Consider the following 230,686-nt stretch of genomic DNA (forward strand, 5'->3'; position numbering starts at 1 on the left):
GATGGGATGCCCGCATAAAGAGTACCGGTTAACTTTTTATCAGAGAAGCCATATCCTGCCTTTGCTCCGACAACCAAATACTTATTGGTCGAGCTGTCGATTTGTTTGCTGAATGATGCGCCATAATTTAAATTAAAACCCTGTATCGTATTAAAACCTATTGACGGTAAAATAGCATCCAGGTTGTAATACTCATGATCATAACGGTTAACATGACGGTAGTTTTTATAGGTGAGATCGACAAGGCTAAATTTGTTATTTACCTTATCCAATGAGTCGAGATATTCCTTCGATTCCCGCTTTTTAGCCAGTATAGCCTTTTTGGTATAGTCCGTTTTTTCCTCATCGGTTAGCGGGATCGGCCTTTCATTTTCCCAATAGGCCGAATCTTTTTTGTTGCTTTCTTTGGTAACCCTGAGCACCTCGGAAAAGTCTTTTTTATTCAATTTAGGTTCAAGCTCATAATCTTTATAAACCGAAATAAAATATCCGCCAATTTTAAAGCCCAGCAAGCCGCCGGTAAACTCAAATTTAACTGACGATGGCATCCAAACCTGCTGGCTTACCGGTAAAAACTGCTCACTTACCTTCAGCGTATCAACAAAGTTGATGTTCTGTTTTTTGGTGATAAAAAAATCATAGCCATACATCCGCCAGCTGTCCTCTAAAATGTAGATATACCCCTGGAAACAGGCGTCGTAGCCGCGTTTGGGGATCACCTTTATCTTGTCGACAGTTTCGCCATTTTCTGTAGTAAAGCCTACATATTTATAGTTGTAATAAAACAGGGCGTTGTCGGCAATTGGTGAAATAAGCGGACGTAAGCTTAATCCGCCCCAATTCTGGATATTCTCATAAAAATTCACCTGGATATCTGAGGCCCGGTTATAACTGAATGCCTGGTTGCTACCCGATACTTTTGACGAGATCATCTCTTCATGCACCTTATTCGGCCGCATAAAGCTGTATTTTGATTCTGATTCGGACAGGTAAACGATTCCCCTGCGGTTTGAATCGAGGCCCATTTCGCGGGTTGCCTTCTGTACGTCAATACCCAAAAAGTGTTTCGGCGCCGCAAGTAGTTTTTGCAGGCCTTTTATATAAACTTCACAGCTGTAGGCGTCAACCTCGTTAAGGTGTTTTTTACGGTTTTTTATTGCCTTGCGGATAATTGCATAAGCAGGATCTTCGCCGCCTGCCTTAACCACAACATCGCCAAGCTGGTAGGTCTCTGTTTGTAAAACCACGTTTATCGACTGGTTTTTGTTCAATTCGATTTTTCTGCTTTGCTGCCTGTAGCCAACCGCCTTGTACTGTACATCATAAGTGCCGGGTTTTAGCTGCAACCCGTATTCGCCTTCACTGTTCGCAGAGGTGCCCTTAGTGGTGTTCTTTATGTAGATACTTGCAAAGGGAATTGCTTTGTTTTGTTCATCTGTGATCTTGCCGCTTATGGTAACTGTTTGAGAAAATATATTGAAACTTATTAAAATAAACAGAGTGGAGAGTAGTGTGAATTTCATGTAAAAGGCTTTGATGCTAAGGTCAATCAAATTTAAACAACCTGAACGGGCTATTTTGTTAATTATTGTTAAAGGGAAATTGGCGGGTATTAAAGTGATATAAGAGAGAGAAATACCCTGAAATATTGCAATAAGTGTAAAAAAATAAAGCCTCCGCACACTCGCTGCTTGGAGGCTTTAACCTAAACCTTATCACAATAGGCAGGCAAGGATTGCCCGCCATATGAAGCCACTAATATATAGTTTTTAGTGACACTCAGAAAATTTTTCGTATTAAAATGACGGATATTATTATTTAAATATACTTATGAATGAAAACAGTAACTTAAAGTTAAATTAACAGAACGCGGGAATATTTAGCCGATCATTTCGAACAATTCAGCGTCAGTTATTATAGGAATATTCAGCTTTTGCGCCTTCTCCAATTTGGCGGGACCCATGTTATCTCCTGCTACCAGGTAGTTAAGCTTGGCCGATATGCTGCTCACTATTTTACCCCCGTTTTGTTCGATAATATCCTTTAACTCATCCCTTGAGAATTTTTCAAAAACACCGGATATAATAAAGGTTTGGCCGCTGAGCTTTTCGCTGGCAAGGTTTACTTCCTTCTCTACGGTTACAAATTGCAAACCATAATCCTTTAATTTTTGGATCTCGTCTCTATGATTTTGATCACTAAAATAATCGATGATGCTTAATGCAATGCGTTCGCCTATTTCCTCGGCGGTTATCAATTCTTCAAACGAGGCAGCAGCCAGGTTGTCGATATTTTTAAAATGAGCGGCGAGCTTTCTTGCTACTGTTTCGCCAACATATCTTATCCCCAAACCAAAAAGGACCTTTTCAAAAGGCATCTCTTTTGATTTTTCAATCCCATCCAGCATGTTGTTGATGGATTTCTCACCAAATCTGCCCATCTTTTTCAGTTCATCACTGTAAACCGATAGTCCATAAATATCACTAATATGGCTAATAAATTTATTTTGGTAAAGCGTTTCGATGGTTTCGTCGCCAAGGCCATCAATGTTCATTGCCTTTCGACTTATGAAATGTTGCATTTTTCCTACGATCTGCGGGCGACAACCTTCATCGTTAGGGCAGTAGGAGGCAGCTTCACCTTCCTTGCGGATCAGCAGCGTACCACATTCAGGGCAGTGAGTTATATAATGTATTGGTTTGGTCGACGGATCCCGCTTATCCAAATTTACACTAATGATCTTCGGGATGATCTCCCCTCCTTTCTCAACAAACACCCAGTCGTGTTCATGCAGTTTAAGGCGCTTTTCAATTTCATCGGCATTATGCAGCGTTGCGCGTTTAACCGTGGTCCCAGCAAGCTGTACCGGCTTTAAATTGGCAACAGGTGTAACCGCTCCGGTACGACCAACCTGGTAGGTGACTGCCAATAGCTCAGTTTGTACCTGTTCTGCTTTGTATTTATACGCAATGGCCCAGCGTGGCGATTTGGCGGTAAAGCCTAGTTCCTGCTGTTGGGCGTAGCTGTTTACCTTGATAACTATGCCGTCGATGTCGTAGCTTAAATCAAAGCGTTTTTTGTCCCAATAACTAATGAAGCTAAAAACCTCCTCAATGTTGCCGCACAGCTTGCTGTGTTCGTTGGTATGGAAGCCCCAGCTTTTTACCGCCTGCAGGCTTTCCCAGTGGGTTCTGAATAAAAGTTTTTCTGTATACAGGAAGTACAGGAAGCAATCCAGCGGGCGTTTGGCTACTTCGGCCGAATCCTGCATTTTTATTGTCCCCGATGCAAAATTACGCGGATTGGCATAAGGCACTTCTCCGGCTTCAATTCGTTCATTGTTCAATCGCTCAAACGCCTTCAGGTGCATAAACACTTCGCCACGGATCTCAAACTGATCCGGGTAGTCGCCGCCCTTAAGTCGCTTGGGTATCGTATTAATGGTGCGCACGTTGGTGGTAACATCATCGCCCTGGATGCCGTCTCCCCGCGTAACAGCACGCACTAGCGCCCCGTTTTCATAAGTGAGGCTCATAGACAAGCCATCGAACTTAAGCTCACATACATACTCAAAGTTGTCGCCTATGGCTTTGCGGATACGCTGGTCGAAATCAAGCAGTTCCTGCTCGTTATAAGTATTGCCTAACGACAGCATGGGCCAGCGGTGCCTTACGTTTACAAAATCTTTGGTAAGATCTCCGCCCACCTTTTGTGACGGAGAATCAGGATCTTCAAATTCAGGGAACTGCTTTTCAAGAGCGATCAACTCTTCCAATTTCTTATCGAAATCAAAATCGGCAATGGTAGGCATTGCCAGCACATAGTAGTTATAACTATGCTGCTTTAATTCTGATGAAAGGGATTCAATTCGGTTTTTAGCTTCTGCCGGTGACATATAAGCGAAGATAGAAAATTTATAATTTGAAAATATCTTTTAAACCCTCCGGATTTTGGACGGTCTTACAATCAAACAAATATAAATTTACTATGAAAAATTACGGAAAAATATTAATGCTTGCATCAGGTATCTCATTATTTGCTGTAGCAAGCAGTAACGCACAAATTGTAGTTAGGGCACGTTTAGAACGCCCGAGAACTGTTGTTGTAGTAAGGCCACTCCGTCCATCGCCGCGCCACGTGTGGGTTGCTGAAGAATGGACTCCAAGCGGCGGCACTTATGTTTATAAAGCCGGTTATTGGGCAGAGCGCCCCCACCCACGAGCATATTGGGTTGCCGGAAGATGGCATCACAGCCACAGAGGTTATATCTGGATTTCAGGGCACTGGAGCTAATATCCACAATACTTTAAGTAAAGATGCCCGGTTTTGATAGGCCCGGGCATTTTTATTTGCCTGCCGTTGCTACGTCCGTATTGAACGATATCGGAACGGTCATCCCGCCGGGTAGGGAAGGGCTATCAGGAAATTGCATATCGCCCATCATTACCTGTTTTAATTTTGCTTCTGTTATCCAGCCCGTTGTCTTATCTATCCTTATGTCTGATATCATTGAACCCTTCAGGTTATATTTTACTGCCAGGCCATTTATATTTACAGGTTTGGCGCTGGTATCGGAGGCAAGAGTGCCTTCGCCATGAATAAAATAGGTGCCGGCAACTACGTCGGCAAGCTGGTAGGTAGACGATACGGTCGTTTCGGCCGGGCTCATCAGTTTGTTGGTGACCGTCCAGCTGGCCCCTTTTGCCACAAATGTATTTGGAAAAATTGCAGTACCCATCTCAATACTACCTTTGAAAGCGTTTGGCCCGAACGATTGCATAAATTGTGCTGTGAACTGTGCTTTCTTTATCGAATCGGCGCCGGGTACATTTTGCAGCGCCCCGATGATCATTTTATCCACATTGGTTACGGATCTTATCTTCCCTGTTTTAGTCATTTCTAAATTAAACGGCTTATTCATCATGGCCGCCAGCATAACAGACGGCAGATCTTTTGGATCATTTTTCTTTGAATCAAGGTCGACGGCGTTTTCAGCCAGGTCCATTTTCATATTGAGCGATTGATAGCTCACTTCCATGTTGTAAACAGTGTCCGTTACCCCGGTTACCTTAAACGCCATCTTAAAAGCAAAAGTGAGATTGACGGAATTTTGCTGCCCGCTTACGGTTTGATTGATCGTAGAAGTTGCATCAGAAGTAAGATAGTAAGTGGTGCCCTTAACGAGGTTTAAGGCCGGTTTGAATTTTTGCGGGTAACAGCAACCGACAGCAATTATAAAAAAGAATGTGAATAAAACGTGTCTCATTGTAAAAACTGGTTCAGCAAATATACAATGAAGCGTTTAAAGGAAAGTTTTTTAAAAAGAAAATAGCCGGTCTCTCAACTCCGGCTATCTTCAATTAGCATTATCATTAAATTTTCACTCGATGTTTTATACGTGAGGGAAATGGTATTGGTTTCATGGAAATAAAAAACTCCTGCCGTTTTAAAGCAAGAGTTATATTGTGGTATTTTACCACGGCAAATAAAATATAATCGCCTGTGCTATTAGTTAGTACAGGGTTTTATGTTTTATCATGGAGATGCTTGTCTTTATGATAAAAAATAAGGGAATTGCTTGTATAGCTATACCGATTATTGCATATATGTTCATGATAACGCGGGTTTGAGAGTGAATGGAAAATGTATAATAACCTATAAAACGATTATTGCAAAAATCATACCCATTAGGTTGAAAGTGCCCTGGTGTAATTGGTTGGAATGTTTAATTTTTGGTGGGGAAATCCCCGAAAGGAACGTGTAGAATTTTGTGTAATTTTTTCCACAAAACGGGGAATTTTATACCCTATTTATTGAAGAATAATATCGTGCCGTTTTGTAAGGTTATCAACACTTGTGTGTAAAAACAAGGCTTTTCGCTATTTTCTATCGCAATATACGAATAATTAACTGTTTGTTAAAAAATGCAGTAAATTAATTTTAACGATATGTTATTACTATTTTGCAATAGTTGTTCCATTCTTAGTAGTTGGCAGTCGATAGTGAGCAGTTGGCAGTTGAAATAATATAAATAAACCGGCCCATCACTGCAGTTTGTTTAAAACCATTGTGTAACTGCGTACTGCAAACTGCCTACTGCCCGCTATTGCCGCTGCCTCCCCCGGTCTTCACCGTCATCATTGCTTCTTTAATGTACCTTACGGGTGTGCTGCCATAGCTTAAAAACTTCTCGTTAAATTCCTTTAACTTATACTTATCACCAAGTTTCTTTTTATAAGCCTCACGCAGATCCATTATTTCCCTGTAGCCTGTATAATAACTATCCAGTTGTACGCTGCTTACACTAACGCGTTTCCATTTGCCTTCGGCCTCTGCCTGTTGCTGAAATGCCTCGCGGGTAAGCAGTTTTATGGCGTCCTGCTGTTGCATATTTTGCGTATGCACGGAGTAATCCAAAATGGTATTACAAACCGAACGCAGGTGCCATTTGTACCACATTAGCCGCATTTCAGGTTGTTCGTCTCCCCCAAAACCATTGTCCAGCATCATTTCCTCGCTGTAAACGGCCCATCCCTCAACCATGGCACCATTGCCAAAAACTGATTTGATAAGGCTCGGCGCTTTATTTGAGTATATCAACTGCACATAATGGCCTGGGATAGCTTCATGAATGCACAGGATCTGCAGTGTATAATTGTTATACTCACGCAAATAGCTTTCAGCCTTCTCAGACGACCATCCGGCCAGGCTGCCTACATTGAAATAAGAATTACCATCCTTGTCATATGGCCCGGGCGAACTCATTGATGCTCCGGCAACACCTGCCATATATCCGGGCTCCTTACGTACTACTAACGGTTTTGATGGATCGAGCGTAACCAGGTCCTTTGACTTTACAAAAGCGGTAAGCTTAGGGATCTGCTTTTCAATTGCCGACTGGAAATCGCCCGGTTCGGCATGTTTGGCCGATAGGGTATCAATCAGCTTTGCAATAAGTTCCAATGAATCGGAAGGCATTGCTTTGCTGCCAAAATATTTGGGCCAAAGCTTTTTGCTGATCTTCGCCATTTCGCGGTGCAGATATTTCTTACGCTCAACGGCCGAGTTGAAAATTTGTTGGGCAGTTGATTCCGATTGAATGTTATACTTGAACTTCGATTCGTACAGATCCTTTCCCAGCCTGAAGCTGCGAGGTTTATCGTTTTTTAACGCCTTTAACCAGGCCGCGTAGGCTCTTATAGCGTCTGCAGATACCTTCGCCCTGTCGAGCATTAATTTCTGTTCTGCCGCAGGGATATTTGTTTTTTTTAGTGAATCTGCAAAGTCCTTTTCAAATATACCAACCCCACCGAGGTGCTGTTCGGCGGCCAGGGAAGTTAGTTCAGCAACAGGATTTCTGAGCTGCTTTTCAGCTTCCTTATAATAAGCCGGGATGTTGGTCATCTTTTGATAGAAATTACGCAGGCGCTTACTTAGGGGAGCGTAGTGTTCATTCAGGATATAAGCAAATGTGCTGATAACGTTGTATGAAGACGGGTCCCACTGCCAGGCCTTTTGCTGTTGCAGGCTCCATTCTATCTGTTCCATCTGGTTTTGCATCAGGTGGTAATCCATCCGGTTGCCTTCAGATAGCTGGGTTATTTCAAACCTGCTTAACGAGTCGATCTGCACCTTGGCGAAAGTTACCATCTTATCCCTGATCTTGTCGTCAGGAACAAACAGCAGGCTGTCGTATTTATGATACCCTACAGATGTTGCCCAATCCGGGTTTAATTTCCATAAACCTTCCAGGAAGGAGTTTTCATAAATAGTAAATGCAGCATCGTCCTTGCCTTGCAAGGGCCCCGTAGATGAGCCGTCCTTTTTACACCCTATAAGTAACGAGAAAATAAGACAGGCAAAGAATAATAGTTTTTTTATCACCAGGTTTATCTGTTTAAATTTTGATGGATAAACTTAAAACATTTAGCCGAAATAAATCGAAAGAATATAAACAAGTATATAGAAGTTTTACAATAGAGGCAAAACGGGTAGCGCTTACCGGGAAAGCCGGTAGTTATCTTTAGCCATGAGTTAAAAATAGCGGACTTTCAAAATTTGGCGTAATCTTAAATTTCTTAAACACAGGAAACGTAAATCCGAAAAATAAATTATTGAGCAATAACACCTTTCGCCCCCTTAATAATTAAAATCAAACCATTGGGAATTATTTTAAGCTATTGATTAATAATCAGCGGGTTATTGTCCATTGTCGACATTTTTTTAACTCAAATAAAGAAAAACTATTAAGCCACTTTTACGTAAAAGAGAACTTTGTTTACCAAGTTAATTTTTGTTGCTATATTGTGGCATATTTAATTTAAAGCTAAGTTTATAGGAAATTTCTACAATATCTATTAATGAAGGTCAAAATCGGGTGCTTATTATCGGCGTTCTTAGCTGTTTTGTTTTGTAACGTATATGGACAAACCACGACCTGTTCAATCCATGGAAAAGTAGTAACCGAAACCAAATCACCTGCCGAAGCCGCCACAATAATCCTCTTAAAATCACGTGATTCGTCCATAGTAAGTTCAACTATTGTAGCCAAAAACGGGCTTTTTAGCTTTACCGCTATTCCGCCTGATAGTTATTTGCTGCTTGTTACCGCGGTAGGATATAGTAAGCTATATGTTGGCCCTTATAACGTTGAAGGCGGCCAGAATTTCAAGACGGCTGAAATTGTTTTAAGACAAACGGCCAATCAACTAAGGGAAGTAACGGTGGTAAGTACCCGGCCCGAAATAGAGGTTAGGCCCGGCAAAATCACCCTGAACATTCCTAATAGTTTAACTGCCGATGGTAGTTCGGCCCTGGAGATCCTGAGGCAATCGCCTGGAGTAAGGGTTGATAACAGCAATAATATAAACATAATTGGCCGCCAAAGCGCCTTGATAACTATTGATGGTAAGACATTAAGCCTCTCGGGCGATGATCTGGCGGCTTATCTTCGCAGCATCCAGTCGAATATGATCGATAAGATTGAACTGATTACGGCCGGGTCGTCGAAATACGATGCCTCCGCAGGTGGAATAGTAAATATCGTGCTAAAAAAAGGAAATAATATTGGTGCGAACGGAACCGTTACCGCAACAGGCGGATATGGTAAGTATTATAAAAGCGTGTTGGGCGCAACTTTTAATGACCGGATGGACAAGTTCAATGTTTTTGGTTCGTTCAGCCATGCTGCGGATAAAACCTTTCATAATTTTATAAATGACAGGATCATAAATTTTGACGGACTTACCAGCGACTATCACGTTGACTATAAAGGCGTTCAGAAAAGTAAAAACAATAATTTTCGTGCAGGCGCTGATGTTTTTATCACCCCAAATCAAACCATCGGCTTTTTAATTGACGGCTTCTCGCGAAGCGATGCATATGTCAAGAATAATGGCCTGAAGATTAATAATAACGGTGTGCTGGATTCCATCATCACAGCCGACTCCCATTTACAGCGTAATATCACCAAGGTAAATTATAACCTGAATTACAGCGGCAAACTGGATAAAAAAGGGAGCGTATTATCTGCCGATATAAATTATACCGCGTTCAGCCGCAGTTCTTCAGAATATATTACCAACAAATTTTATAACGCCGACCTTACGCCTTACCGCGATTCGTTATTACAGGAAAACCTGTCGCCATCTACCATTCACGTTTATTTATCCAAAATTGATTTTTCAACCCCGCTGGCAAAAACAGGTAAGTTTGAAGCGGGTATAAAGTATAGCCACGCTACCAGCAATAACGACCAGGTTTTTGGTCCGATGGTAAATGGCGTGTACCAGGTTGATGCTGACTTAAGCAACCATTTTTATTATACCGAGAATATTAACGCTGCATATGTATCCTATGCAAACAAGTTTGATAAGTTCGATCTTTCAGCCGGGCTGCGTGGTGAACAAACAAGCGCAAAGGGCAATGCTGTAACGTTAAACGCGATGATAGATCGCAGTTATTTTAACTTGTTCCCGCAGGCACAATTAGTTTATAAACTGAACGAAAAAAACGAATTCTCCCTGAGCTATAACCGCGGGATAACCAGGCCGCTTTACGAGGACATTAACCCCTTTTTATATTATGTCGACTTGTATGATTACCGGTCGGGTAACCCGAATTTAAAGCCCCAGTTTTCAGATAATATCGAGTTATCACATACTTATAATAAATCCATTACCACTACGCTATACACTTCAATTATAAAAGATGCATACGACTTTGGTTTTTACGAGCAAAATGATTCATCTAAGGTAAATATCAAAACCCAAATCAATTTGGGATGGATTTATAACTATGGCATCAAAGTATCAGTGCCTGTACGGGTAACCAGCTGGTGGAATGCTTATTTCCACGCCGATGTTTCGTACCAGCGCTATGTAGCCTATCCGCAAAATGGAAATTTGAATAAAGGGACTCAGGACATCATATTACAAACGAGCCAAAATTTTATTATCAGCAAAACTGTAAACGCCACGATAGGCGCCGACTACGAATCACCCAATTTTTACGGTATTAATCAGAACAAGGCTCGTTACATGGCAAATGCAGCTTTAGGTACACAGTTGTTCAATAAGCGTGGAACGCTTCGTTTGGTTGTGTCCGACGTCTTTAATACATTGCAGGACAGGGGGTATACAAACTACGAAAATCTGAACCTGACTATAATTGACAAAAAAGAAAGCCAGGTAGCGCGACTTACCTTTACCTATCGCTTTGGAAAAACATCTATTAAGGGAATAACGGCGCATCGCACCGGGAACGAGGAAGAAGTAAAGAGAATCGGCGGCGGTGGCGGCGGAAATTAATCTTTTGTTTATCCCGCGTGTCCGCTCATCATGCTGGCAAAAATAATCAGCAATACCAGTATGCTGATACCCACATATAAATAGTCCTTTTCGAGCGCGAAACCTATGGTAGAAAACACAACTCTTAAAATGGGCGTTGCTATTAACAATATAATGCCCAGTTGAATAATAGCTTGACCCTTAAAGCTAATTGAAGCGTGAATTAAACTGCCAATATTTTGAAGGAAAGGAGGAATACCCTTAAATACTTTATAGTTGGGAATAGAATGACCATGCCTGTATATAAAAAAGATACCGCCAAAAATAACAACGGTCATTGATAGCATCATACCGCCGCGCAGCACCTTGCCTATTAATGATTGAATGTCGGTGTCTTTGAATTTCATTTTTTAGTTCATTGTTGATGGTTCATAGTTCATGGTAGCTTCAATTGGCGTTTAGTTTATAGAATATATTATCATTCAGTTTTTTTTCGGCTATGAACTATTAACCATCAACCAATCAAATCTTCCCCACAATTCCGTTATAGATCATCTGCCCGGCTAAAAAGGATACCACAATAGCAAATACCCACCTCAGCCAGCCTGATGACTTGGTATGAACCAGGATCTTCGATCCGGTAAATGCTCCGAATAATACCCCTATAACTACCGGCATCACCAGCCCCGGACTTATATAACCTCTTTGCAAATAAACCACCGCGCTTGCCGATGCGGTAACACCGATCATAAAATTACTGGTAGTGGTTGACACCTTGAATGGGATGCGCATAATGGTATCCATCGCAATCACCTTTAATGCTCCGGAACCAATACCCAGCAATCCCGAAACTACGCCGGCAAATATCATCATAAAAAAGCCGCCGCCTACGTTGCGTACGCTGTACTGAACGCTCCCGGTGGAAGTTGGATAGCAGCTGTTGAGTTTTAATTTTTTGGCCAGGTAGCTTTTTTCTGTAACGATTTGTTCCGCCTTTTTGCGCAATGATAATAATGCAGAACAAAGCAGGATCACGCCAAATAATATGGCGATATAATGCGTAGGAACGTACACCGCCAATATGGCGCCGCACATGGCCCCGGCAGTTGTGGCTATCTCCAGGAACATGCCCAAACGCATATTGGTGATTCCCTCCTTAACATAGGCTGCTGCCGAACCGGATGAAGTTGCAATTACCGATACCAACGAAGCCCCGATAGCGTAATGAATATCGACGTTAAGAATGAGTGTAAGCAACGGGATAATTACCACGCCGCCGCCCAGCCCGGTTAATGAGCCCAATAACCCTGCAAAATAGGAGCCAATAAGTATAATAAGTGTAAATACAATTACCGTCATGCAGCTAAAAAAGTAGGACGCCGCTAAAGTAATAATAACTTTTTTTACGCACTTACTTTAATGTTTGTCTATAGATTTAGTGTGAAAATGGATGTGTGGATTTTTGATGTGCGAATGTGCGGATGACGCGATTTGAAGATGTGTTGGTTTGATGATTTGAAAAATTGAAGTAACATGCTTCTATATTGATCGATGATGATCGATAAACTAAAGCCGCCAAGCCGCTCTATAGGAGCGCAATATTGTAGAAAAAGCAATCACAACATATTTAGCGCTCCGCAGGTGCGCAACCAACACGGCATTTTGTACATTTGCCCATTAAATATGAGTTATCCGAGTTTACAAGCCTGCATTGCCGATCTTGAAAAAAATGGCCAGCTGATCCGTATAAGGGAAGAGGTTGATCCGTACCTGCAAATGGCGGCAATTCATTTGCGCGTGTTTGAAAACGAGGGGCCTGCCATCCTTTTCGAAAATGTGAAGGGCAGTAAATTCCCGGCAGTATCAAACCTGTTTGGAACGCTGGATCGTTCGAAATTCATTTTTAGGGATACCCTGGATAAGATCAAAACTTTGGTCGATTTAAAATCCGATCCGTTAAAGGCAATAAAAAATCCGTTTAAGTATGCGGGTGTCGGGATGATGGCCTTATCGGCTTTGCCTATGAAAACGGGTAAAAGCGCTCCGATCAATTTCGCCAAATGCAACATCAGCGATATTCCCCAAATAGTTAATTGGCCAAAGGACGGCGGTCCCTTTGTGACGATGCCGCAGGTTTACACCGAAGATGCTGATAAACCGGGCATCATGAATGCCAACCTTGGCATGTACCGCATTCAGTTGGCTGGTAATGATTATATCCTGAACGAAGAGATCGGTTTGCATTACCAGTTACACCGGGGTATAGGCGTGCATCAAACCAAGGCAAATGCCAAGGGGCAGCCGCTAAAGGTGAGCATATTTGTAGGCGGCCCGCCGTCACACCCCGTTGCCGCGGTAATGCCGCTGCCTGAGGGATTATCTGAAATGACCTTTGCCGGAGCTTTGGGTAACCGTAGGTTCCGGTATTTTTATGATGCAGAGGGGTTCTGTATTTCGGTGGATGCTGATTTCGTGATAACCGGCACCGTTATGCCGCACGACAATAAACCAGAAGGTCCGTTCGGAGATCATTTGGGTTATTATAGTTTGAAACATCCTTTTCCATTAGTAAAGGTTCATAATGTTTACCATCGTAAAGATCCTATCTGGTCGTTTACAGTAGTAGGGCGGCCACCGCAGGAAGATACCAGCTTCGGCGCTTTAATCCATGAAATTACCGGCTCTGCTATCCCGAAGGAAATTCCCGGCCTGCACGCGGTAAACGCTGTTGATGCTGCCGGGGTACACCCTTTATTATTTGCCATCGGCAGCGAGCGTTATACGCCTTACAGCAATGTTGACAGGCGACCACAGGAGATCCTAACCATTGCCAATCACATTTTAGGCAAAGGTCAGTTGAGCTTAGCTAAATACCTGTTTATCGCGGCGCAGGAGGATGATCCAACGTTAAACGTGAACGACATCGGCGGCTTTTTAAAGCACATCCTGCAAAGGGTAGACTTAGCCCGCGATTTGCATTTCTACACCAATACTACCATCGATACCCTGGATTACAGTGGCGAGGGATTGAATTCCGGCAGTAAGGTCGCCATAGCCGCAGCCGGCGAAATTAAAAGGGAACTTTGGAACGAATTACCTGCAAGCTTCAGCCTGCCACGCCCGTTCGAAAAATATAAAATGGTTATGCCCGGTGTATTGGCGGTTGAAGTACCAAAAAATATCCGGACAAGCGATTTGCCGTTGATGCTGGAAATCCTGGATGAACATTTACAGGATGCCGAACTTGGCGGTTTGCCATTGATTGTGTTTTGTGATGATGCGGAGTTTACCGCTCAAAGCATCAATAACTTTGTTTGGGTTACCTTTACCCGCAGCAACCCATCGCATGATATTTATGGCATTAACAGCTTTACCGAACATAAGCACTGGGGCTGTAAAGGTCCGTTGATTATTGATGCACGGATAAAACCGCATCATGCGCCGGTGTTAGAGAAGGACCCGGAAGTTGAAAAGCTGGTTGATAAGATGGGAGAGAAGGGTGGAAGTTTGTTTGGAATTATTTAGTGGTAGAGATTAGTTAATTAGAGACCTGAGATTAATTAAAAAAATGAAAAACGTTATAAATACTTTACTTTTAACCTGCTTTGCGGTATTTTTCATCGCCTGCAAAAAACCACAGGAGATACCACATTACACCGTTTCCAAGATTTTTAAAACAGATACCGCAACAACGGTAAATGTGCATATCGCCAACCGTATGACGAGGCAGCAACTGGTTTTAATTGCCGGGAAGGTAAAAAAGGATAGCGCGCAAATTCAAAACCTTAGGATCAGCTTCCTGCTGCCGGGTAATTCAGAAACCAGCGCGGGCGACAATAGCTATTATGCATCTGCTAAATTTATAGACGCCAACAAAGTCGCCTCGTATGATACTTTAAAGGATGACGACGGCAATGTATTGCGCCTTAAAGTATTCGGATTGAGCCAGGGGCAGGCTAAACATCTCTTATCACTTCAACCCAAGGAGATCGCCAATAAAAATGTGATGGGCCGTTTTATCGACGATTATAATCACACGGTTATTATCCCCTTTGATGATCCGCTGGACGAAAAGAAGGAGGTTTATATTATCGAGTTGGATTCTGCAGCTAAAGCGGTATCAAAAACTATCCCGGTAAAGGTAAAAGACGCCGGTATTGAAAAATGGCTAGTAACCCAGCATGGCGACTACATGACGCTGAAGGATAGCGTACTTACCCAATACGGAGCTGATGGATTGGGCTTGCCGTTTAATAGTATTAAATCGGGGATTTGATTTATAGCTCTCTTCACATTCTCATAAAAAAATGCTGCAGCAAAATAATCGTCTTGGCATCCCGAAACTCGCCCTGCTTTAACTTTTCCCTGGCTTCGTCAAAGCCCAGTTCTATCAGTTGAATATCTTCGCCTTCCAAACCACCTGTCTTAGGGTGATCCTTTTCTGAAATATAGTTGGCTATAAACAAATGAACAAATTCGGTTATGCCGCCTGCTGATGTATAAGCGCTTGCAATTTTCTCCAATTCCTTAATTTGGTACCCTGTTTCCTCCTCTGCCTCGCGATGGGCAGTTTGCTCCGGAGTTTCATTTTCATCAATGATCCCTGCACAGGTTTCAACAAGATAACCGCTGTCGCTGCCATTTAAAAAGGCGGGCAGGCGGAATTGTTTGGTCAGCAGAATTTTGCGCTGGCCCTCATCAACAAGCAAAACCCCAACCGCATCAGGGCGGAAATATACCTCCCGTTCATGGTTATGAAACACGCCTTCTTTATCCGGTTTTTCAAAGCTGATGTATTGAAGCGGGTACTTTTTATCGGATAAAGTCTCCTTGTTTAAAATTTGAATAGAAGCCATACATGTATCTTTTTAATAGATACTATTTGGGCGGGATTATGTTTTGAGAAAAATAGGCAAATTATAAAATTTGTCATTGCGAGCGGCAGCGCGGCAACCTCGTAGCTATACAGAGCAAAAGGAAAGATGTAGAACTTGCATGGTGGCCGTGCATAGTTCGCGATTGCTTCGTTCCTTACAGCAATGACAAAGGGGGAAGAGTTTCGGCTAGGGGCCTCCTCTACTTCAACTCATCCAAAACCCTAAAGATCTTCTCCTTAATGGCCTTGCTGCTGCCGTTAAAATTATTAACCATGATGGAAAAACACAGCTCCCGGCCGTGATAGGAATGGTAGCCGGCGTAGGTAAGCACATTTAATATGGTGCCGCTTTTCATTTTTATGTCGTTATAGGTAGGCAGGCTGTTATAAAAATCAGGGAACCAGGTTTCCTTTTTAGCCGATTGCAGGATGGTCGCCATGGTTAAGGTGGTCACCCTATCGCCGGGAGAAAGGCCGCTGCCGTCGACAATATTTAAAGAATGGGGATCGATGCCCCGGGCGCTCCAGAACTCATGCTCTACCTCTACACCATTTGAGGTAGATGGTTTTTTGCCTGCCTTCCAGGCAATGGTTTTTAAGAGTTGTTCGGCATACAGGTTAATACTTTTTTGGTTGAGCCAGTAAACAATCTGGCTTAAACGTGGAGATAGGAGGGTAGTTAAATTTGTTCCGATCTGGGGAGCTATAAGTCCCTTTGCTGCTAAACTGGAAGTCGACTCCGGCTCATTGCTCACTAAGATCCCCAACCGTTTCAACGTATCCATCAAACGGAAAGCCGCATCATAAGCAGGGTCGGGCAGGGCCGCAGAAATATTTTTTTTAGATTGATCTTCGGCATAAGTGCCGCGCAGGTACATGGTTTTCCCGCTGACCGGCAAAAAGGCATAGGCATTATCCCCCGTACCTGCGGGTGCATTTACCAGCTCGCTTTTAAAATTCAGGTAAGGCATGGCAGGCACCTCGTGCGAAATACTGATCGGTGAATCAATTCTGCCCGTTCTTAATTTGATATCGAATTGGTTTTCGCGCCAGCAAAGCCCGGATGTGCCGGCGCCATAATAATTGCCTACATCCATCCAGATCCACCCCTCGGGAATAGACTGCGAACCAAACACGGAGTCATCCCCGATAATACGCCCGTTGATTTTTTTGATACCTGCCTTTTGTAAAGCATCGACCATTAAACCCAGGATATGGCCTTCATGCGTATTCTCATAGCGCCAACTGCCAAGGGTTGGATCACCGGCACCTTTGATGATCAGATCGCCGGTTAGGGTGCCATCAGCCCCGATTGAGCCGTTATAGCCAAACTGGGTTTGGTATTGAAAATCCTTACCCAGCAAATTAAAGGCGGTAATAGTGGTAATTGTTTTTAAGGTAGATGCTGTGGCCAGGCCCATATTCGGGTTGGCCGTAAAAACCTTTTCACCTGTTCTAGCATCCAGCACAGTTAGCGACAACGAAGCATACCGGCACTGGCTATCAGCCTGCAGTCTGCCAAATGCCGATTGCAACTTTTGATCAAGCGGTTGGGCAGCCACCTGCCCGGTTATAAAAAGAAGGCTAAGCAGGCACTTCGTGTGTATCCTCATTCTTTAAATTTCGCTTTGCTATATAATAAATAGGTATGCCTATCAAAACAATAATCAGGCCCGGCCAGGTAAACTGTGGTTTGTAAATTATCAGCAGTACGCAAAACGCAACGCCCATTATCATGTAAATTGCGGGTAAAACCGGATATCCAAAAGCTTTGTAAGGCCGCTCTGCATCCGGGCGTTTTACACGCAGTATGTATATGCCAAAAATAGTAAGCACATAAAATATAACCACGACGAACGAAATCATATCCAGCAAGTCGCCGTATTTTCCACTCATACAAAGTATCGACGCCACTATGGCCTGTATCCATAAACCAAACTCAGGCACGGCTGATTTGTTTAAGGTGCCAGTTTTTTTGAAGAACAGGCCGTCTTTGGCCATGGTATAATAAACGCGCGCTCCTGCCATAATCAAGCCGTTATTACAGCCAAAGGTGGATATCATAATCATGACGGCAATTACATAAGTACCGGCATTGCCGAAAATCACATGCGATGCAGCTACAGCCACACGGTCCTTATCTGCCGTAGCAATATCATGTAGCGACAGTACGCCGGTATACATTACGTTGGCCAACACATAAATAATAGTAACTATAAGCGTACCTAGAAACAGGCTAAGCCCTACGTTGCGTTTTGGGTTGTTCATTTCGCCCGCAATAAAGGTTACGTTGTTCCAGCTGTCACTGCTGAATATTGAACCTACCATTGCTGCTGCTACTGCACCCAATGCCGCTGCCATACCTAAACCACCCGGCACAATACTACCGTCTTTGTTTAAGTTGTGCATATCCCAGGCATTGCTCCAGTTAGCGTGCCATATATCTCCTTTAAAAGCTAATAATCCAAAAATTATCAACCCAAACAAACTTAGCAACTTTGTTATAGTAAACGTATTTTGAATTATTTTCCCGCTTTTCACGCCCTTGGTATTGATGTAGGTAAGAATCAATATCACTACAATAGAAACACATTGCGCCGCGCTGATAGCAAAATGCCAAGAGCCGATCATAGTACTAAACAAAATATTGTCTTCGCTGATAGGGCTTATTTGACCAGGACGCTTGAAAATATACGCGGCAAACTTCGAGAACGCCACCCCCACCGCAGCAATTGTTCCGGTCTGGATCACCGCAAAAAAGCTCCAGCCATATAAAAAGGCTATCAATTTATTGTATGATTCTTTAAGGTATACATATTGCCCGCCTGCTTTGGGGAACATAGCGCTCAACTCGCCGTAACTTACAGCAGCAGTGATTGTCATAAAACCGGTGATTAGCCAAACGGCTATCAGCCAGCCAGCTGAGCCAACGTTACGGGTAATATCGGCACTTACAATAAAGATTCCAGAGCCTATCATAGAGCCTGCTACCAGCATTGTACCGTCTAACAGTCCTAACTCGTGTTTTAGTTTTGGTTGTGTTGATTTGGTTGTCATCAATCGTTTTAGTTTAAAGTTCTAAACTATTCAAAAAACTTTAATATTGACACGCTATTGTAAAGAAATTAATTTGCTATTTTGTGCCACCAATTATATTCAGAACGCTGATATAAAATACTGAATAATTATAAACTTTTTTGATATATGGATCTATTGAACAATTACTTAATTTATTTAATTCCTGTCTTAGGGCTCGTTGGGATTATAGCGATGGCGATAAAGGCCGCATGGGTTACCAAACAGGATGCCGGCGATGGTGATATGGTGACGCTGGCGGGTTATATTGCTGACGGTGCAATGGCCTTTTTACGTGCAGAATGGAAAGTGCTGAGCTACTTTGTGGTAGTGGCTGGTTTATTACTGGCATGGTCGGGTACAACTGTTGTTACCTCAAGCCCGGTTATTGCCATATCATTTGTGTGCGGTGCATTTCTTTCGGCATTTGCAGGTTTTTTGGGCATGCGCATTGCAACTAAGGCAAACGTGCGTACTACACAGGCGGCTCGTACAAGCCTTGCCAAAGCCTTAAAAGTATCTTTTACAGGTGGTACTGTAATGGGTTTAGGCGTTGCCGGACTGGCAATTATAGGTTTAGGATCTTTATTCATCGTATTTTATCAATATTATGTGGTGCATGTAACCGGTAGCAGTGTTAACGGCGAAGCCATGGCAAAAGCGCTTGACGTGTTAGCCGGATTTTCGTTAGGCGCTGAGTCTATAGCACTATTTGCACGTGTAGGCGGAGGGATCTACACAAAGGCTGCCGACGTAGGCGCCGACCTTGTAGGTAAAGTTGAAGCAGGTATCCCTGAAGATGACGTACGTAACCCTGCAACCATTGCCGACAACGTAGGTGATAACGTAGGAGATGTTGCCGGGATGGGTGCCGACTTGTTCGGATCATATGTTGCAACTATGCTTGCCACAATGGTATTGGGTCGTGAAATTGTGTCGCATGATGCCTTTGGAGGTATAGCGCCGATATTGTTACCGATGGTAATTGCAGGTTTAGGTTTGGTGTTTTCAATAGTGGGCGCGGCCTTTGTTAAGATAAAAAATGAAACAGATAGCGTACAAAAAGCGCTTAACCTGGGTAACTGGATGTCGATTGTATTAACTGCTATTGCAACTTATTTTGTTGTACAATGGATGTTGCCGAATGACACCTTCCACATGGTGCGCGATGAGGATGCAGCCGGAGGGATTAAAGCCGGGGCATTGATCTTTACCAAAAACGGTGTTTTTATGTCGATAGTTGTGGGCCTGGTTGTAGGTACTTTAATGTCGATAATTACTGAATATTATACGGCAATGGGTAAACGCCCGGTATTGAGCATCATCCGCCAGTCGTCAACTGGTCATGCAACCAATATTATTGGCGGTTTGGCTGTTGGTATGGAATCGACCGTATTGCCGATTCTGGTTTTAGCTGCAGGAATTTATGGTTCATACCATTTCGCTGGTTTATATGGCGTAGCAATTGCCGCCGCAGGTATGATGGCAACAACAGCTATGCAGCTGGCTATCGATGCATTTGGCCCAATCGCGGATAACGCAGGTGGGATTGCAGAAATGAGCCGCTTACCAGAAGAAGTGCGTCACCGTACAGATAACCTCGACGCAGTAGGTAACACTACAGCAGCAACAGGTAAGGGATTTGCAATCGCATCAGCAGCATTAACTTCGCTGGCGTTGTTTGCAGCGTTTGTAGGGGTTGCAGGTATTGAGCATATTGATATTTACAAAGCCGACGTATTGGCCGGTTTATTTGTAGGCGGCATGATTCCATTCATTTTCTCGGCGTTGTGTATTTCGGCTGTGGGCCGTGCAGCAATGGCGATGGTTGAAGAAGTAAGACGCCAGTTCCGCGAGATTCCCGGCATTATGGAGTACAAGGCAAAACCCGAGTACGAAAAATGCGTCGCTATTTCAACAAAAGCTTCCATCCGCGAGATGGTTGCTCCTGGTTTGATCGCCTTGATCACACCGATCATTATTGGCTTTGCATTCGGTCCTGAAGTTTTAGGCGGATTGCTGGCAGGTGTTACTGTATCGGGCGTACTGATGGGGATTTTCCAGAGCAACGCCGGCGGTGCCTGGGATAATGCCAAAAAATCATTCGAAAAAGGTTGTATGATCAATGGCGAGATGCATTACAAAAAATCAGAACCACACAAGGCATCAGTTACTGGCGATACCGTAGGTGATCCGTTTAAGGACACTTCAGGACCGTCAATGAACATCCTGATTAAGTTGATGTCTATCGTGTCTCTGGTAATTGCTCCGCACCTGAATAATGGCCAGCGCCTCCAGAAGGAACAGCCGCAAAAGGCGATAATAACACACGTTATTAAGGTTGATAAGAAAGCATAATTGAGTTTAGACTTGCGAAGTTTTCAAAACTTCGTAAGTCTAATGATAAAGTAAATGGGGGTGCTGAAAAGGAGGGCACTGAAAAAGTCCAATTAGGACAAACGGGGTATAGAATTTAGTTTTCTACTCCGTTTTTTGTATCTTAAGGTGTCGGGAAGGAGGGCACTGAAAAAGTCCAATTAGGACAAACGGGGTATAGAATTTAGTTTTCTACTCCGTTTTTTGTATCTTAAGGTGTCGGGAGAAAGACATTAAGATGCTTAGTCAACAACAGCAAATCCAGTTCAGTTCATTTTCGGGACTATACGATCTGATCGTTCCCAAAGACAATCTTTTGCGCAAGATCAATGACTTGATAGATTTTACTTTTATCTATGAAGAGCTGGTCGGCAAATATTGCATTACCAACGGCAGGACAGCCGAAAGTCCTGTGCGGATGTTCAAATATCTGCTTTTAAAGACGATCTATACTGTTTCAGATGTTGATGTGGTCGAACGTTCACAGTATGATATGTCCTTCAAATATTTCCTGGAGATGTCGCCAGAGGAAGGAGTTATTGATCCCAGTTCATTAACAAAGTTCAGAAAACTGCGGCTGAAGGACAGCGATCTTTTAAACTTGCTCATCAATAAAACGGTCGCTATTGCCATTGAAAAAGGGATCATCCGGTCAAAGTCCATCATTGTTGATGCCACCCACTCCCTTTCAAGATCAAATCCTTATTCAGCATTAGAAATATTGCGGGAGCGTTCAAAACTGCTCCGTAAAGCGGTATATGCTATAGATGAAGATATGAAAGGGGTTATGCCGGAAAAGAACAGTACAGACGAGTTGGAAAAGGAACTGGCTTATTGCAGTGACTTGGAAAAGTGTATCGAAGCTGATCAAACGCTAAGCCAGATACCTGCGGTAAAAGAAAAGCTGAACCTATTGAAGGAGACGGTAACAGATACCCAGGAACATTATACATTATCCAAAGACAGGGATGCCAAAACCGGTCATAAATCAGCTGATAGCTCATTCTTTGGTTACAAGACTCATTTAGCAATGACCGAAGAACGCATTATTACCGCTGCGGTGGTCACATCTGGTGAAAAAGGCGATGGCCCGGAACTTCCCAAACTTTTGGAGATCAGCCAAAACAATGGGATCAACGTAGAAAAGATTATCGGCGATTCGGCTTATTCAGGAAAAGAAAATCTTGAAATGACAAGCGAACAAGATATCTGGATGGTGGCTAAACTAAACCCATCGATCACTCAGGGGTTCAGAAAAGATGAGGATAAGTTCGGCTACAATAAGGATGCTGGCATGTTCGTCTGTCCGGCGGGACACCTGGCTACCCGAAAATCGCGTGGAGGAAAAAAGAATATCGGCGAGAATCAGGTAGACACCTATTACTTTGATGTTGAAAAGTGTAAGATCTGCCCATTAAGGGTGAATTGCTATAAGCCTGGGGCAAAGTCTAAAACCTATTCCGTCAGCATTAAATCAGACGTGCACTTGCAGCAAATGGCATTCCAGGAAACGGCAGATTATAAAGAAAATATCAAACACAGATATAAGATCGAAGCGAAGAACAGTGAACTAAAAAACGTTCATGGCTATGACCGGGCAATAGCTTACGGTATCGAAAACATGCAGATGCAAGGTGCGTTGGCCATCTTTACGGTAAATCTTAAAAGGATCGTCAAACTGATAAGCTAAGTGCCAAGCTCAACCGGCTGCTTCATCGTCAATTGCACCTCTAATCGGTCCATATCAGCCACAACAAATTATCCCCCTACACCTGAATAAAAAAGCGATCAAGTAAAAGTTGCCTTTCTCTTGATCGCTTTAAATGCTTCAGCTTATTAAGCTACTTTTTCAGTGCCCTCAGAATAAAAAAGCGATCAAGTAAAAGTTGCCTTTCTCTTGATCGCTTTAAATGCTTCAGCTTATTAAGCTACTTTTTCAGTGCCCTCCTGTGATGGCGGGTTTTTTTTTGTTTTTGTCATTCTGAGCGACAGCGAAGAATCTTCTACATGCCAAAAAGTATACGCCAGATAAGTCGTCCGCATACCTTTTAGCAGTGAGTATCGCTTCCTGAAGATCCTTCGCTCCCGCTCAGGATGACAAAGAATCTTAAATTGAATTACTTACTACCATAAACCCCACTCAAAAATTCCGCAACCGTTACAGGCTTTCTGCCCAATATCGCTTCCAGGTCAGTGGTAACGTTAGCAAATTCACCTTCCTTGTTCGCTTTGCTGAAGCCTGCGAACAGGCCAACATATTCTGCCGGGACGCCTGCTTTGGTGAGGGTTTCAACAAACTCCGCTTCCGTAGGCGATACGTAAACTATGGGGTGACCGGTGATGGTTGCGATGTCTGCGGCTACCTCGCTCCATGATACGGCTTCGGGGCCGGTTAGTTCGATGCTTTTGTTGTTGTACTTGCCGGTTTCGTCGAGCAGCACGTTTGCGCCTGCTTCGGCGAAGTCGGTGCGGAGGGCGTAGGCAGTTTTTCCCTCGCCTGCGGGCTGGTAAATCGTATTGGTTTCAAGCAGTTGATGGCCGGCGAAAATTGGGATCATATCGGCATAAATACTGTGCTGTAAAATGGTATAAGTTAAACCCGATTCCTTTAGCTTGCGCTCGGTATTCAGGTGCCCGGCGGCTACAAACGCTATCGGCGATGTGGCGGTTTCGTTTTTGCGCTGGAAACTGGTGTAAACGATATGTTTTACGCCCGCTTCCTTCGCAGCTTTTACCACGTTGTCCTGCTGCTCAATGCGGTTAGCAATATCGTTGCCTGATACCATGTACAGTTTATCGATGCCCTTAAATGCGGCTAAAAGAGAGGCATAGTCGTTATAATCGCCGATCAATACATTAACGCCCTTGGCCTTTAAAGCTGCGGCCTTATCTGCGCTGCGGGCAAGGATGCTGATGCCGGCTGCTCCTGTTTTTTTTAATAATGATTCGGTTACTGCACTACCAAGCGGCCCGGTGGCGCCTGTTATTAAAATGTTGCTCATGTTGTTATTTTTTAATTTTTTTTCTTATCCTTCCAAAATAGTTACTTACTTTTAGAGAGTTAAAAGTAAATAGTTACTGAACACCAAACAAGAAGGCACTTTAAAATCAGTCACTTACCTGCGGGTGACTAATATTGAAAATCAGACAGTTATGATTGAAGAAGATTTAAAAAAATATGATTCATTTGATGATTGTCCGGTGCGGAACGTGCTGGACCGCATCGGCGACAAGTGGTCGATCCTCATTATTTCGCTTTTGGGCGAGTGCGGAACGCTACGTTTTAACGAAATCAACCATAAAATCGGCAACATCTCGCAGAAGATGCTCACCGTGACCCTGAAAACCCTGGAAGCCGACGGACTGCTGTCGCGTAAAATTTACCCGGTGATCCCCCCGAAGGTGGAGTACACGCTCACCCCGCTCGGCGAAAGTTTGCTGCCTGCTATTCATACGCTCACGCTTTGGGCCGTTGAGAATATGCCTGCGGTGCTGGCATCGAGGGAGGAATATAGGTTGGCGGTGGCGAGGTAGGGTTGATTTGGGAATGACGAATTTTGAATAATCAAACAACCAACCGAAAAGTTAAATTAACCCGCGCCTTCATCGGTTTGGCTGATTTAGCGATGCGGTGCTCCCAGTGTTCCTGCAAGCCGGCTTTCATCAGCAGCAGGGAGCCATGCTCCAGCCGGACGGAATAGTGTTCGCTGTGCTTAGCCTTATTACGGATATCAAAACTGCGAACCTGCCCGAAACTTACCGAAGCAATAACCGGGTTCTTACCCAGGACGCTTTCCCTGTCGCTATGCCAGGCTACGGAATCATTGCCATCGCGGTAATAATTGAGCAATACGCTATTGAAACGAATGCTGGCTACGTCTTCTACTTTCTCCTTCAGCATTAATAACTCAGGCGTCCACGGGTTGGGGTTGGATATTTTCCCCGATACTGAATAGTCCGTGCCGATATCTCCATGCCAGGAAGTGAGCCGCGGTGTGAGGTATTCCTTATCCCACATTTTTTGCGTGCTTTGCTTCCACGGTGTTTCGGTTATAAATTTTCTTAATAAATAGTTTGCGGTTTGTTCATCCACAAAATCCGGGTGGTATGCTAATAGTTCCTTTGGCAATCCTTTGCTCTGCCCTGCTTCTGCAAAAAAACTTAACTGTTCCATTATTTAATCACGTTGATATGCATTCATTTTGGGATATTTTTCATCCCGGTACCAGGGCTTTTGGGGCCGGTCGGCGTGAAAGCCATATTGTTCCCGGTAAGCTTTGCGTTCGGCGGTAAAATGCCACCAGCGCTTGCTTTCGTCGCGGTTTTCGATATAATGAACCAGCAAACGATAGGAGTCCTCTACGCAGGGATCAGCCCAGGCGCCGCAATGACGCTCGAAGGCATCAAAAAGTTCCACAGCCGACCGGCCCTTTATCTGCTCCAGCGAATAGTACCCCTGGCCGATCAGTTCTTCGGCAAAGTTGATACCAAGCGAGGGGATACTTTGAAATACACTCAGCGCATTAAGTTCCCTGGCACGTTCAGTTGATGCCTCCAGCAGTGCAGCTATTTCGTCGGGCGCATAATCCTGCAACATTTTCTGGCTCACTTTTTTGGTTTTAAGCAATTGCTTTTCCGGCAGGGTAAGCCGGTAATTAATGGTCTTTTTCATGGCGTATTGGTTATCCAAAAATACATTCAAATATAAATAAAATGCTAAAAATATTAGTATTTTATTTCAAATCATTATTTAAGCAAAAGGCTGTGAAGTTCCATCATAATAAAGATTCATTGATTGTCCTGGGTAGAGGTTGCTTCGTTCCTACCCATGACAAGTTGTATTCCACTTGAGGTGGGGTGTCACCCTGAGGCCCTCGAAGGGCGACGTGCGCAGAGGCCAATCCGCGTGCTAAGCATGGCGCAGAGGCCTTTGCCCACATGCTTCGAGTGCCTCAGCATGACATCCCTTTCTTGTCATTTCACCCTCGTAATCCAGCGGATTTTTAAACTCGTAATGACGCCGATTTTATAGCCACACCATAAAATTATTTAACCCCTGCAACCATTGCAGAAAACCTTACGTCTTGCTGTAAATAAATCTTAACAGCAATGAACACAATTACTACTTCAATAAAAAACATGCTGCTGGTGGCAGTATTTACCATCGTAACAATTGGCGGCGCAGTGGCGCAAAAGGGGACTAAAACTATTGGCAACAAACCGCGGTCGGGTTCATCAAACAGCAGCTTCGACATGGTGAAGGGCAACCAGGTTGCCATTAAAATGAATGCCGGGCACAAGCCCGTACAACTCCTGAAGCTCAGCTTCGACGTGGATAACGACAGCCATGACAGCCTGCAATTCAAAGTGAACATATACGAGTTTAACGACGTTACTCCTGGCCCGAACCTGGTAAAGCAGGACGTTTACGGCGCCATTCCAGGCGGGAAAAACAAAATAACGGTTGACCTGGAGCCTTATAACATCGTCGCCAAAAAGCAGATTCTGGTAGCCATTGAGTGGGTGAAAAGCTATAACGCCAACAATCATTTTGCCATAGGCCTGTTTAACGGTGGCACTTACCGCTTTGAACAAGGGATGTGGAAGAAAACACCGGTTGCCGGGGTTGATTTTAATGTGCTGGTGAGGAAGGCGGGGTAGCAGTGGGGGAAAAGTCCATAGTCAATGGTCGATAGTCAATGGTTGTAGGGGTATGGATTGCGGTATCCGCATATTTAAACACTATATCCCTATCATGCCGAGTTATTTCGGCACCCCACAGGACACGTCTGCGCGCGACAGCTTGCATAGTTGTATGGAGTAGACTTAGCAGATGGGGTGCTGAAACAAGTTCAGCATGACAGATTTTTTATTTTTCCATTCGCTTTTCCTAAAACATATTCCCCTATCATTGCTTTTACAGGTATGCTTAAAAAAACAGGAATAGCGCTGGTACTTTTATTGGCAATGGTTGCGGCAAGCGTTAAGGCGCAGCAAAAAGTATTTTATCGCGCAGGCAATGGCACCATTATTCCGGCTGCCACCCTGGACTCTATCATTGCCGCAAAAGACAAAAAGCTGAAGCCCCTGGGATTTTCCATCAGTCGCACTATAACGGATAAAAGAATTTCGGGCGACTCCCTTATATACAGCTTTACCCTGAATGCCGCCAATGGCAGCGCGGCTGCCAACGCTAAACGTTATTTAGGCTTTATCGGGAAGCCTTTGCCGCCGTTCAGCATAAAGGATTTGACTGGCGCTACCATTAGCACCGATAAGCTTAAGGGCAAGCCGTTTGTGATCAATATGTGGTTTACCACCTGCGCTCCGTGCATTGGCGAAATGCCGCAATTAAATACCATCCGCCATGATCCGGCGAATGCCAATGTGCAATTCATCGCCATGACGTTCGACAGCCGCGAAAAGGTGAGCGGTTTCCTAAGAAAGATACCATTCGATTTCATCCACCTACCCGACCAATTAGCCTATTGCCAGCAGTTTACAGATGATTTCCCAATCAATATTTTTGTAGATAAGAATGGCATTATAAGCACTATACAGGATGGTTTGCCAATGGTATATGATGAAAAGCTGAAGGTGTTTACGGATAAGGTTGATCCGAGCGGGTTTAACGAGGCGTTGGGGAGAATAAGATGAAACAGTGGGCAGTTTTTAGTGGGTAGTTGGCAGTCGTAAAAAAAACACCAACATGCGCCATGTCGAATTTATTTACGACACCTCTTATTGCTTTTGAATAGCTGACGGTTTACTGCTCCACTATGCTTAGTGCGTCCACAGCCCGGCGCTCATGCTTTCCTTCGATAAACTCAGGACAGGCTTATGCCTCAGCATGACACCCTTTTTTGACTCCCCAGCTACTCTCCTCTATTAACCGTCAATTATGAACTCCCTCACCGCTATTGCTACTCCGCCTACCACTTTCTTCCATGAACTATGAACCATCAACCATGAACTCCCTCACTGTTGCTGTTGCTGCTGCATGATCTCCATATAGCGCTGGTAGCTGTTTTTTTGGGCGGATGAAACTGCGGTAACAGCCGGTGATTCATTAAAGTGAACGTCGCTGTTGTTTAGGACATTTTCATCATCTACGGATACTGCTACTTCCAGCTTGTGGTTGGACGAGCCTTTGTATACACCCTTAACCGGGGAACAATCCGAAAAATTACGGCCAACGGCCAGGCGCACGTGGGTTTCGTTGGCTACGCAGTTGTTTGTTGGGTCGATGCCGAGCCAGCCGTAGTCGGGGATATAGGCTTCGGCCCAGGCGTGGGTTGCGCCCTCACCGCGCATATTGTTGCGACTGGTGCAGATATAGCCGCTTACGTAACGGGCCGGGATGTTCACCATACGGAGCATCTCCATCAGGATGTGGGCAAAGTCCTGGCAAACGCCGGCCTTCAGCTTCCAGATCTCATCGAGGCGGGTCTCTACGGTGGTAACACCCTTTATGTAGTTAAAGTTATCGTACACATACTGGCAAAAACGCAGGGCCACGTGGTACGGGGTATCGTCCTTTAGGCGTTCTTCATCAACAATTAGCTTCAATTCATCTATCCCCTCAAAATACTCCTGGCGCAGAAAATCGATATAAGGCACAATAAATTGCAGGTGCTTCAGATCCTCCCATTGCTGCGACGGAAAGATATCGCTTACGGGCAGCGCGCGGTGCCTGGTGGTTACCCAAATTTTTGAATTTATGGTGAGCGCAAAGTGCGGCTCGCTGTAGGTAAAACTGCCCACCTCGTTGCCATAATAGTCGATGTGCGTATCCACCTGCGGATTACCGGTTATGGTAAGTTCCTGCTTGATCACATCCTGGAACTGATCCTTTATCGGGAACAGGATGATCTGGTTGGCGCTGTCGCGCACGGGCCCCTCGTATATGTAGCGGGTTATATGTTGAATTTCAAATTCGGGCATGTTTTTTTGTTGTAATGTTGGAACGTTGTAAAGTTGTAATGTTTAAAAAGCTGTAAAGTTTTAACGTTAATCAATTTACTTTTTTCTGATCTCTAGGCACTGACCTCTTTTCTTAACTAATCTCTGGTCTCCAGCCTCTGATCTCTAACCCTAGCTATTCGCAAAATAATGTTCATTCAATGCATTTCCTATTCCGTACAGTTCGCTTCTTATTTGCGTAAGGTATTGGTGCAGGCCGTCCTGCTCGATGCTTTTTACCGAGCTGTATTTGATGCGACTCTGTAGTCGGCCTATCCGGAATGATAGCTCCCTGAAATCATCGGCATTGCTGTTGTTTTTCAGCCTGTCGAAATAGCGCTGGATATTGTTCACCGAGTAGATCACCGATCGCGGGAAGTCGTTGTTCAGCACCACCTGCTCCAGGATGTTGCTGGCCTCGAAGCCCTCGCGGTAAGTTTTGAGGTACAGTTCATATCCGCCTAACGACAGCAGCAAATGCTTCCAGTAGCTGGTGTCGGTCAGTAGGTCGGGGTTATCGCTTACGGAACCGAACTTGGTATCCAAAATATCCACGCTCTGGATAGCTCTTTCCAAATACTTGCCAATATTCATAAAACTGCGGCCCTCGCCGCGTTCCATGGTGATCTCGGCGGTGCCGTAATAGAGCATTACCTGTTTTATCAGCACGTCCAGCACCCCGATAGGGTCGTCGCGCTGCAGGGCCTTTTCAATCTTGGGGTCCTTCACGGTGTGGTAATACTCGTTGAGGCATTGCCAGAGGTCCTTGGGGATATGCTCCTGCACTCCCCTGGCGTTCTCGCGCGACAGCGTAATGATGTTCAGGATGGAGTTAGGGTTATCCTTGCCCGTAACCATATACTTCAACACCGTGCGACTGTTGTTGTCCAGCTTTTCAGCCTCCTCCTCGTCCTGCCCCGCAAAAATGCGGATCACCGGCGCCCACGTAAACTCCTGGATGGTGTCCTGGCTCGATGCGTAGTTGATCTTCAGCATCCGCAGCATACCGTCGCTGCGCTCAATGTACCTGCTTAACCAATAAAAACTTGCTGCTACCCTGCTTAACATATGAGGCCCCCTAGCCCCCTAAAGGGGGAACGATTAGCCAACTGCTCTTCTATATAAGAGTAGTTAGATTGATTTATTGATGTTTTTTTATTCTTTGTCATTGTTAATACTTTATACCGCATTAAGTTTCTGTTCCCCCCTTAGGGGGCTAGGGGGCCAGCACCCATGTATCCTTGCTTCCCCCGCCCTGTGAGCTGTTCACCACCAGCGAGCCTTCTTTCAGGGCCACGCGGGTTAAGCCGCCGGGCACTATCTCAATCCCATCCGGACCGTACAAGGCGTAAGGCCTCAGGTCGATGCGACGGGGCTGGAGTTCGCCCTGCATGTAGCATGGTGCCGAAGATAAGCTTATTGTGGGCTGCGCGATAAAGTTTCGTGGGTCCTTCATTACTTCAAGTTTGTAATCTTCAATTTCCTGCTCTGTGGCAGCATGACCCATCAGCATCCCGTAGCCACCGCTGCCGTTAGTCTTCTTTATCACCATTTTATTGATGTCCTTAAAAACCAGCTCACGTTCATCACGATTGCCGAGCTGATGAGTAGGTACGTTTTTGAGGATCGGCTCCTCATTTAAATAATAGCGGATCATCTCCGGCACGTAAACGTAAACAGCCTTGTCATCCGCCACTCCGGTGCCAATAGCATTTACTATGGCCACGTTGCCTTTGCGATATGCGCCCATGATGCCGGCAACACCCAACATACTCGACGGGTTAAACACCAGTGGATCCAGATACTCGTCGTCCACGCGGCGGTAAATCACGTCTACCTGTTGCAGGCCGGTGGTAGTTTTCATGTATACCTTATGGTTATTCACCACCAAATCGCGTCCCTCCACCAGCTCAACGCCCATCAGGCGGGCCAGCGTGGTGTGCTCAAAATAGGCCGAGTTATAAATTCCCGGGCTTAACAATACGATAGTTGGATTGGCGATCTGCCTTGGCGACAGCGCCAGCAGGTTTTTGTATAATATCGTCGGGTATTCCGTAACGCTCCGCACGCCGCATTGCGGCAGCAGGTCGGGGAACAATCGCTTTGTGATCTCGCGGTTCTCCAGCATATAACTTACGCCACTTGGGGTACGCAGGTTATCCTCCAAAACATAGAAGGTGCCATCGTAATCACGGATGATATCGATGCCGCTGATGTGGACATAGATATCATAGGGCACCTGCAGCTGGTACATCTCGCGTAAAAAATGCGGGCACGAGTAAATGATATCTATCGGCACAATGCCATCCTTAATGATGAACTGGTTGTGGTAAACGTCCTTCAGGAACAGGTTGAGGGCGGTAAGGCGCTGCTTGATGCCGCGCTCCACAAAGGCCCATTCGTCCGCAGTGATGATGCGGGGGATGATATCAAACGGGAAGATTTTTTCAATGCCCTCGCCGCTGTTGTACACTGTAAAGGTTATACCCTGGCTCATGAACAAGCGCTTGGCCAGCTCCTCCTTCTTATTTAAATCGTCTGCCGACTCGCCCGAAATGTATTCGATCACCTTGCGGTAATGATCGCGCACATTGGCATCAGCGCCGTACATTTCATCCCAAACGCCGCCAATCGGGCTGTATTTATCAAAATAACCTGATTCCTCCATAAATAAAACACCTAAAATAAAATATGATAACCAGTTACTTTTAAAAAACGGTAATTTATGAAGTGTTTTTGTATAAAAACGAATTATTTATCAATTTTTTTAAGATATTTTTAAAATAAATTAGTGTTTACGTAGAAAATGGCAATTTATGTAGAGCTAAAAGCGGAAAGACTAAAGCTGAAAGCCGGGAAATGGATCAAACTAGCGGGATAATTTGAATATCGAACACCGAATATTGAATTTTGAATATTTTCTGTTGATCCTGAAATCATCAACTGGAGGCGCGGAAATTATGTTTTTTATTCCTATATTCCTATATGAACTAAATTAACACCAAACAATTAAGGTTAACAATCGTTTAGCGTAAGGAATTTAATTAAAAATTAAACTATTTATGTGTAAGCTATTTGTTCTTGAAGATAATCCTATCGACCAATATATACTAAAATCCAACCTCGACAAATACGAGGCATTTGAAGAAATAACTTATTATTCTAACGGCAAACCGCTCATCAATTATTTAGATGCCAACAGGGACAATCCCGTACGTCTGCCCGACATGATGTTTGTGGACCTCGAAATGCCCGAGGTAAACGGCTGGCATGTACTGGAAAAGCTTAATGCGTTAAGCAATTCATCCTGTAAAGAGATAATAGTTTATGTAATTTCCACCTCCATCGCCTTGAACGATATCCTGCGGGCCAATGCTTACAGTTTTGTGAAGGAGTTTATCAGCAAGCCCGTTACCAACAAAAATTACCGGGCCATAAGCGCAGAGGCTGATTTGATTTGCGAGGAGAATTAAAAATAAACGTTAAAAACACGGCGCAGAGTTGACTCACCCGACATTACTTCGCTCGTCGACCTCTCTTCTGCAAGCGGTAAAGAGGTAAAAAAAAGAATTTTATATAAGAATTTCTCTTCCCTCTTTGCGCAGCAGAGAGGGTGGTCCAGCGTAGCGTCGACCGGATGAGTCCAGTCTGCGCGCGATTTCCAACGCGGCAAGAAATCGCACAAGCCAACTTTTCCCTATCCCAACAACAGTCACCCCCTGGTCAACTTCCGTTGGTTAACATTAACTTAACATAGTGATAATTCTGCGTTAACCTTAAGCCGCTACCTTTACATTACTTTTCTAACATTGTTTAATCAGTTCAGTTAATTGCACTAATAAAACTAAAACTATGGAAACTAACGTAAAGATCGAAAATCAAAAAAGGGAAATCTCCCAAATGAAGGCCAATTCGGAAGATGAATATTGGGCTAAGAAATACGATGTTTCTACCGAGCAGCTTAGAGAGGACGGCAAGGTTACCAGTATCGCTGAAAAGATCCTGAGGGCCACCACCAAAAACAAGAGCTTCAGCTTCTAAGCTATCCAAAAATATTTTACACTTTAATATCCCGCCGGTTTGTATAAAATAAGCCGGCGGGTTTGCTATGTCCCATACAATTACATGCAGGGTTTATTTCATATCCCCTGGTATTATTTGGAATGATGGATAGAACAGAGCGTGTTAATCCCACACCCCATTATTCGCGGTAAGGATGACAGGTTCGCCGCCGGTAATGAGGATGGTGTGTTCGTGCTGGGCTACAAATCCGCCTTTATTGCCGACCAGTGTCCAGCCATCTGCCTGCGTTTCGGCAATGGTGGATGCGGTAGAGATAAATGTTTCCACAGCTACCACGGAGTTCTTTTTAAATCGCTGCATGTTGAAGCGGTCGCGGTAATTGGCGATCTCATGGGGCTCTTCATGCAGGCTCCGGCCTACGCCATGCCCGGTCAGGTTTTTGATGACCGTATAGCCGCGTTTTTTCGCTTCGGTTTCAATGATCTGGCCAATGTCTGCCACCTTCACCCCGCCTTTGATGCTGCTAATCGCCTTCCGGAGGATCTCCTTCGACGCATTTACCAGGGGTTGATAGCCATGAACATCCTCGCCCAAAACAAAAGAACAACCATTATCGGACCAATAACCATTCAGCTCGGCGGAGACGTCAATATTCACCAGGTCGCCGCTTTGTAATACCACCGCCGCTTTGGGGATACCGTGCGCAACCTGGTGATTGATGCTGATGCACGTGTAACCCGGAAAATTATAGGTTTTTATGGGTGCCGAGTTAGCGCCGTGTTCGTTTAATATGGCGCCGCCGAAATCGTCCAGCTCCTTGGCCGTCATACCCGGCTTTGCATGCTCAATCATTTGCCGCAATACAAGCGCCACAAGTTCGCTCACCGCCTTCATGCCTGTTAGATCTCCGGTTGTTGTGATTGACATTTTTTCTGTATTTATTTGATGCGACTGGTAAACCGCAAAGGTACTAAGATTATAGGCCCGCTGCAAGAATCACGCGTGGCTCTATTAGCCAACCGCAGTCCACACTGATATAAACGCCGGGTAGGTGCTCAATCATTCCCTTCGGAATGATATTTTTTATCGCGATCTATAGCGTAGATCAGTACCAATAACGCTATAAACCCGAAGGGTACGGTAAAAAACAAGAGCCAAAAACAAGTGAATAATGTACTAAGCGTTTCTCCCAGTTGAATACCATAACGAACACAGGTGTCTGTTCCTGCTTCGTTAATATTACAACCCAGGCTATTCCCAATCAAACTTCCTATTGTGCTCAAAATTATTGGCGAAACAGTAAATATCAAAACAGCTAAGTAGTAATACGGAATCCTTTTAAGCCTTGCTTTTGTACCAAACAGAACAGGAGCCGCACGATCCTTATGATAATATATTTTTCTTTTCAAGCTGTGTAAGCGCCTTTTTTTCAGCAAAACAAGATAAACAATTTTTTGTCTCCGCAGGGTCCCCTGAAAGTTTAAGTTAACCCACAATCAGAGCATAGCGGTAATTGGCGTCGAAATCACAAAACGTTCCTATGGAACGTAAAATTTCATTTATTTTTTCTACCGACCAAGCGTTCCGATGGAACGCAAAGCCGTTTTTGTGCCATAGATAAATGCCATTGAGTTCAGAACATGTCCCATAGGAACATCTGGTTGGTAGAAAAACAAATATGCACCATTGCGTTCCATCGGAACGCTTCGTGAAATCTACAAGTGATTGGCTTGTAGGTTTTGTGGTTTAACTTGAATCGTTGAGAGACCCTGCGGGGACGGCAAAACAAAAGCGCCCGGGCATGTTTACCCGGGCGCCTTCAATAGCATTATTTAATATTATTGCCTGGCTATCTTATATAATTTCCCACCGTCGGTTGCAGCGTAAATAGCGCCATCCTTGCCGGTAGCCATGCAGCGCCAGCGTTCGTTTTTATCAGCAAGCAAGCGTTCTTCGCCCACTACTTTGTTGTTTTTGATTACCAGGCGGGTAATGAACTGGCTGCTTAGTCCGCCAAGGAACAGGTTATTTTTCCATTCAGCAATGTTACCTGTGTAAAACATCATGCAGCCCGGTGAAATAACCGGGTCCCAATAATAAACGGGCTGTATAGTTCCCTGTTTTTGCTGGATACCATCATACACCTTTTTGCCGCTGTATTCAATACCGTAAGTAACAAAAGGCCAGCCGTAGTTACCTCCCGGTTTGATCAAATTGACCTCGTCGCCGCCGCGGGGACCAAATTCGCATTCCCAAAGGCCGCCGGTAACAGGGTTGATGGAAAAGCCATCCGGGTTACGGAAACCGTAAGCATATATTTCAGGTTTAGCGTTAGCCTTGCCGATGAACGGGTTACCGGCAACCGGTTTTCCTTCCTTTGTGATGTGGATGATTTTACCTGTGGTTGTGCTGAGGTCCTGCGCTTTTACGCGGATATCGTCCGCCTGGCGGTCGCCTGAGGTGACGAACAGGTTGCCTTGCTTATCAAACAATAAACGTGAGCCGAACTGGCCATCGCCTTTATAACGCGGAAATGCTTCCCAAATCACCTTTACATTTTCCAGTTTTGTTTCATCGGCAGAGAGTTTGCCTTTTGCCACAGCAAGCGTAGCCCCTTCACCCGGCTGAGCGTAGGTCCAGTACACCATGCGGTTAGTGGTAAAATTGGGGTCTATATTTACGTCGAGCAAGCCGCCCTGGCCGCCGTACTGTACGGTTGGGAAGCCGGTAATGGTTTTCGCGACCTTGCCATCGGTAGTCAGGATCTGCATAGCTCCCGGCTTGCTGCTGATCAGCAAACGGCCGTCGGGCAAAACATGCATACCCCAGGGACCATTCAGTCCGGTATTGATAACCGTAACCGTATACGGGGTTTTGGTTTTAACACTGCCGATCCGGGTTTGCCCCGCGAAGGCAGGTTTATAATCGCTGTTGGCCTTTTTTGTTTCAACAGGCGGGCCGGTTTGCGCCTTAACAATTGCGGTTGCCGATAAAAGGGCGGCGCCCAATATTAACGGCTTATAAAGTTTTGAAAACATATGGTGGAGCTTTTATTAATTTCAAACAAATTACAATTTTAGTGGCAATATGTTTAATTGTAGTGTGTTTTTTACAGTGGTTTGTTTTTTTGATTGAACCGGTACGCGCGCAATGCCCGGGGGAATTAACGTAGGATCACCGCCAGTATAAAACACGCTGTGATAATTAATTGCACTTTACAGGTTTTGCTCGCAACCCTTCTTCTACTATCGTCATCCTCCGCATCACTTAGGCTGGCCCGATCAATTGCATAGGCAATTAATATAAGTATGGCACCCTCTGCCAGTGCTATAAGTATTTTCATCCCAACCCTTGCAGGTGCATGCAGCAAACCAGCAGGAATGAGCAGGTCATTATAATATGCGTTCAGAATAATCAACACCCAACATATTATAAGCTGGTAAATGACGATGAAGAGGGTATATAACGGTCTTTTCATTGTTGATGTAAGCGAAGGTAATTATTTATTTTTTTGTCTCCGCAGAGTCTCCTGAAAGGGACCCTGCGGACGCGCGCTAAGTCTGCGGCGGCATTATGCGCCTGTATGAGTTATTGCAAACCATCGCAGGGTCCTCGTTGAGAGACCCTGCGTGGACGGAGAGGAGGAAGATTTTGGATTTACAAAGGTTTACACTTTTGAAAAAATAAATTTTTAATGCATTGATTATAAGCAACTTAAAAAAAACAATGGTTTACACTTTTTGTAACATTTGTATAGTCGATATAGGATTGTTAACAAATTTGTATAGCCATTTTAGGACGTGCTAGAGGGGGTTTACGGGGGTTTACATAGTTTCTATGTAAACCCAAATTTAAATAATTGATAATCAGATATTTAATACTTTTTTAACGGGAAATTATCGATTTATATGTAATCCCACTTTTTGTCTTTTGTCTTCTCCGCTGCAAGCGACGCTTGCTGTATTTTACAGCGTTTTTTTAATTGGCTTTGGCACTACTTCCTCAAAATGCCCATAAAAAATAATACAAGGTATAAATCACTGCAGCGATACTCAAAATACAGTAAACAATGTAGCTGTACCTTCCATAGTACTGCGGATAGTCCGCTTCAATCAATTTCAAATCGCCGGAGCATAGGTAAGCAATGCCAAGATGAATAACAATCGGGGCCAGAATCAGAATAGCTTTAGAAGTTGAATCAAGGCGACCAGTATGTAGCGTTAACAACTTAAAAATAGAAAATTCCAGGCACCAGAGAAGAAATATGGTAGTGGATTCGGTTGTATCGTAAAAGGCATCTTTGTACCTCCCCTTATTTGCCAGTTTAGAGGCGGACGCATTTAAAAACAACGTAATAGTTTTAAATCTGCTTAGCTTTTCCATTTATTATAATTGATGTTGCCTTATCGACTAATAAAATATTGGCATACCCCCATCCCGTTTCAGCAAAACAAGATAAATATTTTTCGGATAGGATAAGCTCTTTGTAACTGACCATGTTGGCTACCTAAACGCGGGGCACTAGGTAGCCCACCTCTTTTGGCAGGCGCAGATACTAGCGCCAAATTAGGCACTACCCCCCCGCTTTGGTCGGCCCGAATATTCGCGCCAGGTTAGGAGCATTACAATTTGAGATAGTCAGTGAGCAATGCGACTTGTTTTTTTCTGGATTTATATTTGGTAATTTTTCCATGTCCAACTGTTTCTATAAATTTTTTAAAAGCAATAGGCTCCATTTGTAAAAGTTCCTCCTTTGTAAACCAGCCCTTAGCCCCGCGGTCTAAAAAATATTTGACATTACTCGATGGAGCTTGTAAACCTGATATCCTTGTTTGAGAAAGATCAAAATTATTGACCACTCTTTTAAACACTTGTAAAGACTTTAGATCCAACCAAATAATGTTATTATCCTCATATGAATCACTAAAAGCAACATAGCGGCTATCAGGGCTAAACCTAATGACTTCATATGATTCATTCAAGGAGTATATTTCCTCCCAATCACTCGTTTGTAATATCACGACCCCTTTTCCAACTGCGTAGTACACGAGATATTTGTCATTCGGACTAAAATGTACTTTGACGGCATAATCATTGCCGACATGTATCGTTTTAAACAACTTATTCAAAGGGATATCCCAAATATAAATGTCATTCAATACAGAGGCGACGGCCAACAGTCGATCGTCGGAAGATATTGCTAAACTATATACAAAATAAGTACCGTGAGAGATATTAGCTTTCACTTGTTCGTACTTTCCGCTTATATCATGCAAATCAAGAGTTTTGGACAAAGATTGACTACCAATATCAATAAAAAACACTTTTCCATCTCGGCCACCCGCAATTAACTGATTTGATAGGTTGAAAAAACAACATGAAAAAAGACCAGAATTAGAAAAAATAATTTCCCGATATTTTTCTGGATTTTCAAGTTCATGTATTTTAAGTTCTCCGCCCCGGCCAAATCCATCCGAAAAAGTTGCCAATAATGTTTCTTGCCTATTGATAACCAATCCGTCCGGTGTGAAATTTTGGAAATTGAAGATTTTGGTTTCCCCATTATTCAAGTTGAGTAAAGATAACCCGTTGCGTATATTAGCGATGAGGGTGTTGCTTTTTTTAACCACAATCAACTTGGTTATAAATATACTCGCGTCTTTGAATTTAAAAAATTCATCTTGCTTACCATCTTGAAAATGAACGATTTTAAAACCCAAATGTGCAACGCTTACTAAATCGTTACTTGCTGTAAAATCAAAACAAGTATGGCCGTTTACATCCCGCCAAACAGGATACGGACCATCTCTTAAAAATTGAGCGTTTTTAAAATTGCACCCATGTAGATCAGAATTTAAAAAACCAGGACTTCTTAAAATGGTGTTCTCAAAGTTGCAGTAGGTCAAATCTGAATCTCTAAAAATCGGATTAAATAACTCCAAGTCGCTAAAGTCCCTTCCATGGAAATCCCGTTCTTTTATAGTTAGCAAAGTCACAAAGTTGCCTAATAGGGTAGTGTAGTTTTTCTTATATGGAAATCCTTCATCAAATAACTCCCATAAAATGCTTATGCTTTCGTTAATGAGGTCTTTTAAGAAATCGAACACCACATTTAACTGTGGTGATTGAAGTTGAAAACGACCGAACGTTTCATTTAACTCATCCAATCTTTTTTTCGTTTTCCTGTGTACCGTAGTTCCTTGCATATTAACATTGAACTCCGGTCTTAGAATACCTAAGTCAGCAGCAAATTTATAGGCCACAAAAAATTCAAGCATAGACTTATGAGCTGGTTTATAATTACCCTCTTCTTCATCAATGACTAGTAAAGATTGTCCACGCATGTCGTAACGCCAATAATCCATGTTCTTGTCTTCAATGGGAATATTGAAATAATGGTAAATTATATCAGGAAACTCTTTAAAATTGATTGTTAATTTTTCATTGGAAAGCATCTCCCAAGCTAATTCCGACATGAAAAATATTTTGTCGGACAGCGATGTAAAAGTTCGTTGCTGTGAAATATCTCGCTCCATTTTTCTTTTGGTAGCATAAAAATATATTTTCGCGAGATTGATATCTACTTGATTGGTCACCTCCTGTAAAGCGTCGATAATTAACTCGATCATTAGAGGCCGAGACAACAATTCTACAATCCGATAATTACGGAAAATAATCTCAATCGTTTCATTACTGGTGAAATGACTTAGTAGACGCCTGATTTGCTCATTGTTGAATTTTAGCAGCTCCACAACCTCAAATTGAGGCGATTCATTAGGTTGCATTTTTGTGGAGTTCTTAAACTCTGCGTTTAACAAATGTCGCCCCTCGCGAATTGTAGCAAAGTGTTCGTTTCGGCAAGTTAAGACAACCTTTGATTGGCCTTTGACCACACTTGCTAACTCCCAGAAATTATCAACCATTTTTTGCTTATCAATCCTGTCTGCCATCTCATCAAAACCGTCAAATAGGAGTAAAAACTTCCCCATTTTATTTAACTGCGTAAATGCTGCAAAAACACCTTTGATTTCTATCTTATGTTTTCGAAAGAAAAAATCCGAAATCAAAACTTCCACCTGCATGGCTTTTGCAAAATCTCTGAGATAAATAAGTATTGGCAATCTGGGTCGCGGAGTACGTTCCAATTTAGCCTGCTGATATTTTTGGATTTGCTTCCAGGTGTAATAAAGTGTAAACCAAGTCTTTCCAGTTCCAAATTCACCCAAAATTGAAACGTGTTCTTTCTGTTGATCGTTAATCCACGTGTTGAGGTAACCTTCTAGCCAGCCTTCTTTTTCCCCATATATGCTTGTAGCCTCAATCTCTTTGGTTTGTTCGTTGTACTCACCTTTTTTCGCACCTAATGGAATAAAACGCTCATCAATTTTCTTTTCAAAAATCTGATCTTCGACCCATTTAAAATAGTTTGAAAAGTCAATTGTTTCCTCAAGCAGTTCGTCAAAATTATAACATACAATATCCTTATCGGCATCTTCCTGAGTTAATTTGAGCGCTGCCGGACTTGGGTGAGAAGTCGAAACAACCCAAGCCTCATCGCAATCATATTCCTTTTTCAGGCTTTCTACTAACTTAACATGAGGAACTTGTATCGGTTTCACAATTCCGTATACAAGCACTTTCGTATCACCTTTCCTTTCACGGATTACAATGTCGAAATAAAGATGGCTGTCTGTCATGACCTGTAATTGTCCTTGCTTATAGTCAATGGCATCAAACCAAGCTCGTAAGTCATCAAAAAAAAGCTCTAGCTTTAGCTTCGGGGGTCGATCCAAGTTATCGATCTTAGTCAGGATCAACGATGTTTTTACACCTATATCGACTAACTGTTTTTTAATGCCAGATAAATGTCCAAAAGTTGTTAATAATTCATTTTCCAGTGTTTTGATCAGTAGATTTTTATTCTCTGTATCTTTAGCAAGCTTTCGAAATAATTTGGCATCCAACAGTCGCTCGTCCGCTTTGAGAAGTGTCGACTTTTCGATAACATGATGTAATAAGTACGATAAAAATACTTTTACATCAACGTTCCTATTGTATTCTACTTTAGCTAAGCTATTCGCAATATCGTTTGTAATTGTATGTAAATCAGGATCAGCGACAACTTGAAAATCCCATCTTATACGTTCTAGGAAAAGTTGAAATTCATTACCATTTATTTGAGATAACAATTCATTGCTTTTCACACGTGCCTGGACTAATAAACCCGAGTCTCGAATGGATTTTTCATAGCGACCTACTAATCTATCTATATAGTCATTCACTGCGTTTCGCACTGGAACCAAGAAATCGTCGACCATATAGTCGCCACTACGTTGTTTTTCTTGCCATAACTTTAAAATTTGGCCAGCCCGTGGCCTAGTCGTGGAATTTGTGCTAAATCGAAATATACAATCTGAATTACTGCCGTACCTAAGGTATAATTTATAAAAATTAATAAGGGACTTTAAAAGTTCATCACTATTCAATGAGAATCCTTCCGAATAGCATTTAACTTGCGTGTAATGGCGATCGCCGGTAACTAAATCAATCAAAAGAATGTCGTCTTCTCGCTCACAATAAATTTCAAAATTCTCATCACCGGATCGCTCGATCCATAACTGAAGTGTCAATAAATATTGTAAATAGAAGCCTTTATTAGTTGAGGGCGCGTCAGTATTGTTTTTAAAAATATGGAATTCCGTGTTTTTCATTGTGGCTAAGGTTGTTTGGATATGATTGCAATCTTTGAAGTAATAGGATGATAATCGATCTATCACCTCATCAAATGTATCGCTAAATTATAAACATTAACAACAATTGCAACCTTCTCTGGCGCTATGTCGGGCAGTGAATAAGCAAAGGCGACTAGACCGCCGCGTTTAGATAGCCGGCACGCTATGTAGTATAATGCCTTCCAAAACTCAAACCAATCTATAAACAAAATCCCCTCGTCCTCTCCCAATTTTTAAAACAATTTCCGCTTCAATTTATTGAATAGCTATGATAACAGTGATCGGCATTTTTGAAAACGCAGAACTGGCAGATGAGGCCAGCTCCTACCTCCTGGCAAATGAATTTGAAGACGAAAACATTGACGTGCATACCAGCGCGGACGATGCTGCCGAACAGGATCGGGTAGGTGATTTTTTCAACCATATTTATGCAGACGGAAAACAGGCTGCCCACTACGCCTCGCTCGGGCGACAAGGTACGGTTGTCACGGTGCATGCCATCTCGGCCAGGGAGGCGCAGGAAGCGGTCGACGTGCTGAATAACTACGGCGCCGTTGATGTTAACGCCACCGAAGAAAACCCCGACGGCGCTAAATCCCGCAGCCAGGTGATAGAACGCATCATTGCGCCCGGGGATAGGTTGAGGTAGTTGGAAAGGGCCTTGATGGCTGTTGATTGGGGTGAATTGGATGCAGACTTATCAGCTGTTGTCGCGCGGAGAAGATCCTACGCTCCAGCTCAGGATGACAAAACATTATATTGAACATGTGGCGGGGTGTCACCCTGAGCCTGTCGAAGGGCGATGTGCGCAGTGGCCTGTCCGCGTGCTAAGCAGGGTGCAGAGGCCTTTGCCCACGTCGTGGTTCGACAGGCTCACCATGACACCGGGGGCGCTTTGGGGCTCCGGTGTGATTGGGGTGACTTCCGATGTAAACTTGTCGACGGGGTTAGGCGCTGAAGATCCTTCGCTGTCGCTCAGGATGACAAAGGGGCGGGATTTGGCTCCGCTTGGGCATCGTCGGGGCCTTTGCGCTCGTCCTTCGAGTGCCTCAGGATGACACCGGGCGCGCTTTGGGGCTCCGGTTTGTTTGGGGTTACTTTTGGTGCGGACTTATCGATGGGGTTAGGCGCTGAAGATCCTTCGCTGTCGCTCTCCGTGAGGAGTCCATCGAGGTTCGGAACAAATCATGCAAGCCGTGGCCCTGTGCGATTCCCGCCTTGGGGCGGGGAAGGGTTGGGTTTCTCGAACTAGAATCCCCCCGATAATCAATCGTAAAAGCATGGCGTAGAAACCCCTCCCTACACCCTCCCAAGGGAGGGAATCGCACAAGGCCACGCTTTTTGATGGGCTCGAGCTTTTTATACTAATATCTCACCAAACCCTCACTTCACCTCAAACACCAACCCATCCCTAAACCCCGAAAAATCAGGCTTCAGTTCCCGCGAGATCAGCTGTAGGGAATCGTGGTTGCGGATCAGCTCGAGGTAATGAAACATGGGCTTGTATTTGGCAGCAAGGTCGGGCGTTACGGCGCTGGCATACAGCGGCTGGTGCAGACCTCCCCCACCGCCGATCACCAGGAAATCCTTACCCTGCACATTAAACCGCTCGAAGTTATGCGAGTGCCCCGAAACGAAAAGCACGCACTTTTTCGAGTTGATAAAGGCCGGCAAAAAGTTCTGCCGCACTTCCATGGATGGCTTCACGATCTTGCTATTGGTATACGGCGAATGGTGACAGCCAACAATAATAAATTTGATGGCAACATCGGTCTCCAGTTTTTTGATGGCAGCGGCATACCAGTTGTCCTGCGCCAGGATCTCGGCGGTGGTCATCTTAGCGAAGTTAGAGTTGAGCAATACCACGGCCACAGAATCTATCACCTCGGTATAGCCTGCGGGATTGTACATAGGGAAGCGGGTGCGGAAGTTTTGGGTTCCGCGGCGGGCATTCAGCATCACCTCGTGGTTACCCAGCGTGGCATAAACGGGAATGGAGTCGAGGGCGCATTGTTTAATGTATTTGTCAATGTGGACCCACTTCTTTGTTTTATAGCCGAGGGAAACTACGTCGCCCAGGATAAACAGCCCGCTCGGCCGAAGGGTATCTACATCCTTAAAGATCATTTCTGTCGCCTTCAGGTTATGGTTTGATTTAAGGAGGAGCTTCTCCACCCACATGGGTTCCTGCGTATCGCTGGTAAAGGCGATAATGGGTGACCGCTGCTGGGCGACCACACTGGTAAGGCTGAATATGAACAGGGTAAAGGGGATGATGCGGCGCATTCTTGATTAACGTTTTATTATGGGATTTTGTATGTAGAGGCGTTCCACCTGTTCAAGTGTAAACCCAAAAGCGGACAAGACCCACCACTTACATTTATTCGCCCATTGAGTAAAAGTGAAACATTCTGATAATCAAGATGTTTCATAGTGTTCCAGGTGTTCCGTGTGTAAAAATGGAACGCTTTGCCCGTATAAATTATTATCTTGCCCAATTCAAACCACACCATTATGCCCGAACTCTGCTGTATAGGCCACATTACATCCGACAAGGTGGTTACCACCAAAGCTACCATGCACATGCCCGGCGGCACGGCTTTTTACTTCTCGTGCGCTGTCAGCAAGTTGGATCTCAGCTACCTGCTCGTAACTGCCCTCGCCCCTGCCGAAATGCATTATGTGGCTGCGCTGCGCGATAAGGGTGTTAAAATTAAAGTACAACCCAGCGCCCACACCGTATATTTCGAGAATATTTATGCCGAGGACCAGGACCACCGCACCCAAAACGTACTCGCCACCGCCGATCCGTTCGATGTAGCACAACTGGACGATGTGGATGCCCAGATCTTTCACCTCGGCCCCCTGCTGGCGGATGATATCAGCACCGAATTAATAAAAACCCTTGCCGCAAAGGGTCGCGTTAGCCTTGATGTCCAGGGCTACCTCCGCAAGCTCGACAACCAAAAAGTGTACCCCACCGATTGGCCTGCCAAACAGGAGGCCTTGCAACACGTCTCCATAGTAAAAGCCGATGTTGCTGAACTCGAGGCCCTAACCGGCTGCCCCACAACCGAAGAGGGTGCCAAACTGCTTGCAGATTGGGGCGTAAAGGAAGTGGTAGTTACCAATGGAAGCGGCGGTTCAGTAATTTACAGTGATGGGATATTTTATACTATCCCTGCCTTTCGCCCAGCCATAATTGCCGATGCCACAGGCTGCGGGGATACCTACATGGCAGGCTACCTGTACCGCCGTATAAAGGGTGATGATATCCAGCAGTCCGGTGAATTTTCGGCGGCTATGGCCAGCCTAAAGATGGAATCCGCAGGGCCATTTTTAGGCAATGAAGAAGATATAAATAACTTTTTGTCAACTCATAAGTGATATGAAACCCAACGGCCTGGAAATATTCAATGCTTACCTGGAGAGGCAGGATGATAAACTCAAACCCGGCCTGGTTGCATTGCGGGAACTGATCCTCTCCATTGTACCCGATGCCGAAGAAAGTTTCAGCTACCAGGTGCATTGCTTTAAGCACATTTACATGTTGGTGGGCATTGGCGTAACAAAGGAATCGTGCAGCTTGTATACAATGAGCCCGCCGCTAATTAAGAAGATGAAGGAGGAACTAAAAGGCTACAAGGCATCCGGTGCTACTATCCACTTTAAGCCAGACGACCATTTACCTGTAAATTTGATCGCTAAAATAGTTTTGAACCGGATACAGGAAAACGAAGCGCTTGCACTGGGCAGAGGCAAGAAAAAATAAGCACATGCTTAACTCGGTATAGTGATTATAAACCTGCTATAAACGCCCGGTTCTGATTTCACTTCGATACGTCCGTTCATTTGCGTTACCGCGTCCTTAACAAGGTAAAGCCCTAAACCTGAGCTATTTTTATTGTTACCCAACATATAGAACTTATCAAAAATACGTTCCTGATCCGCTTGTCTAATCCCTAAGCCGTTATCCTCTACCTCAATTACTGCGTTTGTGTCGAGCAGATACGTCCTTACTTTCACCCATTGCTCCTCTTTTTTAGGGTCGCTGTATTTTATCGAGTTTGAAACCAGGTTATTCAATATTACCTGTAACTTAAGAGCATCACTATCAATTTTATCCAGTTCAATTTCCTTATGAAATGATATCTCCTTCCCTTTACTCCTGTAATGATTCTGCGCTATTACATTATCAATAATTGAAGTTAAATAGCATTCTTTTTTAATAAGCCCGGCGTGCTTACTTTGAATGAACAGCATCATTTCGTTAATAAAATGATCCTGCTTTTCGAGGCTTTCCCTCATCATCAGGATATACAATTTAATTTGCACGATGTCTGATTCCTCATCGATCAGTTCAATCAGGCCGATAAGTGCAACCAGCGGCGAACGGAGGTCATGCGTTATATTAAATACAAACTTGTCCAGTCCTGCATTTATTAGCTGCAGGTCGTCATTCTGTTCAACAATTTTCTTTCGGGAATTAGACAGCTTCCTGATCATAATACCAGCGTAGGCTAACGAGTTGGATAAAATAACCAGGGTTATTAAAACATTACCTATAAAAAGATATAAATTTATTTTGCGGCAAATTACGCCAAGCGTATCTGAAAATGCTTCCTCCTTAATGGTCAGATCCGCTGAAATATTGCTTATCGACACTATAAGAAGCTTCTTTCTTGCCGGTGACAATTTGCCCTCCGCCACTTCAGGATGTGATTGCAAACCAATCTGGTGAAGTTTATTTACAAGCACATCGCCTTCGGTCCAAATCCCTATCACCTTTTTAAACATAGGTAGATGCTGAAAGTTGCTGAAAAGCCAAATCAGGTCATCAATGTCCTGGGGGTGATTTTTTCCCTGTAAAAAGCCTTTTGCTGCCTGCTGATAGTTTTTCTTGTCGGATGACAACGTAATCCTGGCTATGTGATCACCGATTGGTATGCTGATCTCTTTTTCAAAAGCCGCATAATCATCCTCATTCCCCAAATAAATATAATTGATCAAATGAGCAGATGCGTCTTTTTGGCCTTTGGAGTATTGCGATTCGCCATTGATGTAAGCTCGTGCAGCAGATAAGATCCTGATGGTATAAAAGTTCAGGACAATCATTATTGCAGAAGCAACCACAACTATCAACAATAAGGTAAAGGTAGTTTTTTTGAATAACAGCTTAAGACGGGATATCGGCGGTTTAAGTTTGTCTTCCAAGGGAATGAAAATTAACTGTCATTAATTGTTTATAGGCTTAACAAAAGATTAAATGACTTTAACAAGGTATACGCGTAACTTAATGCGGATGTTTCATTTTTAGGTAAGCAATATGAAATTGTTAATTAGTCCTCAGCTATTTGTAATAGCTAGTTAGTCACGCCTCCCGGAGCGTAAAAAAGGTTAAGCGCCTCGCCCGTTCGTGAAAATCACAATCAATAAAAAAGGCCTTGAAATTTCTCTCAAAGCCTTAATAGTTAAACATTGTTTGTCTTTATTCGCCGCTGGCATGTTCATGTGTAGCTTCCTCGCGGAACAGCTTGGCACTGAAATAATCGTTATTCATGCGGCTGATGTTGGTCATCTTTATTTCTTTAGGGCACTCCGCTTCGCAGGCACCGGTATTGGTACAGTTACCAAAGCCTTCTTCGTCCATTTGAGCAACCATGGCTTGTACGCGGCTGTAACGTTCTGTCTGCCCTTGCGGCAACATGCCTAGCTGGGTAACCTTTGCTGACACAAACAGCATTGCCGATGCATTTTTACACGCGGCAACGCATGCGCCACAACCAATACAGGTTGCAGAATTAAATGCTTCATCAGCGATTACCTTCGGGATCGGGATAGCGTTGGCGTCGATAGTAACACCGGTGTTTACCGAAACAAAGCCACCAGCTTGTTGGATCCTGTCGAACGCAGAGCGGTCAACGGCCAAGTCCTTTACAACCGGGAATGCAGCAGCACGCCATGGTTCAATCACAATGATCTCGCCATCATGAAAAGTACGCATGTGCAGCTGGCAGGTAGTGATCGCGTTCTTCGGTCCGTGCGGGTGTCCATTGATATACAGGGAACACATTCCGCAAATCCCTTCGCGACAGTCATGATCAAAGTGAATCGGCTCCTCATTTTTAAGGATCAGGCTTTCATTGACCACGTCAAGCATTTCAAGGAATGACATATCAGGCGAAATTCCTTCAGCTTTATAAGTCACAAATGCGCCTTTAGTTTCGGCATTTTTCTGCCTCCAAACCTTAAGCGTTAAATTCATATTTCCAGTACTCATATCGTTAAGTCTTGAGTCAAAAGTCCAAAGTCAAAAGTCGACTAACGACTCGAGACTTCAGACTCGGGACTTTATTTATAAGATCTTTGTGTTAAATGAACAAATTCAAAATCAAGCGTTTCCTTATTCAATACTTCCGGCTGGTTATCACCTTTGTATTCCCATGCGCCAACGAAAGCGAAGTTATCGTCATCACGCAATGCCTCGCCTTCCGGAGTTTGCGACTCCAAACGGAAGTGACCACCACATGATTCCTTGCGCATCAGGGCATCATCAACCATCAGTTCTCCAAGTTCAAGGAAATCGGCTACACGGCCAGCTTTTTCAAGCGCCGGGTTAACTTCTTCATTCTCCCCTACTACCTTGGCATTCTTCCAGAAATCAGCTCTTAAAGCCTGGATCAACCCTTTTGCTTTGGTTAATCCTTCTTCGGTGCGCGCCATTCCGCAATATTCCCACATAATGTGGCCAAGGTCGCGGTGATATTCGTTTACAGTTTTGGTACCGTTTAGCGCCAGTAACTTATTGATGCGGGCCAATACATCCTGTTTTGTTTGTTCAAATGCCGGGTGTTTGATGTCAACCGGTTTCGGGCCGATAGTAGCCAAATAATCACCTAAGGTATAAGGGATCACAAAATAACCGTCGGCTAAGCCCTGCATTAATGCAGACGCACCTAAACGGTTGGCACCGTGATCGCTAAAATTACATTCGCCTAAAGCATATAACCCCGGTACATTTGTGCTTAGGTTATAATCAACCCAAAGGCCGCCCATAGTATAGTGCACAGCAGGGTAAATTCGCATTGGTTGTTTGTATGGATCCTCGTCGGTGATCTGGTAATACATATCAAACAGGTTGCCATATTTGGCTGATACCGCGTCTTTGCCCAAACGTTTAATCGCGTCGGCAAAGTCAAGGAACACGGCAAAACCCGAAGTCCCTACGCCACGGCCATCATCCACCATTTCCTTTGCGTTACGTGATGCTACGTCGCGCGGAACAAGGTTACCGAATGATGGATATTTCCTTTCCAGGAAGTAATCCCTGTCGTCCTCTTTTACCTGGTCGGCAGTTATTTGTTTTTTTCGTAATTGCTCAGCAACCGCAACAGTTTTCGGCGCCCAAACACGGCCATCGTTACGCAACGATTCCGACATCAGCGTCAATTTACTCTGGTGATCGCCGGTTACCGGGATACAGGTTGGGTGAATCTGTGTATAGCACGGGTTAGCAAAAAATGCCCCGCGTTTGTGTGCGCGCCATGCTGCAGTAACGTTCGATCCGATCGCGTTAGTCGACAGGTAAAATACGTTACCATAACCTCCTGTAGCCAACAATACAGCGTGACCGCTGTGGGTTTCAACAGCGCCGGTAATCAGGTTACGGGTAACAATACCTTTGGCATGTCCGTCAATGGTAACTACGTCCAGCATTTCGGTGCGGGTGTACATTTTAACCTTGCCCAAATGAATCTGGCGATTAAGCGCAGAATAAGCGCCTAAAAGCAATTGCTGTCCTGTTTGTCCCCTGGCATAAAAAGTACGCGATACCTGCGAACCACCGAACGAACGGTTATCCAGCAAGCCGCCGTATTCGCGCGCAAAAGGAACCCCCTGGGCAACACACTGGTCGATGATGTTTACCGACACCTCCGCCAGGCGATATACATTACCTTCGCGGGCACGATAATCTCCACCTTTAATGGTATCGTAAAACAAACGGTAAACGCTGTCACCGTCGTTTTGATAGTTCTTGGCAGCATTTATACCACCCTGCGCAGCAATTGAGTGCGCACGGCGGGGGCTATCCTGGAAACAAAATGCCTTCACATTGTATCCAAGCTCGGCCAATGATGCCGCAGCCGCTCCGCCAGCCAAACCCGTACCTACAACTATTACATCGTATTTACGCTTATTGGCCGGGTTAACCAGCTTTAAGTTAAATTTATGCTTGCTCCATTTTTCGGCTAATGGACCTTGTGGAATTTTAGCATCTAAACCCATTTTCTTTTCTTTATTTTGAGAGTTGATTGAGTTGATCAGGTTGATTGAGTGAGTGGTTTGTAAAACCTAATCAACCCATTCCAACATAATCCAACCTATTCAACTACTTATTTAAACTCTGTATTAAATAAACAACCGGCATTGCCGCGAAACCTATCGGGATAATTACCGCGAACAGCCATGTGCCTATAAAGTAAACAACAGGCGTGTATTTACGGTGTACCCACCCCAGCGTGCGGAACGCGCTTTGAAAGCCGTGCAGCAAGTGAAACGACACCGCGAACATGGCTATCACATAAAAAATAACATAAAGCACATTGCTAAAACTCTGGGCTACGCGTGCGTGCAGGTCTTTCACCCTTACAACTTCTATGTTATTTTCTGTAGTTACCGATTTTTCAAAATTTGGAGACGTTGGCACATAGTCAACCGAAGTTGTTTTATCAGTTGCAAGATCAGTGCGGTATTCCTTATAAGCCACTTTATGGCTGTACTTATAGGCGAACCAAAAATCGCTCATGTGGATCACGATAAACAGCAATAAGATAGAGCCCAGCAAACCCATATTTTTTGACGACCAGGTAGCCGGCGACTTGTTTACCGATGCATAAGATACCGGCCTCGCCTTGCGGTTTTTGATAGTCAGGATCAGTGCATAAACCGCGTGAACCAAAATAGAAAGGTAGAGCAGGTATGCGATAACTTCTATAGGCGGGAAATGTGTAAGAAAGTTGGCGTACATGTTGAAGCCGAAACCATCATCATCTCTAAACAGCAAAAGGTTACCGCCAAGGTGTACAATTAAAAAGGTACACAGAAACAAGCCCGTTAAAGCCATGATCAGCTTTTTGCCCAAGGATGAGTTAAAGGTTTGTTTAAATTCGCTCATTATATCTCAGATTTATTCGGCAAAAGTATTTATTAAATATCAAAAGATATAAATGGATTCAGCTTATTGAGTATGTATTAACTATTTAGAAACAATCTAAAATACGATCTCTGCATTTAATTTTTGCAGATAATATCGCTTAACTTATATTAGAGGCGTGAAGAGAGATGCAAAAGGATAAGAGCCAGAAATCAAGATAAAGCGCAACTAATTTAAAACGGCTTGCTGATTTCTTTTTCTTCTTAATTCTTGACTCTTGCATCTTGACTCTAAAAACTAAAATCTTATTACCCACATATGAAACTCCCCTACATCGTTATTGCAGGCTTATTGTTAGCTGGTTGTAAAAAACAAGTTTATGTTGAATTTACAGGCACAGCAACTGGAATAAAAACCGGCGTATTTACCGTTAAAACACTTGGCGACAGCACTATTTTTGGTGAGAATATAAAAGACGGCAAGTTCAATGTCGACAAAAAGCATCTTGGCAAAGCCGGTTATTATAGTATGAACATAACCGATGCTGATAATAAGGATGAGCATACGCCTTACGAAGTTTACCTTGAAGATGGCAAGTACGCCATTGAAGCTAAAGCGGGTGAGCTTTACAAATATCCAAAGATCACCTCCTCATCAAAGATCCAGGAACAATTATCGGCCTTTTATACGCTGGCTGACAATATGAGCAATGAGACTGTAAAAAACATTGGCAAGATCAATAAGGAGTTAAAAGACAATTACATGAAGTCGACCCCAGAGGCTTATAATAACTTACTAGCCGAATTGCAGGCGAATCAAACTAAAATGCGTGACGTTGACGCTGAAGCATTTAAGCAATTCTTAAAGCAATATCCGCAAAGCGAAATCAGTGCGCACATCATGTCAAAACTTGATTACGAGGGCGACCCGGTTACCTATTATGCCATATTTAAGTCCCTTACTCCCGAAGCACAAAAAAGCGAAGAGGGCCAGGAAATTGGCGATAAGCTGAGCCATATGATCAACCTGGTAGTTGGTAAAAAGGCGCCAGCTATTCAAGGTAACACGGTTGATGGAAAAGCGTTTGATCCCAAAAGCATCAGTAAAAAATTGATTGTGATTGATTTCTGGAAGGCTGGCAACGAATTGAGCCGCCGAAATCACGACCAGGTGAAATCACTGATGGCCCAGGATGCTATCAAACAAAATGTGGCTTTTATAAGCATTTCGCTCGATTCAAAATCCGACTGGTGGACCGGCGCCGTAAAAGATGATAAACTGGACTGGACGCAGGTGTCCGACCTGAAAGGCAACGACTCACCAAATGCTGCCAACTATAACATTACAGAGATCCCAAGCTATTATTTATTGGATGGAAACTGGAACATCGTAGTGGCTAAGATTGGCATTAAGAATATTGAGTTCGAGATATCGCAATATTTGAAGAAGCATTAAGCAATAGCCAACAAGTTTGAATTTAAATTTCAGCATTCCACAGAAATGCTGAAATTTTTAATTTTTAATTTTTACAACGACCCACCTGATTGACAGTTGCAGGTTGCGTAAGTATCATATCCATTCGGACAATAATCTGTAAGAGGCGCATGGACGCAACCGGAACCAACAGGATAATTTGTTACCGTTACTGTGGTGTAGATTTGCGAATCAAGATAACAAGTGATTGTGCAGGTTGGTAAACTGCCTCCGGTCACTTTTTTCATTTCCTGCCGGTCAAGTTTTGTTTGTTTGTTCATAATTTAAGATTTAAGTAATAAATAATTGCCGAATTTTCGCCCCGGCAACATAAGCGACATGTAGTTTAAAAGCACATGCTCTTTACCTCGCGAAAGTATTTTCACATATGTTGACCAGCACACTTAGGTAGCAGGCATACCAATAAAATCAAATTATTATAAAGTGATAAAGTACGTTTAGGGGTAAAGCAATAAACAGCTAAATTTAATTAAAAACTAAACAGACTTCAAAAAACTAAGGGAATAAACGGCCACTTTATTCAATCGTATCAAATAAGTTACAAAAGTCCTGAATCTTAATTTACAGTCAGTACTTTGTCGTTTGCAATTGCGAAAACCCTATCGGTTTTATTGCTTCGGATGGCGACCTTCCCTGTAAATTTACCAAATGAAGGCAACACAGCCTGCCTGTTTCCAAAGGCGAAGCAAGGTAAAGTAATAGCCTGTCGCCCGCGTCCCACCAGGCGTACACCCGGATGAATATGCCCGCAAAACACATAGCCCGATGCATTGTGCAGGTTAGTATCGGTTAGCGGATGGTGCAGCATCAAAAACGGGCCGATCAGCATTTCATCGTGCAGGATGATATTTAACTGGCGGTAATAACTGTCATCTATAATATCATGATTCCCTCTAACCAAAATAATTTCCAGTTTCGGGAACTGGCTGCGCCAAAGGATGAACCAGTCCCAGTCGGCATTCATATCGCTATGAAAAAAATCTCCAAGGAAAATTATCTTTTCGGGTTTGTGCTCAAAGATCAGGTCGGATAAAACGGCAAGCTCGGTTTGCTCCATATCGCGTGGTACGGCAATACCCGCCTTGCGGAAATGGCCCACTTTGCCTAAATGGACATCCGCAGCAATCAACGCTTTTTCCTGCTTCCAGTAAATGGCCTTTTGCGGTAATAATAATAAGTCCTGGTTTAATAAATTGAAAGGAATTCCCCCACCCGTAATCATGGAGCAAAAATAATAAAATCTATTTGATGGCGCTAAGCCCCAAGGCAGGGAGATTTTCCAAAACAAGTTGCATAACACGTTTTTTAGTATAAATTTGATTTACAACCACTTCTATTCAAACCCATGCCCGAAACAGATTTTAAGCCCATAGCACCTGGTAACCGAATCCCGATAATTGATATTCTCCGTGGTTGGGCGCTACTTGGCGTGGTGGTGATGAACTATGCTGATTTTTACCTGGTTGGCATGGGTGATAACCCCAAGTTGGACAGCGCATCCAATGCTTTAATGACAGTGTTAAACTTTGTTTTTGCGTCCAAATCGTGGACGCTGCTCAGTTTTTTATTCGGCTATGGCTTTTCAGTGATCATGCAAAATAGCCGGGTTAAAAATGTAAACGGCAACATGTTTTTCCTGAAACGCATGTTCTGGTTATTCGTGCTGGCTTTTATCGACAGCGCCTTCTTTTTTGGCGATATATTAAAGGACTATGCCTTTTTAGGGCTGGTCTTATTGCTATTCAGCAACTTCACAGCAAAAACTTCATTGTACACAAGTGCTGTCATATTTTTGCTTATTCCGGTAGTGACAAGTTTGGTCACCCGTCTTTATGGCAACCCTGGGATGGGCCTTTTTACGCCATATCTACACTTGTACGCGGGCCATTCCATCCCGGATATATTTTGGTTTGGCTTAATTGGCACATGGAAAGGGCAAATCATCAATTTAAACTGTACCGGAACAGTACATACCGTTATGTTTTGCTGTTTCCTTTTAGGTCAGGCAGCTCAAAAAGCAGCATTTTTCGAGAAGATGGAACAAAACAAACCTGTTATTAAAAAAATCTGGCTGGGCAGTCTTTTCTTATCCTTTATTGCAATCGCGCTAAATATCGCGTTTACCAAACCAGCGTTTATAACCAACTATTTTAATCCCGACTATTGGGAAGTATTGTTCATCATGATATTTACAGCAGCGTCGATATGCCTGCTGTATATGGCAGGAAAGCTAAGATCATTTTTCATTTCGTTACAAGCCATCGGTAAAATGACGCTGACCAATTATATTGTACAGAATCTTATCAGCATCTTTTTGTTCTCAGGCCTTGGTTTTGGGCTTGCATTAACCCACAAATTGCTGCTCCCTTATTATTATATGCTCGGGCTGTTAGTTTATATCCTGCAGGTATATTTTAGTAAATGGTGGCTCGGCAGATTTTATTACGGGCCAATTGAATGGCTATGGCGCCAACTAAGCTATGGCAAAAGGCTGGGGATAAAAATTAAGCGGTAACGCTTAAATTCCACCAACCCGCTATTTCCAAACTTCGCAGTTCTCGAAGGTATCGCTCTAAACTAAATTATTTTCAAAAATATTTGCGTAACTCAGAAGTTACATATACATTTGAGTAACTTAAAAGTTACCTATTATGGCAAAGATTATCAAACACCAATTTTTCTTCCCTCATCCGCAGGAGTCGGTTTGGGAGCACCTCACAAAATCTGAACTGATGGCACAATGGCTGATGAAAAATAATTTTCAGCCAATCGTCGGTCACGACTTTCAATTCACGACGGGCCCGATACCGAGCCTCAATTTCGACGGCATCTTTTACTGCAAGGTATTGGAAGTAGATCCATTTGACCGGCTTTCCTATTCCTGGAGCAGCGGCCCCGGCGATGGCAAGATCACACTCGACTCCGTAGTTACATGGACGCTGGAGCCAAAGGATAAAGGCACCGAAGTATTCCTGGAACATAGCGGGTTTGCAAAAAAAGAGAACCTGGACTTTTACAATGGCCTGCTTCAAGGTTGGTTGGAAAAGTTCGAAAAGATCAACAAACTTTTAAACGCTGCACAAAATGCCCATACCAACGCTTGACGCCTTCCAGGTTATCGGCGATCCGAGCAGGCGCAAGATGCTGATGCTGCTCTCGGCCGATAGCCTGACCATCAATAGCCTGGCAGATAATTTTGATATGAGTCGCCCCGCAGTTTCAAAGCATATTAAGATCTTGCAAACGGCGGGGTTTATTTCTATTGAAGATATTGGCAGGGAACGCTATTGCTCTTTGAAAAAGGACGGCTTCGAAGAGTTGCAAGCCTGGTTGGAATACTTTGACGCATTCTGGGCATCGAAGCTGAAGAAGTTAGAAACGTTGTTAAACAACAAATTACCAAATTAAAAAATAAACAAAATGACTACACCAGATTTTAACACCACGTTTTCGGTGGATGAAACCCCGGACGAGGTATTTAATGCCATCACCAATGTACGCGGGTGGTGGTCCGAAAATATTGAAGGAGGCACAAGTAAACTTAATGATGTATTTACTTATCGTGTAAAAGACATCCATCAATGTACAATGAAGTTAATAGAAGTTGTTCCGGCTAAAAATGTGGTCTGGCTGGTATTGGACAACTATTTTGAATTCACGGAAGATAAGACGGAGTGGACCGGCACAAAAATAGCGTTTGAGACCTCGGAAAAGGATGGTAAAACACAATTGCATTTTACCCACTGGGGCCTGGTTCCGGCTTTTGAATGTTATGAAATTTGTTTCGATGGCTGGAGCAGGTACATCAACGGCAGCTTGCGAAACCTGATCACTACGGGAAAAGGTCAGCCGAATCCTACGGAATATGTTACAGCGTAAAGTAACACCGCTTAAATAAAATAACTATCGCGCATTTTACTCGATACATGGAATGCGCGATAGCTATTTAATCTATTAACGAGATATCTAAAAGGCTTTCCAGCTCACCATTATATTTTGATTCTGCTAAAATGTGTTGAACATCGAATGGCAACTGATTGAATTTTAATGGATCAACCGGGGAGGCAACCAAATGGTAATTTGAAGCCGCGAAACGGCTGAAGTCTGTTCTATCGTAAGCAAATAAACCTTTTTCAGCCATTTCAGTAAACGAGGAAAGGTACCACTCGTCTACATTACTTTTGATTGTTTTTTTGAGATCCGGGTTGATAATTATCTTTTTATTTCCAGGTAACTGATCAAAATACGAAAATAACTTTTCAAGATTTCCTTTAGATTTCGCAACAGAAACGGGCAGTTTGGACCCACCTGAAGCAACGAAGGCTATTTTATTTCCATCGGTAAAAAACCAACTAATATCAATGGTCTGTTGTTCAATATCAGTAAACATGTGGTGAATTTATAAAATTACTTCGGCAAAGCAAATACACTTTAGCGTTTCGTCCTTTAACTATTCATAGTTGAATGATGGGCATTGGAAAGGCAATAAATTTGATATATTTAAACAATGTTCGAATTTTTTAAAAAGATAATAGAATGCTTTGATCGCCAGCATATTCCATATATGCTTTCAGGTAGTATTGCCATGGGCATGTATATAATACCGCGTGCTACAAAGGATATTGATTTTGTAATCCACTTACAACCAGGCGACATTGAAAGCTTTGTTGCCCATTTTGCCGGCGCATATTATGTAAGTAAAGATGCTATTATAGATGCAGTTAACCGACAAAGTATATTTAATATAATAGATCACGCATCTGGATTTAAGGCTGATTTTGTGGTGCTTAAAAATAGCGAGTATCGGCTCGCGGAATTTGACCGTAAACAGATAAAGGATTTTTTCGGCCTTAATATCTACATTGTTTCCCCTGAAGATTTATTAATTTCGAAATTAATTTGGATCCAGGAGTGGCAAACCGCCGTACAGATGGAGGATATAAAAAACCTTGCTGTTGTCCCGGGGTTGCAACTGGATTATGTAAGCAACTGGATAAAGAAACTAAATTTGAACACCTTCAACCTGCTTGAATTATGAACGACACCCCGGAATACGTTAAGCAGAAGCAATTAGAGATCTGGCTGGCAAAATCACCGGAGGAAAGACTGCGATTAACCCTGGTAATGAACGATGAATTGTACGCTTTTTGGAATGAGGGAAGGAAAAATGACGTAAAAATCCCACTAAATCCACCCCCATCCAAATGACTAATGACTCAATGACCAATGATTAATTCACCACCTGCTTCCTATACTGATTCGGGCTAATCCCAACCTCCTTTTTAAACAACCTGGAAAAATAAGGCAGGTTATCAAAGCCTAAGGCATAAGCGGTTTCGGCAATATTATTGTCCGATCCCTTCAGTATGTTTTTTGCTTCGGAAATCAAAAATATATGGATCAGCTCAATAGCAGTTTTACCGGTTTCCTGTTTCAGCAGGTCGCTTAAATAGCGGGTTGATAAATTCAACTGGTCGCCCATCATTTTTACTGTAGGCAGCCCTTTTTCCGCAAGCAAGCGCGAGCCGAAATAAATGTTAAGCGCATCGTTAAATTTGGAAACAATTTTGCCACTCAAATCCATCCGGTTGATAAACTGCCTTTTATAAAAGCGTTGGGAATACTTTAATATCGAGTCGATATGCGCGAGCATTATTCCACGGCTATACTCGTCCTGGTTATTGTTGCATTCTGTTTCAATTTTGTGGTAAAGCTCCCAAATTATCTCCTCTTCCCGCGGCGACAGATGCAGCGCTTCGCTCGACTCATATTCGAAAAAGCTGTATCGTTTAATGTCATCATGCAGTACGTGCCCGTTTAAAAAATCCTCATGAATGAATATCATAAAACCATTCTCTTCAAACTCCAAATGCTTTAATTGCATGGCTTGTCTGGGTTTCACAAACGACATCGATCCCGAATCATGGTCGTACTTGGTCCGCCCATACAAAAACATGCCCGACTTTAATTTCTTAAAACCGATGGCATAAAAATCGCCGGTAAACTCCTCCTCCCCTATCGAGCAGGTGTTCTTACACAAGAATAAGCTTAGCATTGGATTTTCCGGCGGCGGGAAACCATTCGCGCGATGTAATTCGGCCAGGGTTTTAAAGTGCTTCATGTTGAATGTTTTATCAGATCAAAAATACAACCGGGGTTGATATAGATGGTAATCTGGGTGTAATAGTTATAGATGGAATTTGTAAAAATCTCTACAATCGTCATTGCGAGGAACGAAGCAAACTCTGCACAGGACAATCAACGAATCTTTATGCTGATAGTGAACTTACAGCGGCTTGATTAGTTATCACATAACTTTTCATTCCAGTGCATGAACAGTTCAGAGATTGCTTCGAAGCCGGTTGCAGGCAACCAGCCTCGCAATGACGATTTATGAGAATATTCAATTTATTTACTTCCCATGTGCTTTAGCAGCAACATCGCTCCATGCTTCCCATTCAGCCAATTTACCGGCATAAACCTGCTTTACCCAAGGCAAGGCAACTTTACCAAGGAATAAACGAAGCGGCGGATTTTCACTGTCTACCAGTTTTAAAACTGCTTCAGTGGTAGCTTCCGGGATACCGAATGCGTCGTTATCTGACATGCCGGCCTGGAATGCTTCACGCACAGGGTTATAAACGTCCATCGGTGTAGTACTGTTTGCCGAAGCGCCCGCCCAATCTGTTGAAAAGCCGTTTGGCTCAATCAATGACACCTTAATGCCAAAGCCCTTAACCTCAGTTGCCAATGTTTCGGTCAAACCCTCAACCGCAAACTTGCTGGCATTGTATATGCCTAAAACCGGCAGGGTGGTAATGCCCAGCACACTTGAAACCTGTACAATGTGCCCATGTCCCTGTGCCCTCATTACCGGCAATACAGCCTGTGTTGCCCATAATAAACCGAATACATTGGTTTCTATTTGTGCACGGGCTTCCTGCTCGGTAGTTTCCTCGATGGTACCAAATAAACCGTAACCTGCATTATTGATCAATACATCGATAGTACCGAAATGCTGTTTTGCCTTTTCAACTGCTGCAAACACGGCATCGTGATTGTTTACATCCAATTGGAGGGGAAGAATTGATTCACCGTATGCGGCAACCAGGTCGTTTAGGGTATCGGTGTTGCGGGCGGTTGCCACTACTTTGTCACCACGTTTTAAAAATGCTTCAGCCCAGATCTTTCCAAATCCACGGGAAGCGCCTGTTATAAAAATTGTCTTTGCCATTGTTTTAATTGTTAAATTTTATAAGACAAATCTATGGCGGCGCACACGAACGGATTTATACAAAAGTGGGGAATAAAGATACATTTGGGGGAGGCAAAAGTTCGTCACAACTCGTGTACAACAAAAAACCCGGCTCAAAGCCGGGTTTCCACTATTTAATCTTTTATTAATTTACTGCACTTCAAAAGGCAATACCAGCCTTGATCCATCAGGATAAAAACCTGAGAATACTACGGTGCTGGTGTTCATGTTCGAAAGCACTTTGTCGATATCGTCAGTCGAATTGATCGGCTGTTTGTTTACCGAAGTAATAACCGAACCAATTGGGATCTCGGCATTATCAAACACACCACCTTCACGAACCTGGGCTACCATAACACCTGAATGGGTGCGGAATTTAGCTTTCTCAGCAGCACTCAATGTTTTGAAGCTTGCGCCCAGCTTATTGTAAAGCTCCTCCGCCGACTTGGTTACTGCCATTTTAGGTGCAGGCGCATCAGCTTTAAGGGTAATGGTGAAGTTCTTTTCGTCGCCGCCACGTAATGCGCTGATTTTGATCTTATCGCCAGGCGCTAAACGACCAACACGTTCCTGTAAATCTGACGACTCATAAACAGTGTTACCTTCAACCTTGGTGATGATGTCACCTTCCTGTAAGCCGGCTTGTGCTGCACCGCTGTTAGGCAATACACTGCTTACATATAAGCCGTAGGTACGGTTAACTTTAAGCTCCTTCGCTTTATCCTGGTCAAGCTCAGCAAAGCTGATACCTACATAGCCGCGTTTTACAGCGCCATATTTCTCAATATCATCCAATACCTTTTTAGCCAAATTGATTGGGATAGCAAAGCCATAACCCTCGTACGAGCCGGTGTGTGATGCAATAGCAGAGTTGATACCGATCAGTTCGCCATTAGTGTTAACCAATGCACCACCACTGTTACCAGGATTGATAGCTGCATCAGTTTGAATGAATGATTCGATCGCCTTGTTCAATCTCGGCTGCTGGGTTTGATATTGTGTACGGCCAAATGGATTTTGATCTTCACCGTTATCCTCACTGCCGATCAGGTTCAGTCCGCGGCCTTTGGCGCTAACAATACCTGCCGTAACAGTCGAAGTCAACTTGAATGGATTACCTACAGCCAATACCCACTCGCCCACCTTAACAGCATCCGAGTTGCCTAACTTTACAATCGGCAGGTTATGACCGTCAATCTTAATTAAAGCTAAATCCGTGTTGGGATCGGTACCAATTACCTTAGCCTGGAATGTTTGATGATCGTTTGTTACGATATCAATTTTTGCAGCTTTCTCAACCACGTGGTTATTGGTAACAATATAACCATCAGGCGAAATAATTACACCCGAGCCAGACGCCATTTGCGGGCCCGAAGGGCGCATCCGCTGACCAAACATCTCGCCAAACATCTGTTGCATTTTGCTTTGCTTATCGTTGTCCGACTGATCTGAATACGTTGTGCGGATATAGACCACCGCAGGGGTAACGGCAGCGGCAGCTTCAGTAAAGTCAACCGAACCGGCTGACGATAGACCCGTAACTGCAGGAGCTGGAGTTAACCGATTACTTGTTGCGTAGTACACCTTTTGTTTATCCTCGAAGCTCATGTTGTCGGCATACTTGTTTTCAATAACCTTGTACGCACCTAAAGCCATGGCTCCGCCAACAAAGGCAGTCAATAGTGTTAAACCAAACTTTTTCATGTTATCTCTCACTTTTCTTTTTATGTTATTTTTTTGTAAAACAAATTTAATACCATATAGACGTGATAACCTATATTAAGTTATCCGTATTTTTGTTAAAATTTGTTAAATCCAAATCAACAGGGACCGGGTAACCGTGTGGTCTGTTGAGATTTACGGATCACGTTTTACGAATTTAAGCTTAATAATTCATTTAATACGGATTTTAAGATCGTAAATCTGAACCCATAAATCATACATAATTATAATATTGAATATCAAATGCTAATCCATTTTTATAAATACCAGGGGGCTGGAAACGACTTTATTTTGGTTGATAATCGCGATAACAGCGTAGATCACCACCATCCTGAACTGATTGCCCGCCTGTGCGACCGTCGTTTTGGGATCGGCGGCGATGGTATTATGTTCCTGCAAAACCTGGAAGGCTATGATTTCGAGATGGTTTATTATAATGCCGACGGCCAGCCAAGCAGCATGTGCGGCAATGGTGGCCGCTGTATCGTGGCCTTTGCCAAACACCTTGGAATAATTGACACCGAAACAAACTTTTTGGCAGTAGATGGCCCGCATTATGCCAAAATTTCAGCCGGTGGCGATTGGGTGAGCCTGCAAATGATAGATGTTGATACGGTAAACCGCGATAATGATGCCTATGTTTTAAATACCGGCTCACCGCACTACATCACCATGGCCGAAAACCTGGAGGATAAGGACGTTTATACCGAGGGTCGTGCCATCCGAAATAACGATACCTACCGCAAGGAAGGCATCAATATCAACTTTGTTGAACCAACCGCTGATGGCTACTTCGTCCGCACCTTTGAGCGCGGCGTAGAAGATGAAACCTTTGCCTGCGGAACCGGCGTAACAGCAGTTGCCCTTGCTATGGCCAAACACAATAACAAAACCGGCCATATCAATACCCCGATAAAAGTATTGGGCGGCAATCTGAATATCCGCTTTGATTATAACGGTGAGAAGTTTAGCAGCATATTTTTGGAGGGTCCGGCGGTGAAGACGTTTGAGGGGGAAGTGGAGATTTAGTTTATGGACCATAGTCGATGGTCCATAAACGCTTTCACTTATTGCAAATTCTAATTACGTTTGAATTCTGCTCATATAACGCATTATAATATTTATTATCACCATTATGTTATTCCCTGACCTTCTCAATAAAATTGCTAAAAAACTATTGTGGCTTTTTTTGTCAATCACTTTTTTTCATTGTCAATCATACGCACAACAAGTTGTAAAACCGAAATTTAAAAAAATAATAATGGTTGATTACAGCATAAAAAAATCAGGTAACACGCAGAAAGTTGTTATAGAGACTTACAAAGAAATCAATGAGGTTGGGCAATTCCATTATGCTGCCAGCATGTATAATGGAATTAGAGATACTACTTATCTATTATCCGATGAGGTCGTAAACATGTTTAACAAAATATTTAACGGAAGTAGGAAAATTCAATCGTATATGGTAATTAATAAGTTGCCAGAAAACGTGCATTATGCCGGCGGATTTATGTGGTTTAGCTGCACGTATCCTGACAACACAACAGACAGTTTTCTCGTAGTTCCGCCTTTTATGGATCCAAGCTTTGAGCGCCTTATATTCTATGATTATAAATGGCCTTCAAATTTAGCTTACAAAGGAAAAACCATTAGAAAACCTTTAATTGAAAAGGAAATTCTAAAATATCACAATGCCTGCAAATATCTGCCCAAGATCGAGCAATCACCAATTATACAATGATTTAATGAAGCTTTCTGACACCTTTTAGAAATTCAGCTCGTACCAATCATCATTTTAAATTGCGAGGTCGGCCTGCCACGTGTAAGACGCGAGCATCCCGTCTCTACAAAACACAAATCAACAGTACGCTCCATCTTCCTCACAAAACCAATGAACTAATGAGCCATTAAATTAATCCACATCCCCCATTGTTAACAACTATTTAACACAAAACATTTTTACTTACTGCAAATTCTGTTTACGTTTGAATTTTTTGTTGATGTAGCTTCTATTAATTTTTTACTATAGAACTATGTTACGCGTCGACAGCAGCAAACCTTGCCAGATAATTTATGCTATTGCAAAGCATGAATACTTGTCGTACGTTATTGAACCACACATAGTTCAGTTAAACCCCAACGGCGAATTTTCACTAACCCACCAGCGTTTGTTCAGTAACACTGCAAAGGAGTTTATCCATTGTATCGATGAGGTTGATGTGAAGCTGATCAAGATATTGGAGGAAATGGAGCAGGGCAACCTGATCAAAAAGTTCTATAAAAAGCCCATCCGCCCGTTTGAGTTTTTCACAAAGATCTTTAACGAACAGCTTTTCGATACCCTGCGCCCCAAAATAGAAAAACGCATGGCCGAGGCCTTAGCCTTATTAAAGGACAAGCCGCTATACCAAATGAGCAAGGAGGGCTACCCCGCCGAGCGTAAGTTACAGATAGCGCCCGAGGTAGCCACTGTACTGTTCCATTTCAGGCGGAATGAAGAGGAGATCAGGTATTTCCCTACCATAAAATACCAGGGACTGCGCATCGAGTTCATGTTTAAAAATGCAGAGATCATCTGCAACCATCCTGCATGGATGCTGCTGGATGACACACTGTACCATTTTGAAAAGGAGATCGAGGGTAAAAAACTGTTTCCGTTTTTAAACAAGCGCTATATCGCTATCCCAAAATCATCGGAACAATCTTACTTCGAAAAATTCGTAGCGCCGCTTATCGAGAAACACCATGTATATGCCGAAGGCTTCACCATCAATACTGAAAAATACGATGCACGGCCAGTGATAAAACCTATTTATGTGGAGGGGGGCACTTCGCAACTACAGCTTTATTTTAAATATGCGGGCTATGTTTTTCCTTATGGCGATGAGCGGCTCATCTCCGTACGCATGGAGCGCGTAGGCGATGATTATACCTTTCACCGCATTAAAAGGTCGGTTTCCTGGGAGAAAAATAAGTTTAATCATTTAGAGTCGCTTGGGTTAAAAACGGCATCGTCGTTGTTTAAAAACCTGGAGGTAGCCACCAATGATGAGGATGCCGACCAATCCTTTTCCGTATTTGAATGGATCAACCAGCATTATGATGAGCTGATTGAGCAGGGCTTTGAAATTGAGCAGCCTGATTCCGGCAGCCAAAAACGTTATGTATTTGGTACCAGCAAAATCGACCTGGCCGTTAAGGAAAACAACGACTGGTTCGATATTGAAGCCATTGTATATTTCGGGGCCTACAGTATTCCTTTCATCCAGTTAAAAAACCATATCCTCAATCATAAAAAGGAATTTTTATTACCATCTGGCGAGATCGCCATTATTCCCGAAAAATGGTTTTCGCAATATGGCAACCTGCTGCATTTTACCGATGGAGGTGACCATTTAAAGCTTCGCCGCCATCACATCGGCCTGGTAAATGAACTTGCCGAAGGCGAAATGGCCAGTGTAACCATGACGCGCAAGCTGCAAAAGCTTTTGGATTTTGAGGAACTGGAAGACATCGGCCTGCCGGAATATTTCGAAGGTAATTTAAGGCCCTATCAAAAGGCCGGCTACAACTGGTTCCACTTTTTAAAGAACTATCATTTTGGCGGATGTTTGGCGGACGACATGGGTTTGGGTAAAACCATCCAAACGCTGGCACTGCTGCAAAAACATAAGGAAGATACAGAAGCAGCAGGTGGAAAGGCAACCTCGCTGGTTATCATGCCGACCTCGCTCATTTATAACTGGCTGAACGAAGCAAAAAAATTTACCCCCCAGCTAAGGTTAATGGTGCATACAGGTACGTTCCGTTATAAATCGCCGGAGGTGTTTGCCAATTACGATGTAGTAATCACCACCTACGGCATTAGCCGCATAGATATTGACCTGCTTACTGCCTATTTTTTCGACTATGTAATCCTGGATGAAAGCCAGAACATAAAAAACCCATCGTCAAAATCGTTCCAGGCGGTAAGGCAATTAAAGTCGCGATTTAAACTGATCCTGAGCGGCACGCCTGTGGAAAATTCGGTTAATGATCTGTGGACGCAGATGTCGTTCATCAATCCCGGTCTGCTGGGCGCGCAACAGTTTTTTGTGAACGAGTTTGTAACGCCGATAGAAAAGAAAAAAGATGAGGAAAAAGCCCGCAAGCTGCAGGCACTAATAAAACCTTTTGTACTACGCCGAACGAAGGAGCAGGTGGCAACCGAGCTTCCGCCAAAGATCGAAAACTTGTTCTATTGCCAGATGAGCGAGGAACAGGCCGAAGTTTATGAAAAGGTAAAATCGGAATACCGCAATGAGCTGTTAAAGAGTTTGGAGGATGGCACCTTTGCCAAAACCCAGATCCAGGTGTTGCAAGGCTTGATAAAGTTAAGGCAGATCGCTAACCACCCCATCATGATCGACCAGGATTATGAGGGCGATTCGGGCAAGTTTGAGAACGTGGTGCATACCCTTGCCACCGTACTGGAAGGGAATCACAAAGTGCTCATCTTCTCCCAATTTGTAAAGCAACTGAATATTTACCGGGAGTACTTTGATACCGAAAAGATCCCGTATGCCTATTTGGACGGCTCCACGCAAAACCGCGGCGACGTGGTGAAACAGTTCCAGGAGGATGAAAAAACAAGGGTGTTCCTTATCTCGATAAAAGCCGGCGGTGTAGGCCTCAACCTTACCGAAGCTGATTACGTTTTCATTCTCGATCCGTGGTGGAACCCAGCCGTTGAACAGCAGGCCATCGACCGTACGCACCGCATCGGCCAAACCAAAAATGTGTTTATCTATAAGTTCATCACCAAGGATACCGTTGAGGAAAAGATCCTTGCCTTACAGCAGCGCAAGCTCAGCCTTTCACGCGCATTGATTACCACCGAGGAAAGCTTTATCAAATCACTTTCGGTGGATGATATCAGGGAGATTTTGAAGTAGGGGTAAGTCCGAAAGATGCAATTCTTGTTGCTGTCGGTTTTAACCGGCAGGTTGGCTTAAATAGCTTTTAGCTAAAAAACGAACTAAGACATTTCAACGTTCACCATCAAACAAAATTATCCCGATATTGGTTGTTCAAACACCCATCGATAAAAATAAAACAACATAGTATGAAAAAGTTTTTACTCCTAACCGCTATTCTATTTAGCGGAGTGCTTGCATTCAGCCAGACTAAGGCGCCGGTTGTTTGCCATGGTCCTGCAACCGCGACACAGCAGTTTGCCATGCTGGCCGACGACGACAAATTCGTGATGTCGCACAAAAAACCGCTGCCTTTGCATTTTCAAAGCAGCATTGGCAAAGCCATTACCTACAAAACTGCCGACGGAAAAACGGCAGGTGCTTATGAGCTGAAGGCAAAGAACCCGACAAACAACTATATCCTGGTGGTGCATGAATGGTGGGGACTTAACGACTGGGTGAAAAAAGAATCTGAAAAGATCTATAATGACCTTGGCAATGTAACTATCATCGATCTTGACCTGTACGACGGTAAAGTGGCCACAAACCCCCAGGACGCGGGTAAATACATGCAGGGTCTAAGCGAAGACCGTGCAAAGGCTATCATCAACGGCGCAATTGCCTACGTTGGCCCTAAGGCACACATCGCTACCATTGGCTGGTGCTTCGGCGGCGGGTGGAGCTTACAAACCACCATCCTCTCAGGCAAACAGGCGGTAGCCTGTGTTATGTATTACGGCATGCCGGAACAAAACCTGGCCGCATTAAAAGCGCTAAATTGCGATGTATTGGGCAATTTTGCCAATAAAGATAAATGGATAAACCCAAAGGTAGTAGCCAAATTTGAGACCGATATGAAAACCGCGGGCAAAAAGCTAACCGTTAACAAATATGACGCTGACCATGGCTTTGCCAACCCCAGTAATCCCGTATACAGCAGCGATGCCACCAAAGATGCCTACGGAAAAACTATTGCGTTTTTTAAAGCGAGGCTGAAGTAGTTCATGGTTCATAGTTGATGGTTCATAGTAAAAAGCAGAACGGCTAATCTGTTCCAAACTAAAAACCATCAACTGCTAACTTTTCTAAAAGCCATGAACTATGAACCATCAACCATGAACTTTTTCGTACTATTGCAAAAATTAAATCTACCCTTTGACTGGTCGCGCTAAAAAATTATTGTCCTACCTGTTTAAACTTGGCATCTTAGTTCTCGCGGCCTGGTTTATTTATCATTCCTACTTAAAAAACCACGACAACATACATAAGTTCGAAAAGCTTGTGGATCATGTTACTTATAATAAGGTGGTTATCACTATGGTATGTGTTGTTTTGTTAATGATAGTTAACTGGGTGCTGGAATCGTTAAAGTGGTGGCATTTAACACGTAAGCTGGCGCCAATGTCGGTATGGAGAGCAATTGAATCTGTGTTTTGCGGGTTAACCTGGGCCGTGTTTACACCAAACCGAATTGGCGAATATGGCGGCAGGGTAATGTTTTTACCAAATCGCAAGCGAATTCACGGCGTGTTTGCGATGGCGGTAGGCTCGTTCGGGCAAAATGTTATCACCAACGTATTAGGGGCGGGTGCAGCAATTTGGTTCCTGTTTAAGTTTCTTGATCTTAACACCTGGTGGATGATAGGTATTGTTGTTGTTAATGTAGGCTTCATGGCTATAATGCTTACCTTTTACTTCAATATCAAATGGATGGTGTCGCTGCTTAACCGGGTAAAATTCCTGCATAAGTTCCACCGCTTTTTTGATATTATGGGCAAGTATAAAACCGGTGAGCTGTTAAACATCATGTGGTTTTGCCTGGCCCGCTTTTGTACGTTCACCTTTCAATATTACCTTATTATCCATTTGCTTATTCCGGAGATTCCGCTGTACGAAATGTCGTTATTGATGTTCCTTTTCTTCTTTATTCAATCGGCCATACCATCGCTTGATATTTTTGATATCGGCGTAAGGGGCATCACTGCCGATAAACTTTTTAGTTATGTAACAGATCAGCATATCGCCATTATTGTGGCGGTTTCGCTCATTTATATTATAAACCTGATAATTCCTGCTATTTTAGGCTCCGTATTTGTCTTTAAATTAAAATTCTTTGATCGCACTGCTTAGCATACCATCCATTTTACTTACGGTTTTATACCTGGCCGTTTTAGCATATTTAATAAAAGGCTGGGCTGCCGTAAAGCCGCCTTCGGCCAAGCTTTCAGGGTTTACCACAAAAGTAACCGTACTTATTGCGGCACGTAACGAGGAAGAAAAAATCCACCTAACCATTGAGGATATTTTGGCGCAGAACTACCCAAAGCATCTTACAGAAATAATTATTGCCGACGATCATTCAACCGATCGCACCTCGCAGATCATCCTCAGCTACGCTAACCGTGGTGTGAAGCTGTTGCAGATGAATGAGGATAAACCACTCAATTCCTACAAAAAAAAGGCTATTGCCAAAGCCATTGATCTTTCAAGCGGCGACCTTATGGTAGCTACCGATGCCGATTGCCGCATGGGCCCAAACTGGCTTGCAACCGTGGTGGGGTATTACGAACAGTATCACCCGGTAATGATATCATCGCCGGTAACTTATTTCGAGGAGAAATCGTTGTTCGAGCGGATGCAAACCCTGGAATTTAGCTTCCTGATAGGTATTGGCGCTGCATTTATCGGCAACAAGAGAGCATCCACCTGTAACGGTGCAAACTTCGCCTATCGCAAGGATATTTTTTACGAGGTTGGCGGATTCAAAGGAATAGACGACCTGGCATCGGGCGATGATGAATTGCTGCTGCAAAAAGTAGCCGAGCGTTATCCCGGGAAGATCGGCTTTTTAAAACTGTTTGATGCAGTGGTATTCACACATGCCAAACCCAACCTGAAGGAGTTTTTACAACAGCGCCGCAGATGGGCCTCAAAATCTATAAAGTACAAGGACAAGTCGGTAATTGCGTTTTCGGTGGGCATTTGGTTGTTCAATGTATCGTTAATAATAAATGCATTACTGGGAATATACGATGTGTTTTTCCTTAAGGTATTTGCCATCCAATTTTTATTAAAGTATACCTTCGAACTCGTGTTCCTTTATCCTATCGCCGCGTTCTTTAAGCGGCCATCACTTGTATCGTTGCTGATCATCATTATTCCGCTGCATATTATTTATTTCATTTACGTAGGCATTATCGGGAATACAAAAACCTATACATGGAAGGATAGGGTGGTTAAATAAGTTGATTGAGTTGGATTGAGTTGATTAGGTTAGAATGTTGGGTATAACTGCAACCAACTTGTTCACCCAAAATTAGTGTAATCCTAACAATAATTTGCGTAACCATTTTAAAACAAAGTCACTTAGTTACAGTTGTTTTAACTAATGCTTTTGATATAAAATAATAAAGTACCGGTTTTTAAAAGAAAATATCTTTATTTTAGGCTGTCCTTGTAAATTACTGATGCAGAATATTGACGACACCTCGGCCGAAGACGAATTAATACGGTTGTTGCTTAAAAGACAGACAGAGCTAAATGCTTTGCTTGAAGTAACCCAGGCTATTAATAAAGATACTGCCACATCTACATTACTGCAAATGTTGCAAGTGATCCTAAAAAGCTACTTGCAGGTAGGCAAACTGAGGTTTTTAATTGAAAAGGACGGCGGTTACGTGCTGATCTCTAAATACGGGGGCGACGTTGAGTCGGTTAGCGTTATACACAAAGCCTGCGTTAAGCTGAATAAATTTAAATGGCCTACTCCGTTGGCCAACCACCAAGACCCGCTGCTTTGCAAATACGATTACTTTATCCCCATCTACCATAAAAAAAAGGTGCTTGCTTATGCCTTGATAGGCGATTTCAACCCGTCGGGCGAGCTCTTAAATAACGACCTTAACTTTATTCAAACCGTAATAAACGTAATTGTTGTTGCGCTTGAGAATAAGAAACTGTTTCGTGAGCGGATCCTGTCTGAACGTTTCCAGCGCGAAATGGAGCTGGCGGTTGAGGTGCAGAATATGCTCATCCCACTGAAAACATATAAGGATACCAGTGTTGAGGTGAGTGCGCGCTATATTCCCCATCAAAACATCGGCGGCGACTATTTTGACTTTATCCGGCTGAACGAAAATGAATTTTTATGGTGCATCGCGGATGTTTCCGGCAAGGGAATTTCGGCTGCACTGCTGATGGCAAACTTCCAGGCCAGCCTGCACGCCTGGGCCGCAGTGGAAGACGATTTGACAAATATTATCGACAGACTAAACAAGATCGTTATCAACAACACCAAAGGCGAGCGGTTCATTACGCTCTTTTTGGCCAAATACAACCAGCATACCCGCAAACTCAATTATATTAACGCCGGGCATAATGCCACTATACTTGTTTCGAATGATGAACTCATCACTTTGAAGCTTGGCACTACTATGATCGGCGTTTTCGACGAACTCCCCTTTATTAACCAGGGCGAGGTGGACATTGAGCCTGGCACCATGATAGTGAATTACACCGATGGGCTGATGGACCATGAGCACCCCAACAAAAATTGGACTGAAGAAACCCTGCTGGATTTTGTAAAGGCCAAAGGCCACCTGCCGCCAAATGATTTTAATGAGTTGCTGATGAACCATATTAATTTGGTAATTAAGGGTAAGCCTATTGATGATGTGACGTTGCTGACGCTGAGGATTTTTTAGAAGTTATTGGGTCAAAATCGTCATGCTGAACTTGTTTCAGTATCTAATCTAATTAGTCTGCGCCTTTAATATCGGCTACCTGTCCTGTGGGATACTGAAACAAGTTCAGCATGACCTGCCATAAAAACAATTTTCAACATTTATAACAACTACAACTTCTACAACGTTTTCAACTCAAATGCTGTTATCACGATATCAATTTGAATTTCTAGAGGCCGGCTGTGACGAAGCTGGCCGTGGCTGCCTGGCAGGCCCCGTATTCGCTGCCGCTGTAATCTTGCCGGATGATTTTGAACATGAGTTATTAAACGATTCCAAGCAATTATCGGAAGAAGTGCGATACAGGCTCAGAATTGAAATAGAAGAAAAGGCAATCGCCCACGCCGTAGGTATTGTTGATAATATTGAAATCGACGCTATTAATATCCTTAACGCTTCCTTTTTAGCAATGCACCGGGCCATTGAAAAGTTGCATTTAAATCCGCAGTTTTTGATAATAGATGGCAACAGGTTTAATAAATACCGGGACGTGCCGCATAAATGCATAGTTGAGGGCGATGCCAAATATTTCAGTATAGCAGCTGCATCCATCCTCGCCAAAACCTACCGGGATGACTACATGAAACAGATTGCTGAAGAACATCCTGAATACGACTGGCACAAAAACAAAGGCTACCCAACCATCAAACACCGCGAAACAGTTATGAAGATAGGTTATACGCCTTACCACCGCCGCACATTCAGGGTGAGCGATCCGCAGTTGGAGATGTTCTGAGCTAAAAGAACACGACCATCACATGCGAAAGAATTGACAGAGATAATATTTCATTTTATTAAATTTATTTAAAAATTTGAAATAAATATTTACATTTGATCAGTGGTAATCATTATTAAAAGAACGCTTTTGGATTTTGCAGAAAAACATCCAGCATCTGCGTCATCACTAAATACATGGTATAATATTGCAAAAACTGCTGATTGGAATAAACTCGCAGATATTAAAAAGGCATTTAACAATGTAGACTACGTTGGCAATGACAGATATGTGTTTAACATAAAAGGTGATGATTTCCGGCTCGTTGCAATGATGTTTTTTGATAAGCGTACGCTGTATATACGTTTTGTAGGTACTCATAGCGAATACGATAAAATTGATTGTTCAACTATTTGAGATAAGAGATGATTGATAAAATAAGGAATGAAGCCCAGTATAACCAGGTGATGGCTTTGATAGAAAGTTTTATAAAAAAGGCGACAGAGATAGGCGGATTCAATTTTTTAAGTGATCCTGAAAAGGAAGAGTTAAATCACCTTAGCCTATTGGCAGAACAATATGAGGACAATGTTTTGAAAATTATGCCCCTGCCTGTTACTATTAATTCTGTGATTCAACATAAGATCAAAGAACTAAACCTAACCCAGGTAAAGCTTGCAGAAATGCTAGGCCTGGGAACTTCGAAATTATCCCAAATATTAAGTGGTAAACGCGAACCAGATGTTACATTCTTAAAAGCGGTACATAACAAACTTGGTATAAGTGGGGATTTTTTGTTGGAAAACGCTTAATTGCTTTAAATAATCTTTGCAATTATCGTAATTTCTTCCTGAAAAATCCATCTTATCACCATTTTACCGCTTCCCAATAACCCATTTTTTATATTTTTGTTAAAATCCTGATTAACGCTTGAGAATCCTAATTTTAACCCATCGTGTGCCTTTTCCACAAAACGGAGGATACCCTATCGTGGTATGCAATACTATCCGCGGATTAGTAAACCTTGGACATGAAGTTTCATTGGTGGCCCTCAATGCCAAGAAGAATCACCACGAAAATAACGAGGATGATAAGGACCTGCTTTCCAAAATAAATTACCGGGCTTATGACATCGATACCAATGTATCTGTGCTTGAAGTAGCCATAAATTTATTCAGCAAAACCTCGTTCAATATTGATAGGTACTATGACCCCGAATTTGAGAAATTATTGATCCGTGAGCTGCGGCTAAGGGATTATGACGTTATTCAATTCGAAGGGCTGTTGGTTTCCCTGTATTTGGATGCGGTGCGCAAACATTCAAAGGCAAAACTCATTTACCGGTCGCATAACATCGAGAACCAGGTTTGGCAGCGATTATCGGATCAAAAAAATGATCCATTTAAAAAGTCGTACCTGAAGTTGCATGCCAAGCGGATAAAAAACTATGAGCTGCAGCGGCTGAATAGCTTTAACGCGATAGCCGTATTTACAGCCCAGGATAAAGCCACACTGCTTGAATATGGCACAAAGATCCCCATCGAGATCCTGCCGGTGGGCATTAACCTGGATCATTATAAACCTGATTTCAGTAAAACCGAGTTCCCGAGCCTGTTCTTCCTCGGTTCGCTCGACTGGCTGCCAAACCGCGAGGGAATTGAGTGGTTTATCGAAAATTTTAACAAGGAATTAACGGACGGCGACCTGCGTGTAAAATTCTACGTAGCCGGCAATGACATACCTGAACGCTTTGATGACTACGATGTGATGGGCAAGATCTTTATACAGGGCGAGGTTGATGATGCGCTGGAATTTGTAAACAGCAAATCAATAATGATAGTTCCATTAATGTCTGGCGGTGGAATGCGGGTTAAGATAGTAGAGGGTATGGCCATGCAGAAATGCATCATCTCCACCTCGCTTGGCGCCGAGGGAATTGATTACGCAAACGGTACAAATATTATTATCGCCAACAATTTTGATGAGTTTTACGATGCCATAAAGCTTTGTATAGCCGATGAAGAGTACTGCAAGGAAATCGGCCTTAACGCCCGTAAATTAATGGAAGAACAGCACGACGTAAACAAGGTAACCAAAAAACTGGTTGACTTTTATGAATCCGTTATTTAATTACGACTGGTTAAATGCCTTATCCGGTAAGCAAATCTAAAATCGTAAATCGTAATTCGTAAATCATTGTTACTTTTGCCGCATATATAGCTATAAATGAAAAATACCGCTTTAACTGACGTTCATATAAAGGAAGGCGCCAAAATGGTTCCCTTTGCAGGTTATAACATGCCCGTACAATATGCAGGCATCAATGCCGAACACGAAACCGTACGCAACGGCGTAGGGGTGTTTGACGTGAGCCACATGGGCGAATTCGTTATTAAGGGTGACCACGCATTAGAACTAATCCAGCAGGTTACCAGCAATGATGCATCCAAATTATATGATGGTAAAGTACAATACTCCTGCCTGCCAAATTTAGACGGCGGTATAGTTGACGACCTTTTGGTTTACCGCATCGACGAAAAAACCTATATGCTGGTGGTTAACGCCTCAAACATCGATAAGGATTGGGATTGGATCTCAAAATTCAATACCATGGGCGCTGATATGAAAAACATTTCGGACCGCACATCACTCTTAGCAATACAGGGCCCGAAAGCAGCTGCTGCTTTACAAAGCTTAACCGATATCGACCTGGCCTCAATGGAATATTATACCTTTAAAAAAGGGACATTTGCCGGGGTTGACAATGTAGTCGTGTCCGCAACAGGCTATACAGGTGCCGGCGGCTTTGAGATCTATTTCGAAAACGCAAATGCTGAAAAGATCTGGGATGCCATTTTTGAAGCTGGCAAACCATTCAGCATAAAACCAATAGGGCTTGGTGCGCGTGATACCTTACGCCTGGAGATGGGCTTCTGCCTTTACGGTAACGACATTGACGATACCACATCACCATTGGAAGCCGGCCTGGGTTGGGTAACAAAATTCAGCAAGGAATTCAACAACTCGCCGGCATTACAGCAGCAAAAACAAGAAGGTGTAAAACAACGCCTGGTTGGCTTTGAAATGATTGACCGCGGCATTCCCCGCCATGATTATGAAATTGTGGATGCCGATGGTAACAAAATAGGTAAAGTAACATCAGGCACGCAATCGCCATCGCTGCAAAAGGCAATTGGAATGGGCTATGTTAAAACCGAATTCGCGAAGGAAGGCACCGAGATCTTCATCAGTATAAGAGACAACAAAATTAAGGCGAAGATTGTAAAACCGCCGTTTGCCAAGTAGTTCATTGGTTTATTTGTTCATTAGTTCATTGGTACTTGCCAACGGGCTAATGAACGTAACCTCGCTGACTATCTTACTTACCTTATTTTCTCCCCGTTCATTGATTCACCAGTTTTGTACCAATGAACTAATGAACCATTGAACTAATGAACCAACTCAACGTTTGCCTCACACCTGTACTGATCCCGCTTTATGATGTGGAGGATAGTGTTGTGGTTATTATCGACATTTTCAGGGCCACATCATCCATTTGCTATGGTATCGAAAATGGTGCCGTGGCAATAATCCCGGTATCAGGAGTTGAAGAATGTGAAGCTTATCGTTCACATGGACATTTACTGGCCGCCGAGCGTAATGGCGAAGTGGTAACCGGGTTTGATTTTGGAAACTCGCCGTTCTCCTACACAAAGGAAAAAGTTGCAGGTAAAACCGTTGTGCTGACCACCACCAATGGCACACAGGCGCTGCATCTCTCGCGCAAGGCTAAAAAAATCGTTATTGGTTCATTTTTAAACCTCACTACATTATGTAACTGGCTTAAAACCCAGGACGAAAACATCCTGCTGGTATGCGCAGGCTGGAAAAACAACTTCAACCTGGAGGACAGCCTTTTTGCGGGAGCCGTTGTTGAACAGCTCAAGGAAACAGGTTTAAAGCTCGATGACGCCGCCATTGCCGTCAATGATCTTTTCCAGCTTGGTAAAAATGACATCAACGACTATCTCAAAAAAACCTCTCACGGTGAGCGCCTCAAAAAGTTGGGTATTGAGAAGGATATAGAATTTTGCTTACAGGTGGATATAACCACGGCTATCCCAGTACTGGATGGGGAGAAGCTTGTGAAATTAGTTATTCAGTAGCAGGAATTAGTAGCGGTTACCTACCCCCTAGTTATCTACTGTGGTAAGCTATTCTTTGCCTCGCCATCGTTTGCCTTATTCTTTTTGTGCCACGCCTTCACCATGTAAAAAAGTATAATTAACACAATCCACAGCGGCCATAAACCCAGGAAGCCAAAAAACATCACACCAAGGACTTCCCAGCCGCCGGACAATGCAGACATTAATTTATAACCAAAGGTTTTACCGTTATCCTGTACTAGCTCCCTGGCGTAAAAGGTAATATCCAGCGAGCTGTAGTTAACCTGTTTAACCAAATAGTTTAATTGCCCTTGTGCCGACTCTATGTCGCTACGGATTTCGGTGAGCTTGTCTTCAATTTCAAGCACATCACTCATTTTATTTGCCTTTTTCAGCAAATCGAGGTAACGCTCTTCTAACTTCTTTTTATTTGATAGTTGGGCTGACATATCGATATATTCGGTAGTAACATCCTTAATACTGATATCTTTTGAATCCACCCTTTCAGCAATTGATGAGACGCCGCTCAAAAAGCGTTCAAAGCTTTTTGCAGGAACCCGGGCACTGATGTTATATTCCTTGCGGTTATTATCGCTATTATTTTTTTCACTTTCCTCTGCTATATAACCGCCTAATTGAGTCAACGAATTATAGATTGCCGTCCTTGCCTCGCTTATATTACCTGCCTCAAAGCTAATTTCACCCTCTTTAGTTACTTTTTTTGAAGTATCGCGAACACCCGGATCCGGGATAGCCGCCTTTTTGTAACTAACCACCATGTCTGCAGCTGCCGGAGCATTCTTTAATACAACATTCATAGCCTTTGCTTTTTCCTTTCCGGGGTTCCCGTTTCCGCAGGCAGCCAGTAAAAAACATAAAGCGGGGAGCCAAATAAGCCTTTTCATATTTCAGGATTTGAGTTTCTCATTATTCCGGTGCCTGTCTTTGTCCCTTATGCTTTTCTTCTCCATATTCTTTTCAAGGGCTTCAGTCAGGTCTATCCCCGTTTGATTTGCCAGGCAGATCAGCACAAAAAGCACATCCGCCATCTCATCAGCCAGGTTAACTTCCGTATCCGATTTTTTAAACGATTGCTCACCATACTGCCTTGCCATAATGCGGGCAACCTCGCCCACTTCCTCCATCAAAATGGCAGTGTTGGTCAGCTCGTTAAAATAACGGATGCCGGTTGTTTTTATCCAATTATCTACAAGATGCTGCGCTTCCTTAATTTCCATAAAATATTTTCAAAAAAATTAATGATTGTCCTTATCCCTGGTATCCATAATAATGGTAACAGGCCCGTCGTTCAATAAACTTATCTTCATATCGGCCCCAAAAATGCCGGTCTCTATCTTTTTCGACGTTAGCGTTTCAAGGGTTTTGATCATCTGTTCATACATCGGAATCGCCTTTTCAGGCCTGGCGGCCCTTATAAATGATGGCCGGTTTCCTTTTTTAGTTTGAGCGAATAACGTAAATTGAGAGATCAGTAAAATATCGCCATTTATATCCGCCAGCGCTTTATTCATTAAACCATTTTCATCGCCAAAAACACGTAAGACCGAGATTTTCTGTGCCAGCCATTGCAGGTCGTCGTCGGTATCTGCGTCTTCAATCCCCAGTAACACCAAAAATCCTAAGCCAATAGCGCCTGTTATTTCCTCATCTACTTTGCAATTGGCTTCAGTTACTCTTTGTATTACTGCTCTCATGTACGTGGTTGATTAAGTTATATTAAGACAGTGGTTGATTAAGTTAAAGTCAAACATAGTCAACTTAGTGCAATTCTATCAAGCATTTAAACCGCTAATGTGAAAATTAATCAAAACTCCCTTTCAATTTTATTAGTTTCGCAATCTGTTAATAAATAATTTTTTCTTCGATGGCCTCAAAAGGATTTACCACCACCATATTACACTCTGACCGCTTAGGCAAACCTGAACACGGAGCCCTGCACAAACCCGTACATACCTCTGTTACTTACGGCTATGATGATGTGCAGGACCTTGTTGATATTTTCCAAAACAAGAAAAAAGGCTACGCTTACTCCCGCCAGGGCAACCCAACCGTTACCGCGCTGGAGCATAAGGTAACCAATATGGAAAATGGTATGTCGACCATTGCGTTTTCAACCGGGATGGCGGCTATATCTGCAACAATCCTCGCTTTAATTAAGCATGGCGACCACATCTTAGCAAGCTCCTTTTTGTTTGGTAACACCCGCAGCGTGTTCCAGTCGTTTATGGATATGGGGCTCGATATTACTTTTACTGATGCTACCTCGGTTGATAACATAAAGGCGGAGCTAAAGGACAATACTCGCCTGATCTTTGTAGAAACCATTGCAAACCCTGCAACGCAAATAGCCGACCTGGAAAAAATAGGCGACCTGTGCGAAGAAAAAGGCATCATCTACGTAGTGGATAACACCATGACCTCGCCCTATAACTTCAAACCGGCTAATGTAAAGGCAAGTTTGGTAATCAACTCCTTAACCAAATATATTGGCGGCCACGGCAATGCCCTTGGCGGCAGTGTTACCGATACCGGCCTGTTTAACTGGACCAACTTCCCGAACATATTCGAGGGCTTTAAAGCCCAGGTTAAACCTGAAGTTTTAGGCATGACGCAGATCCGCAAAAAAGGCTTGCGTGATGCCGGAGGCACATTATCTCCTGAAGCTGCACATTCCATCTCTGTAGGTTCTGAAACATTGGCCCTGCGCCAGGAACGTGCCTGTGCTAATGCGCTGGCCCTGGCTACCTTTTTTGAAGCACATCCGTTGATCAAAAAAGTTTACTACCCTGGCCTGGAGTCACACCCGCAGCACCAGATGGCAGCCAAACTGTTCTATAAATTCGGCGGACTGATGAGCATCGAATTGGATAACAGCATCGATTGCTTTGCATTCTTAAACAAGCTGAAACTGGTTATTAAGTCAAGCAACCTGGGGGATACCCGCACACTGGCTATCCCTGTGGCGCATACCATATTTAATGAGCTTGGCGCTGAAAAACGCGCTGAAATGGGCATTTCTGACTCAATGATCAGGTTATCTATTGGCATTGAAGATCTCGATGATTTGCTGGAAGATTTTAAAACGGCGTTAGCTTAAAATAGATACAAGACAACAAGAAGCAAGAATCAAGATGAGAAACCATATTAAGGGCCTTTTCTTGATTCTTGCCGCCTCCCTTACTTTTTCCTGACATCAGCGAGATCCACCCAAATATTGCCGTGACTTTTTATCGGTCTGACAGTTTAGTAAAATACGATATTTAGGAAATGTAGTTATTTTCCAAAAAACCATTTTATAGTTTCCCAAAATGATTTGGACGGACCATCCTCTTCGTGATCTTCTTCTTTCCGGCGTTCCTGTCTTTTAGGGACGCTGGCAACAGGTTTGCTATTCGCCTCCGGAAACGGTCTGTCGTTAAAAGATTTAAATCTGTAAAGTGATTCCCGGAATCCATCTTCACCAAAGTTATCCATTTTAACAATCTCACCTTTGTCAATCAGTTCAATAAATACGTATGCCTTAGTGTATAAAATGTGTTCGTTAATTATTGCTGTTATTTCATCCAGGGTCTCAGCGGAATCATCATATACCGAGCCTAAAACCTTTATCGTATTTTCCAACGGCTCCATTAGATACAATGTAAATTTCCCGAATTTTTGAATCAGCAGCTCATTCATTGTCATATCAACCCTGAATAGCGGATTGTCTTTATAGGCAACCGCCAGCCCCACGCCAAAAAACTTTAGCGGCCCGTCATTTATTTGCCCCCAGATGCCCCCTTTTTTGTCAAAATACTCGCGGGTAAAAGGTTCAAAGTGCCAGGTTTGATAGTTATCGCTGATTAATTTGAGTAACCTAACATGAGCTATGTGGTCAGTTTCCTCTTCCAATAGTATTTCACCGTTCTGAAACACCCTCCCTTCTGAAGTACATTGACCACCGAAACAATCTACTTCTACAAAAGCAATTTTTTTATCTGGATTTAGTTTTGATATCTCTGCAGAGATGGGCTGCAGCGCTTCTTCAAAAGCAACCTTATCGATATTCCTAAGGTCTACTTGACCGACGATCCCATTAAAAGGATGTACGACCTGTCTGATTTTTGCTGCCGGAAAAAGATTTCCGATTTCGGTATGCAATTTTGCATATTCATCCTTATCATCAATTTGCGCAATTATACTAAACGTGTTATAGCTCATATCTGCTGTTGTTTATTGCTCTTTCTAATTAAACCAGGTTTTGTATCGATCTTCTACTACGCCCGCGTATCATTCCCATTATAAATACTCAAATAGCTTTCATAACGTGATAATTCAATTTCGCCGTCCTCCAAAGCGGCCAGTACGGCGCAGCCGGGCTCATTAATATGGCGACAGTTGTTAAAACGACAATCGTGCATGCGCTCGCGCATTTCGGGGAAGAAGTGGCTGAGTTCCTGTTTTTCTATGTCGATAACACCCAATTCGCGAATGCCGGGGGTATCGATGATGAATCCGCCCTGTGGGAGTTCAAACATTTCGGCAAAGGTGGTGGTGTGCATCCCCTTGTCGCTCCAGTCGGAAACCTGGTGGGTGCGCAGGTCGAGATCGGGCAGCAAGGCATTGATCAGGCTTGATTTCCCAACGCCTGAATGACCTGAAAACAGCGTTATTTTGCCCTTTAGTAATTCCTGGATCTTATCAATATTGGTGCCCTCCAAGGCCGAAACCTCGTAACAGGGATAGCCTATTTTTTCATAAACTGCCTTGTATTCTGCAAGGATCTCCAGCCCCTCATCGCTAAACAGGTCCACTTTATTATAGATCAGCTTTGCCGGGATGCTGTAGGCTTCAGCTGTCACTAAAAAACGATCAATAAAGCCTAAAGACGTGCGTGGTGACGCTAAAGTTACCACCAACATAGCCTGGTCCAGGTTGGCAGCAATGATCTGCCCCTGTTTGGACAGGTTGATGGATTTGCGGATGATGTAATTTTTGCGTTGCTGCAAGGTGGTGATCACGCCGGTTTCCTGGTCGGGCTCCATATCAAAATCAACCACATCCCCCACGGCTAGCGGGTTGGTAGTCGTAATCCCTTTAGTTCTGAATTTTCCCTTTATCCGGCAATCTATACGTTCACCCTCGGGTGTTTGCACCTGGTACCAGCTTCCGGTTGACTTTGTGATTAATCCCTGCATATTAACAAGCTTCAAAAGTAATAAATTAGACAGCTTATTAGTTTACCATCGTCTTATTTAACGAAGCAATACATGCGCGGATGGTATCATCGGTACATTTCAGGTATTCCCTGATCTTTTTTCTGCCTAAATTTATAGAATTGGCAAAGCCCAAATGTTTCTGCTTGTACAATCCTATCAGATAATCCGGGCTACTTTGATAATAAATTACCCTCCTGTAAAAATCCTTTTTGGGAACAAAAAAGATGTCGGAGATCCTATAAGTATAATAACCGTTTTTACAATTTATCTTGATCGAGAATATTAAATAGAAATCATATTTCACTAATGCGACCGAGGTTGTAGCTATCCTAAATTCGAGTCCTGCCCGGTTTAATATTACACTTGAGGTATCCTTATCTTTTGCCAGCGTATCAGGCCTATAGACCTTAAAATATCCTTTAAACCACTTTTTGGCGGTGGTATCTAAAATGGCTTTATCATGCCCCTTAACAATAATACTATCAGCATAAACTAATTTACCATTAATAACCGGCAGATTGTAAACTATTGAATCTTTGCTTGTTTGGCCAATTCCGACCTTTGCAAGCAGCAAAAACAATAAAACAGCAAGTATCTTTCTAACCATATTTTAGGTAATTATATAAAAAATAAAATAACCCTTGCTTATTAAAAAAATATCTACTTACTTTACAGACATTAAAGAATATGATAATTAACAACACCACATCAACAACAATTACTACCACCGGCGTAAAATCCGGAGGAAGATAATCGTATGGTGTAAAAACATAAAAACCAAATGAGCGCCTTCCTCCGAAAAGAGGAAGGCGTTTTGTTTTAATAGCTAGTATGAAGATTTTAAAATTTGGCGGTACTTCCGTAGGATCAGTTCAAAGCATCCAAACCTTATTAAACATTGTAAAAGCCGAAGTGAACAACGGCGAGAAGCCGGTGATAGTTCTATCAGCCATGAGCGGCGTAACCAATTTGTTGGTTTCTATGGCCGAGGGCGCTGCAAACGGGATAGAGTTTACGGCGCAACTAGCCGAACTGGAAAAACGCCACTTTGATGTAGTAAAGAGCCTGCTTACTGTTCAAAACCAAAACCCGGCTTTTACCCGCCTTAAAATTTTCTTTAACCAACTGGAGGACCTGTTGCAGGGCGTGCTTACCCTTCGTGAGCTTACTCCCAAAACCCGCGACCAGGTGCTCAGCTTCGGGGAACGCTGCTCAACTTTGATGATCAGTAAAATTGCGGCGCAGTTTATTCCGCAGGCCTTGTGTGTGGATGCCGCCGACCTGATCCGTACCGACAGTTCATTTGGGCAGGCAAAGGTGAATACGGAACTTACTGAATTATTAATAAAAGGCTTTCTACAGGAACACAGCGATAAGGTGTTATTTGTAACCGGTTTTATAGCGGCTAACGAAGCCGGGCAGGTTACAACGCTTGGTCGTGGTGGCAGTGATTATACCGCCGCCATATTTGGCTCGGCCCTAAATGCACGGGAGATCCAGATCTGGACCGATGTTAACGGGATGATGACCGCCGATCCGCGCATGGTAAAGAAGGCATTTTCGCTGCCGGAGCTTACTTATACTGAGGCTATGGAGTTATCATACTTCGGGGCTAAGGTGATCTATCCACCAACCATGATCCCGGCATTTTTAAAGAAGATCCCGATAGTAATAAAAAACACCTTCGAGCCGGAATTTGAGGGAACCGTGATCCGTCATGATTGCAAGCCATCAAATTTACCGATAAAGGGCATCTCGTCCATCAATAACATCAGCATCCTTAACCTGGAAGGCAGCGGCATGGTGGGTAAATCAGGTTTTAGCGGCAGGTTGTTTTCATTGCTGGCGCGTGAGCAGATCAATATTATCCTGATCACCCAATCATCATCTGAGCACAGCATCACTTTTGCTGTTCAACCTGACGATACAGAAAAGGCCCGCCAATTAATAGAACAGGAATTTGAGCTGGAGCTCATCGCCAAAAAACTGGAAGATGTGGTGATCGAGAAAAACCTGGCCATTATTGCAATAGTGGGCGAAAACATGAAGCAAACTCCGGGCGTCTCCGGCAAGCTATTCCACGCGCTGGGCCGAAACGGGGTAAATGTAAGGGCCATTGCGCAGGGATCATCTGAATATAACATCTCAGTTATTATCTCCGCTCATGACCTTGCAAAGGCGCTGAATGCAGTACACGATGGATTCTTCACCCAGCTTACCAAAACACTTCATGCCTTTTGCCTGGGCACCGGCAACATTGGCCAAACCTTGTTTAAGCAACTGAATGCACATAGTGCGTATTTGCAGGAACATAATGGCATCCAGGTAAAAATCGCGGGCATCAGCAATACCCGCAAAATGATATTTAACAGTGATGGTATTTCCCTGGACAACTGGCAGGACGAACTCAGGGCCTCGCACGAAACTGCCGACCTGCATGAATTTGTTGCCCGCATGAAAAGCATGAACCTGCCTAACTGCGTATTTATTGATAATACAGCAAGCCCCAAACCGGTTGAGTTTTATGAGCAGGTTTTTAAATCGAATATTTCGGTCATCACCTGCAATAAAATAGGCAACTCGGCATCATATAAACAATACAAAACCTTCCATGACGCTGCCAAACAGCATGGGGTCGACTTTTTTTATGAAACCAACGTGGGCGCTGGTCTGCCCATCATCCGTACCCTAAAGGATTTGATGAACAGCGGCGACAGGATAGCAAAGATCGAGGCCATTTTATCAGGCACTATCTCGTTTATCTTTAATAATTTTAAAGGCGATGCCAACTTCCACGACGTGGTGAAGGAGGCACAGGAAAAAGGCTATACCGAACCTGATCCACGTGACGATTTGAGCGGGAAGGACTTTATGCGCAAGATCCTGATATTGGCCCGCGATGCCGGTTACGTGATGGAGGAAGCTGACGTCAAGATAGAAAATATGCTACCGCAAAGCTGCCTGGATGCGCAGTCAGTAGACGACTTTTACGCTGCCTTGAAGGCCGAAGATTCGTTCTTCAGCAACCTGAAGGCAAAAGCCGAAGCAGATGGAAAAGTATTGCGCTATATCGGCAAGCTTGATAACGGCAAGGCGGAGATCACCTTGCAAATGGTTGACGAAAATCATCCGTTCTTTACCCTGTCAGGAAGCGATAACATCATTTCCTTTACAACCGACAGGTATAAGGAACGCCCACTGGTGGTAAAAGGCCCAGGGGCAGGTGCCGAAGTAACTGCGGCTGGTGTATTTGCTGATTTAATAAATGTGGGAGCATAGGAGCCCAGCCCCCTAACCCCCTAAAGGGGGAATTAAAAACGATAAAATGGAAAATAATATACAAGAAATTAAAACCTCCACTATCAAAGCCTCCCCTTTAGGGGGCGGGGGGGGAATTCACGTCTTCGCTCCGGCAACTGTTGCCAATGTAGTTTGTGGCTTTGACGTGCTCGGGTTCGCCGTTAATGAACCCGGTGACGAGGTAATTATGCGTGTTACCGGCAAGCCCGGCATTACCATCAGCAAAATTACCGGCGATGATGGTCGTTTGCCGCTGGACCCTGCTAAAAATACAGTGAGTGTTAGCGTGCAGCATTATTTAAACAGCATTGGTCGTGCTGATATTGGGCTGAATATTGAGCTGCATAAAAAGATGCCGATAGGCAGCGGACTGGGTTCCAGCTCCGCAAGTACCGTGGCGGGTTTGTTTGCGATTAAAACTTTGCTTGGCGATGATACGGATCCGAGCAACCTCTTGCCCTTTGCCATGAAGGGCGAGGAAATGGCCTGTGGCCATGGTCATGCAGATAACGTTGCTCCTGCCCTGTTTGGTGGCTTTGTGCTGGTTAGAAGTTACGAGCCGCTGGATATAGTAAGGCTCCCTCACCCGGAAGGTTTGTATTGCGCCATCGTGTTCCCGGACGTTGATGTGCCTACCCGCGAAGCAAGGCAGATCATTCGTAAAAATATCCAAATGAAGGACGCGGTAACCCAATGGGGTAACATTGCCGGGCTGGTAAGTGGTTTGTTTATGAACGACATCGACCTGATAGGACGCAGTATGAAGGATATTTTGGTTGAGCCCGTTCGCTCCATGCTTATCCCTGATTTCTACAAGATGCGCGAAATGGCCATGGAGTTAGGTGCGATTAGTTTTGGAATTTCCGGCTCCGGTCCATCCGTTTTCGCTTTCGCACGCGATGAGGATACCGCCAACCGCATCACACAAAGGTTACAGCAGCATTTAACAGGGATCAGTATTGGCAGCAATACTTATGTATCAACTATTAATGATAAAGGGCCGAGAGTTTTAGGGTGAGGTGAAAGCTAAAAGGCGAAAGCTGAAAGGCAAAAGCCAAGCCCACCTGCGTCATTGCGAGGAACGAAGCAACCTCTACGTAGGACGATCACGGACCGCAATGTCGCCGGGAACTTACAGCCGCTGTCAGGTTCACACAATTTTGTTGCTCCCTGATCTGCATAGCTCAGAGATTGCTTCGTTCCTCGCAATGACGGAGCTTTTAAAATAATAAAATCAAAAAATAAATCCGAATTCGAAAGTTCGAAATCCGAAATAAAAAAAATGCAACTATACAGTACCAAAAACCCATCCACCCGCGTGTCCTTTAAAGACGCGGTTTTTAACAGTATGCCGCAGGACAAGGGCCTTTACATGCCCGTAAACATCCCACGACTGGACGATAAATTTTTAAACAACCTGGATGAATATACCCTTCCCGAAATTGCCCTGCACGTAGCGCAGCATTTAATCGGTGATGATATTCCTGCCGACGACCTGAAAGCGATCATTCACGATGCCATCAACTTTTTAGCGCCCGTGGTAAAGCTGGAGGAAAACATATTCGTGCTGGAACTGTGGCATGGCCCGTCGCTGGCGTTTAAGGATTTCGGCGCGCGCTTTATGAGCCGGGTGATGAGCTATTTTTTAGAAGCCGGCGAAAAACAACTGGATGTGTTGGTTGCTACCTCGGGCGATACCGGCGGGGCAGTTGCGCTTGGCTTTTTAGGTGTGCCTAATACCCGTGTTACCATTCTGTACCCAAAGGGAAAGGTAAGCGAGATCCAGGAACTGCAATTAACTACTAACGGTCAAAATATTCGGGCTATTGAAATCGATGGCACATTTGATGATTGCCAGGCGCTGGTTAAACAAGCTTTTACAGATGCTGAACTGAATGAGAAGTTTCGTTTAACATCGGCTAATTCGATCAACATAGCAAGGCTGATCCCGCAAACATTCTATTATTTTAATGCTTATGCACAGCTATTGAAACAAGGCATCAGCAAGGTGATCTTCTCTGTGCCGAGCGGCAATTTCGGTAATATAGGGGCCGGCTTGTTAGCCTGGAAAATGGGCTTGCCGGTGGAACATTTTATAGCGGCAACCAATGCCAATGATACCGTGCCTGAGTATTTAAAATCAGGCGTTTATCAGCCCAAGCCATCTGTGGCGACTCTCAGCAACGCCATGGATGTCGGCGATCCAAGCAACTGGGTACGCATAGCCGAGCTGTTTAAGAACGATATGGACGAGTTGAAAGATTTAGTAACAGGTTACCGTTACGATGATGAGGAAACCCTTGAGTCCATAAAGTTCATCAACGACAACTATAATTATGTGGCTTGCCCGCATACCGCAATAGCCTGGCAGGCGTTAAGAGATTGGCAACAGGACAATTATAAACCCGACACTGCCGGGGTATTCTTGTCAACTGCTCACCCCTGCAAGTTCCCGGATGTTTTCCCGGAAAGCATTGCAGCAAAAATTGATATACCGGAACAGGTGGAGGATTTGGCAAAAAAAGAAAAACAAGCCACCGCTTTAGGCAAAGGTTTTGAGGAATTTAAAAAGTATTTATTGGAGAATGAATAGCGGTGCTTTCCTCCCGTCATGCCGAGTATCATGAAAATAATAACCAGCCCCACCCTGTCAGACCAGCAAAAAGAACGCGTATTGCACATCTGGAATACCGAATACCCGGTAAAGCTGCAAATGCCGGGCATGGCTGACTTTGATAACTTTTTAAACACGCTGATCAACCCAAAACATTATTTAATGATTGATAATGATGACGTTATAATTGGCTGGGGCAATAAATATTATATTGGTGATGTTACCTGCTTTTTCATCATGATATCGGGCGAGATACATGGGAAAGGTTACGGAACGACTTTATTAAACGAACTAAAAAAAGGCGAAAAACAATTGTTTGGATGGGCTATCGACCATAACAATGATATTAAAGCCGATGGCAGGCCCTATCCATCGCCCATAAATTTCTATCTCAAAAACAATTTCACCATCAACACCGAAATGCGACTGGAAGATGAACAACTTTCGGCAGTGAATATTTTGTGGGAGAAGGAATAAATAAGGAAGGCATTTCCTACCTTTATTGTAATGCAATCTAAAATCGCCATTCTTTTTACCTTTTTTATCGTATTTCTTATGGTATCAGGTTGCGAAAACGAAAAATTCGATAAAGACAAATGGGCGAGCTACGAACATTTAAATGGTTCGGACAGAAGTTCAATGGCGGAAGACTTATTGAAAAGCCGCAAGCTCATCGGATTATCAAACAGGCAAATGCTTCAATTATTGGGGCCACCGGAAAACGATACTACCGAAACGTGGTACACACTGAAATTGGAATTTCCTTTTCTGAGCGTAGACCCCGAATCTGGAAAAGACCTTATCATTAAATTCAACAAAGATTCCATTATTACCAATGCCAAAATACACGAGTGGCATCACAATTAAATCCATGATAAATACCATCATCTTCGACCTTGGCGCAGTTTTAATTGACTGGAACCCTACTTACATGTACCGAACCCTCTTCAGTGATGAAGAAGAAATGAAACACTTCCTGACCAACGTTACCACCTCCGACTGGAATGAAGAACAGGATGCGGGCCGCTCGCTACAGGAAGGTACCGAGATCCTGGTAAACCAGTTCCCGGAGCATGAAGCTAACATCCGGGCATTTTATTCCCGTTGGGACGAAATGCTGGGGGAAGCCCTTCATGACACGGTCGAGATCTTTAAGGAGTTAAAGCAAACCGGCAAATACAAAATTTACGCGCTCACCAACTGGTCGGCAGAGACGTTTCCGCTTGCTTTGGAGCGGTTTGAGTTTTTGCACTGGTTTGACGGTATAGTGGTATCAGGCACGGAAAAAATGAGAAAACCAGCCCCTGAGTTTTATCAAATTTTGTTGGATCGTCACGATGTTAAAGCCGAAGATGCTTTGTTCATTGATGATAACTACCGCAATATTCTAGCCGCAGAGAAACTGGGGATCAAATCGATACATTTCACATCAGCGGAAGAATTGAGGAAAAAATTACTATCAATGAACGTTTTATAAAAAATTGTCATTGCGAGCGACAGCGTGGCAACCTCGTCGCCAATGCATTTACGCTCTTCAAATTCTACACTTTTCTATCCGCCCTATATAGCTACGAGTTTGCTTCGTCGCTATGCTCCTCGCAATGACAAAATGATGAGATCAACAACATTATAACGTCTACAACCCTTACAACAACTTTATCATTTCTTCAACCCCAAAATTGAAAAATCACTATCCGCCTTTTCAATAACATTACTAAGTATACCAAGTCCGGTTATTTCCATTTCCACCAAATCACCGGGTTGCAGCCATTGGGTTTGATAGTTCGGATCGTTCAGTAAACCGGTTCCGTTCAACTCCAAAAAGCAGCCTGTTCCTACTGTACCCGAGCCTATTACATCGCCGGGGAGCACATCGCAGCCATAGGCGCAGCGTTCAATGATTTCGGCGAATGTCCAGTCCATGTCGGCCATATTACCTGCGGAAACCTGCTTGCCATTCACCACGCATTTCATCTCCAGTTTATAGGCGTTGCCGGTATGCCCGGTTTGGGGTTCAATTTTATATTGTTCCAGTTCATCGGGAGTTACCAACCATGGGCCAATCACGGTGCAAAAATCCTTACCCTTTGCCGGGCCAAGGTTCAGCTTCATTTCCTCCATTTGCAGCGTGCGCGCGCTCATATCGTTCATGATCATAAAACCTGCTATCAAACTGTCGGCATCCGCTGCTTTAACGTTGCGAGCTTTTTTGTTGAGAACCACCGCAACTTCCAGCTCAAAATCCAATTGAGCAAAATGATCGGGCATACATTCTATCTCGCCGATCCCCTGGATAGCATTGTGATTGGTGAAATAAAACACCGGGTATTGATCAAACTCAGGGATCATGGCCGCTCCCCTATTTCGTCTTCCGGCTTCTACATGCTGCCTAAACGCATAAGCATCCCTACATGAGGTTGGGTGCGGAACCGGCGCCATCATCTCAAAAAACAATTCCTCCTTAGCCTCCATCTTCCCCGACTTAATATCCGCATTTATCCGTTTTGCCCGGTCCATCAGCTCATCCCCACCCCACAAAAACTCGTTCATATTATTGGGGATCAGCTTATCGCACGAATTAAGGTTATAAATATGGCCTTTTATAAAAACGCCTAAATGCTCGTTATCTTCGGTTTTGTAGGATACTAATTTCATAGGGCTATGTGGTTGGTTAATTTCAAAGCTAGTGTTTTTGGTTGTAAATGTTGTAGTTGTTGTAAAGAGTTGAAATAGTTAACGTAAATCATTAATCCGATAAGGCTTACAACATTTACAACCTCTACAACCCTTTGAACTGCATCACTTGCAAATCCCACATATTACATCTAATTTTGAACAACCAAATTATGAGCATACAAAAGCATTTTCTTTTTTCCCTTGGCCTCACTTCCATGAGTGACGCTTCTTCTTTCAGGGATGCCGTGCTCGCTAAGATCGTACTGGCGCAGTACTAAGTTTTGTTGATTTGTTGTAAAAGTTGTAGTTGTTGTAGAGGTTAAAATCGCTACAGTATTAAAACATTTTAAAACTTTTACAGCACTTACACAGTTGCAATAAGGATAATTGTTTCTAAAACTTTTACAACCCTTGCAACAACTATAACCCTTACAACTTCTTCAATAATTACAACGTTTTTAAATTAGTAAAACCAATTAAAAATGCCTGTTTACCACACATTAGGAGCTATTCCGCCAAAGCGGCATACGCAATTCCGTAAGCCCGATGGTACACTTTATGCCGAAGAGCTGGTATCAACCGAAGGCTTTAGCAGCCTGTATTCGCTGGTTTACCATGCTTATCCGCCAACGCTTGTAAAAGAGCTGGGCGAGCCGTATTCGGTTGAGCCAAAGATTGCCCGCGAAAAGCACCTGAAGCATACCAGTTTAATCGGCTTTAAAATTGAGCCGGAAGACGACTATTTGAAAAGCCGCAAGCCCGTTTTAGTTAACAGCGACCTCCATATTTCGCTGGCTGCCCCGCGCAAATCAATGACCGACTATTTTTATAAGAACAGCCAGGCCGACGAGGTGGTTTTTATTCACGAGGGATCAGGAACGCTAAAGACCGGCTACGGCAATATCAAATTCGCTTACGGCGATTACCTGGTTATTCCGCGGGGAACCATCTATCAAATGGAGTTTGACACACCTGATAACCGGTTGTTCATTACAGAGAGCTTTAGCCCTATCAGGATCCCTAAGCGCTATACCAATGCCTATGGGCAAATGACCGAGCAAGCCCCCTATTGCGAACGCGATATAAAACGCCCCACCAATCTGGAAACCCACGATGAAAAGGGCGATTTCAAGATCCTGATCAAAAAACAGGGGCTTATCTATCCGTACATTTACGGGACGCACCCTTTCGATTTCATCGGCTGGGATGGCTTTCATTATCCCTGGGCCTTTTCAATTCATGATTTTGAGCCGATAACTGGTCGCCTGCATCAACCACCACCGGTACACCAAACATTCGAGGGGCATAACTTCGTGATCTGCTCTTTTGTACCGCGCAAGTTCGACTATCACCCCTTATCTATTCCCGCGCCATATAACCACAGTAACGTGGACAGCGATGAGCTGCTTTATTATGTAGATGGCGACTTTATGAGCCGTAAAAGCGTGGTTAAGGGCCAGATAACCCTGCACCCCGGCGGCATCCCCCACGGCCCGCATCCCGGATCTGTAGAGAAATCCATCGGCAAGGAATCAACAGACGAACTGGCGGTAATGATAGACCCGTTCAGGCCGTTAATGCTGACCGAAGACGCCATAAAAATAGAGGACGAAAATTATTATAAAAGCTGGGTGAGTTGAGGTGAAAGGTAAAAGCTGAAAGGCGAAAGCTAAAAGCTTAAAATTCAATCAATCACTAATTCACCAATTCACTAATTGAAAAAATGGAAACACTAACCATAGATAAAAAACAAGCAACTACTGATTTTTTACCCCTTAACGGAACAGATCATGTTGAATTTTATGTAGGTAATGCCAAGCAGGCTGCCTTTTATTATAAAACCGCATTCGGCTTCCAGGACCTTGCTTATGCGGGCCCCGAAACCGGTATCCGCGACCGCGTATCATACGTTTTGCAGCAAGGCAAGATTCGCCTGGTGCTAACAACACCACTGCATTCCAACCACACGATTGCGGAGCATATCAAGAAACACGGCGATGGCGTCAAAATCCTTGCGCTGTCTGTTGACGACGCTTATGACGCCTTTTTGCAGACCACCCGTCGCGGTGCCGAACCTTACCAGGAACCCCAGACCATGACCGACGAATATGGCGAAGTACGTACCAGCGGGATTAAGCTGTACGGGGAAACCGTGCACCTTTTTGTGGAACGCAAAAACTATAACGGGGCCTTTTTACCCGGTTTTGAAAAGCACGTAACTACCTATAATCCTACCACAACAGGATTGTTACACATTGATCATTGTGTGGGTAATGTGGGCTGGCACAAGATGAACGAATGGGTTAATTTTTATGAGGAGATAATGGGCTTCAAAAACATTTTAACCTTTGATGACAAGATGATCTCAACCGAATATTCGGCCTTAATGAGCAAGGTGATGAGCAATGGGAATGGATACGTAAAGTTCCCGATCAACGAGCCGGCTGAGGGTAAAAAGAAATCACAGATTGAAGAATATTTGGAGTTTTATGAGGACGAAGGCGTACAGCATTTAGCCCTTGCTACCGATGATATTGTTAAAACCGTAACCACCCTGCAAAGCCGTGGCATTGAATTTTTAACGGTGCCTACCACTTATTATGATGAACTGATAGACCGCGTTGGCCACATTGATGAGGACCTGGGGCCATTAAAAAAACTTGGCATTTTAGTCGACCGCGACGATGAGGGCTACCTGCTGCAGATCTTCACCAAACCTGTTGAGGACAGGCCAACCTTGTTCTTCGAGATTATCCAGCGCAAGGGTGCAAAATCATTCGGCGCCGGCAATTTCAAGGCGCTTTTTGAAGCGATAGAAAGAGAGCAGGAATTGAGAGGAAATTTGTAAAGATTTCGGAAATCGGATTTTCCATTTCGGATTTATTTTTCGCAGGAACTCTTGAAAAGGTTCCCGCGGAAGCAAAAAAACAAATCACCTTCAGTCTTTACTGACTTTACCGACTTCCGGACTTTTACCTATCTTTAAGCTGGACACTCGTCCGGCTTTTTTTATGACCATCGAAGAAATAATCGTCCTGCTAAAAGCAAAATCGAACCCAAAACACCTGGCGGGTATGAAACGTTTCGGCATCAACGACGTGCATGCATTGGGTATCCCCGTCCCCGAATTGAGGAAGTTAGCGAAGCTTATTAAAAGAGATCACCCGCTCGCCCTTGCCCTGTGGAAAATTAAAATTCACGAGTCCAGGCTGCTTGCGTCGATGATTGCAGACCCCAGCCAATTTACCGAAGAGCAGGCCGATAATTGGGTGCATGACTTTGACTCATGGGACGTTTGCGACCAGGTTTGCGGCAACCTTTTAGACCGTACTCCATTTGCCATGAGCAAGGCGTTTGAATACACAACCAGCGAACATGAATTTGTAAAACGCGCCGGCTTTGTGCTGATGGCTGAATTTGCGGTTCACAATAAAACCGCCACTGACGACGTATTTATTCCATTTTTCGCTGTAATGGAACGCGAAGCCTGGGATGGCCGCAATTTTGTAAGGAAGGCGGTTAACTGGTCATTACGGCAAATTGGCAAAAGAAACTCAAATCTTAAAATCCACGCTATTGAAACCGCGCAGCGGATCCTCGCCCAAAAGACAAAAAGCGCAAGGTGGATAGCCTCAAATGCGCTGATTGAACTGTCAGGCAAAGACACTGTAATTAATAATTAACTTTTAAGGTTTTAGGCAGTTAAAACAATCAGGCTGCGGACAATTTGTATATTATTGCCAACCATTTTAGCATGGTTTCCGTAATAGGTGAGCTTGTCGTTTTATGCTTTTTTATTTTTTGGCATAAATTTTTCTATTATGAACCCTGAGCTATTGGTTTTATACTATGTGTAGGATATTAATATGAGTATTGAAGGGAACAACTTTTATAGTGATGATGCATCCCATCTTGCTCAAATAATTGATCAAATAAATGCTGGGATCTGGGAGTACAACGTTAACACGAAAGAGGTTAAGTGGTCTGCCGGGTTTTATGCTGTCCTGGGTTATAAGCCCGGGGAGATCGAGTGTTCCTACAGTTCATTTCTTGACGACCTGCTTTACCATCACGACAAGCCTGCATTTTTAAAAGCCATCCAATCCCGGACCCCTGATCAAACCAACACCGTAGAGATAAGGTTACTAACCAAAGCCAACGGCTACCAGTGGTTTGAAAGTGTTACCAAAAAATGGGAAGACAACGGCATACCTAAATATACGGGCTCACTAATAAACATCAATAAGGCCAAATTACTTGGTCTGCGTTCGGCACAAAACGATTTCCTGTTTAATGAAACCGGCACAATAGCTAAGATCAGCGGTTTTGACATAGATGTGCCCACCATGAGCCTGTCGCTTTCTAAGGAGGCTTTCGATATTTATGAGCTGAATGATCAGCTTAAGTTAAGCCTGGAGGAAGCAGTAAGCTTTTTTGAACCGCAATACCGCCCCGTTGTAAATGAAGCGATTGAAAACGCTATAAAGTTCTGCAAACCGTACGACCTGGAAGTACTTTTCCGCTCGGCCAAGAATAATGTTTTCTGGGTACGCGCCAAGGGCCTCCCTATTATTGACGATTACGGAAAGTGCGTTAAAATAAGGGGAATTCTGCAGGATATTGACAGCATTAAAAAGAAGGGAATTGCACTTCAAACGTCCATCAGTTCGCTAAATGACCAAAACAAGCGCCTGCAAAACTTTGCCTACATCGTGTCGCACAACCTGCGTTCACATTCAGGCAATTTGCGGTTTATGGTTAACCTGCACGAGGAAAGCGAATCTGCCGACGATCGCGCAGAAGTTTTTGCACACATAAAATCAATCAGCGACAGCTTAAGTCAAACCATCGAGCATTTGAACGAGATCGTAATGATCCATACGGATATCGACAAGGAACGCAAGGCCCTGTCGTTTGAAGAAGTGTTTAAAAATGTAATGTCGGCGCTCCAAAACAATATCGACGCCACCGATGCCAAAATTGAATACGATTTTACACAATGCCCGGTCATTGAATATATCCCCGCTTATTTGGAAAGCATCTTCCAGAACCTGCTTACCAATGCGCTGAAATACCGCCACATGGAAAGGCAACCTCTTATCACCTGCCGCACCATAAAGGACCACAACCACATCTATATGCTGTTTGAAGATAATGGTATCGGGATAGATATGGAACGTTATGGCGATAAGGTATTCGGCATGTATAAAACCTTCCACCAAAACACTGATGCCAAAGGCATCGGCCTGTTCATCACCCGCAACCAGATTGAATCAATGGGTGGTACTATTAAGGTAGATAGTACCGTGAATGTGGGTACGAAGTTTACGATACGTCTTGTATAAGTATAATCTGTAGGGGCGTAATGCTTACGCCCTCGCCAACGTTAAGTCCGCGTTCTTGTCAACAATTCCACAAACATTATACAAACCATAATCAGGGCGTATGCTATACGCCCCTACCGGCATTACTCTATGTAGCTTTCCAGTATCTTAAACCCTGAGGTGGTTTCTAACACAACATTGCTAATCGTTTTCGGCAGCAAAATACAATCTCCCATTATTACAGGGTATTCGCTTCCATCGGCCTTAACGGTAAACTCACCCTCAACGCACACATAGATAACAAACGAATCCAGGTTACTGTAATCCTTTGTGGTGCCGGTTGTAAAATCTAACAGGTTAGTGGTAAAATACGGGCAGCTCACCAGGTGAACGGTTTCGTCCTTTTTAGGTTGATATTGGGTTTTGTATTCAGGATAATGTTTATAGTCGATGGCAGCAAGGGCCTCTTCGGTATGTAGTTCACGCTTGTTGCCTTTGTCATCCACACGATCAAAGTCATAGATGCGGTAAGTGATGTCAGATGTCTGCTGGATCTCGGCTATCAGCAAGCCTTTACCAATGGTATGTACACGGCCGGCCGGTAAAAAGAACACATCACCAGCCTTCACATCTTCCTTATTCAAAACATCGGTTAAATGGCCGCTGTTGAATTTATCAAGATACTCCTGTTGGGTAAGTTCTCTATTAAATCCGGCAATTAAAGTCGAACCCGGATCTGCCTCTATAACGTACCACATTTCGGTTTTGCCGAAGGAGTTATGACGTTTCTTTGCCAGCTCATCATCCGGGTGCACCTGGATGGAGAGATCCTCGTTAGCATCAATAAATTTAATCAGTAGCGGGAAGATGTTTCCAAAATGCGCATATACCTTTTCGCCGACCAGTTCGCCTTTGAATTTTTCAAGCAGTTCAGCTAATGATTCGCCTTCTAATGCTCCGTTAGCAACTACTGAAACATCCGACTTAACACCCGAGATCTCCCAGGTTTCGCCGCAGTTTGGCAGGTCGCCGAAATCTTTATGCAGGTAGGTTTTGATTTTATTACCGCCCCAGATCTTGTCTTTATAGATGGTTTTGAATTTTAACGGATACAATGCTGACATAAGTAAATATTTTGAGCCGCTAAGTTATCAGATAAATATTTAATGGAAAAACATAAAAACCAATTTGATTTAGTTTGAATAATATTTTTTTCAATATAAAATTCGTAATTTTCTCTCACCTTAATCATAATTAAAACCCCGTGGATAATACCCAGGAACCAATTGCAGAAAACACCCCGGTTGAGAATGTTTGTATAAATTGCGGCAACCCGGATTTTGTACCCGGTTATCCAAACAAGCTATGTGCAGACTGCCGCGAAAAGTTTATCAACTTCCCCATCCCTTTATGGGTAAAACTATTCGGTGCAGGCATTGCTATTGTTATGTTGATATCATTTATATGGCTGCCCGGTAATTTAAAAACCGCCATGATTTTATCACGTGCCGAAAGCAATGAAGCACATCATAATTATTTTACAGAGCAACAAGAGCTCGAAAAAGCAAGGAAATTGATACCCGGATCGATAGATGTACAATCGCATTTGGCAATTGCTGCTTTTTATAATGGCGATTTCCAAACTATTGACACTATGTCAAGCAGCTTACAGGGTAAAAAATTCGAGGACACCTCGCTTTACAACAAGGTGGATTATGTAATGCGCCAAACCCGCGAATACTTTCCTTCCGACACTTTTAATACCATTTTCAAGCAATACAAACACGCTATAATTCCGGATACCGCTTACCAACGGTTTATTAAACAATTCCCGACGGATATATATGGCATTTATTCGCTTGCAGCGTCTTACGTTAACCAGGAAAAATACCCGGCTGCAGATAGCCTGCTTTCGCGAACATTAAGCATTGATGTTGATTTTATACCGGCACTCACTTTAAAAACAATGGTAAAGCGTGAGATCAACCAACCAGACTCATCCATTATCTATTGCAACAGATTGCTGGCTATAAACAATCAATCAGTTTTTGCCATGTCGTCAAAGGCGCGTACGCTGCTAAAAACCGGCAAAAATAAGGAGGGACTAAAGCTTGCACAAAGCGGCTTTGATCTTGACAATACCAATCCTTATAACCTGGCTACGCTTGCGATCGCTTTGCACCTCAACAACAATTTCAAGCAGCGGGATGCAATTGTAAAATCAGCTGAAAAAGATTCGGTTAGCAAATCGTATATGCTGTACGCTAAAGATATTATTTCAAATAAAATTAAATTTCAAACTAAACCTTAAACCATGCTAATCCCAGGTTTTTTAATATCGTTGCTAACCTTTCCGGGCGTTATAGTACACGAGCTTGCTCACCAACTTTTCTGCAGGTGGTTTAAGGTGCCCGTTTTTAAGGTAGTTTATTTTCAAACCGGTAACCCGGCTGGCTATGTTTTACACGAGACCGTTTCAAATAAATGGCAGACCATGCTAATCAGCGTGGGGCCTTTTTTTGTAAATACTATAATCGGTGCGTTTATCGCATTCCCAGCGGCACTGCCGGTGTTTACTTTTGATAATGCCACCGTTGCTGATTACCTGTTGGTTTATTTAGGTGTATCCATCGCAATGCATGCCTTCCCTAGCACCGGCGACGGGAAAGCCATTTGGCAGGTTTTAAAGGATTCAGAAACCTCGTTGATTGTAAAAATTATCGGTTACCCGGTTATCGGCCTTATTTACCTTGGGTCATTAGGTAGCTTCTTCTGGCTCGATGTTGCTTATGGCGTTGCAATAGCGGTTGGTTTGCCTAAATTGTTTATCGCGATTTTTGCATAGACAAGCATTCTTTACTTCATTAAAAAGTCCGCATATCTCTACGCGGACTTTTTAATATTTACCAAAGACGCAAGATATTGCGTCTCTACATTAGAATTTTATTTCCCCAATTTCACCTTCAAATTCTCATCAATAGCTGCTAAGAATTCTTCGGTGTAAAGGTAATCTGTACCATGTTCCACTTTTGGTTTTATAGTGATGGCCAGATCCTTGGTCATTTTTCCGCTTTCAACGGTTTCGATACAAACTTCTTCAAGCGCCTTGCAGAAGTTAATCAATTCCTGGTTGTTGTCAAGCAAACCACGGAATTCCAAACCACGGGTCCATGCAAAAATAGATGCAATAGGGTTGGTCGAAGTTGGCTTACCGGCCTGGTGTTCGCGGTAGTGGCGGGTTACGGTACCGTGTGCAGCTTCAGCTTCCATAACGGTGCCATCGGGAGTAACCAAAGTTGAGGTCATTAAACCTAATGAGCCAAAACCCTGTGCAACGGTATCTGATTGAACGTCGCCGTCATAGTTCTTACAGGCCCATACAAAGTTACCATGCCATTTTAATGCAGAAGCAACCATGTCATCAATTAAGCGGTGCTCGTAGGTAAGCTGATTGGCTTCAAACTCAATCTTGAATTCCTGCTCGTAGATTTCCTGGAAAATATCCTTGAACCTGCCATCGTATTTCTTGAGGATAGTGTTTTTGGTGGAAAGATATAAAGGCCATTTTTTCAGTAATGCCTGGTTAAAGCATGCACGTGCAAACCCTTTGATCGATTCGTCAGTGTTATACATTGCCAAAGCCACGCCGTCACCTTTAAAGTTGAAAACCTCAAACGATTGCTCAGGGCTACCATCTTCAGGCGTAAATTTAATGGTTAGCTTGCCTTTTCCCTTGGTTACAAAATCGGTAGCACGGTACTGATCGCCAAAAGCATGACGGCCAATACAGATAGGCGCCGTCCAGTTTGGTACCAAACGCGGAACATTTGCCATAACTATTGGTTCACGGAAAACTGTTCCATCCAAAATATTACGGATAGTACCGTTTGGCGACTTCCACATTTGTTTTAAGTTGAATTCCTTTACACGGTCTTCATCAGGTGTAATAGTGGCGCATTTAATACCAACACCATATTGTTTAATGGCATTTGCAGCATCAATGGTAACCTGGTCGTTAGTTTCATCACGATATTCAATACCAAGGTCATAGTACTTAATATCAAGATCCAGGTACGGAATTATCAGCTTGTCTTTAATAAATTTCCATATAATACGGGTCATTTCATCGCCGTCAAGCTCAACTACAGGATTTTCTACTTTAATTTTCGACATCTTTGATACGATTATTTTTTTAATGGCTCCAAATATATAAAATTGGTTGATTAAGTGCGTGGTTGATTGGGTGACTTGTTTGTTAAGATTGCATAATCTGAACGTCAAAATAACGTTACAGGGATAAAACTTAGTCAACTCAATCCAACCCAATCAACATAAAATAACTTTATTCAACTTTATTGAAGCTAAATGCTATTTTTATAAAATATATAAATCAACTTTTGGTTAAACTTGTTAGGTAACAACCATTGCTGTTTAAATTATGATAAAACTCTTCCAGAAAACATCGCTCATAACTTTAATAGTTTGTTTTTCGGCATTTATAGCCAAGGCCCAGTTGGGCTACAACTATGCGCAATATGACATTGGGGTAGGCGCAGGTATGAATAAGGTTTATGGCGACGCTGAAACTGTTACCAGCACCGCTTCCGTTCACTTCAATTTTACCTATAACGCAACACCGTATACAAATTTTGTTTGGGAGGCACAGCTTGGAAAACTAAGGGGCGGCGATTCAGTGCTTACCAAATCAGGCCGGTATTTCAACAATGATTTTAGTGCCTTTATTTTTCGGGGGCAGCTGCAATTTGGCGAGTTCCTGGATTATTCGAACAGCCAGTTCAATAACGCGCTTAAAAACCTGTATGTATCGGCCGGCATTGGGTTCGTATTCAATAATATAACGCAGATCAGCCGGACTTCCGAAAAAGTTGCTGGATTTTATACGGATGGTGAAAATAAAAGCAAGGAACCCTTTGTTCCGCTGCGTGTTGGCTATGAGTTAAAGCTGTACAACAGGTATTCACAACCAAGCGCAAAAATAGATCTTGCCTACGGTTATAATATAATTTTAGGCGACGGGCTGGATGGTTTTACGGCCGGAACACACAACGATGCCTATTCACAAATTACTTTGGGCGTAAAATTTGCAATCGGGTCAGCAAGTACCTCGTACCGAAAACAAATCACTTATTAGTTCGGTTGTAGTTGGTGGAAGGGTTTGTAAAGATTGTTCTGTTAAATTGCCAAACATCTGCAAATGCTAATATTTTTACAACAACTAAAAACTATAACACCATGAGTAACGAACCATTCGACCCCGTTTTTGACAGTGAAGGCGAAGACCGGGACCGCACCCTAAAGGATGAACTTGGCGAAACCATCGACAAGGAAAACCTTAACTATAACGCAGAAGACGACAGCTTTGAATACGACGTTAAAAGCGACGATCCTGAATACCAGCATGCCGACCCATATAATACTTCGGTAAAAAATGGGGAGGACATGAACTCCACCTATGATGAGGCAAACCCCTACGATGCAGGCGAAGAGTATATTCCCAATGAATCGTTAGAAACCGATGTAGATAAACTGGGCATGCACATTGACGATGGCGAGATAGTTGAGCTTGACGCCGCAGACAAGGCTTTAAGCCATACCCCGGAGGATGACCGTACAGACCTTGATGAGGAAGGTTATCCTAAAAATGACAGGCGAAGATAGACAGATCGATCTTAATAAAATCAAAAAGGTCCGGTTAATAGCCGGACCTTTTCTTTTCAAGATTTTTTTGGTTATTTGGTTGCAGCTGCGAGTACGTCGCTATTCAACCGAACGTACTCTTCGTTCTTACCATCACCGGCTAACTTTACACCCTCTTTAGCGGTTGCAGCTGCCGCGACCTTGTCGCCTTTCTTCAGCTGTACACGTGCTACCCAAAGCTTTGCCACATAAGGTGGCATACCCGGGATTTTTCCCATCTCATTTGCCCAGGCCAGAGCTTTAGCCATATCCTTATTGTTATTCCAGTAATATATAACCGCATCATAGTAAGGCTTTTTATCCGTTTTCATAGCCGAATCGATATTCGCCATTATCTTTGAGTCGATGTCGCAGGTTAAGTGTATGGTAACCGCAGTATTTTGCCACATCAACTGCATTTCACCGCTGGTTGGATAAATATTAGCAAACTGGATAGTAAAGGTTTCTACCGGTTTTGCTGTTTTTTCGGGAGTTACTGTGAAGCGTAAAAAATCTTCGCTTTCCTTATAGGAGTAAGCGCCCCATTGTTTTGCGTTTTTGCTCAAAATTATAGTCCACTGTTTTTCGCCGGGAATACTGAATAAACCATACTCACCTGCCGGTACCTTATGACCTTCAAGCGAAACATCATCGCTGAACTTCAATACCGTTGCCGAATTAGCACCGGTGCGCCAAACCTTGTCGTAAGGCTCGGTTACACCAAAAATTTTGCGGCCCTTTGTATTTGGTCTTGAGTAAGTAAGATTGATCTTTCCTAATCCAAAATCCTGGGTAATGGTTTGTGTCGTGCTAGGCTGCGGTGTTATCTGCGCGTAGCTGCTGACAGTAAAAAAAACGATTGCGATTGTTAAAAGTCTTGATGGGTTCATGTTGGTTAAATTTATAACGGGCTAAAAATAAATAATTAAAATATAAACGTTGTACGCTGGCAACTGAAAAAACAAAACGGTTGGTTTTACATCTGCTTCGCATTGTTCTTTAGCATGATAATCGCTAATTTTATCAAAAATCACCCTAAAGTATGACTAAAAACAGAGACCATTAGTCCAATTTTGAGCCGGATTTAAAACTTATAACAATAAAACAATGAAAAGGACAATTTGGACTTGCGGGTTGACAGGCGGATTTGTAGCCGCTGCATGGGCCGTTGTTAGCGCAGGCGTATTGAACGATAGCTTAAGCTTAAATACGCGGATGGTTCTTGGCTATGCATCTATGATACTAGCCTTTTCGCTCATTTTTGTAGCAATAAAAAACTACCGCGATAATGACAACAGCGGCGTAATTACTTTTGGAAAGGCGCTTCAAATAGGGCTTTTAATAACGCTTATCGCATCAACTGTATATGTGGTGGTCTGGATGATAGATTTTAAATATTTCGTTCCTGATTACGGTGAAAGGTATCAAGCCCAGGTATTAGCCGAATTGAAGGCGACTGGGGCAAGCGCCGGGGAAATAAAAAAGCAGGGAGCTGAATTGGCAGTCACGATGACATAATATAAAACAAGCCCGGCCTTTCGGGTGATGTTCACCTATTTGGAAATTGTGCCGGTTGGGATCATAGTATCTATAATAGCTGCGCTGATACTTAAAAGTAAGGCTAAACCGGCGATGGTAAACGCGTAAATTAAAATCTGATTAAATATGAAAAAAGTAACGGGCCTTGGCGGCGTATTTTTTAAGTGCAATGACCCGAAAGGCATGAATGAGTGGTATGTTAAAAACCTGGGATTGCCAACCAGTCAATACGGAACTACATTTGAGTGGCGGGAAGCCGATGATCCGTCGAAACAAGGATCTACATCCTGGTGTACATTTCCGCAGGACACTAAGTATTTCAATCCGTCTGAAAAACCTTTTATGATCAATTACCGGGTAGAAAACCTGGTTGCACTGCTCGACGAGCTAAAGAAAGACAATGTGACCATTGTTGATGAAATTGCCGAATACGACTACGGTAAGTTTGTTCATGTGCTTGATCCGGAAGGGAACATTATTGAGCTCTGGGAACCGGCGGACGAGTAGAAACAAGATAACATGGCGGCGTAAATCACCGTCCAGATAACAAATATTGCGATGGTTTGAGCCCCATCACAATATTTGCTTTAAGATTTTGCCTTTGTGCCCTGTTAGTTTTTTCGAAATTCGTCACCCGGGACTTACTCCATTGATGCTTTTCATGGTTGTAGATATACGCAAAACGCACACCTCCTCCCTCTCTGTCAATCTTATGCAATCTGCAATTTGGCACATTAAAAATCTGCACATCAATTCATATCTTTGCCATGTAATAACTGACAAACATGCTTAAAGGATTTTTTAACGTTCCGCCACCGCAGAACGAACCGGTATTGAATTACGGTCCGCGCAGTGTGGAACGAGCAGCGCTAAAAGCTGCTTTGGATGAGGCCCGCGCCCATCAGATCGATATCCCGATGTACATCGGCGACAAGGAAGTACGCACCGGCAAAAAGCTGGAGATCCGTCCGCCACATGATCACAAACATTTACTGGCCACATTTTCTGAAGGCGACGCCAGCCATGTAACCGCGGCAATTGATGCTGCCCTGGCAGCAAAAGCCAATTGGGAAGAACTGCCGTGGGAACAACGCGCAGCCATATTTTTAAAAGCTGCCGAGTTGATCGCAGGCCCATACCGCGCAAAAATAAACGCGGCAACCATGCTTGGCCAGTCGAAGAATGCTTATCAGGCTGAGATAGATGCTGCCTGTGAGTTCATCGACTTCCTGCGTTTTAACGTAGAGTACATGACTGAGATCTACAAGCAACAGCCGCCTGTATCGGGCAAAGGTGTTTGGAACCGTGTAGAACAACGCCCGCTGGAAGGCTTTATATTCGCTTTAACTCCATTTAACTTTACCGCAATTGCAGGTAACCTGCCAGCCTCTGCAGCCATGATGGGTAACGTAGTAGTTTGGAAGCCGGCATACCCTCAAATTTTTGCAGCAAACGTATTGATGCAGGTATTTAAGGAAGCTGGTGTGCCTGATGGCGTTATCAATTTAATTTATGTTGACGGCCCGGTTGCAGGCGAGGTGATCTTTAATCACCCTGATTTTGCAGGCATCCACTTTACAGGATCGACCAAAGTGTTCCAGAATATCTGGCAGACTATTGGTACCAATATCCACAAATACAAAACCTATCCGCGCATAGTTGGCGAAACCGGCGGTAAGGACTTTGTGCTTGCTCACCCAAGCGCCGACGCTGATGTGGTAAGCACTGCACTTGTTCGCGGTGCGTTTGAGTACCAGGGACAAAAATGCTCAGCTGCTTCAAGGGCCTATATTCCCGCTTCATTGTGGCCTGCTGTAAAAGCCAACATGCAGCGCGATATTACCTCATTCAAAATTGGCCCGGTTGAGGATTTCCAAAACTTCATTAACGCCGTTATCACCGAAGTATCCTTCGATAAACTGGCAAAATATATTGATGCAGCTAAGAATGATAAAAGCGTTGAGCTGGTTGCAGGTGGTGGTTACGACAAATCAAAAGGCTGGTTTGTTGAGCCGACTGTTTTAAGGGTTGATGATCCTTATTACGTAACCATGTGCGAAGAACTTTTCGGCCCGGTATTGACTATTTACGTATACGAAGACGACAAATTTGACGAGATCCTTGATGTTGTTGACAAGACGTCCATCTACGCGCTAACCGGCTCCATCATTTCACAAGATCGTTATGCTATTGCAAAGGCGACCTATCATTTGCGTAATGCTGCAGGTAACTTCTATATCAACGATAAACCGACAGGTGCAGTAGTTGGTCAGCAGCCATTTGGCGGTGCAAGAGGTTCAGGTACAAATGATAAGGCAGGCTCAATGATCAATTTATTGCGTTGGGTATCCCCCCGTACCATAAAGGAAACTTTCGATCCGCCAAAGGATTACAGGTACCCGTTTTTGGCGAAGGAACTGTAGAAGAGGTTCATAGTTGATGGTTCATGGTTCATAGCAAAAGAAAGCGCTATGAATTGTGAACCATTTTTCGTTACGCTATTTTGCTAAGCACCATCCACCCTCCGGCTATGAACTATGAACCATTAACCATGAACTATTTAAACTTAAACACGTTCTGCATATTGGCGTTGTCATAAGCGCTCACCTTCATATCGGTGATGATGCCGGTTTTAAGGCTATACACCCAGCCATGCACGCCAATCTGCTGCCCGTTTGCCCAGGCATTTTGAACGATGGATGTTTTGCACAGGTTGTAAACGTTTTCAATTACGTTGTATTCCACCAGTTTATCGCAGCGTTCGTTAATATCTGTAATGGTTTCCAATTTGCTGGCATGCAGGCGGTAAACATCCTTTATATGCCTTAGCCAGTTATCAATCAGCCCGTACTGCTGGTTAGTAATTGCGGCCATCACGCCGCCGCAACCATAATGCCCGGTTACTATTACGTGCTTTACCTTTAATACATTCACCGCATAATCCAGCACCGACAGCATATTCATATCCGAATGTACAACCATATTGGCAATGTTACGGTGAACGAAGATCTCGCCCGGAGGCATGTTGGTGATCTGGTTAGCTGGAACCCGGCTATCTGCACAGCCTATCCAAAGCACAGGCGGCGTCTGCCCCGCCGCAAGTTTTTGAAAATATTCAGGATCGGCATCAAGGGTGTTTTTTACAAACTGTTTGTTACCTTCAAGCAGGCTACTGTACAATTCCTGCGTGGTGGCAGGTGCATTATCATCAATAAGTTTAGCGCACATGTTGTTTAAGGGGGATGTTAGTTGTAAAGGCAAAAATATAAAGATATTGATTATATCGCTTTATTTTGCATCAACAGAATGTTAACCATTTGTAATTATACCGCCTATTTTGAAAACACCTTGCTCAACTTATGCAATGCCAGCGGAGACAGATCGTAATAAAGTATCGTTAATAAAATAACCGGCACAAAGTAAAAAATAGCAAAGTCGAAAACATCAAACAGCAAGCCGCCTGCAACAGCGCCGATCAGGTAAAAGCTAAGGATGGTGATCCTGATATAAATCTTGTTTTTAAGCGTACTGCTTGCCTCGCCCCTGGGGTGGAGCAGTTCTGAAACCTCCCCGCCCAGATCGGTAAATAAGCCGGTAAGGTGTGATGTTTTGATTACACCGCCCGATATAATGGACACCAGGCTATTTTGCAAGCCCATTGCGAATATAATAGCGCCGATAACCAACTCGCGCTCCAGCATAGTTTCCTTATAAAAATTATGTCCATAGATAGCAACGAACAGAAGTACTACTATCTCGATGATGATTGGGATGGAATGCGCCTTGTATTTACTGATATGAATATAAGAGCGAACAATAAAGCTGGATATAAAGGCTCCCGCAAAAAACATCAGCAGCCAGATCAGGAATACAATGATCTCCCTAAAATTCTGCTCAACAATATGCTTGGCCAGGTTAGCCACGTGGCCGGTAATATTTGCCGTAAACGCCAGGAACGCCACCATCCCTGCAACATTGGTAATCCCGGATGCCACCGCAGTTGACGATGCCAGCATGAGGTTTTCCTTAAATGTCCTGTCTTCCTTTGATTGTCTTAGCACCTGCTGATATTTGCCTGTTGGCGTATAAGGCGCAAAAATAGTATAAATACAACAGATACAAAAAGGCAGGGTAACATATCAGGAATATGCCCCTGCCTTAAGCTAGATTAAACACATGTTAGTGTGCGGCTGCTACGGCCTCAACACTATCAAGCTCATACACATAGCCCAGGTTATCGGGCCCATCGCTGCTTACTTTCAAATCCTTAACCAAGCCTGTTGCCAGGTCAATTACCCATCCATGCAATTGCAGGTCGGTGCGCTGCTTCCAGGCATTTTGAATGATGCTGGTTTTGCACAGGTTATAAACCTGTTCCATTACATTTAACTCAACCAACCTGTTCAGCTTTGTCGTTTTGTCGGAGATCCGGTCAAGCTCATGGCTGTGTAGGCGGTAAACATCCTTGATGTTCCGCAGCCAGTTATCAATCAGGCCAAACTGTTTGTTACTTAAGGCAGCCGCTACGCCGCCGCAACCATAGTGACCAGCTACGATAACATGCTTTACCTTTAAAACATTTACAGCATAATCAAGCACACTCAGCATGTTCATATCGGAGTGTACACATACGTTGGCAATGTTCCGGTGTACAAATATTTCTCCCGGTTGGGTTCCTGTAACAACATTTGCAGGTACACGGCTGTCTGAGCAGCCTATCCAGAGCACCTCGGGGCTTTGTCCGGCAGCCAGCTTATTAAAGTAGTCAGCATCTTCCTTGAGTTTTCTTTCCACCCAGTCGCTGTTCCCTTTAAGCAGGGAGCTATAATTATCGGTTGCTACCGGCTTCAGTTGCTTGACATCAATTGCCGGTTTTATATAGTTGTTATTGTTGTTTACTTTATTTTCTTTAACTAACATGATCTTAAAATTTAATTGGGGTTATACATTAATTGTTTTAAAGGTGGTACATCATATCGTTCACGCACCTCGTGCAGTTGTACAATGATGCCCTTGGTATAAGCATTATGCTTAAAGTTTTGAATTATCTCCAGTACATCCTGGTCAATATACCTGGAGTTGGAGCCGTCGATAATTACATCTGTGCCTTTCGGCAGACTTGTCAACGTAATTTGAATAGCGGCTTTATTTAAAAAAGAAACCTCTTCTGCAAGCCTTATCCGTATAGTCTTCTTATCACCGTTCTTGTCTATCTGGTAAAAATACGGGTTGCGCATATTGGTACGCAGGATGTAAAATACCCCTACACACATTCCTATGCCTACACCAATAAGCAAATCGGTAAAAACTACAGCTGCAATGGTAACTACGAAAGGTATAAACTGGTCGAGGCCCTTATGCCACATGTGTTTAAACAAGCTTATCCGCGCCAATTTATAGCCGGTGATCAGCAGGATGGCAGCCAAACATGATAATGGGATAAGGTTAATAACTACCGGGATCAACAGTAGTGACACCAGCAGCAGACAGCCATGCACAATAGCGCTAACTTTGGTACGTGCCCCTGCATTAACATTTGCCGATGAGCGGACAATCACAGCCGTCATAGGCAGGCCGCCCAATAAACCGCTGATCAGGTTACCGGCTCCCTGTGCTACCAGCTCGCGATTGGTTGGTGAGATCCGCTTTATGGGGTCTATCTTATCAACTGCTTCCAGGCTCAGCAGGGTCTCCAGGCTGGCAACAACGGCTATGGTAACCGCCGTTATCCAGATCTGTTTATTGCCTATCATGCTAAAATCGGGACTTTTAAACAATGCCATAAACTCGGCTGTGCTGTTTACTAACGGGATATGAACAAACTGCTTTTCGAGCAGGGCGATCCCGCTATTTGCAAACGCAATGCTTAAACCAATTCCCGCCAAAACTACCAGCAGCGGAGCAGGAACAATGGCCAATTTTTTAAATTTCGGCCAGTATATCATCAGCGCCATCGATACCATGGTAATGATAACCGCACCATAATTTACCCTTGATAAAGCCCCCAATATGCCTGAAAAGGTATTGCCTTCATCGGTTTGACTAAAGCGCTCATCGCCCTCAAAATCCGCATCGTAGCCTACGGCATGCGGAAATTGTTTTAAAATGAGGATTATCCCGATGGCCGCCAGCATCCCCTCAATTACTGCTGAGGGAAAGTAATTAGCAATGGTCCCTGCCTTTATTAACCCGAAAACCATTTGTAAAACTCCGGCTATAACCAGGCTCAATAAAAAAGCTTCGAACGAACCCAGGGTGGTAATGGCCGTTAACACAATAACTGTTAAGCCGGCAGCAGGCCCGGCCACGCTAAGCTGCGACCCGCTGAGCGTACCAACAACTATACCGCCAATTATACCTGCCAGCAAACCGGAAAATAAAGGCGCACCCGATGCCAAAGCTATGCCCAAACACAGGGGCAGGGCAACCAGGAAAACTACTATACTTGAAGGAAGATCCTTCTTTAAATTTTTAGATAAAAAATATTTACGAAGGTTGAGACCGCCTGATGCAGACCCACCGTGCTCATTTTGCATAAAAGGAAAAATTTGATGAAACTATAAATGAATTAAAAATCCGCAGGGTTGCGGCAAAGTCATTTATGCGTTCGGAGGCGGGGTGGGTACAATAGGGTGATACACCTGTTTGTAAAGGGAGTTCTCTAAGTTGTGCAGCACACTTGTTTCTGCAACAAAGGTGGTATGCTCAAAAGAATGAAAATAAAATTCGTCGAAGACCTTTTTCTCTTTTGTAAGATCCTTTTCCAGGTCGTCCTTATCTGTTTTCGACTCGTGCTCCAATTGGTTGATCACCGCATTGGCTATCTTATCATCAAGATTCAGGAATATAGGAGCAACAGATATTGCCATCTTTACACAAAAGACGAACATAAAAAAAGCGCCGGTTAATACTCTAAAATCCCTGATCTTCATTAATGCAATGATATAAAAAAATCTATCTACACAACCGTTAAAATATGTTAAAACAGGTTGCTTACTTTTTCAATACAGCTCTTTAACGGCTTATTTCGCCATTTGTTTTATACTATCACTTTAAAATTTTTCTATGTATGCACATTTTTGACGGCTATTTCGCCGCTATCGTCGTTGCGAAGTTTATCCGTACATCAAAAATCCGCACATTATTTCCCCAACCTCACCATCACCACATCATCTGCGCCGATAACCTGTCTAAAAACCTTATCCGTTGTGCCGAGATCCTTCTTCGCCCAAAGGTCGCGTAGCTTGTAGGTTGTCTTGTTAAAGTCGATATTAGTTTTGGAGATGGCGTCGTTGACAGCATGATCCTTCCAGTTATAGGTTACCGTTTGCGGATGATTCGACCGGTTTAAAAAGCAAACAGCCAGTTCGTTATTGGCTAAGGGTTTTATAAAGATCTCCAGCCCATCGAACGAATAAAAACGGAAGCCCTCAATACCTAAAGCATCCTGGTCTATAGCAATAACCTCCTTATTGGTTAGTATAGATTTTGTTTCATCACTCATTTTGCGAAGATCATTTCCTGCCATTAGCGGCGCGGCCAGCATACACCACAGCGAGAAATGCGCTTTATCCTCGTTATATTTCATCCCGTTGCCTACTTCCAGCATATCGGGGTCGTTCCAATGGCCCGGCCCCGCATATTGCCTTATGCTATCCTGCTTATCCAATATGGTGAGCACGCTTAAGGCCGTCCAACTGCCCTTGCTAAGGTTTTTCTCAAATCCGGCCCAAATATCGCCCGTACTGCGCCAAAGCTGACCAACACCACTTGCCCATTTCCATGGCTGATTTTGCCCCCATTCGCACAAACTAAAGATCATCGGCCTGCCCGCTGCACGGATGGCCTTGCTCATGGTGGTATAAGCTTCCCTGGCATTTATGCCCTCGCTGTTGCACCAATCAAATTTTAAATAATCAACGCCCCATGAGGCATAAAGGCGGGCATCCTGGTATTCATAACCGCGGGTACCGGGATAACCAGCGCAGGTTTTTGTGCCGGCACAATTGTAGATCCCAAACTTCAATCCCTTTGAATGCACGTAATCGGCAAAGGCTTTCATGCCGTTGGGAAATTTCTTCGGATCGGCAACCAGGTTACCGTCCTTATCACGTTCCATCGCCATCCAGCCGTCATCCAATACAAAATAAGTATAGCCAGCATCCCGCATACCCGACGAAACATAAGTATCCACCATCCCCTTTAGCAAAGGCTCATCAATATTGGTTTGAAAGGTATTCCAGCTGTTCCAGCCCATTGGCGGTGTTTGCGCCAGTTCCTCAAATTTTTGAGCGAATAATGAAGTGCTTGCTGCTATAAAAAACAGCGCGGCAAACAGGGAGCGTTTTATGCTTTGTGGGTTCATAATCTAGTTTTTAACCTTTCCGTCGGGCATGGCTAATGATTGAAATAAAGTTATTGTTGACGGTTTTTTTATGCTGATTGGTGATATCCCACCTGGCGTTTGTGCCTTTACAAATCTCAACTCAGCTCCTTGCACATCGTCAAAAACAAATGCCGGGCGCTGGTCCTCACTTAGGGTATGCAGCTCTACGTTATCTATTTTGATGTTTTCGGCATGTCTTACAAAAAAGCCGTATGCAGGTAATATGCCAAACGTGTCCGGCTCCGGGTATCCCTTTTCCAATTCCGGTACATCACGCTTGGCTTGTTCAGCCGTGCCTGCTCCCTTAAACCAGATCTTTATATCCTTTAGGTCGATGTCCTTAATATTATGCTCCGGGATCCCGCTGATCAATACACCCTGCCCTGCTTCAACGTTGTATGCAACCACATTGCTGATGATCACCCTCCGCAATTCACCAATGGGCACACCATCCGGGCCGCGCATTCTTGAAGCCAGGCGTAAAAAATGGGTGCGTTAACAATATCACGCATGGTGATGTTGGTAATCGTTACATCCTCCAGCAACGCACCATCCACTGTTTCCAAAGCCAAGCCGCGGCAAAAGTTAAAAGTGCAGTTGGAAATGGTAACATTCTTAAACCCGCCGTTCGATTCTGTACCGAATTTTATCCGGCCCGTAGGCGATTTAAGCGATCTTTTATACGTGCCATCCAAAAACGATCCCACGTCAAAGCCGCTCACACCACAATTGGTAATGGTTACATTTTCGGTAGCGCGGGCAAAACCCAAACCGAATGTGCTTTTTAGGCAGATCCCGTCATCATAAGGTGAGTTCACGCTGCAATTGGAAACATGCACATTACGGCAGCAATCAATATCCATTCCGTCGCGGTTGGTATCCAGTATTACATTATCTATGGTTAAATTATCAACGCCGGTTGCAAGAATGGCAAACCAGCCGCCTTGCAAAACAGAGATGTCCCTGATGTTTACATTCCGGCATAAATACAGCGCAATTACTTTATTGGCCGATTGTTTGTTTTTTACATAATCTCTATACAAACCCTTTCCCCAGATCCTCCCCTGTCCCAGTATCGATACATCGTGCAAATTCTCGCCCCAGATTAAACTATTATGCCAGTGACTGTGCCCGCTGTCCTGGAATGTAGTGTTTACGCTCGCCTCTTCTTCGTCATAGCCATTCTCCGCAGTAACCGGGGCAGCTATTACGGTTGCACCCTGGTCGATAAACAAAGAAATATTACTTTTTAAATGAATAGATCCTGACAGGTAATTTCCAGCCGGCAAATAAACTGTGCCTCCGCCTGCGCTGGCAGCCGCATCAATGGCCTTGTTTATAGCTTTGCTATCCAGGTTAACGCCATCGCCAATGGCACCGTAATCCTTTATGTTATAATTTACTACAGGTTTTGCAAATGCGGACGAAACTAAAAATACTAACAGCAGTAATTGATTCTTCAGGTTTTTCATTTTGTTGATCGGTTTAAATCAAAATTAACCATCCCTATCTAAATATCACTTTTTATCCGCCACTAAAAACACAGCCCCATATTTCGGAACATTCACCGTTATACCACCCGAAATGCTTGCCGAACTTGCTGCTATGGCAGCATAGGTATCCGGTCCGCCCGAAGTCCCATTAGCAGGACCAACGCCGTTTACAAATACCTGGTGCGAAAATGGTGCGTTATCGCTGCCGCCATTAAGTGTATAATAGTAATATTTTGTACCCGCTGCAAAGTTCTTGATGGTAACCGTCACCACCTGGTCGAAGTTGGCCTTGTTTACCAATACCACTCCAGCCTCGCCCGATGAAAATGACGAGCCATAACAAGCAATAGAACTGGTTCCGGTTGTGGCGCTCACCATGCGGTCGCCAAAATATTTCTCGAAGAAGTACATGTAGTAAAAGGCTGGTCGAGGGTTCCATTTTGCTATGCCAACCTCATCGCCTATATTAAACATACCCTGGTCGTTGCCACTATCCCAACCATTGGCCAGGTCCCAGCGGCTTGCCATACTAAACTGGCTTTTCAGCACCTCGCCCAGCGTCATTACTGCGTGCAAACCGGCAATATTAGATACATTTTGACTCGAGCCTGTTGCCTGGATATTCCATTCATCAAGCGCAACCGGCTTTTGCGTAACCCCTGCGTTGGTTACCGAAGTTTTTACCCAACTCATCATGGCTGTTGTTTGCGATGATGGCGTAGCCAAAATAACATCGGCAGTAGTATTATCATTATATGGCGTATAGTAATTATGCACTACAAAATAATCAGGCGAGTTACCGGTAGCCTTTAACACATCAGCATTCCAATTGGTTACCCCGGCATTGTTGTTTACATCGTTTGATGAGGTAAGCACAGCGCCAATTTTAATCCCTGTATTGCCAACTTCAGCCGCAGCTTTCCGCATCGAATCGGCGAACACCTTAAAATGTGTGCCATATAACGTACCGGTTAAATATTCGGGCTGCCCGTCCTTATTAAGCGACCTGTCGATTCTATATCCAGCCTCCCAGTTGCCATAATTTTCGTTTCCTATATCCCAATATTGAGTCTTCCCTTTATCGTATCGCACCCAGTTGGCAGCGAGATGAGCGGCGGTTTGATCCGGATGATCGCTGGTGCCGTAACGTGCATAACCATAGTTAACCACAATAAGCCCGGTGCTGTTAGTTTGCTGCAATACCTTGTAATAATTGTCTACAGTAAAAGTCCAGCTTTGGGTATTGTTGCCAAACCAATAGCCTGCGGGTTTCGAAGCGCCGGTAACATCCACCAGGTTTGCAGGGGCGTCTGCCGGGGCAGCAACCGTGCTTCCGTCGCCGTTCCAGAAATAAATATCAGATAAACTACCGCCCGGAGCTCTCAAAATATTAGGCGCGAGTGCAGTTAAGTTTCCCATCAGCACCGGCTCGGTAACGTACTGGCCCATATAAGGGTTGGTGTTATTGCCGAACAGGTATTTGGAAACTTTTGTGGTTACCTGGCTCAGGTCAACCGTTACGCTAACCGCCCCGCTTGCTGATGGCTTTGCCGCGTTGACAGTGTTTGGCGCAGTAAAAGTTTTTGCCACCCAGTTATCCAGGAAAAAACCCTGTGTATTGGCAATACCCGGATCGGTACCGGCAATTATGGTACCGTCTCCATTGTCGGTACCACCACCATTGTTAGTTTTTGGCGCCGCATCCTTTTTGCAGGATTGCAGGGCAATAACTGCTATTAATAGTATTGATAGTATATATTTTTTCATGTTTTAACTTAATTTGTCAACGATTTTTATTCCCAGCGAAAAGTAACCATTCACCTAATCAACCCAATCTAACTTAATCAACTGATCCTTCTAATTATTTCCATACACGCCCTGCTGTTATGATAAGGGCATTTCCAAAGGCCGGCTTTATCTTCACCGGGCATTACCTGCCCGTTTTCGTTGATTCCCCAAAACCATTCTCCGTTTTGTTTATCCAGTATTTTGTTATTTATGAATTGCCAGTTATTTATGGCGATGTTGAGGTACTTCTCGTCGCCCGAGATCTGCCACGCATTAAAAAAGCCAACCAACGCTTCTGCTTGTACCCACCAGTGTTTTTCTTTTATTAGATGATTTGCTGAGGGATCATATTCATACCACAGGCCACCATCTGTATCAAGCCCGGCAATAGTGGCATCAGTAATTTTTATGGCAATTTCCTTTATTCGTTGGATGCTTGCTTCTTCACCAATCACTTCCGCCGCTTCCAGCAAAAGCCAGGTGGCCTCGATGTCGTGTCCATAGGAAATAAGATCGCCTTTGCGGTTCCAGTTCTCGTCAAAAAACAGCGCCAGGTGCCAGGTTTTGTGATCGATAAAATGACTAAAAAAGTTATTTAGCAAGCCGCTGATGTGATCCCTCAAAGTAATATCAGGCCAAATGCGGTACAGATTGGTAAAGCCCTCCAGCACGTGCAGGTGGGTATTCATGGTCTTCTTTTCGTTGGCATCCTTATCGCTCAGGCGCAGATCGGCGATGGATTGCCAATCTTTTGTAAAAGCTTCGAAATAGCCGGTCTTTATGGGATCATAAGCCTTTTCAACCAACAAGTGAAACAGGTCGATTGCCTTTTGCTTAGCAGCCTCAATTGCGCTTGCACGGTAAAACTCGCTCAGTGCATAAATGGTGAAAGAGATGGCATAAACCTGCTTTTTCGTATCCAGCGGCTTCCCCTTATAATCAACCGACCAGTACACTCCGCCTAACTCACCATCTATAAATTTATCGCAGATGTATTGATAGGCGCGCTTTGCCATCACCATAAATAAGGGGTCGGCCTTGCGGTTATAGGCAGCAGAAAACGTCCATAAAATGCGGGCATTCAACACAGATCCCTTCGGGGCTTCTGCGGTTATCTTGTTGTTGTTATCAATTTTACCATAAAAACCACCATTAGCCGTATCAGGCGTAATAGCCGCCCAATAAGCAAGGATGCGGGATAATTCATCCATTAGCCCTTGCTTGAAGGCTGTAAGTTGATGGTTAATATTTGGTTGATTGATCATTTTACATTTATAAACTTAATTCACTCTCTTGTCATCGCGAGGAGGAACGACGAAGCAACCTCGTCGCCATACATATTCGTCATGCATTAGCGCCAGGTATACCGACGAGGTTGCCGCGCTATCGCTCGCAATGACAAAAGTTATTTAATTGTTATTTATCCACCAAGGTCTTCGCACTCAACAATGCATTGTTCTCATCTATAATCCTGTTCAATGTATTAACCGATGACGCCGAGCGCAGGCCATCCGCCGGTGTATTCATCACATAATCCACCAGCTTATCTACTGTGCTCTTAGCAACATGCATCCGCGTATCCGACGATGCGTAGTAGATATAAACCGACCCGTCATCATCCCTGATCCATCCATTGCAAAATACCACGTTCGATACATCGCCAATACGCTCTTCGCCCTCAGGAGCTAAAAAGTAACCTGCAGGTTTGTATAATACCTTCGTCAGATCATGCAAATCGGTCATGAACATGTACAGCACGTAGCGTAAACCGGCGGCGGTATTACGCACGCCGTGCGCCAGGTGCAGCCAGCCTCTGTCTGTTTTTATTGGCGCAGGGCCCTGCCCGTTCTTTGCTTCGTAAACGGTATGGTAATTTTTATTGTCGATGATTGTTTCTTCGTCCACCCGGGCATTTTCCATGGTGTCGCTTAAGCCAAAACCTATCCCGCCACCCTTTCCGGCGCTTATAAAACCGTCCTGCGGACGGGTGTATAATGCGTATTTTCCATTCACAAACTCCGGATGCAAAACCACGTTTCGCTGTTGGGGCGATTTGGTAATCAGGTCAGGCAGCCGCTCCCATTTCAGCAGGTCCTTTGTACGGGCAATACCACAGGCTGCTACGGCCATGCTTTGGTCGTGTGCAGGTGCTTCCGGGTCGCGGCGCTCGGTGCAAAAAAGGCCATAGATCCAGCCGTCCTCATGCGCCGTCAGGCGCATATCATATACATTCGTATCGGGCTCATTAGTTTCGGGCATATCAACCGGGTATTCCCAAAAAGTAAAGTTGCTGATCCCGTTTGGACTCCCCGCCACGGCAAAAAACGATTTACGGTCGGCACCCTCAACACGTACCACCATCAAATATTTATCACCCAATTTAATTGCCCCGGCGTTAAAGGCAGCGTTAATCCCGAAACGTTCCATCAGGTGCGGATTGGTTTCAGGGTTAAGGTCGTAACGCCAAAACAGCGGCGTATGTGCGGCGGTAAGAACCGGGTTTTTATATCGGTCGAAAACGCCGTTACCAATTCCCAAAACCTCATTTGGCTCATTGATCAGCTGCCGGTGGGCAGTCTCCAACAGGTTTAAACGTTTTTCAAACTCTTTATTCATGTGTTCTTAATCTCAATTATTCTATTTATTCATTTCTAAATCGGTGAAATCACAGCAAATCGGTGAAATCATGATCAATACTCCTTCAACCTATCCCACCATGTTTTCTTTAATATCACCACAATCACTGCCAAAATTCCCACGGTAACCAGCAGGGGCATTTTTTGCCTTAGCACCAGGTACATGGGTAAAATGGTTAAACAGCATTGTGCCGCAGTGCCAATCACCACATTAAACATGTTGATCTTAAAATTCCTGTTTGGTTGAAATAACGGATCATCCAGCATCACCGCCTGCTTAACCGGCTCCCAAAATCCCCACGGACGAATGGTTGAGTAAAAGGATTTTAAAACGGCCATTTCCGTTGGTGGTACTGCATACGAACCTATTATTGACCCAGCCAGCGACAAGCCAAACAACACCGGAAACCAGTATAACAGTTCCCCATCGGGCACGACCAGTGAGAACACCATCGACGTCACGATCCCGGTCAGCATTCCCCAGAAAAAACCGCTTGCGTTAAAGCGCCACCAATGCCATTTTAAAACATTCGATGCTACATATCCGCCATAAAGCGCGGATACAATCCATTGCAGTGCGCTGTTAACGTCCTTCACAAAAAATCCCAGGACCACACCTAATGCTACCACTATAATCCCTACCAAATAATTCATGGTAATTATTTTTTTGGTGGATGCCTGCGGGTTTACATATTTTAGGTAGATATCATTCACTATGTACGCCTGCGCCGCATTCATCGTGCCGCTGAACGTGCTCATAAATGCGCCCAACAAACCCGCCAGCAGCAAGCCTACCAAACCAACCGGCAAAAAATTATTGATCACCGCAGGCAGGATCCGTTCAAAATCAATCTCCCCGGCTCCATTCTTTAAATTCATCTGGTGATAAAACAGCAGGCCAAGAATAGTCAGGCTGATGATCAGCGTATACCTGATGGGCAGCAATATGATGTTAACAAAACCGCTCATTTTACTTGCTTCTTCCGGTGATCTGGTCGACAGGATCTTTTGCATATCATAGTTTGGTGCCGGGCCGGCAAGCGCTGCAAAGAATCCCTTAAAGGTCATCATCATAAAAAACAGACCGAATAATGAATAGCCGTCGCTTTTTATTTTTGCGTTTACCTCGGTTATTATCCCCGACCAGTTAAGCCCCAAATGTGACCCGAAGAACGGACTGTACCATCCGTTAGGAACATGCAAGGGGTTACCCTTCATATGTGCCGTTGCAATGATCCCGATCCAGGTACAAGCTACCGTCATGATGCCGTACTTTACCATATCACCAACAACGATGCTGTGCATCCCCCCTAAAATGGAGTAAAACATGGCAAACAGGGTGAAGATGATTCCGTAAACATGCGGCACATATTGCGGGGCCACGTCAAACGGGATGTACCCTTTTAACAAATCCCACGGTACAAAAATTTCAATGAACTTGCCCAGGCCAATGAAGCCGTAGGCGAGGAAACCCAAGCAGCTCAGCAACGCAAAAGCAATTACCACCAGGCTTGAACTGGTTACGCCTGCACCGGTTTTTCCAAACCTGGTGGCCAGCCATTCGGCCCCGGTTGCCGCGTTTGATCGCCGGAGCCAGCGCGACAGGTACATCATTAAAAACACCTGGTTAAATACCGGCCACAGCCAGGGGATCCAGATGCTCTTCATGCCGTATACAAAGCAAAGGCTTACCATCCACATGGTGCCGCTGATGTCGAACATATCCGAGGCATCGCTCAGGCCAAGCTTATACCAGGGCAGCGATTTACCGCCCAGCATATAGCTTTCTTTATTCTCCTTAGCTTTTTTACGGTACCACAGCCCTATAAATATGGTGCTCAGCAGGTATAATGCTATTATGGCAAGATCTATAGGGTGTAACTTCATTGACGTGCTAATTTGAAAAAGATGTGCAAATGTGCGGATATGCAGATGTGCGAATGATCAAGTTAAAAATAGGATTACTCAAAATACCATTATGATACTTTTTTAACATTTTATAGTTAGTATTTTATCAAATATGATTTTGTTATCCGCACATCCGCACATTAAAAATTCGCACATCAAATAAAAACCCTGTTCCCGGTGTAGGTTTCCCTAAACTCTTTGGGTATGCAAAGTTTTTTTCGTTTAAAGATCCTGTTGAAATTGGAAATATTGTTAAATCCGCATTTATAGGCAATCTCGGCTACTGTAGTGGTTGAGTCAATCAGCATCCTGGAGGCATGACCAAGGCGAATCTCATTCAGGCTATCGATAAAGGTTTTACCGGTGCGCTTTTTTATAAAGCGACTAAATGATGCTTCGGGCATATTAGCAATGCGGGCTACCTCTGCGAGGGTTACCTGTTTGTTGTAATTGGTGTTCATATGTTCAAACACGCGTTCTATCCGCCGGCTGTTGTAATAAAACTTTTCGTTGGTAAAGCTCGGGTCGGATAACGTCTTCATATTCCGCGAGATAGAAAGATCATGCAGAATAGACAACAACTCCAATACAGAATCAAAACCATTCTTTTTATCCAGGTTCAGCAACCGGTCCTTAAGCGAAAGGATTGTTTCAGGAGCAAATATTATCCCCCTTTGTGAGCGCTCCAGCATGTTCTTTAGGAAGCTCAGCTGGTTCCTTTTCAGAAATTTCTCATCAAAAAGATCCTTATGAAACTGGATAGTTATTTCTGTTATCTCTTCACTTGTACATTGATTAGTGAACCAGGCGTGGTACAAATTAGGACCAATCAGGGCTAGTTCCAACTCATCAATCACCTCGATATGCCCTCCAACAACGCGCTTTGCACCCTTTGCATTTATTATCAGGTTCAATTCATATTCATCATGATAATGAAGCGGAAAATCAAATTTCTTCTTAACCCGCGAAAAAATAGTAAAACAATCGCTCGGTGTCAGCGGGGTAATTTCACGCATTACATTACTCGTCATTATAAAATAAATTTAGTGTACAAAAAAATCAAATTGGTGATACGAATTTAACATTATTTTTAAATTTAGCTAGAGTACGTGGTTTATTTGGCTGATTTGGCGGAATTGGTAATTAGCACAAATTACTTGTTCAATTTAATCAACCTCTTTCGCCATCACATCATCTGCCAGCAATGTTCCTGACGCATTTCCCAGTGCGATTAAAATTTTGAAGCTTACCGCTTTGTCGGGAATAGTAATTTTTTTTGAAAGCAGTGTCCATCCCTGGTCGCCCGTTATCCTGGCAATATTTACCCCGTCCCCTACCTCTTTTTCCAACACATCTAAAAAAACAATGGTAAATATGGCGCCATCCCATTCATTCTTACCTTTTACAACATTCACAGCTTTTAACCATGCGCTAAATTCTATATTTCTTGCTTTCTTAGGTACCCGGATCGTTTGATCTACACCCACCCAATTTTCTGTATTTGCCGCCACTATCGCACAACTGTTTTTTCCTGTGTTAAAATCATATGGGGTAAGCTGCGCACCGTTATTATTCCACCCGTAAAGCTCATCTTCAAAACCACCGTTTGTTACCAGGTTTTTTTGAGCGAATGCGCTATTAAGCATCATCAGCATTAACACACAACCTGTAAGTAAATAAACTTTCATGTTTGGCACTATCGTAAGATTTAAAAAAAGCCACCACTTGCCTGGCCTGGGCCAAACCCGTGATGACTTTATAATTAACCAACTAAATAAATTATATAACTCATATTACTTTTTACGTTTTTCGACACCCTTTTCTATAACGACGGGCCGCCCTCTGCCGGTTCGCCCATCGCTATAAAACCGGTATTATTTTATAAATGCAACTTCATCAAAGTACATTGTTTCATTAACATCACCATTTTGGCCTTGTAAAAAGAAACCTAATTGCTTGGCAGGTGTTCCGTTTTTCCAGAAGTTAAGCAAATTAGGATTGCTTGATGATGGTGCGCCTAAAGGGATCTTAAAGTATGTCCACACTTTTGCAGGCACGGTAACCAATTGGGCTGCATAAGCATATTGATTCTGAACCTGGCCGTATCCGCCGGCCATCTGATCGCCAACCAATACCAGCGTATGCGTTACAGTCCCGCCTTTAACCCAGAAGGTTAAGTATTTATAATCCGCGCTGTAATCAATACTTGGGTACCAGTTTGCCCATCCTTCAATTTGCCATGCGCCTGCAGGATACGTTGCCACAATTGAAGCGGTGCCCATATGTGCAGTTGTTGTTGATACACCTGACGGATGTGACCATGAATTATCGCCCCATGAGTTTTTGAAATCGTTGTTCACAAAGATCTGGTATGCGTTATCAAGGTCAACAAACTCCTGTGTGCTTGCAGCCTGGCCGGATGCATAGGTAAATATAAGGTTTGCCCGGTTTATTGTACTGGCAGGCATTTTAATAACCATCTGGGTATCAACCTTGCTTACAATAGTAGCAGCATCAGTGGTTCCATTAATAGTTACTGCGGTTACTGTAGCAAAACTTACCCCTGTTAAGGTAATTTCCGAGCCGGCCACAAAGTTATAGTCCGAAACTTTTGAAATTGTCGGCGGTGGCGTTAATACAGTAAAATCATAACTAACGGAACCATGTAAGGTTGTAACCACTAACTTGTTAGGCTGATCGGGGCCGGTTGGGATATCCTGCGGGATGCCTACTATTATTGAGTTATCAGATACCAGGGCCGCATTAAAATAGGCCGATACACCGTTAAACTTTACAGAGACTACGCTCCCAAGGTTTTGACCAATTATGGCGTAAAGGTTTTGCTTTTTACCCGTAGTTGTAGTTGAATCAAACTTGATAACCTGCGGATTATAATTAGGGCTGGTTACCGTAGTTGCCACTCCCTGCGAATCATAGGTTATAGTAGTAATGGTTAACATGGAGTCAACCTGGCTTTTTGTTACGGTGCGCACCCGCGTAATTACCGGTGCACCTTTCCCGCCCACTATATTAGCGCTTTCCTTTTTACAGGATGCAAAGCCAAATACCATCAATGCCGATAGTACCCAGTATAATTTTTTTGATCTTAGATTTAATGTTTTCATATCTATTGACTATTTAAATACGTATGGAACAGGGGCCTTTACTAAATTCGGATCTGCTGCTGCTTCAGTTGCCGGGACAGGGAACAGAAAATCTGCATTTGTTGGTGTATAATTACCATCGTGGTAACGCACGGGTGGCGTATCGTTACTTGAGTCGCCCCTGTCCTGCTTGCTTATTATTGAAATAGCTACAGGGTGTGTGGCCGAGTTAAAGCCATCCAAACGGCACAGGTCATACCAGTAGTCGCCTTCAATAGCAAATTCCAAACGTCTTTCTTTTATAATATCCCTGAAGGTGATGCTTGTTTTTTGCTGCACGCCTGCACGCTGGCGGATCTTGTTAAAATAGGCAACTGCGGTTGCATCACTGGTACTTGCGGCTGTGTCAAGCCCGTGCCCCGCGCCAGGGTTGGCCGATTGACCTAAGATCGCCTCGGCAGCAATAAGGTAAACATCCGATAAACGCATAATGTAAGTATTCATCCCTGTTGACTGGAACGCGCTTGCTCCGTTGTTATCGGCAGGCGAGCCTACTACATATTTTTTAACTTGCGCATGCGTGCCTTGCGAACTTGCATCGGCAGGAAGGGTATAACCACCCTGGGCCTGGTCAAGATAAGCATAATAATCACCGGGAAGCATAATGGTTGCTTTTCTGCGCAAATCGCCGGAATTAGCTGCAAAAGCATCCTGCAAGTCAAAGGTCGGGGCCAGTACACCATAGCCATCGCCGGTTTGTGTAATTGCGCTGCTATAAGCAAATGATGACTGTACTGCATTACCAAAACCATAACCAGCATTTGCAAGCCACTGTAAGGCAATTATTGATTCCTTATTGTTGTTATTGGCTATTTTAAACAGATCTTCATAGGTTTTGCCTGCAATATCAATCCCGAATAATTGAAACTCACCACTATTGATAACCTTTTCAGCTTCCAGGCGCGCATTGGCATAATCCTGCATGTACAGGTAAACTTTTGAAAGCAATGCCGATGCCGAACCGCTTGATACGTGGCCTGTTGCCGCAACATTTGCCGTACAATTAGCCTCTGCATATTTCAGGTCGTTGATGATGAATTTGTAAACATCAGTCACCGGGTTGGTATTAACATTTTGAAAGTTACTAACCTCAAGCAATGGATTTTCTACAATCGGCACGTTGCCAAAAATACGGGTAAGGTAAAAATAAGCCAAGCCGCGCATTAAGCGGGCTTCGCCCATGGCATTATTTACCACGTTAGCCGGTACTGAAGCAGGCACATTAGCAGGCAGATTGGCAATCAACGCATTTGATTGTGCCACTACTGTGAATAGTGAATTCCAGGCTGCGCTCAGCTCAAAGTTACCGTTTGATACAGAGAAGTTTCCAAAAGCAACCACATCTGATGAATAGGTGCGTCCGTTGCCGCTGGCCAGCTCACTTATCGACCAGCCAACTTTTGTATTAAACCCAAACCAGGGGGCCGCATAAAGGGCATTGGTACTTGCCTTTACCTGGTCGGCAGTTTGATAGTAACTACCAACGGTGGTCTGGCTTTCTGGCGGGCGGTTAAAAAATTCCTTTTTACAACCGGAAGCTATAACTCCTGTTAATGCCGCCATGCTTAAAATGTATTTTATATATCTTTTCATATTAATTTCCTTTTAACAAATTAAAACTCAGCATTCAATCCAAAAATAACTGTACGCGGTATTGGGTACCTTCCATTATCTATGTTCTGTAATATCGGGCTCTGGTTTAATGAACCGATTTCAGGGTCAAGACCGGTGTACTTGGTAAATACGTACAAGTTTTGGCCGCTTGCATATACCTTTAAATGGTTTAGCTTAGCGTAGTGCGCCCACTTAGCCGGTAAGTTATAACCTAACCGCACATTCTGAATCCGAAGGAATGAAGCACTTTCTAAAAAGCGGTCGCTCATAACCAGGTTATTGTTTGCTATACCTGCCCTTGGCGCCGGTATATTTGAATTTGGATTGCTTGGCGTCCAAAAATTTGCTGATGCTGCTGTTTGATTTTGATATAAGCCTGATAAGCCTTCAGTTTGGTAACGCAGTGCATTCAGGATTTTACCACCGTATGATCCGTTTAAGAATATGGATAACTCAAAATCTTTGTAGTTGAAATTGTTGGTTATGCTATAAGTAAAATCGGGATTGGGATTGCCAAGTGCAGTTTGATCTTTTGTATCAACTTTGCCATCATGGTTAATATCCTGGTATTGAATATCACCCAGCCAGATTGAATTGGCTACGCTCCTGTCATTTGTAACTACGGCTGGTGATGTGCCGCCTGTTACGTTTTGAGGATGGGTCGCCAGGTATTGCAGTTGGGCGGTTGTTTTAATAATACCCTGTACTTTGTAACCATAAAACTCACCAATAGGCCCGCCAACAGTTGTATTAGTTACCGGTAAGCTTACATAGCTGGTGTTTTCGCTGCCGATAAGTGACGGATAGCCGTTTAACGATACTACTTTATTGTTATATTTTGAGAAGATTATACCAGTTGTCCATTTAAAATCCCGGCCTTGAATGTTACGGCTGTTTAAGCTGATCTCAAAGCCTTTATTCTCAATTTCACCGGCATTTTTATAGGGCGGCTGCAAAACGGCAGCACTTGAATATTCAGCAACACCACCTACAAGGAAAGCTGGCAATGGCTGCTGGAAAAGGAAGTTTTTTGATGTTTTTTGATACACATCAAATGAACCGTCGATCCGGTTATTAAACAGGCTGAAATCAATACCGGCATTTTTTTGGATGGCAGTTTCCCACGTAAGGTTAGGGTTGGCAATGTTACCAACAATAAAACCTGTTCCAAACCCTGTGCTAACCGGGGTAATTGCCGAACCATACCTGTAACCCGGAATATTTGAGTTACCTGTAGTTCCGTATCCTACTCTTATTTTAACATTATCTGCAACGCTTTTTATACCTGCCATAAATGGCTCTTCAGATAACCTCCATGAAACGGCAACACCCGGAAAATATCCTGTTTGATGCCCCGGAGCAAAATTTGATGACCTGTCGCTACGGATAGACGCGGTTATACTGTACTTATTATCGTAAGTATAAATAGCACGGCTAAGGTATGATTCCATTACAGTGGTACCTTTATTTTCACCTATCAGGTCTGATGATTGTGTACCCAAACCTAATGTTTGTAAGGTATTACCGGCTGTAAAGCCTGATATGGCTGCAGAAACCGCGTCGTAATTTGATTCCCATACTTCGCGCCCGGCCATTAAGTTAAGCACGTGCTTTTTATTAAAAGTATGTGCGTAATTTAAAGATTCGTTCCAATCCCAGTACTGGTCGTCAGTATTGTATTCATTTAACCTGGCTGTTGCGTTGGTATATGCAGCGCCTGATCCGGTTGAGCCGTATGAATAGGTAGGCTGGAATGTTTTGGCTTTTGTAAAGTTGAAGTTTCCGCTTATCTCTGAACGTAAGCTTAAACCTTTAATAATTTGCAGATCGCCGTAAATGTTTCCCTGCACGTTATTTCTTATTAAATTATTGGTAAGGCTAAGCGCCTGCTGAACCGGATTGGGCTGCCCCTGGATAGTTCCGTTTGAAGTTACTGCCGGACCTGCATACGTGCCATCGGCGTTATATACCGGGCTATCGGGGGCGCTTAACAAGGCATAATAAACCAAACCTGTATTCTCGCCTAAACCTGTATTTTGATTGCTGCGGCTGGCAGATATGGTGCCGCCCACTTTAAACCAGCTTTTTACCTGCGAATTAATTGTTGAGCGGAAAGAGTAACGGTTAAAATCGCTACCGATAATGGTTCCTTCCTGTTTTAAATATCCACCTGATATATAATAATCCAGGCCATCTTTTCCGCCTGATATGGATACGGTATGGCTTTGCTGAGGAGCGTTTTTGAAGATAGCCCTTTGCCAGTTAGTACCCGGCCCTAATATTGAAGGATCAGCAAACTCACCTCTCCTACCTATTCCAAAAGCATCGGCCAGCACATTTTCAAGATTGGCGTATTGCTGAAGGTCCATCATTTTTATAAACTTACCTTGGGTTTGAACACCGTAATAGCCATCGTAATTTATTTTTGCACTGCCATTCTTTCCCCTTTTAGTAGTAATAATTACCACACCGTTTGCGCCCCTGCTACCATAGATGGCAGTAGCCGATGCATCTTTTAAAACATCAATAGATTCAATGTCATTCGGGTTGATAAGGGATAGCGGACTAACACCGGTTTCTTCCTGTCCGCCGCCTGTGCGGGTTAATTGCGGAGAGTTGGTTGCATCACCTTGTACAGGCACGCCGTCAATCACGTACAATGGCTCGCTTTGGCCAAAAGAAGTGATCCCCCTGATGTGAACAGAAGTTGCACTACCCGGGCCACCCGAGTTTTGGGTGATGGTTACACCTGCGGCTTTACCCTGCAGCATCTGGTCAACGCTGGGTTGCGGGATATTGGCAAGATCTTTTGCCGTAACAGATGAAATGGCACCGTTAACATCCTGCCGTTTTTGCGTGCCGTAGCCAATAACTACAACATCTGCCAGGGCATTTGATGTTAAAAGCAGCTTTACATTAATAGTTGCCCTGTTGCCTATCAAAACTTCCTGTGATTCCATCCCGATGAATGAAAAAACAAGCGTCTTGCCGGCAGATGGCACCTGGATGCTATAATTGCCATCAATATCGGTAATGGCATTTATTTTAGCACCTTTAACAGTAACTGTAGCGCCGGGAAGTGTTACACCTTTTTCATCGGTCACCGTTCCTTTGATTACTGTCCCCTGGTTTTGCGCCCGCACTCCGGCACAAATTAACAAGGACATGAACAGCAATGCTATTCGTAGAATTTTTCGCATAATAATTAGTTAATTGATAATTGATTTATTTTGAATTTTGGTTTGTACTAATTGGTTAATTGGTGTATGCCCTGCCGATTTGAAAGCAAATGATAGAGAAAGCTATAGCAGGAGTTTCCACCCCTATTGCTGATTCAGCAGGCAATTAAATTGCTGCCAACCGGATCCACTAAAATTTGTAAACGAATTTTTAGGTTTAATTTCAGCAGGCGAATTGTGGCGCCTGCTGATTTTTCATTACACTGAGGGTAAAATTATACGCTATTAATAGCCCGGTTGTGGATAAATGGGGGTACAAATGTCAACCTTAATTACTTATTTGATTATCAAGTAATTAAATAACAAACACGTCATATCCAACACACTATTGATGCAAATAATTGACAAATGTGCACCCATTATGGGCAGAGGAATTGTTTTAAAAGTGATATTATAGTATCATACAGAGTGGCGAATGGTGAGTTGTCGATGGTGAGTTTCAATCAAAATAAAAAATGAGAGGCAGCGCCCGATGAATATTGTAACAACGGATTTTAACCCATTGAAAAAACAGGAGTACTGGCTTATTTCTGATGGATTAAAATCCACCCCTATAAAATTGGCCGAGGCTCTGCCTCTGAATGGAGGTTAAATCAAATTACCTGAAGTTAGAGGCAGCACCTCGATGGATCTTGTAACAACGGATTTTAATCCGTCGAAATTAATCATCCAATTCAGCGGTTGCGTATTTCGATGGGATTGTATTATACTCCGATTTAAAGGTTTTAACAAAATACTTCTGGCTCTTGAAGCCTACCTTGTGGCAGATCTGCGATATGGTAAGGTGCCCTGTTTCCAACAATTGTGCAGCACGCTTTAACCGCATGGAACGCACCAGCTCGTTCGGGGTTTTTCCGGTCATCGCCAGGATCTTCTTGTAGAGCGTATAACGACTCACAAATACTTCGCTGCTTAGTTCCTCAACAGAGAAATTAGGATTCGGGATATTATTGTCGATCAACAGCAATACCTTTTTGATGAACAGCTCATCCGGCGACTCTACATGTTCTTCCGTCGGGTTTACCTCAACCTGTTTGGTATAGGTTTTACGCATGTATTCCTGCTGGCTCAGGATATTCCTGATCTTTGATTGTAGGATCTCGAAGTTAAAGGGTTTGGTCATGTAATCAGACGCGCCTGTTTCCAACCCCTTTAGTTGTTGTTCTTCACCAATTAAGGCGGTAAGCAATATCACCGGGATATGCGAGGTACGCTTATCGTTCTTTATCTTCATGCACAAGTCTATCCCGTTCATCTCGGGCATGCTGATATCGCTTACAATTAAGTTTGGATGCTGGGCCAGTGCCTTTTGCCATCCCTTTTTGCCATTCTCGGCCTCTATAATATTAAAAGCCGATTTTAAGTTATCCTTAATGTAAAACCTGAAGTCGTCATTATCTTCAACCAGCAAAACAGCAGGCTTCTTGCCATCGCGGTTTTCCTTTTCCGTGCCGTTTTTTTGCTGAACCGGGTCATTAGTAAATTCACCCGCATGGTTTAATTGTACAGGTGCATCGGTAAAGATCTTTTTGTCCACTTCACGCAAAGGCAATAAAACTGTAAAGCAGCTACCCTGGTTAAATTCACTTTCTACAAAAATTTCGCCATGGTGCAGTTTTACAAACTCCCTGGTAATTGACAAGCCTATCCCACTGCCCTGGTTAAGCATCGAACCCGGAATATCGTTCTGAAAAAACGGGTCGAAGATTCTGTCGCGTTTATCTTCAGCTATGCCAATCCCGGTATCTATCACCCTGATCTCCAATTGCTGCTCGTCTGCTTCGGTAGAATTAACCAAATTCAGCAATACACTTACCTGCCCGCCCTCGTGGGTAAATTTGTAAGCGTTAGACAGGAGGTTGAACAAAATACGTTCAATTTTATCGTGGTCAAAGGCTGTATAAAACAATTCTATCTCCGTATCAAAAATAAACCGGATATTTTTTTGATCGGCTATATCGGTAAACGCATACGACAGTTCCTTTATAAAGCCAATGATCTCGCCATTTCTTTCATGCAGCTTTAGCTCCTGGTATTCCATCTTCCTGAAATCGAGCAATTGATTTACCAAATTCAACAGCCGCTTCGCATTGCGGTTTACCAATAATAATTGGCGCTGAATTTCGGGTTCGTTTATCTGTTTCAGGATCCTGTCAACCGGCGCCATTATCAACGACAACGGCGTACGAAACTCATGGCTTACGTTGGTAAAGAATTTTATCTTCATCAAGTCCAGCTCATGCATTCGGTGTGCTTCTTCCCGCTCCTTTTCAATTGAAAATTGCTGCCGGATCTTATTGATACCACGTTTACGCAAATAAAGCAAGGTGCTTAGAATCAGTATGGCATATAGGATATAAGCCCACGTAGTTTTCCAGAACGGCGGTAAAATACTGATGTGCAGCCTAAGTTCCTTGTTGTTCCAGTTTTCGTTATCTGTGGCTCTTACTTTAAAGGTATAATCCCCGGCATCAAGGTTTGTATAGGTAGCTTTGCGAACCTTATTATCAGCAGTTATCCAGCCCTTATCAAAACCCTCCATCATGTATTGGTATTTGATCTTATCCGGGTTAAAATAATTGAGTGCAGCAAATTCTATAGAAAATACGTTATCGTTATATTTAAGGTTGAGTGATTTTAACCCGGTAATAGATTCAGGCAAGATCACCCTGCCATTAACCTTTTCGCCAACGCTTAGGCTTTGGTTAAAAACCTGCAGGTCGGTAAAAATCAAATTAGGGTGATTTTTATTGGTGTTGATATTTGATGGCCTGAACATGTTAAAGCCGTTACCCCCACCAAATAATAACTCCCCATCGCGGGTTTTAAGCGACGAGTTCTCTGTAAATTCCCGACCCTGCAATCCCTCCGTTTCGTTGTAATTTACAAAACGAAACTTAAGCGCTTTGCCACTGCGGTCAACAATAATGTTCGACAATCCATTAGGTGTGCTTACCCACACGTTATTCCGGTCGTACTCCTGCAAGTCTATCACCGCGTTATCAGGCAGGCCATCCTGTTTGCTGATATTGGTGAATTTACCTGTTTTATGGTCGAAAATACTAATACCCTCATGTGTGCTAATCCAGATCAGGCCATCCACGTCTTCCATGATATTGTTGGTGCTGTTATTTACCAGGCTGTTGCTGTTTTTCTCGTCATGAATATAATGGATAAACCTGTTTGTTTCCTTCATTAAAACGTCCAACCCGTATGAGGTCACTATCCAAAGGTTCTTGCGTTTATCCTCCAATATCCGGCTTACGTAATTGGATTGAATGGCATTATCCCCCTGGTGGTATATGTAATGGCTAAAACTTTGCGTACCGCTGTTAAACACATTGAACCCTGCCGACAAGGTACCAACCAATAATTGATGATCAGAATTTTCAGTTATAGCACATATTCTGTCTTCCGAGATACTTCCCGGCCGGGAATCGTCATGTTTGTAGTGTTTAAAGGTTCTGCCGTCAAAACAATCCAGGCCGCCAAAATAAGTGCCGATCCACAACTTCTGCTCATGATCAATAAACATGCACACTATTACGTTATTGGTAAGGCTATTGGGGTTATTAGCATCGTGCAGGTAAGTTTTAAAGGTTCCCTTTTTCCTGTCGAAATAAATAAGACCGCCGCCATTGGTACCTATCCAAATATTGCCGGTTTTATCCTCGGCGAAACTGTTGACGTCGCCAAAGCTCAGGCTTTGCTGTTCTGAAAACGGATCGGCCAAATGGTGGGTGTAAAGTGGAAACTTGATGATGCTTTCGTGGTAATAACCCACGCCCTTTTTATAAGTACCCACCCAAACAATGCCGGTATTATCCTTATAAAGCAGCGTTATACTATTTTGACCGATGGTTTTGTTATCGTCTTCTCTGTTAAGCAGGAACCGAATTTTAAAGTCCTGCTTGTTTAACAGGTTCACGCCGCCGTGGTCGGTAGCTATCCAGATCCTGTTTTTATCATCCTGGATCACGCTGGAAACCACGTCAGTATTCAAATGGCTTTGATCATTTCCTTTATCAATATGTTTAAAAATGCCCTTCTTTACATTGATGAAATAAACGCCGGCGGAATAAGTAGGCACAAATGCCCAGATATCGTCCTGTTTATCTATAAAGATTTTATAGGACGAGTTTAATTCACCTGGCAACTTATTGAACATGTGCGAACGGTAGGTTACCCTCAAAGTTTTAGGATCCATTCGTTCCATCACCCCGCTACGGTAAGTAAGCCAGAAATTACCGGCTGAGTCCTGCGCCACGTCCGAAACGGCATTACCGCTAATACTCGACGTATCGGTAGTGCTATGGGTTAAATGGATGGTTTTCTTTGTTTGGGGATTATACCTGTAAACACCTAAATATTTATGGAGAAACCAGAAATTACCATCCCGATCCCTTTTAATACCACTCAGAAACCTGTCTGGTATAGCAATTGAGTGCAGATACCCCACTATGTTGTGCCCAAATTTTTCAGTAGCCGGATCGTAAATATTAAACCCGTTACGTGTTTCTATCCATAGTTTATTTTCGGGGCCGTTTATAATATTTACTATGTAGTCGTCATCCAGGGAGGAGGTATCGCTAACAGAATGCTTAAATACCTTGAATTTATATCCGTCGTACCGGTTTAGGCCCGAAAGGGTACCAAACCACATAAAGCCTTTGCTGTCCTTAAATATACTGGTTACATTATTGTGCGATAACCCGTTGCTGATATCCAGGTGCGAAAATTGGAATTGATTGTTTTGAGCCCTCAAAAAAGTCACAATAAACAGCATAGAGAAGCTAAGCAACAAAATTTTACAATTCAGGGATGTAATTTTCAGGCTCATATGTGTTTTTTTGAAGCAATAAAACTTAGGTTTGCACCGCGAAACTTTAGGTGTATAAAACCAGCATTTTGCGCAACTCTGATATTGACGCCTCCCGATTGTTGGAAGTGACAAAAAACAGCGTCAGGATGCGGCTTTAAATTTTTACTTAAGTAATTTATTTATAATTGGTTTGCACATCAAAAGTAACTGCAATTAAGAAGTCAGGTATAATATTATTTTTACGTTTCTTAATTGAAAATTAACATTTTTTTATATAAAACGGTCTAATTTAAGCATATTTAAATAAATTACATTTTCAATTTGTAATACTTTTATTACATTTTTTTCAGAGATTCTTAAGGTTTGTAAAGTAGTTTAAAACAATTAAACGCCCCCCTTACTTTTAAAGCCAATATAAGCTCATCAAACATCCTTTAGGTTTGTTTGTATTTAACATGATGATCGGCACAAATTTTTATCACCATTAATGGATCAAGCAAGCAGCACCCCCCCAGCTAAACAAAAAAAACGTTCGAGGTTTGGTCAGCAGCTATCTGATTTTTTTTCAAGCGTTTATAACATTCATCTTTTTATACTTCGTTTTTTCCGCGAGGCCTTTGTACCGCCATTCGAATTTAAGGAGATAATAAGGCAATGTTTTGAAGTGGGCGTACGCTCATTTACCCTTATTACAGTAACCGGCTTTATTGTCGGCTTAATATTCACCAAACAGTCACGCCCTTCGTTATTAGAGTTTGGAGCAACATCATGGCTGCCGTCGCTGGTTTCAATTGCCATTATGCGCGCGCTTGCCCCGTTGGTAACGGCCTTGATTGCATCGGGAAAGGTTGGTTCCAGTATCGGCGCCGAGCTTGGTTCCATGCGGGTAACCGAGCAGATTGACGCCATGGAAGTATCGGGCACCAAGCCCTTCAAATATTTGGTATGTACCCGTGTAATTGCTACAACTATCACCATCCCCATTTTAGCTACTTATACCGGCTTTATTGCATTGTTGGGGGGCTATTTAAACGTGGCACAAAACGAGGGTACCAGTTATACCAGCTTTATGCAGCAGGTGTTCCAACCGCTGCAGTTTCTTGACTTTACCGCGTCCCTGATAAAATCCATCGTATTTGGTTTCACTATAGGCATTGTTGGTTGTTACCAGGGCTATTATTCAACCAAAGGCACCGAGGGTGTTGGCAAGGCAGCAAACGGCGCAGTAGTAACGGCCATGTTTTTAGTTTTTATTGAGGAGATAATTATTGTGCAGATAACCAGTAACTTCCGGTAAATTATGGAAAAGCAAAAAGCACAAATCGACTATAATAACCCGGTTATCAGCATTCGTGGTGTTGCAAAGGCTTTTGAAGACTATGCCGTTTTGCGTGGGATCGATCTTGATCTTTTCCAGGGAGAGAACCTGGTAGTCCTTGGACGTTCAGGTACGGGTAAATCGGTATTAATAAAGCTGGTATCAGGTTTATTGAAGCCCGATAGGGGCACCATTAAAGTATTGGGCCAGGAAGTAACTGAAATAAGTGAGAAAGAATTGCAGGAACTACGGATTCGGATAGGTTTTTCCTTCCAGAACAGTGCGCTTTATGATAGTATGACCGTTCGCAAAAACCTTGAATTTCCGCTAGTTCGGAATCGTAAAGGTATCACCCGGGCGGAAATTGATAAGGCTGTTGAAGAGGTGCTGGATTCGGTTGGCTTGTCGCAAACCATTAATCAAATGCCGGCGGAACTTTCAGGCGGGCAGCGTAAACGGATCGGGATCGCACGTACGCTGATCCTGAATCCCGAAATTATGCTGTATGATGAGCCAACTGCCGGCCTTGATCCCATTACCTGCATCGAAATAAATCAACTGATAAACCAGGTTCAGCAACAATACAACACGTCATCCATTATCATCACCCACGATTTAACCTGTGCCAAGGAAACCGGCGATCGCATTGCAATGCTGCTCGACGGCCAATTTCAACGGGTTGGAACTTTTAACGAAGTATTTGATACAGATGACAAAAGGGTAAAACCATTTTTTGACTACAACTTTATACAATAGATATTTATAGCATATATTATGGCTGCAATAGAAAATAGAAAAGCAATAACGGTCGGGATCTTCCTGTCGCTTGGCCTCGTCATATTCATACTGGGTGTGTTTACCCTTGGCGGGCAGCAAAAAAGCTTCGCCAAAAGCATAAAGGTGAGCGCCGTTTTTGACGACGTGGCCGGCTTGAAAAAAGGGAATGACGTTTGGTTTTCAGGCGTAAAGGTGGGTACTATCACCAAAATAACCTTTGTTGGAACCCAACGGGTAGATGTTGACATGAAGGTTGCCGAGGATGTTCAGCAGTTTATTCACCGCAACGCCGGGGTCCGGATAAGTTCGGACGGATTTATCGGTAATAAAATCATAGTGATTGATGGTGGCAGTCCGCAGGCTCCCGAGGTGCAAAACGGAGATGTGCTGCAGGCGGAGAAGCTCGTATCAACCGACGATATGCTAAAAACCTTGCAGCAGAACAACCAAAACCTGCTTTCAATTACTACTGATTTTAAGCTGTTAAGCCATAAAATACTACAGGGAAAAGGAACGGTTGGCACCCTACTGGCAGATAGCCTGATGGGCGAGCAATTACGCGCATCAATGAAGAACCTGCAAGCGGCGACCTCCAGCGCAGCCCGCCTGGCCACTGACCTGGATAAATTTAGCGCTAAAATGAATACCAAAGGCGGCCTTGCCGATAAGATGCTTACGGATACTACCGTATTCAATCATATAAAAGCATCGGTTGCCCAGTTGCAACAGGCAGCAACAAATGCATCAACCTTAACTGATAACCTGAACAAGGCCAGCAACAAGCTGAATACTACGGATAACGCAATGGGTCTTTTACTAAATGACCCCAAAGCCGCGGCCCAGGTACAAAGCACACTGAATTACCTTCAGGCAAGTTCCATCAAACTAAATGATGATCTGGAGGCAGCCCAGCACAATTTCCTGTTAAAAGGTTTCTTCAAAAACAAAGCGAAGGCAAAAGCGGATAGCTTGAAGAAGAAGTAAGTTGTAAGGGTTGTAGTGGTTGTAAGTGTTGTTGATTTTATTTCAACTTCTAAAACAACTACAACCCTTACAACAATTTCAACATTCTACAACCTAATTCCCAAATATCTCCCCCGCTTTTTTCTGTTCAGGCGTCAACGTCTGCCAGTTTTCATAACAGGCACTCAAATAAGGAGCCAGCTGGAATTTTTTGTCGGTGTATTCTTTTACGTCGGGCGTATATAACATCAGGAAATGATCCATATCTACACCCTTCAAAGGCACATAATTAGCGATATTAAGCGGGGTAAATATTGCGCTGATGCGCTCGCTTATCTCCCGGTCTTTGGCGGATTGAGCCGCCTTACGCCGTTTCTTTTCGTCTTTAGACCAGTAATGCAGGCGAATGGCAATTCCTCCTACCGGCCTAAAATCTGCATCGCGCTGGTAAACAACCGCCTGCCCATGAAACATAGGGTCGTAATGTTGCACCGCATTCGGGTTTGCTTTTGATCTGCCGCTTGTATCGGTAATGTTTACCTGGTTTAGCATAGTGGTTTTCGAGATCAGGAAAATCTCGCGTGCATGCATGTCAGTTATCAATAACGTGTCCGGCTGGTATGAAAAGGCATTAAAAACCAATATATCACCAACCTTAGCCGCTATACTGAAACTACCGTCATTCAAGCTGATGGTTTTCAACTTGCTGGTTAAGTTTTCAATTTTAACGGAATGAAGGGTTATCCGGGTTTTGTCCTCCAAAACCCGTCCGCTGAAAACCGATTGAGCTTTAACAGTAACTGCTGCGACAAGACAAAAACAAACAAGAAGTACATTTTTAATCATGCGTAAATATAGCTTAAACCGCTTTTATTTTTCATTGGGATAACAATATTTAACATTTGGGGTTAGAGATTAGAGACTAGTTAATTAGCGATTAGTTAATAAACGCGGGGCTTTTGTGCTGAGTTCTAAAACAAAAAGCCCTCCGAAGTTTAAACTTCGGAGGGCTGCACTTATTCAGAAAGAACTATTTATCGTCCTCGGCTTTTTTTGAAGGCTTCTCACCACTCACTTTTCCACCGCTCACTTGTTCTTCATTTGCTTTCTGTAGCTTTTTAAGCATTTCGGTACCAATTAAGGCATCAATCATGCCGTTGCCGCCACCGTCTTTGCCATTAACCAATATATCCGGTACCAATTTGATACCATGAGCGGCTAAGGCTTCGGCTACACGTACAATAGCGTATTGCTCTGTACCCATGGCTTCGGTCTTCTGCTTGGTTACTTCGGCTTCTGATAAACCTATCGCCCTGATCTTGGCGGCTTCGGCTGTACCATTTACTTCGGTAGCGTTTGCATCTGCCTTAGCGTTCACAGTTTTGGCTTCGGCATCGGCTTTGGCTATTGTGATCCTAACTTCGGCATCAGCCTTCGCGTTGATGGTTTTGGCTTCGGCCTCACCACGTGATGCGGCAACCTTTGAAGCGGCCATCTGGGTGTTTATTTCCACCTGGCGGGTTGATTTTACAACCTCCGGCTGCATATCGGCACCTGCTTTGGCGCTTTCAAATTCCTTACGTTCAATCTGCGCATGGCGCTGGATCTCGTAGGTAACCTTTTCCTGTTCGGCCAGTTTACGATCAGTTAAGGTTTTCATCAGGGCTGGCGGAGGCACAATGTCACCTATCAGCGTATCAACCCCAACTACGTTATAGTCGTTCAATACTTTGCTGATGTGCTCCTTTGCATCATCCTGCCTTTGGATCCTGTTTGCCAAAAACTCTATCACGTCGCTCTTTTGTGCCGAGTTACGGAAGTAGTTGGCAATAGTAGGTTCCAGCACCTGCGATACCAGGTTCTTCATGTTACCAAAACGGGCGATCACCTTTGGCGCTTCGTTTCTTGGGATGTGTATGATCTGCGACACGTCAAGGTTAAATGTAAAACCGTCAGACGAACGTACTGTAATTGTACACAGGTTTTTGTCCAGCTCATGTGCTTCCGTACGGCTATCCGCCCAGTTCAGCACAATGTTGGTAGTCGGCACAACTTCCACGGCATGGGTGTAAATATTCACCGGGTGTTTACCGGGGTCAAGCGGCTGATCCCAAACACCTTTTTCATTGCGTTTAACAATATTACCATGCTTAAAGGCATCGCCGCTGGTATCCTTACCTTCAGGGCCTACGAAGGAGTTTACCACACCAACATAACCAATCGGGATGTAGATCATATCCACCTGCTCAACCACTACAAACCATGGGTTAAGGTAGTAAGTACCTGCAAGTATCACATCTTCCTGCAAACCCTTCATGCCTCCGGCATTAATAAATGCCATTGGATCCTGGAAGTTTTTATGGCCTGCTACTGATACACCGGCGATTTCGCCTTTATCAAGCGGCTCACCATCCAGCGTGGTAACAATACCAACCTTGTTTTCGTGGATCTGGGTAATAGGAACCATCACGATCTCGAACAAAAAGGTATTGATACGGTAGCTACCCGGGGTCAAAAACGCAGCCTGCGGACCCTTCTGGCCTTTATTATCCAAAAACGCGATAGCATCCTGGAACTTGTCGCAATCAACCGGCTTGCCCAGTACACGACCGGTATCCATAGGTGCACCATCCTTAGCTTTAACCAGGCCCAGCTTACCTTGTTCAATAATGGTAAAAGCTTCCATGGTAATGGTAAATTGCCATGGCCACATTGCCCAGTACAAACCCGGTGCAAGCGCTTTAGCCTGCATACCTGCTTCACCATGAATGGCTATAATACGGCCGTCGGGCAAACGCTTGTCGCCCGAAAGGGCGTACTTTTTTACCACAAGACCAATACGGTCGTCAGGAACGATAACCATACCAAAGAACACGCGAAGTACAAATTTGTACATCACTAAAATTACGATGACAGGCAAAACCCACCACAGTGACAAAATTAATTGTTGATTCATTTTTTTTAGATTGAAAATTTTTTAGAAATATTCCGGAGCCCTTGAGGTGCGGGCCTTTACGAACACTTACAGCATTAATCCGTAGTACCTTGGCTGTATAGTATATATAAGATGACAAAGGTTACCGGTTGTTACGAAAATTGTGATAATTATTTTCAAATATGCCCTTTGCCTGCAAGAATCACAAGCATACCAGGAAATAAATATTTGAACAATTGTAAACAAATATTTGTCCGGAGGGGTTAATATAATACCAAAAACGTACGGCCATGAAAACAACCCTCAAAAAAACCGTTGAGCACAAGGAAGATGTAAAAAGCGGTGATAGCCACGAACATCTTAAAACAGATTTCCCGCTTAGCGAAAAGGATGAAGTAAAGCAGGCAGAAGAAAAAATGCGTAGGTCAAGAAAAAAGATCTTGTAGAGACGCAATATTTTGCGTCTCCGGGCATGGCTTTGTATTTTAACCCTTTTTATTCATCAATTGCTGAAAACAATCGATGTACTGGCCAACATGCAACCCGTCAACCAGCGCATGATGAACGTGAACAGACATCGGCATTGATCTTTTCCCCTCAAATTCCGTCATTTTACCGAACGAGATGCTGGGCCCGGTATCTGTACCGGAAAATACCCGTGCGTGTGATATCGAAGTAAAATCAATCCAGGGTAATGATGAGTAGCGAATGATATTTTGCCGGGATGCCAACTCCAAATCGTTCCTGCCTTTTACACGCTCAACTTCGGCATTTGCCGCCGGGATATATTCAGTAAACGTTGGGTGATAGTCGATATATCCAAAACCAAATGTCCCATTGGCACGGGGAATGGTTGAGGCGGCATCTATACGGTCGTAAATAAATACATCGCCGTCTTCAATCCGCAGTTTAAATGGCACGATGGCATTTGCCGCGCTTAAGGAATTATACAGGCAATAAAGATAAAACGAAACGCCGTTTGCCTTCGCAATTTGATAGGCAGCGGTGCAATCAACCCGCACACAAACGCCGTAGAAAGGCTCATCAAATTTGCTGAATAAATTAAAGTGTTCTCTGCGTGCCCAGGTTTCGAGGTCGAGTTTTTGTCGCATGTGGCAAAGGTAAAACAAGTAATCCTTTCAAAACTTACCACAAGGCAAGTTTTGAAAGGATTATATCTACAATTGCTACCGCGAGTTTAGCGATAGCGTAACTCGTGGTGCGGCATGTGGTAAGCTTTCAGCTTACAGAACTAAAACAATTCCAGCGTAACCGCCGATTTCGCCGGCATCACCACTACCAAATTATCACCATCTTTTTTAGCGCCTTTAAAAACAGCTGGCTGCAATTTATTTGGCTGATCAAAAGTATTGATGTCGGTTATGTTAGCCGAGGTAAGGATCTGGCCTGTTACTGATTTCCATTTAATATCTTTCAAACTGGTAGTTATGGTGATATTTTTATGCAGATCGAGGTTTACCAATGAGATATGGACTTTACCTGCTGCATCCTGCGAAGCAGAAACGTTAATGGCAGGCAGCTTTTTATCGCCGGAAACATAATCAGGAGATGTCAGCTGCATCGGTAGGTATTTGGCATCCTGGTGAACCTTGTACATATCGAATATGTGGTAAGTCGGTGTCAGCAGCATTTTCTCCTTATCAGTAAGGATCAAAGATTGCAGCACATTTATAGTTTGTGCCAAAGCTGCTCCTCTTACCCTATCGCAATGGTTATTAAAGATATTTAGGTTGGTTGCTGCTATCAGCGCATCACGTAAGCTGTTTTGCTGGTATAAAAAACCCGGATTTGTGCCAGGCTCAACATCTGTCCAAACACCCCACTCATCAACAACCAGCGCGACATTTTTCTTAGGATCGTATTTGTCCATAATTGCAGCGTGTTTGGTAACCAGTTCCTCCATCTTCAGGCATCTCTCCATTGTTTCAATATACTCCTGCTCACTAAACTTCGTTGCCGAACCTTTATGGCCCCAATTACCGGTTGGTACCGTATAGTAATGCAGCGAAATGCCCCACATATCCCAATCCGGAATATTTTTCATGATCACTTCCGTCCAGTTATAATCGTCTGAGTTCGGACCGCTCGCTATTTTTTTAAGCGGTGCCCCCGGATAATTTTTTGCAAATGATGCATACCTCTTAAACTCATCTGAATAAAACTCAGGCGTCATGCTGCCACCGCAACCCCAGCTTTCGTTGCCTATGCCCCAAAAGGTAACTTTATAAGGGTCGGCATGCCCGTTTTTGCGGCGCAGCTCGGCTATTGTGCTGGTGCTGTTTGAATTTACATACTCAATCCACTTCGACATTTCCTCAACCGTTCCGCTGCCAACATTGGCAGCCATATAAGGCTCACAGCCAATTAAGCTGCAAAGCTCCAAAAACTCATGCGTACCAAAGCTGTTATCTTCAGTAGTACCGCCCCAGTTGGTATTCACCATCTTTGGCCTTTGGTCCGACGGGCCAATACCATCGCGCCAGTGGTATTCATCGGCAAAACAGCCACCCGGCCAGCGCAGGCTTGGGATCTTTATTTTCTTGAGTGCATTCACCACATCCAGGCGGATGCGGTCCTGCTTTTCAACAGGTAACGACTTGTCGACCCAAAAACCACCGTAAATGCCGTGGCCAAGGTGCTCGGCAAATTGCCCGTAAATGTACTTACTGATGGTTAATTTAGAATCATTGCTGATTGCCAATGTGGCGGTTTCCTGGCTGTAGGCAAAAACTGCCATACAAACAAAACAGAGGGTAAGAATTTTCTTCACGATGAGTTGGTTTATAATTGTAAAAATAACACTTAAAACAAATAAACGAAATTTTATTTAAAAAGTTAAATTAGATGCTGATATGAGAAATTTAAAATTCTTAGCGTTGTTCATATGTACAGTTTATGTTACCGGCTGTAAACCGTCGGTAAGTTCTGGCGAACTTTACGGCAAATGGGATTATATTAAAATTGAGCACCCGAAAGGCGACTCGCCGGATCTGCAGACAGATGAATTAAAACGACAAGGAGCATCCATTGAATTTTTGAAGGATAGCACCTATGTGATCATGTGGGCCGGAAAACCTCTATCGCATGGAAAATTTGTGGCCGCTGGAGATAGGATTATAATAAACGAAGAATTACCCGATGGCACAAAGCGGAGTTTTTCGTTCTATATTACTAAGGCAAGTGATAAGGAATTGATTTTTGAGACGAAGTCAGGGACAAATGCTATAGTAACAGCGGTGAAAGAATAACTTTTGCAGCTGCATTTAAATTAAAAGGAAGCACGGCTATGAACCATGAACTAAAAAATAAATGGTGATACTTGTTTAAAAATCTGCACTTACCATTAAACAATAAAATTATGCCGGAGATGAACAATTTGATTCAGACAGCAGCAGGCAGGGAACAGTTTTTTATAGCGTTGTATAAAAGCACCTTTCCATCTGTGGCAAATTACGTCAGCAAAATGGGTGGAACGTTTGATGAGGCTAAAGATATTTTCCAGGATGCGTTGGTAGTTTATTACGAAAAGGCAATTAATTCCGGTCTTATAATAAAAACCAATGAAAAAACCTACCTGCTCGGCATCAGCAAACATTTGTGGCTGAGGAAATTTAAGAGCGATATATTGAATACTTCTATTGATGGTTTTGATATAAGTCTCGATGAAATAGATGAACAGCCATCAGAATCCAAACTGATGCACTTCCTGGAAACTGCAGGTAAAAAGTGTATGGAGCTGCTCCGCTCCTTTTATTACGACCAGGTGCCGCTCGGCGATGCGGCAAAGCTGTTCGGATTTTCGGGCGTACGCTCGGCCACAGTACAGAAATATAAATGTTTAGAGAAGGTAAGAGAGACCATCAAAGAAAAATCATTGACCTATGAGGACTTCCTTAATTGAAACCGAACAGATAGAAGCACACCTACTGTGCCTTTCAACACCCGGCGACGCATTGGTATTTGAGGCAAAGCTTATTTTGGATGATGAGCTGCGCGATAAGCTGCAATGGCAAAAATCCACCTATAATTTGGTTAAGCTATATGGCCGAAATCAGCTTAAACAGGAAATTGAGGCCGTTCACCAAAGCCTGTTCAGCGAGACCCGGCATTGGGCCTTTAGCGAAAAGATAAGGCAGATCTTCAAAAAACGATAACCCAATAATTTATGAATATCGATAAAAATGAATTCCGCAAATTTGCGGCAGGGCATTGCTATGTCAAAACCCAGCCGCTCGACAATTACATTTCTGCCGTTGAAAAAAGCAGCACGGTAATGTCACTTACCCCTTATATTACCGAGGAACGCGAACTGCGCGTGGCACAAATGGATGTATTCTCGCGACTGATGATGGACAGGATCATTTTCCTCGGCAGCGCAGTAGACGATAATGTGGCCAATATTATTCAGGCTCAACTGCTGTTCCTGCAATCCACCGACCCTAAAAAGGATATCCAGATGTACATCAATTCCCCCGGCGGATCGGTTTATGCGGGCTATGGCGTATATGACACCATGCAGCTCATTAGTCCCGATGTGGCGACTATTTGTACAGGCTTAGCCGCATCCATGGCCTCTGTACTATTATGCGCGGGCAAGGCGGGCAAGCGTGCCGCGCTCACCCATTCAAGGGTAATGCTGCATCAGCCATTAGGAGGCGTACAGGGCCAGGCATCCGATATTGAAATAACAGCCCGCGAAGTACTAAAAATTAAAAAGGAACTCTACACCATTCTCGCCAAACACAGCGGCCAGGATTATGAAAAGATTCACGAGGTATCCGACCGTGACTTTTGGATGGATGGTGGCGAAGCCAAAGCGTTTGGGATTATTGATGAGGTGTTGGGGGAAGTTCATGGTTCATAGATTATGGTTCATGGTGGGAAGTAGCAGTAGCAGTATAAAGTAGCAGTAATTCATGGGGTTGGTGGTTTTATAGTCGAAAAAACAACAACAGCAAGAAACAACGAAAAGACATTCAAAATTCAGCGAGTGTTTAACTAACCGCAGCTACCATGAACTATGAACCATCAACTATGAACTTCCTAATGCACCCCTACTCCCGCATCGGCTACCGCCTCAACCGGCTTGGCAATATTTCTTCTGCCTATTAACAATACCAGCAAAGCCAATATCGCCGCAGTTGCCATTAACCCCGCCATAGGGATGGTGCTGCGGCTTTTGAACATACTTACCACTATGGATGTAAGCGTACCCATCGCCATTTGCAATGCCCCCATCAGGGCGGCGGCGGTTCCGGCATTTTTGGCAAACGGCGCAAGCGACAATGCCGCCGTGTTTGGATAAGTTATGCCTACACAGCATAAAAAGGCGAATACGGTTACGATAGTTCCATAGATCCCAAGCCAGTTTCCGGTTGACCCTACCACGAAAATGATCCCGATGATCACCATCGCCGGCAACGTTACATTTACTATTTGCTCACTTTTATATCTTTTGGTCAGTATGCCATTAAATTGACTGGAGCCGATAAAGCCAATAGAAAGCAGAGCGAAAATCCAACCGTAAACTTTACTGCTGATGCCATAAACGTCCATAAAAACAAAAGGCGAAGCAGCCAGGTAGGCAAACAACCCCGAGAACCCTATAGCCCCGCAAATAGCATAGGTATAAAACTGAGGATGCTTCATTACCGACCAAAAGCTGGTAATAATAGGAACAGGTTTTAATGAATATGATGGGTCGGGCTGGTAGCTTTCGGGTAACAGGAAAATCACCGCTAATAGAACAAAAAAAGCAATCCCTGCCAATATTAAAAATATTACTTGCCAGCCAAAGGCAGCGGTTATGTAACCTCCAACTGTTGGTGCCAGCATGGGTGAAACCCCTAATATTAATATCAGCAAGGCAAATACTTTGGCATTATCCTCCACCGGGAAAATGTCACGCACCATAGCCATAGCGGCAACCGTTGCGGCACAACTGCCTATCGCCTGTATAAAGCGCAATACGATCAACTGCTCTATCGACCCCACAAAAAAACAACCGATGGAAGCAATTACATAAAGTACCATCCCTATGTACAGCGGTCTTTTGCGGCCGAACCTATCAAGTAACGGACCATATAGTAGTTGCCCGGCCGAAATCCCGATAAAAAAGCCAGAGAGTGAAAGTGATACTTCAGCGGTAGTGGTATGCAACGATTTTGCAATTGCCGGAAAACCCGGCAAATACATATCGATAGAAAATGGCGCAATGGCTGTAAGCGCCCCTAATATGAGTACAAGAAGTAAGTAGCGTTTTGAAGTCATAGAGAGTAATTATCCGATTGCTTCGCCGGTTCGCTAAGATAGTCATGCTATTAAGAATAGTGGGGGCTAATGCCGTTTAAATGGTCAAACATGACCGGGAAATTACTTTGTACGCGCCATTGTAGCTACCATGAACTATGAACCATCAACTATGAACCAACCTCACAATTTATCATCCAGCTAATCCCGTACTTGTCCTTAACCTGGCCAAACAATGCTCCCCAAAACTGTTTCTCAAGCGGCATGGTAATATTCCCTCCCTCACCTAACTGGTCAAATATCGAACGCGCCTTTGCTTCGTCATCAAGACCAATACTTAAGTAAATCCCATTGCCATGGTCAACTGGCTGACCGGGCATCCCATCAGAAAACATCAGCATATTGTCGCCAAATGCCAAACGGGCGTGCATAATTTTATCCTGGTAATTGGCTTCAGCAGGTAACATTTCACCAAAGCGATTTACATCGCTAACAGTGCCTTCAAAAACCTTTTGGTAAAAATTCAAGGCCTCCTCAGTATTTCCTGCAAAGTTTAAATATGGTATTAGCTTCATGGCGATTAGTGTTTTATTTTACTAAAGTACAAAGATTTTCATCCCCTAAAATTTCAAAATAGAATATTGTTATTACTTTAGATGGCTACAGATTAACGCACGGGATAAATTTACGTTTGGCATCCATCATCAAACCAATAAAAAACAAATGACCCTTTTAACTATTCTCTTCTGCATCATTCTGCTGGTACTATTGGTGAGCTGGGCAAAGATAAATCCATTTGTCGCCTTTCTGATAGTTTCGATAACTGCTGGTATACTATTAGGGATTCCGCTGGACCAGGTTGGCAAGTCCGTGCAAAAAGGCTTGGGCGATACTTTAGGCGCCATCACAATAATAATATGCCTTGGGGCCATGACGGGTAAACTTGTTGCCACAAGCGGTGCGGCACAAAAAATTGCCGAAGTATTGGTTAACCTGTTTGGTGTTAAACACATACAGTGGGCGTTGGTAGTAGTGGGCTTTATCGTAGGGATCCCGCTTTTTTATAATACCGGTTTTGTGTTGATGGTGCCGCTTATATTTTCGGTAGTATACAAATATAAACTGCCCGCTGTATATATTGGTTTACCTATGTTGGCTGCTTTGTCTGTCACACATGGTTTTTTGCCGCCGCACCCGTCGCCTACTGCTCTTGTTGGTATGTTTCATGCCAATATGGGTAAAACATTGATTTATGGAATAATACTTGCCATACCTGCAATTATTTTGGCAGGGCCTGTATTTGCAAGCACTTTGAAGAAAATACCGTCAAGCCCCCTGGCAACATTCAGAGCTGATGAGCTGCCGGCCGATAAGCTGCCTGGTGCAGCGAACAGTTTCCTGACGGCTTTGCTTCCGGTTATCCTGCTAATGGCTAGTGCCTTTTATCTTAATACAGATCATAGCACCGGGGCTTTGCATAAATTCATCACGTTTATAGGCGATGCTCCTATTGTAATGCTGATCTCCTTTATTTTTGCCACTTATTCATTGGGAATCAAGCAAAAGATAAGCATGAAGAAACTGGCTGATCTGTACGGTGATGCGATAAAGGACATTGCCGCTATCCTGCTTATAATAGGCGGATCAGGAATTTTCAAACAGGTGCTGGTAGACAGCGGGGCCGATAAGGATATAACTACGATATTGCTGGGTTTTCATCTGCAGCCATTGATCCTGGGCTGGTTGCTCGCTGCCATTATCCGCATCAGCTTGGGTTCGGCTACCGTCGCGGGGTTAACCACCGCAGGCATTATTTCAACCATGATGGTGAACAATCACAATATCAATCCCAATTTAATGGTGCTATCTATAGGCGCAGGAAGCCTGGCATTCTCACATGTTAACGATGGGGGGTTCTGGATGTTTAAGGAGTATTTCAACCTTTCTATAAAGGATACCATCAGATCGTGGTCGCTAATGGAATCTATAGTTTCAGTTGTCGGATTGATTGGTGTTTTGATTTTGAACCAGGTAGTGTAAGGATAGCTAATTTCAATAAATATGTATCCTACATTCTGCGATATGTATAACTCCCCTATCCCCGCCGCCTGTAATTTTGTATTAAAAATAATGATATGAAATCTAAGGTAATTTTAATAACAGGCGCATCCAGGGGGCTGGGTAAAATATGGGCCGAAGCACTTTTAAAACGTGGTGACAAGGTAATCGCCTCCGCTCGAAATATTGATTCACTAAACGATCTTGCAGCAACATACGGCGAGGCAGTATTGCCCATCCAATTGGATGTAAACGACCGGGACCAGTGCTTTGCCGTAGTAAGGCAAGGCTACGAACATTTTGGACGCATAGACGTGCTGATCAATAACGCCGGTTATGGTTTATTCGGCGCTATTGAAGAAACCAGCGAGCAGGAAGCCAGGGGACAGTTTGAAACCAATGTATTTGGTTTGTTATGGATGACGCAAGCTATTATCCCGGTTATGCGGGAACAAGACGCAGGACACATCATACAGGTTTCAAGTTTGTTGGGTATTGTGTCGGGGCCTATTTTAGGAATTTATAATGCTTCGAAATGGGCGATAGAAGGATTAAGTGAAAGTCTTGCTGCTGAAGTTAAGGGATTCGGGATAAAGGTGAGCATTGTTGAGCCAAACGCCTTCGGTACAGACTGGAGCGGCGATTCGGCAGTTAAAGCAAAACCTATCGCATTGTACGACGGAATAAAGGAGGCATTCTATGGTTATTTTAAACCGGAGATGATTGGCCATCCGGAGGCCACCGTACCGGCCATTTTAAAATTAGTGGACAGCGAAGAGCCACCCTTACGTCTCTTTTTGGGAAAGATGGCTTTACCCCGGGTGCAACAGGTTTATGCAGACCGCCTGGCGGTTTGGGAATCGTGGAAAGAAGTTTCTGTTGCGGCACACGGTCATTAATTAGTTAAATTCAGAGAGATTCGGTGTCCCATAAGCAGGATGCCGTATCTTTATTAAAATGAAGCATTTTAAAAGTATCAGCGAGTTGCATAAAGCGAGGAATCTGCCGATGTCGGAGAATCCCTTGCTTAGCCTAATAACTTGTGTAGACACCTGCGCAGTTACCTGCGGCTTGGCCAAAAATGAATATACAACCGATTTTTATTCTATTGCCTTTAAAAAGCTCATTTCCGGAAGTTTTAATTATGGTCGTACCAAATACGACCATAACGGCGGTTCGATGACTTATGTTAAGCCCGGCCAGGTTGTCGAGCTCAAAAACATCAAACTGGACGGTAAGGGATTTACCATTATGTTCCACCGTGATTTCCTGAATGGTGAGCCCTTACACCAAACCATTAAAAAGTATAGCTTTTTCGACTATGAAACTAATGAGGCGCTCCATATTTCGCCCCGCGAGGAAGAAATCATGTGGGAGTTATTCCATAAGATTGAGACCGAATACAACAACAATCAGGATGAATTCAGCAAAGAGATCATTATCGGCCATATTGAGGCCATCCTGAAATACTCGCAGCGTTTTTATAAGCGCCAGTTCCTGAACAGGAGTGAGCTGACGGGTAAAATAACTACCAAATTTAATAAAGCCATCAGGCAGTATTTTGAAAATGGCGCGCTGCTAGCCAATGGATTACCCACCGTCGCGGCTATCGCAGCGCAATTAAAGATGTCTCCCAGTTACCTTAGCGACTTGCTACGACAGGAAACAGGAAAGCCGGCCATCGACCATATTCACAGCTATCTTATTTCGGAAGCGAAAAATCTATTAATTGGTGCGGACCTTACCGTGGCGGAAATCGCCTACCAGCTTGGTTTTGAAAACCCGCCGTATTTTTCCAGGCTTTTCAAAAAAGAAACAGGCTTAACTCCGATTGCTTACCGGGACAGCATTAATTGAAATTGACAGTTGAGTTGAGCTTTTTACGAATACATTCTTACCCCTCCACCAGCTCCCCGGTTTTTTCAACACTCCTCTTCTCCTTCTCCAACTCCTCAAAATAGTGTTTCCTCACCACGCTCGACATTTTGTGATCGCCGGTATGGCTCCAGCCGGGCGGCATAATAATATACAATACTTTATTTTTAATGCCGGGGGCTTTTGCAACATCTTTTCCTAAGGCTACTATCTCACCAAAATAAGCGTCTAAAAAGCTATGCGGCTTCATCGGGCGCGAAATCCCGTATTCAATGGGCATTGCCCGGTCTTCCTCTACATAAGTACCGAATACCTTATCCCATATATTCAGCAGGTTACAAAAATTGGTATCCATGTATTTTGGATTTTTTGCATGGTGAACCCTGTGGTGTGATGGGGTAAGTATTATTTTATTTAAAAACCCAAAGCGGGCGTCCTGCGCAATATTTTCACCAATGTGGATAAACGCCCCCCAGGTACCATCAATAAACATGATAACAAATAGTACTGCCGGGTTAACGCCCAGTAAAATACAAATGGATGTGCGTACTACATCGGCATACGGCCCCTCTAAAAAGAAATGCGCATAGGTTACCGATAAGTTCATGTTAGCCGGCGCGTGATGCGTTGAATGCAGACACCACAGAATGCGCACCTTATGCGCCAAAAAGTGGTAAATAAAGTGCGAAAACTCCCAAACTACATAACTGTATATAAACCAATACCAGGTGAAGGTGGTTTTTAAAATGCCGTATTTAGCAAACCACCCAATACACAAGCCGATCATAGCAAAAGAAATTACCCTGCCGATAAAAGCATTCAATACATAGGTAAAAAACGAAATTTTATACTCAATTACCTTAAACCGCTTATAGAAGGCTGCACGGATAATTTCAATGATCAATACGAACGGGAGAAGTGGCCCTAAAGCTGAAGTGATGCCATGGTAGGTTAATAACTCACTGTAATTACCTGATTTTAATATATCATATAAACCGCCAAAACCGAAAAAGCCGGTAAACTCGTTCCACACTGCCTTCAAAAAATCCATGGTTTCATTATTAAGTATTGGTTACCCGCAAGTTACAAATAACGACAGAAAAACAAAAATTGTTAATCAAAATCAAGGTTAAACTTAGCCTTCAACTCAGCGAGCGCCGGGTTTTTGGCAGCCATGTGCTGAAATTTTTCCGATGCGGTATAAGGCCGCTTTACAGCGGTTACCTCATCAATCCGTACGTTGACCTCAATATCAAAGTTCTTTAAGGTAGTACGCAGGTAGTTAAGCAGGTTAGGCCTTTCATCGCGGAATACATTTTCCTGCACCTTGTTTTCTACTATTACCTCGTATAAATTTTCACCAAGCTTTTTTGGAGGGTTCGTAGTAAAAATGGTAAGCAAGTTCTTTTTCCCGTCGGCCTTCATCATGGCCGCATAATCGCTCCAGCATTTTAACAACTGGTCGAATGTATAGTCATTCCTGGCGTCACCTTTAATGTAGGGGTCTTCCTCATCCAGCATTTCGTCCTTGGTTTTACCCACATCTTTTAATGACGGAATCTTTACCGAGGATGAAGTGGCCTGTAAGTTTGGAATGAAGATCTTTGGCTTATCAGCGGGCTGCTCATTCTTGGGAGCCTCCACTGCGGTCGTTTTATTTAAAGGCTGATTTACAGCTACTTCAACAGGCCTCGCAGCATTGACTATTGGAGTTTCTGCAACTGGTTTTTGTTCGCCTTCAGGAGAATTTACTGCGGAATCAGGTTTTTTTTTTAATTGCCCCTCAGATGCGGGCATTGCTGTTAGCGGAGTAACCGCCAAATTAAAGACGGATTGCAGGTTACACATTTTGAGCAAAGCCAGTTCAACCTGTAACCGCTGGTTTTTACTTAGCTTATAGCTCAAATCACATTGGTTGGCGATATTCATGGCCGAGAGCAGGAACGACATTGTGGCAGCCTGCGATTGTTGCAGGTATTTACTCCGGATGCCATCGCTTACTTCTAGTAGCTTCAACGTAGCCTGGTCCTTGCCTACTAGCAGATTCCGGAAGTGTTCAGACAAGCCCGAAATAAAATGGGCGCCGTCAAACCCGCGCGACAGGATCTCATCAAACAATAACAATGTTTTGGCATTATCCTCGTTCAGCAGCCTGTCGGTTATATTAAAGTAGTAGTCGTAGTCGAGTATATTCAGGTTGTCAATAACCGAACGGTAAGTTACATTTCCACCAGAAAAGCTAACAATCTGGTCGAACATGGACAAGGCATCGCGCAAACCACCATCTGCCTTTTGGGCGATGATGTGTAAGCCGTCAGTTTCATAGCTGATATCTTCCTTTTGTGCGATGGATGCCAGGTGGGCAGCCATATCATCTACACGGATGCGGTTGAAATCAAAGATCTGGCAGCGCGAAAGAATGGTCGGCAGGATCTTGTGTTTCTCAGTAGTGGCTAATATAAATATGGCATAATGAGGCGGCTCTTCCAGCGTTTTCAAAAACGCGTTGAATGCTGCCTGCGACAGCATGTGCACTTCATCGATGATATAGATCTTATACCGTACAGCTTGTGGCGGGATGCGCACCTGTTCTATCAGGCTGCGGATATCATCAACCGAGTTATTTGATGCGGCATCAAGTTCATGAACATTAAAAGAGTTTCCGTTTTGGAAGGACTGGCACGAAGCACAAACACCGCAGGCTTCGCCATTGGGCTGCAAATTTTCGCAGTTTATGGTTTTTGCAAGGATGCGCGCACAGGTAGTTTTGCCCACGCCACGCGGACCGCAGAACAAAAATGCCTGCGCCAACTGGTTATTCTTAATGGCGTTTTTTAGCGTATTGGTGATATGTTGCTGACCAACAACGCTTTCAAAAGTAACCGGGCGATATTTGCGTGCCGAAACAATAAAATTATCCACAGCTACTAAGGTAACAACAATAAAGTTATGTTAAAAGCTGTGTTGGCAATTTGCTTTTCGTGTTATGGCGATTACTTTAATTTCGCTAAATTTGTGATAAAGGATTTATATCAATGCAACTGTCAGACCTCGATATTAACAAAACCTACACTTACGCCGACTACCTAAAGTGGACGTTTGATGAGCGGTTGGAATTAATTAAAGGAAAGATCTTTAAAATGAGCCCGGCACCGGGTTCGGTTCATCAAATAATTTCAGCAGCAGTCTCCAACGAATTGTATAACTATTTAAAGGGAAAGCCATGCAAAGTTTTTTCTGCTCCGTTTGATGTCCGCTTGATAAGGAGATCAACAGATGATAAAGATGTTACCACAGTTGTACAACCAGATATTTGTGTAATCTGCGACCCCAAAAAAGTAGACGTAAGGGGATGCATTGGTTCGCCGGATATTGTAGTAGAAATATTGTCGCCTGGAAATAATAAAAAAGAGCTCCGAAATAAATTTGAAGCTTATGAAGAGGCTGGAGTTTTTGAATATTGGATCATCAATCCTACAGAAAAAAATCTTTTGCAGTATATCCTTATTGATGGTCGCTATCAGGCAGCGAGGCCATTTACAATTGACGATGAGTTAACTACTGGCATCCTTCCTGGGTTCGTACTTAGCATCAACGAACTATTTACTGACCAGCTTTAGGCTTTTAAAACTACTTGATGCTTTCAGACGGTGCAGGACGGTCGTTTATTTTAATTCTCTAAATTTGGCGGGTAAAGACAATTCTGTCCAATTATTTCATTCCTGCTGATTCAAATCATTTTATCTGTTCCTATTGATGACTACCACATTGCTAAAAAACTCATCCATCAACAAAATCTTCGTTTGTATATTATTGATCCTAAGCGCAGCCTTGGCCAACGCCGCACCAAAGATCACCGGGCTTAAATGTGAATACCTTTACAACCCAATAGGCATGGATTCTCCTCATCCCCGCTTGATGTGGATGATGAATGATGACAGGCAGGGCGCAAAACAAACCGCTTACCAGCTATCGGTTAGTACAGATTCTGTTGAATTAAATAAAGGCATAGCAAACACCTGGCAAACGGTAAAAACTGTATCAGACGCTAACCGGGTAATTTATAATGGCAAAGCATTATTGCCATACACCAAATACTATTGGCGCGTTGCGGTTTGGGATAAAGATGGCAAAAGCTCGTTATCGGCCATCACCAGCTTTGAAACAGGCCTGATGGATAAAAGCAACTGGAAGGGCACATGGATCAGCGATACGCACGACATGAACACCAAGCCGGCACCCTACTTCCGCCATTCATTCGATCTTGCAAAAAAAATAAAATCGGCCCGCGCTTATATAGCTGTTGCCGGGTTATATGAATTATATATTAATGGTGAAAAGATAGGCAACCACAGGCTCGACCCGATGTACACCCGTTTTGACAGGCGCACACTTTATGTATCGTACGATGTTACCTCACAGGTAAAGGATGGAAAAAATGCAGTCGGTGTATTGTTAGGCAATGGCTGGTATAACCACCAGAGCACCGCGGTTTGGGACTTCCACAAAGCCCCATGGCGCAACCGCCCGGCATTTTGCCTGGATTTAAGGGTGACTTATGAAGATGGCACAACAGAAACCATCTCATCAAATAAAAAATGGAAAACCGCCCTTAGCCCGGTAGTTTTCAACAGCATTTACACCGCCGAACACTACGATGCCCGCCTGGAACAACCCGGATGGGCTACCGCCAGCTTTATCGATACCGCATGGAGAGGCGTGATCAATCGCCAGGCACCATCGCTTAATATTGTTGCGCAAACCATGCAGCCGATCCGCGCAATAGAAAAGCTCCCGGCACAAAGCATGAAAAAGCTGGATGATAAAACGTACCTGTTTGATTTGGGTAGGAATATTTCAGGCGTAAGCAGCATAACTGTAAATGGCTCGGCCGGCACGGTTATCCGCCTTAAACATGCGGAGAAATTGGGTAAAAATGGCCATGTGGACCAGTCGAATATTGATATTCATTACCGTCCTACTGATGATAAAGACCCTTTCCAAACTGATATTTATACCCTAAACGGCAAAGGCGAAGAAACGTTTATGCCTCGCTTTAACTACAAGGGTTTTCAATATGTCGAGGTAACCAGCGATAAGCCTATCGAACTAAAAAAAGAAAGCGTAACCGGCTATTTTATGCACAGCGACGTAACGCCGGTTGGCAGTATCAATTCTTCAAGCAATACGCTGAACAAGATCTGGGCGGCAACTAATGTGTCGTACCTGTCTAACTTCTTTGGCTACCCTACCGATTGCCCGCAGCGTGAAAAGAACGGCTGGACAGGCGATGCACACATAGCCAGCGAAACTGGTTTATACAACTTCGATGGCATCACCATTTACGAAAAATGGATGGGCGACCACCGCGACGAGCAGCAGCCAAACGGCGTACTGCCATCTATCATTCCTTCAAACGGATGGGGTTATGAGTGGGGTAACGGGCCTGATTGGACCAGCACCGTGGCCATTATACCATGGAATTTGTATATGTTTTATGGCGACAGCAAAACCCTTGGCGACAATTACGATGCAATAAAACGTTACGTAAACCACATAGCGGACTTATACCCAACCGGGCTGACCACCTGGGGCCTTGGCGATTGGGTGCCGGTTAAGTCTAAAACCCCGGTTGAGTTTACATCAACTGCCTATTATTTTACTGATGTGACCGTACTGGCAAAAGCGGCAAAGCTATTTGGAAAAACCGACGATCAGAAAAAATACGAGGCGCTTGCTTTAGAAATTAAAGATGCCTTTAACGCTAAATATTTGAATACATCAACCGGCGTTTATGATCAGGGCTACCAAACTGAGTTGTCAGTACCTTTATTCTGGGGTATGGTTCCTGAAGGTATAAAAGCTAAAGTGGCAGCAAACCTGGCCGAACGCGTTAAACAAGATAACAATCATTTGGATGTAGGCATTTTAGGTGCAAAGGCCATATTAAGTGCCTTAAGTGATAATGGCTACGCTGATGTTGCCTATTCGATTGCATCCCAGGAAACCTTCCCTTCATGGGGATGGTGGATTGCAAGGGGCGCAACAACGCTTTATGAAAACTGGAATATTGATGCTGACGATGCCTTATCATTAAATCACATTATGTTTGGCGAGATTGGGGCTTGGTATTATAAGGGCATCGGAGGTATCAAGGTCGATCCGCAATCGCCCGGTTTTAAAAACGTGCTGTTGACCCCTCATTTTATTGAAAAACTGGATCACTTTGAATCCGAACATACTGGGCCTTACGGAAAAATAATATCCTCGTGGAAACGCAAAGGCGATGCTGTTGAATATTCGGTAACTATTCCTGCTAATTCAACCGGTACTATTATTTTCCCGGCAGGTAAAAAAGTATTGGAACATTCAGCACCGATAAATGCGGTAAACGGTTTAAAAGTTTCTGCCGGTAGCTATAGTTATTTGATCAAATAATTCCATACAAATTCCGCAGGGCTTCAAGGATACCCTGCGGAATTCCTTTAAAACCCCGACATCAAACATCCGAATTCCAAAATTCCTCCCCATTTCCTCTGCCACAATAATATTACACAACCTATCAAATTTGTGAAAGCTATTATTTTGCTGTAGCTTGGTTTGCTGTAAACGTAACTGACTTATTAAACAAGCTATGAATAAATTTTTACTCACGGCAATACCTTGTGCATTGGTATTGTGCGCCCACGCCCAACAGGGCCCTCCGCTAACCACAAAAGATTATGAACGCGCCGAAAGCCGGCTAAGCTATGGCGTCGAACCGCTGATCGACAACAACGGCGTTCGCCCTGAATGGCTCGCAGGCGACAAGTTCTGGTACCGTACACTAACTGCAACCGGCAGCGAATTTATCCTCGTCGACCCGACCAAAGGAACCCGTTCTCCGGCGTTCGATCAGCAAAAATTGGCGGCTGCGCTTTCAACAGCAACCGGCAAACAATACACCGCCAACATGCTGCCGTTTCAAAGCATTACATTTTCTGCAGATGGCAAATCCATTGTGTTTGAGGCCGACGGCAAACAATGGAGCGCCGACTTGAGCAATTACAAAGTTGCTGAAGACACGTCTCCGGCAGGAGCAAGAGCACGCGGCGGCCGTCGCGGTGGCGGCAGAGGCGGTAATATTTATAACCTTTCACCTGATGGTAAAAAGGAAGCTTTCATCCGCGACTGGAACCTTTGGGTACGTGACGTTGATACAAAAAAAGAAACCCAGCTTACAACAGATGGCGTTAAAGATTATGGCTATGCCACCGATAACGCAGGCTGGAAGCACAGCGATGCAGCTATCCTGATCTGGTCGTCCAACTCAAAAAAGATTGCCACCTTTAAACAGGACCAGCGTAACGTAAGCGATATGTACCTGGTTACCACCAACGTGGGCAAACCTACTTTAAAAGCCTGGAAATATCCGTTGCCGGGCGATAAAGATGTTGCTATGATCCAGCGGGTTATTATCGACGTTGACAATCCTAAAGTTGTTGTAACTAAAGTTGCTCCGGATCCGCACAGGGCCACACTAAGCGACGATATCTCCAGCAGCGGAACTCTGGACGATGTATATTTCAGCTCAGACAATACTAAAGTTGCCTTTGTATCAACTTCCCGTGATCACAAAAATGAAAAAGTTCGAATAGCAGACGCCGCAACCGGCGATGTGCGCGAAGTGTTTGAAGAAACCGTGCCTACTCAATTTGAGTCGGGCCAGGGTTCTATCAACTGGAAATATTTGGATAAAACCAACGAGATCATCTGGTACTCGGAACGGGATAACTGGGGCCATCTTTATTTATATGATGCAACCACAGGCAAGGTAAAAAACCAGATCACCAAAGGCGATTTCGTTGTAACCCGTGTACTTAAGGTTGACGAAAAAGCCCGCATGATCTACTTTATCGCCGACGGCCGCCAGGCAGAGAACCCATATTTCAGCCAGTTATGCAAAGTAGGCTTTGATGGTAAGCACTTTGCAAACCTTACACCCGAAGCAGGTAATCACCAGGTTACGCTTTCTCCTGGCGGTGGTTATTTCATCGATACTTATTCAAAACCTGATGTTCCGGGTGTTACTGTATTGCGCGATATGAGCGGCAAGATGATCACCACTTTAGAGAAAACCGATATATCAAGATTGCAGGCTACCGGCTGGAAACCTGTTATTACCTTTTCGGTAAAAGCACATGATGGCAAAACCGACGTCTATGGCTTAATGATCACGCCTACAACGCTTGATCCCAATAAAAAATACCCTGTAATTGATTATATCTATCCTGGTCCTCAAGGCGGCAGCGTAGGCAGCTGGTCGTTTGCAGCTTCAAGAGGCGACGGGCAGGCACTCGCAGAGTTGGGCTTTATTGTTGTTGAAATTGAAGGCACCAGCAATCCTTTGCGCTCAAAAAGCTTTCATGATATGAGCTATGGCAACATGGGCGAAAACACCCTGCCTGACCAGGTAGGCGGCATTCGCCAGCTTGCTGCAAAATACGGTTACTTAGATACCACACGTGTAGGCATCTGGGGCCATTCAGGTGGTGGTTTTGCAACAGCAGGCGCAATGTTCCGCTACCCTGATTTCTTCAAAGTAGGAATCTCGGAGTCAGGAAATCATGAAAATCTTAACTATGAGGACGACTGGGGCGAACGCTACAATGGTTTGGCAGCAAATTCAAACTATGCAGCACAGGCAAACCAAAATCTTGCTAAAAACCTTAAGGGTAAGCTGATGATTGCACATGGTTTGTTGGATGATAACGTTCCGCCATATAACAGCCTGCTGGTAATTGAAGCATTGGAGAAAGCCAATAAAGATTACGATTTAGTAGTGTTCCCCAATATGCCGCATGGCTATGGCCAGTACTCGCCATACATGATGCGCCGTCGCTGGGATTATTTTGTAAAGAACCTTTTAGGCGTTGAGCCACCTCACGAATATGCGTTGAAAGCCAAAACCGATCCAAGGAATGGAGGTGGCAGATAGCATTGGATAAACCGATACATTTTGAAAGCCTGTTCCCGTTTGGGAACAGGTTTTTTTATTAAAAGAAGCCGCTGTAAAAATCGATCGAAGACTAAGGCAATCTCAGCTGCTTAATATTTTGTACAGACTGATACCCCAATTTTCTATAGCTTTCAAACTGGGCTTCATCAAAAAACTGATCACCTGTTGATTGCTGCGGGAATTCGGGATTATTTACAAAATACTCTCTTATATCTACTGTTTCATTACCGGTAAGAGACGTTTTAATATAAACAATAGTGCCGGTTGCCTGTTTTTTACCCGGATATTTTATGGTGCCCTGAACCACGTGCGATTTGCTATACCGGGTTTCTTTGTCCTTATTGGTTATCCTCGAAACATCAAGGTCTATCTCGACCCCAAAATCAATTCTGCAACGCCGTATTGCATTGGCAAGTCCCTCGCAGGTTGATTTTCATCTTCTTCAGCGTCGCCAAGTAAGATGTAGTTACACCTGCGCCTAACCAATTCATACAGTCCCATATTATCAAAATGCCCCCCGTCAGACAGGCAAACATAGTTGGTGTTGATATCTGATTTACCAATCAGGTCTTTTATCAAATATCCCAAACCTGCAATAGGATCTGAGCGCTTCCAGCAATCCAGTCGCGGGTTTCCGATCCAGCGGCCAAGCCGCACGTTAAACACTGTAAGTAAAAAAGCGGTAGCGGGTGATGAGTGATAACCCATATTTGGGCTAACGGCAGCACCGGAAATGGCCATTGTAGTCCCTATTAATGGCCCCGCATCGCGCGAGTAATGTTCCGTTGGCCGGTAGCCGTATTCATAAACCCGGTTACGGCTATATGCAGCAGAACGTGTCGGGCTAAAATCAAACCCGCAATAAAGGGGCGAAAAAACAAAAGACTCCGCTTTACGGTCTTGCCTGTCAAGCTCTGAAACTGTAGTGGCATTAAGCGCCGTATTTATTATCGGATAAGGCCCGTAATAATGTTCGTTAGTGGTCAATAATGCAAGTGGGAAATCGTCGTCCTTGTCAAAACCAGTAAAACTGTTGGCGGTGTTCATCCGGTCTGTTCTCCGGCGGGTTGCGCCGAGATAAGCCCTTACCAACCTATTGCGATAAAAATCATGCAGCGAGAATTCGTTTACCCCAATGCGCCAGCTTAGTAAAAATGTTAGAACAGCAAGCGCCAGGGTTAATACAGTACAGCACCACACCCTGTTTTGTTGCTGAAAGTGTACCTGGACCGCTGAACGCATAAAATCGATCGCATACGCCCCGATAAGCAAAAAGCCAAGCATAAACAAGTAAGGTGCAAACCGAATAAAAATTTCCTGCGCCTGCAGCACACCACTAACGGCCTTATCGCCGGCTGATTTTGATTGAAACGCAAGCTTTACCGCATAGGCTATAATAGCCATCCATCCCCCAAATATCGCAGGCAGCTTTTCAACATAACTAACGGGAATCCTTTTAAAAAGATCGGGCAGCAGTAATGACGAGAATGTCACCAACATCCATATAATCATAAAACGATGTACCAAAGCCCCCATCCTGCCCCACCATTCTCTTCGCTCATCCGGAAAAAAATTACCCATCAGTGCCATCCGCACTACAACACATATGCTTATCGCCTCCAGTATAATCGGCACCCCTATAATAAGCGTTAATTTTGATTGAAAAAAGGGATCCCTCAACGTGCTTAGTGAAATGTATTCTATCAGTTGCCAGGCTGTAGCCAGTAGTGCCAGCCCGCAAACCGATGCAATTACCGATGTTAAAAAGATAGCCAGCGCAAGTTTTACCCGGTAAAGCGGTTTGGAACTAAATTTTTCTTCCTCAAACCGGTGATATTTTCCCATGGCTGCAATTATTATCATCCCTAAAAAACCAAATATTACGCCCGGGGCAAGCAGCCAAAATTTGGCGCCGAAATTATGCGAAGAAAGGGTTACTGTTGAAAACCAAATAGTGAGTAAAAATGCCGCTCCTGTTGCCCAAACAATAAGTAAGTGGGCAAGCCATGCACTTCTGCCAAGTACAAATTTCCGTTGCGGCGGATGGGCATTATTATAAGAACGCATTCCGCTGCCGGCAAGAAATGCCCCCGGCAAAAGTATAACAGCACTCCAGGTTAAAACTTTTGCCACTGTCATATGCACCGAAAGGTTACTAATGTAATCCCAGCCGCTAAACAAAGCGCCAATGGCCGATAAAACGGTCAGCAGGATCAGTAACAGCACGGTTTGATTTATCAGGGTATTTCGCAGCCAGGTTATTCCCATTGTCCACGTATCGGTTGACATAATGCTGGCGTTTGGCGAAAGAAAGTTGCTAAACATGCGCAACCATTTAATGGGCCTTACCTCATCAGCAAAAGGATCGGGCGATTCCTTTTTATTCAGCCGTTCCACAACTTTTGACAATGACCCGGAACGCTTGATCCATGAACTGAACCATGTACCGATATATCCGCCACCAGATACCGTCGACAGGTAATCAAACCTGGCAAGCACGTTCAGTTCCGCAAGCTTTTGTAAAACACCAAGATTAAACGTGGCCGACCTGATCCCCCCTCCTGAAAATGCCAGGCCCGCTAAATTTAATTTTTCGGCAATCTGCATCGGATCATTCGAATGAATGTCACCTGAAGGAGGAAACTGCCACGATGCACCCGGCTCCATATCACCAAAGCGTTTGGTTCTTGAGGTACTAACCTCCATAAGTTCCTGGTAAAAAAGGCTCTCAAAAGGCAATGGGATTTCTTTTTTATTTAAACACTGCACCAGCGCTCTGTCATCTGTTAATAATACAAATGCACGCTCTGTAAATGTAATATCACCATCCTTACTATGCCAAAATTGTGATAATGCATGCTGGTCATGCTTACTCAGCAGGGATTCGAGCCTGGGATTATAAACCTGGTAAAGCCGTAGCCTGTAAGTTCCTGTTCTTTTCGGGGCAAGCGCAAGTATAATTTGAACTGGCATATATTGTAATATAATAACCAGATGCGTGCGTTCAGCAGGGTTGGTATATAAAATATCCCTGATGAGTTGGCGCCAGAAATATGGACTTGAAAATAAATTACCAAGCTGTATTATTTGTGTTTTGTCATCATCTGAAGGTGATGGGGCAGTATTCGTTAAACGCTTTAACCATTTCAACAGCTCAGCTGCCGTTAACAGGAAACAGTGTACTAACTCATCACCGGCATCCACGCCGGTACTCGACCATACAATTTCAGCTATCCTTCTTTTAAGAACCTGGTTGCAATGGCCGGGCGTGTTATTATTTTGAAAAGCATCCCAAAGCTTGTAATCTTTTGAGCTCTCCTTCAGCTCATCCGGTATATTATTTTTACAGATATCCTGGATAACTGTAAGGTAGGAAGCAGCCTCTGCGGTAAGGTCAGTAACAATGTCCATCTGATTTTAGTTAAAAAGGTTAACAATTGGCATGGTTAGCCACTACAAACTCAGGTTAATCTGAGAATTGCAATCGGGGGCACTAAAAACGCGTAGGGATACTGAAATAAATTTATGTATAAATATATTAATTTAAAAGTATTAATTAAGTAATAGTTTATCAAATATTTCTTTATAGCGCAAATTACAAGTCAGGTATTTTATTATATCCATTTTTCGGTGATGATATAATACTTAATAATCAAATAATACACAACAAAAAACCCCGGTCGTTTTCACGGCCGGGGATTAGTTTTTATTAAAATTACCTCACTATTTATTTCTTGTCAAACCATAGTTTAGTAGTAACCAGATCGCCGCCTATAGCTGAAGAAGCTGCGTCATAATTACTTGTGTTTATCTGTTGTTCCTTATTAGGATAAGTAAAACGAACAGGAAATGCGCTGATTGCATCTGGTGGCGGAATTAAAACAGGATAATCCAATCTCCTGTTTACAGTCCATGCATCATATCCCCTATTGTAAAGCGCAAGATACTGTTGCTTTGCAATTGCCTGTAATTGAGCAGCCTGTCCGCTGCCAATTGGATTAGCTGTTATAATATCAGCAGCACCCGCATCTGATCCCGTCCAGTATACAAATGATGCGGTGATGCCATTTGCATAGTAAGTTGCAGTGCTACCTGGTATAAAACCTCTTGCAGCAGCTTCTGCTAAATAAAATTGCGTTTCTGAATAATCCAATAAATCACCCGGAGTATCCGCGTTAGCCAGGTTGCCGATAGATGCCGCCTGTCCATTTGCATTTCCTTTAGTTAGCTCAGAGCCCGACGGCAACGAGTAGTTAGAAAATAAGATGGTCCCTTCGGCGTTCGGTGCGCCTACATACTTGCCAACCTTGTTTTGAGCAAAATAGTAAGGCGTTCTTTTATCTCCTATTGTTGCATCAGTTGCATTTTGCGAACCCAGCAATGCCATATAAGTGTCTGTTGCAACGTAATCATACCTTCCGCTTTGAACTAAACCAACCCAAGCCTGGTTAGTATATGGCGGCGAGCTTGAAAATTGATATAAAGCATTATCACTATTTGAAGTGAATATACCTCCTGAGCCTGCAATGGCGGATGTAATAGTGGCTTTGGCTGTCACAGGATCTGAATCTGCCAATAAGATTCCCATTTTAAGCTTAAAGGTATTGCCAAACTTTTTCCATGCAGCCGGGCTTCCTCCATAAATCATGTCAGCTGTACCGAAACTCCCTCCGGAGGCATCAAGGTTAGCAATGTCTGCATCCAGACGTTTCAACAAATCTGCGTATATGGTTGCAGCATCATCATATTTAGGGAATAACGTAGTGTTCACACTAAATGCCTGTGAATATGGAATATTTCCGAAAGTGGTCACCAAATAATAAAAGGAATAAACTTCACAAATATCTGTAATAGCCAGCTCGTTTTTTAACGTAGCTGCATCAGTTACATCTGTTTTCATTAAGCCTTTGGCTTTTTCAAAATTTGTCAACGGTCCGGTATAAAACTCATCCCAAATCCCGTCTGCGATGGAACGTCCCGGGATATTATATTGAGACTCTGTTAAGTATTGCACCTCTGTCCACTGCTGCTCAATTAAACGAAATATATTATCATTTTCGCTCACCGAAGTCATATTATTGGCCATCAGGTTTTCAGCTTGTGTAAACACCGCATACGAAGGCACAGTCACAGGGTGCTTCGGATCGATGTTTAATTTTGTTATATCTTTTGTGCAGGCCGTTAGTAACGATGCTGCAGCAAAAATTAGTATTCTCTTTTTCATGTCTTCTTTTTTGAATTTTTTCACTTAAAACCTTAGCTTCAAATTAAATGCAATGGTACGTACGGTAGGATATGAACCTTCCTGGATCCCTTGTATATTACCTGCACTTAAACCGTCTTCAGGATCAGAGTACGGGATGTTTTTATGAATGATCCATAAGTTATGCCCTATCAGTTGGAAGGTAACTCCCTTTACAGCTCCCAATTTACTGATCACACTTGAAGGAAGGTCGTAGCCGATAAGCGCTTCCCTTAATTTAATGAAGCTACCATCATACACAAATGCCTTAAGCGGTAATAAACCTGCGCCATTACCCCATTCGCCATATGCGCTACCATCAACCCTTACTGTGTTTGGCTGCCCGGTAGCTGTTACGCCGGGGCGGATGAAACCACCGCCCTGGTCAAGCGGGGCACGAACTGAATGACCAAGATCATTTGTATAAGTAGTAAGCTTGTACAAACCATCATCTAAACCGTAAGCAAGGTCATTCGAGAAGATGTCGCCACCATGACGGAAATCAAGCAGGAACGAAGCATGAAAGTTTTTAAAAAATGTGAACTCGTTATTAATACCGCCTGTCCATTTTGCGTTGGTGTTACCGATATTGTTATTTTGAGACTCATTGATAACGTATTCACCATTAGCATCAACAACCTTGCGCCCTTGTTTGTCATACGTATAATCTGTTCCTCTTATAATACCGTATGGCTGACCAAGCGGTGCGTTGATCGACTCGCCATTTTGGAAACTGGCGATCAACAGATCCTTCGCTTCGTTACCTGTGCCATCCTTGAATAGATTAAGAACTTTGTTACGGTTAGCAGCCCAGTTAACGGTAATTTTCCAATTGAAATTTTGCGTTGCAACCGGAGTACCGCTTATGCTGATTTCGACACCTTTATTTTGCACCGTACCCGCATTTTCAAAGTAGCTGGTATAACCTGTCGTTGTAGAAACGTTTACAGGGATCAACTGGTCGATTGTTTTTGTAACATAATAGCTACCGTCAAAATGCAACCTGCCGTGAAGGAAGTCTAACTCCAACCCACCTTCTGCTGAACGTGTACGTTCTGGTCTTAAGCTGGCGTTGTTTTTTGTTAAATTCTGAATTGCAACAGGGTTGCCATCAAAAGGAGGGCTAATAGTGTAAGTATCCAAAACCCTATATGCAGGAGCATCAGAACCTACTTCAGCATAGTTAGCCCTTAACTTTCCGTATGAAAGCCAATTGAGGTTTTTAAGCAGCTCCGAGAAAATAAAGCCGCCGGATACCGATGGGTACCAGTAAGCATTGTTTCCCGAAGGCAGCGTTGAAGAAACATCCCTGCGGATGGTACCTTCCAGGCTGAATAATTTCTTCCAGGAAAGTGTTGCGTCTGCAAATACCCCATCTACTTCTGATTTCTGAAGCCCCTCTATTGCAGGAAGCGGAGAACTCACGGTGTTTGACAAGGCGTAAATACCCGGAATAACAAGGCCATTGTTGGTTTCGGCCTCGATAGTACTTATATAATCTTTCCTGATATTTGTACCAAGTAAGCCTTTTAAGTTGAAATCAGAACCAAGGTTTTTATCAACGTTTGCATACAGGTCAAAGTTGGTTTCATGAAAATCCTTGTTAAACCTTGAATAGTAAGGAACACCAATACTGCCTACATCATAACGCTCCTCATCAAAATCAGAATAAGAGTCTAACGATACCCTGCCTGTGAATGATAACCAGTCAGTTGCTTTATAGGTAGCATTAACATTACCCAGGTAACGGTTACGGCTGGCTGTAGAATAATTATGTAAAACCACGAAATATGGGTTGTTCCAGTAAGCCGGATCGGTATTTCCGCTAGCCGGGTCGGCCATGTTCCAGGTAGTGTTTAAATTAGGGTGTAGATAATAAGCAGTCTCTAGTTCCTTAATATCATTATTTAAGCCCCACCATTGCCTGAAGCCTGACATTACGTTCCTGTTATCAGAGTTGGTGCCATCATAACCTGTACCTTCACCTGTTTTATTATTTTGATTGGTGTAATTCACGTTTGCACCAACAGATAATTTTGAATTGATATTATAAGTAGCACCAAAATCGATTTTGTTTTTTTGGTTGTAACTTCCAGGCACATCGTCGCGGTCATCGCTCCGGGTGTAACCTAACTTAAATGTTCCATTGTCACCTCCGTTGGTAACCAGTATGCTGTTATTGGTAGAAAGCGAATTGATAAAAAACGAGTTAGGGTTGTTTTTTGCCGCAACCCACGGGGTAGCCTTACCATAATTAGGTAAACCAGGAACAAAGGCATCCCACTGGTAAACCTTTAAATTAGGATTGAAAGCTACACCGTTCGAAGCGTCGTCACCGGTAGGCGCAATAAGAGCGTTAGGGTTACCGAAAACGTTAGCCGTACTAAATCCGTCCCTGCTGCCAGCACCGGTTTGAATGCCGTAACCTTCACCATACTGAGTCTGGTACTGTGGTAATGTAGATTTATCAGCTGAATTATTAGTAATTGTTGAATTTATGACGATACCTAAACCTTTTTTGGCTTTTTTAGTGGTTATTAATATAACACCGTTGCTTCCACGCGAACCATACAATGCAGTTGCACCGGCGCCCTTAAGTACAGTTACACTTTCAATATCATCAGGATTGATGTCTGCTGCAGGGCTTCCATAATCGTAACCACCACCGCCTGTACTTTGAGCAGCCATTGCCCCGCCTAAACCTGCACCGTGGCTACCGTTAGTATTTGTGTTGTCAACAGGTACCCCGTCTATCACAAATAAAGCCTGGTTGTTTCCATAAATAGATTTAACACCACGAATTACGACGTTTGTTGAGCCACCCAGGGTATTGTTCTGCTTAATTTCCAAACCTGAAACCTTGCCCGATAACCCGTCAATAAAGTTGCTTGACCGCTGTTTGCTCACTTCATCGCCGTTTACCTGCTGGGCCGCATAGCTTTGCTGATTACGCGTACGGGAAATACCTAACGCACCGGTAACCACAACCTCACCCAGTTGCTGGGCAGATGTTGTTAACACAACGTTTAGGGTAGCGCCATTTACAGCTAGTGTTTGGGTTGTATAGCCCAAAAATGAAAATGACAACTTTGCGCCGGCCGGTACGCTGAGTGAGTATTTACCATTAACGTCCGTTTGCGTTCCGTTGGTTGTTCCCTGCAGGCTTACCGATACCCCGGGCAATGGCAAGCCGTCTTCCTTGGCCGTAACCTTCCCGGTCACGGTTTGATTTTGTGCAAATAACCGGGTTGCGGTTATAAGGAGTAAGCACAAATTCATGAGTAGAATTTTTTTCATTAATAAATCAGTTTGTGAGTTAATATTTACGTTTATTAGTCAACGCATTCGAGCTGATAAACCTACGGCAAGTTTTCGTTTAACTAAAATATATTTCTGTAACTTCTCGTTTACAATTTCATTTTTAACTGTAACGAATTATTTACACAACATTACTAAAACAATACCGGTAATTTGCCGTTTCAAAATCACAACTACCTAAGTTATCTGTAAGAAAATATTGATAATAATAAGGCAGTTATATAGTTAATTGTGACCGGAAAATACGCGAGGTATTTTCCGGTTTCTTTTTTATAACTAATTGTTTAGTAGATAAATAACTAAGCATTTAGTAGATAAATAACCCTGTCAAAACCGGGCATAACATCGTACACTTATCGCTTTTTTTGATGGTAAATCCTGGTTCATATCGGGATCATCAGATGGAGATCATAAAGAAAAAACTTCCATCTTTGCAGATGCCTTATTTTAAAAAACTGCTCGATCTTTTAAAAATCGAGCGGGATGAAGACCGCAACTCCTATTTAAAACTTACCGAAACTTCGTCAGTTTCCGATCGGCGGGCAAACGGATTAACGTGGTATCCCATCGCGATACGTGGTACAGAACCCAGCCGCGGTGATTATTTATCTGTTGAAATAGAGCGAACCACTCACCAGGATATTTCACATCAATTCAGATTTGGCTCTCCCGCAGTGTTATTTTCCAATCATGACCCAAAAAAAGACCGCTTGGAAGGGACTGTTACCTACCAGGGTGGCAATCGACTAAAAATAACATTGTTCACCGATGAACTACCTGATTGGAGCCGCGATGGCAAGCTTGGAATAGAGTTATTGTTTGATAATAACAGCTATGATGAAATGCAGAATGCCATTAAACAGGCGTCAGCATTAAAGGAAAAACCGGAAGGAAGGTTAGTGAATGTGCTGATTGGCGGAAAAACGCCATTATTTGCAGATCAAAAAGAGACGGCGGCATTAAACGGACTAAATGCGTCACAGCAGGTGGCTGTTCAGAGGATCTTATCAGCACAAGATCTGGCTATAGTTCATGGTCCGCCCGGAACCGGTAAAACAACTACGCTGGTGCAGGCCATTAAGTCGCTTATTGCCCAGGATAAAGATCAAATACTTGTGGTTGCCCCCAGTAACACTGCTGTTGATTTGTTAAGCGAAAAGTTGAGCAATGAGGGTTTAAACGTGTTACGCATCGGGAATCCGGCAAGAGTTTCAGAAAAATTGATGTCACTTACATTGGACAGCAAAATGCAGGAGCACAGCTATGTGAAGGATGTTAAAAAACTGAAAAAGCAAGCTTCTGAATACAAAAACATGGCGCATAAATATAAGCGCAGCTTCGGCAAAGCCGAACGCGACCAGCGCAAGGCTCTGTTTGACGAAGCTCATAAAATAATGCGCGAGGTTGATAAAACAGAGCAATTCATAATTGATGACCTGGTAGCAAAAGCGCAGGTTATTACCGCTACCCTGGTAGGTTCCAACCACTACACGGTACGGAATGTAAAATTCAACACAGTAGTAATTGACGAAGCCGGACAGGCGCTTGAACCAGCCTGCTGGATCCCGATCTTAAAGGCACAAAAGCTGGTCATGGCGGGAGATCATCTTCAGCTGGCTCCCACCATAAAATCAAACGAGGCCGCACGGAGCGGATTAAGCACTACGCTGTTGGAAAAATGTGTGATCCTGCATCCCGAAGCGGTAACGCTGCTTACCGAGCAATATCGCATGAATGAAACCATCATGGGCTTTTCGTCAAGAGAGTTTTATGGTGGTAAGCTAATTGCCCATTCATCGGTGGCGCATCAATTGTTATTGCCGGGCGACCTGCCATTTGTGTTTGTGGATACAGCGGGCTGCGGTTTTGATGAAAAGCTGGAAGGCACAAGTTCGGTAAACCCGGAGGAGGCGGTGTTCCTGGTAAAGCATCTTACACAGTTAGCTGAAACTATAAGTTCCGGAAACGAGGATTTCCCAACTATCGCTGTTATTTCTCCCTACAAGGAACAGATCAGGATCCTGCAGGAATTATTATCTAATTCAGATGTATTGCTCCCCTATCAGGATAAAATTTCGGTAAATACCATCGATAGTTTCCAGGGGCAGGAGCGCGATGTGGTTTACATAAGCATGGTGCGCAGTAATATAACGGGTGACATAGGCTTCCTTGCTGATATCCGGCGGATGAATGTAGCTATCACCCGCGCTAAGAAAAAGCTGGTTGTTATTGGTGATAGCTCAACGCTCGGGAATTTTCCCTTTTATGCTGATTTGATCAGGTATGCCGAAGAGGCAGAGGGGTATAAAAGCGCGTGGGAATTTATGCAGTAAAATTAATACAAGGAAGCGGGAGGGCTCCCGCCCCTTGTAAACCAATTGTACGGAGAGAAAAACTTCTAAATATTTTAAATTATCTGCAGATGTGCATCCTTATGTGTCTGCACGTCAATTACCTCCTTAATACCAAATAAGCATATGGTTGCAAACTCACAGTTGAGCCTAACGTTACGCTTGCATTTGCCAGGCCGTTAGTCCAGCCGCCTTGTACAGCCGCCGGCACCGTAAAGCTGGCTACTGCGTTCCTTGCATTTACCAAAATCAACACATCATCACTGCCCGACTTTTTTTCAAATGCTATAACATTTGCATCGTCAAATTGCGTTAGTGTGCCTGTTTTTACAGCTTCATGTGCCGCCCTGAAGGCCAGGATGTTTGTATACTCGGCAACCATGTCCGGGTTCGCAGTATAATCAACCGGAACCGTATTGAAAAAGTTGATAGTATTTGGATACCCTACTTCCTGGCTACTGTATATCAGCGGGATCCCGCCCATATAGGTAGTTGCAACAAATGCTGCTAACGCTCCCTGTTTACCTTTATACTCCGTTATGGTACTTCCATCAGACGAGGCATCGTCATGATTAGTTATATATCTTAATTTAATTCCTGGTGACGGCAGTGAAGCATTTTCTGTGTTATTTGTGCTAAATAAAGCACTTGGCGACTGCGCCCCAACAAACACACTCTTCAATGTACCATAATAGCTAAACGCGTAGCTGATCTGAAAACCAGACGAGATCTCCGCTCCTTTTGTACCCTCTGCCAAATAGATTAGCTTATGGGTGGTGATAGTCTTTAAAGTATCTATAGCCTGAGTCCAGAAATCGGTGGTAACATTATCGGCAAAATCGCAGCGGTAACCGTCGATATTGGCAGTAAACACCCAATATTTCATGGCTTTTATCATCGCGGCGCGCATATCTGAATTGTTGAAATTCAAAGCGGCAACATCGGCATAATTGGTACCCGGAGGCATAATTATGTTGCCCGATCCATCCTGTAGATACCACGATGGATGCGCGGTTATCCAGGCATTATCCCACGAGGTATCGTTCGCTTCCCAATCCAAAATTACGGCCATACCCAATGTATGGGCCTGCGCAACCAGCGAGCGCAGGTCATCCAGCGTGCCGAAATCTGCATTAACTCCCTCGTAATCCTTTACTGAATACGGCGAGCCAACTCCCTTCAAGGTCCCTATGGGATAAGTAGGCATCAGCCAGATCACGTTCACGCCCATTGCCTTTATGGCATTAAGTCGCGCTTTAACACCTGTGAAGTTAGCAGGGGTAAAAGTTTTGATGTTTACTTCGTACATCACAATGTCCTTTGTAGCCGGAACATTTGCATACGGGGTCCCGTACTGAGCCGGATCCTTGCCTGGATTTGTCGGCGGGGTAACAACCGTGTTGTCGGGTTTTGTTGATGATTTCCCGCACGATGAGCAGGCTAAAACTATCGACAGCATTAATAAGTTTAGCATAAGCTTTGGTGTTTTATTATTCATTTCCACTAATCCCTCCTGGGTTTTTAATAATTAAGTTTTATGTTATTTGTACTATTTTTTATTACGATGTATTTAACCGCACAGCTTTCAGCAGGCGAGCCACTTCCCTCCGGATCGGTTGCCGCAGCGCCGCTTAAGAACGAATAACTCCCGTTTTCTGCTTTTATTTGATCCTTGCCAATAATGATCTTGTCTGCCTGGTCAAAACCATGTAATATTAGTTTAATAAATTTAAAGTGTGAGGTATAGTTCCCTTCGGCCGCGTTAAAAGTTAAGCTTTTGTCTGCCGGGTTAAATGTAATAGTACGTTTGTAAAAACTCCCTTTTTTGTAATCAAAGCTTTTACCATCATCTTCATAATAAACAAAGCTGTTTGCTGTGAGCCCGTTATAAACATGTACCGAAAGTGTATCTGTTGGCAATATCGAGGTTGTTTGCACTAATGATTGCATCGGGATAATACTCCCGCCCTTAACATAAACCGGTAGCTTCGCCACATTTAGCGGAACAACCTTTTCCTGTTTGCCCGCTATCACGCCACCATTGTAAAGATCGTACCAGATTCCCTCCGGAAAATAGATCTTGCCATACTCCCTGGTGCTTTCAAACGGGGCGATCATAAATGCACCGCCAAATTCGAATTGGTTTTGATAGTCGGCCCACAATATTTTCGGATCAAAAGTATAATCAATAGCCAATGAGCGCATTACCGGCATTCCGCTTTGCGTTGATTCATAAAATGATGAGTACAAATAAGGCATTAGTTGGTAACGCAGGCTGATATAGTTTCTTGCAATATCTAATACATCCTCACCGAATGCCCACGGCTCCGCTGCCTTTGTATTTACGCCGGTATGATTCCGATAGTAAGGCACAAATGCGCCAAGCTCAATCCAACGGGTGTATAACGGCACGGTTGGATTACCGGTAAATCCGCCGATGTCCATACCTGTAAATGATACCCCACTTAAACCTAAGCTGTTCATTATCCTTACGCCTTGCAGCATATGGTCTTCTTCGGCACGGTTATCACCCGTCCAGATGGCTGAATACCGTTGCAAGCCTCCATATCCCGAGCGGCTTAAAACAAAAGGGCGTTCCTTAAAATGCTCCAACGCACCCTCGTAGCTAGACCGGATCATTTCTAACCCATAAACATTATGTGCCTGCAAATGGCTGGTCTGCGCACCATCATAATCAAATAGCACATTATCAGGCATTTTTTGGCCCCATGTTGAAATCTCGTTCATGTCATTCCAAATTCCGCTAACGCCCGATTTTGCAAAAAAACTGACCTGTTTACGCCACCAGGCGCGGCCCTTGCTGCTGGTAAAATCGGTAAAATTGCACCAGCCCGGCCATACCTGGCCTGTATAGTTTTGTCCGTCAGGATATTTAATATAAACATCATCCTTCAGGCCGCTTTCGTAAGCAGGGGCGCCCTTCTCAACCTTAATTCCCGGGTCAACAATTACCGTTAATTTAAACCCCATCTTATTAAGCGAATCGCTCATTTTTGCAGGATCGGGGAAACGGCTCTTATTCCAGGTAAACAACTGGTACTTGTCCATGTAATGGATATCAAGCGTAATACCATCGGCAGGGATGCGTTTTTCACGCAGAGTTTTTGCAATCCGCATAACTTCCGCTTCCGGGTAATAGCTGTACCTGTTTTGCTGATAACCTAATGACCATAGCGGCGGCATCGGCATCCGGCCGGTTAACCACGTGTATGATTTAATGATATCGGCCAGGCGTTTATGGTAGATAAAATAGTAATTCATTTCACCTCCACGTGCGCCGAACGATGAAAACCTGTTGTTACTCGCTCCGAAATTAAAGTCGCTTTGGTAGGTATTGTCTAAAAAGATCCCATAATTAATATTGCCATGGATCCCTATGTAAAACGGAATGGTTGAATAAAGCGGATCCTGGTCAACCCGGTAACCGTACACATCCGAGTTCCAGTTGGTATAACCGTTACCCGCCCTGTCAAGGTTACCTGTTTTCTCGCCTAAACCTATAAAGTGCTCGTTTGGTTGTAGTTTTTTGTATGTGGTAACTGCATCGCCTGCCCATGATGTACCTAAGCCCTGCTCATCCTGGTTAATTAATTCGCCGCCAGCTGTGTAATAAGCCACGCTGAATGGCTTTTTTGTAATTACCGCCTTAAGCGAATCGGTTATCAGTATAATAGTTTCTTCGTTTTGGGTGATGTTGGCCTTTCCTTTTCCGGGTTCGCCAATTACGGCGTACGAAAAATCGCGGCCAAGTGGTTTCTTGTCTAACCGCACACGGATAACTGACGGACTATAAACCTCAATCCTCCCGTAAGCGTTGGTAGTTTTAAAAACTATATTATGATCATTTATGGTAACGGTTTCAACGTTACCGGGCATCAATACCGGCGTTTGTGCCATAAGCCCCGATGCATTCAAACAAACTGCCAGTATAAATGTGAACTTAAAAAATTTCATCAATTGTGTAAAAATGTATTTCTGTATACCTGCCTGCAATACTTACCCTTGGGTATACCCGGATTTAAGTGCCGCCATGACACTCATATTAATTTGTAAAATAAGGCAGTGCAATTGCACTGCCTTATGTATTGAATTATTAATTTTTATGCGCGGTGTAATGGTAGTTGTTCGGATCGTGAAGATCTAAAGTCAACGTATAATTTCCATCACTCGGAACTGTCAAGTTATCCAGCCCTTGTTTATTTCCGCCAAATGCAGGATTATCAGCATAGTAGATTTTACCTGTTGCTGTAACGATACCGAAATCTATCTTCCAGTCGTTATTAGCCCTGAATTTGAATGAACCATTTTTAATCATGTTGGCTGTTACCGTCCAAACACCCTTGGCCGCGTTATAGGCCATTTGTGTATCACCTGTCCAACCGCCTGGCGTAGCATCGCCAATGATGGACCAGGTAATTGGCGCAGCACCCCATGTAAGCGTGGTAGGATTGGCCCACAGCTCATAAATGCCCGGCCCTGGTAATACTAAATCGCCTGCTGTACCATCCGTTGTTAAAATACCTGCACCTCCATTACCATAGTTAATGTGGTTCCAGTCTGGTGCGCTGGTGAATTTAAAGTGATAGGCAGATCCGTCTGTACTTGCCGGCATGTTGACATACCCCTCATAAACACCCGGAGTGTTATAAACACCTGCCGTAGGTGCGGCTACCGTGCCTGCAGTTCCCGGCGACCAGCCCTGGTAAAACCCAGGAAGATATAGTACCGGGTAACCATCGCTTGGAGGCAATATGGTAACATAAGGACTAACAGTAACCGTTACTGCCTTTGAAAAAGCATTACGATCCTGGTAAGCCTGGATCCTGAATACCATTTTAGCGGTATCATTACCTGTTATACCTACAGAAATTGCAAGTGCATTCAAATCGGAGCCTTTGAATGTTTTTGTTAAAACATCTGATCCGGCCAATATTGATTTGGCGTTGCTCCACGCAGAGGAACCAACGGTATCGGCAGGTATGTCAGCCTGTACAGTATAGGTAACGTGCGCTTTAACCGGGTATGTTACCGCGCCCCATTTCAGGGTCAATACATCCGGCGTATCATCTGTAGCCGCCGTTAAGATAACCTGGCTTGCCGAAGAGGATACTGTCGCTGTAAACGCCACAGGCGGTAGCTTTGTCAGCGTAGCCTCCTTATGGCAGGCAACAGCCATTAAGGCTATTGCCAGTAATGTGAGATTAATTATTTTTTTCATGATCTATAATTAATTAGGATATCCTGGATTCTGTTTCAATGTAGTGTTTGCGTTAAGCGCACTGGTTGGCAGCGGATATAGCAGCATGTATTCAGGCGAAGCCGGAACAACATCATGCGGTAGTAAATACTTACCGAACCTGATCATATCCTGCCTGCGATGGCCCTCATAAATCAGCTCAAATCCGCGTTCATCATAAACATTGTCAAGGGTTGGTAAAGCGATATCACCTAAGCCTGCACGCTCTCTAACCTGGTTAAGGAACGGTGCAGCTGCTGCTGCATTTCCCAAACGGATGTTTAATTCTGCCTGCATTAACAACACATCAGCATACCGATAAACCGGGAAGTCGTTTGATGAACCGCTGCCATCAGTAATTCCGGCAGGGAAAAACTTAACATCCCTGATGCCTTCATCAGGCGCTGCTCCCGGCGAGATCAGCGATGAAACAGTTGGGGAATAAGTAATTCCGCCCTTTTGCGGCCCCACTAAAAATTGCTTCCTGCGGATATCGCTGGCATCAAACTTATTATAAAACGTTTCAGGGATAACTGTACCATTCCAGCCATTGTAACCAATTAATGCTGTGCCGTTAGGCCCGTCTAAACCGCGGATCCCATAAATATTACCACTGATCACATTTTCAGTAAGATAGATTGCCAATATCGTTTCATCGTTAGGTAATACATCGCCAAACAGCTCGAAATATTGGTTACCATTCGGGCTGCTTGTATTATTAGCTCCGGAATGCAGTGCAAAGCCGCCTGATGCAACTTTGTTGGTTGCAGCCAAAGCTTCAGCCCAGTGTGCTGTGCCTGTATAAACCTGTGCGTTCAAATAAACCTTTGCCAATACCATGTACCCAGCCCATTTGTTGAACCTTCCGTAGTAAGCGCCTCCCCGTGTTTCGGAAAGCAGGTCGACATTGGCGGTAAGCTCAGATACTATAAAAGCATAGATATCAGCACGCTTTTTCTGCGGAATCTTTGATACGTCAGTATTATTATTCGTGTAGAAAGGCACATCACCAAAATCATCAATCAACAGGTAATAGACCCATGCACGCATAACCTTTGCTTCCGCAATTTTATCTGCAGATGCTTTTGCATCGGTTAACAGCTGGATGGCCTGGTTTGCACTATAGATGGTTGAATAAGCCCAGTTCCAGGTATTGTTAATGATGCCAAGGCTTGGTAGCTCTGTACGGGTGTACAGTTGTGCAAAGTCAAGCTGCCAGTCGCCGGTGTTACGGTGAGGGATCACCTGGTCATCTGCCGAGAATGAGTTCAAATCGTACCAGCAGTTATCGCGGCCGGCATAATTGCTTCCCCACGATCCTGTGATTTTTGCGTACACATTTGCAAGCGCGTCATTGGCCCCCGCGGGCGTTGAATAAAACTGGTTCGCGCCGTATTTGTCGTACACATTTTCATTAACCTTGGTGCAGCTTGCAGCAAGGCCAATAATGAGAATTCCAAATAATATTTTTTTCATGATCTAATTATTTTAAAACAACGTTTAAACCTGCAGAGAAGGTCCTGGTACGCGGATACACTCCGTAATCCTGGCCCGAACCGCCATCACCACTAACATCCACCTCAGGGTCTATACCTTTGTATTTTGTAATTATTGCCAGGTTCTGAGCGGTTAAGGATATACGCAAGGAGCTAATGAATTTAACACTAGGCACATTTATCCTGTAACCAAACGAAAGATTTTCAAATCGTAAAAACGAACCGCTTTGCAACCATAGATCAGAGCTGTATTGTGAAGAAGCGATACCCAGCGGCACAGCGCTTTGCAGCAGGTTTGATTTACCAAGGTTTTCCAGTAAGCTAAACTTTTGCTGAACACCGTTGTAAATTTTGTTACCACCCTGTCCGCGCCAAACCATTGATGCATCAAAGTTTCCGAAGGTAAAGGTTGGTGTAAACGCGTAGGTATACTTAGGCAATTCCTGCCCCGCGTCAATCCTGTCCTTACTTTGTGAACCCTGGTCAATTTGCCCGTTTTTATCTTCGTCAACTACTGTTTCTGCATTGTTGGCATCCTTGCCAAGGTGGTGCAGGATCAGGAAGGTCCCGATTGGTTTACCTACCACCAGGTAGCCGTTTCCGCCGCCGCCCAGGCCTACATAGTTTGTAGGGATGTCGTAACCATCTATGTTACCACCTAATTTCGTCACCTTGCTTTGCATTAATGATCCGTTACCGGCAAGGGTTAAGCTCATTTTGTTGGTTTGGATAACCCTGTAAGCTAACGAAAGCTCAAGGCCGCGCCCCTGCAGGCTACCAACGTTTGCAAGAATATTAGTGGTTAAAAATGGCCCCTCCAAAGGCACTGTGTAGTTAAACAAAAGGTTGTCGGTATTAGCCGAATAAGCTTCAATAGTACCGGTAAGCTTGTCGCCAAACAAACCGAAATCTAAGCCTAAGCTGGTTTCCTTTTTAGTTTCCCATTTTAAGTTAGGGTTTGAGTTTTGGGTAACAGCGTAGTTAGGAATAGTGGTTCCGCCAAAAAATACGGTACCTGCCTGGCCAACCAATGCAATTGAGTTTTGAGGGCCAATTCCCTGCTGATTACCTGTGACACCATAACCACCGCGTAATTTCAACGTGCTTATTGTAGTGCTTCCCTTCAGGAAATCTTCCTGATCAAGGCGCCATGCCAATGAAGCAGACGGGAAGTTACCCCATTTATTGTTCACACCAAATACAGTTGAACCATCACGCCTGAAGCTTGCGGTTAACAAGTATTTGTTGTCGTACGAGTAATTCACTCTTCCTAAAAACGAAACTAGTCTGCGGTCGTTTTTGTATGATTGAATATCGCCTTGCACAACTTTTGAAACATCGCCTAATTGTAATGCGTTGTAGCTGGCTATGTCATTCACAAAGCCGCGTCCCTGCGTAAACGCGCCGTTATAAGTTTGCGCCTGCCACTCGTAAACACCGGTTGCATCTACATGATTTTTACCAAAATCGTGTTTGTAGCTGATGCTGATGTCCATCAGTTTTTCATCGGTGTGCCTGTTCCAGATATTACCGATCCCATTGTTATCGATAGCTGTTTGAACAGTTGATAAAGCTGGTAAATAAAAACCGCTGTCCTCATCCCTTTTCCTCCAGCTGCCAAACCATCCAACTGTTATCCCCTTATAAACATCCAGGTCGGCTTTTAAGCTTCCGAAAAGGTTATTAAAGTTATCGTCGTTTTTAACGGTTTGCGATACTGCGTAAGGGTTGGTGTACTGAAACACGTTCGGGTCGCGGTAGTATGAACCATCAACGTCATAAACCGGATCAGTTGGTCTAGCCACGTAGGCCTGGCTGATCAGGTTTGACTGAAAGGCCACGCTGCCAATGCCGGTTGGGCTATAAGTAGTTTGCTCAATACCACTGTTTAAGTTCATGGTAAGTGTAAGCCTGTTGTCAATTGCCTTTTGTGTTGCCACAATACGGCCGATGTATTTCTTGTATTTTGATTTGATAACGATACCGGTTTGATCGATAGCACTTATCGATGCACGGTAGTTAAAATCATTCGACCCGCCGCCAAAGGCTAGTGAATGGTTTTGAGTAACACCATTTTGGGTCAACAGGTTAAACCAATTGGTGTTTGAGCCGTGATTTGCAGAGATATCAACGCCCTGTGCGGCTGCCTGTGCGCTCCATTGCGACGCTGACATTATCTTCAGCTTATTTGCAATAACATCCAGCGAAGTATTTTCTGTATACTCAACCGTTGTTTTGCCCGCTGAATTGCGCTTGGTTGTAACTATGATAACACCCGGCGCACCGCGTGAACCGTAAATAGCTGTTGCCGATGCATCCTTCAACACGTCAACTGATGCAATTTCATTAGGCGGAACCTGGTTCAACAGATCCATATTACCCTGGATCCCGTCAACTACAACCAACGGATCATTACCACCTTGTAATGAAGTAATACCACGAATGCGCACTGATGGCGGAACACCCGGCTCGCTGCCCACTTGCGTAACGTTTACGCCCGCGGCTTTACCTGCCAATTGCTGTAAAGGATTGGTAACGGGGCCTGGATTCAAATCCTTGCCTAACAGGTTCGATACTGAACCGGTAAGGTCTGTCTTCTTTGCAGTACCGTAACCTACAACCACAACTTCTGATAGTGATTTTTGGTTTGGAACTAATTGAATGCTCGGCGATTCGCCCGCAGTTATAGTCCGTTCCGATAAATCATAACCGATAAAATTAACTTGCACCACAATTGCCGACTGGCCATTAGCAGGGAAGGAGAATTTTCCCTGTCCATCGGTAACCGTTGCCTGTGTTGAGCCTTTAATTTTTACCGTAGCGCCCGGCAATGGCTGATTGGTTTCATCAACTACCTTACCTTTAAAAACGCTTGTTTGTGCAAATACAGAAATCGCACAAATTAAAAACAGTACAGTCAGGCCATACTTAAATAAGTAAACTTTTTTCATTTAATATTGATTTAAAATTGGTTTTTAAACAGAATTCGGCTTGGTGCCAAATCCGAATCAAAGAAAGGGTGTAGGTAATTCAAAGGCAACAGGTGCACACCTCAATATAGAAAGTATTGAGGAATACAATATTCAGTTAATTGATAATCAATTAATTACACACACAAAACACTAAGTCAATATAGATTTATATTTTGAAGAAAAACTGTTTTAAACAGCTTCTATCGCCATAATGCGATCTTCAAATTCATCATTGGCGATGAACGACCGGTTTTTTATCCGGTTTTTATAGGAGTAAATAGTGTTAACAGAATAACCAAGCAATTTTGCTATCCGTTCGTTGTCATGGATCCCCATCCTGATGAGTGCAAAAATGCGGTGCTCCGTACCCATCAATTGTCCCTCGGGGATAGCAATTTCTTCATTATCATTAAAAAGCAAATTAAACTTCGCGATAAAATCCGGAAAAAGGCGGAGGAAAACTTTATCAAATGTATGGAACAGTTGCAGCCTTTCGTTTTCGAGGTTAAGGTTTTTCACTGCCGCCTGTGCATCCTCATAGCGCTTGCTGCTTAATTTTTTATCAAGCGATTTTTGAAAGCTTTCCAACTTTTCAATGTAGATAGAATTAATGTTGAAATAATAGCCTATGTATTCGTTCTTGATCTTGTTCGCAACGCTCAGGTTACGGTTCAACTCTTCAAGCGCGACGTTGTTTTCCTGTAACGATGCATTGGCCGCCTTTATAATATCATCGGCGATGCGCAGCTTTTTTAGTTGCCTGAAAATTATCACCGCAAATACCACCACAAAAATTACCAGCAGGGTAATTATGGATGAATAAATAAACAGCGATTTTCGCTGCTGCTCAACGATGCTGATTCGCTGCGACTCGATAATGGGCAATATACTGCTGATGGTTACCTGCCGATGACGTGCGCCATAAAAAATAGCCTCGTCCATCGCCTGGTTAATATAGGTATAGGCATTTTTAAGATCACCTTTTTTGTAGAGGTAATCGGCCAGTTTATACATGGCAACCGTTTCTTTGGTGGCCGATTGAATATCGGCAATTGCCGCTTTAATCAGCAGCGCTATTGATTCATCCTGCTTACCCTGTACTTCATAAATATAGCTCAGGCTACAGGCGTTTACCGCGAATTGGTGCGGTGTTAAATTGGGTAGGTTAAGCAATGTGGTATAATCTTTTTCGCCGGCTGCATTGTTACTTGTGCGCAGGTCTTTCAACCCGTTCAATGTCAAATAATAATAAGAACCAGGCTTACTTATGCTCAGTGCCGAATCGATACACTGAATGCCTTTGGGGTTATAAATAGAAGAATAATCCGTATTCCGGTCAAAATCCGAAAGGTCGAAATAGCTGCGGGCTTTTAAAAAATAGTAATCAATTTTATTGCTATCTGCTAAAAGCTTAACATCAACGTGGTTTAAAGTTTCCAGCGTTTCCTTGAACATGCCGGAGGAAAGGAGCGTAAATCCCAACTCCATTTTTGAGAGCGCCTGCTTAACAGGGTCGTTAAGCTGCGTGGCTGTTACCTGTAATTTTTTAGCGTAAGTATAAGCGGAATCGTAGCTGAACGCCTTGTACTCCTCAAAAAGTTTTTGATAGAGGGTATACCTTTTGTTCAGGTCGGTAGTTCTGGGCACCTGCCGGGTTAGGGCTTCGATGCGGCCCTGCTTCTGTTTTACATAGAGATCCTTGTCGGCTAAGGTGGCATTCAGTTTATTCAAAAGGCTATCGGTGGTTCCCTGCGCATTGGCCCACAAACACGTACTTAGGAAAAAATAAAAAAACAGGATTAACCTTAACTTCATTTTGAACGCCGTGCAATAACCATTAAAGGTATAAACATCTTATTATAATTATAACATGTTTTAACAGGGGGAGAGGTTTAACAATATATAAAATCTATGTCATTGCGAGCGATAGCGCGGCAACCTCTTCGTATGCTTAGCCGCTATCCAAGTTTATACCATGTTAACCGCTCTGTATAGTTACGCGATTGCCGCGCTCGTTCCTCGCTCGCAATGACAAAATTTTAGATCCTGGAGTTACACCCCCAAATCCTTCATTATACTGCCAATCTTTTCATCTAATTGCTTATCGGTATCATAATAGGCTTCCTTATTGGCCAGCTTACCATTTACACTGCAATAAAATTTGATCTTAGGCTCGGTACCCGACGGGCGGGCCGATACAATGCTGCCATCCTCAGTAATAAACTGCAACACATCGCTGGTTGGCAATTCAATCTTTTTAGTGGTATTGGTTAAAAGGTCCGTTTCAATGCCTTTTTCGTAATCTTTAAGCGTTGCCACTTTTGATCCGCCTAAGGTAGCCGGTGGATTGGTGCGGAATTTCTCCATCATTTCCTTAATCTCCTCGGCGCCGGTTTTTCCTTTTTTGGTTAGGGAAATCAGCTTCTCCTTATAAAAACCATATTGCACATAAGTATCAATCAACGCTTCAAAAAGGCTGCTACCTTTATCTTTATAATAAGCCGTCATTTCGGCAATAAATGCGCTGGATACAATAGCATCCTTATCGCGTACCAGTTCACCAATTAAATAGCCATAGCTTTCCTCGCCGCCGCCTATAAAGGTTTGCTTGCCCTCAAATTTAGTCATTAGCTCGCCGATGTATTTAAAGCCGGTTAGCGTGTTATAATAAGTTACGTTCTTGGCTTCAGCTATTCGCTCAATCAGGTTGGTGGTAACAATGGTTTTAACAATATACTCCTTGCCGGTTAGCTTACCTTTTTCTTCCCAAGCGCTTAGCAAGTAATTGATCAGCATAGCGCCGGTTTGGTTACCATTCAGCAGGATAAACTCATTTTCGGTGTTTTTTACGGCGATGCCTACTCGGTCGGCATCAGGGTCGGTAGCCAGTACCAGGTCAGCATCGGTATCCTGTGCTTTTTTTAGCGCAAGGGTCAATGCTTCCTTTTCTTCCGGATTTGGATAGATCACCGTAGGGAAATTACCATCAGGCGTGATCTGCTCATCAACCAAAATAACATTTTCAAAACCGAAACGCTCCAAGGCCTGCGGCACAAGGGTGATCCCAGTACCATGTATAGGCGAATAAACTATTTTCAGGTCTTTCTGCCTTTTTATAGCCTCCGGCGATACCGAAAGCTTAGTAATAGCATCCAGATATAGTTCGTCAATCTCCTCTCCTATCTCCTCAATGTTGGCATCAACCCGGTTAAACTTAATATCGTCAACACTGCTTACAGCAGCAACTTCGTCCATTACAGCCGTATCATCAGGCGATACAAACTGACCGCCATCTGCTCCGTAAGCTTTGTAACCGTTGTATTCCTTCGGGTTGTGTGATGCAGTAAGCATCACGCCGCTTTTACAGCCCAAATGCCGCACAGCGAACGACAGTTCCGGCGTAGGCCTTAATGCCTTAAAAAAGTAAACGTAAATGTCGTTTGCTGAGAAAACTTCGGCAGTAATACGAGAGAATAAGTCGGCATTATTTCGGCTATCGTGCGCAATGGCAACCTTTACCTTTTCACCGGGATATTTTTTCTTCAGGTAATTGGCTAAACCCTGTGTAGCAGCACCGATGGTATATTTATTAATACGGTTACTGCCCGGCCCCATAATTCCGCGCAAGCCACCCGTACCAAATTCAAGATCGCGGTAAAACGAGTCGGTAAGTTCCGTGTATGACTTGTTATCCAGTAAGGTTTGAATTTCCTGCTTAACATCAGCATCGTAATTTCCATCCAGCCATGCGTTAGCCTTTTGAAGAATGGTAGGGTCTAATTCCTGCATTTTAGTATTTGTATTTTAGGTAAAGCGTTTTTTGTTACAATCCAAATATGATAATAAAAAAGTATTTTAAAGAGATGTTGTTTGAGGGAAGCTAAATTAATTTAAAAGAGGTGGTTGCTCAGCTTCTATAGCGCATTTCAACAAAAAAGGGCAGCCATTGGCCACCCTTATTTATTAATGTCATCAAATATTATTCTTGCAAATCACGCAGGTATTTAATTCTGTCGTGCGATAACTTCAAACTGTCTCTTTGCTGACTGATCATCGTGCGGATATAAGCCGGTAGTTCATCTTCGCGCAGGGCACTGGTATAAGCCTTTTGTGCGGCGTCTTCCCCCGCCTCGCAATTTGCGAGTACAGTTTTGCGATCATGGCCCGAAAAAACAGCTTTTATGTCCATCCATGCGCGATAGATCTTTCCCCTAGCGGTAGTACCTTCTTCAATATCCACTCCGCTTGCTGCAACTTCTGTTGCCAGTTCCAATTTATGGTGGTGGCTTTCGGCAATCATGTCAGTAAAAAGGTTTTTTAAATCAGCATCCTCATCACTTAATTCTTTGGTTGCCTTTTCATACCCGATAATACGGTCGTTATTGATCTCTACCAGGTCGTTCAAAATCTCTGCGGTCATTTCTGTTGTAGTTTCCATAGTTTTATAGTTTCTATGAAGCGTACAACTACCGTTCCAATATTTCTATTAACGATAATTAATTTCTATTATTGAAATAATTAACCCATTCTATCCCTCCTTTAAAGCCGCATACCTGTTCTCCCACGGTAAATAACCGCTATTTTTCAGGATGCCGGCCAGCCGGGTGTAAAAAGCAGGTTCGGTCGGGGTAACGCTGGCAAGGCCGTCGACATATTTGTTATACAGGCAAAACAGGGCAGCAATTAATACTGTATCATGAATTTCCAGGTCCGTTGCGCCCTCTTCCCGGGCTTTAGCCACCATTTCCATGCTAACGGTACGGGCATCTGCCTGAACATTGCGGGCAATCTGTAAAAGGTGTTTCATTTTTTCACTAACGGGCGCGTTATCCGGATCATTCTTCACCATTTCGGCGGTACTGGTTTCGCCTAAAAGCGCATCGGCAGCAGCGGTATGCGCATTGCAGCAAAAATTACATTGATTTCCCTGCGATACAACGGTGGCTATCAGTTCCCGCTCTCCCTCGGTTAAGGTCGACTCGCCGCGCAGCAGCAGTTGGGTGAGCTGCCTGATAGGTAAAGCCGTATCCTGGCGATAATTAAGCAAGCCGGTAATGCCGGGCAGATTAGGGTCTAATGGAATATGGGGCATGGTGGTTTTTTATTGGTTTATAATGCAGATAAATTTATTGAAAGGCTTGAAGAATAGGTAATTTTTCATCGAGATTTTTTTGAACCTTGATTTTCCTGATGATAAGATTTCTTGATTCTGGCAGGATAAAAAAGTCATGCAATCATTAAAAATCCAATAATTCAAGGTTCAGACATAACTCGCCAACTGCCTACTTCAAACTGACAATTGTTACCGAATCGGCTCCGCCGTTAACCCACACTCTACCCTCAACCTTGCCATTGCCCAGCACCACCAGGTGCATTGTTCGCCGTTGCCGGCATCTTTGGTTTTCCATACGGCGTTGGTCATGGCGCCAAGGTCGGCGCTGCTTAACTTTTCCGATTGTTTGTGGCCGTTGCCATCCAACCAACCGCCCTCCATATAAACAGGTTTGGGTGCGTTTACTATCTTTATCAGGTCAAGGATCTGTTTTATGCGGGTATAATCGTTTTCGGTACGGGCAAAATCCATTTCCCATGCCATGCCTTTGCCTATTATCTCGTTTGATACCGTGCCATCGGGCCAGCCATCAGTCGGCATCCAGGCAATGCCATTAGTGGTTTTTAGCATGGTTTGCTGCATGGCTTTTACGGTATTATGCATCACCTGCCTATCAAGTCCCTGCCACCCGGCAGCTATGAGCGACAGCGTTACCCAACCCATGCCTGCAAATGGCACACCGCCGTTACTGTCGGGCAGACGCATTTCCATGTAGGTGGTGTCGCCGTTGCGTATTACGGTTAAGTTTTTGCGGATACCTTGTTTCAGGATCTCAAGTTTTTTGTGCCAGTCGGCAGCCAGATTTCATCGCCACGACGCTGAGCTACGGCAGCCATATCGGTTAATGCGGCGCCAACAAAGCTTTGGGTAAGCAAATCCCAGGCGTCCCACCGGCGGCCATCTCTCGAATGCTCAAACGACATATTCCTCGCTAAACCCGGCTCAACCGACCACCCCCCATGCTGAAAAAATGTACGGTCGACTGTTCGTTTCATAATAGCGCTCACAAGCGGCCACGTTTTATCTTCAAAGGGAGTATGTCCGCGTTTAAGTGCCAGTCTTGCCCATGCCAGCAGCACATGCGCCTGCCCATCAATCTGGTTTTCATCGCTGATAATGGTGTATTTGCCATCCTTTAAGCCGATAACGTGCGGAATGCGTTCCATATCATGCTGTATGGTAGCCTGCAAAACGCAATTGATATTTAATTCGGCCTCTTTAAGCCGGTTGGTTTCAATCAGTAACGATACCATTGCCCCCGTGGTACGGCAATACATCCCCTCATAAGCCCCGGTTAATGATTCGGGCAGAAAGCCGTCCTTACCCATCCTGTCTAACAAGCTGTAGTAGGTATTTGAATATAGCTTTTCGAAATAGGGCGAACTTAGTATCGTTTTAATATCGTTCCGCGTTGTTTGAGCGGAGGATTGTTTTACGGTGATGGAGAAAAGGAGAAATAAAAAGAGGAAGCGTTTAGACATGGTTAAAGTGTATTCACAAATATAAGATCATGAATACACTTTTGATCATAAATAACTCCCAACGGAAAAAGATGAATGCAAACAATATCGAATGATGAATGTCGAATATCCAATTCTGAAGTTTTCATTTCATAATTCGACATTGGATATTCGGTGCTCAAGATTTAAAACTATTTAATTACGAGTTCCCCAACGGATACCCCAGCCAGATCATCACCAGCGGCAGCGGCAAAAAGGGAATTTCAATAAGCGCAGCCTTCAGATTCCCGGCCCTTAGTTGTAAAACCAGGATCGACAATATCAACACCGCATTTAAAACATTACCTGCAAAAAACGTATCCGGGAACAATACAAATACGCCAACCAGCAATGTTAAAACACCAACTACCCGTAACACCGGCTTGCTAATCCCCAATTTTGAAAACGCTTCCGATTCATTGTACTTCATGGTGAGCGCGCCCCAGCCATGCCTAAAGCTGAAGAACACGGTTATTAAAATAAGGATGCCGCTTATTATTTTCATGGCGATGAACTCAAATTATAATAAATAAAAGGGTGTCATGCTGAGGCACTCGAAGCACGCGGGCAAAGGCCTCTGCTCCATGCTTAGCACGCGGATAAGCCTTTGCGCTCGCCCTTCGAGTGCCTCAGGGTGACATCCTGAGTTTACGAGTTCAAACTAAGCAAGCTGTAACTGCCTACTGCCAACTCAAAACTGCCAACTGATTACAAATTCATCCCACCTGATACCTCAATGCGCTGCGCGTTGATCCATTTGGCATCCTCGGTACATAAAAATGCAACCACGCCGCCAATATCATCAGGCAGGCCAACGCGACCCAAAGCTGTAACGCCTGCAACATGTTGGTTTACATGGGCATTATCCCTCACTACACCACCACCGAAATCGGTTTCAATAGCACCCGGCGCAATAACATTTACGGCAATGCCGCGTGCGCCAAGCTCCTTAGCCATGTACCTGGTCAATACCTCAATGGCGCCCTTCATTGAAGCATAGGCCGCATAGCCCGTCATGCTGAAGCGTGCGAGTCCCGATGACAGGTTTACTATCCTGCCGCCGTCATTAAGTATCGGCAGCGCTTTTTGAGTTAAGAAAAACACACCCTTAACATGAATGTTCATTAGCATGTCAAAGTCTTCCTCGGTAGTTTCGGCAAATGATGCGCCAATCCCAATACCCGCATTATTTATTAAAAAATCAAAGTGATCTGTGCCGAAAGTTTCTTTCAGCGTAGCTTTAAGTGTTTCAAAAAATGCGTCGAATGTTTTAACCTCACCGGTGTTTAGCTGCAGGGCTGCTGCCTTTGCGCCAAGGGCTTCGATTTCCTTTACTACGGCCTGCGCTTCGTCGGCTTTGCTATGATAGGTAAGCACTACGTTGATACCTTTTTTTGCGAGGCTAAGCGCCATATTTTTGCCAAGGCCTCGGCTGCCGCCGGTTACCAAAGCTATTTTATTTGTTGCCATGTTTTTGTCTGTTAATGTTTATTTGTTTTAACAGTACAAAGATGCGGCGGAATTGATTTACACAGTTTGCAAACATCAATCAATTGTTTGCGAAATTCAAATATCAAACTTATTGCCTGAAGGCTACGGGGGCAAGACTGGTTTGTTTCCTGAAAAAATTAGAGAAATGCGCTACCTGCTCAAAACCCAGGGAATAGGCGATCTCCGAAATATTCCAGTCGGTTTGTTTCAGCAAGATCTTGGCTTCCTGGATTACCCGGCCGCTGATGATCTCGGTGGTGGTTTTGCCGGTGTTTTCCTTCAGTACTTTGTTCAGGTGGTTTACGTGTACGGCTAACCTGTCTGCATAATCCTTTGCAGTGCGCAGGTTCAATTTCTGGTGCGGCGATTCTATTGGGAACTGGCGCTCCAGCAATTCGATAAATAACGACGATACCCTTGCCGAAGCATTATGGCTTGAATAAAGCGTGGTAACCGGCTGCAATTTCTGGCCATAGTGGATCAGTTCAAGCACATAATTACGCAACAGGTCGTACTTATAAGCGTAGTCTGAGGACAATTCCTCATAGATCTTTTTGAAAATGTAGTTGATATCCGCAGTTTCCTTGTCTGTAAGCTGAAACACCGGGTAACCTCCGGGCCTGAAGATTGGTAGTTCATCCAGCACCACGCCACTCTTACCAGGCAGCAAAAAATCTGCGGTAAAAATGCAAAAGTAGCCCGATTGCTGGTCATCCTTCGGCACCCAGTTATAAGGGATCTTGGGCGTTGCAAACAGCAGCGCGTTGTTTTCTATGTCGATGGTTTTATCGGCGTACTCAGCAATGTTACGACCGCTCACCAGGCTGATCTTATAATAAGCGCGCCGGTTATACGGCATCACATGCATCCCACGTTGCTTGGCACGGGCAACCAGTTCATCCACACTAAACACATTAAAATGGCCAATCTCCTTGTTGATCCCTTCCGGCAAGAAGTTATTCACGCCATCATCGTTAGTGAGGCCAAGTTGTTTATAAAGCTCGTCTACTGTGGTAATGTCCATAACTTCGCTTATTTGTAAAATTCAAATGATAAGCAAATATAGAGAAGATATTTTTTATTTGAGGAGATAAGAAAAGTCCCAGCTTGTTGTAGTTGATCATTAAAGATTATTCAAAATAAGCTTTTCAATCAACGGCATTGTAAGAAACATTTTTCCACTGCCTGACAAAGCAATGAAGCCGAATTTTTTGTAAAATATTGAAGCGTCATTGTCTAGAGGATCTACCACAACACCAATTGATCCTATATTTTTACCGGCGATTTCGTAACTCCGTTTTAAGGCATCTAATAAGATAATGCCTCCTAATCCCTGCCCTCTGAATTTTTCATCAATTGCCAACCTGCCAAGTAATGTCACAGGAAGCGATGTATAAGACCTGGGCATCTTTTTACTAATATCTTCAGGTACAGCATCAGCTGGCACGGAAGAATTAGAGAGTGTATAATAACCTATTAACGTAGTATTCTCGAACATCGCGAATACTACACACAATTTTCGTTTAACGTCCTGGCTAGCTTGAAAATGCAGATAATTATCTAACATTTCCTTACCGCAACTGAAACTCTTTTTATCTAAAGAAGAATTAAGCAACTCTATCTTGATGCTCATTTATTATCCTCGATAAATTTCTTATACCGCTTGGCTGTATCTATCAATTTCCGATTTGGTTCTGCCGGATTATTAAATGCATTAAAAAAAATTTCCCTATCCTTTTCAGTGGTAATAATTGTATCATGCTCGCGAATAATTTCATTGGCCTTTTCCTGAACGGCATTGATAATAAAATCAGTAAGCGTACGAAACCCGCCTAAACTTGCTGCATATTCAAAAAGTTCCTTTTGAATTCTTGGTATTTTAGCGTCAAACCTTGCTTTTTCAGATAATGTCAGTTGCTTTTCCATACTATAGCTAAATAAAATCAAATATACGGAAATTATCCGTACGGTGTTTTTATTGATAAAATTAATTTTACATTACCTTACGGTTTCACCACAATCTTCCCGACCGTTCTTCCTGTTGCCAGGCTGGCGTGTGCCTTTTGCATATCTTCCAGCGCAAACAATTCGGCTACTTGTGAGCGGATGATGCCTTTGTCCAGCAAATCGGCTAATTGCTTCATATCCTTACCGCTTGATTTTACCATGGTTTGAGATATCTTGATGCCTTTGGCTTTTGCCTTTTCCTTTAACTCGTCGTTTACAGCAGATGCGATGCTGATGATGGTTCCGCCCTGTTTAACAACTGTTAATGAGCGTTCAGCAATTTCGGCACTTTGGGTATTCAGGACGAAATCAACATCACTAACTTCATCTTCAAACAGCACGGCTTTATAATCGATATGCTCATCAGCACCCAGGCCGATTACAAACCGCTTATTTTCGGCAGAGGATGTTGCTACTACATAAGCACCCAAATATTTAGCCATCTGGATAGCGTAATGCCCCACCCCGCCGGATCCTGCATGGATTAGTACTTTATCGCCTTCCTTAACTTTATAATGTTCCGTCACATTCTGCCAGGCAGTAAGCGCCGCCAAACAAGCCGCTGCGGCTTCATCGTGACTGATGTTTGCCGGCTTTAGTGCTAAATGATCAGCCTTCGCAGCAACGTAATCTGCATAAGCTTTGCCATGCCCAGGGAAATTTACCATCCCGAAAACTTCATCGCCCTTTTTAAACTGGGATGAACTGCTTTCAACAACCTCACCTGAAACATCCCAGCCAAGGATGACCGGCCATTCTTTAATATTGCCGGCTGTGCCTTTACCCTCGCGGGTTTTCAAATCCACAGGGTTTACGCTGATGGCGCTAACTTTTATCAGCACTTCGTTATCGTTTATAGTTGGGATGGGCAGATCCGCCAGTTGCAGGTTCTGTATCGGTCCGAACTCGTTAATGATGATCGCTTTCATAGTGTAGATTTAAATGCGTTTATCTTTTTACAACAATGGTTGGCGCGATCCGTTTTGATAAAGTGAAATATGGGTTGATCATTCCCTAAAAATTAAAAAGCCCCCGGGTCACTCCGGAGGCCTGAATATCATCAAGTAATAATTACTGAATGGCCTTCGCAGTCACCGACGCATCAACAGCTTTTTTATTCACCAGTACCGATATGGTATTGATGGTAAAGTAAGGCATGCTCACGTAAATATAACCGGCATAAGGTCCAACCTTACCCCAGGAGTTCTTCACGATAAAATATTCATTACCCCTGTTGTCCTTTGCCAGTCCGGTAATTTGCATCAGGTGATCATCCTGTGTAACCTGCTTATCAAACAGTTCCTGGCGGATGTCGGCAGTTGCCGGTTTTTCCGTGAATGTGGCATAGTTCTTTCCGTCATCGGCGTTGCTCACCCATTTTGCATAACCCTTTTGCTGCCTGAAGCCGTTGTTGCTCACATCAGCATCCCAGGCAACGGTATAACCCTTCATCAACGCATCCTTAATTGCCTTCATAAATTCATCAAGCGGTAAATTATAAAACATATTGCTGTTATAATTATCCGGCACCTCCATAGCGAAAGTGCTGTAATATGGATGGTGTTTAAACGAGGTAAGCCCGATGTATCCTGAAAGCTTTACCGGCACATTTGCGGCAGCATAAGTTTTAGGGGTGTATTCCTTACCATTATAAGTGAATTTTTCCGGCGGAGCACTTAGGTAGCTGTTTAAGATAGACTTATAGCCTACCTCCCAGTTTTGCGGGATGGTATCCGGGTTGCTCTTTAGCAAGTCATCCAGGTAAGCCTTTAATTTAGGTTCAAGTGCGCCGTCGTGATTTAGCACGGTGTCCCGGCCTTCGCCCGGGTAAATGCTTTGCGGAACTGCGCCATAAGTATCAGTTGAGTAAAGCATATCCTGCTGGATGCCGCCCTCGGTAAACCGGGTATTACCGCGCCTGCGGATATATTTTTCGGCTTTATCAATATAAAGGTTATAAACGGTAAATACTTCTGACAGATCAGACTCCGGTTGCTTCTTCACGAGCAATTCGCTTTCAACAAGCGCTGTGCTCGAAAAGCACCAGCAGGTGCCAGACATGCCCTGGTTTTTTACCGGTGTAGCCTGGTTATTTTTGATAACCGTAAACGTTGGCTCCTGCGCAAACGCCGATACAGTTATAGCAGAAAGTAAAAGGAATAAAGTAATTCGTCTCATATTAGGATTGGGTAAATCCAAATATAGAAAAAACATCGATTAAGAGACCATAGGAAACTTTTAACGCAAAAATATTAATTAAAATAGTCCCAGGAATTTTTTCCGCTTCGCTTTTTTCTCAAGCAGCAATCTCTTTTTCGCGCTCCTGATACTATCCCTTCTTAGCGAGTCCTTCACAAATACAATGGCCTTTCGCTTAATGGCCGCGAGATTCGGTTGGATGAACACAGTGTCGGGCTTTGCAGGCATCAGACTACTTTTTAACGGCGTTTTGAAGATCCCAAAAGCAATCGCGCCTAAAAATACAAGTATTAACGCCACCATCAGTTTACGTGGTACGGCAATAGTCGATGGTTGAGTGACTTGCTTTTGATACGCCAGGATCCGGGAATGTAAATCTTCATTTTCTGATCGTAAAGCGGCAATTGCCTTTTTTGCCCCGTCGCGGTTTTCAGTACCGATATACGCACCAAGTATTTCCTGAAGCGCTGTTCCGTCTTTGAAACGGTCCTCCGGTCTCTTTTCAAGACACTTGGATACAATTGAAAGTAACCATGCCGGCACCTGCATTTCGCGCTCCTGTTGCTTTACCGGCCATTCGTTCGGCAAATTTTGTTTACGCAATTCCAATACGTCAGGTACCGCCGATTCCATGTGCGAGAGCATCACATTGTTCCTGGCTGTTTCGCCGTTATCCTGCAGCAGGAAAGGCACCCTGCCTGCCAACAATTCATACACAATTACGCCATAGCTATAAATATCCGTTTGGAAAAGCAACTGCCCCTCGTTCTGCTCCGGCGCCATAAACTCAATCGCGCCGGCGTGACGCATACTGCTTCTGCGTTGCTCGTCTGACATGGCGGAGAGGCCAAAATCCAGCAACACATAATTACCAGAGTGAATATTAAATTTTACGTTATTACTTTTTATATCGCCATGCTTAACTCCTACCTTATGGCAGTGCGAAAGCGCCGAAGCCAATTGATCAGCCAGCTTGATCACCTCCTTTATGGTGAACATGACTTCATGAGGTGGTTTCAACAGTTCGCCCAGGTCAGGCCCCTCAATAAACTCCATCTCTATAAACGGCAGCGAGCCGCTCTCCGTGATACCCGAGTTCAGGATCTTAACTACATTGGGGTTGGGAATCTCGTTTACCTTTTTTAGCTTCTCAACTTCATTTATAAAATTGCGGTAATTATGGTCATCCATACTTTCGTTATGGATGGGCGTTGGCAATAGCTTAACGGCGCTGAAGATTGGCCCCATCCGCCTGCCTTTGTAAACAGAGCCCTGTCCACCGGTGCGCAATGCTCCCATGTTCTCCAGGCCCTCGGTTATGGTAAAGATCTTACTCATCCTGCTGTAGAATGATAACTAAATTCAAACACTGCCGATTCGCCAAGAATAACCTGGTCGCCCTCGTTTAACTTGTGACCGATTTGTGTGGAGTGCAGCTTGATCAAATTTTCGTTTCCTATTGATTTGATCTTCACCTTGTTTCCCGGCGGGATTCCGCCTTCATCAGCGAAGATCATAAAACCGGCATCTTCGTTATTCCATTCGATGTGAGCATGCTGACGGCTTATAAATTTATTGCTTTCATTCTTACTATCTCCCGGAAAAGCGATCTGGTTCAGCCTGAAAAAGCCATCGTTTACCTGTGCCTTGCTTTCACGGCCGATATTTAGTTTTCCGTCCGACGAGGTAATTTCATATTCCTCCTTCTCCGCCTCGCCATTCAGGATATGGATAAAAGCGTTTGCCGCCCGCTGGATCACATGATCCTTTGTCCGGATAAAAATGGCAGCATCCAGTATGTCCGATTTAAAGGAATCCGGCGGAAACTCATCGTCAAAATCAACCTCCAGGGCCCAATTATCCGGCAGGTTAAGCGCAAAGTCGTCGGCAATCCGTTGGATCTCATCTTTAAACCTATCCGGCTCATCTAAATAAACAGCGGCTTCATACAAATGCTTGTCGGCAGCGCCCGCATTAATAAACAAATGGATGCCTTTTATGCGTCGGCCCTCTCCTCCTTCCGACTTTTGCAACTGGTCCTTAACCAGCCGCAGCAATGAATCGCGCAGGGCTTTTACATCCAGCGGACCCTTATTTTCATTCCTTTTAAACAGATCGAACATAAATCACAGGTAAATTATTTGTTATAACTATTCATCAGTCGTTTCGGTTTCGGCAGGTGGGCGCATACTTTTAATATAGCCAGCCTTCAAAAGCAACGGGATCACATGCTGCCCCGCCAGCCTTACCGCATCCGACGATCCTTTTGTCGACTCGATACGGATACAAACCACTAAATTACCATTTCCTTTTGCCATCGGCGCAAAGAAAACGTACCAGCCGTCGTTAATGCTGTTTCCCTTCCAGATGCGTTCCGGCGTACCCGTTTTACCGGCAACCTTTATTCCTAATATCGGTTCCTTCGGAGCACTTTGCTCTATCATGTATTTGGTAAGCAAGGCAGTGTATTGCGGATCGTTCGCCAGTTTGATGCTCCCCTTAACAGGCTGTGGTGTGTTATTTACTTTTAGCACAAAACGGTTAGCTACAAATGAGCCATTATTTGCCACGCCGGAAATCAACCTCGCTACGGCAGCCGGTGTAGCAATCAGCTCACCCTGCCCCCAGGCCATCCCGGAAATCCCCTTTGCACGGGTTTTGTGGATGTTGTTGGGGTCGTATCGCGGACGGGTGTTGAATTCGGTTTTGCGCCAAAGCTCGCGCCATTTTTCTTCCTGGTCTAAATTCTCAGGTTTCTTATTGTAGAAGTAACCGCCTACACCATGTAAAAACATCCCGGTTTTCAGATACAGCGTCGCCATACCCTCCTGCAAATGCTGTTGGTTGGCCAGCTTTATAAAGTACACGTTATTTGATTTGGCGATAGCTCTTTCCAACGAGATCACCCCGGTTTCATCCGGCTCGATGCCTTTGGTACGGATGCGTTCCTCGCTGCTTACATGATATTTAACGCTATCCGCAGCCAATCCAAGTTTGTTAAATGATGCCATGGCGGTTAACACCTTTGCGGTTGAGCCCGGCTGTGTAGCGTAGGTGAAGCCTAAATCGCTGGTGGTTATCCATTGCGACAGCTTGTTTTGCTCGTTTATCGGCATGGTAAGCTGGTCGTAGTTATTTACCGGTGGCAGCGGGTAAACTGCGGATGCCAAAACATCACCGCTTGTTGCCTGCATCACAACCACCGATACCCGGTTATCCTGCAACGAAGTATCCTGCGCTATAGACTGTTGAATGCCTGTTTGTAAGCCCGCGTCAACGGTCAATTGCACATCCCTGTTTCGTTTTTTAAAGGCTTCAACTTCCGGGCTGTTGATTCCGGCAATAAGCAAGGGAGCCAAAGCGCTGTAATCCTTTTTACTCACCGACATCTCCTTAACCCCCATTGGTAAAAAACGATCTTCGCGAAAGCGGCTGGAATGTGCGTTGAAGCTAACAGTAGGCATTTTAAACCCACGTAGCTCTGCCGCATGTTCATACTCACCAAAATAACCATTAGTACTTCCGTTAAAAACACCGGTATTTTCATCGCCTACCCAAAAGAACATTTGGTCTTCAAACGGATAATATCGTGTTAAACGTTTGTGCATGGCAGAATCAAGGTCAAAATGTGCCGCACCGGCCTCATCCAATAATTTTTCCTGCTTTTTGATCAGGGCTGGGTTACTGGTCGCTAATATTCTTCCCTGCCTGTCGTAAAGGGTACCAGCCTGTAATTTATTCATCAATATGGCAATACGAGGATTATAACTAAACATCCGCGCACCACTCCTGTCGGCCACCAATGCCGGTTTCACTATCCATTTTTCGCTGCTGAATAAATAGCTGGAGATATTTACGATCAATAATATAATACCAATAACGGCCGCCAGTAAGGCCGGCACTAAATTCCGGTCCTGCTGTTTAGTGATGTAGTTCATTTGTACAGGTGTGCCCTTTACCACCGAAGCTGACAATAAAAATCCAGCTGCGAGGAAGTTAGCCACTAGCGATGATCCGCCATAGCTTTCAAATGGAAGTGCTACTCCAGATAAAGGTAAGGCCCCTGTAGAGCCGCCGGCGATCAATAAAAACTGGATGAATGTACAGACGCCAATCCCGGTACATAAGTAGAAAAGAAATGGCGTACCCGTTTGCCGCCCAATGATGATTGACCGATGCAGGTATAAAAGGAACAATAAGAAGATACTGACGATGCCTGCCCAGCCAAAGCCCTCGCCGATGGCCGGTAAGATCATATCCGTATGTGCTTCAGGGATGGTTTTGGCAAAGCCCTCACCAACGCCCTGACCGGTTATTCCGCCGCCGCTCATGGCCCAAAGTCCATTCGCCACCTGGTCGCCGCCATACACTTCATTATTCCAGGCATCCTGCCAAATGGCCTTCCTGTCTACCAATCGTTGTACCGGTCCGGGAACTATTTTATTTAGATATGGGATCTTATCGATAGTTAGAAAACCCGAAATAATGAGCAGAGCCATAATTGCCGACTCGCTTAACGTACGCTTCCTGATAAAGAAGCTGAAGAGCAGCATTGCTAAAGTGAGCCCCGTTGAGATCCAAAGGTTTTTAAATATCCAGGTTATCAATACGTAAAATACTACCGATAAGGCCATGAACATGAAATCGCCGCGGGAGAACGAAAACAGGATAATGAATGTAAAACAGATCACTATTGCCGGCCCCATATCGCCCAAAAGCAAAAACAACAATAACGTAACTGCTATGGAGATCAGCGCGAACGAAAAGAACGACCACCGCTTGCGCCAGCTGGCATATTCACTGATGAACCTTTCATTGGTGGCAAAAAATCCCGCCAGGAAAATGATCACTAAGTATTTTACAATCTCGCTCGGCTGAAAGCCGAACAGGTTTACCTTAACACCACTACCCTCGGGTCCTGAGCCAAAACGGATAGTCAACACCAGCAAGGTCATCGCCAATATGATCCAGGGCCAACCGTTAGCGGCCTTTTGGTTGTTCTTAAAAATAAACATCCTGTAAATCCGCGAATCGGATGTAAAGCGGCGCAGGTTCAAAAAGAGCATGATGATGATCACGACAAATCCCATCCCCAGATATACAAGTGAATCTTTGGCAAAAAACCGGTCACGCAAGGGATCTTGCAGGTTCAGTAATGTAATGAATGAGATGCCTGTAAGCAGCATAATGAGCGGCAGGATCACCTGGTCGGCAGTTGGGAATTTTGCGCTTAAAATAGTATGAATAATAAAAAAGCAAACGAAGAATGATCCGGCAATTATCAGGTACCATTGGTTAAATTCCTCAGGAGTGCGAATGATCAGCGCTTTTTCTTTTTTCAGTATGCTGAAATCCTTTGAGCTGATGAGCCTGATGGTATGCGGCGACTGGTGAAAAGTAAAAGATTCATCGTTGTCCAAATTCTCGGTACCTTGTGACGTACCGAACTGAAAACCCGGCTGCAAGGGCAAAACCGCAAAAGAACGGTTGGCAGGCAAATTTTTAAAGCTGAATTCGCCTTGTGCATCAGTGCGGGCATATGCGGTTATTGATTGCAGGTGTGGCGCGCCTTTTTCGTCGGCCACATAAACCAACTTAAAACCCTTACCTGTTTGAATATTTGATTTTACCTTGTCGTTTTCCTCGTCGTTGAAAATGCTGTCCTGCGGCACTATCATTTGCAGGCGTACCAGCACACCGGCAACCGGCACGGTTTTATTGAGTATCTCACCCGAAATACTATTGCCCTGTAAGCCAACATCTGTAACGGCAGGCAAATCAGGCGGACTTGTCCTCTCCTGCGTAAAGCGAATAGAGTCACCCCCGGTATAACCAAGCAAGGTGCGCGAAACGGTTACACGGTCTTTAAATGATTTACCGCCCTCAGCAAAGGCATCATCGGCGTTAATATTATATTTCAGCTTATTGATCTCGCCGATATTATCAAACTTACTGCCTACGGTTGTTTTCGTGGCAACCGTTTGTTCAATTAAGTCGACGTCCTTTTGGTCTTCAAAATAATAACCCTTTACCAGCAGGTTCTTTAAATTCCGGGCGGGATTTGGTGCATTCAGATTCACCATCGTGCCATCCTTAAGCCGGCGGTCAACATCTTTAAAGTTTTGTTGCAGCACAACATACAGGCGGCCAAAAAGCAGGCCGAGCAAAATGGTTGTAAGTAAAAGAAAAATGCGTTCCTTTTTTCTCGATCCCATCCTTATTTGTGTTTTTGGGGTAAGGAATCAGCCTTGAATATCACGGGGATAAATTTACCGCTGATATATTTTTTATCAGCCAAAACTACGTCACTTTGAACGCTTTGTTTACAATTCACAAATTGCACATTCTTTAATTCCAGCGAATTATTAGCCAGGGAGATCGCGGTATTGAAGTTATTGAATGAAAGACTATCCAGCGTAATGCTTTTTGATTTGGCAGAGATTTGAAACGCAGGCCCAGCATAACCAGAATCACTTTGAAATACAATATGCCCCTTTGATTTTATCAGCAATGTATCCTTATTTATTTGGATAGCTTCGCTGATGATGACAGGCGATTTGTAGCCGGTATCTGAAAGGATCAACACTTTTCCCTTAACATTATCTATCTCCTTCTGCAATTTAATTTGCAACGAACTAACCGGTTTTTTTACTGCCACTGCCGGCTGTATAGGTGTGTTAGTATTACTTGTTTGATCTTTAAAATACAGGTAAACAGTACTCGCCAAAAACGCCAACATTAAAATTACAAGTACAACAATAAGGCCGGTTCTACTTTTTGGCGCGGGGCCAGGCTCCGCGTCTTTCGCGGGCTGTTCTGTAACCCTGCTTGCAGGGCTAACTTGTATATTTTCGCGCTTTACGCTTGTGGCTGTATGCTGCTGCGGCACCTTGTTATTGTGCACGAGCACGGCTGTAATATTATCCCTGCCGCCATTTTTGTTAGCCACTTCTATCAGCTGTTTGCCTTTTTCCTTTAAGGATCCATCATTGGTAAGGATGTTTGTTATCACCGCACTGCTCACCATGTCGGTCAACCCATCGCTGCAAAGCAACAGCACGTCGCCCGAAAGAAAAGGTGACTGCCCGGTTTCAATATAATCGGTATTCTTACTTAAATTCGCCTCAAAGCCAAGCGCTTTGTTGATCTCATTCCGTTTAGGGTGGTTCATGGCCTCATCTTCGGTCAACCTGCCGGAGTCTTCCAAAAAGCCCACGAATGATTGATCATGCGAGATCTTTACCAGGGACTTATCGCGCAATAAATACAAACGGGTATCTCCTACGTGTGCGTAGTAAAACTGGTTATTGGTAATATCCGCAATAGCCAGGGTCGATACGCAGCTCATCTGTGCATACTCCTTGTTGCGTTGCTTTTCCTCTATAATGCGTTCGTTGGCTTCTTCAAAACAATCTATCAGCATGGCAATTATCTCGCCCGATGGTTTTTCCAGCCGTTTGATAATCGCATCGCGTGCTATCCGGGCAGCAATCTCGCCACCTGCATATCCGCCAACGCCATCAATTACGCAGGCAATTATAAAGCGGTCGCCCGCACCCTGCCTTGCAATAAAGGCGTCCTCGTTGTTATCCCGCTGTCTGCCGGTATCTGTTATGCCAAAATATTGATCAGTCATTTTGTTTCCGGGATTTTTTAATTTCGATGAAATGCGCCGCTAATAAACATGTACAAATTACCAACAGGCCAACCGATAAGATCTGCGACATGGCTTTATGATTTAAATAAGTTAACACCCACTATCCCATTCAGCAACATTTTTGAGTTTACAGGCAGCTCAACCCATGCCGGCGAATTGATGTCACTCCGCACCACATCCTGCTCATTCAAAATGGTCAACTCACCAAATGATGCCAAATAAAACTTACCATCACTTTTATTATACCTGATGCGCAGGTGCGGCGTATTTACCCACTCTGTCGGGATCTTGAATATATTCGAATCCTCCCGTGTTTCCTCATCGCCCGAAACAATGATCTCGTCATCCTTCATAAAGTACTCCACCTTTTTACCGGCGAATTGTTTTTCGGGCAGGATAGTTTCAAAGCGTGCATGGTGTTTTTTACCTGATTTTACTTCACCCTTATCGTCATACTCCAAATCAACTACGTAAGGCAGTTCGTAATAACCCTCGCTATAGTAATTGAAGGATTTCATCACCTCCTCGCTCAAATCAAACGTTTGCGCGATGCCGGTTTGGCGGGGGATAAAAGTTACCCTTAAATTCTCTTCTTTTTTATTGCTTCCGGGTAGCAGCTTACCGATAAAGCCGATGTCGCCCCGTTCATAGTCAGGGTGCGATACCAACCGGAATACCCATTTAGAGCTGGATGGCACAACGGTTTTACCGGCCGCCCTGTACTGCCCCAGCAGATCGTAAAATTTCTTTACCGTTTCGTTCACAATCAGGCCAAAGAGTCCCTGTTTATTGTTCATGAACTCCTTATAGTCCTCAACATTAAAGCTGATAAGGTACTCGTGGTAGAAAACAATCCGGTCGCCAAAGGAAAGCTCCTTAACAGAATCGCTGAATTTTGCAACCACGTAATTGTAAACATCGTCGGGTGTAAGTCCCGGTTGTTTTTTTGCCTTTGTATTGTTAGGGCTGGTTAAAAACCAGTCCTGGATGCCCATACGCTGCCAGATAGAAGCTTTTTGTTCCATGTATTTTTTTACTGGTTGTTTGTTGTATCAGTTTTTGAGCTATCAGCCTTCTGCTGCCGTATAATATCGCCTATCGTACTTCGGGTGGCTGAATCTGTCATTCGTTTCTTATTTCTATAGGCTATTATCCGCGCTTCTTCCGCCTTTCTGAAACTGTCGGCTATCCGGGCAGTATCCGCTGTTAGCGTAACGGGTTTGATAATTGTTTGTGCAGGGCGAAAAAGCGAATACGCCGAATACGCCATAAAACCCGCCAGCAAAATCATTAACCCTGCAAACGCATAAGTAGAGATCCGCATAGTACCCGGTTGATTTTGCAGGTTTGACTTTTGCACCATTATAGGCGCAGGCGGTACCGCTGCCGGCACTTCCTTTATCACCTCAACCCTAACTTCCTTTACGCTGCTATCGGCTATTATATCATGTAGTTCGGTACCATTGGCATACCTGTTTTCAGGCGCCTTTTCAAGGCAGGTTGCAATCATTTCCAATAACCAACCCGGCACCTGCATTTCGCGTTCGGGCCATTCCTTAGGCAAATGTTGTCTTCGGAGTTCTAACAGGTCGGGTACGTCCGACTCCATGTGCGAGAGCATTACGGCGTTGCGTGCAGTTTCACCATTATCCTTTAGCGGGAACGGCACCTGCCCGGCAAGCAGCTCGTACAAGATCACCCCAAAGCTGTAGATATCAGTTTGGAATAACATTTTGCCCTCATTCTGCTCAGGCGCCATAAACTCAATGGCACCGGCATGGCGCATGCTGCTTCTCCGCTGCTCGTCAGACATTACCGACAAACCAAAATCAAGCAGCACATAATTGCCCGAACTGTTATTGAACTTTACGTTATTGCTTTTGATGTCGCCGTGCTTTACCCCAACCTTATGGCAATGCGAAAGTGCACAGGCAAGCTGATCAGCCAGCTTTATAGTTTCCTTTATGGTGAAGATCTTCTCGTGCGGTGGCTTCAGCAGGTCCTCCAGGTCAGGCCCCTCAATAAACTCCATCTCGATAAACGGGAACGAACCACTTTCAGTAATCCCCGAGTTAAGGATCTTAACTACGTTTGGATTAGGGATCTCGTTTACCTTCTTTAATTTCTCAACCTCATTTAAAAAATTACGGTAATTTTTATCGTCGGCACTCTCACTATGGATAGGTGTCGGCAATAATTTCACCGCCGTTATGATCGGCCCTATCCGCCTGCCCTTATATACAGAACCTTGTCCCCCGGTGCGGAGCGCACCCATATTTTCAAGACCCTGTGTTATCGTAAATACTTTGCTCATCCCTTATTTTCAATCTTTTTAGCTGCTGTTAACCTGCATTATTAACGCAAACAAATCTATTATGTTTAAATCCTTTTTTATCAGGAATTTTAACTGAAAAAGTAAACAAAAATTGTGAGAAATTCAACCGCAGTTTTATTGTGGATGACGTATGTTTACCGCTGTAGATATTTAATTACATTTATTACCTTGCTTAATGTATGCTGGTGCGCATAAACATATTTTCCTTGTAACCTTTAACAATATTTTATGGCTACCAATAAAAGAACCTTTTTCAGCTCAATAGCTTACTTGTCAATAGTCCTGGCATTAAGCTTTCCGGGTATTTGTGATGCTCAAGCCGGCAAGGCAGGCAAATGCATCATCGTATCCGACGTACATTTTAACCCTTTGTACGATGTAAGTCTAATAGACACTTTAAAGAAAACTACCTATAAACAGTGGGAAGCTATTTTTAAAAGCTCAAAATCCAGCTGCGTGGTCGATAGTAATTTACGCGGAAAGGATTCCAATTATGGTTTGCTGATACTGGCCATACAAAGCATGGAAAAACGCTTCGATAAAAATAACCCGCCTGCCTTTATCGTAATTACAGGCGATTTTATATCGCACAGCAGCTATGAACCCGCGCAAGTTAAAAGTGATGGCAGTGAGCAGTTTTTCAAACAACAAAACATCTTCTTTATAGCAAAACTTTTCAGGGATCATTTTAAAAACACCAAGATAATTCCTGCATTGGGCAACAATGACACCTACGACTTCGATTATGACAAGCAAAGTGACGCCTTTTTAACCGATTTTGCAACTGCATGGGGCCTGGACTCCATCACGGGTTTTGTTGCATCATTTAAAAAGAACCAGGGCTGCTATACAATTGCAGCAAAAGGCTTTCCGGGTTTAAAATTTGACGTATTTAACAGCGCATTGGTGAGTGATGGCGGGCATCGTTCAAATAATGAGGACCCTTATAAGGGAAAAACTTATGCTGAAGGCGATACTGCACTTAACTGGCTAAATACCAAATTATTGAAACAAGGCCCTGATCAAAAGGCATGGATCCTTTATCACATCCCACCAGGCACAGACCCATACCAGGTGGAGGGGAACAAAACCAGCAGTTACAGCAGCGATATTTTTTTATGGGACACGGCTTACACCAAGCGATTTGTAAATATGATGGCAGCCAATTCAGCCAAAATCAAATTTAACATAGCGGCCCATAGCCATCGCAATGATTTTAGGGTGATCTGTGGTTCAAATCTGAAGCCTGTTTCATACGTGCGGGTTATTCCGTCGGTAAGTTCATGTTATACCAATAACCCATCGTTTGAAATTGCAGAATTTGATGAACATTACACCATAAAAAACGAAACGACATGGTACCTTAATTTGGCGGATGTTGCCAAAGGATGGACCAACAGCTTTAATTTGCTTAACCTGCTTCATTCAAACCCAGTTAGCCCCGCCAATGTATCTAACTTCGTCCACGGTGTTTATGGATTGGATGCCTATATTAATTTTTACAACGTTGGCGCAACATCGGCCATCAACAAAACAAAGGGTAAAACAGCAAACTTAAATGAACAAAACCACGCCACCTACCAGGACGCTGACACCTTGGTAGCCGGCAAAAATCAATAAAAAAGGGCTGCACCTACCAGAGTGCAACCCAATATAAACCACCAACTTAAAATTAATACTTAATTTCTTCTATTTTAACAGGCCCTAATAAACCCGACGATTCCAGCCCTTGCTGTGGATTTGGCAGAACCGCTGCTGATGTTTTTCTTTCAGCCACCGGCAACTTACTGTCGCCAAGCAAACGATTAACCCACGTATTTACAACCTTTATTTCTAAGGTATTTACACCCGGCTTAAGCGCCTTGGTGATATCAACCTTGTATGGCGGGGTCCATGCGCCGCCAACCTCAATTCCGTTAACGGTTACCTTAGCAATAGCCCTAGCAACGCCAAGATCAATTACATAATTTGCGCCTTTCACAATTTTACTGTGCTTAAAAGTGTTGTGGTAAACCGCAGTACCTGAGTAATATTTGATGCTGTCATTTGAGTTTAAGGACCAATCGGTTAACGTAGTAAACTCAACAGGTTTAGCCGGCCCACGCATCTTGCTGTCAAAGCTTACCGTCCATGGCTGCGTAATTTCAATAGTTTTTTGAGCAACCGGGAAATTCATTTTTGTAGTATCGCCCTTCACGGCGTCCTTGCTGAAAATTATGAATGCGCTCTCAAACGGCGCCAGCGTTAACGGCACCGATGTTGTAGTTGCTGTTTGGGTAAACGATGGCAGATCGCGAACCGACCCATCAATTGCATTCCATAATTGCGGTTTCTTCCCGGTTAACCTGAAGGTCGTGGTAATATTTACCGTAGCGTTTTTTTGGTTGGATATAAAGTAAACCGATCCCTCAGCCAGGTGCCGGTGAATGTATAATATCGAATCGCTGCCGGTAATTTTCGCATCCGGGATCTCTTTGATCAGGTCCATTGCCTGCTGCATGTCCATCCCGTTAATCACCATCCCTTTCCCGTAATGGTTAACCTTGAAGTTTGTGCCATCAATTTTACCCCATAACTCGTCAGCAACAGTTTGTACCAGCTTGTCTGATGCCGGATACCCTTGCAAGCTCGGCGATCTGCTCGGCTTTGGACCCAACACAACTGCACCCTGATTTACCAAATCCTTTATTTTTGCCAATAATTCCGGGCGGATGGTTTCCAGCTTGGGCAATACCAAAATGCTATAGGTTATCCCGTTTGGTAAGGTTAATTTCCCTTCCTTTACCGTGATCCTGCTTTTGAGAACCTCGCCATTGATATAATCATACGAGTAACCCTGTGGCAGCGGCGGATCGGTAATTCCGGTCATTTTTGGCGCGTCCTCGCCAATAAAATAAGCTGCATCAGCTACGTATCGGCCTTGTTGCAGCATCATGTTACAGCGCTTAATATATTTAAGGAAGATATCCATATCGAAAAACCAGGTATTTAAGCGGTTAAACTCAACACCAAACCAGGCATCCTGGCCGGGCAGCTTATCGTCATTTGGTTGCTCGATGTAAACGTGTAACAGGGTATTGTTGATCCCCTCGGTAAAAAAGCGGTCACCGCGTTTTTTAAACATAGCCGGGTACCTGTAAAAAGGACTTCCTGCCGCTGTAAATGATTCAGCCGACACTTTTGTTTTTCCATAAATATGTGCTGATGATGACGCTGCACGGTTCTCTATATCACCCAAATCACCCTCGCTCCAAAACTCACCGCCAATCTCGTCCGATTGCCCTCCGTATTGTAAAAATTCACCGGGGTATCCCCAATGCCCATAATTTTCCAACCAGGTAGTCAAACCGTATTTATGGCTGATGTCCCTTAGTCCACCAACGTATTTGTAGGAAACATCATCAGCAATCAAACGCCTCAAATCCCATAAAAAGCGATCTGACATATCTTCGCTTCCAACAACCTTACCTTGCAGCACGGGAATGTAAGGCGTAGGGTCGTAGTTGTAGGCTTGCTTAAATTCAGCCACCAAATTGTCTGTCCAGTTCTGGCTGCCTGTTTCGTAGCTGTCTTCTACCGTAACCTTCCAGGTTTTGCGGTCCTCGGCGGGAATGCGTTTCATGATCTCGCCTAAAAATGCATTAAAGTGTTCTTCAACATGAGCCGTGCTCATTTTATCTACCTCCAAACCGGTTCCGGCAGGCGGTGCCGGCGAATTGTGAACATTGGTCGGCGACATACCCGTCCTTTCAATCACCCAGTTACCGGCAGGCACGTTCCATTTCAGCGTACCATCGGCAGCCATATATTTTGAAATATCGATAACCTTTGCCGGGTCGATGGTATAGTCAGATTTCTCTGCAACTTGTGGCAGCCATTGGTAATCCTTCCAGAATGGGTGCGGAGTAGGCCACATTTTGGCAAGGGTTTTCTCGATATAATTTTCGACTACCGGCGTAGCGGACAGCTTGATCTCCGCAATGTCACTGTTTCCAGGCACGCTGGTAAATACTATCCTAAAGCTATCTGAAGTCGTCGCCGGAATTGTGAAGGCAGCCGGGCCAAATGGCATAAAACCTACGTTCAATGCCGCATTAGAGCGATCAATAGAAAAATGTTTCAGGGTAGTGTATACGCTATTTATCTTCGCCTGGATGTCACCTTCTAAGGTAACCTGGTATTTAACCGGTGTAATAACTACACTGCGAACAGTATAGAGTAATTTGGTATTGACATCAAATGTATATTGCTGGCCCCTGGTTAGATGGATAGCTGTTAATTCGTTTTTATCTATCAAATTACCAAGGGAGTCCATAACAGGCACGGAAGACAATGATGGCTTAAAGCTGCTGATATCCCCATCAAAATCATTGGCTACCGGGTAAGCCAAAACCTTAACATCCTGAAATTGCTTTTGCGGCTGATCGAGTTTTTTATTGAATAACATCGGCCCCTTTACCATAACCTGCGATGAATTAAGGTACCGCATGGATTGCTCCGGCTTGATCCATGGACCACCGGATTGGCTCCATCCCGGTCCGTTAAATAAACCTATCTGGATATTTAAGCGCGTGGCAGTTTTAAGCGCGGTGTGTAGCACATCCCACCACTCGTCCGAAAACATTTTCACTTTTCCGTACGGAACATCGTCCAGCCCTATGTTCCCGATAAAGGCTCGGTTGATGCCCACTTTCTTCATGGCTTCCAGGTCCTTTACAACTCCCTCCTTCGAAATATTATCTGAGATCCAATACCAATAAACGCTTGTTTGGATAGAGTCCGGGATATGCACAAATTTCGTTTCCAGTGCCTTAAGCCCGGGATCGCTGGTTTGGGCTTTTGAAATCGCAGTGAAGGCAAATAGAAGGAAAATGCAAAAATAGATCGGTTTTACCTGGAGCATGTATTTATGTATAAAGGGCGTTAAGGGTTTACCGGGAAAGTCCCGTTGCCTAACAAGGGTTATAATTACAATGGCAAGTATAAATTGAAGTATTTACAAAACCATCCCTATCCGTCACCTAACGCGTTGATACTTCACCGGAAGTTTTGAATCTTTGCTTTTTGTAAAAATCAATTGTTATCCCGGCTTATAAAATGAGACTAAAAATAATAATGCTTATTGCCGTTTTGGGCCTGACCTCGTTCGCGCCAAACGAAAAAAGCTGGACCGCCATCGGCGATTCTATCACCTATCTTAACGATCATTTGGATGAAACAGGTAACCGGGTAACCAAAGGCTATATGACAAGGGTGACCGAAAAGCTGCCAAACATCCATTACATTAACCAGGGGCATAACGGCTGGTCGGCAGTTGGGATTGCAAGGGAAATTGAAAAACTTGGGCTGCAAAAATCTGATATTTACTCGGTTTTCCTTGGCACTAACGACTGGTGGCAGGGCCTGCCTTTAGGCACTTTTGAGGATTACCGCCACAACGCCGGACTAAACACGGTATTCGGTGCTTACCGGGTCATTGTAGATAAGATCAAAGCGCTTAACCCGGATGCTAAGGTGATCCTGATCACCCCGATGCAACGGCAGGATTTTGTTTACGTAGCCGACAGTCATAACAATGCCTTTGGCTCTTACAAGGCAAAAAACGGGCAAATGTTGTCGCAGTTTGCCGATGCGGTAAAGCAAATTGGTGCGTATGAGCATTATAGCGTGGTTGATCTTTATTATAAAAGCGGGATGAAGCTGAAAAATATGGTGAAATTTAAGCACCTCAGGGATCCGGCAACCGGCCAATATAAGAACTATAAATATCCCGATTTTGAGGGAGTGCCATTCAACCCTGATGCTGATGAATATCCATACCCGGTTGAGGCCATAAATTATACGTTTGATGGCCTCCACCCATCTGACAAGGGCGACCAGGTAATTGCCGATATGCTGGTTAAGGTGTTAAAGTGAGGGGTGAATCAATTCATTTAATAAACTGATTTCGACATAGCAACGCCGGAAAAGCGTTCCATTTTTGCACATGGAACACCCGGAACGCTGTGAAACATGCTGACTATCAGAATGTTTCACTTTTGTGTAAACCTATAGACGTATAAGACCCTAAAATATCATTTCATAAATGCGGTGTTTAACAGCAAATAACACCAGCCCGGCCGTGTTGCGGCAGCCTATTTTCGACAATAAATTATTCCGGTGGCCCTCCACTGTGCGGGCGCTCAGGAACAGACGCTGGGAGATCTCGACATTGCTGTATTCCTGGCAAATAAGCCGCAGGATCTCGGTTTCGCGCATCGTCAGCTCAACCGGGATCGAACTGATGCCGCTTACCACCTTTGTTTTGTATGCCGAAACCTTTTGAATGGCTTCGAGGGCATTGGCGTTTAAATAAAAGCCACTTTTATAAACGGTTTTTATGGCTAATATCAGTTCGTCGCGGTCACAGTTTTTAAGGAGGTAGGAGCACACCCCCTCATGGATCATTTTGGCAATAAGGCGTTCCTGCCCGTGTACGGAAAGGATGATCACCCGTATCGTCGGATATTTTTGATGCAGTATGGCATTCAGCTCGATGCCGTTTAAACCGGGCATATTCATGTCGACCAGGGCAAGATGCGGCAATTGTGTTGCGGCGTTTAATTTCGCTAAAAAATCATCGCCGTTTACACTTTCCGTTGCCAGCTCAAACCCCTCCTCATTTCTTATTAATGCAGCCAGGCTCTGCCTGAAGATATTTTGATCATCAATAACTGCTACGCGAATTGTTTCCATTTTAAGTCCAGGCTATATTTTTTATCCTGATGAGCATTTTAAAACCTTTGCCGTCCGGGCTTTCCATATTAAAGGTTGCGCCTATTATCCGCAGCCTGCTTTCTATATTCAGCATTCCCATACCTCTTTTTTGGTCGGTTAACGGCAAGCCACAGCCGTTGTCATGATAGCTAATGAGCACCCCATCCTCCTCGCTGTCAAAATCGATATGCACCTCTGTTGCCCCTGCGTGTTTCAGGGTGTTGTTGAGCAGTTCCTGCATAACCCGGTATAGCGAAATTGCGGCGTTCTGCTCAAGCTGGTCGGGCGCTTCGCCGGCGTTGTTAGTGATATTTACCTGCAGGCGGCTACTTTGGGTGGTAAATTCACACAGTTCCTCGAGTGTCCCCAAAAAACCGTAATATTCCAGCCCGGGTGGCGACAGGTTATGCGAGATATGCCGCACATCCTGGATCACCCTGTCGATAATTGACTTACTGGCACGCCTAAAGCTATCCGCATCAGCCGGCTTATCCTGGTTAAAGGCTTCAATGGTAAGCCGCAGGTTTGAGAGTGCCGTGCCTACATCATCGTGCAGGTTTTGCCCTATCCGCTTGCGCTCCGCCTCCTGCGATTCAATAACCGTTTGCAGGAGTTGCTGCTGATGGGCCATTTCGGCCTGCTGCAATTGCTTTTGTTTTTGCAGTAGTTTATTTTGGTTGCGAATGAAAATGATTACAAATGAAACAACCAGCATAAACACACCGCCTATGCCAAGCAGCAGCAGGATAAAAATATTATCACTCGTTTTTTGCATATAAAAAACCGGCTGTAAATAACAGGTACATTACCATTACCAGCGTGGCGTGGATGGTGCCAAAAATGTAATTTACCTTTAAGCTCGCATGTTCATAAAGTACATTTAAAAATGCAAAATGAAATAACGAACTGCCAAAGTAAACCAACAAACCGGTAACCATCCAGTTTAATGGCTCCTGTACCCAGGGTTTTTGATTGTCAGATTCGCCATATTTAAAAAAATAATAAATACATAGCCCGATAATTATAAGTGCACCAATTGGCCGCGGATAAGAGTTAAACTGGTAGATACTTTGGATAAAAACAAAGTCAAACACACAAAATACAGAGAATATAATCATTAGTCCCCCGAGATACCGGGAGACTAATTGATTATTTAAGGCTAATTGGAAAAATCGTACAATAAAAAGAAACTCAATTATGGTATAAAAGTGCAGTAGCGGTAAATTATTGACTTGGTGGGTTCCCAGCAAACGCGATACTATTTCAATTATTGCAGCAAAAATCAGGTATGAAAAAATTATTTGTGTGACTACATGTTTGTAGCCACTCTTAATTAAACCCGCGCCCAATGGAATAAGTATTGATGCAGGAACTACAACAATAACATAGGCATGTTTCATATGCTAAGGTTTTAAATCGAATTCTTCAGTAAGGAAAGGTACATATAACTCGCTTTGCTTATCACAATAGACCGGGCATGGTGCTGTAAAATCATAAATGGACGTATCATTTGGATTGGTAGGATCGCTTTTTATAAGGTCCTTATGGTGCCTGTGGTCATCAGTTTTCAGGACCGGCACTACCATACCGCGCAATTCGGTTACCGTGGGATCTATAATCGGCTCGTCTTCTCCTGCCAGGCCAAAATACATCCTTATGCCCTTTAAGGTGTCGGGCGGATAGGCTGCCTCTAATTGTTTAATGTCATCAAAGGAAATAAATATAGCCCTTGGTATCGACTCATGATTTTTTTTAAATTCCGGCATGGCGCCAATGGTCTTTAGCCACCTTGTTACGCGTTCCCTTGCAAGGGAAACGGGAATGGTTGTGCCCTGACCGGGATCTGTGTGTTTTTTCATTGTTGTGGGGTTTAATTTGATTAGGAAATTTAATGAACTTGGATATACAAAATGATTTAGCCAGCCCCACGGAATGCTGCGGCAGCCCTTTTTGCGGGGATGGTTGCTGTTTTCATTTTTGTGTACGATTAGGATTTATAAATTATAATTATTGAAATTCAATTGAATTCAGGTTCCCGTAAACGTTAATCCGCGAAATTATCCATGCAAAGCAATTAAATGCAGCCGTTTACAGGTAAAACCCGCTATAACTGATTTAAATACAAACACAAAGGCAAAAAAATTACAAGTTGTTTAAATGACTCATAAGGCTATCGGTAAAAAGCAAGTTAAATAACTGATATCCAGTACCTTATTTATTCACTTTATTTATTTTTAAAGATATATAAAGTATTGAATAATTAATCAATAGCTAATACATTTTTTTAAAGATTATTATTTAACCTATAAGATAAAAATTACACCAAAATGTATTATTTAGGACGAAAAATGTGGTGATTTAGCAGGAGGGGCTCCAATGCTATTAAGGTAAGGGAAATACAAATTTAATTCGCCCCAAAAGCTTTATAGCCAAACCCTCCCCGGACGGGCTACCGTGTACCCACGTCTTTTTGTCAGGCATATTTTTCTTGACCCATAGGGTCTACCGCTTTGTAGCTAATAGAAAGAAAGATATTTTGCCCCGTAGGTGGCTACCCTTTACCAGCATTTCTTGCACGATGTGGGTACGATTTTTACAAATCTAACGGCTGGGTAGCCGCGTAGAGCAATATCATTAAGTTAAGCCGATTAATTGGTTTTAACCCTCTTTTCGAAGCAGAGAGGGTCGCCCAGCGCAGCGTCGGCGGGGTGAGTCGAACCGTCGTGCATTGGCGCCAATGCAATTGCGCGAACATCGCGCGCAGATTTACCCACCCGGTCGACGCTTCGCTGGACCTGCCCTCCCTTTGCTGCGCACAAGGAGGGCTAAAAAGCTAGCAGATTTACCCACCCGGTCGACGCTTCGCTGGACCTGCCCTCCCTTTGCTGCGCACAAGGAGGGCTAAAAAGCTTAACTTAATGATATTGCTCTATGAGATGAGGCAAAAATCTTAATCGTTATTTTTCTACAAAGCGGTAGAGCCTACGGCTCATTTTACTTCAAGTATTCTTAAAAATTGTGGGTACACGGTAGTCCGGAAGGGGGAGGTTTGGATGAGGCAATCAAGATTTGTGGTAAGAACTAATTATTTGCTTCGCTTAATTTTATGGCATTACGGTAAGTGTTTAAGCAAATAAACACAATACTAATATCAGGACAGCATATTTTTCCAGGCCTCCCAACATTTGTTGTCGTTGGCAATATGTTCCTTTAAAAAGGCAAAACCGTTGTAGATGATCTTTTTCCGCAGGTCCTCATCAAAGGCCAGCTGGCTCGCCCTGTACGACATTTCATCGGACGAGTTGCACAAAAAGCCTGTTACGCCATTTTCAATCAGCCCGGGGAAGGCAAAATCATTTTCGGCTATCATGGCAACGCCATGGGCATAGGCCTCGGGTACAATGCGGCAGTAGCTTTCGCGGCTGCCGCCGGTTTTATGCAAAATGCAATGCACCTTTTTGTAAAATTCGCTTACGGGAACCTGGTTGGGCGCTATCGCCTCCCATTCCATCCCCAGTGGCGGGAAGCCGCATTTTGCAGCGGCGTTTTCGCCCCAGCCCATTATGACAGTTTTCACGGGGAGCGGAGCACTGATCTTGTAAAACATGCGCCAAAGATCGCCGGGATATTTGCTTGCATCGTCGCGCGAGCATCTGCCTGCAACAAACCTGTCATTGCATGGCTGGTAGCAAAACATATCGTCCTGTAAATTAAAATATGGACTATAGTCCGTAAAGCTGTTTACCGGGCCGTGCTCTTCCAGTCCGGGCCTTAACATTTGCTCCTGGTAGGCGCTCACAAAACCAAACAGGTCTATCCAGCCGTTTTGGTGTGCTATAATTTCATCGGGGAAGTGCCACGTCATGCAATTAAACCATATTACGCGCGCCGGCCGGCCCTTATCCATAATTTCGGGCAGCGACTCAAGAAAGCCCTCACAACAAAACGAGGCCACCACCTTATTTTTAAAGATCGCGGGGAAATAGGTATGTGTTACGCAGCCCAGTTCATTGCATTTTGCCAGCACAGGCGGGTTAGGCGGCGACATGGGCACCAGGTTAACACGCACGCCGTTTTTAATCCAGAGATGAATGTTATTAAAAAGCTCGGTATCGGCCCCGCCTATAAAACCGGGGTAACCTGCTATCCAAATTTCTGTTCCCTGCATTTTGACTCCTTACAGAAAACTGTCACGCTCGTTCGGCCGTCCAGCGTAGATCAGGTAAAACACATAAACGTTTTTAGGCCGTGTTTCCTCGCCGGTAAGTTTAGTACCCCCGGTGTTGTCAGTGAACAAGCCCGTTGTAAAGGTTGACTTTGCGTTTACCAATGAATCAGCATTCGCCACGTCGCCACCCGGAGCGGGTGTGCCGGGATAGTCGGTATACCCATGCTCATGTGTTTGCACCATACATACCTGGGTTGAACCAACCCCCTTAGCAGTTCCCGTACTACCGGGCTGAACTACCCTGCTGTCATACCCGGGATCTTGCTGCGCGTTCATTGCCAATCCCCTCAAAAAATAACCCCTGTAGTCGGGCAAATTGAACATTGGGGCTGTTCCGCCGTATAGATTGTTTATTACCCTAAATAGGTGTGGGAAAATTATTGACGACAATTGTGTGCCGTCACAAACTATCCACCCTGTGTTGTTCTCCAGCGTAGGGCCGAAATTATTCATGCCGCACCAGTATGTTGTTAGGTTGATGTTACTCGCATTTGCAACAATTGTTCCGTATGGGATAAATGGCTGTATCATAGCTTGCTTATTTAAATTCGGGTAATTCGTTATTTTCCTGTAATATGGTCATGGTGGTGGGTACTACTATATTCCAGGGCTCACCAATCCGTACTTCACGGTCGTTCATTCGTTCTATTTCGTAGCAGTAATTTAAATATTGTTCGCTAACAGGCATCCCGCTTGTTGCCCCGCCGTTGTTATTGTATATCAAATTCAGGGCATATATTTCGTATCCGCGCCTTACTGCAATATTAACCTTAGCCGATTTGGCCTCCAGGAATTTATTGAACTCCGGGTCGCGGTATAGTTCCTGGTGAATGTCGTCCCAGTCAAGCCCGGTTTGCTGCTGAATACAATAGCTAAAAAAGGTGTAGGTCATCCTTTCCCATTCAAACGCCCTTTCCAGGTAATTCCAGTTGATAAACGCATTCGGGTTTTTACGCTGAATAAGTTCAGCAAGCAATTTCAAACAACCCTTTTTCAGTTCATTCCGCTCTATTTTTCGTTGCAGCGTCCAGACTTCCTTTAGGTTTTCCTGTTTAAAATAAGCTTCCCTTTGCTCTTCATAACATTCTGTTATCAATTGATACATCTGGATCTGCCACGCAGTATAAACATCCGGATCGCAGTTGCAAAGCACCTCAATGCTGATGGTATAAAAATTTGAATTACACATTACCGATACCGGGATGGTATTTCCTGCATTAGCCAGCGGCACAACATTTTTAACGCTGTTTACTATTTGTTTAGGAAACATAGCCGGAACCGCCGGAAAGGTATTTGACGATGAAGAGGAGGAAGATGAAGACGGTGCCGGCGGACTTGCAAAAAGGGATAGTTCCGCTGATGGTGATGATGATGACGACGATGATGATGATGATGATGACGATGACGATGATGATGATGAACTACTTGGATTAACAGGTGTAGCGCTACTGTCATACACAGCTTCTCCTATCATCACCATTAACGCTGTTCCGTTAAAAATATAGCTTATTGATGCCGAGCTTGCCTGGTAACCCTCCGGAACCTGTATTAAGGTTTGTGTAACCTGCGGCATATTTTGCAAAACAGCCTGAACTGTTTTTTGCGCGGCAGGCGGTAAGGGATATTCCCTGATATTATAAGTATTAATATATGTCAAATAGTTGTGCCTTGTTATTTCTGAATAGTGAAAGGCAGGCGGCAAATGCTTCGGCGGCACAGGAATATCGTACGCGCCATCGTTTAGCTTAAATGAGGCTGCCGGGTACGGTACACCAAACTCAATAACCGGCCTTATGCCATAGTTAATAAGCGAGGTTTTGTAAATTTTATTAACCCAGCGATAAATGCCGCGCAAATTGGTGTGTCCGTCGCGATTATCCACCTTACTTATGTCCTTGCTGGTGCTACGGGTAAGGGAAGTTTGCTCATACCTCGTCCTCAGTTTTTGCTTAACACTGTGCGATGCCCTACCTGTTAAATTACGCATGTATTGCAAAACATCCTCATTGCTCGTTTTTCCCGGTGCCGATGTTAAGGTCCAGCTACCTGTAAGGGCCTCGGTATTTGCAGTAGTATCAAATGTTTTGGTGATGTTAGGGTTAAAGGAAAATGTATCCGTATCGCTGGCCGCCAGCGTTCCCATTTCCTGCCCTATGTTGTAGTTTTCGTACTTATCTACAGCATCAAGGTCATCTATGGCATTATCGTTGTCACTTTTGTTAGTGATCTTTAGCTGGTGCAGCTGCTCGTCAGATCTTACCTTTAATTGGTGTGTCATTACGTTTTCAATAAACGCAATTTCACCCGGCTCATATCGCAGCAGGTGCTGCTTGATCACCATCAAGTCGCCTATACCAAGCGGCGTGATATAGCCTGTGCATTTTCCGTCAGCGGCATCGCCAATATTGTTGTTACCAAGCAATAACAAATTGTCCGGCAAAATTACGGGGCATTCCAGCAGCTTGCCTGTTTCAACTGCAGAAAGGCTGTCCTTCTCTACTAAAATACTCATTACGTTCAAAGCGCGCAGGGCTCTAACCAAATTAGCGACCAGGTAATAATAACCGGCAGAGACATATATGGCTGCCAGGTAATCCCATACTTTTTGCACGGTTGGTTTTAGATCGATGCTTAACCAGGTGTCGATATCGTGGTCCGTAACTACATTAAACTGTGCACTTAATGCCTCCAACACTATTTCATCTTTTTGCTGGATCAGCCATGTGTACAGTTCACCCAATTGCCCAACTGAAACGGGTACACTTATATTTTGGGCATATTCTACCATCAGTTGCCTGGCTGCTGTTAAACATTCCGTAGCAGCCGGACTATTTGGCGCTGAAGCGGCATGTTCCGCATTGGCAAAAAAGGCCGACTTGTCAGTGTTAGTTATAGCGGCCACTGTGTCATCAGCTTCGCCCTTCGGTGGCCTGATGGTTTTAAAATGGCACAGATCAAAATAATTTATATTTTCAATTATCACCTCCTCGTCATCGTTATCCGGGTAAGGGATTGGCGGCACAGGCGGAAACGGAGGTATGGGTGGGTAGGGAGGAAATGGCGGATATGGGGGCACAGGAATTGGGATAGGCAGCATTTCACCATTGTATTCATGCCGTATTTCATTGCCGTAATTAAACCGGGCCCAAATACCTGTTAAACCATTTTGAGTATAGCTTAATGTTATTACACCCGAAGCCGAATAAGGATGATTAATGCTATCACTTTGTAAATCGAAGCTAAGTTGCTGGTTGATTCTTTCAAATACCGGGATATCCGAAGGCCTGAATAAAAAAAGATAAACCTCTACCTCCAGCACATTGCCGCTGTTATCTTCCTTTAACCGAAATGTAAACCCCAATTTATCCACATAAATGGTATCAGAAATTGTATGTTTAAATTGTGATAACATTTCGGTTATGTGACAGCTTATTTTACAGTTATTTTCAATACATCTTTTATTACAGATGCCTCGCCAACGGTATACAGGTCCACATGTGCGGTTCCGGGCTCGTCCGAAGCATATTCCATTCTACCTCCCTTAAAGCTTAGTTCGCCGGGTCCGGTTAACACAAAATAATACCATTCATTAGCGGTAACCTGCAGCGCTGTACTTTGACCCACAGAGATTTCGTCGCCGGCCGTTGATTGTAATACTCCTTTGTAGTTATTGTCGGCATTTGGTTTCAGACTATGTTCCAGGGGGCGTTGATGGAACGTTTTATACAGTTCCCTGATAAAGCTATTGCAGGCAATGGTGGTATCAGCCACGCTATCCACACTTATCACCAGGTTGGCAAAAAGAAAGATGCCATGCTGCATTTCGTCTTCCGGGTATACATAAGCATCGTTACCAAATTCCGTCGGCCGGGCAAATTCGTCCAGCGGGCGCATATAATTCTGTAAAAACTCCTGGAATATTTTCTTAGCCTCATCATATGAAGGTGCTTCCACCACTTCTACCTTAAAAGCCTGTTGATCATCTTCGGGATTAACCCACATATAATACCCGTCAATAGCCCTACCTGCAAAATCGCCAGGTGTTTTTGTTACTAACTTCCAACCAGGAAATTCATTACCGTTCATAAAGTAATTGTGGATGAAAAACTTAGCTGCACCAGGTTCCGTTTCGGCCCATTGATGCATGTTATGTTGATTGCTCATTTTTTTTAATTGTTTGTGGTTAAATTACTGATCTTCTTTTACGCGTTGTAGCAGGTTTAGGCACACATACATCACACCCTGTGGCACCGGCTACGGTTAGGTTAGCCCGGTAATCTGTAAGCGTGTAACAGATCCCAAATTTCATATCCACGGGTAGTAATCCAACCGGCGCCCCGCTGCCCCTGTTTGTGTTTAACTCAAGGCAGGCATCGTAAACATTCGTATCTACCGTACAGGCGTCCTTCCATGCTACTTCATGGTAGCTAAATTTACCATTAAAAGGTACGGCAAAATTAGTTGTCCCGATAGCGCGTAATGTTCTCAAATCAAAGTTCTTTTCCATTCGCGACTGCCAGAGCTCGCAACCCAGGATATTAGTAAAGGACGATACAATAGTGGCGCAATCACTGCAATTCACTAGTTGACCCCGTCCAAAACCACCGTTCAATCGTTCCAAAAAGGCAGTGCATTTAAAATCGGGATATGAATAATAACTATCCCCCGTTACGGTATCATATTTAATTAAAGGATGTAAGGCTTCGCCCAGTTGGAATATCGCAGTAGTTATTGCAGCCTGTACCTCATCGGCTGTTTTGCTTCCTTTGGCCCATATGCACACCCAATCTAAAACGTCTGTCCATGGCAGCTGTGTATCTGCACTGTTATTTGCATGGCTCCATGGCGCACCCGATTGTGAAAGCAAGGTATAAACAGTAAAGTCGGTGGTTGTCCCGGCAGCATCCGTCCAGCCATTATCTCCCTCAGCCTGGTACTGCCATTGCCATTTAACGTCTAATATATCAACGCCCAGGCTGTCAAAATCAGTACCTGCTAAAGAGAATGTAATATAATCAGGGCCCATTGTTACGTCTGTTTCAACTACGTTACCCATGTGTCCTCCGCCTTGCGTCCTTATCTTGACTTCAGCGCCGGGGGTATCACAGGTAAACTTAGCCTGTACGGTAATGGTTTTTCTGCTGGTATCATGTATTGAGTAGGCCGCCTTTGCTGCCTTCCCTGTTTTTACAGGCGTCCATTCAGGAGCCGTTATAGCATTAGCAAAGTTTTTTCTTATGTTCAGTGCGCCGGTGTCTATTGTGCCCGGAGTGTGATTAAATTTAATCGCATCTATTTTAATTTCCATTGTCTGTTGATTTATTTTCTGATAGATCATTTGATTCGCCCTCGGCCTTCGGGGCAGTTTTTGGGCTAGGCTTTGGTGCTGGCGTTGGTGGCGGCTGATAGGGGAAATCCATCTCTTCGCCTTTTATGTTTATTGTGGCAGCATCTTGTTTGCCTACAAACTCAATGTTCAACTCTCCGCCATAAAGCCCTGTAAAAAAACTAAGGCTCTTGCTGCCAAAAATTGAGCTTATTGCCGCTTCAATACCGGCTGTGCTGCCGCCACTTTTGATGATTTCCTCCAGGTATTTCCGTTCATAGGCAATATTGCCACCTCTTGAGTCCGGGTAATAATCGGAGTCGGGGCCATGTTTAAGCAGGTTTTCCAACTGCCCGGTGTTATTCCAAACTGACGACCCCACAACACATACCGTTGTTATTGTTTTCCCACTAATAATGGTGGTTAATTTTGAGGTATCATACCAGAAGGAAAATGGATTCAACACTATGTGGCAACCAGCAATGGTTCCATCCGTACAGATGCAGGTAACTGTAAGGCAACTTGTTACCTTTGAGTATGCAAGCGAGTTTTGGTCACTGCTCTTTCCGTCCACCTTGTTAAAGGCGAATTCGTGTAATATTAATTTTCCCATTTCAGTAATTGATTAAGGTTAAAGGCCTGGTTATGGCAGGTAAATAAAATCGGAATAAGCTTCCTTCCTTATGGTAAAATCATATCCTGTGTTTACGTCACCTGTTAGCACCGCTGTTTCTCCGGCCTGTATTACGCTTGGAGGGATCAGGATCTCCCGCGCTACAAGAACACTGCCTTGTACCACTTCGGGCCTTACCTTGCTTATAAAAAGGTCATTTTGAACAATGAACTCCTGCGAATAGCCCGGCGATGTTGGCAGTGAGTAGTAGATCTGGTTGTTACGGATAACATTGATGTAGATAAGCCTGCCGACTTTTTTGTCCACCTCCACAATAACTTCATTTGCTATTTCGGGCGAGTCAACAGCAATTAAATTAATTTCACTGCCCGATTTAGTAACTCTGAAGGAACCCTCTCCGTCGGTAATCGGAAGTATTGCCGATTCGTACATGATATTTCCTCCTGCTGAAGTATAAGAAATGAAGATCCCGTAAGTACTGCCAATATTGAACCTTGCTTTTGACCCGATCGGGATATAGGCAGTCATCCACGCATTAACACTGATGCTCATCACATCGTCTACCTTGCGGTATAGGGCTATGCTGGTTTGCGGGTCGTCAGATTCATTGATAACGTATATGTACGACATTTTTTAAGGATTAAAAAATCGCCTGTATGGGATCTGGGTATCGGAGTAGCAGGTAAAATGATTACCTCAGTGCGCTTCGAAATATATTAATCAGGGAGGGGTAAATTCCCATACAGGCGATTTAGGTTTAAGTATTTGTTAATTATTAATTACCGCAAGGTGCAGTATACAAGCCGTTCTTCACGGTTATGGTATAACCGGTGTTAATGTCGCCGGTTACGTAGGCTGTTTGGCCGGGTTGTATAGCAACTTCAGATGTTGACAGTTCTTCGGCTACTAAAACACCACCCTTAACTACCTCAGGTTTAACCTTTGCAAGGTAAAGTGTAGGGATAATGCTAAAGTCCTGCGAATCGCCGGGAGAAGTAGTTTGCGGAGGATAAACAACATCGCCTCCAAGTGTGATGCAAACATCAACAGCCTGGGCCACCTTCTTTGCAACTGAAACCAATACCTGGTTATCAGGAAAATCGGTAGTTGATGCGCTTAACGTTATGTCGTTGCCGTCCTTTGATACCTGGTATGATCCTTCATAGTCGGTGATGCCCAAACATTGGGTCTTGTAGCTGATCCCGTCCTGCGGATAAATAACGTGTACAGCATAATTGTCAGGAATAGGCACGTAGGCTGTGGTTCCCACACTTGGCGAAGCTGTACGCCATGCTGCTACCGTTAGGTTAGGAGTTGCCGAAAACTTTTGGTAGATCGCTAAATTCAAGCTGTCGTTATCGACAGTGTTGTTGATGATATTAATTTGCGGAGTTGCCATTTTTATAGATTTTTAATGTGATAATTTTAAAGAATTTCTGAAGGCTAAAGCCATTAACAATGCGGGTCTTGTAAAACAAAGAGCGTTGTTAAAAACTGTTACACATACTAAAATTCAATACGATTTAAATTTTTTCCTACTCTGTTTCTGGCTTTTCGGTTTCGCCATTTTTATCAATGAAGCTTCGTTTGATATCTCAAAGTAAGGGAACAAATCGGCCGGATATAAGAGTATAAATACCTGTTTTTAAAACAGGTATTTATACGTATTGGAAATTTGGAGACGCACCGGCTAATTCCCCGGATTGGGGACGGCGCTGCACTGCAATTAGTTATTCCAGGTGCATAAAAGCACTATAACTTATTGAATTACAGGAATTAAATTACAAGGATCAATACTTTGCAAACACCATACCAGGCGCCGCGTCCATGGAGAGGTTGTTAAAGAAATGGGGAGAAATCATTGTGCCGGGCTTTCGGGCCATTGAACCGGCAATGCAATCCACGCTTACGCGAACGATTTCATTTGAATCCGGAGTATTTACTTATCAAGCTATAAGCCGCGTCAACTAGTCTTTTACCATCCGGCTGCCATAAATCGGGCCAACGCTGTTTTGAGGTTTTGGAATAAACTTAATAGTCACCTTTGATTTGCCTTTGGTTAATTCGATAGGAATTTCGTACGAAATATTGTAAAACTTACTTTCTTTATACTTATCCAAATTTTCGGTGGCCAATTTTATACCGTCGACATAAATGTCGAACACCCTGCCCCTGTTATCTGTTCCCCAGTAGGTATCAATAAGCGTATTGTGCCCGGATGAAGAAACGTTCATATCAAAACTCAGGAATCCACCGTTTTCTGTAGCCCGCCACTTCTTTTGGTGATCCTCACCGGTAGTTTCATTCTCGCCTTTAAGGTTATGATCCCGCTCCGGCTGCATCTCTCCTAAACGGATAATGTCGGTGGTGTGATCCTCTATTTCCTTTTCCCGCCTTTTTTCCTCTTCATACTTAATTTTCTGTACAGACCATGCTTCCGGTGTAAAAACATCCCAGTAAACGGAATAATATTCGTCTTTGGTTTCATTGAATGGGATGAGCTTAACTTCCGTTGGCTGCGAAATATTGATGCTGTTAAATTCCAGGTCGGCCTTGTTAACCATTTGCAGCCATTTATTTGGATCTTTTTCATTGGTAACAAAAACCGGGATTCCCTTTAACGGATCGGGCTCTGTTTTACCTAATACGCCGGCCAATAATACCGGGCCATAAAATATGGCCTTGCGGCTTGCATTGTCGGGCATGCCTTCGGTGTAAATATTTTCCGGCGTTGTGTATGTTATCCGGTCATTGTTCGCCCATTTGCGATTAATTGAGAAATAGCCTTCCGAGTCAACAATTACCTGTTCTGTTTTACCATTAATTTTTACGGTACAATTTTCGGCCCATTTTGGCTTGCGCAGCCGTATTGTAAAAATGCGGGGATTTGCCAGGTTAACGGTAAGGAGCGTTGCATCTTCCGAAGGCAGTTTATTTGTAAGCGTTATTTTAGCGCCCTTCTCAGTCCAGTTTAATGTTGATGGAATGAGGAGATTCACATATAAGCTGCCATCAGCTCCGCGGAAATAAATACTTTCATTATACTTTACATGATTTTCCATTCCCGACCCAACACAGCAGGTAAAAGTGGTAAATGGTGTGCTGTATTCCTTTTTGCCACCCATCCGCAACGGCACGAAATAACACATCATTCCGTCTTCATGATTTTGCGACGCAAGAATATGATTGTATAAAGCCTTTTCATAAAAGTCCATCAATGATGCAGACGGAGTCACAGAAAACAAATGCCTTGTTAGCTTCAGCATATTGTAGGTGTTGCAGGTTTCGGTAGTATTTTCCGTAAGCCTGTCGTTTAACTTACCTGGTTCACTCAAATACTCATAATTACTATTTCCGCCCGTAGCATAGGAATGATCCTTTGTAATGATATTCCAAAAATTTACAGAGATATTTTTATCGTTTAAGTCGCCGGTTAGCTCATATCTTCTTGCGCTGGCAATTATTTTAGGAATTTGCGTATTGGAATGTTTTCCTGCTAAAATATCCTCACCCCGGGCGATGGGATCTAATATCCGTTTATCATAAAACTTGAGAGACGTGCGCAAATAGGATTCGTTCCCTGTTATTGCATATAAGTTTGCCATTGTTTCGGCCATCCCGCCATATTCGCAAAGCAGCATTTTCTGCAATTGATCATCGTTAAGATTCTTAATCGTCTCGCCTGTCCAGTCGCCCATACCTTCGCAAACCTTGAGCGCCTTTTTGTTACCGGTGTATAAATATGCGTCCAACAGGCCGGCCATAATTTTATGTACCGTATACCATGGCGACCATCCACCGTTCAAATCAAAACCTCCTGAACGAATGGTACCATTTTTTACTTCTGTCCAAATGGTATCTTCTTTTGGTATTGCGCCAATATAACCGGTTTTACGGGCTGCCTGGCAAGTACTTAATTCATCTACAATGTAATTCACCCTTTTCAAAAACTCAGGGCTGCGGGAAGACGCATATTCCATAGAAATTGCTGACAAATAATGCCCTAAGGTATGACCCGCCAGCCCGGAGGATTCCCACCCCTCGTACAATGCGCCTTTTGGCTTTAAGCCGGAATGGGACCGAAAGCCGGACAATAAACGGTCCGGTTCAATTGATAAAAGATAGGCGGAGTCTTTTTCCATCGCCTTTTTGAATGGGCCATCTAACAACCGCACGTCCTTTAAATCAAATGAATATGCCTTTATCGCGACTTTTGGCTTGATGGCAATCCTGTTATCATTCAGTTCCGGAACATATGATTGTCCAGCTATTTTATGATTATTCAGTATTACTATACCACAAACCAGGAAGAAAACGTGTCTTTTCATTTTAAATTGATAGGATATTTGCAGGACATAAAATTAGGATTGCCCGGCAATTAAAATTGCTGAAAATTGGCTATTAGTACCCGGATTATACCTACTATGCAACGATTGATCGCGGCCAGGAAAAACAAAGGGACAACCCTAGTTGCAAAAGGTGCAATTCAATTATCGTTTAAATACGATATTTCCGGTTATGCTTCGTGCTAAATTTGGCTAAAGCCGACTTTCGTTTTGTTCTCTAATCCGTCGGTTAAAACCGACGGCAATAAAACAAAAACTAACTATTTCATTGCCGTCCCTTTTAAGGGACGGAATATAAGTAATCTAACAAGGGCTTTAGCCAAAAAACCAGGGCGCTACAATTTGAGATGCACCCTTTGCAACTATCTTTTTCATCGGCCCTCAGTTGTTAGATTAGCTTAACCTTAATAATATTAAGTGAATAACGTTTTACCGCGATAGTTATCTTATTACCCATTGTTTTAAGCGTTTGTTCCTTAGGGGAAATAGCAGCAGGTTTTTCAAATGAATTTACCGCATCCAAATTATCGTTTTGCAATGTTATAACGGTTGCTGTAGATTTTAGATGCTTGCGGCCGCTAACAGTAAAACTTATCTTGCGGCCCTCGCCCAATGTGTTTACAAACTTAATGATCAGTTCATTTGATCTTTTATCAATCACCGCAGTTGCATAAGCGCCATCCTGCCCCGCTACATTTGCATTATTTAAGCTTAGAGGTACAACGTCGGTTCCCTTATTTAGAGAATATAATTTTTGCACATAATAATTGGGAGTACCGTATGAACCAAGGTTGTTAAACCAGATCAGGTCTGGTGTCCATTGCCAGCCTTCCACATGTGCAAATAGCGGCGCGTACGATGCCATGCTTACAACATCGGCATTACGCTCCAGGCCGGTCATAAAAGCCGCTTCAGACATTGCACATTGCCAGCTATTTCTATCGGGACTGGCAGCTGCCGTGTTATGAGCTGCATATTCACCGGCAAATATTTTGGGGCCCTTTCTGTCGTAATTATCGTAACGCTTTGCGTTATCTAAAAACCACCGTGGTGAACGATAATAGTGTTCATCAAGTATATCGGCATGCAATCCCCTGAATGTACTATTCAAAAAATCAAACTTTGGTCCGTCCGGATCCGGGCCCACGCTTGATACCAGTTTCATATAGGGGTATTTATCTTTTATGGCCTTTACAAAAATTTTCCAGCGGGGTATGTATTCATCTCCCCATTGTTCGTTACCAACCCCCATCATCTTCAGGTTAAATGGCGCAGGATGGCCCAGACTGGCGCGCAATTTACCCCAGGTGGTATTTGTCGATCCATTGGCAAATTCTATCAGGTCGAGCGCGTCCTGTACATAAGGATCCAGCTGATCCAATGGCACGGTTTGCGCCGTGTTAAACTGGCAGGCCATACCGCAATTTAATATGGGCAAAGGCTCGGCGCCAATGTCTTCGGCCAATTGAAAATACTCCAGGAAGCCAAGTCCGAAACTCTGGTAATAATCGGGGGTCGACCGACTTTTAAACTCGGTGTTCCAACGATTTATAATCAATTCACGCTTATCGATATCACCAATAGTCTTCTTCCATTGGTAACGATTCAACAAATCACGCCCCTCTACAATGCAGCCGCCGGGGAAGCGTATAAAACCAGGCTTCATATCGGCCAGCTTTTGTACCATATCTGCACGCAAGCCGTTTGCCCGGTTTTTCCAGGTATGTTCCGGGAAAAGCGAAACCATATCCAGGTCTATCGACCCGATGTATTGCGCCCACACATTTAAGCGCGCTTTATTGGCCGTACCGTGGGATTGAAGGCTAGCCTGGTATTTTTTCCAATTGGGTGCATCCGGGCTTAACGTTGTTTTTCCCAAAACCTCCCCCATCTCATTTACCAGTTCAATATGCAGTTTCACTTTGCTGCCGACATGTTGCCTCGCCAGTACCGAAAAGTTATAATTTTCACCGTTCTTAATCCCCATTCCCCTAAATCCCTCGTTCGACAAACCGTAATACCCATTGTCCGAGTTAACACTTAACGTAATAAAATGTGGATTTTCAGGACGTTCAGCGGCCCTGTCTATTACCTGTACTTCGCCGCTTCCATTATCCTTTTTAATTTCCGTCCACCCCATAAGGCTCGTACCGAATTCAAACGACCGGTTCTTCACCAATTCCGCATATAAACCACCGTCGGCTGCCATATTGATGTCCTCGAAAAATATCCCGTACATCGTGGGCTGAATATGGGCCTTTACATTATTGAGATCAATAACATAAGTACCCGATTCTTTATTTTGCTGGGCATTGGCCAAAAGGCTGGTGCCCGCAATACAAACTGCTAAAAAATACTTTTTCATCTTATTATCTCGCTTTTTCCGACACCCTTAGCAGGGCCGCGCCATGTGTATTAATTTTTTGTTGATATTGCTGATCAAATACCCCCAAATCCTGCTTCGCCCAAAGATCACGCACTGCTATTTTTCCCTTTAATCCGAGGGCTGAAAAATCAACACTCACATTTTGCTGCGCATCACCCAGATTAAAAAGGGCCACGTACAGATCTTTGCTACCAGGCACATGTGAATACCACGCCATTGCATTTTGAGTTTTATAAAGTTGACGCGGATTTGTTCCATGCTGATTAACAGCAAGTACTTCACTATTGGTAAACAGTTTTAATTCCTGCTCACGGTTCTCGGGTAAATTGCCGCCAAGCATTAAGGGTGAGCGGTAAATGCTCCAAAACGTCATGTGTGTATATTCCTCATCCCTGGTAAACCGGCTATAGCGCTCCTTACCAACCGGGCCCCGTTTGGATAGCTTACCTATTTGGATCATATCGCAATCGGGCCAATGGCCGGGGCCACCTGTACCTTCCCATTCCTTAGCATAGTCAAACATTTGCAAAACAGCCTTCCATTCGTCCCAAAAATCATCGGCCATGCGCCACATATTTGCGTGCTGCTTTATGTGATCGGCCTTATTAACCGGTGTGGCTCCCGGCGATGTACTGAAAACTATTGGTCTTCCGCATTGGTCAATGGCTTTTTTATAACCTTCAATTTCAGCAGCGCTGTAAGGCCTTGAAAGGTCGTCTACCTTAATAAAATCAACACCCCATTGTGCATAGAGATTTAATATGGAGTTCAGGTACTCCTGTGCGCCTGGCTTTGCCATATCCAGGCCGTACATATGGTTCATCCATGGACATTTTGAACTGGTATCCGCTATCATATCGGCAGTAATACCTTTTGCACCCAATACCGGCGACTTTGCCCAAACCGCCTGCCGGGGGATTCCGCGCATTACGTGGATGCCGAATTTAAGGCCAAGGGAATGTACATATGCAGCCAGCGGCTTAAACCCCTTTCCGCCAAATGCTGATGGAAATTTATTGACATGCGGCGTTAAACGCCCCCATTTATCCATGGCCAGCCATGGCACAAACGAGCCATCCTCCAGGTTCTTTTGAAAAGGGTTCCCAATATTGCTGCCCGGCGGATTATCATACGACCATAAAAAATCGACTACAATATATTGCCAGCCGTATTGCTTAAGGTTTTTTGCCATGTAACCGGCATTGGCCCTTACTTCATTCTCATGCACTGCCGAACCAAAGCAATTATAGCTGTTCCAGCCCATTGGCGGGGTTTGGGCAACGCTTTTATTCTGCGCATTTAATGCTGCACAAAAATTAAACGTTAAGATGAAAATAAAAATATTGCGAATGGTTATACAAGACATTGCTTCATCGATTTAAATATTGTCCATAATAGGATCACGGCCCGCGTTTCTCCAAAATACCTCTTTACGAGTATACTAATAAGATGCGGGGTAATTATCCTTACTCAACTGGTTTATAATAAGTGTTGAAATAACACTAATTATTTCAAATAAAAAAGTTTTTCTCAATATTTATTTAAACCTCCGAAACTGATTTATATAGAACTTGCTAACATTTAGTCAGGAAAAACAAGTGCGTTCACGAGCCGCAATTTCAATAAGTACACTACATGAATTAGTGTATAATGCAATAAAATTAAAGATCCCTTACAAACCGAACCGATTTTGCAGCATCATCATTTATACTCCCACCAGACAAGCGCCTCGACCAACTTTTAACAATAATTTATCCATTAAATATTTTTATTTAACATTAATAAAAGTAAATTAACCCACAAATCCTTCACCTTCAATATATGACAACTATAGCAAATTACATCGCGTTAAGTACCTATGCTTATACTACAGGTAACGAATTTATTTTTGTTCAGGGGAGCACCACTACCGGAGACGGCGGACAGGGTACCTTTTTCTGGGATCCGGCTGTAACAATAGGTACGGATAACGCCACCATTTTCGTAATCTCAGGCTCCGGCGCCTGGGTGCGTCTTTATTCCGAATACGTCAATGTGAAATGGTTTGGCGCGTTGGGCGATGGTGTACATGATGATACGGCTGCGATCAATAACGCACTGACTCATTTTAATACCGTAGAGATTACGGCCGGTATCTATAACATATCTAACATTGTTATTCCGACAAATACCACATTGATCATTACGCCACAAGCGGTTTTGAATCAAAAAACTTATGTAACAGCAGGGACGGTCGGTGTGGTAGAAATGGCAAGCGGATCCACATTAACCGGGGGCGGTGTTATCAGTTGTGATTCAACTGTAAGTGATTACGCAAATATAAACTATGGAATTTACATATTGGGAGATGATTGTGCCATTGAGAATATAACCCTGATGAAAAGTATATACGATTGCATTTTTGCTCAGAATTGCAACAACCTGGTCATATCCGATTTTACTGGTATAAATGTCGGCCATGGTGCTACGTTTATTCGTTGCAATCAAATTGTTATTAATAATTACACACTTCAAAGCCCTACGTTTAACTATACGATGGTTTATCCCCATTGCCTGGACTTATTTTATTGTGATGGTTATAAAATAAATAGTGTAAATATTTTCAACGTTAATGCTAGCTCGACAGCGCCTTCGCTGGCTATCAGCGGAATTACGCTAGGGGGGAATAGTAACGGCCTTTTACAAAATGTACTGATGAGTGGCTTTTTATCAACAGTAAAAACTGGCCTGCCAATTCCGGACGATGGTTCTATTAATTGTGTAATAACCGGAGTTACAATAAAGGGGTGGAACTATAGTACTGGCCTGGAGGTACAAGGCTGTAGAAATTGTATCTATGATGATATAGTGCTTGACGGCACAGTCATCAACAATACTATAGGCGGAACCGAAGGTATACATGTGCTGGAGACCGCCGTAACCGGAGGACTGGTGCCAGCAAGCTACAGCGGCTACCAGGTGCGCGACAGGGCATTGGCGAGTAACAATACTTTCTCTAATATTCGTATCATTGGCGGCTTTACGGGCATTAGAGTAGCAGCAAGTTTTAACAAGTTCATTAATTGCGAAACTATTGGCAATACTTATGGCTTCAGGTTATGCCAGGTACAGGGTGGTGTGCAAACCGGTTGGTGGCAATCAAATATTGTTGAATACATTGAAAGCAACGAATTTATTAATTGTTCAGCAAAACAATGTATAGCTCTCGGGTTTGTGATTTTTGGGGGTCAAAATAACAAGATTATCAATCCCCGACTAGTAAATAACAATATTGGGATCGGCAATGCCTATAATTTGAAGTTGATAACCAGCACAGTTACGGACACTTCGATCAGTATTGACACAACCGTGGTGGCCAATGCCTGGGCAGGTTATTATCTATTTGTCACTACTGGCGGCACAACAAATCCTTATCAACTTATTACATCGAATACTACAAATACCTTTACGATAGCAGGAACCTGGGGAACGACATACCCAATTGCCGGCAATGAGTTTGTCATAGTTGATAATCCTCAGGGTGATGTTTACATTAATGGCGGTACAATTACCGACGATCAGAACGTAACTTATTCAAAACTAGGTTCGATGACCGGCAACTTCACTTCCCTATCAGCTATTAATCAGTTAACTATTACAAGTCAGGGCGAAAAATTCAATTATAATCAAAAGATCAAGCTGTTAAATATTATTTCGGGCGCTTCCAGCCCTGACCTTATAGTACAAATCTCCTCATTGAATTACGGCTCGACCGACATCTTCAACATCAAACCACTAACACTTGGCGATGGTAGTCCGCTGGCAGGAAGCCTCACGTTACCCCTGATCGCAGGAACAGGGACGATTACTTCTGCGAATCAGGTGATCGGATCAGGAGTTACGAGTTTGATCAACGGAACAGGCACAAACTTTCCGGCTGAGATAGACGCCCATTACTGGATTCTTATTAATGGTACAACCTGGGCCCAAATATTGCAGGCGAAGACAGCGACTCAATATTACCTGGTTAACCAGCTACCCAGCAATGTAACTGGTGCAACTTTTCAAATCGTCAAATTTGACCTTCAAGGAATTCCGTCCCAGCTAAACGGGGTGTCATTCAATCGCTATTACGGGAATGTGATATTGGATGGCACCACGATTATAAACAACTCAACTTCAGCAAATCTGAATACTTTTGAATCCAGGTCGGTAGTGTTTGTTAAAATTCCCACAAATATTACTACGCCCGATGTGTCAACCAGTATCTATTACGCCACCTCGAATGGTGTATCCACCATGATCAATAACTTTCATAACGCCTATGCCGGCAAGCGGATCATCGTGCAGGTAATGGATAGCATGACAATTTTCCAATTTACTGGTGCGACTAACCTTAAAGGATATGCCAGTAATTACACAGCCAACTCCGGAGACATATTAACCGCTGTTTTCGATGGAACAAGTTGGTATTGTCAGATTACACCCGCCAATGGAATTGGTCCTCAACTGGAAAAATTTGGATCAAGTACTCAAAGCGGGAATGGAACGATCATCACATTTACTGTAGCACATGGCCTATCCGGAGTTTCTTCTGCCTCATATGTAAATGTTACCGGGAGGAGCGCAGCAGCTGCAAATATTTCGTGGGTCGATATTGACACAACCAATATTTACATTCACTATAATACGGCTCCTGTAACGGGCACCAATAATCTAATTTGGAATTGGGAAATTAAGCCCTAGAGAATTTTACAAAAAAAAATTGTAAGTACATCTAAGTTACGTTTGTACTTCGGTATAAATTTCATTAAGAGCAATTATATGAATTGGGAAGATATCAGATAATGGCCGACTCATACCTCCTAATTGCTGGTACTGGCTATAATATTTAAAATAAATCGCTATTTTCTTTTTCAGCTTAGTACCCCACAATATACCTACGCCCGTTTAGCACGGCTGTTTCGCTGTTAAATCATCTTTCTTTTTCATTAAATACTTAACAATTTTCCACAATAAAAGCGTTTATTCGCTATTGATTAAATAAGCCTGCACGCATGGTGTTATATTTAACTAATTTTAACTATCAATCATTTGGTGTTTTGAATTTGCTTTCTTTAATTTATAAACTTAATGTCAGCAGTAGCAACTCCACCCCAAATCTCTAAGCTTTCGCTCATCATCCTGCTTATCTTGCTTTTACCGGCAGGACTTTCAGCCCAAAATCTTTTCCTTGAAAAGATAGACGTATGCAATACTTCAAACTATTGCATGGACTGCGGCGATCCAAAAGCAACCTGCGACCAGATTATCCTGGACAATATCGCCGAAAAAACCCAGCGTAAATACATGTTGGGTGATTTCAATGGCTCGTTAAGCTTCCAGGTTTTGGTTGATCCTACTGGGTTTGGCTGCGTACTTAGCCACACCGACGTTACTAACAGCCCGCTGACAGCCGACTTGATCCGGTATCTGAATGGCTTTGTATGGAAACCGGCCCGGGTGAACGGCAAAATTGTAACTTCATGTGTGATCGTGGTTTTTCATATTGCCTATGGCAGGATGTCGGCCCAGATCCAAAGAATAGACCTGACCCAATTAAAGCCGCCCGGTGATCCAATTGTTTACAATAAAACTGTTTATGCTAATCCATCGTTAAAAACATACGATTTCACGGTGTGGACCAAATACAACTCCCCGCTTCCGGATAATATAAGCCTGTCATGCACGGTGGATAAATCTGATGTGCTGTGGTATGCAACCGCCAAAGGACTAACCCGGTTTGACGGTGAAAACTTCGGTCCTGTTAATGAATTTAACTCGCCATTTACAGGGCAAACAGCTATAGGAGGAATAACCACGGATAAGGACAATAACAAATGGGTGTATGTTGACAATAAGATCTATAAGTGCACTGATGATAAATGGCAGATCTACGACTTTAAAAAGTTCCTGGATGCCGGCGTTACCCATATTTTAAACAGCAGTAACGGCAAGCTTCTTTTTACCACCAATGATGGCCTTGTGGCGGTCAGAAATGATAAGGTGGCATTATTAAACAAAAAAAACATCCCGCAGCTACCCTCAAACGATATCTCCTACGCCTATGTTGATATCCGCAAACGCTTATGGATAGGCACATCAAAGGGCAGCATCATGATTGATAAAGACTTTTTTGTAACGGCATTTAATAAAACAAACACGCCGTTAAAAAATATGTGTATTTCAGGGGCAGTGGAGGATGAAAAGGGCAACCTTTATTTCTCATTGGTTGATTTCAATAAACTCTCTGCCGATGATGATAAAGAGGGCATTGCAGTGATGAATACTAAAGGCAACTGGTTTCATTATAACGATAAGAATTCCGGAATGCCGTCAAACCATGTTAATAATTTATTATACGACAAGTTTGAACATGTTTTATGGATAGGTACCGATCAATCAGGCATAGTAAGGTTCGATTTGAAGGATGGTTGGGAAAACTATCACAACGCCAATTCTACTGCGCCCGGTTATGAAATTTTTCAGTTAGTACAAGACTCAAAAGGGGTTATTTATGCAACTACTGCTAACGGCCTGCTAAGGATCAGGAAGAAAGCGGGATCCTGACCTGAATGCGCCTTTTCGTTAATGGGTTCTATCTCACTTTTTGTTCCGGTATCAATCGAACCTGCACCACAAGAATTTTAAGTCGTTAAAACAAAGTACTCATCCGGGAATAATAAATTATTTATTATTTTGCTGGTATGGCACCACTCAAGCTATCCAAATCTCAAGCCCGTAAAATTATTCTGCACGCGGCAGGTCTTGCTATCAGGGGACAGTTCGGAACAGGTTGCGAAGCGGTTTACCGCTTAATCGATCACCTGGGTTTTGTGCAGTTGGATACGAACTATGTGGTTGAGCGTGCGCATCACCATGTTATGGCTGCGCGCATCCCGGATTATCAACTAAACTGGCTGGATGAGTTAATAGCTGATGGTCGCATTTTTGAATATTTCACATCCGATGCGGGGTATATTCCAATGCACAACTTCCGCTTTTCCCTGCCAATAAAGGAAGCCTTTTCCATCAACAGGAAACCGCTGATGCCGGCCGAAGGACGACTCATGAAACAGGTATTGGACCGGATAGAACGCGAAGGCCCGCTGATGGTTGGTGATTTCGAAAACGACCGGCAAGAGGCAAGCACCGGCTGGTGGGATTGGCGACCGGCCAAAATAGCGCTTGAACGCTTATACCTTGACGGCAAATTGATGATTACCCGAACCAAAAAATTCCAGAAAGTATATGACCTTCCTATGAACCTTGTAACCGGAGATACGGATATAACAGTGCCGACGCCAGAGGAATTCGCCCGCTACGTGATTCGGCGTACCTTGGGTGCGCTGGGCATTGCACAAGTCAAGGAATTAAGTTGGCGTGCCAGGTACGTGAAGGGTAACTT

Annotated in this window: 184 protein-coding genes (2 of these 184 only partly in view); 72 read left to right on the forward strand and 112 right to left on the reverse strand. The window is 43.7% G+C overall.

Annotated features, from left to right (window positions below; all coding sequences use genetic code 11):
* A protein-coding gene (locus KXD93_RS09905) for a DUF5686 and carboxypeptidase regulatory-like domain-containing protein (protein ID WP_258136928.1) crosses the window boundary here: on the reverse strand, nt 1–1,523 show its 5' portion. It extends 931 nt beyond the left edge of the window; 1,523 of the gene's 2,454 nt are visible here — the first part of the coding sequence; its start codon is at nt 1,521–1,523; its stop codon lies off the left edge, out of view.
* Nucleotides 1,524–1,879: 356 nt separating this feature from the next.
* A complete protein-coding gene (gene ligA, locus KXD93_RS09910; RefSeq protein ID WP_258136929.1) occupies nt 1,880–3,895 on the reverse strand; it encodes an NAD-dependent DNA ligase LigA in 2,016 nt (671 codons plus the stop codon).
* Nucleotides 3,896–3,987: 92 nt separating this feature from the next.
* Here ligA and KXD93_RS09915 point away from each other — a divergent pair, with 92 nt between their 5' ends.
* Complete coding sequence (locus KXD93_RS09915) at nt 3,988–4,293, forward strand: hypothetical protein (protein ID WP_258136930.1); 306 nt, start codon at nt 3,988–3,990, stop codon at nt 4,291–4,293.
* 52 nt (nt 4,294–4,345) lie between these two features.
* Here KXD93_RS09915 and KXD93_RS09920 read toward each other — a convergent pair whose 3' ends face one another.
* Together KXD93_RS09920 and KXD93_RS09925 are read right to left on the reverse strand one after the other, a co-directional pair.
* Nucleotides 4,346–5,266: a DUF6263 family protein gene (locus KXD93_RS09920; protein ID WP_258136931.1), complete on the reverse strand. Its 921-nt coding sequence runs from the start codon at nt 5,264–5,266 to the stop codon at nt 4,346–4,348.
* Between the two features lie 827 nt (nt 5,267–6,093).
* A complete protein-coding gene (locus KXD93_RS09925) occupies nt 6,094–7,884 on the reverse strand; it encodes a DUF885 domain-containing protein (RefSeq protein WP_258136932.1) in 1,791 nt (596 codons plus the stop codon).
* A gap of 476 nt (nt 7,885–8,360) precedes the next feature.
* Between KXD93_RS09925 and KXD93_RS09930 the strand changes: the two genes are divergently transcribed.
* Nucleotides 8,361–10,808, forward strand: a complete 2,448-nt coding sequence (locus KXD93_RS09930; RefSeq protein WP_258136933.1) for a TonB-dependent receptor domain-containing protein — start codon at nt 8,361–8,363, stop codon at nt 10,806–10,808.
* An 8-nt stretch (nt 10,809–10,816) separates the two neighbouring features.
* On the opposite strand, the gene KXD93_RS09935 is transcribed toward KXD93_RS09930, so the two are convergent.
* Nucleotides 10,817–11,194, reverse strand: a complete 378-nt coding sequence (locus KXD93_RS09935) for a DUF1634 domain-containing protein (RefSeq protein ID WP_258136934.1) — start codon at nt 11,192–11,194, stop codon at nt 10,817–10,819.
* A gap of 115 nt (nt 11,195–11,309) precedes the next feature.
* A complete protein-coding gene (locus tag KXD93_RS09940) occupies nt 11,310–12,146 on the reverse strand; it encodes a sulfite exporter TauE/SafE family protein (protein ID WP_258136935.1) in 837 nt (278 codons plus the stop codon).
* A 324-nt stretch (nt 12,147–12,470) separates the two neighbouring features.
* Here KXD93_RS09940 and KXD93_RS09945 point away from each other — a divergent pair, with 324 nt between their 5' ends.
* Nucleotides 12,471–14,312, forward strand: a complete 1,842-nt coding sequence (locus tag KXD93_RS09945; protein ID WP_258136936.1) for a UbiD family decarboxylase — start codon at nt 12,471–12,473, stop codon at nt 14,310–14,312.
* Nucleotides 14,313–14,355: 43 nt separating this feature from the next.
* Nucleotides 14,356–15,063: a hypothetical protein gene (locus tag KXD93_RS09950; protein WP_258136937.1), complete on the forward strand. Its 708-nt coding sequence runs from the start codon at nt 14,356–14,358 to the stop codon at nt 15,061–15,063.
* Nucleotides 15,064–15,076: 13 nt separating this feature from the next.
* Here KXD93_RS09950 and KXD93_RS09955 read toward each other — a convergent pair whose 3' ends face one another.
* From KXD93_RS09955 to KXD93_RS09965, 3 genes are all read right to left on the reverse strand, one after another.
* Nucleotides 15,077–15,643, reverse strand: coding sequence for an NUDIX domain-containing protein (locus tag KXD93_RS09955; protein ID WP_258136938.1), 567 nt, complete (start codon nt 15,641–15,643; stop codon nt 15,077–15,079).
* A 220-nt stretch (nt 15,644–15,863) separates the two neighbouring features.
* On the reverse strand, nt 15,864–17,276 hold the full coding sequence (gene dacB, locus KXD93_RS09960) for a D-alanyl-D-alanine carboxypeptidase/D-alanyl-D-alanine endopeptidase (protein WP_258136939.1): 1,413 nt from the start codon (nt 17,274–17,276) through the stop codon (nt 15,864–15,866).
* Nucleotides 17,248–18,720, reverse strand: coding sequence for an APC family permease (locus tag KXD93_RS09965; protein ID WP_258136940.1), 1,473 nt, complete (start codon nt 18,718–18,720; stop codon nt 17,248–17,250). The genes dacB and KXD93_RS09965 overlap by 29 nt, the downstream gene beginning before the upstream one ends.
* Before the next feature lie 147 nt (nt 18,721–18,867).
* On the opposite strand from KXD93_RS09965, the gene KXD93_RS09970 reads away from it, so the two are divergent.
* Nucleotides 18,868–21,096 carry a sodium-translocating pyrophosphatase gene (locus KXD93_RS09970; protein WP_258136941.1) on the forward strand — a complete coding sequence of 743 codons (2,229 nt, stop codon included), beginning with the start codon at nt 18,868–18,870 and terminating at the stop codon, nt 21,094–21,096.
* A gap of 256 nt (nt 21,097–21,352) precedes the next feature.
* Complete coding sequence (locus KXD93_RS09975) at nt 21,353–22,804, forward strand: IS1182 family transposase (RefSeq protein WP_258136942.1); 1,452 nt, start codon at nt 21,353–21,355, stop codon at nt 22,802–22,804.
* A gap of 427 nt (nt 22,805–23,231) precedes the next feature.
* Here the strand turns inward: KXD93_RS09975 and KXD93_RS09980 are convergent, their stop codons facing one another.
* A complete protein-coding gene (locus tag KXD93_RS09980) occupies nt 23,232–24,116 on the reverse strand; it encodes an SDR family oxidoreductase (protein WP_258136943.1) in 885 nt (294 codons plus the stop codon).
* Between the two features lie 151 nt (nt 24,117–24,267).
* On the opposite strand from KXD93_RS09980, the gene KXD93_RS09985 reads away from it, so the two are divergent.
* Nucleotides 24,268–24,648, forward strand: coding sequence for a winged helix-turn-helix transcriptional regulator (locus KXD93_RS09985; protein WP_258136944.1), 381 nt, complete (start codon nt 24,268–24,270; stop codon nt 24,646–24,648).
* Nucleotides 24,649–24,679: 31 nt separating this feature from the next.
* On the opposite strand, the gene KXD93_RS09990 is transcribed toward KXD93_RS09985, so the two are convergent.
* A complete protein-coding gene (locus KXD93_RS09990) occupies nt 24,680–25,288 on the reverse strand; it encodes an alpha-ketoglutarate-dependent dioxygenase AlkB family protein (protein ID WP_258136945.1) in 609 nt (202 codons plus the stop codon).
* Nucleotides 25,289–25,291: 3 nt separating this feature from the next.
* Nucleotides 25,292–25,786 (reverse strand): helix-hairpin-helix domain-containing protein, encoded by a 495-nt coding sequence (locus tag KXD93_RS09995; RefSeq protein WP_258136946.1) that lies wholly within the window; start codon nt 25,784–25,786, stop codon nt 25,292–25,294.
* 437 nt (nt 25,787–26,223) lie between these two features.
* Between KXD93_RS09995 and KXD93_RS10000 the strand changes: the two genes are divergently transcribed.
* Together KXD93_RS10000 and KXD93_RS10005 are read left to right on the forward strand one after the other, a co-directional pair.
* Nucleotides 26,224–26,775 (forward strand): hypothetical protein, encoded by a 552-nt coding sequence (locus KXD93_RS10000; RefSeq protein ID WP_258136947.1) that lies wholly within the window; start codon nt 26,224–26,226, stop codon nt 26,773–26,775.
* A gap of 264 nt (nt 26,776–27,039) precedes the next feature.
* Entirely contained in the window at nt 27,040–27,771 is a 732-nt protein-coding gene (locus tag KXD93_RS10005; protein WP_258136948.1) for a TlpA family protein disulfide reductase, read from the forward strand.
* A gap of 321 nt (nt 27,772–28,092) precedes the next feature.
* Here the strand turns inward: KXD93_RS10005 and KXD93_RS10010 are convergent, their stop codons facing one another.
* The 3 genes from KXD93_RS10010 to KXD93_RS10020 all read right to left on the reverse strand — a co-directional run bounded on the left by KXD93_RS10010 (nt 28,093) and on the right by KXD93_RS10020 (nt 31,744).
* A complete protein-coding gene (locus tag KXD93_RS10010; RefSeq protein ID WP_258136949.1) occupies nt 28,093–29,058 on the reverse strand; it encodes a transglutaminase family protein in 966 nt (321 codons plus the stop codon).
* Nucleotides 29,059–29,208: 150 nt separating this feature from the next.
* The gene (locus KXD93_RS10015; RefSeq protein ID WP_258136950.1) at nt 29,209–30,144 is read right to left on the reverse strand and encodes an alpha-E domain-containing protein; all 936 of its coding nucleotides are present in this window, start codon (nt 30,142–30,144) and stop codon (nt 29,209–29,211) included.
* 148 nt (nt 30,145–30,292) lie between these two features.
* Entirely contained in the window at nt 30,293–31,744 is a 1,452-nt protein-coding gene (locus KXD93_RS10020; RefSeq protein ID WP_258136951.1) for a circularly permuted type 2 ATP-grasp protein, read from the reverse strand.
* A 394-nt stretch (nt 31,745–32,138) separates the two neighbouring features.
* On the opposite strand from KXD93_RS10020, the gene KXD93_RS10025 reads away from it, so the two are divergent.
* Nucleotides 32,139–32,549: a response regulator gene (locus KXD93_RS10025; RefSeq protein WP_258136952.1), complete on the forward strand. Its 411-nt coding sequence runs from the start codon at nt 32,139–32,141 to the stop codon at nt 32,547–32,549.
* Nucleotides 32,550–32,928: 379 nt separating this feature from the next.
* Nucleotides 32,929–33,117: a hypothetical protein gene (locus KXD93_RS10030; RefSeq protein ID WP_258136953.1), complete on the forward strand. Its 189-nt coding sequence runs from the start codon at nt 32,929–32,931 to the stop codon at nt 33,115–33,117.
* 144 nt (nt 33,118–33,261) lie between these two features.
* Here KXD93_RS10030 and map read toward each other — a convergent pair whose 3' ends face one another.
* From map to KXD93_RS10060, 6 genes are all read right to left on the reverse strand, one after another.
* Nucleotides 33,262–34,026: a type I methionyl aminopeptidase gene (gene map, locus KXD93_RS10035; protein ID WP_258136954.1), complete on the reverse strand. Its 765-nt coding sequence runs from the start codon at nt 34,024–34,026 to the stop codon at nt 33,262–33,264.
* Between the two features lie 128 nt (nt 34,027–34,154).
* Nucleotides 34,155–34,508 carry a hypothetical protein gene (locus KXD93_RS10040; RefSeq protein ID WP_258136955.1) on the reverse strand — a complete coding sequence of 118 codons (354 nt, stop codon included), beginning with the start codon at nt 34,506–34,508 and terminating at the stop codon, nt 34,155–34,157.
* A gap of 429 nt (nt 34,509–34,937) precedes the next feature.
* Nucleotides 34,938–36,137 carry a PQQ-dependent sugar dehydrogenase gene (locus KXD93_RS10045; RefSeq protein ID WP_258136956.1) on the reverse strand — a complete coding sequence of 400 codons (1,200 nt, stop codon included), beginning with the start codon at nt 36,135–36,137 and terminating at the stop codon, nt 34,938–34,940.
* A 125-nt stretch (nt 36,138–36,262) separates the two neighbouring features.
* Nucleotides 36,263–36,577: a hypothetical protein gene (locus tag KXD93_RS10050; protein WP_258136957.1), complete on the reverse strand. Its 315-nt coding sequence runs from the start codon at nt 36,575–36,577 to the stop codon at nt 36,263–36,265.
* A gap of 524 nt (nt 36,578–37,101) precedes the next feature.
* Nucleotides 37,102–37,482, reverse strand: coding sequence for a hypothetical protein (locus tag KXD93_RS10055; protein ID WP_258136958.1), 381 nt, complete (start codon nt 37,480–37,482; stop codon nt 37,102–37,104).
* 239 nt (nt 37,483–37,721) lie between these two features.
* On the reverse strand, nt 37,722–41,810 hold the full coding sequence (locus KXD93_RS10060) for a pentapeptide repeat-containing protein (RefSeq protein WP_258136959.1): 4,089 nt from the start codon (nt 41,808–41,810) through the stop codon (nt 37,722–37,724).
* A gap of 289 nt (nt 41,811–42,099) precedes the next feature.
* Here KXD93_RS10060 and KXD93_RS10065 point away from each other — a divergent pair, with 289 nt between their 5' ends.
* Nucleotides 42,100–42,480 (forward strand): hypothetical protein, encoded by a 381-nt coding sequence (locus KXD93_RS10065; protein WP_258136960.1) that lies wholly within the window; start codon nt 42,100–42,102, stop codon nt 42,478–42,480.
* A gap of 734 nt (nt 42,481–43,214) precedes the next feature.
* On the opposite strand, the gene KXD93_RS10070 is transcribed toward KXD93_RS10065, so the two are convergent.
* On the reverse strand, nt 43,215–44,117 hold the full coding sequence (locus KXD93_RS10070) for a metallophosphoesterase family protein (RefSeq protein ID WP_258136961.1): 903 nt from the start codon (nt 44,115–44,117) through the stop codon (nt 43,215–43,217).
* Nucleotides 44,118–44,345: 228 nt separating this feature from the next.
* Between KXD93_RS10070 and KXD93_RS10075 the strand changes: the two genes are divergently transcribed.
* Entirely contained in the window at nt 44,346–45,218 is an 873-nt protein-coding gene (locus KXD93_RS10075; protein ID WP_258136962.1) for a PfkB family carbohydrate kinase, read from the forward strand.
* A gap of 1 nt (nt 45,219) precedes the next feature.
* The gene (locus KXD93_RS10080) at nt 45,220–45,603 is read left to right on the forward strand and encodes an iron chaperone (RefSeq protein WP_258136963.1); all 384 of its coding nucleotides are present in this window, start codon (nt 45,220–45,222) and stop codon (nt 45,601–45,603) included.
* A gap of 8 nt (nt 45,604–45,611) precedes the next feature.
* Here KXD93_RS10080 and KXD93_RS10085 read toward each other — a convergent pair whose 3' ends face one another.
* The 4 genes from KXD93_RS10085 to KXD93_RS10100 form a co-directional block, all read right to left on the reverse strand.
* Nucleotides 45,612–47,045: a sensor histidine kinase gene (locus KXD93_RS10085; RefSeq protein WP_258136964.1), complete on the reverse strand. Its 1,434-nt coding sequence runs from the start codon at nt 47,043–47,045 to the stop codon at nt 45,612–45,614.
* Between the two features lie 274 nt (nt 47,046–47,319).
* The gene (locus tag KXD93_RS10090; protein ID WP_258136965.1) at nt 47,320–48,111 is read right to left on the reverse strand and encodes a succinate dehydrogenase/fumarate reductase iron-sulfur subunit; all 792 of its coding nucleotides are present in this window, start codon (nt 48,109–48,111) and stop codon (nt 47,320–47,322) included.
* Between the two features lie 71 nt (nt 48,112–48,182).
* Nucleotides 48,183–50,117 carry a fumarate reductase/succinate dehydrogenase flavoprotein subunit gene (locus tag KXD93_RS10095; protein WP_258136966.1) on the reverse strand — a complete coding sequence of 645 codons (1,935 nt, stop codon included), beginning with the start codon at nt 50,115–50,117 and terminating at the stop codon, nt 48,183–48,185.
* Nucleotides 50,118–50,220: 103 nt separating this feature from the next.
* Nucleotides 50,221–51,006 (reverse strand): succinate dehydrogenase cytochrome b subunit, encoded by a 786-nt coding sequence (locus tag KXD93_RS10100; protein ID WP_258136967.1) that lies wholly within the window; start codon nt 51,004–51,006, stop codon nt 50,221–50,223.
* Between the two features lie 297 nt (nt 51,007–51,303).
* Between KXD93_RS10100 and KXD93_RS10105 the strand changes: the two genes are divergently transcribed.
* Nucleotides 51,304–52,440, forward strand: coding sequence for a TlpA family protein disulfide reductase (locus KXD93_RS10105; RefSeq protein WP_258136968.1), 1,137 nt, complete (start codon nt 51,304–51,306; stop codon nt 52,438–52,440).
* Between the two features lie 71 nt (nt 52,441–52,511).
* On the opposite strand, the gene KXD93_RS10110 is transcribed toward KXD93_RS10105, so the two are convergent.
* Entirely contained in the window at nt 52,512–52,739 is a 228-nt protein-coding gene (locus KXD93_RS10110) for a hypothetical protein (protein ID WP_258136969.1), read from the reverse strand.
* Between the two features lie 296 nt (nt 52,740–53,035).
* The gene (gene pdeM, locus KXD93_RS10115; protein ID WP_258136970.1) at nt 53,036–53,701 is read right to left on the reverse strand and encodes a ligase-associated DNA damage response endonuclease PdeM; all 666 of its coding nucleotides are present in this window, start codon (nt 53,699–53,701) and stop codon (nt 53,036–53,038) included.
* Between the two features lie 123 nt (nt 53,702–53,824).
* Between pdeM and KXD93_RS10120 the strand changes: the two genes are divergently transcribed.
* From KXD93_RS10120 to KXD93_RS10135, 4 genes are all read left to right on the forward strand, one after another.
* The gene (locus KXD93_RS10120) at nt 53,825–54,994 is read left to right on the forward strand and encodes a DUF418 domain-containing protein (protein WP_258136971.1); all 1,170 of its coding nucleotides are present in this window, start codon (nt 53,825–53,827) and stop codon (nt 54,992–54,994) included.
* A gap of 136 nt (nt 54,995–55,130) precedes the next feature.
* Nucleotides 55,131–55,583 carry an SRPBCC family protein gene (locus tag KXD93_RS10125; RefSeq protein ID WP_258136972.1) on the forward strand — a complete coding sequence of 151 codons (453 nt, stop codon included), beginning with the start codon at nt 55,131–55,133 and terminating at the stop codon, nt 55,581–55,583.
* Nucleotides 55,564–55,887 carry an ArsR/SmtB family transcription factor gene (locus tag KXD93_RS10130; protein ID WP_258136973.1) on the forward strand — a complete coding sequence of 108 codons (324 nt, stop codon included), beginning with the start codon at nt 55,564–55,566 and terminating at the stop codon, nt 55,885–55,887. Before KXD93_RS10125 ends, KXD93_RS10130 begins: the two co-directional genes overlap by 20 nt.
* A 12-nt stretch (nt 55,888–55,899) precedes the next feature.
* On the forward strand, nt 55,900–56,358 hold the full coding sequence (locus KXD93_RS10135) for an SRPBCC family protein (protein ID WP_258136974.1): 459 nt from the start codon (nt 55,900–55,902) through the stop codon (nt 56,356–56,358).
* Between the two features lie 67 nt (nt 56,359–56,425).
* On the opposite strand, the gene KXD93_RS10140 is transcribed toward KXD93_RS10135, so the two are convergent.
* Nucleotides 56,426–56,869 carry a hypothetical protein gene (locus KXD93_RS10140; protein ID WP_258136975.1) on the reverse strand — a complete coding sequence of 148 codons (444 nt, stop codon included), beginning with the start codon at nt 56,867–56,869 and terminating at the stop codon, nt 56,426–56,428.
* Nucleotides 56,870–56,986: 117 nt separating this feature from the next.
* On the opposite strand from KXD93_RS10140, the gene KXD93_RS10145 reads away from it, so the two are divergent.
* Together KXD93_RS10145 and KXD93_RS10150 are read left to right on the forward strand one after the other, a co-directional pair.
* Nucleotides 56,987–57,517, forward strand: a complete 531-nt coding sequence (locus KXD93_RS10145; protein WP_258136976.1) for a DUF6036 family nucleotidyltransferase — start codon at nt 56,987–56,989, stop codon at nt 57,515–57,517.
* Entirely contained in the window at nt 57,514–57,687 is a 174-nt protein-coding gene (locus KXD93_RS10150) for a hypothetical protein (protein WP_258136977.1), read from the forward strand. Before KXD93_RS10145 ends, KXD93_RS10150 begins: the two co-directional genes overlap by 4 nt.
* A 22-nt stretch (nt 57,688–57,709) precedes the next feature.
* On the opposite strand, the gene KXD93_RS10155 is transcribed toward KXD93_RS10150, so the two are convergent.
* From KXD93_RS10155 to KXD93_RS10165, 3 genes are all read right to left on the reverse strand, one after another.
* Nucleotides 57,710–58,600: a helix-turn-helix domain-containing protein gene (locus tag KXD93_RS10155; protein ID WP_258136978.1), complete on the reverse strand. Its 891-nt coding sequence runs from the start codon at nt 58,598–58,600 to the stop codon at nt 57,710–57,712.
* A gap of 291 nt (nt 58,601–58,891) precedes the next feature.
* The gene (locus KXD93_RS10160) at nt 58,892–59,713 is read right to left on the reverse strand and encodes an SDR family NAD(P)-dependent oxidoreductase (protein ID WP_258136979.1); all 822 of its coding nucleotides are present in this window, start codon (nt 59,711–59,713) and stop codon (nt 58,892–58,894) included.
* A 171-nt stretch (nt 59,714–59,884) separates the two neighbouring features.
* Complete coding sequence (locus KXD93_RS10165; RefSeq protein ID WP_258136980.1) at nt 59,885–61,438, reverse strand: Do family serine endopeptidase; 1,554 nt, start codon at nt 61,436–61,438, stop codon at nt 59,885–59,887.
* Between the two features lie 261 nt (nt 61,439–61,699).
* On the opposite strand from KXD93_RS10165, the gene dapF reads away from it, so the two are divergent.
* From dapF to KXD93_RS10230, 13 genes are all read left to right on the forward strand, one after another.
* Nucleotides 61,700–62,485 (forward strand): diaminopimelate epimerase, encoded by a 786-nt coding sequence (gene dapF, locus KXD93_RS10170; protein WP_258136981.1) that lies wholly within the window; start codon nt 61,700–61,702, stop codon nt 62,483–62,485.
* Between the two features lie 232 nt (nt 62,486–62,717).
* Nucleotides 62,718–63,197, forward strand: coding sequence for a hypothetical protein (locus tag KXD93_RS10175; RefSeq protein ID WP_258136982.1), 480 nt, complete (start codon nt 62,718–62,720; stop codon nt 63,195–63,197).
* Nucleotides 63,198–63,489: 292 nt separating this feature from the next.
* Complete coding sequence (locus KXD93_RS10180; RefSeq protein ID WP_258136983.1) at nt 63,490–66,390, forward strand: DEAD/DEAH box helicase; 2,901 nt, start codon at nt 63,490–63,492, stop codon at nt 66,388–66,390.
* 170 nt (nt 66,391–66,560) lie between these two features.
* Nucleotides 66,561–67,412 carry a dienelactone hydrolase family protein gene (locus KXD93_RS10185; RefSeq protein ID WP_258136984.1) on the forward strand — a complete coding sequence of 284 codons (852 nt, stop codon included), beginning with the start codon at nt 66,561–66,563 and terminating at the stop codon, nt 67,410–67,412.
* Between the two features lie 154 nt (nt 67,413–67,566).
* On the forward strand, nt 67,567–68,541 hold the full coding sequence (locus KXD93_RS10190; protein WP_258136985.1) for a lysylphosphatidylglycerol synthase domain-containing protein: 975 nt from the start codon (nt 67,567–67,569) through the stop codon (nt 68,539–68,541).
* Entirely contained in the window at nt 68,525–69,655 is a 1,131-nt protein-coding gene (locus KXD93_RS10195; RefSeq protein ID WP_258136986.1) for a glycosyltransferase family 2 protein, read from the forward strand. The genes KXD93_RS10190 and KXD93_RS10195 overlap by 17 nt, the downstream gene beginning before the upstream one ends.
* Before the next feature lie 223 nt (nt 69,656–69,878).
* On the forward strand, nt 69,879–71,114 hold the full coding sequence (locus KXD93_RS10200) for a PP2C family protein-serine/threonine phosphatase (RefSeq protein ID WP_258136987.1): 1,236 nt from the start codon (nt 69,879–69,881) through the stop codon (nt 71,112–71,114).
* A 178-nt stretch (nt 71,115–71,292) separates the two neighbouring features.
* Nucleotides 71,293–71,889, forward strand: coding sequence for a ribonuclease HII (gene rnhB / locus KXD93_RS10205; RefSeq protein ID WP_258136988.1), 597 nt, complete (start codon nt 71,293–71,295; stop codon nt 71,887–71,889).
* A 129-nt stretch (nt 71,890–72,018) separates the two neighbouring features.
* Complete coding sequence (locus KXD93_RS10210; protein ID WP_258136989.1) at nt 72,019–72,285, forward strand: type II toxin-antitoxin system HigB family toxin; 267 nt, start codon at nt 72,019–72,021, stop codon at nt 72,283–72,285.
* An 8-nt stretch (nt 72,286–72,293) separates the two neighbouring features.
* On the forward strand, nt 72,294–72,680 hold the full coding sequence (locus tag KXD93_RS10215; RefSeq protein WP_258136990.1) for a helix-turn-helix domain-containing protein: 387 nt from the start codon (nt 72,294–72,296) through the stop codon (nt 72,678–72,680).
* A gap of 118 nt (nt 72,681–72,798) precedes the next feature.
* Nucleotides 72,799–73,998 carry a glycosyltransferase family 4 protein gene (locus KXD93_RS10220; protein WP_258136991.1) on the forward strand — a complete coding sequence of 400 codons (1,200 nt, stop codon included), beginning with the start codon at nt 72,799–72,801 and terminating at the stop codon, nt 73,996–73,998.
* Between the two features lie 96 nt (nt 73,999–74,094).
* Nucleotides 74,095–75,174: a glycine cleavage system aminomethyltransferase GcvT gene (gene gcvT, locus KXD93_RS10225; RefSeq protein WP_258136992.1), complete on the forward strand. Its 1,080-nt coding sequence runs from the start codon at nt 74,095–74,097 to the stop codon at nt 75,172–75,174.
* Nucleotides 75,175–75,320: 146 nt separating this feature from the next.
* Nucleotides 75,321–76,034: a 2-phosphosulfolactate phosphatase gene (locus tag KXD93_RS10230; protein ID WP_258136993.1), complete on the forward strand. Its 714-nt coding sequence runs from the start codon at nt 75,321–75,323 to the stop codon at nt 76,032–76,034.
* A 35-nt stretch (nt 76,035–76,069) separates the two neighbouring features.
* Here KXD93_RS10230 and KXD93_RS10235 read toward each other — a convergent pair whose 3' ends face one another.
* From KXD93_RS10235 to dtd, 3 genes are read right to left on the reverse strand one after another with little or no spacing between them, the layout of a single operon-like run.
* Nucleotides 76,070–76,939: a DUF4349 domain-containing protein gene (locus tag KXD93_RS10235; protein WP_258136994.1), complete on the reverse strand. Its 870-nt coding sequence runs from the start codon at nt 76,937–76,939 to the stop codon at nt 76,070–76,072.
* 3 nt (nt 76,940–76,942) lie between these two features.
* A complete protein-coding gene (locus tag KXD93_RS10240; protein ID WP_258136995.1) occupies nt 76,943–77,272 on the reverse strand; it encodes a nucleotide pyrophosphohydrolase in 330 nt (109 codons plus the stop codon).
* Between the two features lie 18 nt (nt 77,273–77,290).
* Entirely contained in the window at nt 77,291–77,749 is a 459-nt protein-coding gene (dtd, locus tag KXD93_RS10245) for a D-aminoacyl-tRNA deacylase (protein WP_258136996.1), read from the reverse strand.
* 170 nt (nt 77,750–77,919) lie between these two features.
* Here dtd and KXD93_RS10250 point away from each other — a divergent pair, with 170 nt between their 5' ends.
* Nucleotides 77,920–79,152: a cystathionine gamma-synthase family protein gene (locus tag KXD93_RS10250; protein WP_258136997.1), complete on the forward strand. Its 1,233-nt coding sequence runs from the start codon at nt 77,920–77,922 to the stop codon at nt 79,150–79,152.
* A 176-nt stretch (nt 79,153–79,328) separates the two neighbouring features.
* Here the strand turns inward: KXD93_RS10250 and KXD93_RS10255 are convergent, their stop codons facing one another.
* Genes KXD93_RS10255 through KXD93_RS10265 form a run of 3 tightly spaced genes read right to left on the reverse strand, consistent with a single transcriptional unit; the run spans nt 79,329 to nt 81,860 of the window.
* Entirely contained in the window at nt 79,329–80,255 is a 927-nt protein-coding gene (locus tag KXD93_RS10255) for a hypothetical protein (protein ID WP_258136998.1), read from the reverse strand.
* A 56-nt stretch (nt 80,256–80,311) separates the two neighbouring features.
* Nucleotides 80,312–81,232, reverse strand: coding sequence for a ribosome small subunit-dependent GTPase A (rsgA, locus tag KXD93_RS10260; RefSeq protein WP_258136999.1), 921 nt, complete (start codon nt 81,230–81,232; stop codon nt 80,312–80,314).
* Between the two features lie 37 nt (nt 81,233–81,269).
* Nucleotides 81,270–81,860 carry a DUF4468 domain-containing protein gene (locus KXD93_RS10265; RefSeq protein WP_258137000.1) on the reverse strand — a complete coding sequence of 197 codons (591 nt, stop codon included), beginning with the start codon at nt 81,858–81,860 and terminating at the stop codon, nt 81,270–81,272.
* A gap of 224 nt (nt 81,861–82,084) precedes the next feature.
* Between KXD93_RS10265 and thrA the strand changes: the two genes are divergently transcribed.
* From thrA to KXD93_RS10295, 6 genes are all read left to right on the forward strand, one after another.
* On the forward strand, nt 82,085–84,532 hold the full coding sequence (gene thrA / locus KXD93_RS10270; RefSeq protein ID WP_258137001.1) for a bifunctional aspartate kinase/homoserine dehydrogenase I: 2,448 nt from the start codon (nt 82,085–82,087) through the stop codon (nt 84,530–84,532).
* Nucleotides 84,533–84,578: 46 nt separating this feature from the next.
* The gene (locus tag KXD93_RS10275; RefSeq protein ID WP_258137002.1) at nt 84,579–85,571 is read left to right on the forward strand and encodes a homoserine kinase; all 993 of its coding nucleotides are present in this window, start codon (nt 84,579–84,581) and stop codon (nt 85,569–85,571) included.
* Nucleotides 85,572–85,835: 264 nt separating this feature from the next.
* Nucleotides 85,836–87,146: a threonine synthase gene (thrC, locus tag KXD93_RS10280; protein ID WP_258137003.1), complete on the forward strand. Its 1,311-nt coding sequence runs from the start codon at nt 85,836–85,838 to the stop codon at nt 87,144–87,146.
* A 30-nt stretch (nt 87,147–87,176) separates the two neighbouring features.
* The gene (locus KXD93_RS10285; protein ID WP_258137004.1) at nt 87,177–87,644 is read left to right on the forward strand and encodes a GNAT family N-acetyltransferase; all 468 of its coding nucleotides are present in this window, start codon (nt 87,177–87,179) and stop codon (nt 87,642–87,644) included.
* A gap of 30 nt (nt 87,645–87,674) precedes the next feature.
* Complete coding sequence (locus tag KXD93_RS10290; RefSeq protein ID WP_258137005.1) at nt 87,675–88,034, forward strand: hypothetical protein; 360 nt, start codon at nt 87,675–87,677, stop codon at nt 88,032–88,034.
* Nucleotides 88,035–88,038: 4 nt separating this feature from the next.
* Nucleotides 88,039–88,644 carry an HAD family hydrolase gene (locus KXD93_RS10295; protein WP_258137006.1) on the forward strand — a complete coding sequence of 202 codons (606 nt, stop codon included), beginning with the start codon at nt 88,039–88,041 and terminating at the stop codon, nt 88,642–88,644.
* A gap of 182 nt (nt 88,645–88,826) precedes the next feature.
* Here KXD93_RS10295 and KXD93_RS10300 read toward each other — a convergent pair whose 3' ends face one another.
* Nucleotides 88,827–89,822, reverse strand: coding sequence for a fumarylacetoacetate hydrolase family protein (locus KXD93_RS10300; RefSeq protein WP_258137007.1), 996 nt, complete (start codon nt 89,820–89,822; stop codon nt 88,827–88,829).
* A gap of 503 nt (nt 89,823–90,325) precedes the next feature.
* Here KXD93_RS10300 and KXD93_RS10305 point away from each other — a divergent pair.
* The 4 genes from KXD93_RS10305 to KXD93_RS10320 all read left to right on the forward strand — a co-directional run bounded on the left by KXD93_RS10305 (nt 90,326) and on the right by KXD93_RS10320 (nt 95,188).
* Nucleotides 90,326–91,483, forward strand: coding sequence for a homogentisate 1,2-dioxygenase (locus tag KXD93_RS10305; RefSeq protein WP_258137008.1), 1,158 nt, complete (start codon nt 90,326–90,328; stop codon nt 91,481–91,483).
* A gap of 83 nt (nt 91,484–91,566) precedes the next feature.
* A complete protein-coding gene (hppD, locus tag KXD93_RS10310; protein WP_258137009.1) occupies nt 91,567–92,691 on the forward strand; it encodes a 4-hydroxyphenylpyruvate dioxygenase in 1,125 nt (374 codons plus the stop codon).
* A 163-nt stretch (nt 92,692–92,854) separates the two neighbouring features.
* Nucleotides 92,855–93,526: a DNA alkylation repair protein gene (locus tag KXD93_RS10315; protein WP_258137010.1), complete on the forward strand. Its 672-nt coding sequence runs from the start codon at nt 92,855–92,857 to the stop codon at nt 93,524–93,526.
* A 183-nt stretch (nt 93,527–93,709) separates the two neighbouring features.
* A complete protein-coding gene (locus KXD93_RS10320) occupies nt 93,710–95,188 on the forward strand; it encodes a PAS domain-containing sensor histidine kinase (protein WP_258137011.1) in 1,479 nt (492 codons plus the stop codon).
* A 122-nt stretch (nt 95,189–95,310) separates the two neighbouring features.
* On the opposite strand, the gene KXD93_RS10325 is transcribed toward KXD93_RS10320, so the two are convergent.
* Nucleotides 95,311–96,291 (reverse strand): type I phosphomannose isomerase catalytic subunit, encoded by a 981-nt coding sequence (locus KXD93_RS10325; RefSeq protein ID WP_258137012.1) that lies wholly within the window; start codon nt 96,289–96,291, stop codon nt 95,311–95,313.
* Between the two features lie 140 nt (nt 96,292–96,431).
* Here KXD93_RS10325 and KXD93_RS10330 point away from each other — a divergent pair, with 140 nt between their 5' ends.
* Together KXD93_RS10330 and KXD93_RS10335 are read left to right on the forward strand one after the other, a co-directional pair.
* Nucleotides 96,432–97,478: a tetratricopeptide repeat protein gene (locus KXD93_RS10330; protein ID WP_258137013.1), complete on the forward strand. Its 1,047-nt coding sequence runs from the start codon at nt 96,432–96,434 to the stop codon at nt 97,476–97,478.
* Between the two features lie 3 nt (nt 97,479–97,481).
* Nucleotides 97,482–98,012 (forward strand): DUF3267 domain-containing protein, encoded by a 531-nt coding sequence (locus KXD93_RS10335; protein WP_258137014.1) that lies wholly within the window; start codon nt 97,482–97,484, stop codon nt 98,010–98,012.
* 98 nt (nt 98,013–98,110) lie between these two features.
* Here the strand turns inward: KXD93_RS10335 and KXD93_RS10340 are convergent, their stop codons facing one another.
* The gene (locus tag KXD93_RS10340) at nt 98,111–99,340 is read right to left on the reverse strand and encodes an NADP-dependent isocitrate dehydrogenase (RefSeq protein ID WP_258137015.1); all 1,230 of its coding nucleotides are present in this window, start codon (nt 99,338–99,340) and stop codon (nt 98,111–98,113) included.
* A gap of 265 nt (nt 99,341–99,605) precedes the next feature.
* Between KXD93_RS10340 and KXD93_RS10345 the strand changes: the two genes are divergently transcribed.
* Nucleotides 99,606–100,319, forward strand: a complete 714-nt coding sequence (locus KXD93_RS10345; RefSeq protein WP_258137016.1) for a hypothetical protein — start codon at nt 99,606–99,608, stop codon at nt 100,317–100,319.
* A 101-nt stretch (nt 100,320–100,420) separates the two neighbouring features.
* Entirely contained in the window at nt 100,421–100,846 is a 426-nt protein-coding gene (locus KXD93_RS10350) for a hypothetical protein (protein ID WP_258137017.1), read from the forward strand.
* Between the two features lie 71 nt (nt 100,847–100,917).
* Here KXD93_RS10350 and KXD93_RS10355 read toward each other — a convergent pair whose 3' ends face one another.
* Nucleotides 100,918–101,754, reverse strand: a complete 837-nt coding sequence (locus KXD93_RS10355) for a DUF2911 domain-containing protein (protein WP_258137018.1) — start codon at nt 101,752–101,754, stop codon at nt 100,918–100,920.
* Between the two features lie 217 nt (nt 101,755–101,971).
* Between KXD93_RS10355 and KXD93_RS10360 the strand changes: the two genes are divergently transcribed.
* From KXD93_RS10360 to pruA, 3 genes are all read left to right on the forward strand, one after another.
* On the forward strand, nt 101,972–102,382 hold the full coding sequence (locus KXD93_RS10360; protein ID WP_258137019.1) for a DUF4199 domain-containing protein: 411 nt from the start codon (nt 101,972–101,974) through the stop codon (nt 102,380–102,382).
* 147 nt (nt 102,383–102,529) lie between these two features.
* Nucleotides 102,530–102,910 carry a VOC family protein gene (locus KXD93_RS10365; RefSeq protein WP_258137020.1) on the forward strand — a complete coding sequence of 127 codons (381 nt, stop codon included), beginning with the start codon at nt 102,530–102,532 and terminating at the stop codon, nt 102,908–102,910.
* 278 nt (nt 102,911–103,188) lie between these two features.
* Nucleotides 103,189–104,826 (forward strand): L-glutamate gamma-semialdehyde dehydrogenase, encoded by a 1,638-nt coding sequence (gene pruA / locus KXD93_RS10370; RefSeq protein WP_258137021.1) that lies wholly within the window; start codon nt 103,189–103,191, stop codon nt 104,824–104,826.
* Nucleotides 104,827–104,959: 133 nt separating this feature from the next.
* Here the strand turns inward: pruA and can are convergent, their stop codons facing one another.
* The 18 genes from can to KXD93_RS10460 all read right to left on the reverse strand — a co-directional run bounded on the left by can (nt 104,960) and on the right by KXD93_RS10460 (nt 131,471).
* Nucleotides 104,960–105,631 (reverse strand): carbonate dehydratase, encoded by a 672-nt coding sequence (gene can, locus KXD93_RS10375; protein ID WP_258137022.1) that lies wholly within the window; start codon nt 105,629–105,631, stop codon nt 104,960–104,962.
* Nucleotides 105,632–105,735: 104 nt separating this feature from the next.
* A complete protein-coding gene (locus KXD93_RS10380) occupies nt 105,736–106,464 on the reverse strand; it encodes a YoaK family protein (RefSeq protein ID WP_258137023.1) in 729 nt (242 codons plus the stop codon).
* A gap of 118 nt (nt 106,465–106,582) precedes the next feature.
* Nucleotides 106,583–107,323 carry a carbonic anhydrase gene (locus KXD93_RS10385; protein ID WP_258137024.1) on the reverse strand — a complete coding sequence of 247 codons (741 nt, stop codon included), beginning with the start codon at nt 107,321–107,323 and terminating at the stop codon, nt 106,583–106,585.
* 11 nt (nt 107,324–107,334) lie between these two features.
* Nucleotides 107,335–108,939, reverse strand: coding sequence for a SulP family inorganic anion transporter (locus KXD93_RS10390; RefSeq protein WP_258137025.1), 1,605 nt, complete (start codon nt 108,937–108,939; stop codon nt 107,335–107,337).
* Nucleotides 108,940–109,002: 63 nt separating this feature from the next.
* Entirely contained in the window at nt 109,003–109,335 is a 333-nt protein-coding gene (locus tag KXD93_RS10395) for a hypothetical protein (RefSeq protein WP_258137026.1), read from the reverse strand.
* 209 nt (nt 109,336–109,544) lie between these two features.
* Nucleotides 109,545–110,768, reverse strand: a complete 1,224-nt coding sequence (locus KXD93_RS10400; RefSeq protein WP_258137027.1) for a glycoside hydrolase family 27 protein — start codon at nt 110,766–110,768, stop codon at nt 109,545–109,547.
* A gap of 3 nt (nt 110,769–110,771) precedes the next feature.
* Complete coding sequence (locus KXD93_RS10405; protein ID WP_258137028.1) at nt 110,772–111,254, reverse strand: hypothetical protein; 483 nt, start codon at nt 111,252–111,254, stop codon at nt 110,772–110,774.
* Nucleotides 111,209–112,261 carry a rhamnogalacturonidase gene (locus KXD93_RS10410; protein WP_258137029.1) on the reverse strand — a complete coding sequence of 351 codons (1,053 nt, stop codon included), beginning with the start codon at nt 112,259–112,261 and terminating at the stop codon, nt 111,209–111,211. The genes KXD93_RS10405 and KXD93_RS10410 overlap by 46 nt, the downstream gene beginning before the upstream one ends.
* Nucleotides 112,262–112,306: 45 nt before the next feature.
* Nucleotides 112,307–114,049 (reverse strand): alpha-L-arabinofuranosidase, encoded by a 1,743-nt coding sequence (locus KXD93_RS10415; RefSeq protein ID WP_258137030.1) that lies wholly within the window; start codon nt 114,047–114,049, stop codon nt 112,307–112,309.
* Nucleotides 114,050–114,126: 77 nt separating this feature from the next.
* Nucleotides 114,127–115,335, reverse strand: a complete 1,209-nt coding sequence (locus tag KXD93_RS10420) for an AGE family epimerase/isomerase (RefSeq protein ID WP_258137031.1) — start codon at nt 115,333–115,335, stop codon at nt 114,127–114,129.
* Nucleotides 115,336–115,486: 151 nt separating this feature from the next.
* Nucleotides 115,487–116,686 (reverse strand): glycoside hydrolase family 130 protein, encoded by a 1,200-nt coding sequence (locus KXD93_RS10425; RefSeq protein WP_258137032.1) that lies wholly within the window; start codon nt 116,684–116,686, stop codon nt 115,487–115,489.
* Between the two features lie 74 nt (nt 116,687–116,760).
* Nucleotides 116,761–118,593 (reverse strand): sodium:solute symporter family protein, encoded by a 1,833-nt coding sequence (locus KXD93_RS10430; RefSeq protein WP_258137033.1) that lies wholly within the window; start codon nt 118,591–118,593, stop codon nt 116,761–116,763.
* Between the two features lie 176 nt (nt 118,594–118,769).
* Nucleotides 118,770–119,645, reverse strand: a complete 876-nt coding sequence (locus tag KXD93_RS10435) for an AraC family transcriptional regulator (protein WP_258137034.1) — start codon at nt 119,643–119,645, stop codon at nt 118,770–118,772.
* A gap of 135 nt (nt 119,646–119,780) precedes the next feature.
* Nucleotides 119,781–120,302 (reverse strand): carbohydrate binding domain-containing protein, encoded by a 522-nt coding sequence (locus KXD93_RS10440; RefSeq protein WP_258137035.1) that lies wholly within the window; start codon nt 120,300–120,302, stop codon nt 119,781–119,783.
* Nucleotides 120,303–120,488: 186 nt separating this feature from the next.
* Nucleotides 120,489–121,739, reverse strand: coding sequence for an IPT/TIG domain-containing protein (locus KXD93_RS10445; protein ID WP_258137036.1), 1,251 nt, complete (start codon nt 121,737–121,739; stop codon nt 120,489–120,491).
* 9 nt (nt 121,740–121,748) lie between these two features.
* Entirely contained in the window at nt 121,749–123,371 is a 1,623-nt protein-coding gene (locus tag KXD93_RS10450) for a RagB/SusD family nutrient uptake outer membrane protein (protein ID WP_258137037.1), read from the reverse strand.
* A 20-nt stretch (nt 123,372–123,391) separates the two neighbouring features.
* Nucleotides 123,392–126,592, reverse strand: a complete 3,201-nt coding sequence (locus KXD93_RS10455; protein WP_258137038.1) for a SusC/RagA family TonB-linked outer membrane protein — start codon at nt 126,590–126,592, stop codon at nt 123,392–123,394.
* A gap of 700 nt (nt 126,593–127,292) precedes the next feature.
* Nucleotides 127,293–131,471, reverse strand: a complete 4,179-nt coding sequence (locus tag KXD93_RS10460) for a hybrid sensor histidine kinase/response regulator transcription factor (protein WP_258137039.1) — start codon at nt 131,469–131,471, stop codon at nt 127,293–127,295.
* Between the two features lie 469 nt (nt 131,472–131,940).
* Between KXD93_RS10460 and KXD93_RS10465 the strand changes: the two genes are divergently transcribed.
* The 3 genes from KXD93_RS10465 to KXD93_RS10475 are packed head-to-tail and all read left to right on the forward strand — an operon-like array spanning nt 131,941 to nt 134,532.
* Nucleotides 131,941–132,750: an MlaE family ABC transporter permease gene (locus KXD93_RS10465; protein WP_258137040.1), complete on the forward strand. Its 810-nt coding sequence runs from the start codon at nt 131,941–131,943 to the stop codon at nt 132,748–132,750.
* A gap of 3 nt (nt 132,751–132,753) precedes the next feature.
* Nucleotides 132,754–133,527, forward strand: a complete 774-nt coding sequence (locus KXD93_RS10470) for an ABC transporter ATP-binding protein (protein ID WP_258137041.1) — start codon at nt 132,754–132,756, stop codon at nt 133,525–133,527.
* A gap of 18 nt (nt 133,528–133,545) precedes the next feature.
* On the forward strand, nt 133,546–134,532 hold the full coding sequence (locus tag KXD93_RS10475; protein WP_258137042.1) for an MlaD family protein: 987 nt from the start codon (nt 133,546–133,548) through the stop codon (nt 134,530–134,532).
* A 93-nt stretch (nt 134,533–134,625) separates the two neighbouring features.
* On the opposite strand, the gene KXD93_RS10480 is transcribed toward KXD93_RS10475, so the two are convergent.
* Together KXD93_RS10480 and KXD93_RS10485 are read right to left on the reverse strand one after the other, a co-directional pair.
* Entirely contained in the window at nt 134,626–135,357 is a 732-nt protein-coding gene (locus KXD93_RS10480) for a hypothetical protein (RefSeq protein WP_258137043.1), read from the reverse strand.
* A 184-nt stretch (nt 135,358–135,541) separates the two neighbouring features.
* Nucleotides 135,542–137,467 carry an SPFH domain-containing protein gene (locus KXD93_RS10485; protein ID WP_258137044.1) on the reverse strand — a complete coding sequence of 642 codons (1,926 nt, stop codon included), beginning with the start codon at nt 137,465–137,467 and terminating at the stop codon, nt 135,542–135,544.
* 269 nt (nt 137,468–137,736) lie between these two features.
* Between KXD93_RS10485 and KXD93_RS10490 the strand changes: the two genes are divergently transcribed.
* A complete protein-coding gene (locus KXD93_RS10490; RefSeq protein WP_258137045.1) occupies nt 137,737–137,892 on the forward strand; it encodes a hypothetical protein in 156 nt (51 codons plus the stop codon).
* A 39-nt stretch (nt 137,893–137,931) separates the two neighbouring features.
* Here the strand turns inward: KXD93_RS10490 and KXD93_RS10495 are convergent, their stop codons facing one another.
* Nucleotides 137,932–138,558 carry a chloramphenicol acetyltransferase gene (locus KXD93_RS10495; RefSeq protein WP_258137046.1) on the reverse strand — a complete coding sequence of 209 codons (627 nt, stop codon included), beginning with the start codon at nt 138,556–138,558 and terminating at the stop codon, nt 137,932–137,934.
* A 140-nt stretch (nt 138,559–138,698) separates the two neighbouring features.
* Nucleotides 138,699–140,237: an alpha-N-arabinofuranosidase gene (locus KXD93_RS10500; RefSeq protein ID WP_258137047.1), complete on the reverse strand. Its 1,539-nt coding sequence runs from the start codon at nt 140,235–140,237 to the stop codon at nt 138,699–138,701.
* An 82-nt stretch (nt 140,238–140,319) separates the two neighbouring features.
* On the opposite strand from KXD93_RS10500, the gene KXD93_RS10505 reads away from it, so the two are divergent.
* The 4 genes from KXD93_RS10505 to KXD93_RS10520 all read left to right on the forward strand — a co-directional run bounded on the left by KXD93_RS10505 (nt 140,320) and on the right by KXD93_RS10520 (nt 142,331).
* On the forward strand, nt 140,320–140,715 hold the full coding sequence (locus KXD93_RS10505) for a hypothetical protein (RefSeq protein ID WP_258137048.1): 396 nt from the start codon (nt 140,320–140,322) through the stop codon (nt 140,713–140,715).
* Between the two features lie 110 nt (nt 140,716–140,825).
* Nucleotides 140,826–141,368 (forward strand): RNA polymerase sigma factor, encoded by a 543-nt coding sequence (locus KXD93_RS10510; RefSeq protein ID WP_258137049.1) that lies wholly within the window; start codon nt 140,826–140,828, stop codon nt 141,366–141,368.
* A complete protein-coding gene (locus tag KXD93_RS10515; protein WP_258137050.1) occupies nt 141,349–141,621 on the forward strand; it encodes a hypothetical protein in 273 nt (90 codons plus the stop codon). The genes KXD93_RS10510 and KXD93_RS10515 overlap by 20 nt, the downstream gene beginning before the upstream one ends.
* A gap of 11 nt (nt 141,622–141,632) precedes the next feature.
* Entirely contained in the window at nt 141,633–142,331 is a 699-nt protein-coding gene (locus KXD93_RS10520; protein ID WP_258137051.1) for an ATP-dependent Clp protease proteolytic subunit, read from the forward strand.
* A 179-nt stretch (nt 142,332–142,510) separates the two neighbouring features.
* Here KXD93_RS10520 and KXD93_RS10525 read toward each other — a convergent pair whose 3' ends face one another.
* Both KXD93_RS10525 and KXD93_RS10530 read right to left on the reverse strand, forming a co-directional pair.
* The gene (locus KXD93_RS10525) at nt 142,511–143,737 is read right to left on the reverse strand and encodes a multidrug effflux MFS transporter (protein ID WP_258137052.1); all 1,227 of its coding nucleotides are present in this window, start codon (nt 143,735–143,737) and stop codon (nt 142,511–142,513) included.
* 149 nt (nt 143,738–143,886) lie between these two features.
* A complete protein-coding gene (locus KXD93_RS10530; RefSeq protein ID WP_258137053.1) occupies nt 143,887–144,291 on the reverse strand; it encodes a VOC family protein in 405 nt (134 codons plus the stop codon).
* Nucleotides 144,292–144,439: 148 nt separating this feature from the next.
* On the opposite strand from KXD93_RS10530, the gene KXD93_RS10535 reads away from it, so the two are divergent.
* From KXD93_RS10535 to KXD93_RS10545, 3 genes are all read left to right on the forward strand, one after another.
* Nucleotides 144,440–145,756: a gluconate:H+ symporter gene (locus tag KXD93_RS10535; protein ID WP_258137054.1), complete on the forward strand. Its 1,317-nt coding sequence runs from the start codon at nt 144,440–144,442 to the stop codon at nt 145,754–145,756.
* Between the two features lie 95 nt (nt 145,757–145,851).
* Nucleotides 145,852–146,673, forward strand: coding sequence for an SDR family NAD(P)-dependent oxidoreductase (locus KXD93_RS10540; RefSeq protein WP_258137055.1), 822 nt, complete (start codon nt 145,852–145,854; stop codon nt 146,671–146,673).
* 58 nt (nt 146,674–146,731) lie between these two features.
* Nucleotides 146,732–147,631 carry a helix-turn-helix domain-containing protein gene (locus KXD93_RS10545; RefSeq protein WP_258137056.1) on the forward strand — a complete coding sequence of 300 codons (900 nt, stop codon included), beginning with the start codon at nt 146,732–146,734 and terminating at the stop codon, nt 147,629–147,631.
* A 37-nt stretch (nt 147,632–147,668) separates the two neighbouring features.
* On the opposite strand, the gene KXD93_RS10550 is transcribed toward KXD93_RS10545, so the two are convergent.
* Together KXD93_RS10550 and KXD93_RS10555 are read right to left on the reverse strand one after the other, a co-directional pair.
* Entirely contained in the window at nt 147,669–148,700 is a 1,032-nt protein-coding gene (locus tag KXD93_RS10550) for a sterol desaturase family protein (protein ID WP_258137057.1), read from the reverse strand.
* Between the two features lie 62 nt (nt 148,701–148,762).
* Complete coding sequence (locus KXD93_RS10555; protein ID WP_258137058.1) at nt 148,763–150,571, reverse strand: DNA polymerase III subunit gamma/tau; 1,809 nt, start codon at nt 150,569–150,571, stop codon at nt 148,763–148,765.
* Between the two features lie 113 nt (nt 150,572–150,684).
* Here KXD93_RS10555 and KXD93_RS10560 point away from each other — a divergent pair, with 113 nt between their 5' ends.
* The 3 genes from KXD93_RS10560 (at nt 150,685) to KXD93_RS10570 (ending at nt 156,626) form a co-directional block, all read left to right on the forward strand.
* Entirely contained in the window at nt 150,685–151,269 is a 585-nt protein-coding gene (locus tag KXD93_RS10560; protein ID WP_258137059.1) for a Uma2 family endonuclease, read from the forward strand.
* Between the two features lie 136 nt (nt 151,270–151,405).
* On the forward strand, nt 151,406–154,087 hold the full coding sequence (locus tag KXD93_RS10565; RefSeq protein ID WP_258137060.1) for an alpha-L-rhamnosidase: 2,682 nt from the start codon (nt 151,406–151,408) through the stop codon (nt 154,085–154,087).
* A 196-nt stretch (nt 154,088–154,283) separates the two neighbouring features.
* The gene (locus KXD93_RS10570; protein ID WP_258137061.1) at nt 154,284–156,626 is read left to right on the forward strand and encodes a S9 family peptidase; all 2,343 of its coding nucleotides are present in this window, start codon (nt 154,284–154,286) and stop codon (nt 156,624–156,626) included.
* A gap of 91 nt (nt 156,627–156,717) precedes the next feature.
* Here the strand turns inward: KXD93_RS10570 and KXD93_RS10575 are convergent, their stop codons facing one another.
* From KXD93_RS10575 to KXD93_RS10590, 4 genes are all read right to left on the reverse strand, one after another.
* Nucleotides 156,718–156,954: a hypothetical protein gene (locus KXD93_RS10575; protein ID WP_258137062.1), complete on the reverse strand. Its 237-nt coding sequence runs from the start codon at nt 156,952–156,954 to the stop codon at nt 156,718–156,720.
* Between the two features lie 59 nt (nt 156,955–157,013).
* A complete protein-coding gene (locus KXD93_RS10580; protein WP_258137063.1) occupies nt 157,014–160,058 on the reverse strand; it encodes a patatin-like phospholipase family protein in 3,045 nt (1,014 codons plus the stop codon).
* 316 nt (nt 160,059–160,374) lie between these two features.
* The gene (locus KXD93_RS10585; RefSeq protein WP_258137064.1) at nt 160,375–161,871 is read right to left on the reverse strand and encodes a SusD/RagB family nutrient-binding outer membrane lipoprotein; all 1,497 of its coding nucleotides are present in this window, start codon (nt 161,869–161,871) and stop codon (nt 160,375–160,377) included.
* Nucleotides 161,872–161,895: 24 nt separating this feature from the next.
* Nucleotides 161,896–165,186 (reverse strand): SusC/RagA family TonB-linked outer membrane protein, encoded by a 3,291-nt coding sequence (locus KXD93_RS10590; protein WP_258137065.1) that lies wholly within the window; start codon nt 165,184–165,186, stop codon nt 161,896–161,898.
* A 458-nt stretch (nt 165,187–165,644) separates the two neighbouring features.
* On the opposite strand from KXD93_RS10590, the gene KXD93_RS10595 reads away from it, so the two are divergent.
* The gene (locus KXD93_RS10595) at nt 165,645–167,540 is read left to right on the forward strand and encodes an AAA domain-containing protein (protein ID WP_258137389.1); all 1,896 of its coding nucleotides are present in this window, start codon (nt 165,645–165,647) and stop codon (nt 167,538–167,540) included.
* A 118-nt stretch (nt 167,541–167,658) separates the two neighbouring features.
* Here KXD93_RS10595 and KXD93_RS10600 read toward each other — a convergent pair whose 3' ends face one another.
* From KXD93_RS10600 to KXD93_RS10715, 24 genes are all read right to left on the reverse strand, one after another.
* Nucleotides 167,659–169,032 (reverse strand): alpha-amylase family glycosyl hydrolase, encoded by a 1,374-nt coding sequence (locus KXD93_RS10600; RefSeq protein WP_258137066.1) that lies wholly within the window; start codon nt 169,030–169,032, stop codon nt 167,659–167,661.
* 47 nt (nt 169,033–169,079) lie between these two features.
* Nucleotides 169,080–171,533: a glycoside hydrolase family 31 protein gene (locus KXD93_RS10605; RefSeq protein ID WP_258137067.1), complete on the reverse strand. Its 2,454-nt coding sequence runs from the start codon at nt 171,531–171,533 to the stop codon at nt 169,080–169,082.
* Nucleotides 171,534–171,672: 139 nt separating this feature from the next.
* Nucleotides 171,673–172,797, reverse strand: coding sequence for a SusE domain-containing protein (locus KXD93_RS10610; protein ID WP_258137068.1), 1,125 nt, complete (start codon nt 172,795–172,797; stop codon nt 171,673–171,675).
* Nucleotides 172,798–172,806: 9 nt separating this feature from the next.
* Nucleotides 172,807–174,291, reverse strand: coding sequence for a RagB/SusD family nutrient uptake outer membrane protein (locus KXD93_RS10615; RefSeq protein ID WP_258137069.1), 1,485 nt, complete (start codon nt 174,289–174,291; stop codon nt 172,807–172,809).
* Between the two features lie 7 nt (nt 174,292–174,298).
* Nucleotides 174,299–177,262 carry a SusC/RagA family TonB-linked outer membrane protein gene (locus tag KXD93_RS10620; RefSeq protein ID WP_258137070.1) on the reverse strand — a complete coding sequence of 988 codons (2,964 nt, stop codon included), beginning with the start codon at nt 177,260–177,262 and terminating at the stop codon, nt 174,299–174,301.
* Nucleotides 177,263–177,472: 210 nt separating this feature from the next.
* Complete coding sequence (susR, locus tag KXD93_RS10625) at nt 177,473–179,098, reverse strand: SusR family glycan utilization regulator (RefSeq protein WP_258137071.1); 1,626 nt, start codon at nt 179,096–179,098, stop codon at nt 177,473–177,475.
* Between the two features lie 237 nt (nt 179,099–179,335).
* Nucleotides 179,336–181,072, reverse strand: coding sequence for a phospho-sugar mutase (locus tag KXD93_RS10630; protein WP_258137072.1), 1,737 nt, complete (start codon nt 181,070–181,072; stop codon nt 179,336–179,338).
* Nucleotides 181,073–181,262: 190 nt separating this feature from the next.
* The gene (locus tag KXD93_RS10635) at nt 181,263–181,721 is read right to left on the reverse strand and encodes a PA2169 family four-helix-bundle protein (protein WP_258137073.1); all 459 of its coding nucleotides are present in this window, start codon (nt 181,719–181,721) and stop codon (nt 181,263–181,265) included.
* Between the two features lie 90 nt (nt 181,722–181,811).
* Nucleotides 181,812–182,375, reverse strand: coding sequence for a carboxymuconolactone decarboxylase family protein (locus KXD93_RS10640; RefSeq protein WP_258137074.1), 564 nt, complete (start codon nt 182,373–182,375; stop codon nt 181,812–181,814).
* Nucleotides 182,376–182,585: 210 nt separating this feature from the next.
* Complete coding sequence (locus tag KXD93_RS10645; protein WP_258137075.1) at nt 182,586–183,107, reverse strand: hypothetical protein; 522 nt, start codon at nt 183,105–183,107, stop codon at nt 182,586–182,588.
* A gap of 53 nt (nt 183,108–183,160) precedes the next feature.
* On the reverse strand, nt 183,161–183,877 hold the full coding sequence (locus tag KXD93_RS10650) for a hypothetical protein (protein ID WP_258137076.1): 717 nt from the start codon (nt 183,875–183,877) through the stop codon (nt 183,161–183,163).
* A gap of 178 nt (nt 183,878–184,055) precedes the next feature.
* On the reverse strand, nt 184,056–184,400 hold the full coding sequence (locus tag KXD93_RS10655) for a hypothetical protein (protein ID WP_258137077.1): 345 nt from the start codon (nt 184,398–184,400) through the stop codon (nt 184,056–184,058).
* Nucleotides 184,401–184,603: 203 nt separating this feature from the next.
* A complete protein-coding gene (locus KXD93_RS10660; RefSeq protein WP_258137078.1) occupies nt 184,604–185,365 on the reverse strand; it encodes an SDR family oxidoreductase in 762 nt (253 codons plus the stop codon).
* Between the two features lie 109 nt (nt 185,366–185,474).
* Nucleotides 185,475–186,410: a helix-turn-helix domain-containing protein gene (locus KXD93_RS10665; protein ID WP_258137079.1), complete on the reverse strand. Its 936-nt coding sequence runs from the start codon at nt 186,408–186,410 to the stop codon at nt 185,475–185,477.
* Nucleotides 186,411–186,509: 99 nt separating this feature from the next.
* Nucleotides 186,510–187,019, reverse strand: a complete 510-nt coding sequence (locus KXD93_RS10670) for a GNAT family N-acetyltransferase (protein ID WP_258137080.1) — start codon at nt 187,017–187,019, stop codon at nt 186,510–186,512.
* Complete coding sequence (locus KXD93_RS10675; RefSeq protein ID WP_258137081.1) at nt 187,016–187,312, reverse strand: type II toxin-antitoxin system TacA family antitoxin; 297 nt, start codon at nt 187,310–187,312, stop codon at nt 187,016–187,018. The genes KXD93_RS10670 and KXD93_RS10675 overlap by 4 nt, the downstream gene beginning before the upstream one ends.
* Before the next feature lie 77 nt (nt 187,313–187,389).
* Nucleotides 187,390–188,322, reverse strand: a complete 933-nt coding sequence (locus tag KXD93_RS10680) for an NADP-dependent oxidoreductase (protein ID WP_258137082.1) — start codon at nt 188,320–188,322, stop codon at nt 187,390–187,392.
* A 142-nt stretch (nt 188,323–188,464) separates the two neighbouring features.
* The gene (locus KXD93_RS10685; RefSeq protein WP_258137083.1) at nt 188,465–189,571 is read right to left on the reverse strand and encodes a C1 family peptidase; all 1,107 of its coding nucleotides are present in this window, start codon (nt 189,569–189,571) and stop codon (nt 188,465–188,467) included.
* A gap of 78 nt (nt 189,572–189,649) precedes the next feature.
* Nucleotides 189,650–190,930, reverse strand: a complete 1,281-nt coding sequence (locus KXD93_RS10690) for a serine/threonine protein kinase (protein ID WP_258137084.1) — start codon at nt 190,928–190,930, stop codon at nt 189,650–189,652.
* Complete coding sequence (locus KXD93_RS10695; protein WP_258137085.1) at nt 190,927–191,715, reverse strand: FHA domain-containing protein; 789 nt, start codon at nt 191,713–191,715, stop codon at nt 190,927–190,929. Before KXD93_RS10695 ends, KXD93_RS10690 begins: the two co-directional genes overlap by 4 nt.
* A 27-nt stretch (nt 191,716–191,742) precedes the next feature.
* The gene (locus tag KXD93_RS10700; protein WP_258137086.1) at nt 191,743–195,807 is read right to left on the reverse strand and encodes an FtsW/RodA/SpoVE family cell cycle protein; all 4,065 of its coding nucleotides are present in this window, start codon (nt 195,805–195,807) and stop codon (nt 191,743–191,745) included.
* 2 nt (nt 195,808–195,809) lie between these two features.
* Nucleotides 195,810–197,228, reverse strand: coding sequence for a PP2C family protein-serine/threonine phosphatase (locus KXD93_RS10705; protein ID WP_258137087.1), 1,419 nt, complete (start codon nt 197,226–197,228; stop codon nt 195,810–195,812).
* A gap of 95 nt (nt 197,229–197,323) precedes the next feature.
* Nucleotides 197,324–198,274 carry a hypothetical protein gene (locus KXD93_RS10710; RefSeq protein WP_258137088.1) on the reverse strand — a complete coding sequence of 317 codons (951 nt, stop codon included), beginning with the start codon at nt 198,272–198,274 and terminating at the stop codon, nt 197,324–197,326.
* 8 nt (nt 198,275–198,282) lie between these two features.
* Nucleotides 198,283–199,563 carry a serine/threonine protein kinase gene (locus KXD93_RS10715; protein ID WP_258137089.1) on the reverse strand — a complete coding sequence of 427 codons (1,281 nt, stop codon included), beginning with the start codon at nt 199,561–199,563 and terminating at the stop codon, nt 198,283–198,285.
* Nucleotides 199,564–199,812: 249 nt separating this feature from the next.
* Here KXD93_RS10715 and KXD93_RS10720 point away from each other — a divergent pair, with 249 nt between their 5' ends.
* Nucleotides 199,813–201,204 (forward strand): metallophosphoesterase, encoded by a 1,392-nt coding sequence (locus tag KXD93_RS10720; RefSeq protein WP_258137090.1) that lies wholly within the window; start codon nt 199,813–199,815, stop codon nt 201,202–201,204.
* A 52-nt stretch (nt 201,205–201,256) separates the two neighbouring features.
* On the opposite strand, the gene KXD93_RS10725 is transcribed toward KXD93_RS10720, so the two are convergent.
* Entirely contained in the window at nt 201,257–204,487 is a 3,231-nt protein-coding gene (locus KXD93_RS10725; protein WP_258137091.1) for a glycosyl hydrolase, read from the reverse strand.
* A 194-nt stretch (nt 204,488–204,681) separates the two neighbouring features.
* Between KXD93_RS10725 and KXD93_RS10730 the strand changes: the two genes are divergently transcribed.
* Entirely contained in the window at nt 204,682–205,500 is an 819-nt protein-coding gene (locus tag KXD93_RS10730) for an SGNH/GDSL hydrolase family protein (RefSeq protein ID WP_258137092.1), read from the forward strand.
* A 150-nt stretch (nt 205,501–205,650) separates the two neighbouring features.
* Here the strand turns inward: KXD93_RS10730 and KXD93_RS10735 are convergent, their stop codons facing one another.
* The 15 genes from KXD93_RS10735 to KXD93_RS10805 all read right to left on the reverse strand — a co-directional run bounded on the left by KXD93_RS10735 (nt 205,651) and on the right by KXD93_RS10805 (nt 224,626).
* A complete protein-coding gene (locus KXD93_RS10735; RefSeq protein WP_258137093.1) occupies nt 205,651–206,319 on the reverse strand; it encodes a response regulator transcription factor in 669 nt (222 codons plus the stop codon).
* Between the two features lies 1 nt (nt 206,320).
* The gene (locus KXD93_RS10740; RefSeq protein ID WP_258137094.1) at nt 206,321–207,115 is read right to left on the reverse strand and encodes a sensor histidine kinase; all 795 of its coding nucleotides are present in this window, start codon (nt 207,113–207,115) and stop codon (nt 206,321–206,323) included.
* Nucleotides 207,099–207,740, reverse strand: coding sequence for a hypothetical protein (locus tag KXD93_RS10745; RefSeq protein WP_258137095.1), 642 nt, complete (start codon nt 207,738–207,740; stop codon nt 207,099–207,101). Before KXD93_RS10745 ends, KXD93_RS10740 begins: the two co-directional genes overlap by 17 nt.
* Before the next feature lie 3 nt (nt 207,741–207,743).
* Nucleotides 207,744–208,199, reverse strand: coding sequence for a hypothetical protein (locus tag KXD93_RS10750; protein ID WP_258137096.1), 456 nt, complete (start codon nt 208,197–208,199; stop codon nt 207,744–207,746).
* 1,292 nt (nt 208,200–209,491) lie between these two features.
* Nucleotides 209,492–210,508: a glycosyltransferase gene (locus tag KXD93_RS10755; protein WP_258137097.1), complete on the reverse strand. Its 1,017-nt coding sequence runs from the start codon at nt 210,506–210,508 to the stop codon at nt 209,492–209,494.
* 9 nt (nt 210,509–210,517) lie between these two features.
* Nucleotides 210,518–211,099, reverse strand: a complete 582-nt coding sequence (locus KXD93_RS10760; RefSeq protein WP_258137098.1) for a phage tail protein — start codon at nt 211,097–211,099, stop codon at nt 210,518–210,520.
* 7 nt (nt 211,100–211,106) lie between these two features.
* Nucleotides 211,107–213,980 (reverse strand): hypothetical protein, encoded by a 2,874-nt coding sequence (locus KXD93_RS10765; RefSeq protein WP_258137099.1) that lies wholly within the window; start codon nt 213,978–213,980, stop codon nt 211,107–211,109.
* Nucleotides 213,981–213,997: 17 nt separating this feature from the next.
* Entirely contained in the window at nt 213,998–214,732 is a 735-nt protein-coding gene (locus KXD93_RS10770; protein ID WP_258137100.1) for a hypothetical protein, read from the reverse strand.
* 19 nt (nt 214,733–214,751) lie between these two features.
* Nucleotides 214,752–215,876 (reverse strand): hypothetical protein, encoded by a 1,125-nt coding sequence (locus KXD93_RS10775; RefSeq protein WP_258137101.1) that lies wholly within the window; start codon nt 215,874–215,876, stop codon nt 214,752–214,754.
* Complete coding sequence (locus KXD93_RS10780; protein WP_258137102.1) at nt 215,866–216,507, reverse strand: hypothetical protein; 642 nt, start codon at nt 216,505–216,507, stop codon at nt 215,866–215,868. The genes KXD93_RS10775 and KXD93_RS10780 overlap by 11 nt, the downstream gene beginning before the upstream one ends.
* Before the next feature lie 30 nt (nt 216,508–216,537).
* Nucleotides 216,538–217,158 carry a hypothetical protein gene (locus KXD93_RS10785; protein WP_258137103.1) on the reverse strand — a complete coding sequence of 207 codons (621 nt, stop codon included), beginning with the start codon at nt 217,156–217,158 and terminating at the stop codon, nt 216,538–216,540.
* Between the two features lie 145 nt (nt 217,159–217,303).
* Nucleotides 217,304–217,927 carry a hypothetical protein gene (locus KXD93_RS10790; protein WP_258137104.1) on the reverse strand — a complete coding sequence of 208 codons (624 nt, stop codon included), beginning with the start codon at nt 217,925–217,927 and terminating at the stop codon, nt 217,304–217,306.
* Between the two features lie 568 nt (nt 217,928–218,495).
* Nucleotides 218,496–220,856 carry a glycoside hydrolase family 127 protein gene (locus KXD93_RS10795; protein ID WP_258137105.1) on the reverse strand — a complete coding sequence of 787 codons (2,361 nt, stop codon included), beginning with the start codon at nt 220,854–220,856 and terminating at the stop codon, nt 218,496–218,498.
* A gap of 406 nt (nt 220,857–221,262) precedes the next feature.
* A complete protein-coding gene (locus tag KXD93_RS10800) occupies nt 221,263–223,239 on the reverse strand; it encodes an alpha-L-arabinofuranosidase family protein (RefSeq protein ID WP_258137106.1) in 1,977 nt (658 codons plus the stop codon).
* Between the two features lie 4 nt (nt 223,240–223,243).
* A complete protein-coding gene (locus KXD93_RS10805; RefSeq protein ID WP_258137107.1) occupies nt 223,244–224,626 on the reverse strand; it encodes a glycoside hydrolase family 27 protein in 1,383 nt (460 codons plus the stop codon).
* A gap of 455 nt (nt 224,627–225,081) precedes the next feature.
* Between KXD93_RS10805 and KXD93_RS10810 the strand changes: the two genes are divergently transcribed.
* The 3 genes from KXD93_RS10810 to KXD93_RS10820 all read left to right on the forward strand — a co-directional run.
* A complete protein-coding gene (locus KXD93_RS10810; RefSeq protein ID WP_258137108.1) occupies nt 225,082–227,985 on the forward strand; it encodes a putative phage tail protein in 2,904 nt (967 codons plus the stop codon).
* 387 nt (nt 227,986–228,372) lie between these two features.
* Nucleotides 228,373–229,848 carry a ligand-binding sensor domain-containing protein gene (locus KXD93_RS10815; RefSeq protein WP_258137109.1) on the forward strand — a complete coding sequence of 492 codons (1,476 nt, stop codon included), beginning with the start codon at nt 228,373–228,375 and terminating at the stop codon, nt 229,846–229,848.
* A 137-nt stretch (nt 229,849–229,985) separates the two neighbouring features.
* Nucleotides 229,986–230,686 carry the 5' portion of a winged helix-turn-helix domain-containing protein gene (locus tag KXD93_RS10820; protein ID WP_258137110.1) on the forward strand. It continues 493 nt past the right edge of the window, so only the first 701 of its 1,194 coding nucleotides appear in the window; the start codon lies at nt 229,986–229,988; the stop codon falls past the right edge of the window.

It is taken from the genome of Mucilaginibacter phenanthrenivorans (assembly GCF_024721155.1).
GTDB classification, from domain to species: domain Bacteria; phylum Bacteroidota; class Bacteroidia; order Sphingobacteriales; family Sphingobacteriaceae; genus Mucilaginibacter; species Mucilaginibacter phenanthrenivorans.

What these genes read in the sequence shown, in the direction of transcription:
- KXD93_RS10250 (WP_258136997.1), top strand. Translation starts at nt 77,920, where the DNA reads ATGGCCTCAAAAGGATTTACCACCACCATATTACACTCTGACCGCTTA.
- KXD93_RS10745 (WP_258137095.1), bottom strand. Translation starts at nt 207,740, where the DNA reads ATGAAACATGCCTATGTTATTGTTGTAGTTCCTGCATCAATACTTATT.
- KXD93_RS10545 (WP_258137056.1), top strand. Translation starts at nt 146,732, where the DNA reads ATGAAGCATTTTAAAAGTATCAGCGAGTTGCATAAAGCGAGGAATCTG.
- KXD93_RS10550 (WP_258137057.1), bottom strand. Translation starts at nt 148,700, where the DNA reads ATGGATTTTTTGAAGGCAGTGTGGAACGAGTTTACCGGCTTTTTCGGT.
- KXD93_RS10580 (WP_258137063.1), bottom strand. Translation starts at nt 160,058, where the DNA reads ATGGACATTGTTACTGACCTTACCGCAGAGGCTGCTTCCTACCTTACA.
- KXD93_RS10240 (WP_258136995.1), bottom strand. Translation starts at nt 77,272, where the DNA reads ATGGAAATTAAGGAAGCGCAGCATCTTGTAGATAATTGGATAAAAACA.
- KXD93_RS10485 (WP_258137044.1), bottom strand. Translation starts at nt 137,467, where the DNA reads ATGAATCAACAATTAATTTTGTCACTGTGGTGGGTTTTGCCTGTCATC.
- KXD93_RS09930 (WP_258136933.1), top strand. Translation starts at nt 8,361, where the DNA reads ATGAAGGTCAAAATCGGGTGCTTATTATCGGCGTTCTTAGCTGTTTTG.
- KXD93_RS10590 (WP_258137065.1), bottom strand. Translation starts at nt 165,186, where the DNA reads ATGAAAAAAATTCTACTCATGAATTTGTGCTTACTCCTTATAACCGCA.
- KXD93_RS10135 (WP_258136974.1), top strand. Translation starts at nt 55,900, where the DNA reads ATGACTACACCAGATTTTAACACCACGTTTTCGGTGGATGAAACCCCG.
- KXD93_RS10320 (WP_258137011.1), top strand. Translation starts at nt 93,710, where the DNA reads ATGAGTATTGAAGGGAACAACTTTTATAGTGATGATGCATCCCATCTT.
- KXD93_RS10665 (WP_258137079.1), bottom strand. Translation starts at nt 186,410, where the DNA reads ATGGACATTACCACAGTAGACGAGCTTTATAAACAACTTGGCCTCACT.
- thrA (WP_258137001.1), top strand. Translation starts at nt 82,085, where the DNA reads ATGAAGATTTTAAAATTTGGCGGTACTTCCGTAGGATCAGTTCAAAGC.
- KXD93_RS10425 (WP_258137032.1), bottom strand. Translation starts at nt 116,686, where the DNA reads ATGAATAAAGAGTTTGAAAAACGTTTAAACCTGTTGGAGACTGCCCAC.
- KXD93_RS10365 (WP_258137020.1), top strand. Translation starts at nt 102,530, where the DNA reads ATGAAAAAAGTAACGGGCCTTGGCGGCGTATTTTTTAAGTGCAATGAC.
- KXD93_RS09995 (WP_258136946.1), bottom strand. Translation starts at nt 25,786, where the DNA reads ATGAAAAAGACCATTAATTACCGGCTTACCCTGCCGGAAAAGCAATTG.
- KXD93_RS10435 (WP_258137034.1), bottom strand. Translation starts at nt 119,645, where the DNA reads ATGACGAGTAATGTAATGCGTGAAATTACCCCGCTGACACCGAGCGAT.
- KXD93_RS10760 (WP_258137098.1), bottom strand. Translation starts at nt 211,099, where the DNA reads ATGATACAGCCATTTATCCCATACGGAACAATTGTTGCAAATGCGAGT.
- KXD93_RS10385 (WP_258137024.1), bottom strand. Translation starts at nt 107,323, where the DNA reads ATGTTAGTTAAAGAAAATAAAGTAAACAACAATAACAACTATATAAAA.
- KXD93_RS10110 (WP_258136969.1), bottom strand. Translation starts at nt 52,739, where the DNA reads ATGAACAAACAAACAAAACTTGACCGGCAGGAAATGAAAAAAGTGACC.
- thrC (WP_258137003.1), top strand. Translation starts at nt 85,836, where the DNA reads ATGCAACTATACAGTACCAAAAACCCATCCACCCGCGTGTCCTTTAAA.
- KXD93_RS10475 (WP_258137042.1), top strand. Translation starts at nt 133,546, where the DNA reads ATGGCTGCAATAGAAAATAGAAAAGCAATAACGGTCGGGATCTTCCTG.
- KXD93_RS10735 (WP_258137093.1), bottom strand. Translation starts at nt 206,319, where the DNA reads ATGGAAACAATTCGCGTAGCAGTTATTGATGATCAAAATATCTTCAGG.
- KXD93_RS10465 (WP_258137040.1), top strand. Translation starts at nt 131,941, where the DNA reads ATGGATCAAGCAAGCAGCACCCCCCCAGCTAAACAAAAAAAACGTTCG.
- KXD93_RS10120 (WP_258136971.1), top strand. Translation starts at nt 53,825, where the DNA reads ATGCCCGAAACAGATTTTAAGCCCATAGCACCTGGTAACCGAATCCCG.
- KXD93_RS10645 (WP_258137075.1), bottom strand. Translation starts at nt 183,107, where the DNA reads ATGGAAATGCGTCTGCCCGACAGTAACGGCGGTGTGCCATTTGCAGGC.
- KXD93_RS10340 (WP_258137015.1), bottom strand. Translation starts at nt 99,340, where the DNA reads ATGTCGAAAATTAAAGTAGAAAATCCTGTAGTTGAGCTTGACGGCGAT.
- KXD93_RS10780 (WP_258137102.1), bottom strand. Translation starts at nt 216,507, where the DNA reads ATGGGAAAATTAATATTACACGAATTCGCCTTTAACAAGGTGGACGGA.
- map (WP_258136954.1), bottom strand. Translation starts at nt 34,026, where the DNA reads ATGTCAATCACAACAACCGGAGATCTAACAGGCATGAAGGCGGTGAGC.
- gcvT (WP_258136992.1), top strand. Translation starts at nt 74,095, where the DNA reads ATGAAAAATACCGCTTTAACTGACGTTCATATAAAGGAAGGCGCCAAA.
- KXD93_RS09940 (WP_258136935.1), bottom strand. Translation starts at nt 12,146, where the DNA reads ATGACGGTAATTGTATTTACACTTATTATACTTATTGGCTCCTATTTT.
- KXD93_RS10610 (WP_258137068.1), bottom strand. Translation starts at nt 172,797, where the DNA reads ATGAAAAAAATAATTAATCTCACATTACTGGCAATAGCCTTAATGGCT.
- KXD93_RS10130 (WP_258136973.1), top strand. Translation starts at nt 55,564, where the DNA reads ATGCCCATACCAACGCTTGACGCCTTCCAGGTTATCGGCGATCCGAGC.
- KXD93_RS10640 (WP_258137074.1), bottom strand. Translation starts at nt 182,375, where the DNA reads ATGCCCCATATTCCATTAGACCCTAATCTGCCCGGCATTACCGGCTTG.
- KXD93_RS10145 (WP_258136976.1), top strand. Translation starts at nt 56,987, where the DNA reads ATGTTCGAATTTTTTAAAAAGATAATAGAATGCTTTGATCGCCAGCAT.
- KXD93_RS10160 (WP_258136979.1), bottom strand. Translation starts at nt 59,713, where the DNA reads ATGGCAAAGACAATTTTTATAACAGGCGCTTCCCGTGGATTTGGAAAG.
- KXD93_RS10695 (WP_258137085.1), bottom strand. Translation starts at nt 191,715, where the DNA reads ATGTTCGATCTGTTTAAAAGGAATGAAAATAAGGGTCCGCTGGATGTA.
- KXD93_RS10445 (WP_258137036.1), bottom strand. Translation starts at nt 121,739, where the DNA reads ATGAAAACATTAAATCTAAGATCAAAAAAATTATACTGGGTACTATCG.
- KXD93_RS10790 (WP_258137104.1), bottom strand. Translation starts at nt 217,927, where the DNA reads ATGGCAACTCCGCAAATTAATATCATCAACAACACTGTCGATAACGAC.
- KXD93_RS10495 (WP_258137046.1), bottom strand. Translation starts at nt 138,558, where the DNA reads ATGCGACAAAAACTCGACCTCGAAACCTGGGCACGCAGAGAACACTTT.
- KXD93_RS10675 (WP_258137081.1), bottom strand. Translation starts at nt 187,312, where the DNA reads ATGGAAAAGCAACTGACATTATCTGAAAAAGCAAGGTTTGACGCTAAA.
- KXD93_RS10140 (WP_258136975.1), bottom strand. Translation starts at nt 56,869, where the DNA reads ATGTTTACTGATATTGAACAACAGACCATTGATATTAGTTGGTTTTTT.
- KXD93_RS10065 (WP_258136960.1), top strand. Translation starts at nt 42,100, where the DNA reads ATGATAACAGTGATCGGCATTTTTGAAAACGCAGAACTGGCAGATGAG.
- KXD93_RS10405 (WP_258137028.1), bottom strand. Translation starts at nt 111,254, where the DNA reads ATGCGCGGCCCGGATGGTGTGCCCATTGGTGAATTGCGGAGGGTGATC.
- KXD93_RS10585 (WP_258137064.1), bottom strand. Translation starts at nt 161,871, where the DNA reads ATGAAAAAGAGAATACTAATTTTTGCTGCAGCATCGTTACTAACGGCC.
- KXD93_RS10805 (WP_258137107.1), bottom strand. Translation starts at nt 224,626, where the DNA reads ATGTCTTGTATAACCATTCGCAATATTTTTATTTTCATCTTAACGTTT.
- KXD93_RS09935 (WP_258136934.1), bottom strand. Translation starts at nt 11,194, where the DNA reads ATGAAATTCAAAGACACCGACATTCAATCATTAATAGGCAAGGTGCTG.
- KXD93_RS10505 (WP_258137048.1), top strand. Translation starts at nt 140,320, where the DNA reads ATGAGAAATTTAAAATTCTTAGCGTTGTTCATATGTACAGTTTATGTT.
- KXD93_RS10620 (WP_258137070.1), bottom strand. Translation starts at nt 177,262, where the DNA reads ATGAAAAAAGTTTACTTATTTAAGTATGGCCTGACTGTACTGTTTTTA.
- KXD93_RS10530 (WP_258137053.1), bottom strand. Translation starts at nt 144,291, where the DNA reads ATGAAGCTAATACCATATTTAAACTTTGCAGGAAATACTGAGGAGGCC.
- pdeM (WP_258136970.1), bottom strand. Translation starts at nt 53,701, where the DNA reads ATGATTACGGGTGGGGGAATTCCTTTCAATTTATTAAACCAGGACTTA.
- KXD93_RS10000 (WP_258136947.1), top strand. Translation starts at nt 26,224, where the DNA reads ATGAACACAATTACTACTTCAATAAAAAACATGCTGCTGGTGGCAGTA.
- KXD93_RS10615 (WP_258137069.1), bottom strand. Translation starts at nt 174,291, where the DNA reads ATGAAAAAAATATTATTTGGAATTCTCATTATTGGCCTTGCTGCAAGC.
- KXD93_RS10785 (WP_258137103.1), bottom strand. Translation starts at nt 217,158, where the DNA reads ATGTCGTACATATACGTTATCAATGAATCTGACGACCCGCAAACCAGC.
- KXD93_RS10535 (WP_258137054.1), top strand. Translation starts at nt 144,440, where the DNA reads ATGACCCTTTTAACTATTCTCTTCTGCATCATTCTGCTGGTACTATTG.
- KXD93_RS10285 (WP_258137004.1), top strand. Translation starts at nt 87,177, where the DNA reads ATGAAAATAATAACCAGCCCCACCCTGTCAGACCAGCAAAAAGAACGC.
- KXD93_RS10020 (WP_258136951.1), bottom strand. Translation starts at nt 31,744, where the DNA reads ATGGAGGAATCAGGTTATTTTGATAAATACAGCCCGATTGGCGGCGTT.
- KXD93_RS10030 (WP_258136953.1), top strand. Translation starts at nt 32,929, where the DNA reads ATGGAAACTAACGTAAAGATCGAAAATCAAAAAAGGGAAATCTCCCAA.
- KXD93_RS10515 (WP_258137050.1), top strand. Translation starts at nt 141,349, where the DNA reads ATGAGGACTTCCTTAATTGAAACCGAACAGATAGAAGCACACCTACTG.
- KXD93_RS10480 (WP_258137043.1), bottom strand. Translation starts at nt 135,357, where the DNA reads ATGATTAAAAATGTACTTCTTGTTTGTTTTTGTCTTGTCGCAGCAGTT.
- dtd (WP_258136996.1), bottom strand. Translation starts at nt 77,749, where the DNA reads ATGAGAGCAGTAATACAAAGAGTAACTGAAGCCAATTGCAAAGTAGAT.
- KXD93_RS10730 (WP_258137092.1), top strand. Translation starts at nt 204,682, where the DNA reads ATGAGACTAAAAATAATAATGCTTATTGCCGTTTTGGGCCTGACCTCG.
- KXD93_RS09990 (WP_258136945.1), bottom strand. Translation starts at nt 25,288, where the DNA reads ATGGAACAGTTAAGTTTTTTTGCAGAAGCAGGGCAGAGCAAAGGATTG.
- KXD93_RS10165 (WP_258136980.1), bottom strand. Translation starts at nt 61,438, where the DNA reads ATGAAAAAGTTTGGTTTAACACTATTGACTGCCTTTGTTGGCGGAGCC.
- KXD93_RS10295 (WP_258137006.1), top strand. Translation starts at nt 88,039, where the DNA reads ATGATAAATACCATCATCTTCGACCTTGGCGCAGTTTTAATTGACTGG.
- KXD93_RS10055 (WP_258136958.1), bottom strand. Translation starts at nt 37,482, where the DNA reads ATGGAAAAGCTAAGCAGATTTAAAACTATTACGTTGTTTTTAAATGCG.
- KXD93_RS10090 (WP_258136965.1), bottom strand. Translation starts at nt 48,111, where the DNA reads ATGAGTACTGGAAATATGAATTTAACGCTTAAGGTTTGGAGGCAGAAA.
- KXD93_RS10430 (WP_258137033.1), bottom strand. Translation starts at nt 118,593, where the DNA reads ATGAAGTTACACCCTATAGATCTTGCCATAATAGCATTATACCTGCTG.
- KXD93_RS10660 (WP_258137078.1), bottom strand. Translation starts at nt 185,365, where the DNA reads ATGGCAACAAATAAAATAGCTTTGGTAACCGGCGGCAGCCGAGGCCTT.
- KXD93_RS10700 (WP_258137086.1), bottom strand. Translation starts at nt 195,807, where the DNA reads ATGGGATCGAGAAAAAAGGAACGCATTTTTCTTTTACTTACAACCATT.
- KXD93_RS10450 (WP_258137037.1), bottom strand. Translation starts at nt 123,371, where the DNA reads ATGAAAAGATATATAAAATACATTTTAAGCATGGCGGCATTAACAGGA.
- KXD93_RS10100 (WP_258136967.1), bottom strand. Translation starts at nt 51,006, where the DNA reads ATGAGCGAATTTAAACAAACCTTTAACTCATCCTTGGGCAAAAAGCTG.
- KXD93_RS10185 (WP_258136984.1), top strand. Translation starts at nt 66,561, where the DNA reads ATGAAAAAGTTTTTACTCCTAACCGCTATTCTATTTAGCGGAGTGCTT.
- rsgA (WP_258136999.1), bottom strand. Translation starts at nt 81,232, where the DNA reads ATGCAGGGATTAATCACAAAGTCAACCGGAAGCTGGTACCAGGTGCAA.
- KXD93_RS10060 (WP_258136959.1), bottom strand. Translation starts at nt 41,810, where the DNA reads ATGAAAAACACGGAATTCCATATTTTTAAAAACAATACTGACGCGCCC.
- dacB (WP_258136939.1), bottom strand. Translation starts at nt 17,276, where the DNA reads ATGAGGATACACACGAAGTGCCTGCTTAGCCTTCTTTTTATAACCGGG.
- KXD93_RS09945 (WP_258136936.1), top strand. Translation starts at nt 12,471, where the DNA reads ATGAGTTATCCGAGTTTACAAGCCTGCATTGCCGATCTTGAAAAAAAT.
- KXD93_RS10345 (WP_258137016.1), top strand. Translation starts at nt 99,606, where the DNA reads ATGATAAAACTCTTCCAGAAAACATCGCTCATAACTTTAATAGTTTGT.
- KXD93_RS10595 (WP_258137389.1), top strand. Translation starts at nt 165,645, where the DNA reads ATGCCTTATTTTAAAAAACTGCTCGATCTTTTAAAAATCGAGCGGGAT.
- KXD93_RS09980 (WP_258136943.1), bottom strand. Translation starts at nt 24,116, where the DNA reads ATGAGCAACATTTTAATAACAGGCGCCACCGGGCCGCTTGGTAGTGCA.
- KXD93_RS10180 (WP_258136983.1), top strand. Translation starts at nt 63,490, where the DNA reads ATGTTACGCGTCGACAGCAGCAAACCTTGCCAGATAATTTATGCTATT.
- KXD93_RS10025 (WP_258136952.1), top strand. Translation starts at nt 32,139, where the DNA reads ATGTGTAAGCTATTTGTTCTTGAAGATAATCCTATCGACCAATATATA.
- KXD93_RS10070 (WP_258136961.1), bottom strand. Translation starts at nt 44,117, where the DNA reads ATGCGCCGCATCATCCCCTTTACCCTGTTCATATTCAGCCTTACCAGT.
- KXD93_RS10265 (WP_258137000.1), bottom strand. Translation starts at nt 81,860, where the DNA reads ATGGTTAGAAAGATACTTGCTGTTTTATTGTTTTTGCTGCTTGCAAAG.
- KXD93_RS10420 (WP_258137031.1), bottom strand. Translation starts at nt 115,335, where the DNA reads ATGATCAATCAACCAAATATTAACCATCAACTTACAGCCTTCAAGCAA.
- KXD93_RS10305 (WP_258137008.1), top strand. Translation starts at nt 90,326, where the DNA reads ATGCCTGTTTACCACACATTAGGAGCTATTCCGCCAAAGCGGCATACG.
- KXD93_RS10395 (WP_258137026.1), bottom strand. Translation starts at nt 109,335, where the DNA reads ATGAAGATCAGGGATTTTAGAGTATTAACCGGCGCTTTTTTTATGTTC.
- KXD93_RS10125 (WP_258136972.1), top strand. Translation starts at nt 55,131, where the DNA reads ATGGCAAAGATTATCAAACACCAATTTTTCTTCCCTCATCCGCAGGAG.
- KXD93_RS10095 (WP_258136966.1), bottom strand. Translation starts at nt 50,117, where the DNA reads ATGGGTTTAGATGCTAAAATTCCACAAGGTCCATTAGCCGAAAAATGG.
- KXD93_RS10175 (WP_258136982.1), top strand. Translation starts at nt 62,718, where the DNA reads ATGGTTGATTACAGCATAAAAAAATCAGGTAACACGCAGAAAGTTGTT.
- KXD93_RS10560 (WP_258137059.1), top strand. Translation starts at nt 150,685, where the DNA reads ATGCAACTGTCAGACCTCGATATTAACAAAACCTACACTTACGCCGAC.
- KXD93_RS10275 (WP_258137002.1), top strand. Translation starts at nt 84,579, where the DNA reads ATGGAAAATAATATACAAGAAATTAAAACCTCCACTATCAAAGCCTCC.
- KXD93_RS10510 (WP_258137049.1), top strand. Translation starts at nt 140,826, where the DNA reads ATGCCGGAGATGAACAATTTGATTCAGACAGCAGCAGGCAGGGAACAG.
- KXD93_RS10715 (WP_258137089.1), bottom strand. Translation starts at nt 199,563, where the DNA reads ATGAGCAAAGTATTTACGATAACACAGGGTCTTGAAAATATGGGTGCG.
- KXD93_RS10815 (WP_258137109.1), top strand. Translation starts at nt 228,373, where the DNA reads ATGTCAGCAGTAGCAACTCCACCCCAAATCTCTAAGCTTTCGCTCATC.
- KXD93_RS10650 (WP_258137076.1), bottom strand. Translation starts at nt 183,877, where the DNA reads ATGTCTAAACGCTTCCTCTTTTTATTTCTCCTTTTCTCCATCACCGTA.
- KXD93_RS10300 (WP_258137007.1), bottom strand. Translation starts at nt 89,822, where the DNA reads ATGAAATTAGTATCCTACAAAACCGAAGATAACGAGCATTTAGGCGTT.
- pruA (WP_258137021.1), top strand. Translation starts at nt 103,189, where the DNA reads ATGCTTAAAGGATTTTTTAACGTTCCGCCACCGCAGAACGAACCGGTA.
- KXD93_RS10400 (WP_258137027.1), bottom strand. Translation starts at nt 110,768, where the DNA reads ATGAACCCACAAAGCATAAAACGCTCCCTGTTTGCCGCGCTGTTTTTT.
- hppD (WP_258137009.1), top strand. Translation starts at nt 91,567, where the DNA reads ATGGAAACACTAACCATAGATAAAAAACAAGCAACTACTGATTTTTTA.
- KXD93_RS10520 (WP_258137051.1), top strand. Translation starts at nt 141,633, where the DNA reads ATGAATATCGATAAAAATGAATTCCGCAAATTTGCGGCAGGGCATTGC.
- KXD93_RS10290 (WP_258137005.1), top strand. Translation starts at nt 87,675, where the DNA reads ATGCAATCTAAAATCGCCATTCTTTTTACCTTTTTTATCGTATTTCTT.
- KXD93_RS10350 (WP_258137017.1), top strand. Translation starts at nt 100,421, where the DNA reads ATGAGTAACGAACCATTCGACCCCGTTTTTGACAGTGAAGGCGAAGAC.
- KXD93_RS10455 (WP_258137038.1), bottom strand. Translation starts at nt 126,592, where the DNA reads ATGCGAAAAATTCTACGAATAGCATTGCTGTTCATGTCCTTGTTAATT.
- KXD93_RS10810 (WP_258137108.1), top strand. Translation starts at nt 225,082, where the DNA reads ATGACAACTATAGCAAATTACATCGCGTTAAGTACCTATGCTTATACT.
- KXD93_RS10750 (WP_258137096.1), bottom strand. Translation starts at nt 208,199, where the DNA reads ATGAAAAAACACACAGATCCCGGTCAGGGCACAACCATTCCCGTTTCC.
- KXD93_RS10710 (WP_258137088.1), bottom strand. Translation starts at nt 198,274, where the DNA reads ATGGAACAAAAAGCTTCTATCTGGCAGCGTATGGGCATCCAGGACTGG.
- KXD93_RS10075 (WP_258136962.1), top strand. Translation starts at nt 44,346, where the DNA reads ATGCCCGAACTCTGCTGTATAGGCCACATTACATCCGACAAGGTGGTT.
- rnhB (WP_258136988.1), top strand. Translation starts at nt 71,293, where the DNA reads ATGCTGTTATCACGATATCAATTTGAATTTCTAGAGGCCGGCTGTGAC.
- KXD93_RS10215 (WP_258136990.1), top strand. Translation starts at nt 72,294, where the DNA reads ATGATTGATAAAATAAGGAATGAAGCCCAGTATAACCAGGTGATGGCT.
- KXD93_RS10335 (WP_258137014.1), top strand. Translation starts at nt 97,482, where the DNA reads ATGCTAATCCCAGGTTTTTTAATATCGTTGCTAACCTTTCCGGGCGTT.
- KXD93_RS10155 (WP_258136978.1), bottom strand. Translation starts at nt 58,600, where the DNA reads ATGAAGCACTTTAAAACCCTGGCCGAATTACATCGCGCGAATGGTTTC.
- KXD93_RS10570 (WP_258137061.1), top strand. Translation starts at nt 154,284, where the DNA reads ATGAATAAATTTTTACTCACGGCAATACCTTGTGCATTGGTATTGTGC.
- KXD93_RS10540 (WP_258137055.1), top strand. Translation starts at nt 145,852, where the DNA reads ATGAAATCTAAGGTAATTTTAATAACAGGCGCATCCAGGGGGCTGGGT.
- KXD93_RS10775 (WP_258137101.1), bottom strand. Translation starts at nt 215,876, where the DNA reads ATGGAAATTAAAATAGATGCGATTAAATTTAATCACACTCCGGGCACA.
- KXD93_RS10440 (WP_258137035.1), bottom strand. Translation starts at nt 120,302, where the DNA reads ATGAAAGTTTATTTACTTACAGGTTGTGTGTTAATGCTGATGATGCTT.
- KXD93_RS10605 (WP_258137067.1), bottom strand. Translation starts at nt 171,533, where the DNA reads ATGAAATTTTTTAAGTTCACATTTATACTGGCAGTTTGTTTGAATGCA.
- KXD93_RS10670 (WP_258137080.1), bottom strand. Translation starts at nt 187,019, where the DNA reads ATGAGCATCAAGATAGAGTTGCTTAATTCTTCTTTAGATAAAAAGAGT.
- KXD93_RS10010 (WP_258136949.1), bottom strand. Translation starts at nt 29,058, where the DNA reads ATGCCCGAATTTGAAATTCAACATATAACCCGCTACATATACGAGGGG.
- KXD93_RS10725 (WP_258137091.1), bottom strand. Translation starts at nt 204,487, where the DNA reads ATGCTCCAGGTAAAACCGATCTATTTTTGCATTTTCCTTCTATTTGCC.
- KXD93_RS10655 (WP_258137077.1), bottom strand. Translation starts at nt 184,400, where the DNA reads ATGAAAATAATAAGCGGCATCCTTATTTTAATAACCGTGTTCTTCAGC.
- KXD93_RS10795 (WP_258137105.1), bottom strand. Translation starts at nt 220,856, where the DNA reads ATGAAAAGACACGTTTTCTTCCTGGTTTGTGGTATAGTAATACTGAAT.
- KXD93_RS10005 (WP_258136948.1), top strand. Translation starts at nt 27,040, where the DNA reads ATGCTTAAAAAAACAGGAATAGCGCTGGTACTTTTATTGGCAATGGTT.
- KXD93_RS10050 (WP_258136957.1), bottom strand. Translation starts at nt 36,577, where the DNA reads ATGAAAAGACCGTTATATACCCTCTTCATCGTCATTTACCAGCTTATA.
- KXD93_RS09920 (WP_258136931.1), bottom strand. Translation starts at nt 5,266, where the DNA reads ATGAGACACGTTTTATTCACATTCTTTTTTATAATTGCTGTCGGTTGC.
- KXD93_RS10015 (WP_258136950.1), bottom strand. Translation starts at nt 30,144, where the DNA reads ATGTTAAGCAGGGTAGCAGCAAGTTTTTATTGGTTAAGCAGGTACATT.
- KXD93_RS10565 (WP_258137060.1), top strand. Translation starts at nt 151,406, where the DNA reads ATGACTACCACATTGCTAAAAAACTCATCCATCAACAAAATCTTCGTT.
- KXD93_RS10685 (WP_258137083.1), bottom strand. Translation starts at nt 189,571, where the DNA reads ATGAGACGAATTACTTTATTCCTTTTACTTTCTGCTATAACTGTATCG.
- KXD93_RS09965 (WP_258136940.1), bottom strand. Translation starts at nt 18,720, where the DNA reads ATGACAACCAAATCAACACAACCAAAACTAAAACACGAGTTAGGACTG.
- KXD93_RS10705 (WP_258137087.1), bottom strand. Translation starts at nt 197,228, where the DNA reads ATGACTGATCAATATTTTGGCATAACAGATACCGGCAGACAGCGGGAT.
- KXD93_RS10235 (WP_258136994.1), bottom strand. Translation starts at nt 76,939, where the DNA reads ATGAAAAGGCTTATTTGGCTCCCCGCTTTATGTTTTTTACTGGCTGCC.
- ligA (WP_258136929.1), bottom strand. Translation starts at nt 3,895, where the DNA reads ATGTCACCGGCAGAAGCTAAAAACCGAATTGAATCCCTTTCATCAGAA.
- KXD93_RS10690 (WP_258137084.1), bottom strand. Translation starts at nt 190,930, where the DNA reads ATGAGTAAGATCTTTACCATAACCGAGGGCCTGGAGAACATGGGAGCA.
- KXD93_RS10680 (WP_258137082.1), bottom strand. Translation starts at nt 188,322, where the DNA reads ATGAAAGCGATCATCATTAACGAGTTCGGACCGATACAGAACCTGCAA.
- KXD93_RS10355 (WP_258137018.1), bottom strand. Translation starts at nt 101,754, where the DNA reads ATGAACCCATCAAGACTTTTAACAATCGCAATCGTTTTTTTTACTGTC.
- KXD93_RS09915 (WP_258136930.1), top strand. Translation starts at nt 3,988, where the DNA reads ATGAAAAATTACGGAAAAATATTAATGCTTGCATCAGGTATCTCATTA.
- KXD93_RS10410 (WP_258137029.1), bottom strand. Translation starts at nt 112,261, where the DNA reads ATGAAAAACCTGAAGAATCAATTACTGCTGTTAGTATTTTTAGTTTCG.
- KXD93_RS09975 (WP_258136942.1), top strand. Translation starts at nt 21,353, where the DNA reads ATGCTTAGTCAACAACAGCAAATCCAGTTCAGTTCATTTTCGGGACTA.
- KXD93_RS10325 (WP_258137012.1), bottom strand. Translation starts at nt 96,291, where the DNA reads ATGTCAGCATTGTATCCGTTAAAATTCAAAACCATCTATAAAGACAAG.
- KXD93_RS10460 (WP_258137039.1), bottom strand. Translation starts at nt 131,471, where the DNA reads ATGAGCCTGAAAATTACATCCCTGAATTGTAAAATTTTGTTGCTTAGC.
- KXD93_RS10415 (WP_258137030.1), bottom strand. Translation starts at nt 114,049, where the DNA reads ATGAAAAAATATATACTATCAATACTATTAATAGCAGTTATTGCCCTG.
- KXD93_RS10230 (WP_258136993.1), top strand. Translation starts at nt 75,321, where the DNA reads ATGAACCAACTCAACGTTTGCCTCACACCTGTACTGATCCCGCTTTAT.
- KXD93_RS10755 (WP_258137097.1), bottom strand. Translation starts at nt 210,508, where the DNA reads ATGCAGGGAACAGAAATTTGGATAGCAGGTTACCCCGGTTTTATAGGC.
- KXD93_RS10045 (WP_258136956.1), bottom strand. Translation starts at nt 36,137, where the DNA reads ATGTTTTCAAAACTTTATAAGCCGTTAATATTGGGCGCCGCCCTTTTA.
- KXD93_RS09985 (WP_258136944.1), top strand. Translation starts at nt 24,268, where the DNA reads ATGATTGAAGAAGATTTAAAAAAATATGATTCATTTGATGATTGTCCG.
- KXD93_RS10740 (WP_258137094.1), bottom strand. Translation starts at nt 207,115, where the DNA reads ATGCAAAAAACGAGTGATAATATTTTTATCCTGCTGCTGCTTGGCATA.
- KXD93_RS10105 (WP_258136968.1), top strand. Translation starts at nt 51,304, where the DNA reads ATGAAACTCCCCTACATCGTTATTGCAGGCTTATTGTTAGCTGGTTGT.
- KXD93_RS10765 (WP_258137099.1), bottom strand. Translation starts at nt 213,980, where the DNA reads ATGTTATCACAATTTAAACATACAATTTCTGATACCATTTATGTGGAT.
- KXD93_RS10600 (WP_258137066.1), bottom strand. Translation starts at nt 169,032, where the DNA reads ATGCTAAACTTATTAATGCTGTCGATAGTTTTAGCCTGCTCATCGTGC.
- KXD93_RS10470 (WP_258137041.1), top strand. Translation starts at nt 132,754, where the DNA reads ATGGAAAAGCAAAAAGCACAAATCGACTATAATAACCCGGTTATCAGC.
- KXD93_RS10315 (WP_258137010.1), top strand. Translation starts at nt 92,855, where the DNA reads ATGACCATCGAAGAAATAATCGTCCTGCTAAAAGCAAAATCGAACCCA.
- KXD93_RS10080 (WP_258136963.1), top strand. Translation starts at nt 45,220, where the DNA reads ATGAAACCCAACGGCCTGGAAATATTCAATGCTTACCTGGAGAGGCAG.
- KXD93_RS10200 (WP_258136987.1), top strand. Translation starts at nt 69,879, where the DNA reads ATGCAGAATATTGACGACACCTCGGCCGAAGACGAATTAATACGGTTG.
- KXD93_RS10800 (WP_258137106.1), bottom strand. Translation starts at nt 223,239, where the DNA reads ATGAAAAAGTATTTTTTAGCAGTTTGTATTGCGGGCACCAGCCTTTTG.
- KXD93_RS10490 (WP_258137045.1), top strand. Translation starts at nt 137,737, where the DNA reads ATGAAAACAACCCTCAAAAAAACCGTTGAGCACAAGGAAGATGTAAAA.
- KXD93_RS09950 (WP_258136937.1), top strand. Translation starts at nt 14,356, where the DNA reads ATGAAAAACGTTATAAATACTTTACTTTTAACCTGCTTTGCGGTATTT.
- dapF (WP_258136981.1), top strand. Translation starts at nt 61,700, where the DNA reads ATGCTAATCCATTTTTATAAATACCAGGGGGCTGGAAACGACTTTATT.
- KXD93_RS09955 (WP_258136938.1), bottom strand. Translation starts at nt 15,643, where the DNA reads ATGGCTTCTATTCAAATTTTAAACAAGGAGACTTTATCCGATAAAAAG.
- KXD93_RS10360 (WP_258137019.1), top strand. Translation starts at nt 101,972, where the DNA reads ATGAAAAGGACAATTTGGACTTGCGGGTTGACAGGCGGATTTGTAGCC.
- susR (WP_258137071.1), bottom strand. Translation starts at nt 179,098, where the DNA reads ATGAAGTTAAGGTTAATCCTGTTTTTTTATTTTTTCCTAAGTACGTGT.
- can (WP_258137022.1), bottom strand. Translation starts at nt 105,631, where the DNA reads ATGTGCGCTAAACTTATTGATGATAATGCACCTGCCACCACGCAGGAA.
- KXD93_RS09970 (WP_258136941.1), top strand. Translation starts at nt 18,868, where the DNA reads ATGGATCTATTGAACAATTACTTAATTTATTTAATTCCTGTCTTAGGG.
- KXD93_RS10630 (WP_258137072.1), bottom strand. Translation starts at nt 181,072, where the DNA reads ATGCAGGAATTAGACCCTACCATTCTTCAAAAGGCTAACGCATGGCTG.
- KXD93_RS10720 (WP_258137090.1), top strand. Translation starts at nt 199,813, where the DNA reads ATGGCTACCAATAAAAGAACCTTTTTCAGCTCAATAGCTTACTTGTCA.
- KXD93_RS10525 (WP_258137052.1), bottom strand. Translation starts at nt 143,737, where the DNA reads ATGACTTCAAAACGCTACTTACTTCTTGTACTCATATTAGGGGCGCTT.
- KXD93_RS10390 (WP_258137025.1), bottom strand. Translation starts at nt 108,939, where the DNA reads ATGCAAAATGAGCACGGTGGGTCTGCATCAGGCGGTCTCAACCTTCGT.
- KXD93_RS10635 (WP_258137073.1), bottom strand. Translation starts at nt 181,721, where the DNA reads ATGGAAACTACAACAGAAATGACCGCAGAGATTTTGAACGACCTGGTA.
- KXD93_RS10770 (WP_258137100.1), bottom strand. Translation starts at nt 214,732, where the DNA reads ATGAGCAATCAACATAACATGCATCAATGGGCCGAAACGGAACCTGGT.
- KXD93_RS10255 (WP_258136998.1), bottom strand. Translation starts at nt 80,255, where the DNA reads ATGAGCTATAACACGTTTAGTATAATTGCGCAAATTGATGATAAGGAT.
- KXD93_RS10150 (WP_258136977.1), top strand. Translation starts at nt 57,514, where the DNA reads ATGAACGACACCCCGGAATACGTTAAGCAGAAGCAATTAGAGATCTGG.